Source organism: Chitinophaga sp. CF118, from assembly GCF_900112615.1.
GTDB lineage: Bacteria > Bacteroidota > Bacteroidia > Chitinophagales > Chitinophagaceae > Chitinophaga.
Genome location: NZ_FOMK01000004.1, coordinates 692,057 through 922,742, shown reverse-complemented (window position 1 = coordinate 922,742; position 230,686 = coordinate 692,057). Strand labels below are relative to the sequence as shown.

Genomic DNA, 230,686 nt, shown 5'->3' with positions numbered 1-230,686 from the left:
ACGATACCAGCTGTACAAAAAGGTAAACAGTTTACTCTGCAGTTTGATGGTGTATATATGAATGCAGAAGTGTGGCTGAATGGTAAGAAATTAGGCAAACATCCTTATGGTTATACCTCTTTCTGGTATGATATTACACCCTATATCCGTTTCGGCGAACAGAATATTCTTGCTGTGAAAGTTAGAAATGAAGGAGAAAACAGCCGCTGGTATGCTGGCTCTGGTATCTACCGGCATGTATGGCTGAAAACACTGGACCCGGTGCATATAGCACAATGGGGTACCTGGATTACCACACCAAAAATAAGTACTACAAGTGCTACTGTGAGAGTGGAAACCAGGCTGCAAAAAGATACTGCTATGGTAACAGTCGTTACCCGGTTGCTGGATGCTACAGGCAAACAGGTTGCCTCGAAAAAAGATGTTCTCTCTCATGGAGTGCTGCAACAGGAAATACTGGTGCCATCGCCAGTACTGTGGTCTGTAACATCGCCCATATTATACAAAGCAATAACAACAATCTCTATTAATGATCGTGTAACCGACAGTGTGACTACCAACTTTGGTATCCGTTCTATTGCTTTTGATGCGGTGAATGGCTTCCGGCTCAATGGACAGCCATTAAAATTGAAAGGCGGTTGTGTACATCATGATAATGGTCCGTTGGGAGCAAAGGCATATGACAGGGCTGAGGAACGCAAGGTAGAATTGTTAAAGGCCAGCGGATACAATGCGATCCGCTGCGCACACAATCCTCCTTCGCCGGCATTCCTGGATGCCTGCGACAGGTTGGGGATGCTGGTGATTGATGAGGCTTTTGATACCTGGCAGGATAAAAAGAATCCGGAAGATTATCACCTGTACTTTAAAGACTGGTGGCAGCGGGATATAGAAAGTATGATGTACCGTGACCGTAATCACCCTTCTATTATCATGTGGAGCATAGGTAATGAAATTCCGCACAGAGAGAAACCAGAAGTGGCAGCGGTAGCCGTCACGCTAAGCAAATTTGTAAAGAGTATAGATACTACCCGCCCCGTTACCTGTGGAGTGAATGGCATAGCAGAGGATAAAGATCCTTTCCTTGCAGCGCTGGATATTGCGGGCTACAATTATGCACCCGATAAATATGTAACGGATCATGCCCGTGTGCCGCAAAGAGTAATGATGGCAACAGAATCTTATGCACTGGATATGTACGATTACTGGAAAGCAGTGGAAGATCATTCCTGGGTGATAGGAGACTTTGTATGGACAGCCTTTGACTACATAGGAGAAGCTAGCATCGGATGGCTGGGATATATACAAAAGCAGAGCTTTTATCCCTGGAACCTGGCTTACTGCGGAGATATTGATATCTGCGGATGGAAACGTCCGCAGTCATACTACAGGGATGTGCTCTGGCAAACCGGACAACAACTGTCATTATTTGTACAACCACCTCAGCCTTCTTTTACAACGAACCCTGATAAAATTGCCTGGAGCCGTTGGGAATGGCATGATGTAACCGATAGCTGGAACTGGAAAGGAAAAGAACCTTTGAAAGTAGTTGCTTATACATCTTCTGAAGAGGTAGAGTTATTTCTGAATAACCGTTCTCTTGGTAAGAAAAATGCAGTGAAGCATACCGCTGAATGGGAAGTCCCTTATGAAGCGGGAACTTTAACCGCAGTAGCTGGCAAAAAGAAAGTGACACTTACTACTGCTGCTGAACCTGCACAGATCCACCTGGTAGCGGACAAAACCACCATCACTGCTGATGGACAGGACCTGAGTTATATCACCGTAAACCTGACCGATGCAAAGGGTATTCGTAATCCGTTGGCAGAAAACCTGGTACAATTTGAAGTAGAAGGCCCTGGTACTATCGTCGGTGTTGGAAATGCAAATCCGGTTAGCCTTGAAAGTTACCAGTTGCCTCAGCGGAAGGTATGGCATGGCAGATGCCTGGTAGTGTTGAAATCAGGAAAAGAGGCCGGTGAAATCACACTCAGGGCAAAAGCAGTGGGATTGCCGGATGCAGCGATTACAGTCTCTTCTAAGTAAGCATAAGATAGTTTGAAGAGAGAAATTACTTATTTAGCAACCAGTTAGTATTTGATATCAGCTGCAGGATTGAGTAAGTAACTATTTGTCGCGCATTTTCCTGAACTTAAAGACTTTCATCCTGGCTTGTAGACTCCATTGATATAGGTTTTATTGTCTCAACTTTTTATTGATGATAAGAATATTTCTTTCCACGTTATTCGTTTTGCTTAGTTGTTTTTGTATTGCACAAAAGATAAAGACTGAAGTAACAAATTTGTTATGTGAACACAAAGTATCACCCAATGGGGTGAATGCTTCCGCCCCATCATTCAGCTGGCAGATCGTTACCACACAAAGAGGATATTTGCAGTCAGCCTACCAGTTGCAGATAGCAGATGATTCCGCATTACTCTCAAAACAAACTGCTGGTATCATCAAAAGCACACAACCTGTTCATACGGGAAAAAAGCTTTTGCCTGCACATCGGTATTACTGGCGTGTACAGGTATGGGATCAACAGAACCATGCTTCCGGTTGGAGTGATGTTACTTCTTTTACTACGGGTCTTTTTACTCCTGCCGACTGGAGCAATGCGAAATGGATAGGTTACGAAGAACTGCCAGATTCCATGATCCAGGTGCCTGGTGTACATAGCGGGGAAGACAAAAAAAGTAATAAAGCAAAACAACGTCCCGTAGTTCCTCTGTTCCGTAAAATCTTTAAAACAGACCGTGCTGTAAAAAGTGCGCTGGTATTTATGAGTGGACTAGGACAATATGAACTGACAATTAATGGTAACAGGGCGGGTGATAATTTCCTTGCACCCGGTTGGACTTTCTACGATAAACGTGTACTGTACAATACTTACGATGTAACTGATCTCTTGAATAAAGGAAACAACGTTATTGGTGTAATAGTAGGTAATGGATTTTATAATATCAATAAGGAACGGTATCGCAAATTATCTATCGCTTTTGGTATGCCTAAAATGATTTGCAAATTGCTTATCACATATAATGATGGTACTACCGCTACTATAGTATCTGGCAGTGACTGGAAAACTGCGCCATCTCCCATCACCTTCGCAAGTATTTATGGTGGTGAAGATTATAATGCAACACTCGAACAAAAGGATTGGGATCAGCCTTCTTTTCAGGATACTGCATGGGAAAATGCATTGCTGGTAAAAGCCCCGAAAGGTTTGCTGGAAGCAGAAAAAGACTATCCTGTAAAGGTGACGGATATCTTACATGTGAAATCAGTATCCAGGCCTGTTGACAGTATTTATATGTATGACTTTGGTCAGAATGCCTCAGGGATCGTTGAACTGAAAGTGAAGGGACATAAAGGACAAACAATCAAACTCACGCCTGCAGAACTGATCAATGATCAAAAGCTGGCTAATCAGAAAGCTACCGGTAAGCCCTATTATTTTTCTTACACATTAAAAGGTGATGGTGTGGAAACATGGCGGCCACGATTTACTTATTACGGGTTTCGTTATGTACAGGTACAAGGGGCAGTTCCTGATACTGCTACCAATCCGGAAGGACTACCACAGATCACAGCATTGGACTTTCTGCATACCCGTAATTCAACCCCATCAGCTGGAACTTTTGAATGTTCCAATGCACTGTTTAACCAGATCAATGAACTGATTCTGTGGGCTATTAAGAGTAATATTCAGAGTGTAATGACTGATTGTCCGCATCGTGAAAAACTAAGCTGGCTGGAACAGGATTACCTGATGGGAGCATCTATCCAGCATAACTTCGATATCTATCAGTTATATAAAAAGTTAGTTTATGATATGATGGATGCACAAACCAAAGAAGGACTGATACCTGACATTGCACCTGAATTTGTGTTCTTTGATGATAAGGGTTTTGGCTTTAGGGATTCGCCTGAATGGGGCAGTGCTTCGGTTATATTGCCCTGGCTTATTTACAAGTGGTATGGTGATAAAGAAGTGATGCGTACCGCATATCCGATGATGAAAAAATATGTAGAGTATCTGCAAAGCAGAGCTGAAGGGAATATCTTATCCTATGGATTGGGCGACTGGTTTGATTATGGTCCTGCAAGGCCGGGAGTAGCACAGTTAACACCTAAAAGCCTTACTGCCACCGCTATTTATTATTACGATATCAATCTGTTATCGCAAATGGCAGCATTGCTGAACAATAAACAGGATGCAGTTAAATGGACACAATTGGCTGCTGTTGTAAAAGATACTTTCAATAATCAGTTCTTTAATGCACAGTCGAAAGTTTATGCAACCGGCAGCCAGACGGCTATGGCTATGCCACTTTGTACAGGATTGGTAGATGAGAAGTACCGTAAAGAAGTATTTAAGAATCTGGTGGATTCTATTACGCATGATGGCAAAAAACTAACAGCAGGAGATATCGGTTTTCACTTCCTTATAGAAGCATTGCAGGAAGGAGGAGCCTCTCAATTGATCTATGATATGAATTACCGCAGCGATGTACCAGGATATGGTTTTCAGCTGGCTAAAGGAGCAACTGCATTAACTGAGTCGTGGCCTGCATTGGAAAATGTCTCTAATAATCATCTGATGCTGGGGCATATCATGGAATGGTTTTACAATGGACTGGCAGGTATTAATCAATCAGCAGAATCGGTAGCTTATAAAGATATTATTATTCGTCCGGAAGTAGTAGGAGATATTTCTTATGTGAAAGGATCTTATAATGCGCAGTATGGCACTATCCGTAGTGAATGGAAAAAAGAAGGTGGCGTATTTTATCTCTATGTACAGATCCCGGCAAATACAACTGCAACCATCTATCTGCCAGCAAAAGCTACACAGTCTGTTAAAGAAAGTGATCTGCCTCTGGCACGGCAGAAAGATGTAAAATTGTTGGGGTATAAAGATGGTAAGGCGATGATTAGAACAGGATCAGGTGAGTATCATTTTGTTGTAAAATAAAAAGGTTCATTTACACAGATCCAGGTTCCGGATAGTCTGATCTGCAATTTCCTGGAGGGCTTCTTTTGTTAAGTAAGCCTGGTGTGGAGTGACCAATACATTTGAGTACTTCATCAGGTATTGTAGCAGAGAATCTTTCACCAGGTCATTTTCATGATCTTCAAAGAATAAACCTTTCTCATATTCGTACACATCAAGTCCAAGGTAACCTATCTTGCCGGTTTTTAAAGCCTCTATTACATCTATCGTTTTAAGCAGTGCTCCTCTGGAGGTATTAATAAGCATTACGCCATCTTTCATCTGATCAAGTGTATTTTTATTGATAAGATATCTGGTAGATGGTGTAAGTGGCAGATGCAATGATATAACATCCGAAGAGGCCAGTAATGTTTCCAGTGTTACCGGTTGAATATGCAGATCATTTTCTGGAAAAGAGAGGTCGAATCCTATGACTTTGCATCCCAGACCATTGTATATACGGGCCACTGCAAGGCCGGTATTCCCTAAGCCAATCAATCCTACCGTTTTTCCTGAAAAATTAAATCCAATCAATTCATCATTTCTGAAATCAAAACGATGACTGTGTTGATCTGATTTAATCAATTTCCGGTTCAATGCAAATGCAAGTGCAACAGCGTGCTCTGCTATGGCCTGTGGGGAATAAGAAGGAACATTGAAAAGTTTAATTCCGTGTTTATCAGCGGCCTCCTTACAGATATGATCAGTACCTGTAGAACGTGTAATGATGTACTTAATTCCCAATGCAGCCAGTTTGTCTATTACATTAGCAGAAACATCGTCATTAGTGAATACGATAACAGCTTCTTTGTCTTTAGCATGAATAGCAGTACCAGACCCAAGCGTATCTGTTGTCAGTGTAATATCATGTTTCTTTTGATTAGCTTTGTCCAGGAATGCCTTTTCAAAAGATTTTATACTGTAGGCAACTGCCTTCATGTGCGATAGTTTTTGTAATGCAATACTAACACTAAAGCAGCTATCATAGTTAAGGGCTTCTGAGATACATGTATGTTTTGTTGTGATCTGTATCACCTACCCTGTAATAAATTGTAAACCCATATAATATATAATTAATGTTGCCATTCTATCAGCTACGCGAAGAAGAAGTCTTACATCATCTCAAAACATCCTCTTTGGGTCTGAATAACGAGTTGGTTCCGGTGCTGCAGGAGGAATTTGGAAAGAATGTTTTGCAGGAAACAATGCAAAAAAGCAGGTTGTCAATACTTATTGCACAGTTTACCGATGTAACCATTCTTATATTAATTATAGCTGCTATAATTTCATTTCTTGTAGGAGAACATACTGATGCTTTTGTAATTCTTGCCATCATTATTGGAAATGCATGGATGGGATATTCCCAGGAATATAACGCAGAAGAATCGATTGGGATGCTGCGAAAAATGGCGGCTCAGTATGCGTTGGTTCTCCGCGATAATAACCCTGTTAAAATTGAAGCTGATAAGCTTGTACCAGGTGATATAATCCTGTTGGATACAGGAGATATTGTTCCAGCCGATGCAAGACTAATTGAAGTAAGTTCTTTTAAAACGGATGAAGCATCATTAACAGGAGAAAGCCAGTCTGTAGAAAAGATAACAGAAGTGATAGATGAGCAAAACCTTGTGCCGGGAGATCAGCATAATATGATATTCAAAGGAACAATTGTTAGTAATGGATCTGCGAAGGCTGTGGTAACTGCTATTGGAATGAATACAGAGATTGGCAAAATTGCCGGAATGCTGGACATTGGCACTCCAAAAACGCCACTTCAAAAAAGGCTGACAGTATTTAGTAAGCAGCTGGCATTTATTGTTATAGTAATTTGCCTGGTTGTATTTGGTTTCGGATTGTGGCGTGGTGAACCTCCTTTCAATATGTTCCTCACTGCACTGTCGCTTGCTGTTGCTGCTTTGCCTGAAGCGCTTCCTGCGGTAATAACAATTGCGCTGGCTCAGGGTGCAGCGAGAATGGTAAAGCAAAAGGCCTTAATAAGAAAACTGCCTGCCGTGGAAACATTAGGTTCTGTTACCTATATCTGTAGTGATAAAACCGGAACACTTACACAAAATGTTATGGTAGTAGAAAAGATCCAGGCAGTACCCGGAAAGGAAGAATTGCTGAGGTCTGCTATGGTCCTGAACAATGAAGTGAGATTTCCACAGGATGGTGTGTTGCTGGGCGATTCTACAGAAATAGCACTAGTGAATCATGCACAGAAAAATGGTCTTTCAAAAGCAGATGCTGATAATGCTTTCCCTTTTCAGACAAAGTTACCTTTCGATTCGGTAAGAATGAGGATGAGTACTTTGCATAAATACCAGGATAAATGGATCTTATTTGTAAAGGGAGCTCCTGTAAAAATGGTTGAAGTATTATCTGCAAAATATAAAGAGCAGACATCAGCATGGCTGGATTTAAATCGTATATGGGCGGCAGATGGGTTACGCGTTTTATTCTTTGCTTATAAGATCTTTGACCATGTACCATCTGAAGTAAATATGGATCTTGAAAATGATCTTGATTTCCTGGGGATGGTGGCAATGATAGATCCTCCCAGGGAAGAAGTTGTGGAGGCCATCCGTCAATGCAGAACAGCAGGAATTAAAACAGTTATGATAACCGGCGATCAGCCTCTTACAGCCCATGCAATTGCCGAGCGTTTGGGGATGACTGGTAAGACTTCTATGGAAGTTAGAACGGGTGCGGATCTGGATAAATTAACAGAGGATGAGTTCAAACATGAGGTGAAAAATATTTCCGTTTATGCACGCGTATCTCCGGAGCAAAAATTGAATTTTGTAAAAGCATTGCAAAGTAATGGACAATTCGTTTCCATGACAGGAGATGGGGTGAATGATGCTCCATCATTAAAACAGGCGGATATTGGGGTGGCAATGGGAATAACAGGTACGGACGTAACAAAAGAAGCGGCAGATATGATTCTGCTCGATGATAATTTTGCGACTATTGTTAAGGCTGTACGCGAAGGAAGAAGGATTTATGAGAATATCAGGAAATTTATCCTGTATGTGCTTTCCTGTAACCTGGGAGAAATATTAACTATTTTCCTTGCACCCATTCTTGGATTCGCTGTTCCTTTACTTCCTATTCACATTCTATGGATTAATCTTGTAACGGATGGGCTACCCGGACTGGCACTTGTAGGAGAGCCTGCCGAAAAAGATATTATGAAACGTCCTCCACGTCCTCCGAAAGAAAATTTATTCGCGGGAGGTTTAATCTCAAGGATCTTACTTACCGGAATCATATTAACTGTGGCAGCAATCTTTGTTCAATGGTGGGCAGTGAAACAGGGGTATGACCTGAAAATGCAACAAACAATGGTGTTTACAACGCTGTGTTTTGTACAGTTGGGTAATGCAATTTCGGCCAGATCTACTTATCACACAATGATATCTTCAAGGATATTTACTAACCGTAATATGTGGGGAGCGATTATACTGACAATTATATTGCAGTCATTATTAGTGTATGTACCGTTTTTACAATCTGTTTTTAAAACAACATATTTAAGAATGGATGCTATGCTAATCATTCTTGGTGCCACTCTTGTTTCTTTTCTGTGTATTGAGTCTTTGAAATATCTTTCATCATTAAGTTCTGGTAACGATTGCGTAAATAAAAACTAATTAATTCAAAGATTTTTATAGCTTGTACCCTATCCTGAAAAATTCCATTTTAAATGAAAAGCTGGTCTTTCCTGAAAACATTCTTTTTTGCTTTGTTATTCATCGCTCAATCAGCATTGGCTGAAGATCGTAAGTATATTGTAGTCGCCAAAGATAGCAGTGGTGATTTCACGACAATACAGGAAGCGGTGAATGCTGTACGTGATTTCTCTTACTTCCCTGTAAAGATCTTTATCAAAAAAGGGGTGTATAATGAAAAGCTCATCATCCCATCCTGGAAAACAGGAATCACTTTACAGGGAGAAGACAGGGATAGCACGATTATTACAAACGCAGATTATAACGGGAAGTTATTCCCCGGAGGTAAAGATCCCGCTGGAAAAGATAAGTTTGGCACCTTCAATTCTCACACGGTTTTAATTGAGGGTGATGATATTACCGCAGAGAATCTCACCTTCGAAAATACAGCAGGTAATGTAGGACAGGCAGTAGCATTACATGTAGAAGGAGACCGGTGTATCATTCGCAATTGCCGCCTGTTGGGTAACCAGGATACTCTTTATGCCGGAAGGGATGGCTGCCGTCAGTATTATTATAAGTGTTATATTGAAGGAACCGTCGATTTCATCTTCGGAGCCGCTACTGCAATGTTCCAGGACTGTACTATCTACAGCAAAAGAAATTCATACATCACAGCAGCATCTACTACAAAATATCAGCAATACGGATTTGTTTTCATCAATTGCAAACTGACTGCTGATGAAACTACTGTTAATAAAATGTATCTCGGTCGTCCCTGGCGTCCTTATTCTGCCACTATCTTTATGAACTGTTTCCTTGATGCACATATCCTCCCGGAAGGCTGGCATAACTGGGATAAAGTAACTAATGAACAGACTGCCCGTTATGCAGAATATAAAAATACCGGTCCGGGAGCTGCCACCGGCAAACGAGTAGCATGGTCGCGCCAACTGACAGATAAAGAGGCAAAAATCATTACTGTGACTAAAGTATTCAAAGGATGGGATCCATCAAAGCAAAATTACTAGCTTGTTTATTGTTCCCGCTGAGTGCTATGGCACAGCAGGAAACAGGCAAGCTACTACACTACGTTACCCGTTTTAATCAGCAGGATCAGGAGAATGTAAAAAACTATGTTGATAATGCACACGCTTATGAATGGCTGGAAGCTAATATCCCCTTGTTGGACTGCCCGGACAGTACTATTGAGCAAACGTATTACTATCGTTGGTGGACCTTTCGCAAACATCTCAAGCAAACACCGGACGGATTTATATTCACAGAGTTTATCACCCAGGTAAAACATGCAGGTAGATTTAACGCATTAAGTTGTGCGTTTGGGCATCATGTATATGAAGGCCGCTGGTTGCGCGATCCGCAGTATCTTGATCAGTATATCCGTTACTGGTATCTGAAGGATGCACAACAACCGGCTCCCCGTTTCCATCAGTTCAGCAGCTGGGCAGAAGATGCCGTTTATAATCGTTTCCTGGTTGATGCAGACAGCAGTTTTATCGTCAGCCTGTTACAACCCATGGATGCAGATTACCGCCTTTGGGAAAAGGAGAAGCGCTTACCCGGAGGACTCTTCTGGCAGTTTGATGTAAAAGATGGCATGGAAGAATCCATAACTGGTTCCCGCAAGGAAAAGAATACCCGGCCAAGCATCAGCAGTTATATGTATGGCAATGCCAATGCATTGGCAAAGGTAGCTGTCATGGCAGGTAATGATACGCTGATTCAAAGATATGAGCAGGATGCTGCAAAAATAAAAACACTGGTTCAGCAGGAATTGTGGGATGATACAGCCCGCTTTTATAAAGTGCGGTTAGCAAAAGGTCCGTTCTCAGATGCACGGGAAGAAATAGGCTTTATCCCCTGGTATTTTAATCTGCCAGACGATAAATCCTCTTACGCCAAAGCCTGGGGCCAGCTAACCGATACCTTGGGTTTTAATGCCCCCTGGGGAATTACAACAGCAGAAAGAAGGCATCCTGCTTTCCGTTCACATGGTACCGGTGGCTGCGAATGGGATGGCGCTATCTGGCCGTTTGCTTCCACCCAGACATTGAAAGGGCTGGCGAACCTGCTTACTCATTACAAACATCATGAGCATATGACGCCGGCGGTGTATTACCGCGCTTTGCAGGTATATGCCCGCTCTCATCAAAAGAATGGGATCTCTTATATTGGTGAATACCAGGATGAGCGTACCGGCTACTGGTTGAAGGGAGATGACCCACGTAGCAGTTATTACAACCATTCCGGCTTTTGCGATCTTGTGATCAGTGATCTCATTGGCTTAAAACCGGGCACCGGAAATATGGTTGAACTGAATCCGTTACTCCCTAAAGGTCAGTGGGATTGGTTTTGTCTGGAGCGGGTACCTTATCATGGGCGTTTGCTTACTATCCGTTGGGATAAGACCGGTAAAAAATATGGGAAAGGGAAGGGGTTACGGATTCTGGCTGATGGAAAAGAGATCTATCAGGGAAGAAGTCTGCAACAAGTGATATCGTCTTTATAATATTGATTTGCAGTAATTTGTAAAAGAAAATTATCAAAGGATTTGTTCACTAATATCACATTTTCACTGTCTGTAAAAATGTGATATTAGTGAACAAATCCTTTGTTTTTCATGTTTCCTCAAAACATGAACATAATAACTTCCAATAGATCCGATCTTGTCTGAAACCTAAGATTCTGACCCTTATAACTTATTGAAGAGAAAAAAGTATAAGTAATGGGTAAAATTAAGCAAGTGGTACAACGGGTTTTATTAATGCCTTTTGTCTAACTTTAAAACAGTTTCCACGTGAAGATAGAATACCAAGCTAAAATCATAATGAATAATTGACTGTACCCAGGCCCTAAGCGTTAGATTATCTTCTTTTCATAGATCCAATTATTAGTATCAGGCTTAAGATTCAATAACAGTCAACTTTTCATTGTAATAAATGCAATCGTTTGCATAATTCAAGTTCCCTCCATATTCATTTGTTTAAATCAAATGGAATGGGGATTTTATTGCCTTATTTATGCAATCGTTTGCATTAAAATGAAATTCCCTATTAGACCAGACTGTTTGTATTAAAAATTAAATCACACGTTATGAAAAATGTATGTAAAGCGAGAGGCATTTGGGCCATTATAATGTTGTATTGTTTGTTTTTTTGCTCAAACAATTTACATGCCCGGCAATCAGTAAATGAAGCTACTGTAGTTATTAAGGGAATTGTTACCAATGAGGAAGGTACACCACTTCCCGGTGCTGTAGTGATGGTGAAAGGAACAACGAAAGGAGCTACTACACAAATTGATGGTAAATTCACTATCACTGTTCCTCAGCACAGCACACTCCGGATTTCTTTTACAGGATATCTGCGAAAGGAGATCGTTATTGGAAATGAAAATCAATCGGCGCTTTCTATTCCATTAGTATTAGATAAAAAAAGCCTGAATGAAGTGATAGTGGTGGGATATGGAACACAAAAGAGATCTGATGTAACAGGCTCTATTGTATCTATAAAGGAACAGGCGCTAAGAGATGTTCCTGTGGCTAATTTAAGCCAGGCATTACAGGGCCGGGGAGCAGGTATAGATGTCCAAAAGAGCGGAGGTAACAGCAAGCCAGGTGCAAAGCCTAAAATACTGGTAAGAGGTACGAGGTCTGTTAATGCGGCCAATGATCCATTGTTTATTGTAGATGGGCTTCCTTTTAACGGGGATATTAATGACCTTAACCCGGATGATGTAGTGTCTGTAGAAGTATTAAAGGATGCTTCCGCTACTGCTATATATGGCTCAAGAGGTGCCAATGGGGTGATCCTTATAAGTACCAGGAGGGGGCGGATGGGTAAACCGGTAATCACCTATAGTGCCTATGCAGGGTTTGTCAAAAATATGGGACAATATGATGTGATGAATGGACAGCAATTCACCACGTTTAAGAAATGGGCACTTATTAATGAAACTCCCGGGAAATATACAGGACTGGATGATCCTGCTTTTTATACCAATGGCAGTTTTAGCCAGGAAGAAGTACAGGGGATTAAAATGGGGCGTAATACAGACTGGCAAAAGCTGATCTATAAAACGGGGCTGACAACTAACCATCAGCTGGGAGTGGCCGGTGGCTCTGAAACTACGCAGTACGCAGTATCCGGAGGATATTATAAGGAAACAGGTATTTATTCCGGACAATCTTTTGAACGGTTTTCATTGAAGGCCAGCCTTGACCAGCAACTAGGGAAATCTGTTAGAATAGGTGTTAATTCATTGAATACTTATTCTCTCACGAATGGAGAAAATGCAAATCCGATGGGTCAGGTATTACGTGCAAATCCACTGGTATCTCCCTATGATAGTTCCGGAGCATTGATGAATGCATATGTTCCTGGTACAGCCAGCCAGGTATGGAATCCATTAGCAGATCTTTTACCCGGTGCGGCTGTAGAAACACGTAAAAGATTTGGCACCTTCACTACTTTATATACAGAAATTAACCTGGCTAAAGGATTAAAATACAGATTGAATGCAGGTGCAGAAATAAGAAGTGATGTGTATGGCAATTTTTATGCGAGTAAAACAACATACAATCAGGGTACTTTAAATACGTCCAGCAATAAAACAGCATTTTCAGTCAATTATACACTCGAAAATTTGCTGATGTACGAGAAGACCATTGCAGAAAAGCATAAGATCAACTTCACAGGATTGTATAGTTTGCAGGAGTCACAATTTCAATCCAATGAGTTTAATAATAATACTATCCTTGCAGATTTCCTCCAGTATTATAATCCGCAGTATTCATCAAATCTTAGCGGTCAGGGTAAGTACGAAAAATGGGATATCCTTTCTTATATGGCCAGGATTAACTATAATTATAATGAAAGATATTTACTTACACTAACTCTGCGTGCTGACGGTTCTTCCCGTCTCGCACCTGGAAATAAATACCATGTGTTCCCATCCGTGGCTGCTGCATGGAACCTCTACAAAGAACCTTTCCTGAAATCCGCCCGTTCAATTTCAGATTTGAAATTAAGAGCCGGATATGGTACCGTTGGTAATACTGCTATCTCCCCTTATCAGACACTAGGCGCTTTATCACCCATTACCTATAATTACGGTTCTACAAATGTTACCGGAGCATATCCTACAAATGTGCCTAATCCTGCACTTACCTGGGAGTATACTTCTACTCTGAATGCAGGAATCGACTTTGGTTTATGGGAGAATCGTATTAAGGGATCTGTAGATGTTTATCAACAGTATACAAGATCTTTGTTATTACCGCAAACATTGCCGCCTACATCCGGTATCCCCAATGCGATAGTGACCAACGTGGGAAAGACATCGAACAAAGGCATAGAGTTACAATTGAGCACTATAAATGTTCAACCTAAAGGAAATGGATTTGGCTGGACCACTGATCTGAACATTTTTATTAACCGCGGAAAAATAACTCAGCTGGCGAATAATGTTAAACGCGATATCACTAACAACTGGTTTGTAGGACAACCTATAGGCGCCATCTTCGATTATAAAAAGCAAGGTATCTGGCAAAATACAAAAGGCGATTCTTTACTGGCTAAAAGATATGGATTAACAGTCGCTGGTTCCGGCTCCGTTATTGGCCAGATCAGGCAGGCAGATACCAATGGAGATTCCATTATTAATGCAGATGACAGGGTAATTCTGGGATCCAACCAACCGAAATGGGAGGGAGGTATCACTAACCGGTTTACTTTTAAAGGATTTGATTTGACGATAGTAGCATTTGCAAGAGTAGGAGGAACTATTGTGAGCAGAATGCATCAGAGCAGCAGTTTTATCAACACTTATCAAAGCAATTATAATAACCTGGATGTGGATTACTGGACGCCTGGAAGTGGTCAGAATTTCTATCCTAAACCTAACCATGCAAATACCAATACACCAAACAGTGCCCTGCTAAGTTATTTTGACGGCAGTTATCTGAAGATCCGGAGTATAGGCCTGGGTTACAATCTGGAGCCTGCAACCGTGAAACGGTTAGGAATTGGCTCTTTGAGAGTATATGCTACTGCACAGAATCCGTTCATCCTTTTTTCACCATATAGGAACAAGTATAAAGGGATAGATCCTGAAACAGCCATGGGATCTGGTTCTGGTACTAGTAACCAGGGGTACCTGAATGTGGATACTCCCGGTACCTGGTCTATGATATTCGGTATCAACATGTCTTTATAATATGAATGATTAAACATCGCGTTATGAAAAAAATAGTCATTTTCCTGTTTGTAACAGGGTTGTTTTCCGGTTGTGAGAAAAAATTAATTGAGAATCCGACTTCCATTCTTACTCCGGAATTTTTCAGGACAGCGCAGGGTTTTGAGGCCGGTTTGAATGCTGCCTATGCAGGTAACCGCTGGCTCTGGGGCCCTCAGGATTTTTATACCCTGACAGTGGCCGGAACTGATGAATTTAAAAAGGGAGTTGACGGTAACTCTGAACTGAATAGTTATTCCAGCAATTATACACCTGCAACCGGCAATGTAGGTAACGTCTGGAAATATTGTTATACCTATATTAATACCTGTAATGGTTTGGTGGATAATGCGTCAGTAATAACCGGCATGGATTCACTAATCAAAAAGAGGATGGTGGGGGAAGCAAAGTTTCTGCGTGCGAATTATTATTTTATACTCGTACAGTTCTGGGGGGATGTTACATTAAATAAAAACTTTCAGAATACTCCCACTACATCTGCTACCCGCGCTCCGATGGCCGATGTGTATGATTTTATTATTGAAGACCTGAATGCCGCTATTGCGGTTCTTCCGGCAAGTCCTTTCACTGCCGGTGTGCTGCCAGGCAAAGCTACTGCAGCGGCAGCCATGCATCTGCTGGCAAAGGTGTACCTGACAAGGGCAGGTTCCCTTGCAAAAAAAACAGATGATTATAAGAATGCTTATGCCACAGCCACAGCACTGATCAATAGCAGTGCCTCAACAGGACTAGGTCTGTTGCCCGATTTTGGAAAAGTATTCCAGGAAGGTAATGAGGCAAACATGGAAATATTATGGAGTATACAGCATACATCGAACCTGGCATATAATGGTTCTCCCAAGCAGGATAACCGGGATATGGATAACCTGTTATGTCATTTATGGGCACCGCAATACGAGAACCAGCCTGGTATGCAGCGGAGTGTTTTATATGGGCGCCCTTATATACGGGTTATTCCTACCCGTTGGTTAACAGATACTGCATTTGCAGAAAGAGTAAATGATACACGATATAATAAAACCTTTCAAACCACATGGATCTGTAATGCTCAGAAGTTAATTCCCACCTGGTCAAATCCATTGCCGCCGGGTGCTCCGGCCAGTGCACAACCGGGCCAGCCAAAATTTAAGCCGGGAGATACTGCCATATTTATGCCTGGTTATGAAATGGCCGATGCACAAATAAAAGCTACGCCTTACCAGGTAATTACTCCCAGCAAATATGTACCCGCATTAGCGCCAACATTAATCAAGTATTTTGATACGAAACGTTCCGATATGAACGCACCTTCTATCAGACCAATCATTGTTTACCGGTTGGCAGATACATATCTGATAGCAGCGGAAGCTGCGTTTATGGATGGCCGGCCAGCAGATGCAGTGCCTTATATCAATGCCGTCCGGAGAAGAGCGGCGTATCCGTCCGGCGACCCGCAGGCTATGGAAATACAGGCATCTGACCTCACCCTGGATTTTATTCTGGATGAACGTTCCCGGGAGTTATGCGGGGAATTAGTGAGATGGCTGGACCTGGTAAGAACAGGGCAGTTACTCAGACGGGTAAGACTACATAATACGGATGCGCAAGCCAATATACAAGACAAACATATACTCCGGCCTATCCCGCAGACGCAGATAGATGCAACGACTACCGGACCCGTATATCCACAGAACTTATTTTGGTAAATAATCAATAACCCATTAAAACAATAGTATGAAAAGCCTGATGATGTTTATGATGATTTTCGCTTACGGTATTGTCAATGCGCAAACCGGTACACTAAAGCATTTTCCAAAAGGTTCTTCGCCGGAAGAGATTGGAAAACGGGTGGCTGACCGTTTCCTTGCCTCTCCGCATCCCAACTTTGGCCGGACAAAGCCGCCTTCCGTTATTACATATCCGGAAGTGTGTGCGTGGTATGGTGCGCTGTCATTTGCCAAGGCGAGCCATGATAAAGTCCTTACAGGCAAACTGGCCAAACGTTTTGACCCGCTTTTTGGTGAAGAAGCAGCTTTGGTACCACCTTCAGATCACGTAGACCATGCCGTTTTCGGAGCAGTTCCTTTAGAGCTGTATCAACAATTGAAAGAACCACGCTACCTGGATATGGGAAAGGCAATTGCTGACAAACAATGGGGCACACCCGAAGGGCCACACGTAAAACCGGAATCTATTGTTTATGCTAACCAGGGGCTTACATGGCAAACCCGCTTGTGGATAGATGATATGTTTATGATCACGGCAGTACAGGCGCAAGCCTATCGCGCTACCGGCAACCGGCTATACATTGATCGTGCTGCAAAGGAAATGGTGGTTTACCTGGATTCATTACAACAACCTAATGGACTGTTTTATCATGCACCTGATGTACCCTTTTTCTGGGGAAGGGGTGATGGCTGGATGGCTGCAGGTATGAGTGAATTGTTACGTTCATTGCCATCAGATAATCCTAACCGGCCCCGCATTATGCAGGGATACAAAAAGATGATGGCCACACTGCTTAAGCATCAGGCAGAGGATGGCATGTGGCGGCAACTGATTGATGATCCTGCTTCATGGCAGGAAACTTCCTGCACAGGCATGTTCACATTTGCCATGATCACCGGGGTAAAAGAAGGATGGCTTGATGCTGCTACCTATGGGCCTGCGGCACGTAAGGCCTGGCTGGCTCTTATAACCTACATTGATGAGAATGGAGATATCCGGGAAGTATGTGAGGGTACAAATAAGAAAAATGACAGGCAGTATTACCTGGACCGTAAACGCATTACCGGGGATATGCATGGACAGGCGCCAGTGCTGTGGTGCGCTGCAGCGTTATTACGGTAAAATATCACATGGAATTAACTATTAGAAACTCTTATGAAAAAGCAATTATTCCTTTGCATTATATTAGCTGGTTCCTTCTTTATATCAAAAGCTTTTGCTGCCGATACTACGGTTGTTACTAGTCCGGACGGACAAATCCGGTTCAGATTATTTGTCAGCAACCACCAACTGCAGTATACAGTTATTTACAAGAATATACCTGTTGTTGAAGTTTCACCAATAATTTTCTCGGTTGATAACAAAACACTCACAGCTGATGTAAAAACTGGTACGGTTAAACGTTATAGGATCAACGAACGTTATCCCTGGCTGGGAGTACATGCATTTGCCATCAATAACTATGAAGGTGCCAGCATCGCCCTGCAGCAATCATCTGTAAATTATACACTGGATGTGCGTGTGTTCAATGACGGTATTGCCTTCCGGACAATACTTCCGGGTGATGAAAAGGCGGTCCGTGTTCCCGATGAAGCAACAGTATTTAATATTCCCACGGGCAGCGAGATATGGTATCATGACCTGGTAATGCACTACGAAAGTGTGCATACAAAAAAGGTTATTTCAGCATTGCAGGCAGGAGAATGGGTGGCACCACCGGCTACTTTAAAATTACCACAGGGTATTTATGTTGCTATTACGGAAGCGAACCTGGTGAACTACAGCGGTATGGCATTGGAGGCAAATGGGAATCGCGGACTGGTACTTCGCCTTGCACATCATCAACCGGTTTCTTATCCTTACAAGTTGCGTTACAGCGAAGAAGATGTTAACCGTTTGTCCAAACCAGCAGCCGTTAGTGGTACTATTACCACTCCCTGGCGGGTAGTGATGATTGGTGCAGACCTGAATCAAATGGTGAACAATGATATGGTTCATAATCTTTGTCCGCCTCCCGATCCCAAGCTCTTTCCAAACGGAATACAAACAGACTGGATCAGGCCCGGCCGTGCAGTATGGAAGTATCTGGACGGCGGTGGAGAAGGCACGCCTGAGGTAATGAAAGCTTTTTCGGCTAAGGCAGCTGCTTTAGGTTTTGAGCACAATATCCTTGAAGGTTTTTGGGAAAAGTGGAGTGATGATCAGATCCGGGATGTGGTGAATGATGCTAAAAAACAGCATGTGGGTATTTGGGTATGGAAGCATTCTAAAAACCTGCGGGATAAAAATGAACGTCTCGCTTTTTTCAAACGATGCCATGATCTGGGTATAACAGGAGTAAAGATCGATTTTTTTGATCATGAGGCTAAAGAGGTGGTGGACCTATATACGGCTATCCTGAACGAAACGGCAGAATATCATTTGTTAACGGATTTTCATGGAGCTAATAAGCCCACTGGTCTGGCCAGGACCTGGCCGAATGAACTAACACGGGAAGCAGTAAAAGGCATGGAAGCCAGCAAACTGGTCGATAGGGCTACACATGAAACAACCATTCCCTTTACGCGTTTCCTGGCTGGTCCTGCTGAATACACTGTGGTCCATTTTGGAGAACGCAGGAAAAATACTACCTGGGCTCATCAGATAGCAAGCGCAGCTATCCTGAGTGCGCCTTTACTGACCTATGCTACCCTGCCTCAGCATCTCCTTGACAACCCGGCGGCAGACCTGATAAAGGATATTCCTGCCACCTGGGATGAAACGATTGTATTACCGCAATCAGGAATAGGGCAATTAGCGGCTTATGCCCGGCGTAAAGGTAATACCTGGTTTCTGGCCATTATGAATGGCAATCAGCCGGTAAAGTTAAGTATCCCTCTCAGTTTCCTGCAAGCGTCCAGTTATAAGGCGTCTATTGTAAAAGATGTTCTGGACAGCTCAGGAGCAGTGAAAATGGAAAATACTTCCTCTGCGCCACACGATGTTATTTCCCTGGAACTAGTACCGGGTGGTGGGTACGTGGCAAGGTATACCACTAAATAAATCTTTATAATAATAATGGTGCCGGGATAAATTATTTTATTCCCGGCACCATTATTATGTATTTACATTCCCGTCCAACTACCTCAACGTACATATTTTCCATGCTTTAAATTCTTTAATCGTTATTGCAAAACTATACCCAAATAGATTACTTTTAATATCTGTAATCTGAAGGTTATTAACTTGGAAGAAATAAATAAAGCATGAAGTTTACTAAGATTGACAATATTCCTTCTCCAACTCATCCTAATAATTATTCTGTAACGAATAAGGAGAATCATATTGAATTTAAGTTAATTGACTGGACAGACCCGGATCAGGGGCCTATGATGCATATTGTTCAGTTCATCATTAACGGTGTAGATAGAACAGCAGATTATTTGAGAGATGGAAACAAAGTCATTTTCGGACTAACTAAATATCAGTTCTCGGACCCTGCTGGCAGGTTCTGTTTTATTCCGGCATCATCATCATTAATGTTGGTAGATACGGATACACTGAATAAAATGAATTTCGGAAAGGCCGACTTTGATTTTGTTGGAAATATATTTTATGGGGATAAACATCTGGTAGTTTGTAATGATCACTTAATAGTCACTGACCTTCATACGCTCAAGTCTACCAAGTTTCCATTTGAAGGTGAACCATCTATTGAGTGGGCATACTTTGTCAATCCGGATCTTATCCGTATCATTCATTATCATTCCAATGAGTGTTCTTTATTTGATTTAAATACCGGTCGTATCATTGAAACGCGCAGCATAGCAAGAGAAGGTGCATCCGCATGGATTGTCCGGAGTTATAAACTAGAGGGTCAGAAGAATATCCTGGAGATGATATGGACAGGAGGAGATCCTACACATACTGCAAAATTCCTGGTAGAAGAATAAAGATCTGATACAGAAAATTGAATGTTTGACGTATGTGGAATTTCCAAAAGAATCCAGTATGAAATTTACCAAATCTGATTATGTACCATATACTGAACCTTATTCCTTAATAAATAATGGGAATCATATAACATTGAATCTGGGAGATTATAAAGAGCCCAATAATGGCCGTGACCTACTTGTTGCGGAGCTCATTATTAATGGGGAGGATCGGACAACAGATTACTTTGGAAGTTGGAATCTGACATCTACAAAGCTGGATAAATATCAGTTCTCAGATCCTGATAACAGGTTCTGTTTTATTCCCAAAGAAAGTCCGTCTTTTTTAATAGATACATTGACCCTGGATAAGTTCGAATTTGGTAGAGCTGATAGAGACTTTGTTGGAAATATGTTTTATGGTGACAAGCACCTGATCATTGATAGAAATTTTTTAGTAGTTACTGACCTTAATACACGGAAGTCTGTTGAGTTTCCATTTGCAGGTAATCGATCTATTGAATGGGCTTCCTTTATTAATCATGATCTGATCCGGATCATTTACAATAAGTCTGATGATTCCTCTTTATTTGATTTAAAAACAGGGCGTATCAAATCGCCAGGGAATATATTGTCAAATGATGTTCCGGATATGCAAAAATAGCATAGGAAGAAAAGAATTTCTGTTGTAAAAAAATGCATAATTATGTCTTACAATGAACAATTAGCTGATCGCGTAAGAGAAGCCGTTGCTGGTGCCGGAGATATTGAAGAGAAGAAGATGTTTGGGGGTATGTGCTTTATGGTGAATGGTAAAATGTGCATTTGTGTAAGGGATGAGGAAATCATGTGTCGTATAAGTCCTGAAGACTATGCTGCCTCAATTGAGAAAACCGGATGCCGGCCTATGATACATGGTGGTAAAACAATGATAGGTTATATTTATGTGAATGAAGATGCTATCAGGACTAAGAAGGAGTTTGATTACTGGGTAAAAACTTCACTGGCATTTAATAAGGATGCAAAGGCTGCTAAACCTAAAAAGAAGAAAAATTGATCATAGTTGTTAAATTATGATGGGATAATCGGAAATTGACCGTTTATCTTATTATAATTTAGCATTCTTACATTATATAATTGGGGTATGAATATTAATGAAGCCATACAATTCTATTCTTCACAACCTTTAACTCATCAGGTCGTATTATCACTTCTAAAAGATTACAAAAGACCTAATGATAAAGTGTATGAATTACTTCAAAAAGGTATATTAGAATCTGTTAAAAAGGGATTATATATTGCTGGTCCCGCTATAAAAGCTAATAGACCAGAGCCCTTTTTATTAGCTAACCATATATTTGGCCCAAGTTATGTTTCTCTTGATAGGGCACTTTCATACTATGGATTAATTCCTGAACGAGTATATGAAATCTCATCTGTAACTGTTAAAGCATCACAGAATTTCATAACTCCTATAGGCTTATTTAGTTACAATCATCTCCCATTGCCTTATTATTCTTTTGGAATCCGACGGATGAAGTTATCGGATGAACAGTATGCATTAGTAGCCTCACCTGAAAAAGCCCTATTTGATAAGGCCGTTACTACTTCAGGTGTAATACTGAGAAGTCAGAAAAATGCAATAAATTATTTACTGGAGGACTTGAGAATGAATGAAGAATATTTAAAGGAATTTGACACTAAATCTATGTTGGAGTGGCTTTCAGATTCTCCCAAAAAAAATAGTTTATTAATGATTATTAAAGCAATAAACAGCTTATGACGGAGAAATAACTGGTGTCAAAACCAGTTTCATCATAATATCAATTTGTTCATCATCACCTACAAGGAAAGCATGCGCTCCAAACTGAACAAATCCATTCTTAGTATAGAACGCTATTGCTTTTAGGTTTTTCTCCCAAACTCCCAACCATATATATTCAGCGTTTCTATCCCTGGCAATTTGAATTGCTTTATCAAAAAGTAGCTGTCCTACTTTCTGACCCTGGAAATCCTTTAATACATAGATCCGTTCTACTTCTACTCCGTTATTTTCCTTTAATTCTGTTTGTGCGGGTCCGAAGTTTAGTTTTAAATGACCTATGGGTTGATTATCCAACATTGCAAAATAAAATGCAGAATTGGGGTTATTAATTTCTTCAGTCAGTTTCTCCTCATTAAAACTTTTGTCCAGGTAATACTGCATATTTTCTGCTGTGTTATCGCTGGCAAAAGTTTCAATGAAGGTTTGTCTGGAAAGATTCTTTAAGGTTGTAACGTCCGACTTATTTACCCGGATAAGTTTGATAGCCATCATTTATAGAATGTGTGCTACCAAATTTAATCTAATTCAGCTTAAATTATAAATTCCCCTGAGCCTTTTGTAAATTAATCTTTGCCAGCAGGCAATCATATACCGCCCTGATATAGTTCTGTTCTGCGGTAGCAAGGGATTTCTCTGTATCTAACAAATTGCTGTACTCAAATGATCCTGCAGTGAATTGTTGTTGTTGATTCCTGTAAATAATGTTGGATAGCTCATAGTTTCTTTTTGTTGTCTCTACATTCTGGAGTGCATTGTTAAGTGATGTTTGAGCAGTCCGGATATCATTCTCCACATCCGCAGTCTTTTGTTTTAGTTCCCAATCCGTCCGACTGATTCTGTATTGATATTCCCTGATGGTGCTCTTATTTTTGAAATGAGCAGAAATGGGTACGTTTAATTTCAGTCCCACATAACTGAATGGTGCCCACCATTCACTTTTTGTATAATTAAAATTATCGTAGAGAAACTGTTGGGAATAGTTTGCTGTAAATGCCAGGGTAGGTAATACACTCTGACGGATCTTCTGCAACTGCAATGTATTGTTCTGTTGTTCCAGCATTAACTGCCTGATCTCTGTTCTTTCTCCAGGAGCAGGATTGTTTAATACATTCTGTGAGTTTAATGAATCGGTAAGTAAAAGGATGGTGTTTACAGGAACATTCAGCTGGTATTTGAGGTTATCAATTGCCAGGTCATTATTCTGCTTTGCTGTGGTACTTTGCAACCTGGCATTCTCATAATCCAGTTTTGCATGCAGGAAATCATTTTCAATCAATGCTCCCTGGTTGTATTTACCTTCTGCCAGCTGAAAGTATTCTTTATACCGGTTTTCATCATCAGTAGCTATTTTATATTGCAGTTGTTTCAGCAATACATTCAGATAAGCTTCACTCACCTGTGTTTTGATTGTTATTTCGTCTGCGCGGTTTTTCTCCTGCTGTAATGCCAGATTGTTTTTAGCAATCTTTATATCATTGCTGATACCGGGATTGTAGATGTTCTGATGGAGATCAAGACCGAAGACGGTAACATTCTTTGGTGCCAGTGCAAGTAGAGAAGGTTTATCTGAACCTCCAAAACCTGCAGGGATATATGTCGCCTGAAACTGAATATTATAGCGGATATCGCCTGAACCATTGATATCAGGTAACCATTCTTTTTTATTTTTACTGATCTCGTTACCTGATATCAGGATATTATATTGATTCGCATGGATATCATACCTGTTTTTCAAACTCATATCCATCGCCTGTTGCAGGGAGATAGGCAATTGTGCATAAGAGAGAAACGGAAGTGTGATGAATAATATGAAAAGGATCTTTTTCATTATGATGATTATATAATCTGATTAATGAGCCATATCAGATTTTGCTGAATGCTGGCCTTTTTTATAGCGGATAAGCAGTACGAGAGGAATACAGAGTAGTATTGCTATTGCAGCTGTCATGAAGCTTTGATTATAGCTCACGAGTAATTGCTGTTTGGTAAGTGCACTGTCTACCAACTGGTATGCTATGTTTCCTGCCTCATCGGGACTGAATCCTCCAGATTGGAAGCTTTGAGTATAAGACGATATTGCATCAGTACTTAAAGGATTGTAGTCACTGATATTACCAACCATGTTACTACGTACAAAGGCATTATTATGATTGACATAAATGCCCATCAGTGCTACTCCCAATGCAGCACCTAACTGACGGAACATGTTAGACAAACCAATTGCCTGTGCCAGGTTTTTACCTGTTAAACCAGCCGTTGCCAGCCCCAGTACCGGTAAGACCATAAACAATGCTCCAAAGCCGCGCATAATGAATGGCCAGAAGAAATTGCTGCTGTTGGAATCCGGAGATGAAAAAGAGATAAAAAAGAGTGGAATTGCAGTCATTATCATCCCAATCATAATGATGAACTTTGGATTCCATCCTTTATTATCTGTAAGTACTTTTATGGTAATCATGGCAGGTATGGCCACCAATGAACCGGGGATCATAAATGCTCCTGTTTGAGTAGCAGTCCAGCCAAGTGAAAGCTGCACAAACAGGGGGAAGGCATACAACGTTCCGTTGAAGATGATCCCGGTCATTAAATTCATTCCGTTACCTAATGCGAGATTGAAGTTCTTATACAGGCGAAGGTTTACAGCAGGATAATCAATGCTGAGTTCCCGGATCACGAATGCTGTCATAAAGATCAGTGCAGTTATTGCAAGCCAGGTAATTTCAGTGCTTTCAAACCAGTCTTTCGAGGAGCCTTCTTCAAGTACATATTGGAGGGAGCCAATGCCTATTACCAGGAAGAAGATGCCGAGCCAGTCGATGGTTGGTTTCTCCGCATTTTCCAGGTTTGGAACAAACCGCCAGGAGAGGAATGCAGCCGCTATACCGATAGGAATATTGAGGAAGAAGATCCAATGCCAGGAGAAGTTATCTGTAATGTAGCCACCGAGTGCCGGCCCGAAGGAAGGTCCTAAAATAACGCCAAGACCGAAGATCATTAAGCCGGTAGTTCTTTTCTCCGGAGGGAAGGCATCCATGATAATGCTTTGGGCAGTAGAGAGTAATCCACCACCGCCCAGTCCCTGAATGAAACGCCAGAATACGAGAACCCATAAGTTTGCAGAGAGTCCGCACATTAAAGAGGCGAATGTGAAGATGGCAACAGAGCTTGTAAAGTAGTTTTTACGGCCAAAGAAGTTAGAGAACATTCCGGATAAGGGAATCACAATCACGTTGGCAATGCTGTAGGCCGTGATTACCCAGGCAATTTCGGTGGTAGTAGCCCCAATGCTGCCACTTATTTCACGGAGGGATACGTTTACCACAGTGGTATCTATCAGTTCCAGTATCGCACAGGAAATGGCTGTAGCTACGAGTATGGCCTTTGTAGCACCCGTAGGATACTTCGGAGCAGTCATCTTAGTCAATTTTAATTTTTAAGAAGGCACTTAATCCAGGAAACAGAACGGTTGGTTTGTTTTCGGACCCAAAAAAAGGATCGATACTTACGCGGATAGGAAAACGCTGGGTGATCTTGATAAAGTTGCCGGTAGCGTTATCTGGAGGTAATAGTGAGAATTTAGAGCCGGTAGCACCTGCGTAGGAAGCCACTTTACCTGTTAACTTCAGATCGGGATATGCATCAATTTTGATATCAACGGATTGTCCGGGTTTGATTTTTGACAGCTGTGTTTCTTTGATATTGGCAGAAACCCAGAGATGTTTATTATCAATCAGCGCACAGAGGGTTTGTCCTGCAGAGATGTACTGTCCCTCCTGAACCGAGCGTTTGGTCACAATTCCATCCAGCGGAGCTATAATGTAGGCATGGCTCAGATCTTCCTCTGCCAATACCAGTTCTGCTTCTTTTTGTTTTACGATAGATTGTGCAGCTGTAATCTGGCCTTTTTCTGCCTTCGCATTTGTTGTTAATCCCTGCGATGTAGATACGGAAGATTGTTGCCTGCTGATAGCCTGGGCATAGTCTGCTTTGCTGGTTTGCAGCCGGTTTAAGACCGTTTCATATTGTTCCTGGGTAGCAGCTTTGATTTTCAACAGATTGCTTACACGGGCCAGGTCCAGCTCCGCCTTATCCAGATTTGCTTTCGCAGCAAGGATATTTTGCTGGTTGGATTCAGCTGTTAGCATAGAAGCATGTGCATTTTCCAAACTTGCCAGTGCTTTGATATCCGATATACTAAGACTGGCTTTCGCATTTTCAAGAGCCGCTGTTGCCTGTTTCACTTTTGCCTCCAGAGCAGTTGTGTTAAATACAATCAACGTATCGCCCTTTTTGATTTCCTGGTTATCCTGGAAACGAATGCTGGTTATATAAGCTGTTACGCTCGACCTGACAGGCTCAATGTTCCCGTCCAGCTGAGCATTGTCTGTTGTTTCATAGGCAGCACTTTTTATCCAGTAGTAAATGCCTGCCCCGGCGATAATTACCGCCACCAATAGTACTATTAGAAGTGTTTTTGGATTTTTCTTTTTTTGTTCCATGTTATAAGTTTAAAAACCGACCATTTGGTATGTAAAAGTATTAAGATTATTTATACTCCCAAAATTTTTAAGGGAATAAGAGAGAATCATAGTTGCAAAAAGAACGGAACCCCTGTCATTTAAACGCATGATAAGGCAGAGCTGTACCTGCCCTAAGAGTAAGGAGACTTATCTAAAAGAGTAATTTTAAAGATATTTAAGCTGATATCTGATCTTATATAAGCCATATCTTTATAGATATGGCTTATATAAGACTAAAATAAGACTAGGATATGGCTTATATAAGGCTTATACTACTGCAAAGGTACTACTACAGCAGACTTAGATCACTTTTAACGTACTAATAGCATCACTGCGTTGGTGATTTAATATTGGTTTCTATGTTATTATGTAGTATGATAATTTTAATGTGAAATTATTAGCTGTGAACACCTGCGATTAATTTGTTTTCCTGAAATCATGAGAAGGTGGACCTGAAGTTTATCTCTGCATACCCAGGTGCTGGAACTTTCCACTCATAATTTGTGTTTTACTTTTCAGATGTTATCTTTTAATTAATTCAATCCACTAGCTTTGTAGACTAATAAAACAGTGTTCATGAGAAAAAATATGCAAAAAGTTCTTGGTATCATATTATTCCTCCTGGTTAGCAGCCAGTCCTTCTCCCAAAATAAGATTGTCGTTTTTCAATCAGACTTCGGTTTAAAAGATGGTGCTGTTTCAGCCATGAAAGGCGTAGCATCAGGCGTTTCTGCCGATCTTAAACTATACGACCTTACCCATGAAATCCCGGCCTATAACATCTGGGAAGCGGCTTACCGCCTCCAGCAAACCGTTCCCTACTGGCCTGCTGGTACAGTATTCGTATCCGTAGTAGACCCGGGTGTAGGTACTACCAGGAAATCAGTGGTACTGAAAACAAACACGGGACAGTTCATCGTTACGCCAGATAATGGTACACTTACCCTGATAGCGGAATCATTAGGGATTGCTGAAATACGTGAAATAGATGAAGCGGTAAACCGTCGTAAAGACTCTCAGAAGTCCTACACTTTTCATGGCAGGGATGTATATGCGTACACCGGTGCCCGGCTGGCTGCGGGTGCTATCACTTATGAGCAGGTAGGTCCTGCACTGCCTAAAGAAGTGGTTAAAATCCCTTATCAGCAGGCTACCCTGGCAGGAGCTAAGCTGAAAGGTAATATCTCCATTTTGGACGTTCAATATGGCAATATCTGGACTAACATCAACGGTGATCTCTTAAACCAATTGCACCCACAATACGGCGATATCCTGCATGTAATTATTTTCCATTCCGGTAAGAAAGTATATGAAGGCGATGCGCCTTACAGTCAGACGTTTGGGGCAGTACCAAAAGGTAAACCACTAAGTTACCTGAATAGCTTGCTGCAGTTATCATTTGCTCTCAACCAGGGTAGCTTTGCGGATATTTATCATATTGGCAGCGGCAGCGAATGGAGTGTAGAAGTAACCCTGAAACCTAAAAAATAAACTCAATGATCAGATATTTAATCCTTTTCCTTTTACTGATAACAGGATCTGCAAGCGCTCAGCGTATAACCGGGAAGGTACTTGATAGCAATAATAAACCGGTTGCAGGTGCAAGTATCGTGGCTTCCCCTTCAGGTAACGGTGCTACAAGTAAAGAAGATGGTACTTTTGAACTGACCCTTGCTGATCAGGATAAACACTTCATCGTTAGTTCTATAGGATTTGAAACCTATACGCAACTACGAAAAACCAGTGGAGATTATAACATCATCCTGCAATCATCATTACATAACCTGAATGAGGTAGTACTCGTAGGTTCACGCAGCAGTGGCCGTACCAGACTGAATACTGTTGCTCCCATAGATGTTTTTAACATCTCAAGCCTGCAAACGCAATCTCCCCAGAATGACCTGAACCAGTTATTACAATACGTTTCCCCTTCATTCAATTCAAACAGGCAATCTTCTTCTGATGGTAGTGAACATATTGATCCTGCCAGCATCAGGGGATTAGGTCCCGATCAGTTGCTTGTACTTGTGAATGGTAAACGCAGGCATACCACTTCGCTGGTGAATAACCAGGGTACAGTAGGTAACGGTTCTGTAGGAACAGACCTGAACGCCATCCCGGCATCTGCAATTAAACGTATAGAAGTACTGCGCGATGGTGCTTCTGCACAATATGGCTCTGATGCTATTGCCGGTGTAATCAATATTGTACTGAAGCAGAATACCCATCAGCTTTTTGTATCTGCTACAGGTGGCGCTACTTCCCGTGGCGATGGGGGATTAGGACAACTCAACCTGAATTACGGTACCGGTTTAGGTAAACAGGGTGGTTATCTGAACATCACTGCTGAAGGTTCTTACCGCGATAAAACAACGCGGGCACAAAATAACAACCTGATCATCTTTGACCAGTCATCTCTCAATAACTATTTCGCATACGATTTTACAGATGATCCGGCAGCTTCCCGTAAATATGATGATGATATGCTGAAGCAGAAAGGACTGAAAAGAAATGATTTCAATTTCCAGATAGGAGATGCAAAAATAAAAAACGGGAGTACTTTTTTTAACCTGTCATTGCCGTTTAAAAATGGTAAGAGCGAATTTTATTCTTTCGGAGGATATAACTACCGGCAGGGAGAAGGCTTCGGCTTTCGCCGGTTACCCAGCGATGCTACCGTAAATGTATATAGTATTTATCCTGATGGTTTTCAGCCTACGACAGACTCACGGATTCATGACCGCTCCATTGTTGTAGGCCTAAAGCAAAAGCTGGGCAGGTGGAATGCTGATCTGAGCAATACCCTGGGTGACAACCGTTTCGATTATCAGGTAGATCATACCGTGAACGCTTCCTTACAGGATGCTTCTCCTACTCACTTCAAGGCGGGTGGACATGAGTTCTTACAGAACACGACTAATTTCGATGTAAGCCGGTATTTCGATAATGTAGCTGCTGGTTTGAACCTGGCTTTCGGTGCGGAGTTCAGGTTGGACGATTACCGCATCCGTGCGGGTGAAGAGGCTTCCTGGAAAAACTATGCACTGGTAGACAATGGTGATGGTACTTTTTCCAATCCTTCCGGTCTGGCGGGTGGCTCACAATCCTTTCCGGGATTTTCTCCGGATAACGCCATTCATAAGAGCAGGAGCAATACCGGTATCTATGCTGATGCTGAACTGGATGTGACTTCCAAATGGCTGATCAGCGGAGCTACCCGTCTGGAAAATTACAGTGATTTCGGAACAGCCTTCAGTGGTAAACTGGCTACCCGCTATAAGATATCCCATATCTTCAATGTAAGGGGTGCTTTCAGTAATGGCTTCCGGGCACCTTCTTTGCATCAGCAGTATTTCAGCTATATCAGTACGGATATACTGCCAGACAATACCCTTGGACAATCTGGCTTTTTTACCAATGGAAGCCCGGTGGCCAAAGCGCTGGGCATACCTGAACTTAAACAGGAAACCTCATTAAATTATAGCCTGGGATTTACAGCACAACCTGCAAAGAACTTTAATGTTTCTGTAGATGGTTATCTCACAGAAATTAAAAACAGAATCGTATTAACCGGTAGCTTCGGTTATGATCCTGAGGGAAATCCGGTTGATGCTATTCAAAATATTATCAATCCGCTGGGTGCAAATTCTGCCCGCTTTTTCAGTAATGGCGTAGATACCAGAACGGTAGGAATAGATGTAGTGGCAGACTATAACATTCAATCCGGTGCACATGGTTTTGATGCTTCGCTGGGACTGAATTACAATAAGAATACCATCACCGGTACGCATGTACCTGCTGCATTGAAAGGGCAGGAACAGATCTTCTTTTCTCCAAACGATAGTATACTGATTACTGAAGGTACGCCCAGGATCAAAGCTAATTTATCACTGACCTACAGTTACAAAAAATTCAGTGTGTTATTGCGCAATGTATATTTCGGAGAAGTATCCCGTAACAGTTTCCCTTTTGGTGAAGTACAGATCCATAAAGGAAAAGTAGTGACAGACCTTTCGCTGAGTTATAATATAAAGCCGGTTACATTTACCATCGGTGCTAATAATCTGCTGGATGTATTCCCGGATAAACAGGTTTATGACAACAGCTATTTCGGTGTGTTTAAATATGCCTCTGTACAAATGGGTACACTGGGTTCTTTCTATTTTGCACGTGTAACATTGAATTTACCAACGAGATAAAATATCTTTTACAGATAGAAAAGCCTGGAAGTAATTCCGGGCTTTTCTATCTGTATTCTTAACCTTCCCAAGCATCCCTGCTATCTATAACTGGACATAAAATCTACTACTTTCTACTTAAAGCAATTGAGTATTGCAGAAAACGTATTTAAATCATTTATAATGGGTTGTGAAATATATCTGCAAAAATGGCATCTCATTTAGTGAGTAGATGCTTTTATTTTAAATAAGAACCCATACATTAGCCTTGACACAAGCTAGAATTTAAGACCTATGACCTTAGAAAACCCATATCTCTGTACAATTTTACACTGATACTTTTTCTTTGGCGGTATATGTGTGGCAAGTAAGCATACGGATCATTTTATTGTTGAGGTAGTCTTTCAGATATGCTGCAACTTTTATGCGTCATGTAAGTCCTGTTCCCTATGAAATCAATTCTCAAAAGTTTCCTGTTAGCAGGGTTTTTGATGCTGCTGTTCCTGTTGGCAGGAAGTCAGTCATTGCTGGCTAACTTAATAACCCGCTGGGATTTTACATCCGGCAATTTTCTTAAGCAGCTGGAATTATCTGCAGGTAAGCGTTTTGCTGATCCCGAAGTAACAATCGGGTCTCCTGTTAATGGTGCCGAAAGTGCTAGTCCTGCTAATGGCAGTTTTACTGTTTTCCTGAATAGTACTATACCTGTAACTGAGGACGTTACTGTAACGTACACGGTATCCGGAACAGCAACAGATGGTGCAGATTATACCATCCAGACCAGTGTAAATATTCCTGCAGGGACTCCAAGTGCCCCACTGCCGGTAAGTGTGCTGGATGATATGATCCTTGAACCTAATGAAACAGTTACCGTTACATTATTATCAGCAACTACAACGACCTCAGGCACTGTTATCCCTGTGTCCGGAAGTTCGACGTTGATAATTACTGATGATGATTATAATACCGTTAGCCGGAATATATTTTTGGAAGACCCGGTAAATGGTGAAGAAGGAGGGACGAATGGCGCCATTAAGATGTCTCTTCCCAGTGGATATATTGCCGGAGAAGATATTACAGTGTATTATAAGGTTACAGGAAGTTTACCTCCTGCCAAGCCAGCAGATTCAGATGACTATAGCTCTTTCGGTCTTACAGCTGTTATTAAAAAAGGCATGTCTTCTGCAACGGTAAATATCCCAATCGTAGATGATGCAAAGATAGAAGGAGAAGAATCGTTTGAAGTGGAACTGCTTAGTGCTACAGGAGCTACGGGGAGTCTTCTCTATGGAGTCGGCCCTAATATTGGTGTGACAGTAGCTATAATTGATAATGATAACACGGTTGCTATTACCAGTATCACTGATGGTGAAGAAGATCCTTCAAATACTAAAAATGCTGCATTCTATCTCAGTCTGCCGGCAGGGATTGTTGCTACAGAAGATGTTAGAATTACCTACACTCTCGAAGGGGATGCTGAAAACGGAATCGATTATACTACTTTAAGTGGATCATTTATAATACCCGTGGGTAACTCCGGAGCATCATTGCAGATTCCTATAACAGATGATAAAGTAATAGAAAATAAGGAAGATATAAGACTCAAATTGGTGAGTGGTACCGGGGTAACGAGCGGTATGGCTTTTACATTTATTACTGCTGACAATGTTGCTTATATCACGGATAATGACAATATTCCTGCGAATCGCGTTCTGACTATCACTAATATAACGGACGGCGCAGAACCTAATATAAACGGGAGTTTTAGGATCAGCTTACCGGCTGGTTACACCTGTTCGGAAGGAATTGCTCTAATTTATACCATATCAGGTAGCGCCACTAATATCGTCGATTATAAAAGGTTAATTGGTACTGCCACTTTAATACCAGCAGGCCAAAATAGTACCGATCCTATACTTGTGGAGGTCATAAATGATCTTATTATTGAAGGAGATGAGAAGGCGATTTTCACTATCTCTTCCGGTCGTACGCTTTCAGCTACCCCCGTCCTGTTTACACCGGGTACCCCTGCTGTGGGTACTGTTACAATTGCAGACGATGATAATACAGATATGGGGATCACTGTTGCCGCTACCGACCCCAATGCTGCGGAACCTAACGATAATGGTACATTCACAATTACACTGCCTGGCGGGAAAGTAGCTAGTGTGCCCGTTACAGTGAATTACACTATTACCGGAACTGCTACTAATGGAACGGATTATACAACTATACCGCTTTCTGTTATCATTCCGGCTGGGGCCTCTTCAATACCTGTTCCAGTTACGGTACAGAATGATAACCTGATAGAAGGAAATGAAACAGTAATCTTAACAATCACCAGTGCTACCTCTGCTATTACCAGTCCGTCGGGATTCGTACCAGGTACTCCAGCTGTTGCTACTGTTAATATTGTTGATGACGATAATGCAGATATGAATGTAGTGGCTACAGCTAGTGATCCCAATGCTGCAGAACCTTCCGATAATGGTGCATTCAATATCAGCATTGCACCGGGAAAACTAACGGGTGTTCCCATTACAGTTACTTATACTATTACAGGAACTGCCGAAGGAGGGAAAGATTATACCAGTCCCCCGCTAACAGCTCTTATTCCGCTTAACGGCAGCAGTGTTTCGATCCCGGTATCTGTTATAGATGATAACCTGATAGAGGGCGCTGAAACAGTGATCTTAACAATCACGGGTGTAACTTCTACTCCTGCAATTACTCCGTTGCCATTTACATATGATCCGGCTAAAACAGCTACTGTAACAATTGCTGATGATGACAATACAGACATGAACATTGTGGCTACTGCCAGCGATGCCAGTGCTAAAGAACCATCGGATAACGGTGAGTTCAAACTCAGCATTGCTCCCGGCAAATTAGCCAGTGTTCCTATTGTGATTACTTATACCATTACAGGTACTGCTACTAATGGAACGGATTATACAACTATACCGCTTACTGCTACCATTCCTGCGGGAGCAAACAGTGTACCTGTCTCTGTACCGGTATTGAATGATGAGCTGGTAGAAGGAGATGAGAATGTGATCTTAACAATCACTGCTGTAGATGCGCCATTTACATTTAACACTACAAATACCGCGACTGTCATTATCGCTGATGATGATAATACAACAGTGGATATTGGTGATCAGGATGGAGATGCCTCCAATGGTATTAATGGTATTAATGCAGCAGAACCGAATACCAATGGTAGTTTTACCCTTAGCCTGGCTCCGGGAAAAATTACCACAATGCCGGTAGTTATTACTTACACTATCTCAGGCACAGCTGCAAACGGTACTGATTATACAACCCTGCCACTTACCGCGACTATTAATCCTGGGGATAACAAAGTTGATGTCCTGGTAAATGTGATCGACGATGATCTGATAGAAGGCGATGAAACAGTGATCCTGACAATAGATAAGATCACTACTACTCTTCCAATTACAACAGGTACGCAAAAAACGGCATCGATCATAATAAAAGATGATGATGACTCCGATATGAATGTAGGCATTGGTGATAATGATGGAGATCCTTCTAATGGTATCAATGGCGTGAATGCTGCTGAACCTAATAAAAATGGCGGGTTTACAGTCGGCATAGCACCGGGTAAGAAAACCAGTGTGCCTATTGTAATTACTTATACTATCACAGGTACTGCCATCAATGGCACGGACTATGTGAATGCTTCCGGGACTGTTACAATTAATGCAGGTAGCAACAGCGCTGAGATTCCTGTTACAGTGATCGATGATAATCTGATAGAGGGAGACGAAACAGTGACAGTCAAAATTACCGGTATTAGCAGTCCACCACTTCCTTTTGTAATAGGAACACAAAATACAGCAGGGATAATTATAGAGGATGATGATGATAATGCAGATATGGATGTAGTGGCTACTGCCAGTGATCCTGATGCTGCAGAACCTTCCAATAACGGTGAATTCAAGATCAGCATTGCGCCGGGTAAACTCACAGGGGTACCCATTACCGTTACTTATACTATCACAGGAACTGCTGAAGATGGGAAAGATTATACCAGTATCCCATTAACGGCCATTATTCCGGTTAATGGCGACAGTTATTCTATTCCTGTAACCGTAATTGATGACATCCTGATAGAGAGCCCTGAAACAGTGATCTTAACTATCACAGGTGTAAGTTCCGTTCCTTCTCTGCCATTTACATATAATGCGACCAGTACAGCTATTGTAACGATAAAAGATAATGATAATACCGACTTGAACATTATGGCTACTGCCAGTGATGCCAGTGCTGCAGAACCGTCGAATAACGGTGAGTTCAAACTTAGCATGGCTCCGGGCAAACTGGCCAGTGTGCCTATTGTGATTACTTATACCATCACCGGTACTGCAAAAGATGGATTAGATTATACCAGTATTCCGCTTACTGCCACCATTCCTGTGGGAGAGAATAGTGTGCCTGTCTCTGTACCGGTATTGGATGATAACCTGATAGAAGGGGATGAGAAAGTGATCTTAACGATCACCGCTGTAGATGCACCATTTACATTTACTGCTACTACAAATACTGCTACAGTCACTATCGCTGATGATGATATTACAACAGTGGACATTGGTGATCAGGATGGAGATGCCTCCAATGGTATCAATGGTATTAATGCAGCAGAACCGAATACGAATGGTAGTTTTACCCTTAGCTTTGCTCCGGGAAAAATTACTACGTTGCCGGTAGTTATTACTTACACTATCTCAGGTACAGCCGCAAACGGTACTGATTATACGTCTCTTCCTCTTACAACTACGATTGCTGCAGGAGAAAACAGTGTGCCCGTCCCGGTAACAGTGATCGATGATGATCTGATAGAAGGCACAGAAACGGTGATCCTGACAATAGATAAGATCACTACCACTCTTCCAATTACAATGGGTACACAGAAAACGGCATCAATCATAATAAAAGATGATGATGATACCGATATGAATGTGGGCATTGGTGATAATGATGGTGATGCTTCTAATGGTATCAATGGTGTGAATGCCGCTGAACCTAATAAAAATGGCGGATTTACGGTAAGTGTTGCTCCAGGTAAGAAAACCAGTGTACCTATTAATATTACTTATACCATTACAGGTACTGCTTTGAATGGTACGGATTATAGATCGGTTTCTGGTACAGTGAGGATAGAAGCTGGTAACAACGGGGCTGAAATTCCTGTTACAGTGATCGATGATAACCTGATAGAGGGAGATGAAACAGTGACAGTCGCTATCACCGGAATTAGCAGTCCACCGCTTCCTTTTGTAATAGGTACAAGAAATACAGCCGGAATAATTATAGACGATGATGATGATACCGATATGAGTGTAGGTCCGGAGGATAATGATGGAGATGCATCTAATGGTATTAACGGTATGGGTGCTGCCGAACCGGATAAGAATGGCGGATTTAAAGTGAGAGTAGCACCTGGTAAATTGACCAGTGTTCCCATTACCATCTCTTACACACTTTCCGGTACGGCAACCAGCGGAGAGGATTATGAAACACCACCGGCAGAAGTGACCATTGCTGCTGGTGAAGGTGATGTTGCTATCCCTGTTAAAGTGATAGATGATAAGCTGGTAGAGGGAGATGAAAACGTAATACTGACCATCACAGGTGTAAATGGTAGTCCATTACCATTTATGGTGGGTACAAACAATACAGCTTCGGTTAATGTGGTTGATAATGACCAGCCGAAGGTAGATCTGGTGGTGACCAAGACAGTTGTTCAGCCTGCACCATACATTATAGGTCAGGATATTACTTATCGTATAACCGTCACCAATAATGGTAATGTACCAGCTACTGAAGTTGTAATGACAGATAACCTGCCAGGTGCTATAGAACTCAATCCGGTTACCGCGACTTTAAAAGGTTTGGTGAACCAGAATGGCAGCATAGTTACATGGGAGATAGGGCAGCTGGAGATCGGTGAAACAGTTGAAATGACAATGGTTTGTCATGCTACGGATGGAGGCTCTCTTGTGAATACAGCCAGCGCTGTTGCAAAAGAGAACGAAGATAAACCTGAAGATAACAAGGCCGTTGCCACAATCAGCGTTGAAGGCGATGTTTTGATTATCCCGAATGTGTTTACACCTAACGGAGATGGAAAGAATGAAATGTTTGATATCGGGGGATTGAAAAAGTACCCTTCTGCCAGTCTGTATGTTTACAATCGTTGGGGAGCAATGGTATATCAGTCAAAGGATTATCAGAATAACTGGAGCGGCACAGGATTAAATGCGGGCAGTTATTTTTATACACTGGAAGTGAAAAAAGCGGATGGCACGAAGATTTACAAAGGGTGGGTGGAAATATTACGATAATGAATTTTAAAAAGCATTGGGCGGACAACGGTTCTTGTGTACGGGGCAGGTAGAAATATTACGATATGAGCTTAAAATTTGCAAGCATGCGGAAGGTGATCCTTCTCCTGTTGATAACAGCAGGACAGGTAAAGGCCCAGCAAACAGTGCAATTCAGCCAGTATGTATTTAACGGGTTGAGTGTAAATCCTGCTTATGCAGGTTATAAGGAACATTTGTATATAAACATGGCGTACCGGCACCAGTGGACAGGGATTCCCGGAGCGCCACGTACTGGTGGGATATCCATTGATGGCCCCCGTGGAGCCGGGAATAAAGTAGGACTTGGCTTACAGGCTATGGTAGATTTTATGGGGCCGCAACAGGCATTTTCTTTGTATGGTTCTTATGCATACCGTATTCCTTTAGACCAGGATGGTACAAAACGATTCGCCCTCGGTATAGGTATCGGGGTTACTCAATACTCTCTGGATGGAAGTGCCTTGATAGCACGGGAAAGCGGTGACCCTACCGTGCCAACGGGCAAGGTGAATACACTGGCGCCTGATGCGCGGTTCGGTATCTATTACTCTACGCCCGCATTTTATATGGGTATATCTGTTATGGACCTTTTTTCGTTATATACGGAAAATGGCTATTTTTGGAAGGGATATAATTTTAAGACTATCCGCAAATCACAGCATATTTACCTCACCACGGGCTGTATGTTGTATTTGTCGGAACATCTTCGTTTGAAGCCTTCACTGATGATTAAAGAGGATTTTAAAGGTCCTACGGGGGTAGATATAAACGCTTTTTTGCAGATAGATCATCTTTTATGGATAGGAGGTTCTTTCAGGATGAATCCTAAACTATGGAAAAAGGAATTGCCTGATCAGTTGCAGATCACTAATGCAGCCAGTGCTATGGTAGAATATTATGTATCTGAGAAACTACGGATCGGCTATTCGTACGATTTGAATATTAACAAGCTGGCAGGTTACCAGGGAGGATCGCATGAAATCTCTGTCGGGATTTCATTCCCTTCAAAGAAATCGACGGTAATAAACCCACGCTATTTCTAATTATGATGATACGGTTTTTTGTAATAGTAATTCTTCTATCCTGCCAGGTGGCATACGGTCAGGAGCAAAGAAGTGCCAGGGAATTGGCAGATGAAGCATACGCAGTAAAAGAGTATGCAAAAGCTGCTAATTTATATAATAACCTGATAGAGAAGCAAAAGAATCCCTCATTGGAATTGATGGGCAAACTGGCTAATTGTTATCGTGAAATGGGCGTAGTGCCTGCAGCTACTTTCTGGTATGAGAATATGCTGAAACGGCCTGAATGCAGTGATAGCATACGGTTGATCTTTGTTGAAATGCTGAAACGTACGGAAGATTACAAAAGAGCGAAAGAAGAACTAGCCCTTTACCATCCTTCGAAAGCAGATGGTATCCGGTTGAAAGACCAGATGCTGGCGGGCTGTGACAGTGCAGTAGTATGGAAATCCCTGCCTCCGGATTATGCACTGGAAAACATCAAAGACATTTGTACTCAGGGTGATGAATGGATCAGTGGAGCCACAAAACAGGGGCTGCTAATAGAAGGTAACGGTTACCGAAAAATGCAGATCAATGGAAAAGGTGAATCTCATCCACAGTTAGATAGCCGCCTTAATCAGCCATTCTTTAAATCTTATATGCTAAAGCAGTATACTGCCGGAAATGCCAACAATATGCTGGAAGAAGTACTGCCGGAGCTGTTAGGGAAATTCTCGCATAATATTGGTCCGATATGTTTTAATGCAAGAGAGGATACAGCATATATCACGATGAACCTGCCCTCAAAACCGAATGAAAAGAGTATCCTTAAACAGGTATGGTTATTATGGTTGTTCCGTTCTGTAAAGAAAGACTATAAATGGACATGGCTGGACTCTACCGCTATGAGAGAATTAAACTATGCAGGAAGTTCATCCAGTCATGTTGTGCTTAGCCATGATGGCTCTCTGTTATATTTTGTGTCAGACAGGCCAGGTGGATTCGGGAAAACGGATATCTGGTATAGTGAACGGCAACGAGGCGGACGTTGGGGAGCACCTAAGAACTGTGGGCCAATGATCAATACACCTCAGGAAGAAGCCTGCCCAATTATTAATGAAAACGGATATCTCTATTTTTCGAGTAGAGGCCATGCCGGTATGGGAGGATATGATATTTACCGTGCTCAGGGAAACAGGGAAGACTGGCAGGGAGTACAAAACTTACGGTCGCCGATTAATTCAGGAGGGGATGATCTGGGCTTTGTTCTGAGAGGGAATACTTTTGAAGGTTATTTCTCGTCCAATAGATTGGGTGGCATGGGAGGAGACGATGTTTATCATTTCATGGATGCGCACCTTACCGAAAAACTGAATAAACCTGATACGGTAGTTAGCAAACAACCTGAAATAGCGGAGGTCAAACAACCTGTGCCTGATAAGCCTGTGGTTGCTGTTAAGCCGCCTGTGGATACACTCACAGATCCGGATAAAACGGCAATTGGCCGCATGGAGAAACTTAAATTCCTGTATGATTATAATAGTGCCGTATTGCTGGATGAGTCTAAGAGAGTGCTGGATAATGTGGCTCTTGTGCTGAAAGAACGGCCTAACTGGAAACTGATCATCCGTTCCTATGCAGATAACCGCGGTACGGACAGCTACAACCTTAATTTAACAGCACAGCGTTGCTATGCGGTAATAGCTTACCTGGCCCGGAAGGGAATTTCTCCTAAACGGTTTTTCTACCATAATATGGGAGAGAAAGATCCTGTTAATCCTTGTAACGAAGGTACTCCCTGCACGGAGAGCCAGCATCAGGAGAACAGAAGGACTGAGTTAACGGTGTTGCGATAGAAACGTAGTTTTATAATAAAACAGGAAAGCAGTTTAGATCATTTGACCTAAACTGCTTTCCTGTTTTAAGTCATTGTTAACCAAATCAGTAAGTTTAATTTAACCGCCCCTTTTAATTATACAAATTGTAGTGTTATTTCATTTAGATTATACAATTTGTATAATTATTTGTATATTTGTGTTGCGTTAGCTCGATCCCCCTTTTTTAATCTTTTTATATATGAATGTAAAAATATTGAAGGTGTCGACGGATAAGTTAGTTGGCGCAACTATTAGAAAGGGAGAACGAATAGAGCTCCCTTCAATTCAGACTGGTTGGCGGTTTAACTTCGGCAGCCGCTTAATGAAGCTATCATATGCTACGGCTTATGTACTAGTAGATCAGGATACTCCAGACTTGATCGAAGGGACTTTGATTTTTCAGATGCAGGATAAAACCATCCCGTATATGGCTTATGTAGAGGTCGCTCCCCATAATAGGACAGATTTAAAGAAATATGATTACGTAGCTGGTTGCCTGATTGCATTTGCGTGTAAGCAAAGTTTTATTAGAGGAAAAGGTGATTATCAGGGGTGGCTGACATTTGATGTGTGTGAAGAGAATGAGAAAGATCAGATCAGACTGATGACGCATTATTGTACAAAATATAAAGCGCAAAGATTTGCTGATACAACCACTATGATAATAGATCCGGAGAATGGACGCAATTTAATTGAAGAATATCTGGAACGAAAGGCATAATATTCCAGATCCGGAATAATTGCTAAAATTATAAAAGCAAATTGTATGGCTACAATTCATCAAAGCAAAGAGATCAATCACAAGGTTGAAATTGGCTTGGCTGAAGGTAAAGAGTGGTCAGTAAGCCACTTAACAGAAGTTAAAAGCTTCATAAAAAAAGAAGCTCAGAAGCGTTCTCCGGAACAGCAACTTATTACACAGTTATATGGTATCAAATATAGAATGGAAGAATATCTTGAAAGCAATGATATTAATATCAAGGATATTCGTTCAATAGAATTTTTTTTAGCTGATTATCTGAAAGTATTGAATCTTTCATTTAAGAAGTTTGCAATTAGTATTGATACAACTGATGGAAATCTTAAAAAATATCTTTCTGGAGAAAGGAAATTTAATACAGATTTGGCAATGAAATTTGGTTGTTTTTTCCATACCTCTCCCGATTTATGGATGAGCATTTGTACGAAGAATGAATTTTTACTTCTTCAAAAAGGGAAGGCCTACGTAAGTAAATACAAAAAGTATGATTATAAAAACGTAGTAAATTTGAAGAATGCCTCATGAAAAAGAAGATAGATGGATGTGGTGTGCAATGAATTATAATTAATCATCATTAGTATTTCAGCCGGATCATATATTTTAAAGACGATAATAATAACAGATATTCCAGATATCTATCTAAAAAAATTAGTTTTATTTTAAAAAATACTTATTAACTTCGCACCGTTATTCAAATTATGAACATTAACACACATACACATCATCACCATCATTTCTTACCAAGCAGGTAGGCTGGGATGATTGTATGTACTATATAAGATATTAGAACATCATCAGGGGCTTACCACACGGTAAGCCCCTTTTTGTTTTTCACGGAACACTAGTAACATTATGAAACTGAGAATTGCCATTCAGAAATCAGGACGTTTGCACGAAGATTCTATTAAGCTCTTAAAGGAGTGTGGAATCGATATTAACAACGGCGTAAATAAGCTGAAAACAGAAGCCAGTAACTTTCCCCTGGAAGTGTTTTTCCTGCGCGACGATGATATTCCGCAATATGTAGAAGACGGCGTAGCAGATATTGGAATGGTGGGAGAGAATGTGGTACTTGAAAAGAACCGTTCCGTAAAGGTAGCTACCAAACTGGGTTTTGGTAAATGCCGCTTGTCACTCGCCGTACCAAGATCAGTAGAATACAATGGTGTGAAGGACATGGATAAGCTGCGTATTGCTACCAGCTACCCCGTAATCCTGGAAAACTTCCTGAAAGAGAATGGCATTACAGCAGATATTCATGAGATCAGCGGATCTGTGGAAATAGCCCCTGGTATTGGCCTTGCAGATGCTATCTGTGACCTTGTAAGCAGTGGTTCCACCCTGTTCATGAATGGTTTGAAGGAAGTGGAAGTGATCCTGAAATCAGAGTCAGTCCTCATCACTAACAATTCCCTGAACGCAGAACAGCAACAATTACTGGAAAAGCTGTTATTCCGCATTCAGGCGGTGAAGAAAGCAAAGAACAATAAATATGTATTGCTGAACGCACCGAATGATAATCTGCAAAAGATCATCAGCCTGTTGCCGGGAATGAAAAGCCCTACTGTACTGCCATTGGCAGAAGCAGGCTGGAGTTCCGTACATTCCGTTCTGAACGAAAATGATTTCTGGGATATCATCGAAAGCCTCAAAGCTGCCGGTGCACAAGGTATCCTGGTAGTACCCATTGAAAAGATGATCATTTAATATGTTAGTATATAAATACCCTGAGAGAGCATCCTGGCCATCATTACTGCAACGTCCAGTAATGGATACGGCAGCACTGGAAACCAATGTTGGGAATATCCTGGCAGATGTAAAGCTAAATGGTGATGCTGCCGTACGCAAGTATGCAAAGCAGTTTGATAAAGTAGAATTGCAGGCGCTGGAAGTAACACCGGCAGAATTTGCACATGCTTCCGCAGTACTGGATGCAGATCTGAAAAAGGCTATCCTTCAGGCAAAACACAACATAGAACTGTTCCATAAAGCACAGCAGGAAGCAGGTAAGATCATTGAAACCATGCCCGGTGTACAATGCTGGCGCAAACCGGTAGCCATCGAAAAGGTGGGATTGTATATTCCGGGAGGATCTGCCCCTCTTTTCTCTACTATATTAATGCTGGGTATACCCGCTATGATAGCTGGTTGCAGGGAGATCGTACTTTGTACGCCATCCAATGCTGCCGGTGAAGTACATCCCGCGGTATTATACGCAGCTGAACAGGTGGGACTGGATCGCGTATTCAAAATAGGCGGTGTGCAGGCTATTGCAGCCATGGCCTATGGTACGGACAGTGTTCCGAAAGTACATAAGATCTTCGGCCCGGGTAATCAGTATGTAACCTGCGCCAAACAGCTGGTCAACAAAGGAGGCATTGCAATAGATATGCCTGCTGGTCCTTCTGAAGTGGCTGTACTGGCAGATAATACCTGCGTACCTTCTTTCGTGGCAGCCGACCTGCTCTCACAGGCAGAGCACGGTCCTGATAGCCAGGTATTGCTGGTCACTACTGCTGCTGAGATTATTGAAGAAGTGCAGAAAGAAGTAGCAGCGCAGCTGGCAGTATTACCCCGTAAAGATATTGCAGCTCTTGCACTGGAAAACAGCCGGATCATTTTAGTAAAGGATACTGAAGAGGCGATGGAACTGCTGAATGCCTATGCACCTGAACACCTGATAGTAGCCTGTAAGGATGATATCGGGATAGCAGATGCTGTGATCAATGCAGGCTCTGTATTCCTGGGTAACTACTCCCCGGAAAGTGCGGGCGATTATGCCTCCGGTACTAATCATACGTTGCCTACTAATGGTTATGCTACTGCCTACAGTGGGGTATCGCTGGATAGCTTTGTAAAGAAAATCACCTTCCAGCGTCTTACAAAAGAAGGACTGCAGGGGATAGGAGCTACCATCGAAACAATGGCTGCAGCAGAAGGACTGGATGCGCATAAAAATGCGGTGACAGTCAGGTTAAAATACAAAGGGAAATAATAAACTTATCACGATGTTCGATCTCAATAGCTTATTACGCGATAATATTAAAAGGCTGGTACCTTACTCTACTGCGAGAGATGAATTCAAAGGAGAAGCAGCCATCTTTCTCGATGCAAATGAAAACAGTTATGGTTCTCCTTTACCGGTAGCATACAACCGTTACCCGGACCCAATGCAATGGAAGGTGAAATACAGACTGGCAGATATCAAAGGGGTGCCTCCACAGAATATCTTCCTCGGCAATGGCAGTGATGAAGTAATTGATGTGTTGTACCGTTCTTTTTGTCGCCCGGGTATAGATAACGTGGTATTATTTCCACCTACCTATGGTATGTATGAAGTGAGTGCTAACATCAATGATGTGATTGTGCGTAAAGTATCGCTTACACCTGATACTTACCAGATAGATATGGCCGCATTACAACAGGCAGTAGATGAGAACACCAAACTCATATTCATCTGTTCTCCCAATAATCCTACAGGTAATTCCATCAATCGCGCAGACATTGAGATGGTGCTGAATAACTTCGATGGTATCGTTGTGATAGATGAAGCCTATATCAACTATGCTCGTCAGAAAACTTTTATCCCAGAACTCACAGAATATCCGAACCTGGTGATAATGCAGACGTTATCAAAGGCATGGGGACTTGCAGCATTACGCGTAGGAATGGCTTTTGCAGGTGAAGAGATCATTAATGTGCTTAATAAAGTAAAACCTCCCTACAACATCAACAGGGCTGCACAGGATCTTGTATTACAGGCGCTGGATAATATAGGTGAAGTGAATGAATGGATCCGGGATACGGTGATAGAAAGAGATAAATTATCAGCATCACTGGACGCCTTACCACAAATCCTGGAAGTATATCCCAGCGATGCCAATTTTATACTCGCTAAAACAGTCGATGCAAAAGGCATTTACAACTATCTTGTTGAACAAGGAATCATTGTACGTGACCGTTCAAAAGTAGAATTATGTAATGGCTGCCTGCGCATTACTGTAGGTACAGCGGACGAAAACATCACACTGATAAACGCGATTAAATCAGTTCAATTATGAAAAGAGTACTCTTCATAGACAGGGATGGAACTATCATCAAAGAAGTGCCGCCTACGTATCAGATAGATAGTCTGGATAAAGTAGAATTTTATCCTAAAGTATTTACCTACCTGACAAAGATTGCAGCAGAACTTGATTTTGAGCTGGTAATGGTCACAAACCAGGATGGACTTGGTACTGCCAGTTTTCCGGAAGCAGATTTCTGGCCGGCACAGAATTTTATTACCCGCACTTTTGCCAATGAGGGTGTCATTTTCAAAGAAGCATTTATAGACCGTTCCTTTCCGCATGAGAATGCACCCACGCGCAAACCGGGCACCGGCATGCTCACGAAGTATTTCTCCGCAGACTACGATCTGGCTAATTCCTTTGTTATCGGTGACCGTATCACAGATGTACAACTGGCCAAAAATTTAGGCGCAAAAGCGATCTTCCTGAATGAAGGCACGGGCTTGGGTAATGCAGAAATCAGCGATGATCTGCAGGCCCTGCAATCAGTGATCCTGCTGGAATCTACTGACTGGCAAAAGATCTACGAATTTTTAAAACTCGGTCTGCGTACCGTTACACATACACGTACTACCAAAGAAACAGACATCACTGTTTCTCTTAACCTGGATGGTACCGGCAAAGCAGATATCAGTACCGGACTGGGATTCTTTGATCACATGCTGGATCAGATTGCCCGTCATGGTAGTATCGACCTGACAGTAAAAGCAAAAGGAGATCTTCACATCGATGAACATCACACTATTGAAGATGTTGGATTGGCATTAGGAGAAGCGATGGCGATGGGTTTAGCAGATAAACGCGGTATAGAACGTTATGGTTTCTGTCTTCCAATGGATGATTGCCTCGCACAGGCAGCGATCGATTTCGGTGGCCGTAACTGGTTAGTGTGGGATGCTAAATTTAACAGGGAGAAAATAGGAGAGATGCCTACAGAGATGTTCTTCCACTTCTTTAAGTCGTTCTCAGATGCAGCTAAGTGTAATCTGAATATTAAAGCAGAAGGAGAAAATGAACATCATAAAATAGAAGCGATCTTTAAGGTGTTTGCAAAAGCGATTAAGATGGCAGTGAAGCGTAATCCTTCGAATATGCAGTTGCCTAGTACGAAGGGAGTGTTGTAGGATTTGATAAAGATTTTGAGGAGCGGGATGTGTTTCACATTCCGCTTTTTTATTTATACTGATTAGTGCATAATGATAATGTCATTTCATTCATTTTTATTTGTGTTTGTTCATTTTGTTCAACCTCAATTATTATCTTTTCTTGAGATATTTTTGCGGTCCTATGTCAAATACAAACCATTATTTAGTTGACTCAAAATTTGAGGAAGGAAAATTGAAATATCATTTTGAAAGTGTGGGTAAGACTAAAGTTATTAAGGTGATAGACTATTCTCCTTTAAATATAGAGTATACAAAACCAGTATATAATTTAGGTTTTGCAGATTACGATAATGAAAGGGGGGAATTAAGTGATAAAAGTGTTAGTAATAATGGAGATACTTATAAAGTATTTAATACGGTTTTGACTACAATTCCGTTATTTTTTGAAGAAAAACCTGATGGTGTTATTCTTGTTCAGGGCAGTGATAGTGATTCGGCTTATTTTGATGTGTGTATGCTTTCCTGTCAAAGAAAATGTACTGATAAATGCAGGAAAGTTGGGCGTAGAATAAAACTATATTGCCGGTTTATAAATAAGTATTATTCCATTTTAAACAATGATTATGTTTTCAAAGGTGGCGTTCAAAATAATGAAGGTGAAATGGTTATGGAAGATTATCAGATTGGAAGGTTTTATAGTTCAATTTTTGTTTACAAAAGAAAATAATTAACTTTAAAATATGAAAAAATACAATCTCGTAGCAAGACTAAAAGCTACAAATATTGCTGAGGGAAAACGGGAGTTTAAAAGGATAGTTTTGTATATTTCTGAAAAGTATAGGGGGAAGGAAATGTTTCCTGAAAAGATGGCATGGGCAAGAGACACAGTGAGCAGAATTAAAGATTGGTCATTTTTAGAAGCCTGATAATCGAATACGTAGCTGCCTAGTACGAAGGGGGTAGAGTTTAATAAATATTTTGAGGATCGGGATGTGTTTTACATTCCGCTTTTTTATTTTAGGCAATTCACGATTTATAAATCGTAATCGGTGCATAATGATAATAGGGTTCTGATAAGGTTATTTGTTTTGTCTGAGCCTTACCTGTATCATATTTTGAGGTATTTTCGCTGCCTTGAAATTCAGATCATTCTATATACGCAGTATGAAAAACTATAATTTCATAATAAGATTGAAAGTTTCGACTTTCTCTTCTAAAGAACGAGTATTTAGGAAATTAGTGAAAAAGGTTTCTGCAAGATTAAAAGGGAAGGAACTTTTCCCGGAACAGATGAGAATGGCGAGAAAGATCGTGAGTGGGATTAAGGACTGGTCGTTTTTAAATGCGTAGATAATATTTTAAATGGATAAATGATTTGTATGGATGATTATTCGTAGACTAGAAATCAGAGTAAAACAAGTTTTGCAACGGAGCTCTTCTGTTTTATTGATGGGACCGCGTCAGGTAGGTAAAACTACTATTGCATTAAATATCTCTGAAACTGTTCCTGCAGTTTATCTTGATCTGGAAAACAGGCTTGATCTTGAAAAGGTTCGGGATATTGCCACCTTTCATGCTGAGAACACTGAAAAGCTTATTATTCTGGATGAAGTGCAACGTATACCTGAAGTATTTGCTCCATTACGAGGAATAATTGATAAAGAACGACGAAAGGGTAATAAGGCAGGGCAATTTTTATTCTTGGGGCCCACATCGATCCATCTCTTACAACAATCAAGCGAATCACTTGCGGGAAGAATTTCTTATATAGAACTTCATGGAATTGATGTACTGGAATATGCTGGTCAGAATCTGGAATTGATCAATACTCTTTGGCTGCGTGGAGGTTTTCCTAATAGTCTTCTGGCAGCTTCCGATAATGATAGCGTGGATTGGCGACGCGATTTCATTAAGACATATCTCGAACGTGATATTCCCCAGTTAGGACCCCGTATTCCTGCTCAAACGCTTGAACGTTTCTGGACAATGCTGGCTCATAATCAGGGGGGAATTATAAATACTTCTAACTTGGCAAGAAGTTTAGAGGTTTCAAGTGTAACAGTTGGTCGTTATCTGGATCTGATGGTTGATCTTTTGCTGGTTAGACGTTTGCAACCCTGGACCTTTAATGTTGGAAAACGTCTTGTACGTACTCCGAAAGTATATGTCAGAGATAGTGGTATTACACATGCATTATTAAATATTTCCACTTACAATGATTTGCTTGGCCACCCTGTTGTGGGTGGGAGCTGGGAAGGGTTTGTTATCGAAAATATTATGTCTGTTGTTCCTGCAAGAGCTTTACCTTTTTATTATCGCACATCTAATGGCGCGGAAATAGATCTTATCCTTGAATTTTCAGGAAAAGAAAAATGGGCTATCGAAGTAAAGCGCAGTTCTTCCCCGGCTTTATCAAAAGGCTTTCATATTGCATGTGATGATATAAAAGCTGATAAGAGATACGTTGTTTATTCGGGGAAAGATAGGTTCTCCCTTGGAGAAGGGGTAACTGCTATTCCATTAGCTGATCTTATGCAGGAGCTTTTAAATTATGGACAATAGACATAATGCTTCAGTTCGCAAAAAAAATTTGCATTTTTTCAAAAAACACCAGATATTTGTCCCGCAATGAACATTAACATGACATACAAACATTGGCGTTGGCATACTATCAGTTCCTGATAAGGTGTTACAGTGCCATGTTTCGTAGTGAAATATAATTGGAAGGCTCGCTGTTACACAGCGGGCCTTCTTCGTTTTTGACGGTCACCCAATCAAATTAATCAACAAACCAATGGGTAGTATTCAAGTAAAATCAAGATCAAAGCAAATGCTGGCAGACATATTTACTCCTGTCGGCATCTACCTGCGGCTCCGCGACAGATTCCCCGGTTCCGTATTGCTGGAAAGTACCGATTACCGCGCCAGTGAGAACAGCTTTTCTTTTATTTGTATCAAGCCGATAGCGGGCATGGAAGTCACTTCCATAAAGGATTTCGAATTTAAATATCCGAACCTCCCGCCAGAAAGAAAACAGCTGAAAAGCCCACAGAATGTGCTGGACGAACTGCAGAAATTCCTTAGTAAATTCTCCTTCGTTAATAAACCAGTGTTGCCTGTAGTACAAAGCTTATTCGGTTACAGCACTTTTGATTCAGTACAGTTCTTCGAAACAATAGAATTTAATAAGAATAAACAGAGCGAGAGTACCATCCCACTGATGCGTTATCGTTTTTACCAGTATGTTATTGTAATCAATCATTTCAAAGACGAGCTCTACCTCTGTGAAAACCAGGTAGAAGGGCTCGACAGCGAGTTTGAACTGATTGAATCCCTTATCCGGCAGAAAGACGTTCCAAACTATAAGTTTACTGCAGAAGGAGAGGAGAAAAGCAATATGACCAATGAGCAGTATATAGAGATGGTGGAAAAAGGAAAGCAACACTGCTTCCGCGGAGATGTTTTCCAGGTGGTATTATCGCGAGCCTTCCACCAGCAGTTCAAAGGTGATGAATTCAATGTATACCGTGCCCTCCGCTCTATCAACCCTTCCCCTTATCTTTTCTTCTTCGATTACGGCGACTATAAACTGATGGGTTCTTCCCCTGAAGCACAATTGGTTATAAAAGACAATAAGGCTACCATTCACCCGATTGCAGGCACTTTCCGCCGCACCGGCAATGATGAACAGGATCGGGAACTGGCGGCACAACTGCTGGAAGATCCGAAGGAAAATGCGGAACATGTGATGCTGGTAGACCTTGCCCGTAACGATTTAAGCCGATTGGCTACAAACGTAGAAGTAGAATCATACCGCAAAATCCAATACTATTCACACGTGATCCACCTGGTAAGCGAAGTGACAGGTAAGATCCAGTCCGGACTAAATCCGTTCTCCCTGCTGGCAGCTACTTTCCCTGCTGGTACATTGTCGGGCGCACCGAAATACAGGGCCATGCAGATCATTGATCAGTATGAACCTACCGCCCGCGGATTTTATGGAGGATGTATAGGTGCGGTGAGTTTCAACGGAGACTTTAACCATGCTATCATGATCCGTTCTATCCTCAGCAAATCCAATACTTTGTACTACCAGGCAGGTGCCGGTGTAGTGGCTAAGTCAGTCGCCACCTCAGAACTGGAAGAAGTGAATAATAAACTGAACGCATTAAAACAGGCCATTCTGCTGGCGCAAAATATCTGACATGAACATTCTGGTGTTTGATAATTACGATTCTTTTACCTACAACCTGGTACACCTGGTAGAAAAGATTATTAATGGTAAAGTGACTGTAGTCCGCAATGATGAAATTCCCCTGGAAAAAGTGAAAGCGTATGATAAAATCATCCTTTCTCCCGGCCCTGGTATTCCTGAAGAAGCAGGCCTGTTATTACCACTTATAAAAGAATATGCAGCCACCAAGTCCATCTTTGGTGTATGCCTTGGTCAGCAGGCAATTGCTGAAGCATTTGGTGCCAGTCTTACGAATCTCAAAGATGTATATCACGGTGTGGCTACTAATGTAAATATAATCTCAAGAGCAGGGAGGATCTTTAACGGACTACCAGATCAGCTGGAAGTAGGCCGTTACCATTCATGGGTAGTAGATGAAAAAACATTACCGTCATCTTTTACTATCACAGCAAAAGATGACAACGGATATATCATGGCACTGCAACATCAGCAATATGATGTAAGTGGTGTACAGTTCCACCCGGAAAGCGTGCTTACGCCGGATGGAGAAAAAATCATGCGTAACTGGTTGAATGCATAAATCATGAAAAAGATACTGAACTACCTCTTTGAACATAAAACCTTTACCCGCAATGCGGCAAAAGATATATTGATCAGCATTTCCAAAGGAATGTACAATGACAGCGAACTCGCTGCTTTTATGACAGTATTCTTAATGCGCAGCATTACAGTGGACGAACTGCTGGGCTTCCGCGATGCCCTGCTGGAGCTATGTATACCGGTGAACCTGAATGGTTATGATGTGCTGGATATTGTAGGTACTGGTGGTGATGAAAAGAACACTTTCAACATTTCTACACTGTCTTGCTTTATCGTGGCAGGTGCTGGTGGAAAAGTGGCCAAACATGGCAACTACGGTGTATCTTCTATCAGTGGTGCTTCCAACCTTATGGAATCTGCGGGCTATAAGTTTAAGAATGATGATGCCAAACTACGGCAGGAACTGGAAGAAGCAGGTGTTTGTTTCCTGCATGCTCCGCTGTTTCATCCTGCTTTGAAAAATGTAGCAGGCATCCGCAGACAGTTGGGTATCCGCACTTTCTTTAACATGCTGGGCCCGCTTGTAAATCCTGCTTTTGCCCAACATCAGCTGATAGGCGTATACAGCCTGGAACTGGCAAGAGTATACAACTATCTTTTCCAGCAAACTGATAAACGTTACGTGATCGTACATAGCCTGGATGGATATGATGAGATCTCCCTCACTGCCGATACACGTGTGATCACTAATCTGGGAGAGAAAGACTGGACCCCGGAACAGCTGGGTAAACGCAAGGTATATCCTGAAGATATTTCCGGCGGAAACTCAGTAGAAGCTGCTTCCAAAATATTTATAAAAATATTGAAGGGAGAAGGCACCTGGGCACAGAACTCTGTTGTAATGGCTAATGCGGCTATGGGCTTGTATTGTATGGAGAAATATAGTAATTACGCAGATTGTTTCCAGGCAGCAGTGGAATCCCTGGAATCAGGCTCGGCATATAATTCATTTAAAAAGCTGATAAGTTTGCAGTAATCAAGCAAAAAAGCGCCACATTTTAATACGAACAAATGAAAAATATACTCACAGAAATTGTCGCACATAAACATATAGAAGTGGCGGCCCGCAAGGAACAGCGGAGTGTGGCTGAACTGGAACAGGTTTCCTGGTTCAAACGTACACCTCTATCGCTGGCACACTTCCTGCAAGATCCTGCTAAAACAGGGATTATTGCAGAGTTTAAGCGGCGTTCTCCTTCTAAGGGTATTATCAACGGAGAGGTAACCGTTCAGGATGTTACGATGGCTTATACCCGCTATGGTGCTTCCGGCCTGTCTGTACTTACAGATGAAAAGTTTTTCGGTGGCTCGTCTGACGATCTGCAGCAGGCGCGTGCAGTGAATAGCAATACGCCTATCCTCCGGAAGGATTTTATTATTGATGAATACCAGATCCTGGAAGCAAAGGCGATAGGCGCAGATGTGATCCTGCTGATAGCAGAATGCCTCACAAAAGAAGAGGTGGCCTACCTGGCATCCTTTGCCCATAACTTAGGACTGGAAGTATTGCTGGAAGTGCACAGCGGTGATCAGCTTGATAAGGTAACAGATCATATTCAGCTGGTAGGGGTGAACAACCGGGATCTCACCACTTTTAAAGTAGACTTCAACCGCTCCTGTGAACTGGCAGCCCAGATCCCTGCCGGCAAATGTAAAGTGGCGGAAAGTGGTATCAGCAATACAGATGCAATCATTACCCTGAAACAGGCTGGCTTTAATGGCTTCCTGATAGGGGAGTTCTTTATGAAACAGGAAAATCCACCCAGAGCATTTGAAAACTTTGTGACGGAACTGGCAGATAAACTAACGAAATGAAAATAAAAGTTTGCGGAATCACCAGGAGAGAAGATCTGCAAAAGCTGGTTGAATACCAGGTGAATTATGCCGGCTTTATCTTTTATGAGAAATCCCCCCGCTTTGCAGGTAGTAAATTAGATTCGCGTACCATCCGTGAAACGAAAGGAATCCGGAAAGTTGGTGTATTCGTAAACGCACCACTGGAACAGGTGAAACGTATCGTAGCCGACTGCGGACTGGACCTTGTACAGCTTCACGGTGATGAAGATCCTGCATACTGCGCGGCTTTACGTGAAATATTGCCGGTGATCAAAGCATTTCGTGTTGGAGAAAATGTGCAATGGAAAACATTGCTGGAACCTTATCTGGAAGTAACGGATTATTTCCTGTTTGATACAGAAGCAGGTAAGGCTTACGGCGGTACCGGTAAACGTTTTAACTGGGAGCTGTTACACAGTTATCCATATACACATCCATTTTTCCTGAGTGGCGGAATAGGACCGGAACAACTGCCGGAACTGCTGTTGCTGGATCTTCCGGCACTGGTGGCGGTAGATGTGAACAGCAAATTTGAAATACAACCGGGTATAAAAGATATGGAAAAAGTGAAGCCCTTTACAGAACAGATTCAATCAACTTTTTTAAAATAATCATAACATGAAGATTGCGGAAAATACGTTCGGCTCTAAGTATCATGTGGATGAGAAAGGCTTTTACGGCAGGTTTGGCGGTGCTTACGTACCAGAAATGTTGTATCCAAACGTAAAAGAACTGCAGGATAACTACCTGAAGATCCTCCGTGACCCGGCTTTTCAGCAGGAGTTCGAACAACTGCTGCGCGACTATGTGGGCCGTCCTTCTCCCTTGTATCTTGCCAAACGCCTGTCCGAAAAGTATAAGGCGAATATCTACCTGAAAAGGGAAGATCTGAACCATACAGGTGCACATAAAATAAACAATACCGTAGGACAGATCCTGCTGGCACAACGACTGGGTAAAACGCGCATCATTGCGGAAACAGGTGCCGGACAGCATGGTGTGGCTACGGCTACAGTGTGCGCCCTGATGAATATGGAATGCGTAATCTATATGGGTAGCGTGGATATTCAGCGGCAGGCACCAAATGTAGCACGTATGAAGATGCTGGGTGCTACTGTTGTGGCAGCTACCAGCGGAAGTCAGACGTTAAAAGATGCGACCAATGAAGCAATCCGTGACTGGATCAACAATCCGGTAAATACGCATTATATCCTGGGTACGGCAGCAGGCCCACATCCTTATCCGGATATGGTATCCCGCTTCCAGTCTGTGATTAGTGAAGAGATTAAAGTGCAACTACTGGAAAAAACAGGCAAGGCAAATCCTGATTATGTAGTAGCCTGTATCGGTGGAGGAAGTAATGCTGCCGGTGCGTATTATCATTTCCTGAATGAGCCGGATGTGAAGCTGGTAGCGGTAGAGGCAGGTGGTAAAGGGGTAAATTCCGGTTTCTCTGCAGCAACAACGCAACTGGGAAAACTGGGTATCATCCATGCCAGTAAAACATTACTGATGCAAACAGAAGACGGCCAGATTACAGAGCCACACTCTATTTCCGCCGGACTGGATTATCCTGGTATAGGTCCGTTACATGCACATCTGTATGAAACCGGGCGTGCTACCTTCCTGAATGCTACTGATGATGAAGCATTACAGGCAGCTTATGAGCTGACCCGGCTGGAAGGGATCATTCCAGCACTGGAATCATCACATGCACTGGCAAAACTGGGACAGATCCCTTTTAAACCAAATGATGTAGTAGTGCTTTGCCTGAGTGGCCGTGGAGATAAGGATATGGAAACATACATTCGTAACCTGCCCAATAAAATATCATGAGTAATCGTATAGATCAGTTATTTGCCAGTAAAAAAACAGGCATCCTCAACATATACTGCACTGCAGGTTTTCCGGAACTCAATGATACCTTACCCGTGATGACTGCCCTGCAGCAAAATGGAGCAGACCTTATAGAGCTGGGTATGCCCTTCTCCGATCCCCTGGCCGATGGCCCGGTAATCCAGGAGAGCAGCACCCGTGCTATCAAAAACGGGATGAGCGTCCGGAAGTTGTTTGAACAACTGAAAGATTTCCGTTTAAATATACACGTACCCGTTATCCTGATGGGATACCTGAATCCTGTATTGTTATACGGTATCGAGAACTTCTGCAAGAAGTGTGCTGAAGTAGGCGTGGATGGCGTTATTCTGCCGGATCTGCCGATGGATGAATATGAATCAGACTATAAAGCAATTTTTGAACAATACGGATTACACCTGATTTTCCTGGTTACTCCGGAAACCAGCGATGAACGTATCCGTAAGATCGATAGTCTTAGCAAAGGATTTGTATACGCAGTATCTTCTTCCTCTACTACTGGTAAGGATAAAGACATGGGTAACCAGCAGGCTTATTTTGAAAAGCTGAAGCAGTTACAGCTGAAGAACCCAGTGCTGATAGGCTTTGGTATCAAAGATAAAGCTACCTTTGATGCTGCCTGTGCATACAGCAATGGAGCTATCATAGGTACTGCCTTTATCCGCGCCATTGAAAATACGACTAACCTCCCCGCTGCTATAAAAGATTTTATTGCAGGCGTGAAATAGAAAGTATATGAAAACAGTCATCATAAAATACAATGCCGGCAATATCTGCTCTGTATCATTCGCACTGGATCGTTTAGGTGTGAACGCAGTGGTGACAGATGATCCGGAGGAAATCAGGGCTGCCGATAAGGTGATCTTTCCTGGTGTGGGAGAGGCCAGCTCGGCTATGCGTTACCTGAGAGAAAGGAAACTGGATCAGTTGATTATTGGTTTGAAGCAACCAGTATTAGGTATTTGTGTGGGCATGCAGCTGATGTGCAAACATTCCGAAGAAAATGATGCAACCTGCATGGGCATTTTTGATGTGAATGTGAAACGTTTCCAGTCGCCCGTAGATAACGGACTGAAGATCCCGCAGATAGGATGGAACAACATTACAGGGCTTTACAGTACCCTGTTTGAGCATGTACCGGAAAACTCGTACATGTACTTTGTACATAGCTATTATGCGGAACTTGGGTCTGATACAGTCGCTACTACTAACTATGTCATCAATTACAGTGCTGCACTTCAGAAAGATAATTTCTATGCAGTACAGTTTCACACGGAGAAATCTGCCACAGAAGGACAGAAGATCCTGGAAAATTTCCTGAAGTTATAAGTATGCAGATAAGAAGGATCACGACAGAAGATACGCTGCCATTGCGCCGGGATGTGTTGTATCCGCAGGAAACGCTGGATGCTGTACGTGTACCGGGAGATGAAGACGGATTACATTTTGGCTTGTTTGAAGAAGCGGAGATAGTGGGTGTTGTATCGCTTTTTATGCGTCGTACAGATGCACAGTTCCGTAAGCTGGCAGTTCATCCGGCCTGTCAGGGCAGGGGATACGGCCGTTTACTCATACAGCATCTGATCGAATTATGTACAAAGGAACATGTTCCGCTGTTATGGTGTAATGCGCGTGATACAGCAGAGAGTTTCTATACACAGTTTGGTTTTACATTTGAAGGAGCACATTTTAAAAAAGGGAATCTTACTTTTTGCAGGATGGAATTACAACTGGATAAAACAGCAGGTGAGACATTTTCGATCATCCCTGCGATTGACATTATAGATGGTAAGTGTGTACGACTTACACAAGGCGATTATGCACAAAAGAAAGTATATAACGAGCATCCGCTGGAAGTAGCTAAAGCCTTTGAAAGCATAGGGGTACGCCGCCTGCATCTTGTAGATCTTGATGGTGCTAAGAAAGGAGAAGTGGTGAACTGGAAAGTGCTGGAAGCAATTGCCGGTAAAACAAACCTTGTTGTTGATTTTGGCGGGGGTATCAAAAAGGAAGAGGATCTCCGGATCGTATATGAGAACGGAGCAGCTATGGCAACTATCGGCAGTATTGCTGTAAAGGACCCTGCACTGTTCTTTGGTTGGGTAAAGACATATGGTGCTGAAAAGATCTTCCTGGGAGCGGATGTAAAAGAAGAAAAAATTGCCGTTGGCGGATGGCTGGAAACTACGGAACTCTCTGTATTTGATTTTCTGGAATCCAACATTCAGCAGGGCGTATATAATATTTTCTGTACAGATATCGCGAAAGATGGTCTGCTACAGGGGCCTTCCATCTCCCTCTATAAAAAGATCCTGGAACGTTTTCCAAAGATCTCATTTATAGCGAGCGGAGGTGTAAGTGCAATGGAAGATGTGCATGCCCTGGAAGAAGCGGGTTGCAGTGGTGTAATAGTAGGCAAGGCGATCTATGAGGATAAGATCACCATGAAAGAACTGGAAGCATACTTAAAAAAATAAGGATCATGTTAACAAAACGTATCATTCCATGCCTGGACATTAAAGATGGTCGTACGGTAAAAGGTGTGAACTTTGAAAATATACGGGATGCAGGTGATCCTATTGAATTAGGTGCCTTTTATGCAGAGCAGGGTGCCGATGAACTGGTATTCCTGGATATTACCGCTACCAATGAACGCCGGAAAACACTGGCAGAACTGGTAACCCGGATTGCAAGGAATGTAAATATTCCTTTCACTGTTGGAGGAGGAATCTCATCTGTAGAGGATGTGAGTGTGTTACTTAATTCCGGTGCAGATAAGATCTCTGTAAATACGTCTGCCTTCAAAAGGCCGGAACTGGTGGATGAGCTGGCAGGTGAATTTGGTAGTCAGTGTGTAGTGCTTGCCATTGATACCCGGTTTGAAAATGGCGACTGGTACGTATATCTAAATGGGGGCCGTATAAAAACGGAGATAAAGGCATTCGACTGGGCAAAAGAGGCTGTACAGCGTGGCGCAGGGGAGATTCTGCTGACATCCATGAACAATGATGGTACTAAACAGGGATTCGCCCTGGATATTACGGCTCAGCTGTCACAGAATCTGAATGTTCCGGTAATCGCCTCCGGCGGAGCGGGTACAATGGAACATTTCAAGGACGTATTCGAGATAGCGCAGGCAGATGCAGCCCTGGCTGCCACCATTTTTCATTACAAAGAGATTGAGATTCAGGCATTGAAAACTTACCTGTATAAGGAAGGAGTCAATATGAGATTCTGATAAAATATTACTTTTGAGCAAAATCCGCAACCGCATGTACAATAATAAACAGGTAGACTTTCAGAAATCAGCAGATGGTCTTGTGCCAGCAATCGTACAGGATGCGGCTACTTCCAGGGTACTTATGCTGGGTTATATGAACCAGGAGGCACTGGATAAAACACTGGAAGAAGGGAAAGTGACCTTTTTCAGTCGTTCCAAACAACGACTGTGGACCAAAGGAGAAGAAAGTGGCAATTTTCTTTATTTACAGGAAATAAGGGTGGATTGTGATAATGATACTCTGCTGATCAAAGCAAACCCTGTTGGCGTAGTATGCCATACCGGTGCTGATACCTGCTGGGATGAGAAGAATGTCAGCAATGACTTTCTCGCAAAACTGGAAAGTATCATTACTGAACGTAAGAATAACCCGTCCGATAATTCATATACCTCCAATCTCTTCGCCAAAGGCATCAATAAGATAGCTCAGAAAGTAGGGGAAGAGGCTGTAGAAGTAGTAATAGAAGCAAAGGATGATGATGAAGGGCTGTTCCTGAACGAATCTGCCGACCTGCTTTTTCATTATCTTGTACTGCTTAGTGCAAAAGGCTACCAACTGGCTGACGTACTGTCAATACTCCAGCAAAGACACAATAAATAGTACTTATTTCTTATATTAGAGGAGTGAAACAACTTATAATATGCACCATTGGAGTGCTCTTTTCATGGACAATCTCTGCACAGCAGGTAATAACAGGCACCCTGAAGGGAGCCGATGGTAAAACCCTGTTCCTGTACAGCGATGAAGACAATAATCCGAAGGATTCATTAATACTGAAAGGCGGAAAGTTCTCCTTTAATATGCCTCCGGCCGCCAGTACTGGCATTTATGCACTGATCCTGCAGGGGGTAGATTACCCTTTCCTGTTTGTACCGGCTAAAGAACCGGTAAAGGTGGTGTTGGATGTGGCTAGTTTCCCGGTAGCAGAATCTGTAAAGGGCGGAGATGAGAATAATGCCATGCAGGCTTATCAGCAGGCTTTTCGTCCGCTGATTCAGCGTGCACAGGCTTTGAATAAAGAAGCGGCAGCTATTGCAGAAGATGATGAAGCCGGTAAAACTGCTTTCCGTGCTAAAGCGGCGACTTTCAACGAGGATGTATTATCTACAGGCAAAAAGTTCATCAAAGACCATCCAAAGCAACTGGCCAGTATGTGGGTATTGCTGAATGAACTGCGTAATCGCCTGGAACCCGGAGAGTTTGAACAGGTGTATAATTCCCTTGATAAATCACTACAGGACACCAAATATGGCAGATCTGCTGCCAAGTACCTGGCTAGTGTGAAAGTGAAGGAAGAAAGAGCAAGTGGAATGGCGATGGATTTTACCCAGGAAGATCTGAATGGGAACCAGGTAAAACTGTCTTCTTTCCGTGGTAAATATGTACTGATAGATTTCTGGGCCAGTTGGTGCGGCCCTTGTCGTCAGGAAAATCCTAATGTAGTAAAGGCTTTCGAACGTTTTAAAGATAAAAACTTTACTATCCTGGGTATTTCCCTGGATAATAACCGTGATCGCTGGATTGGAGCTGTTAAACAGGATGGGCTTAACTGGACACAGGTATCCGACCTGAAAGGCTGGAGCAACCAGGTAGCACAACAGTATCAGGTCAATTCCATTCCTGCAAATTTCCTGGTAGATCCCCAGGGACGCATTATAGCCAGGGACCTTCGTGGACGCGCGTTGGAAACTAAGTTGGAACAGGTATTGAAATAAATTCAGCTTAAAATATTATTACAGAAGGCTCCTTTAAGGGGCCTTTTTTTGTTATGCTGATGTAATGACTTCACTCACTGTTTGCGAATTTTAGTCATGTAGGTTCTCTCTGATGTGGATATGCAGTTCTCAGGCCCTTTATTTACCATTTTCTTATCATAACCTTTGAGCCGATCTTTTCTGTCACAATGTTTATAACTATATATGACTAGTATAACTTGCCAGTGTCTTCCCGGAGAGTTGAGAGCAAGTTGCTAGTGTCTCCCAGGGTTGGTAGGTAATTGGTAGGTGATTGGTAGGGGTTTGATAGGGGTTTGTTCGGTCATGACCAAACAAACCCCTATCAACCCCCTACCAAACCCCGGCTTAAAGTGCTACTCACCAGGAACTCTCCCGCACAACTATAGCTTATATTCTGCATCAGGATAAGACATCAGAAGCATGTTACTATGATGTTTTTCCTGAAAGACAGTTTCAAATAGTTGTAAATCAATTGATTTATGGAATATTCTACTAAATAGCGGCTGAAACCTGACAGGATGATCAGGATAAGTAGGATATTTGGTTTCATATCAACGGTCTTTCACCGTTTATCACAATCAGTTTGATTTTCCTTTTCGGATGTGGGAAATTTGTTGCTATTAAATTAGAAATCAATGAAGGCAGTATTGATGATCGCAGCGTTCTTTGGGCCTGCGGTTTTGTTTGCGCAGGACAACAAGAATAAAAATGAACAGTCTTTTACCATACAGGGATCTCTGACACAGCTCCAAAAGCCGGCCAAAGTATATTTAAGTATGCGGAGTAAGGACGGGAATAAACTCGACAGTACGGATGTGAAGGATGGTAAATTTGTCATAGCCGGTACACTTGCTGAGCCATCTATGGCTCTCCTGGTACTGAAAGTACAGGACTCCAGCCTGCAGGTGGAAAACCCAAAGGAGAGAAAACGTGATGTACTAACTGTTTTCATAGAGAAAGGAACCATCAATGTTACAGCTCAGGATTCTATCAGTAAAGCAACCGTAACTGGTTCACCATCAAATGATGACTTTGCAAAACTGAATGAGCTGTTAAAAGATATAACCAGCCAGCTGAATGAGTTGCAACAGCAATACCGCCAGTTATACATGGCAAAGGATGAAGAGGGTATGAAGAAGCTGGAACCTCGCTTTGATGAGCTGGAGGCTGTCCAGAAGAAGATCCTGGGTGATTATCTGAAGAATAATACCGGTTCTCCTATTGCCTTATTCGTATTAGGTCAGTACGCCGGTTATGAGATCAATCCTGCGGAAATAGAGCCTATTTATAACAAGCTCAATAAGAACCTTCGTAATACACCGTCAGGAAAGGAATTTTCCGAAAGACTGGCAGCTGCCAAGAAAACAGCCGTGGGGCAACCGGTAATGGACTTTACCCAGCCTGATGCAGAGGGGAAAAATATTAGCCTGACTTCCTTTAAAGGGAAATATGTACTGGTCGACTTCTGGGCTAGCTGGTGCGGCCCCTGCAGGGCAGAGAACCCGAATGTGGTAAAGGCATACAGCAAGTTTAAAGACAAAGGCTTTGATATCCTTGGAGTTTCCCTGGATGATAAGAAAGATAAATGGCTGGCAGCTGTGCAGGCCGATAATTTGCTCTGGACACATGTTTCAGACCTGAAAGGCTGGAATAACGCTGCTGCAGAAATGTATGGCATTCGTGCCATTCCACAGAACCTGCTGATAGATCCGCAAGGTAAAATAGTAGCAAAGAACCTTCGGGGGGATGCGCTGGAGAAGAAACTGGAAGAAGTTCTGAAATAAAATAAGCAATAGTCATAACAAAATGCCCAAAGTGTGAATGCACTTTGGGCATTTTCTGTTAAAATCTGTTAAAAGATAAAAATAAGTTTGCTCTGTTACGAATAGTTCGTAGATTTACGAAACGATCGTAATAGCAATTAAATCTGTACACATGGAAAAGTTAACGCAACAGGAGGAAATAGCCATGCTGGCTGTATGGAAGACGGGTCAGGGATTCGTAAAGGATTTCCTGGAAGCTCATATAGTGCCGCAGCCTCCTTATACTACGCTGGCTTCCACCATTAAAAATCTCGAGAAGAAGGGATACCTGCAGAGTCGGAAAATAGGGAATGTATATGAGTATACACCTCTCATCGCAGAAGATGAATACAAGCAGAAATTCATGAATGGTTTTGTGAAAGATTATTTCGAAGATTCTTATAAAGCACTGGTGACTTTCTTTGCAAAAGAGAAGAAAATAACTCCGGAAGAACTGAAGGAAATCTTAAAGATGATTGAAAAAAACTGATTGTTTATGCTGATTTATCTATTGAAAGCTAATATCGCACTTACTTTATTTTACCTGGCATATCGTTTCGGATTACGACGTTTAACGTTCTATACACTGAACCGCTTTTTTCTGCTGGGAGGTATTATTTGTTCGGCATTGTGCCCCTTCATTGATGCCAGTATATTCTTCCGGCAACATGAGCCGTTAAATAATGCAGTAGGTACATATGTACTGGACCTTGCAGCCTTGAATGCACGTCCTTCCATACCGCTTATTAATGTCGTGTTGTTGTATGTTTTCTGGACGGGAGTGATTGTAATGGCAATACGTTTCATGATCCAGTTATTCTCTCTCTGGAAATTACACAGTAAAACGACGATCGCTTCAATAGATCATAATAGTATAAGAGTGACGCAAAGAAAGGTAACGCCCTTTTCTTTTTTATCCAATATTTATATCAATCCATCTCTGCATACACCGGTAGAACAACTGGCTATTATACGCCATGAGCAGATCCATGTTAAACAATGGCATTCTCTGGACATTATACTCGGAGAACTGAACCGCATCTTTTACTGGTTTAATCCCGGTGCGTGGTTAATGAGTACCGCTATCCGCGAGAATCTCGAATTCATTACCGACAGGTGTGTATTACAGCAGGGGATGGATGCAAAAACGTATCAATACAGTTTGATAAAAGTAAGTGGGATCCCATATGCGACGGCCATCGCAAACAATTTCAATTTCTCACACTTAAAACAAAGGATCATGATGATGAATAAAAAGAAATCATCGCACTATCACCTTTTCCGTTATCTCATATTGGGTGGTCTTGTAGGTATTATATTGCTTTCACTGAATGTTAGTCGTGCGAATAACAGACAGAGTATAGCCGTAAAGTTGCATCTGGCAACTGATACGCTTCCTGTACCACCTGCACCTCCTGTGGCACCGGTACCACCACCTCCTCCTCCACTACCTGCAAAGGGTGTAAAGGCAGTGCCAGTGCCAGCGCCACCGGCACCTCCCGCAAAGGTGGCTCCGGTAGCAGCGCCAGCACCATCTGCAGCACCTGTGGTAACATCAGTTGTTTCATTATCTCCACTAGGTCCACAGAAAATAACCATTACAGATGTAACAGCAGGGAAACTGGAAACAGTGGATAATCCTGCGGGGAAAGGCCTTAGCTTCAGACGTAATGCTGTCAATGCTGATGGTACTCCCGTTAGTGGTAGTCCGGTATATATAGTGGATGATGTATCATCGGGACATAGTGCTCCAAACATCAAAGCTGAGGATATTGACAGGATATCGGTATTAAAGGATGTTGATGCTGCACAACAATATGGAGAGGATGCCAAAAATGGTGTAATATTTATCTATTCTAAGGAATACATGAATAAACAGAACACAGAGGGCACAAAGATTATAGTGAAAGATCCAAAGAAAGGAGGGACTCCGCTGTATTATATTGACGGGAAGCCTGCAACCAGTATTGATCAGATTTCTCCCAATGATATTGAATCTGTCACTGTTTTCAAAGGAGATGATGCGATTGCTAAATATGGTAGTGCTGCCGTTAATGGCGTTGTAGAAGTGAAATTGAAAGTAAAATAATTGAATTAAAATCCCGGGAAATTTCCCGGGATTTTAATTTATACTATTTAATATTTTTCACACATCTGAATCCAAGATTCTGTAATCCGGATTCTGCTGTTGTTTTCATTCTTGCTGTAACGCGATATCCTGAACAATATTCATCTGTACACATATAAGATCCTCCCCTGATTACCCGCTTTGGATTTGCCGGATCTTCGGGATCATAGGCAGTATCAGGTCCTTTAGGATTATGTGTATTCGCAGACTGTTGATAGTAAGTATTGTTATACAGATCCTCACACCATTCCCATACATTCCCGGACATATCATACAAGCCGTAAGCGTTAGGTGAATAAGACTTAACAGGAGCTGCATTTAAAAAACCATCCGTTTGGGTATTCTGATAAGGAAAATGTCCATTCCAGGTATTCGCTTTGGCTTTACCGGTAGTCAGCGCTTCTGAGCCCCACGGAAACGGCTGATCTTTCAGTCCCCCGCGGGCTGCGTATTCCCACTCCGCTTCTGTAGGCAGGCGTTTTCCGGCCCATTTGGCATATGCCTGTGCATCTTTCCAGGAGATGTGTATTACCGGGTATTTTTCTTTTCCTTTCAGATCGCTGTCCGGGCCATCCGGATGCCGCCAGCTGGCCCCCGTCACAAATGACCACCATTGGGAAACATCATCCAGTGGCACAGCGTGGGAGGGGGGCGTAAATACAAGAGATCCGGGTAATAATGCACTGCTATCCGGTTCCGGAGAACCTGCTGGTAATTGCTGCATCAGTTCTTCTTTACTGATAGGCTTTTCTGCAGTAGTAATATAGCCGGTAGCCTTTGTAAATGCTGTGAATTCAGCATTGGTCACCTCATGTTCGTCCATCAGGAAACTGTCTACTGTAACAGTATGCCGGGGTTGTTCATCGGGACGGGCTTCTGCATCATCAGCACCCATTGTGAATGAGCCTCCGGGGATTAGTACCATATGATTCAAAGAATCTGCCGCGGCAACCGGCGGCCTGACGTTCTGATGGCATGCTCCCAGCAGAAAGGCTCCTGCAAGCAGGCAGATAGATATATTGTTCATAAGCATATCTCCAAGTTCGGAATTATAGACGTGAAATTTATGAGCAGCATTATTAAAATTCATGATTCTTAACAATTAAATAATTAGCTATGCAAATAAAGTATTGTAAACTGCACCCTGTATTTGTATATGGAACCATTCACCGCACCTTTTAGCAGGCAGGACTTTGGAGATGATTTTTTATGGGGAGTTACTATTTCGGCCTTCCAGAATGAGGGAGCTTCTGATCATGATGGCAAGGGGCGTTCTATCTGGGATGTTTTTACTGCCCGTAAAGGCAAAATCAAAGATGGCACTCATGCCCATGTAACAACGGATTTCTACAACCGTTATTATGATGATCTGCTGTTAACCAGACAGATGGGATTTAAAATATTCCGCTTCTCTATTGCCTGGTCCCGCATCCTGCCCCTGGGAACCGGCGAAGTGAATCCGGCAGGGATCGCTTTTTATCATCGGTTAATAGATGCCTGCCTTGAACTTGGGCTGCAACCTTATATTACACTTTATCATTGGGATCTCCCACATGCATTGGAAATGAAAGGCGGCTGGTGCCACAGGGGAGTGGTCTTCGCCTTTGAAGAATATGTACGTATCTGTATCCAGGCATATGGGCACAAAGTAAAACACTGGATTGTGATGAATGAACCCTTTGGCTTTACTTCTCTGGGGTATATGCTGGGGGTACATGCTCCCGGAAAATTCGGACTATCCTATTTCTTCCCGGCCGTACATCATGCACTGCTGGCACAAGCATCTGCCGCAAAAGTAATCCGGCAGGAAGTGGAAGGGGCTGTAATAGGTACGGCACTTTCTTGTTCACATATTCTACCTTACTCACAAACCGAACCTGATATACTCGCTGCAAAAAAGGCCGACGCACTGTTTAATCGCTTGTTCCTGGAGCCCGTATTGGGATTGGGATATCCTGTAGCCGATTTTCCATTACTGCGCAAAATAGAGCGCCGTTATGCCCTCTGGCGCGATTGGGACCAACTTGCTTTTGATTTCGACTTCTTTGGTGTACAGAATTACTTTCCCCTGGTAATACGCCGGAATGCGTTCATGCCGGTAGTAGGTGTTTCTGAAGTAAAAGCCCGGGCGCGTAAAGTACCTGTTACGGCGTTGGGTTGGGAAATAAGTGGTGATGGGATGTACGGGATATTGAAGCAATTTGCGGCTTACAGTGGTGTACGTCGGCTGATAGTAACGGAAAATGGAGCAGCCTTTAATGATATACTAACAGAAGGGCGTGTACACGATACTAATCGCATTAAATATTTCGAAGAATACCTTGGAGCTGTACTGCGGGCTAAACGAGAAGGAATACCTGTTGATGGATATTTTGCATGGACACTTACCGATAATTTTGAATGGGCAGAAGGTTATCGCGCCCGCTTTGGCCTTGTCCATGTAGATATGGAAACACAACAGCGCACCATGAAAGATTCCGGGTTATGGTTTAGAGAGCTATTAACAGGCGATTAAACAGAGGATATTCCTACCATAATGAGTGCTCTCATTACATGAATAGTGAAGGATTAATTTTAAGTTGGCTGCCGTACAATTAAGTAATATTATCCACGTTACTATGATACATTAAAAGAAATTTATCATGTTGAATTGGACGTTTAACTCTATTTAACACAATTAATTTTGTAAGTATATTTTACTATTGTAATTTAGTTTCAACGAAAGCAAAACCCGTAATTATTATACCATTATTTAAACCCGTCATCCCATATGAAAATGAGGAGGATAACTCACTTGGTCTCTGGCAGAGGTTCGTAATTTTTATTTTTTATTGCCAACATTGGAGCCATTTTTATTCATTTTTTTTTATGTATTCATTTACTTCTTTATGGCATATTAGGAATTAATTTTCATAATAAAGTTAACCTAGTCTTCTATATACTTATACTATATACGAAGAATCCATGTCTGCATAGAGGTATTACTATTTTACATTTTTAGTTCACATGCTAAAGGCATGTGGAGGTGTGTTTTTTTTCATGTCAACAACATGAAAAGGGAAACTGTGCCTGTTCCGTAACAAGGTTTAATTCGTAATCCAATTAGCATGTAAATGACATGCGTAAATGACTCTGTTCATGTATATAGCATGAAGAGGAAAGCTATGTCATGTATAACAGCATGTGTAAGGATATCTGATTGTTTTTGGATGAAAAAATAATGAGCTTAATCATTTTGCATAGATCATCCAGTTATTCTGGCAATTTCAGATTCACCAACTATTCATCTGTTATCACAATAAATTAATTGTTCACTTAAAAAACAATAAACAAAATGAAAAAACTGTTTTTCACCCTTGCAATTGCTTTAGCAGCAGTATTTAATTTCAGTGCGAAAGCCCAAAGCCTCTTTTTTTATGTAAATAAGCCTAATGGTTCAGGATGGTGTTATATATCAAGCACCACCATTGGTATTACAACTACTCAGAAAACTACAATAGGAGGTCCGGACAACACATTGACAATAACACCTACAGGGGGATACTATACAAATCCTACTGGCAATTTTGCCTATGGTGCATACTGGATGGCTCCTTCTATCATTTTTCCGTTGAAAGTAAGTGTCAGTGCTGGTTACACGGCTACAATAACCAATCCTAATACTGTTTCACGCAAGGTGTTTTTAAGGGTTGAATTCCGCGATGTTAGTGGTACATTCGGCACAGGTTATAACTCAGCCACTTACACAGTGCCGGCCAATGGAAATATCACTATCCCAGTTCCTGCATGTGCAATAGATTATACAACCTGGCCGGTTGCGTCAGGAACTACTAATCCGGTGATGGTAAATTTTATACTTGCGGATGCAGTGTAATCCATGTGTTATAAAATCTGATCTAAAAAAATCATTCCTGCTTTAGTAGCAGGAATGATTTTAAGCAAAATGAAGTTATTAAAAAACATTAGTTCTCTCTTTTTCCTGCTGCTGACAGCCTTATTGGCTGCAGGACAGCAGACAGGAGTGGTATATGGTACCCTTTCTGATACATCTGCTTCTTTACAATTAAAGGAAGCCTATATTTCTTTACACCGTTCCAGTGACAGCAGCATGCAAAGAAGCTTTTTCTCCGGGGAGAATGGTGCATTTTCAAGCGGGCAAATTTCTTTGGGACATTACTATATCCGGATCTCCTACCAGGGTTATCAAACATTAAAAGTTCCTTTCATCCTGGATAAAGAACAAAATCTGAACCTGGGCACTATTTATATGTCTGCAAAAGTAATGGTACTGGATACTATTGTTGTTCAGGAAGCGGCCATCATACAGAATAAAGATACACTTGAATACAATGCAAGCCGTTTCAAAACACGCGATTATGCTGTACTGTCGGAGCTATTGAAATTGCTGCCAGGTATACAATTGAATAATGATGGTTCTATAACCATCAATGGTCAGATCATTGATCAGCTCATGGTAGATGGTAAGCCCTTTTTTGATGGTACTCCGGCAATGGCACTTACCCATTTGCCTGCAGACATTGTCAAAAAGATCCAGGTATTTGCCAGCAATAATATTACTAATTCTGGTATTCCTGCTCCACCAGGATTTTTTGGAAATAAAACACTCAATGTTGTACTAAAAGCCAACAAAAGAAAAGGAAACTTTGGCAAAGTTATGGCTGGTGCAGGGTCCGGTGGAGCCTACACCGGGAGTGCAGACCTGAACCATATGAACGGAGACCAGCAAACCACTTTAATAGGTGATGCGGGGAATGCAGATAATGATAAAAGCACAGATTTTATCAGCACGAATAATGGTATCCATCGCAAAATAAATGGAGCGCTTAACTATCGGGATAGCAGAAACGAAAAGATCAGCATCAACGGTAGCATCATAGCTAATGACCTCTATAATAAAACTATAGAACGCTCTCATGTGATCAATATTTTCCCTGGTGATTCGTCCACCATTCTGGATCAAAATTCAGAAGGAGAAATGCATACATATATGCAGCACATTAACATGAATTTGGAACATAAGCCAGATGCTTATAACACATTTACATTTCAGCCAAGGATTTTGTTGCAACATACAAATAACAATAATGTCCAGCAAAGCATTCAGCGCTACGAAAACTCAGGTGATACCATATACCGTTCTAACGGCACTAATACCAGCAGCGGAAGTAATACGATGATTTCATCACTCCTTCAATATACCCACAGCTGGCAACAGTCTGTAAAAAAAATATCATTGGGAGTGAATTTTTCCGGTAATAATGATAAACATAATACCACCGGTCATACTGAAACAGAGGCCATTAATCTCGATCAGCATAGCATCAGTAAAAACAATGGATTGAATATAGCCCCCTACCTGACCTTTATTACACCTGTCGGGGACAAGAGCATACTCAATATACAAGGTAATTATTCCTACAACAGGAATGCAATGTCATATAGGGTATTCCGGCTCAATGAAAGCAACCAGCACTTTGATGAACTGGACTCCTCTCAAAGCAATGATTTTAACAGCACTTATAATACTACTGCCATACAATTCAGCTTAAGGAGGCAATTGAAAAATTCTACTGTCACAGTAGGATCGGGTATAGAATCGGACTGGATCGCAGGCCAAAACCTGACTAATCATACCCATATCAGCAGGCGTTTTGTCAATGTACTTCCTTCTGCTATGTTCACACTCAATATGAGAGGCCGTAATAATCTGACGGTTAGCTATAACGGAAAACCTATGACCGTGTCTGTTCAGCAGCTTCAGCCAGTATCCATCACTGCTGATTCTCTTTTTATAACGGAAGGTAATCCTGACCTGCAACAACCTTATATCCATTCAATGAACCTGGGCTATACTTCACTTATTGGAAGTAATAACCGGTTCTTCTCTGCTACCTTAACCAGTAGCATTACCATGCATTCTATCCAGCAATCCATTACATTGCTGGATAATGGCGTTCAGGTAAGTAAGCCTGTGAACCTGGAAGGCGCCCGGGATGTTTCCCTTATCATAAATTATGGTATCCCCGCAATTAAAAGCAAATCCAGCTTCAACTTTGCAGTTAATGCTACTTATTCAAAAAATCCTGTGCTGAGCAATGGGACGAGGAATGATAGCCGTATATTGTTCTACTCAGGTACCATTGTCTGGAACTATCGTCCGGCTAATGGCTTTGACCTTAACTTAAGTACCACTCCAGGGTATAACTCCTTACAAACAGGATTAGGTCAGCATGAGAGTTTCTTTACTACTGCTATAGGAGCTAAAGTCAGTTATATAAAGGGTGACTGGGACGCAGCTTTATCTGCCTATTATAACTATAATAGCAGCCTGCCTTCAAATTATAAAACCAAATATCCGGTTACCATACCTGCGGTTGGTTACCGTTTTTTAAAGCATAAAGAAGGGGAAATCAGGCTATCAGTAATGGACCTGTTTAATCAGCAGTCAGGGGCTTCCAGAAGTATTTCCTCATCCTCTGTATCAGATACACGGTCAGAGACCAGAGGGCGATATATACTTGCAACATTTACATATAATTTCAGAAAGTTCGGGGGTAAAGAATAAAGCTATAAAATCAAAAGAGGTGTACTTCGCGGGAAGTACACCTCTTTTGATTTTATAGTTAGTAGCTACTATTCGTATGTTCTGCGGATAAACCAGATATCTCTCAGGGAGAAGTGGAGTACACCATTCACATAGGTTTCTTTGATCAGTCCACCGCTGGTTGTACCACGTTGTCCTACTTCAATACCTATGTAATAACGTAGAGCACCACTACGGCTGGGGATAGAAACTCCGGCTGTTCCTGATACATCTCTGATCTGGTTATTTTTTATTACCAGGTTGGAATTATAATAGGAGAAACCAGCTTGCGCCACGATACCTTCTATCTGCTGATTATAGTAAGTACGGTGGAAGGTATATTCCAGGCCGGTTGAATAGCGGTCTGAATTAACCAGATTATAATTGGTTGTTTGATTACCTGCTGAACCCCATTTCTCAGTACGATAGTCGGCCAGCCAGGTAAGGGTTCCATTACCCAGGGAAAAACCAGCACCGATTTGTTCCGGTAAGTAAACTTTAGTTCTGGCCAGGTCGGGATCCGTATAAAGGGTAGTAGAACTACTGTTCACTATATACAGTTTATTCTCATAGTTCATAGTTGTTTTAAAGCGGTAAGTACCGCCAATGCCCAACTGCCAGTTCTTGCCGATTTTACCAGTATACTGGATACCTGTATTAAAGTTCAGGTTAAAGGCATAACGTTCCATCCTGGTAGATACTGTATCCCCACCTACATTTTGGGTGTTATTGTTAGGACCGAACAGGAAATTACTGGATACACCTACTGAAAAGTTCTTTGTTAATTTTACTGCATTAGAGATATATGCTTTATTGATACCACCGGTACCTTCTGTGGTAGTTACCAGTTGAGATCCATCTAAATCTGTAGTAGAAAGAAGTTTATAATTAACCGTGCTGTAGGATGCAAATCCTGCACTGATTCCCCAGCGGTTATTTGCTTTAAAGCCTAATGCAAGCCTTTTGATATTTACATCACCAGCCTGTTGGTTAAGGGTGTTTGCATCTTTATAATTAATAGATTGTGCCCGCAGAGCCACATCAAACATAAAATGCTGTCTTGGTATGGCGGAGTAGGAGGCCGGGTTCAACTCGTTCAGAAAATAATCTGAACGGCGGGCAATCCCTGTACTTGACACACCAAAGTTACGGCTGTAATCACGTTGCTCTATGTCGCCAATACTATAAGCAGAGTAAAGAGAGTTGATCCCTTTTTGTGCCACAGCATTTCTGCCCGATAATAATATCAGGCCGCCTACGCATAAGCCAGTTGTATATTGTTTTATTCGCTTCATGTAATCAGTAACTTGATTGCAATTATTTATACTGCAGGTAATAGATCTTAATCTCAAGCTTGTTATACTTACTATTTCTATCACCTAATATAACACGGCCAAAATTCGTAAGTCCTGTATTTCTGGGTACTACAAGAGCCAGACCGCGGGAATTATCTGTTGAAGCTGCTATTTCAGCAATGCAATAATTTGTAATATCGTAAGTGTAAGCGGTACTTATATTACTTGAATAATCAATGACAAGATTTCCGGTTTGTACACCTCCTGTACTTGGAGAAACCAGTGAATCAGTAATGGCATTGCTGGTATTAACTTCACAAAGTGTCAGTTTCTGAGGAAGCAAATATGGATATTGGTAAGTGGCTTGTTCCGGTCTTACCGTTAATGTTGCACGCATTACTTTAAAAAACTTGTGTAATTGTGACAGATTCTTTAGATAAGGAATATCAATACGGGTCATTACCTGTGTAAGCGGTTGTATATATGCTTTATTATCAGCAGCAGTGGAAAGCAGTTTATCATTTGCTTTAGTGAGTGATTCCAATGGAGAGCCAGGTACACGTACATAATCTATATGATTGAACTGCATTTGTGCATTATAAAGTGCAAAATCAATACTTGTTGTCGTTTGATCATTTGCACTTGCATGATAATACAAACGCATCACAAGGGAGTCATCTGCACGGAAGGAGTGAATCAGTTGACTGTTTGCACCCGGTTTAAGTGCGAGTCCCTTAAAATATTGAGAAAATTGTGTTTGATCTTTGATAGTCTGAACACCAGTTTTGCTTTTTAGAAAGAAATCATTGCCCAGCGCATCGTCCAGCTTAATTCTAATTACAGTGTCATAGGTTGGCCTAATGGTAAACTGTTTGCTTCCCAATGGAGTACTTTCTGTAGCAAAGCTGTAATTACTATATAAATAAGTATTAGTAAGAGGTTTTTTGATATTTTCGGTTACCCTGTAAACCCCAAGGTCCTGCAGCTTCGATGTATCTCCATATGTTGTTTTATTAGGACGCATCACCAGAACCATGGAATCATAAACTGCCAGATTTGGAATGGTTGTGCCGCTGAAAGCCTTTACCTGCCAGTATGAACTGGCGGATACTGTTCCGAATACGGGATCGTTGTGAATACCACAAAGAGCAATATTCTGGTCGGAAGTTGGAATTGAATCGATATATACAGTACTCATATACATCGTTGATGAATCAATAACGATGTATTCAGTTGCGCCATTGTCGACTATATTGTCATAAGCAAAACCTGTCTTGTCACAGGCCGAGGCGCCTGTAATTAACAACGCACAAATCAGATATTTACAAGCCTCTTTGGCACGGATACTTTTATTCATGGAGCGCAATTTTAGACAGGATGCCTAGTTCCTGCTTATTTAATATGCCAATTGGCTTATTTTATCGACGAATACCCATTACAGCGCCTTATGCAACTGCCGGGGTAGTAACATAGTTAATAAGGTAAACAAACCGATTGGCAGATATAAAAGCGTCTTTTATCATGTAAATATAGTGATATGTCTATTTTGTGATTGCACTACAACAAGGGCGGATAATTTTGGCAGCTATAAAAAAATAAAAGTAAAAATAACTTATGCGTTATCTAAAAGTATATTTTCTGGCATTAACAGTGATTACCCTGGCATCCTGTACCTCAAGTGATGATGATGAAAAGCTGGGTAACTGGATAAGGAAGGCCGAGTACAATGGAAATGCCAGACGTAAAGCTGCCTGTTTTGTGATTGGCGATACAGCATATGTTGGGACAGGACAAGGAACAGGTAGCGATAACACACCACACGGACTAAATGACTTTTGGAAATATGATCCGGTAAAGGATACCTGGACTACAATAGCAGCTTTAGGCCCGAATGGCGTTGATGTTAATGGTATTCAAAATATTTATTCCCGTTTTGGTGCATCTGGTTTTACAGTTGGTTCCAAAGGATATATAACAACGGGTTATTCCAATACTAATAATAATGTTTTTGCCCCTTTGAAAGATACCTGGGAATATGATCCTGCTAGTAACAGCTGGGCACAAAAGGCAGATTTCCCTGGTAATGCACGTTTAAGTGCTGTTGGGTTTGGTCTGGGCGATTATGGTTATGTAGGCACTGGTACAGCTGCTGAGGGTAGTGGAACTAACTACGCTGATTTTTACAAATTTTCCCCTGGTGCTGCAGGTACACCAGGTACCTGGTCAATAGCTGACGGATTGAAAGACAAGAGAACAGATGCAGTTGCATTTGTTATCAAGGATAGCGCTTATGTAGTTACAGGTTCCGGTAGTGGCACATCATCTATCTCCCGCATGTATGTGTATGATGCCAATAATGACCAGTGGCTTGAGAGATGGCAGATCACCAATTCTACTGACGGTTCATTTGACGATGATTATACTACCATTGTACGTTCAGGCGCTGTTGCTTTCGTAATCAATAACAAAGCATATTTAGCTACAGGTACCAGCAGCAACACATGGGAATATAATCCGATCACTGGTTATTGGACAGAAAAAACTGCTTTTGATGCCCTCAGTCGCAACGGTGCTGTTGGTTTTAGTGTAAAAGGCAGAGGTTTTGTAGCTCTTGGATACAGTGGCAGTACTTTCCTGGACGATCTGCATGAGTTTGATCCTACTGTGGAAAATAGCACGAATGACAACTAAGAAAAAATCATTTTTTGCCGGTAGTTGCATACTGACATTGTTAATACTTTGTTCAGCCTGCCAGCAGAAACAGATAAAAAATACTGAAATTACCGCAGGGCAGGATAGCCTTGCGGTAGTTCCTTTTCAACTGGAACATGGAGGTTGGGGTTACAAAATCAACATTGGAGCTAAAACCCGCATCTACCAGGATATCATTCCTACCATTCAGGGCAGACATGTTTTCCAGACAAAGGAAGATGCACAAAAGGTAGGGGATGTGTTAGTTAAGAAAATGAGACAAACCGGCACCGGATTTCCGGTTATTAGCAGACAAGAGATGTTGGATTTGAAAATTGCCGGCGTAGAGTAGCTAAATAGCGATCTGAAGAGACATATTGTATAATTTATAATACTGGCCACAGTACTGCATCCGGCCTCATGGGAGAGTTATTCCCCTAAAAATTTAACATTCCTTTTACCATACTTAACAAATTTTAACAACCCCTTTACCGGAATTGAGTGTAAGTTTATCGCGCTTTTAGCCACATGATAAATTTAAAACTACTCTATAAAAGCCGGTTATTTAATGTTGGACTGCATATTGTAGTTTGGACCTGCTTCCTGTTTTTTCCTTTTTTCATCTACCGGATCAAAATTCAACACCCCTGGTTTTTTGCGCGTGAAATTGTGGATAACCTCTTCCTTATTGGCGTTTTCTACCTTAACTTCTACGTACTCATCCCCCGGTATTTTACCTTAAAAAAGATCGTTTACTATCTGAGTTGTGTGATTTTCATGCTGGTTTTCATCATTATGCAGCAGGCACTGACAGATTATCTATTCTGGAAAACCTATTCTGCACAGGAAACCTCCATCGGTACGCCGGAAGATCGCAACAGGGATGTTGGCTTTCCTCCTCCGCCACCCTTCAGCCGCTATCACGAACCGGAAAATGAAGTAATTCGGCAGAACAGAGGTGTCCATTTCAGGGAAAAACTACCAATTGCTTTCGATGAGGCAGTAGTACACGACACTTTTACGTCTGCTACAGGAGGAATTCCTCTTGAATTGAGGGAGAGCGGAACGCCCTCTTTCCTGGACTATATCCTGTTCCCGGAAATATTGCGAAAATCGGTGTTTGCTGCGCTGCTCATGCTTTTCATGAGCGGATTTATCAAGATTGCACAAGAATGGTTCAAGAGCGAACAACAACGGGAAGCACTGAAAGTGGAGAACCTGAACGCTGAATTAAAATTTTTAAAGTCACAGATTAATCCTCACTTCCTTTTTAACTGTCTAAACACTATCTATTCACTTGCACATAAACATTCGGCACAAACGGAACATGCTATTGTAAAGCTGTCTACCATCATGCGGTATATGATTTATGATTCGAATGAAGACAAAGTGCAATTGCAACAGGAACTCCAATACCTGGAAGATTACATTGATATTCAACGCTTAAGGATGCCTGAAGATATCGTGGTTGATTATGCGGTACAGGGAAATCCGGCCGGACTGAGGATAGAGCCCATGCTCCTGGTACCCTTTGTGGAAAATGCATTTAAGCATGGTATCAGTTATGCGGAGCCTTCCTTTATCGCCATAGCAGTGGCTATAGAGAAAAATCAGGTACGGCTGGTAGTGGAAAACAGCGTTTTCCGGAAAAGGGTAGCCGAAAAAGGAGGAATAGGTTTACAGAATGTTCGCAAAAGACTGGAACTATTGTATACCGAAGACCACGAACTGGAAATAACAGAAGCAGAAAACCAATTTATTGTTGATCTTAAAATAGTGTTGAAAAATGATCAGGTGTATAGCAGTGGACGATGAACCACTAGCGTTGGAAATAATCACTGACTTTGCGAAGAAGGTTCCCTTCCTTTCGCTTATAGGTACGTTTGAAAACGCAGCGGAAGCATTGCGTTTTTTGCAGGAAGAGAAGGTAGACCTGCTGTTCCTGGATATTAAGATGCCTGATATTACCGGTATTCAGTTCATGAAATCGCTCAAATATCCTCCCATGGTGGTGTTTACAACCGCCTATGGAGAGTATGCGCTGGAAGGATTTGATCTGGAAGTTGTAGATTATCTGCTGAAACCAGTACCTTTTGAACGTTTTCTCCGGGCTGCTACCAAAGCCCTGGAACTGCGGACTATGTCCCAGCAGAAAAATGGCGACAGCAGCAACAACCATGTAAACGACTACATCTTCATCAAAACAGAATATAAGATTATTAAGATCAATCTTGAAGATATCCTTTTCATCGAAGCACTAAAAGATTATACAAAGATCTATACACCTTATCAACCGGTACTTACCCTGCGCAGCCTGAAATCATTTGAAACCAGGCTACCTTCAGATAAGTTTATCCGGGTACACCGCTCTTATGTAGTATCTCTTAACAAGATTAATTCTGTAGAGAAGAATACCGTAATGATTGCTAATCAGTCTATTCCTATTAGTGATGGATATAGGGAGAAGTTTTATGATGTGATTAACAGGAATTCATAAGCATTTTTTATACAAAGAGAGAAGGAGATAAGGTTTTGCCTTATCTCCTTCTCTCTTTGTGGGATGATGCCATAACATATAAAAGAAAAAGCTCCATATGGAGCTTCTTCTTTTATATAATGTCTTTCAACTTCTTCACCACTTCATCAACTTCCTCTTTCGTATTATCCTTACTGAAGGAGAATCTTACCGCTATGTGGTTAGGATTGCTGCTAATAGCGCGGATCACATGAGAACCCAGATCAGCGCCGGAGGTACAGGCACTTCCGCCGGAAGCACAGATACCATTGATATCCAGGTTGAACAGCAGCATCTCGCTTTTCTCTGTTTTAGGGAAAGATACATTTAATACAGTGTAAAGGCTGCGGCCATAAAGATCACCGTTAAAGCTAATACCAGGAATATGCTGCTGCAGCTGTTCGGCCATATACATACGCAGGTCATTAATATACTTACTATGCTCTTCGTAATGGATAGTGGCCAGTTCCAGTGCTTTTGCCAGTCCTACAATGCCGTAGAGATTTTCTGTACCCGCACGCATATTACGTTCTTGTGACCCTCCCTGTAAAAGAGGAGTTATTTTCACGTTCTCATTTACATACAGAATGCCCACACCTTTAGGACCATGAAATTTATGACCTGCCCCATTAATGAAATGGACAGGTGTATTACGCAGGTCGAAAGGGTAGTGGCCTACTGTCTGTACTGTATCTGAATGGAAGATAGCATCAAATTCTTTGCACAGGTTACCTACAGCATGTATATCCAGCAGGTTGCCTATTTCGTTGTTCGCATGCATAAGCGTAACCAGGCATCTCTCCTTAGAGCCAGCCAGTAACTCACGCAGGTGATTAAGGTCCACATGCCCGTTCGGAAGCAGCTTTACATTGCTAAGTTTTACTTTTTCCCTGGAATGCAGATGTTCTACTGAATGGAGGGTAGCGTGGTGCTCTATCTCAGAAGAGATAATGTGCCGGCAACCCAGGTTATGAATCGCTGCATTGATAGCAGTATTGCTGCTTTCAGTCCCCCCGGAGGTAAAGAATATCTCTCCCGGGTTCGCATTCAGGATCTTAGCTACTGATTTACGTGCAGTTTCGATAGCCAGCCTTGATTCACGACCATAAGAATAAATGGAAGACGGATTGCCGAATTTTTCGGTCATATAAGGCAGCATCACATCCAGGACCTCTTTATCCAGCGGCGTGGTAGCTGCATTGTCAAAGTATATTCTTTTCAAGTTGGTTGGTGGTTTTTGATATAAAATAACTGCCCCGTTGGGGTATGCAAATGTCTGACTTTTTTTGAAAATAAAAGGGGCTATACTTTTAGTATAGCCCCTTTTAAATAATATTTAATTGATAATCAATGCATAAACTCGCGAATGTCCTGCATGATCCTTTTGGCGATATTATCTGCAGTGGTTTCATTCTGGCTTTCAGCATAGATCCTGATGATAGGTTCAGTATTGGAAGTACGTAAGTGTACCCAATCCTTTTCGAATTCTATTTTCAGGCCATCTTCTATGTTCAGCGGTTGATTTTTGTATTTTCCTTTGATCTTTTCAAAGATGTCTTTCACATCCACACCTTTGTCCAGTTCTATTTTATTCTTTGAAATGAAATAATCGGGATAGCTGTTACGTAAGGCTTTCAGGTTCTTTTTGCTGTGTGCCAGATGGCTCAGGAACAATCCAATACCGATCAGCGCATCACGACCATAATGCAGATCCGGAACAATGATACCGCCGTTACCCTCACCACCTATTACTGCGTTCACCTCTTTCATTTTGCGCACCACATTTACTTCTCCTACAGGAGACGGATGGTATTCTCCCCCGTTTTTCAGGGTAATATCTTTCAGTGCCTGGGTAGACGACAGGTTGGAAACGGTATTTCCTTTCCTGGTCTTTAATATATAGTCTGCCACTGCCACCAGGGTATATTCCTCGCCGAACATGCTGCCATCTTCACATACGAAGCAAAGACGGTCTACATCAGGATCTACGGCTATTCCCAGGTCTGCATTTGATTTATTTACTTCATTGCTGAGAGCGGTCAGGTTTTCTGGCAATGGTTCAGGATTATGACTGAACTTACCATTTACCTCATCAAATAATACAGTCACATCATCCACACCCAGTGCTTTGAGCAGGGCCGGAATATAGATAGCTCCGGTAGAGTTTACTGCATCCAGTACCACTTTGAAGTTGCGGGCTTTTATAGCCGGAACATCTACCAGGGGGTAATTTAAAACGAGATCAATATGTTTCTGCAGATAGCTGTCATCCTTGGTATAGGTGCCCAGTTTGCTCACATCGGCGAAAACAAACTCTTCCCGTTCAGCAATACCCAGTAAAAGGGCTCCTTCTTCTCCGGAAATGAATTCGCCCTCACTATTGAGCAGTTTCAGAGCATTCCATTCTTTTGGATTGTGACTGGCTGTGAGGATAATACCACCTGCGGCATTTTCCATCTTCACTGCTATTTCCACGGTAGGAGTGGTAGAAAGGTCCAGATCTACGACATCCAGTCCCAGGCCGTTGAGTGTTGCCACTACCAGTTGCTTTACCATTTCACCGGAAATACGTCCGTCACGTCCGATAACTACTTTCTTATTATCAGATTGTTGTGTTAGCCAGGTGCCGTAAGCAGCTGTAAACTTGACTACATCAAGAGGGGAAAGTCCTTCGCCGGGCTTGCCTCCGATAGTTCCGCGAATACCGGAAATTGATTTGATCAGTGCCACGAGTTTCAATTTTAAAGGAAGGGCAAATATAAAGTGACTATTCCCAAAAGAAAAAACATATTTGCTCCCCGGTTTCTATATGCCCGGAAAGTGCCTGCCAGATAAAATCCAATGGTATATATATGTTTTTAAGTTGATTTTAAGTGTTATGCATCATATGATAGATGTATAATTTGGTATATTTGCATCCGCGTTTAAATTTTTGTGGTGTTTTGAGCGTAATTCAATTAAAACAGTTGTTCTTTACATGAAATATTCCTGGAAAAATATACCCCGGTATATTCGTTACGTTATTCTGCAGGCTTCATTCTTATTCATTTTCTCGGTACTATTCCGCCTGGTATTTTATTTATTTTTCTTTAAAACTACTGTAACCGGAAGTGAACCAGTTATAAAAGCCTGGAACCTTGGGCTGAAGTTCGACCTGCGGTTGACCCTGGTCCTGATGGTGCCGGTTCTGCTGATTGCCCTTATCTGGCGGAATGGCTTTTTCACCAAACCGTTCCTTCGGTGGATTGTATTTACTTATCTGTTCATCGTTTACTTTGTATTAGTACTATTATATGTATTGGATCTGGGGCACTATGCTTATCTCAGTCTCCGGATAGATCCTAACATTTCCCGCTTTATGCTAAGTGGAGAAAGGGCAGACAATGCAAAGATGTTATGGGAAAGTTACCCTGTAGTGCGTGCCTTTATTGGCCTGGTGTTGTTTCTTTTCCTTGTTATCAGATTACTCATTGTTCCTTTCCGCAAACTGGCAACGCAAGCTGCTGTTAAGATTTCCCGCTGGCGTTTTACGGCCTGGGTTAGTGTAATGGTATTGTTTTTTGCTGCCGGCATTTACGGGAATGTGGCTTATTTCCCATTACGCTGGAGCCAGGCTATGTTTAACCGGGACAACGGTATTACCAGTCTTGCACTCAATCCTATTCTATACCTCGTATCTAACCTGTCTGTTAAAAGTGATACCTACGATCTGAAAAAGACACAGGAATATTATCCCATTATGGCTAACTATCTGCGGGTAGATCAGCCGGATGTGCAGAAACTTAAGTTTGTACGTGAGTTGCCTTCGGTACCTGAAAAACCTAAGATGAATGTGGTGCTGGTGATGCTGGAATCTACAGGTGCCTGTGTGACCAGTATGTTTAACAACCCGATGCAGGCTACGCCTAATATGCAACGTCTATCTGATAGCGGCATTCTGTTCCGGCGGTTTTTTGTTCCGGCAATAAGTACAGCCAGAACAGTTTATGGTGTTACAACCGGTTTGCCGGATATCGCTATGGCCAATACTGCTTCCCGTCATCCCAATATGGTTGATCAGCGTGTGATTATGGATCAGTTCACAGGATATGAAAAATATTACCTGCTGGGAGGCAATACTAACTGGGCAAACATTCGCGCTGTATTCACAAACAATGTGGAAGGGGTGAAAATTTATGAGGAAGGGATGTATAAAGCACCCAAATCAGATGTATGGGGAATCTCTGACTATGATCTTGTTACAGAAGCTGATGAGGTATTCCGGAATGCCAGCCAGCGGAAACAGCCTTTCGTCGCTTTTCTGCAATTGGCTGATAATCATCCTCCTTTTACCACAACTGAGGGGGCGGGAGACTTTAAAAAGCTGACAGAGAAGGATATAGATAAGGATAAGTTCCAGAAAGCCGGGTTTATTTCTATCGATCAGTTCAATGCATTACGTTATGAAGATTATAACGTTGGTCACCTGATAGACCTGGCAAAAAAAGGGGGGTATCTGGAGAATACCATATTTATAATGTTTGGAGATCATAACTGCTCTCTGAACCCATATCATTTCATGCCTACGCCTGAATATGAGCTGGCTAGTGGAGGCGTACATGCCACCTGCTTCATTTATAGTCCCGGAAATGTAAAACCACAGGTAATAAACCATACGGTAAGCCTGGTAGATGTATACCCTACAATGGCCACCATGGTTGGTATGCCCGTTAAGAACTATACACTCGGACAGGATATGCTGGATTCTTCTCACACAGGTCGCTATGCTTTTAGTACTTTTGTGAAGAATTTGCAAACATGCATTGCTGTGATAGGAGACCGGTACCAGTACGAAATCAATGTGCAGACACAGGAAACTGCCCTGTATGATCTCCAGGGCGACCCTTTGAAGAATGTGAAGCAACAGCAACCGGATACTGCAAAGGCACTTGATAATTTAACACGTGCTTTTTATGAAAGCACCCGATATTTGATGTTTAATAATAAGAAATAGCGAGTATTTGCAATAAAGCATGGAAGTTTATAACGAGATTGACGTGGAAGTACAAAAACAATGGTTTAAAGACTGGTTTAATTCTCCTTATTACCACTTGTTATATAATAACCGGGATAATAAGGAAGCAGCATCTTTCATAGATCAATTGCTGGAGTACCTGCACCCTTCTGCAGATGCTACCATGTTGGACGTGGCCTGTGGCCGTGGCCGTCATTCAAAATACCTGGCAGATAAAGGGTATACTGTTACCGGTATAGATCTGTCCATCCAGAGTATTAATATTGCCAAAAAACTGGAAAATGAGCACCTAAGCTTTTTTCAGCATGATATGCGCCTCCCTTTCCGGGTGAATTACTTTGATTTTGTCTTCAACTTCTTTACGAGTTTCGGCTATTTTGATACGCAGCGCGAAAACGAGAATGCCTTGCGCACGCTCAAAAATGCCCTGAAAACAGGGGGGATGCTGGTACTGGATTATCTTAACAGTCCATATGTAGCTTCGCACCTGGTATGTGAGGAAAAAAAGGAGAAGGAGAATGTGGTATTCGATATTCAGCGGGAGATCTGTGACCATAAATTCCTTAAGCAGATAGATATCCTTGACCGCTCCAGAATGCAGCATTCATCCTATACTGAGAGCGTAAGTGCTTATACGAAGGCCGATTTTGAAGGGATGTTTGCCCGCCAGGGATTACAGATAACAGATATCTTTGGAGACTATTATTTTAATAGCTATGATGAGCAACAGTCTCCAAGACTGATCATTATAGCGACAAAACCTTAGCCATGCTGGAGAAGCTGCTTCGTCTGGATCTTAAACTTTTTTTCCGCATTAATAACCAATGGCAGCACCCTGTGCTGGATGCTATTGTTCCCTGGTTAAGGGAGCCTTTTGTATGGGCGCCCCTATACTTATTCTTAGGGCTGTTTGTAACAATCAATTACAAATGGAGAGGATTCTGGTGGATCGCTTTTTTTCTGATCACTTTTGGGCTGGGAGATCAGATCAGTCTATATATCAAAGAAGCGGTTGGTCGTATAAGGCCCTGCCGTGATCCTTTGTTACAGCATTATGTAAGGGTGCTGGTGGTATATTGTCCGGGAAGTGGCAGTTTTACCTCCTCTCATGCTACCAATCATTTTGCACTAGGTACTTTTTGTTTTTTAACTTTCAGGCATATCTCCAAATGGTATGCTTCATTATTTTTTATCTGGGCTTTTATGATCAGCTATGCCCAGGTATATGTTGGTGTACATTATCCGCTGGACGTTGCCGGCGGTGCAGTACTCGGCATATTTATCGGGTTGCTGAGCGGCGGGTTCTTTCAGCGCCGTATCAGGCTGGAACATGAACTAACACCATGAATTGGATCTTCTTATTAATTATATTTCTTGCCACCCTTGGAGGTGGTATTATTCCAATGGTGGTCAGGAAGGTACATCCCAACCTGCCCATTTACCTGCTGGCATTTACCGGCGCCTGTCTTTTCGGAATTACTATCATGCACCTGTTGCCGGAAGTGTTTCATGAGCTGGGGAACAGCGCCGGGATCTATATTGTAATAGGTTTTTTTGTACAGGTAGCGTTGCAGCAGTTGTCGCACGGAACTGAACACGGGCATACACATGTACCCACGGATCATCACCATCATGTACCTATAGCCCCGCTCTTGCTAGGGTTGTCTATTCATGCTTTTATGGAAGGGATTCCACTGGGCTTTAATTTTAATGATAATGTTGCTATGCCTTCCCTGGTAATAGGGATAGCAGCCCATAAACTGCCCGAAGCACTGACGCTGATGACAGTAATGATTCATTCCCATCACCGTGGAACGAAATTATGGCGTATTTTACTGATCTTTTCACTTGTAACACCGCTGGCTGCCATCCTCGCCGCCGAATTAGGGAGCCATTCGGCATATATGACACATATTATTACATATGTGGTAGCATTGGTTATCGGAGCCTTTCTGCATATATCCACCACTATCTTTTATGAAAGCGGCACCAAACACCATGAATTAAGCTACCGCAAGGTAATTGCTATTTCAGCAGGACTGCTTTTAGCATTTCTTACCTTAATATTTGAATAATTCTTTATTTTAGCTTTTATATCATGGAAGTCGTCGTCATTATCCTCATCCTTATTTTATTAAATGGCTTATTCTCAATGTCTGAGGTAGCTATGGAGTATGCCCGTAAAGCGCGGCTGGAATATCTGGCAAATAAAGGTGATGAAAAAGCAAAGGCCGCACTGAAACTGGCCAATAATCCTGACAGGTTCTTATCCACTGTTCAGATAGGCATTACACTTATTAGTATTTTAATAGGGATCTACTCCGGTGCTACACTGAGAATGGACCTGATAGATATTGTAGCCTGTGTGGAGTTCCTTGCTCCTTATAGCCACGGCATTGCCACAGCACTCATTGTACTGGTGGTTACTTATTTCACCATCGTGCTGGGTGAACTGGTGCCCAAACGTTTGGGAGTAGCCCGTCCGGAAGCCATTGCCAAGCAGGTAGCGGCCCCTATGCTCTGGTTATCCAGGATCACATCACCATTTATCTGGTTGCTCACTATCTCCACCAATTTACTGATAAAGCTGTTTCAGCTGCAGCCTTCAGATAATAATGTGACGGAAGAAGATATCAAATCGATGATTAACGAAGGCACTAGTTCTGGTGCTATTGAAGAAACTGAGCAGGAGATCATTGAGCGGGTTTTTCATCTGGGAGACCGTAATATCACTTCCCTTATGACCCACCGCACGGATATTATGTGGCTGGATATTACCGATCAGAAAGATGTATTGAGAGATAAAATATTTGAAAGTGTACACTCTGTTTACCCTGTATGTGAAGGTCAGATAGATAAAATCCTTGGAATCGTATCCATAAAGGATCTTTACCTGGCAGCTGCAAGCAACAATTATACACTTGAACCCATCATTAAAAAACCGTTATTCATCCCTGAGAATAATTCTGCTTACCAGGTGTTGGAGAAATTCAAGGAAACCCAAAGTCATGCTGCATTTATAGTAGACGAATATGGTACTTTCCTTGGAATGATTACACTGAATGATATCCTGGAAGCTATTGTGGGAGATATGCCGGAAACCGGTCAGGATGATGACTACGAGATTGTTCGCAGAGAAGATGGATCTTATCTGGTGGATGGTCAGATTCCTTTTTACGACTTCCTCAGTAAGTTTGATAAGGAGGACTGGATGGCTGAATTTGAGCAGGAATTTGATACGATGGCAGGGTTTATCCTCCACCATCAGGAACATATACCAAAAATAGGGGAGAAATTTGAATGGAGGGGATTTACATTTGAAATAGTCGATATGGATGCCCACCGTATAGACAAAGTATTGGTAGAGGCACCAGACCCGGGAATAGAAGAGGGATAATCAAATAAACGTTGGATTTTTATTCTGTACATCATTAAACCTATGGTTCTTAATTAGAATTTGCTAATTTTGAATACTTTTTCATATATCTAAATATCATAATTTAAAAATAATGGTCGTTTTAGGAAGTAAGGTACTTTCACTGGAAGAAGTGTACAGAGTATTATTTGGGGGAGAAGAGTTAATCCTGGATGAAGCAGCTCTGCAACAGGTGCAGGAAAATTTTCTATTTCTGCAGAAATTCTCAGCAAAGAAGCTGATTTATGGAATCAATACAGGTTTCGGGCCAATGGCACAATACCGGATCAGTGAAGATGACACACATCAGTTACAATATAACCTAATCCGCAGTCATAGCTCCGGTTCCGGTAAATATATGACACCGGTTTTGACCAAAGCGTTAATGATTGCCCGTTTGAGCAGCTTTATGCAAGGCCATTCCGGTGTGCACCTGGAAGCGGTAAACTTACTCAGAGACCTTATTAATAAGAATGTATATCCTTGTATATATGAGCACGGTGGAGTAGGTGCCAGTGGCGACCTGGTACAGCTGGCACATCTGGGGCTGGTACTGATAGGAGAAGGAGAAGTGGTATATGAAGATACACTGCGTCCTACTGCAGAAGTATATGCGCAACTGGGTATCAAACCTATGAGTGTGCATGTGCGTGAAGGGCTGGCCGTAATTAATGGTACTTCTGCTATGACTGGTATTGGTCTGGTAAATATTATCAATGCCAAAAAACTGCTGGACTGGAGCACTATCCTTTCTTCCATGATCAATGAAGTAGTGGAGGCATTTGATGATCATTTGTCGCACGAGCTGAACATTGTGAAACTGCACGAAGGACAGAACAAGGTAGCAGCGGCTATGCGTCATGTGGTGAAAGACAGTAAAATGATCCGTCACCGTCCAGACCATTTCTATAAAGAACTGGAAGATGAGATTTTTAAAGATAAAGTACAGGAATATTATTCCCTGCGTTGTGTACCACAGGTTTTAGGCCCGGTGTATGATACACTGATGCAGGCAGAAAAAATTGTTGTACAGGAGCTGAATTCTGTAAGTGATAACCCTATAGTGGATCATCACAAGCAGAATGTTTTTCACGGAGGTAATTTCCATGGTGATTATATCTCCCTGGAGATGGATAAGATCAAAATTGCTGTTACCAAGCTGTCTATGTTGTCTGAAAGACAACTGAACTACCTCATGAATGACAAGCTGAATCATAAGTTCCCGCCATTCATGAACCTTGGTAAGCTAGGCTTTAACTTTGGTATGCAGGGTATTCAGTTCACCGCAACATCTACAGTAGCAGAGAACCAGACTTTGTCTTTCCCAATGTACCTACATAGTATTCCGAACAACAATGATAACCAGGATATTGTGAGCATGGGATGTAATGCTGCATTGATGACCAACCGGGTAATCGATAATACTTTTGAGGTACTGGCTATACAAATAATGACTTTGCTGCAGGCAGTAGATTATCTCAACTGCCAGGACAGACTGTCTACTTTCTCGCATAAGATATATACAGAAGCAAGAGCTATTTTCCCTAAATTTATTGAAGATAGTCCTAAGTATAAGGATGCGAAAAAGGTAAAAGAATATTTGCAGGCGCATGAACCTGAAACTGTATTTATATGAAATGTGCTTTAATAACTGGTGGTTCCCGCGGTATTGGCCGGGCAATATGTGTGAAGCTGGCAGAGCAGGGTTATTATGTGATCATTAACTATAAAGGGAATGAAGCAGCGGCCATTGAAACACTGGAAGCTGTACGTGCAAAGGGAAGTGACGGGGAAGTGATGAAATTTGACGTAGGAAATGAAGCAGAAGTACAGGCCGTTTTAGGTACCTGGGTAGAACAGAATAAAGAGAAGCAGGTAGAGGTGCTGGTAAATAATGCAGGAATCCGTGAGGATAATCTGATGTTCTGGATGAATACTGCGCAGTGGACAAATGTGGTGAACACCAGTCTGAATGGTTGGTTTTATGTAACCAAGCAGATCCTGAATAATATGCTGATGAAGCGTTACGGGCGGATTATTAACATTGTATCCTTATCCGGTATAAAGGGGATGCCCGGACAGACCAATTATTCTGCCGCCAAGGCAGGTATAATTGGTGCTACCAAGGCATTAGCACAGGAAGTAGCGAAACGTGGAGTGACTGTGAATGCCATTGCCCCGGGTTTTATTTCTACAGATATGACAGCAGAACTGAATGAAAAAGAACTTGCAGCTATGGTTCCTATGAATCGTTTTGGTAAACCAGAAGAAGTAGCAGAAGCAGTTGCATTTTTTGCATCAAAAGGTTCGAGTTATATTACTGGTGAAGTATTATCGATCAACGGAGGGTTATATACCTGATAATTGAGTTTGCCATGAATAGAGTAGTGATAACTGGCTTAGGAATCTATTCCTGTATTGGTAAAAACCAGGAGGAAGTAAGGGATTCATTATATAAAGGAAAATCCGGGATTATCCTGGATCCGGCCCGGAAGGAATTTGGTTACCGTTCCGGGTTAACCGGTTATGTGGAGCGACCGGATCTTAAAGGGCAACTGGACCGCCGTGCAAGGCTGATGATGCCGGAGCAGGCGGAATTTGCCTACATGAGTACCCGTGAAGCACTGGCCCAGGCAGCAATTGATGCTGATTATATTGATAAAACAGAAGTAGGAATCCTGTTCGGAAACGATAGTTCGTCCAAACCCGTGGTGGAAGCACATGATATTATGCGGGAAAAGAAGGATACCATGTTGGTAGGGTCTGGTTCTGTATTCCAGACAATGAACTCTACTGTGAATATGAACCTGGCAACCATCTTTAAACTACGTGGCATTAATTTCAGTGTAAGTGCCGCCTGTGCAAGTGGCTCCCATGCTATTGGTCTGGGATATACCTTTATCCGCAATGGCATGCAGGACTGTGTAGTTTGCGGTGGGGCGCAGGAAGTGAACATTTATTCGATGGGCAACTTTGACGCCATTGCTGCCTTTTCTGTAAGGGAATCGGAGCCCACAAAAGCCAGCCGTCCCTTTGATCGTGATCGTGATGGCCTGGTGCCCAGCGGTGGTGCTGCCACAGTAATTCTTGAAAGCCTGGAATCTGCACAGCGCAGGGGAGCGAATATACTGGCAGAGGTAATCGGTTATGGTTTCTCCTCCAACGGCGCACATATTTCCAACCCAACTATAGACGGGCCTGTACGCTCTCTGCAAATAGCCCTGCAGGATGCCGGTTTACAGGCAAAGGACATTGAATATATCAATGCACATGCTACGAGCACACCGGCAGGAGATGCCAGTGAGGCTGCTGCGCTGGACCTGGTATTCGGAGAATCAAAACCTTACATCAGTTCAACCAAATCTATGACCGGCCATGAGTGCTGGATGGCAGGTGCCAGTGAGATCGTTTATTCCATGTTAATGATGCAAAATGGATTCATTGCCCCTAATATTAATCTGGAGAATCCTGAGGGAGCTGCAGCAAGATTAAATATTACAAATAATACTATTAATAAAGATTTTAATATATTTTTGTCTAACTCTTTTGGCTTTGGGGGAACTAACTCTTCTCTTGTAGTTCGAAAATGGGGTAATAAGTAATTAACTGTCAATACTTTAAGGTGTTTTAGCCACAACTAACCTCAACATTGTTTTCCGGGAAGCATTCATGCATATAACTGCCGGGATATTTATTAACTTTGAGCAGGCAAATACATCGCAACGTATTGAAAAAGCGGGCACTAGACGAACGAACGATCATTCGGAGGGACTAACAATAGACAGGGTACATTATAACCGGATTTTAGATTTAAAGCGAACCTAATTATTTTAATAAAATTATTTTTGTTTCAACCTATATCTCAGAGTCACACTTAATTATGGAGAAGATAGAGATAATACAGACCACAAATGCGTTCCTTATAGAGGAATTTGAGGCGAATCCTGAAAGTATTTCACCTGATGCTAATCTTAAAATAGCATTGGACCTGGATAGCCTTGACTACATAGATCTGGTAGTTGTAATTGAGAACAACTTTGGATTCAAAGTTAACCCGGAAGATTTCCAGTCAATTATCACTTTTCAGGACTTCTATGACTATGTAGGTGTTCGTGTTAAACAAAAAGAACTGGTCTGATGCCTTCATGGGAGGGGAAATCCAAAGGAAGTAAACTGGGGTATGGTATTTTTGTTGTGACGTTACGTTATGGAGGGGTAATGCCGGCGTATGCTGTATTAAGAATTGCAGCAGCTTATTACTTCTTTTTTTCTTATAGTTCATCACGCCCTAGTTTTAAGTACTTCCACAAAAGAATAGGTTTCGGGCGATGGAAATCGCTTATCAGCGTTTACAAAAACTATTACATATTTGGACAGGCACTGATAGATAAGGTTGTTGTAATGTCGGGCATTCCGAATAAGTTCACATTTGAATTTGAGGGGGAGAGTTATCTGCGTGAGATAACAGCAGCGGGAAAAGGCGGCATCATGCTGAGTGCGCACCTGGGCAACTGGGAAGTAGCCGGTCACCTGTTTCAGCGACTGGAAACGCGTATTAACGTAGTGATGTATGACGGGGAGCATGAGCATATCAAGCAGTATCTGTCATCTATAACAGGAGAACGCAATGTGAATATTATTGTTATTAAGGATGATTTATCGCACATTTACGCCATTAACGATGCTCTTGGTAAACAGGAACTGGTGTGCATGCATGCAGATCGTTTCCTGGAAGGCAATAAAACAGTAAAGGTACCTTTCCTGGGAGCAGACGCTCATTTCCCGGTTGGGCCGTTTCTGCTGTCTACCACTTTTCGCGTACCGGTATGCATGGTGTTTGCCTGTAAAGAATCAAACACGCATTACCACCTGTATGCAACGAAGCCAAAGGAATATCATACCCATCGGCGGGCAGGAGTTAATCTTGCCATGAATGATTTTGTGCAGCAACTGGAAACTATGGTTAGAAAATACCCTGAGCAGTGGTTTAATTATTACGATTTCTGGGAATCACCATCCAAATAAACTGATTTATGTTCATCCACACCAGCGACATTACAGAATATATCCCTCAACGTCCGCCCGTTGTAATGATTGGCGGATTGCTCGAAGTGAAAGATAATATTACCCGCACCGGTTTGCAAATTGCAGCCGATAACCTCTTTGTAGAAAATGGTAAGCTGATGCCTCCCGGCTTATTGGAGAATATGGCGCAGACAGCTGCTGCCAGAGTTGGGTATGTTGCCCAGCAGGAGAATACCCCTGTACCTATAGGCTTTATCGGAGCCGTGAAAGATTTTGAAGTATTTGACCTGCCTCCCGCCGGATCATTCATCGAAACCATTACTGAAATACAAAGCCAGGTATTTAATGCAACTATGGTAGCTGGAAAGGTAATGTTGAATGGAAAGGTAATGGCTCAATGCGAACTTAAGATTTTCATAAACCCATAAACCCCCGATTTTTATGATCATTCGTAAAAGGTACATGTATGCTTGTTTGTCACTGCTGTTATTATGTTTGCTGAATGCAAACAGTTACGGACAAACCCTGAAGGAATTCTTTAACAACAAAACTATCCCGCTTACCTACCTGGGAGTTGATTTTACATTAGCTAAGGTACAGGGCGAAGTGGCAAGTGCCAACGAAATCCGTGACAAGTTTGAAGCAATTAACACGGTCATTGCAACGGAAGTGAAAAAGTATGATGTAGCAGGTGCTTTCCAAAGAAGTACTTCTACGAATGAGCTTTCTATGATCAATAAGCTGAACGAAAGCGCGAGCACTGAGAAAATGAAAACAGACAATCTCAGTGATCTTGAAAAAAACGTTAAGCCGGAAGATGTTAACAAGCATGTGAAAGCGTATGATCTGAGCGGAAAAAAAGGTATTGGCCTTGTCTTCATTATAGATGGCATGAGCAAAACCAATAAGGAAGCAACGATGTATGTAACACTGATTGATCTTGCTTCAAAAAAAGTGCTGATGGCAGAACGTATGACCGGTAAGGCACAGGGATTTGGCCTGCGTAATTACTGGGCTTACACAGTATACAAAGTGCTGAATGATATTGATAAGCACAAGTATAGTGATTGGGCCGATGCTGCAGCTAAGGCACCTGAAGTGAAGGAAGAAGTAGTGGAAGAACCTAAGAAGGGAACATCTGCAGCAAAAGAGCCAAAGGCTAAGAAAGGTAAAAAGGCATAATTCACAGTGCGTATAGTGGTAGATAAATTAAACGTCGTTTTACCGCTATACGCAACTGATTAAAATAGAAACATGGGTCCTGGATTAACTGAGAGCGTGAAGGTATTGGTAAGATTTAATGAAGCGGACCCGCTGGGAATAGTCTGGCATGGTCACTATGTACGTTATTTTGAAGACGGGAGAGAAGCTTTCGGTGAAAAATATGGCTTGCGTTATCTTGATATTTATGAGTACGGTTATACTGTACCGGTTGTAAATGTAGTGTGTAATTACAGAAAGCCGTTAAGATACGGCGACAGTGTGAGAATAGAAACAACATACATCAATACTGCGGCTGCAAAGGTGAGATTTGAGTATAAACTGTTCAATGCAGCAACAGGAGAACTGGTAGCAGATGGAAGTTCATTACAGGTATTCCTGGATATTGCTACTTCTACACTACAGTTAACAATGCCACCATTTTTTGAAAAGTGGAAACAAACACAGGGATTGTTATCACCTTCAAATAAAGAGAAAAAATGAAGAGTGTGTATGTAGTTGCGGATAATATATTATCGCCGCTGGGCAGAACAACTGAAGAGAATTTTTCAATCGTTTCCAGGGGACAAAGTGGCATACAGCTGCATGAAAACAGGGCACTTTCAGTACATCCTTTTTACGCAGCCATGTTGCCACCAGGACAATTGGAAAGATACTGGAGTGAGGATAGCCTGGATACCTATACGAAATTTGAACAACTGCTGATCCTGTCTGTGCAGAATGCACTGGACAGAACAACAATAGATATTACAGACGGACGTACGGCTTTCATTGTATCTACCACAAAGGGAAACATTGAATTGCTGGAACAACAGTCCGATCCTGCAAATGCGCCATTGAAAGAAATGGAGTTATTTAATACGGCGAAGAAAGTAGCCGCATACTTTAATTATAACCAGGATCCCATCGTGATCAGTAACGCATGCATATCCGGACTGCTGGCAATATTAACTGCCAGAAGACTGATACTCTCCGGGCGTTATGATCATGCGGTGGTAACAGGTGCCGATGTGGTTACCCAGTTTGTATTGTCGGGGTTTCAATCATTCCAGGCAGTGAGTAGTGAGCCTTGTCGTCCGTTTGATGCAGAGAGGAAAGGAGTAACGCTTGGTGAAGGAGCTGCCACGGTGATATTAACAAGTAAAGAAGCGTATATACCAGCAAATGCGATAAAAGTAGGTGCGGGGGCGGTAAGTAATGATGCAAACCATATTTCCGGCCCCTCACGCACAGGCATGGAACTGAGCAATGCAATTCAACTGGCAATAAAAGGCAGTGGACTGACGCAGACCGATATCGGATTTGTATCTGCCCACGGAACTGCCACCCTATATAATGACGAAATGGAATCAAAAGCGATGCAACTGGCAGGTTTGCTGGATGTACCCGTAAATAGCTTTAAAGGTTATTACGGACATACATTGGGAGCCGCCGGGTTAATAGAAGCCATTATTGGTATGCATGCTCTACAGCAGAATCTGGTGATTCCTACCCTGGGCTTTGAAACCCTGGGGGTAAGTCAGCCTGTGAAGGTGAACCGTGAGATAGAACAAAAAGACATGCAACATTTTTTGAAAACAGTGTCAGGCTTTGGGGGATGTAATGCAGCAATGATATTTTCTAAATAAATCGTCGTGTTTCTCTTCCGGGATCGGGGTAACTCCTGATTGCCAGCGGAACCTGATAATTGTAATTTAAATTCAGAAATGGAGCTTTTTACCAAAGAAACAAAAACAGCATTACAGGCACAGGAAGCAGCTTTAAGGCTCGCCTTTGCTCCTATCGCATTCCAGGCTACGCGCGCATTGCGCGATTTCGGCATACTGCAGGTTATTAGTGAAAGTGGTCCAAATGGTTTAACTATTGAAGAGGTCCTGGAGAAGGTAAAAGTAACCCGTTATGCTGCCCGTGTATTGATGGAAGCAGGATTGGGTATGGAATTGCTGATAGTAAATGACAAAAGGTATTCTCTTACCAAAACAGGCTATTTCATTCAGCATGATAAGCTGACCCGTATTAATATGGACTTTTCGCAGGATATCTGCTACAGGGGGATGGACCACCTGCAGGAGAGCCTGCTGGAAGGCAGACCTGCCGGTTTAAAAGAACTGGGTCCCTGGGATACTATTTATCCAGGCTTGCCATTATTACCTCCCAAGATTGGAAAAAGCTGGTATGACTTTGATCATTACTATTCAGATCTGGCTTTCCCACAAGCATTATCAATCGTATTTGAAAACAAACCCCGCAAACTGCTGGACATTGGTGGAAACACCGGTAAATGGACACTGGCATGTACAGCACACGATAAAGATGTACAGGTAACCATGTTCGACCTGCCGGGAGAAATTGAGATTGCTTCACAAAGAGTAAAAGAGGCAGGAGTTGCAGACCGTGTATCTTTCCATGAAGCCAATATACTGGATGAAAGCCTGCCTTTCCCTTCAGGTTTTGATGCCATCTGGATGAGCCAGTTCCTGGACTGCTTCTCTGAAGAACAGATCGTTTCTATTCTGAAACGTTGCGGACAGGCACTTACAGATACTGGTACTATTTATATCCTTGAACCTTTCTGGGACAGACAACCATTTAAATCAGCAGCTTTCTGTTTGCAGCAAACATCCCTTTACTTTACTGCAATGGCAAACGGTAATAGCCAGATGTACCATACAGATGACTTCTTCCAATGTATAGATGATGCAGGATTGAAGGTTGTGGAAGAAAACAACCAGATGGGCCTCAGTTATACATTGCTGAAATGCAAAAGAAAATAAGGATCCGCTTTTCATTTAAACCCTACAATATATGACTACAGAAAAAGTGGATGTTCTGGTTATCGGTGCAGGTCCTGCCGGAACTGTAGCCGCATCCATCATTCATCAGGCAGGTTACACTGTTAAAATTGTTGAGAAACTAAAATTCCCACGCTTTGTTATCGGAGAAAGCCTGTTACCCCGCAGCATGGAAGCTCTGAATGAAGCAGGATTTATTGATGCTATCAAGGAGAAAGGCTTCCAGGAAAAGTTTGGGGCAAAATTCGTAAAAGGTAATTCCGTATGTGATTTCACCTTTAAAGAACAACATACACCAGGATGGGACTGGACGTGGCAGGTAACCCGTGCAGACTTTGACAAAACCCTGGCCGATACCGTAGAGAAAATGGGTGTTCCCGTATCCTATGAAACAACAGTTACAGACATCCGGTTTAACGGCTCCGATTCAGTAACCACTGTAGAAGATCTGCAGGGTAACAAATCTGAAATAGAGGCCCGCTTTATTGTAGATGGAAGTGGTTATGGCAGGGTGATACCACGCCTGTTTAACCTGGAACGTAATTCCAACCTGCAGCCACGTAAAGCATTATTTGCCCATACAGTAGATATTCGCCGTTCCATGGCTGATGAACCTAACCGTATTACGGCTGTTGTACATAAACCAGGTGTATGGATCTGGATTATTCCTTTCTCCAATGGCAATACTTCAGTTGGTTTTGTGGGTAATCCCGAATTCTTTGACTCATATCCCGGTACGCCAGAAGAACAGTTCCGTGCAATGCTGGAAGATGAGCCTTATACCCGTGAGCGTTTCCGTGGTGTAGAAATGGTATTTGAACCACGTATTCTACAGTCCTGGTCTGCTACCACAGATAAGTTTTATGGTGATGGATTTGTACTTACCGGTAACGTAACGGAATTTTTAGATCCTATCTTCTCATCTGGTGTAACTTTGGCATGTGTATCTGCGCAGACTGCCTCAAAACTGGTGATCCGCAAACTGAAAGGTGAAGATGTAGACTGGGAGAAAGAATATATGGAACCAACCATGCAGGGGGTGAATACTTTCCGCTCCTATGTAATGGCGTGGTACGAAGGTACGCTGGATACTATCTTTTTCTCTAAGCAGCAGGAGCCTGAAATCAAAGGACAAATCTGTTCTGTTCTGGCAGGTTATGTATGGGATGAGAGCAACCATTTCGTGAAGAATCACGATACCGCACTGAAGAGACTGGCACGTACCATTGAATTAACAGACAAGATCTTTAAACAAGAATAACAAGTTTTGGAGAAAGGGGAGTTATATATCACAACAAGTTGCGTGATCCGGGATAACCAGATTACCAGGAATGGTGCATTGCTCTGGGAAACTTCACCGGAAATGGAGCTACCTGATTTTCTGCGGGCGGCATACGATCATTTTTCCGGTCAGTATCCGAAATTTCATAAGATGGATAACCTGTGCAAGCTGGGTTGGCTTGCAACAGAAGTACTGTTGCAGGATAAACCACTTGCCGGTTACGCACCGGAAGAGACCGGATTGATCCTGACCAACAGGAGTGCCAGTCTGGATACAGACCTGAAGTACTACTCAACAGTAAAGGAATTTCCGAGCCCTGCATTATTTGTGTATACACTCCCCAATATTGTAATGGGAGAAATCAGTATTCGTCATGGTTTTAAAGGAGAAAATATCTTCTTTACAACAGACCATTTTGATATGGAATTGATAACTGCTTATGCAGAGCAGCTTTTTAGCGAAAATGCAGTGTCTGCCTGTATTTGTGGATGGATCGAGGTCATGAACCAGCAATATGAAGTAATTTTACATTTGGTTGAAAAGGATAAACAAACCTATAATTAGACATGGAAAAATTGATGGCGGCGCTGAAAGCCCAGATCATAGAGCAGTTGAACCTGCAGGAAGTAAAACCCGAAGAGATCGGAGACGATCAGCCTTTATTTAAAGACGGTCTGGGACTGGATTCAATTGATGCATTGGAGCTGATAGTACTGTTGCAGCAGAATTACAATATCCGCATTGCAAATCCTGAACAGGGACCCGAAATATTCCGTTCTGTGCGTACCATTGCAGAATTTATTACGGCCCATCAAAATAAGAATTAATGGGTAGTGACGTATGGATAGGCGGTGGTGGCGTTATCTGCGGGATAGGAGATAATCTGCCTGAATGTATAGATGCATTCAGAAGAATGTCAACCGGTGCAGGTGTGATGGAAAATCTGTCGTCTGCCCTGCGTAGTTCTTTTCCTGTAGTAGAAGTGAAAGCTGATAATTTCACCCTGGCCGCCCGTGCAGGTTTACCTTCGCATATCAGCAGAACAGCTTTGCTGAGCCTGATAGCAGCACGGGAAGCATGGGAGAGCACCGGATTGGGAGACATCCGGAACTACCGTGTTGGCTTCGTTTCTGCCAATACAGTAGGGGGGATGGATAAAACGGAAGATTTCTTTGCTGAATACATGAAAGATCCGCAGCAGGGACATTTACACCAGGTAGTGAATCATGAGTGTGGGAGTATTACAGAACTGGTGGCCGATGCTTTAGGCATCCGTCATCATGTTACCACTATCAGTACTGCCTGTTCTTCAGGTGCCAATGCCCTGATGTATGGTTCCCGGCTGATCAGGAATAATATGGTAGATGTGGTGATTGCCGGAGGTACCGATGCGCTCACCCGTTTTACATTGAATGGATTTAATACTTTAATGATCCTGGATACGGAATCCAGCCGTCCTTTTGATGATACCCGTAAAGGGTTGAACCTGGGAGAGGGTGCGGGTTATGTAGTACTGGTAAAAGATGAACTGTCAGAGGTATTGCGGCGTGGTCCCTGGTGCAGGCTCAGCGGCTTTGCAAATGCCAATGATGCTTATCATCAGACAGCTTCTTCCCCTGATGGTACAGGGAATTACCTGGCTATGAAAGGCGCACTGGAAATGAGCGGACTGAAGCCGGAACAGATCGATTATATCAATCTGCATGGCACAGGTACCCAGAATAATGATTCGGCAGAAGGACTGGCCATTGACCGCCTCTTTGCACCACATTATCCGCAGGTGAGCAGTACGAAATCATTTACCGGTCATACATTGGGTGCCAGTGGAGGGATAGAAGCTGTATTTTCAGCCATGGCAGTAAGAGAGGGATACATTTATCCGAATGCTAACTTTACTACCCGGATGAAAGAAGTACCTTTTTCGCCGGTAACCGGATTTTCAGAAGGTAACAAGATCCAGCATGTAATGTCCAATTCATTTGGCTTTGGCGGAAATTGTTCCAGCCTTATATTTTCAATGAGCACGGAAGGTTAAAATTATGAATATCTATATACAGGGAACAGGTTGTGTGTCGCCGCTGGAAACAGCTGCCGAGGGACCTTTTCCGGTTGTTGTTAACCCATCGTATGAGGGTGCACGCCTGAAAGTAAGTGACCCGGACTACAAACAATGGATAGACATCAAACAGATCCGGCGCATGAGCCGCATCATAAAAATGGGAGTTGCCGCTGCTAAACTCAGCCTGGCAGAAGCCTCTGTGGAAATGCCGGATGCCATTATTACCGGTACAGCCTATGGCTGCCTGGATGATACCGGTGTATTCCTTACCAAGATGATCAGCCAGAACGAAGAAATGCTCACGCCTACTTCGTTTATACAATCCACACACAATACTGTAGCCGGACAGATAGCTCTGATGCTGAACTGCCATGCCTACAACAATACTTTCGTACATAAAGGATTCTCTTTTGAAAGTGCACTGCTGGATAGTATTATGATCCTGAAAGAAGGGAACTCCAGACACATCCTGATGGGTGCAATGGATGAACTGACCAATCATAGTTTTAATATCATTTCCCGTTTTAACCGGTTCAAAAAAGAACCTGTAACCCATACTGAACTCCTGCAAAGCACTACCCATGGTACAGTTGCCGGAGAGGGGGCAGCCTGTTTTGTATTGGGAACAGAAAAGAGTGATAGTGCTATGGCAAGGCTGACGGGACTAACCACTTCCTACAAGCCAGGTAGTACAGCAGAAATTGCAGCAGATATTATTGCTTTCCTGGCTGTGCATGAAATAGCACAGGAAGATATTGACCTGCTGATTACCGGTCGTAATGGCGATGTGGAAGGGGATACATGGTATGATCATGTGGAAAGAACACTGTTTCCTAATCAGGCAGTAGGCTGTTTTAAACACCTTTGCGGAGAATATCCTACGGCAGCTTCTTTTGGTATGTGGGCAGGATGCAAAGTACTGTCTTCCGGACAGGTGCCTGCAGATGTACTCTTTAAAGGGAAGGCGCCTGAAAAAATAAAGAAAATCCTGATTTATAATCATTACAAGGAAACACATCATTCCTTAATACTTTTAACCGGATGCTAACACACCGTAACGCCAATATCGCTTTGTTTGTGATCCTGGGTACTTTGCTGCTGGTTCAGTATCAGTGGCATTCTATACCCTGGTGGTTGTTTGTGTTATTACCGCTCCCTTATGTTTCCCTGGTAGCATGGGGGGCATGTACAATTGAATCGAACTTTTTTATGCCGGTGGTATGTGCTGCTGATACGACAGAGAAAGTAGTAGCTATTACTTTTGATGATGGTCCACAGTTAAAGCATACACCGCAGATCCTGGATATATTACAGCAGCAGCAGGTACCTGCTGCCTTCTTCTGTATAGGTAAAAATATTCCCGATAATGAAGTGCTGCTCCAGCGAATACATGAGGATGGACATGTGATAGGTAATCACAGTTATTCTCACCATTTCTGGTTTGATATGTTTGGAGCAAAACAGATGCTGGCTGAATTAAAATCAGTGGATGATACGGTGGAGAATGTGATCGGGAAAAGACCGCGTTTGTTCCGCCCGCCATATGGTGTTACCAATCCAAACCTGCGCAGAGCTGTGCAGCGTGGAAAATATATACCTGTAGGCTGGAATATCCGTTCTCTTGATACTATTGCTAAACAACCTGAAGAAGTATTGCAACGGATCACACCCTTTATCAAACCGGGTGCTGTGATTTTACTGCATGATTCTATGGAGGTGACACTGCAGGCATTGCCTGCACTGATTGCTCACATCCGGAAAGAAGGATACCGGATTGAAAGGATTGATAAGTTATTAAATATACCCGCTTATGCGTAGATGGATCATGTTGTTGAGTTGTATTGTTTGTGCAACCGTTACACAGGCACAGGTGGCCGGTTATAAAGCCGTAGCCGATGTGGCTGCTTTTAAACAGCAATTTGCAAAAGCATCACAGGCTACACAATCAATTCAGTCAGACTTTGTGCAGGAGAAAAACCTGAGCATGCTGAGTGATAAAATTGTTTCCAAAGGAAAATTCTGGTTTAAGAAAGATAATAAGGTACGTATGGAATATATGCAACCATCTTATTATCTGCTGGTGATGAATGGGAAGGATATCAAAACAAAAGATGGTCAGAAAGAAAGTCATGTCTCCGCCAAAGGAAACAAGATGTTTGAGCAAATCAATAAGATCACCGTGGATTGTGTACAGGGGAATGTATTAGGTAATGCAGACTTTACTACAAAAATCCTTGAAAATGCACAGTCTTATTTATTGGAATTAACACCAGTAAATAAAACACTATCACAGTATTTTAAATCCATTCATCTGCTGGTAGACAAGAAAGATTATTCTGTATCAACCATTCAGATGTATGAAGCCGGAGGTGATGATACCAGCATCAACTTTGTACATAAACAATTGAATGTAAATATTCCAGATGCGATCTTTGCTGTTAAATAGTGTTTTGTTTGTGCTGCTACTGACCACTGGTTGTACATCTGTTTATAAGGGGTTACAGAAAACAACGGGAGATGTGAATTGTATCTCACAGTTCCGTCCGCAGTTCGCCAATACACTGTACAGTACACAGGTAGACGTGACAACGCATCATTTGAGCGGATTGCTCTTCTTTAAGCAGATGCCCGATAGTAGTTTGCGTGTGGTATTTGCGAATGAGATGGGCTTTAAATTCTTTGATTTTGAATTTACAAAGGATGGTGGTTTTATTAAACATTACATATTGCCGAAGATGGATAAGAAAAGTGTGGTAAAGACTTTACGTGGAGATTTTGAACTGGCATTATTGCGGCCGGACCTGCAGCATGCGCAGGTAAAGCGCGACAGTAATTACCAGTATATAGTAGTACCTACCGCGAAAGGCAATAACTATTATATAACAGACACTACATGCAGCCGGTTGGTACGTCTTGAAAAATCATCCCGTCGCAGACCAGTGGTAAAAGCATGGCTGAGTAATTATAAGGATGGGGTGCCGGATAGTATATTGATCAGGCATCAGCAGTTTAAATTTAATATTTCACTACAACGCGTTCAGAAATAATGCTAGCAGGAAAATTATATACACTTGAACAAGAGCAACCGGGAGAAGGTACCGGTACTTACAACATCTTATGGAATGCCGGGCATCCTGTATTTGAAGGACACTTTCCAGGAAGACCGGTAGTGCCCGGTGTTTGCATGATGCAAACTATACAGGAACTGTTGGAAAGATTACTCCAGAAGAAGATGACGCTGAAAAAGGCTGCCAATATGAAGTTCCTGAACATGATAGATCCAACCGCCAATCCACAGGTAGAAATCACCCTGCAACATAAATTACAGGAGGATGAACTGAAGGTGACTGCAACCATTAAATATGAAGCACTCACTTTTATGAAATTCCAGGGAACATTCGTTTAAGCATATAGCCTAATGACAACCTACACTACTACACATAACGACCAGTTTACCGCACTCAATGTAGCGGTACTTATCCCTACCTACAATAATGCGACAACCATCGGTGCCGTATTGAAAGATGTATTATCCTACACCACCCATGTGATTGTTGTGAACGATGGCAGTACAGACAATACCAGTGAAATACTGGATGCTTTCCCGCAGATCCAGAGGGTGGAATATATCCACAACAGAGGTAAAGGTGTGGCACTGCGCAGAGGATTTAAATTTGCCGTTCGGCAGGGATACGACTATGTAATCACCATAGATTCAGATGGCCAGCATTTTGCCTCAGATCTGCCTGTTTTCCTGAATAAACTGGAAACAGAGAAGAGAGCAATCATTATTGGTGCACGTAACCTGCACCAGGAGAATATGCCTGGCAAGAGTACTTCTGCCAACAAAGTATCCAACTTCTGGTTTTATGTAACTACAGCATTGAAAGGCCCTGATACGCAGTCCGGATACCGTTTGTACCCCGTGTACCTGCTGAAAAAGATGTTCTTTCTGTGTACCAAATATGAGTTTGAAATAGAAGTTCTGGTACGTAGCTCCTGGAGGGGTATTAAAGTAGACTGGGCACCAGTGGGTGTATATTACCCACCACCGGAAGAAAGGGTATCGCACTTCCGTCCTGTATGGGATGTTACACGCATCACACTATTAAATATTGTGCTGGTATTAACGGCATTCTTTTATATCAAGCCTCGTGATTTTATCCGGTCCCTGTTTAAAAAAAAAACGTGGAGTACAATCTGGACAGATCATTTTCTGAATAGGAATGAGTCAAACGGCAGAAAATCTATCGCTATAGGCTTTGGTGTTTTCATGGGGATTGTTCCTATCTGGGGATTACAATTGTTAACAGCTGTTGCCCTGGCAACGTTGTTCCGGCTTAATAAAGCATTGGTACTGCTTGCCTGTAATATCAGCTTCCCACCGCTGATTCCATTTTTTATTTATGCGAGTTTTGTTACAGGGCGTTTAATAGTAAAAGATAACGGTTCGGGGTCTGTTTTAAGTGAGCATGTTTCTGTTGAAACCCTTAAGCAAAGCATGATACAGTATATGTCAGGAGAAGGTGGTGCTGCATTAAGACATGATGTGATCATGTATTTTATGGGCGGCCTGACACTGGCAATCACGTTAGGCTTACTTGCATTTATCATTGCATTCGTGTCACTGACAATATTCCGTCCTGCCACTTCCCCTGTTGTAAAACAGGAAGTAATTTAAATAATCTAAACTTTGTATGGGCAGTTTCTTCGTTAGTATCTATAATTTTTTTGCACAACATAAGAGCTGGTTATGGACTTGTACCATTATCAGCTTTTTACTGGCAGGTTACTTTGCCTCTCGTATTCAGCTTGAAGAAGATATTACCCGGATATTACCTCAGGATAAAACCCTCGATAAATTACAACAGGTATTTAATGATTCCCGGTTTGCAGACAAACTGGTGATCACTATTTCACAAAAAGATACTACTCTTGCGGCACAGCCAGATACATTGACTGCTTTTGCAAGTGAACTGAGAGACAGTGTTACTGCTAACCTGGCACCTTACATTAAACAAATGCAGGCGCAGGTGGAAGATGCTTCTGTACTGGACCTGATGCAGGTAATACAACAGCATCTACCTGTATTTCTCGAAGCCCATGATTATAATACGATCGATTCGCTGATCATGCCGCAAAGGCTGCAGCAGACCCTTGAAAATAATTACCGTACACTGATCTCACCTACCGGACTGGTAGTGAAAAAAGTAATTGCTGCAGATCCTGTAGGGATGTCCTGGCTGGGCATCAAAAAGCTACAACATCTGCAGTATGATGAGCAGTTTGAATTATACGACGGGTTTATAATGACCCGTAATCATCAGCATCTGATGATGTTCATTACACCTGCTAATGCTCCAAGTGCCACTGGTAAAAATGCAGTTTTCCTGAAGCAATTACAGGCACAGCTGGATACGCTGCATAAGCGTTATCCACAGGTGGATGCTTCCTTTTTCGGAGGCACTGCTGTTTCGGCAGGTAATGCACAGCAGTTAAGACAGGATACTATATTAACACAGGGGATCACCGTTGTATTGCTGGTAGTGTTGATCGGATTGTTTTTCCGTAAAAAACGTGCACCATTGCTGGTGATGTTACCAGTTGTATTTGGAGCATTGTTCTCACTGGCATGTGTGTGGCTGATACAAACAAGTATCTCTGTGATAGCATTGGGAGCAGGTGCCGTGGTATTAGGTATTGCAGTGAACTATTCCCTGCATGTCTTTAATCACTACCGGCATTTACCGGATATCCGTGAAGTGATTAAAGACCTGTCAACACCAATGACATTGGGTAGTTTTACAACCATCGGCGGGTTTCTCTGCCTGCAACTGGTAGAATCACCTATTCTGAAAGATGTAGGATTGTTTGCTGCACTAAGCCTTGTAGGTGCTGCACTGTTCTCCCTGATATTTTTACCACACTGGATAGTACTGGGTAAACAGCCAGAACATCCTCCTGTGCATTCACACAACTGGCTGGATAAAATAGCAGCGTATAAACCTGAAAAGAATAAATACCTGGTAGGTGTTATCCTCATATTAACTATTGTATTCTTTTTTACCGCCAGAAAAGTGGGTTTTGAAAGTGATATGATGCGCATGAATTTCATGCGGCCGGAGCTGAAAGAGTCTGAAAGAAAACTTAATAATGTTAATGCTTATACTGCACAGGCCATCTATCTTGTTACAGATGGTAATAACCTGGAAGTAGCATTGCAGAATAGCGAACAGATACAGCCGGTGATCCGGCGGTTACAGCAGCAGGGAATTATTAAGAAAGCTGCCGGCGTAAATGCCTTGCTGATATCGGAGAAAGAGCAACATGTGAGGATTGAAAGATGGAAGCAATACTGGACAGCAACAAAGCAACAGCAACTGATAGATTACCTCCGGCAGCATGGGCCGGCAGCAGGATATAAAGCCTCCGCCTTTGATCCTTTTGCAGAATGGCTACGGCAGGATTTTACAGTAGTACCGGATGATGCATTGCAGACATTACAAAAAGGCCCGCTAGGTGATTTCATTACAGAAAAGAAAAAGCAGGTATCTGTTATCACGTTACTGAAAATAGATCCCAAACAAAAAGCGGCAGTATATGAAGCCTTACAGCATGAAGCCAATACAACCGTTCTCGATAAACAATATGTCGCTAACAGGCTGGTGCAGGTGATGCAGAATGAATTTAACAGTATTGCCTGGATGACTTCCCTGCTGGTATTCTTTGCACTGCTATTGTCTTATGGGCGTATAGAACTGGCGCTGATCACTTTTATACCTATGCTGGTAAGCTGGGTATGGATCCTGGGAATAATGGGGCTGTTCGGCATTAAGTTCAATATTGTCAATATCATCCTCAGTACTTTTATATTTGGTCTGGGTGATGATTACAGCATCTTTACGATGGATGGATTATTGCAGCAGTATAAGTCTGGTAAGGAAGATAACCTGTCTTCTTTCCGCTCTTCTATCTTCCTGTCTGCCATTACTACCATGCTGGGGTTGGGGGTGATGATCTTTGCGAAGCATCCGTCATTACAATCTATCGCACTGATTTCTATTATCGGTATCGGTTGTGTGGTGCTGATCTCACAGGTACTGATTCCGTTCCTTTTCAATTGGTTGATTACAAACAGAACTACTAAAGGGAAAGCTCCGTGGACATTACACGGCTGGGTAACATCTGTATTTGCCTTCTTTTATTTTGCTTCTGGCAGCCTGCTGCTGACTGTAATAGGATGGTTTTTAATCAGACTGAATCCATTTAATAAAGAGAAAGGAAAAGTACTTTATCATAAAGTACTATCTGCATATACATGGTCAGTGATGTATATCATGGGTAATTTCAGGAAACATATTATCAATCCGTTGGATGAGCAACTGAAAACACCTGCTGTGATCATCAGTAATCATCAGTCTTTCCTCGATATTCTTGTATCCACTATGTTGCATCCCAAGGTAATCCTGCTCACCAATAAATGGGTATGGAATTCGCCGGTGTTTGGTGCGGTTGTGCGCCTGGGTGATTATTACCCCGTAGCTGAAGGCATAGAGGGAAGTGTAGAAAAACTGAGAGAGAGAGTGCAGCAGGGATATTCTATTGTAGTATATCCTGAAGGAACCCGTTCTCCTGATACTACCATTAAAAGATTTCATAAAGGTGCTTTTTACCTTGCAGAACAACTAGGACTTGATATTCTACCTATCATCATTCACGGCACTGCTTACACGATGAGCAAGAGCGATTTTCTATTGAAGAACGGGCCAGTTACTGTAAAGTATTTACCAAGAATAAAAGTGGGTGATGCAGCATGGGGCGCAAATTATTCTGAACGCACTAAACTGGTGAGCCGCTATTTCAGAAGTGAATATGAAGTGTTACGTGCAGCAACAGAAGTACCTGTTTATTTCCGTGAGCAACTGATGTATAATTACATCTATAAAGGACCTGTACTGGAATGGTACATGCGTATTAAAACAAAGATGGAAAACAACTACGCCTTATTTCATGAGTTGTTGCCGGAAAAAGGCCGCATCCTGGATATTGGTTGTGGTTATGGTTTCATGAGTTATATGCTGCATTTCTTATCACCAGCCAGACAGATTAAAGGGCTGGATTATGATGAAGATAAAATCATTACCGCACAGCATGGTTATCAGAAAGGAGCACAACTGGATTTTGAATGTGTAGATATTACCAAACATAGATTCGATAAGTACGATGCTTTTTTAATCAGTGATGTACTGCATTATCTTGAACCTGTACAACAGGAACATGTATTGGCAGAATGTATCCGTCAGCTGAATCCCGGCGGTGTGATTGTTGTCCGTGATGGAGATCTTGACCTGGAAAAACGGCATGAGAGAACCCGGTTAACGGAATTCTTTTCTACAAAAGTGATTGGCTTCAATAAAACACAAAACAGACTAACGTTTTTCTCCAGTGCAAGGATGAAAGAAATTGTTACGCAATATGGTGCAACGATGGAGCAGATCGATAACAAGCGGTATTTATCAAATGTAATTTTCATCATAAAAAAAGCTGCACCTGCCAATGAAGCAATATGATGTAATAATTATCGGCAGTGGCCTGGGTAGCCTTGTATGCGGCGCTATCCTGGGGAAGCATGGATATAGTGTATGCCTGTATGAAAAGAACCGCCAGATTGGTGGTTGTATGCAGACATATGCCCGTGATAAGGCCATTATCGATTCTGGTGTACATTATATTGGCAGTCTGGATGAAGGGCAGGTACTAAATAAAATTTTCAGTTATCTCGGTATTATGGATTCGCTGCATTTACAGCGAATGGATGTGGATGGTTTTGATTATATCCATTTCAATAAGGAGAAAAAGCATTATCAACTTGCACAGGGATATGATCGTTTCATAGAACAGCTGTTGATAGATTTTCCGCAGGAAAGGGATGCATTACATGCTTATTGCGATGCTGTTAAAGATGTTTGCAGCCGGTTTCCGTTGTTTAATCTACGTACAGGAGATGCGAGTGAAAAGGAAAAGGTGCTGGGAATAGATGCAGCCGGTTTTATCCGCAGCATTACAGATAACCAACGTTTACAACAGGTGCTGGCAGGTAATAATCTGTTGTATGCAGGAGTAGAAAATAAGACACCCTTTTATGTGCATGCTTTAGTACAGAACAGCTATATAGAAAGCTCCTGGAAATGTATGGATGGAGGTTCTCAGATAGCGAGAGCGCTACAGAAAGTGATCAAGCAATATGGAGGTGATATTGTACGTAATACAGAAGTAAAAAAGATTGTAGGAAAGGATGGTGTGGTAGATCATATTACACTGGCAGATGGTAGGGAAATAAGCGGGAAATATTTTATTTCAGGATTACATCCTGCCAGAACAATTGCTATGACGGAGCACGATAGTTTCCGTGGAGCATACCGTTCACGGATAACCAGTCTGGAAAATTCTCCTGGTACTTTTATGATCAATGCGGTGCTGAAACCAGGCACTTTTCCTTATCTCAATTACAACTACTACCATCATGCTACAGACAGTGCCTGGAACGGCATTCATTATACTGCGGATAACTGGCCACAGACCTATGGATTGTTTGTATCTGCCGGAGAAGGTAAACTGCAATATGCTGATAACCTGAGTGTGATGACCTATATGCGCTATGAAGAAGTGGCGGACTGGCAGCATACTTTTAGCACCGATACTTATCCTGATACACGTGGAGCTGACTATCAGGCGTTTAAAAAAGAGAGGGCAGAAAAGCTGTTGAATGTGGTGGAAGAACAGTTCCCGGGGCTGCGCGATTGTATCCATACTTATTATGTAGCTACACCGCTTACCTACCGTGATTACCTGGCAATGCCCGAGGGCAGCATGTATGGGGTAGCAAAGGATGCTAATGATCCGTTAAAAACCTTTATTTCACCTGCTACCCGTTTGAGCAATTTGTATCTTACGGGACAGAACATGAATTTACATGGGATATTGGGGGTTACTATGAGTTCAATTGTTACCTGTGCAGAACTGGTTGGGATGGAACAGTTGGTGAACGAGATTATTGAAACTAATAAATAGACTAAGAATGTCACAAAGAATGGGAAAAAAAAGGAGTGGATGGCGTAAACTGGGACGTGTTCTGCTGTATTTTATTGCAAGCATTATAGTGATACTGGTGGTATTCATCATTTTTGTATTAAGCGTATCTCATATTGATCCGCCAGAGATCGGAGATAAAAGTGCTTTACAATGGGAACGCCAACAGCTTGATTCAACTTCTTATACACTAGGCAATAACTGGTTCCGTAAAAGTAACAGTGGGTTGTATGAATTGTATGTAGAGGGAAAACCTTTCGAAAGGGGGGTAGTGAATGGTAAACTGACGAAAGAACTGGTACAGCGGCAGGAAGATCATTTCACCGCTCAGTTGAGAAAGATGGTGCCTTCAGAAACTTACATCAAGTTCCTGAAATACTTTGTACGCTTTTTCAACCGTCATTTATCCGAAAATGTTGCGGAAGAGAATAAGGAGGAAATTTATGGTATCTCTTTCTCTGCATCAGAAAAATATGATTTCATCGGTACCAATTATGAACGCATACTGAACTATCATGCGGCACATGATATCGGGCATGCATTGCAGAATATGGCGCTGGTAGGTTGTACTTCTTTCGGTACCTGGAATGATGCATCTGATGATAGTACATTGATCATAGGTCGTAACTTTGATTTTTATGTAGGAGATAAATTTGCTGAAGATAAGATCGTTGCATTTTATCATCCAGAGAAAGGATATAATTTTATGATAGTGACCTGGGGTGGCTTTACAGGAGCAGCTTCCGGTATGAATGATAAAGGGTTGACTGTTACGATCAATGCAGATAAGAGTGCAATTCCAACGGCCTCTGCTACTCCGGTATCACTGGTAGCGCGTGAAATATTGCAATATGCCACTACCATCGATGAAGCCTGGAAGATTGCACAGAAACATAAAATGTTTGTCTCGGAATCTTTCCTCGTTGGTTCTGCTATAGATAACCGTGCAGCGCTTATTGAGAAAAGGCCCGAAGGAATGGATATATACGATCCTAAAAAGAACTTCATTACCTGTACGAATCATTTCCAGGGTACGAAGTTTAGTAAAGCACAGGAAAATATAATACAACGTGATGAGACTGCTTCCGGTTACCGCTTTGAAAGACTAACAGAACTAATGAAGGAAAAGGGACCGAATACTGTACAGAAAACAGTAGATATTCTTCGTGACCGTTTCGGCATGCACGGACAAAATATAGGAGTAGGAAATGAAAAGGCGATTAACCAGTTCATTGCGCATCACTCCGTTGTGTTTGAACCAAAGAAGAAAATGGTATGGGTATCTACTTCTCCGTGGCAACTGGGCGAATATGTAGCTTATAACCTGGATTCAATATTCAGCATGCATGGTTTGAAAACAGATCATGAAGTACGTGATACTACTCAAACTATTGCTGCAGACCCTTTTCTGAAAACGAAAGATTTTGCTTCATTTGTCGCTTTCCGTGCTATGAGAGCCGATATCCTGGATGGGAAAGAGGTGGATGTACAGGCAATGATTGCGCTGGATCCTGAATATTTCTATGTTTATATTCTGGCAGGTGATTATGAATTCAAGCATAAGCATTATGACGTTGCATTGAATTATTACAATACAGCACTTACAAAAGTAATTGCTAATAAGAATGAAGAGATGCATGTACGCAAACAAATAGAAAAATGTAAAAAGCCATCATGATCTACGGAATAGGCACCGACATAGTTGAGGTAGACCGTATAGTAGCAAAACTACAGAAAGGCTCTGGATTCCGGGACCTGGTATTTACGCCACGTGAGATTGAATATTGTGAGAAGCAGGTGAATGCTGGTGAAAGTTATGCTGCCCGTTTTGCTGGTAAGGAAGCATTACTGAAAGCATTGGGAACGGGATTTGGGAATGGAGGTGTCCATTTTAATGAGATTGAAATAACAAATGATGCAGCCGGTAAACCAGTATTGCAACTAATAGGAGCAGCGGCGAGCCGGTATGAATTATTACAGATCAAACAGATCCTGATTTCATTATCACATATCAAAACAACCGCTATCGCAACAGTGATTATAGAGGTTTGAAAATAGCTGACAATGTATATACCCAACATAGAGTTGCAGTCAAAAGCAACTATCAGAGAATTCCAGGAGAAAGAAGTAATGCACCTGCTTGGTTATCTGCGTGAGTTTTCGCCTTTTTACAGGGAGTGGTTCGCACAGCATGGTGTACAGGCATCTGCTATAAAATCATTGAATGATCTTCACCTTATACCACCGGTGAACAAAGAGCATTTGCAGGAAAAGAACTGGGATTTCCTATGTGTTGATAAGAGTAAGATAGCGGAATATACAACTACTTCCGGCACACTGGGAAAGCCGGTAATCATTGCTTTAACAGAGAAAGATCAAACCCGTCTCACATATAACGAATACATTTCCTTCTGCTGTGCAGATGGTACTGAAAATGATATCTTCCAGCTGATGCTTACGCTGGACCGTCAGTTCATGGCAGGTATGGCTTACTACAATGGTATTCGTAAATTAGGCGCCGGTGTATTACGTGTAGGCCCGGGTGTTCCTTCCCTGCAATGGGAAAATATTGCCCGGATAGAACCGACTACTATTGTGGCAGTACCATCCTTTATTGTGAAGCTGATTGCATTTGCACAGGAGCATAATATCGATATCAATGCTTCTTCTGTAAAGAAAGCGGTGTGTATCGGAGAGAACATCCGCAATGCAGATTTCTCCCTGAATGTGCTTGGGAAAAAGATCACGGAGCAATGGAATATCAAGCTATATTCTACTTATGCTTCTACAGAAATGCAGACTGCATTTACGGAGTGCAGTGCAGGTATAGGAGGTCATCATCACCCGGAACTTTTATATATTGAATTACTGGATGATAATAATCAGCCGGTGGCTCCCGGACAGGATGGGGAAGTGACAATTACCACTTTGGGGGTAGAGGGTATGCCATTGCTGCGATACAAAACGGGAGACATCTGCCGGTACTATGAAGAAGCTTGTTCCTGTGGCCGCCATACTATGCGTTTATCGCCGGTAATAGGCCGTCGTAAGCAGATGATCAAGTACAAGGGTACTACGTTGTATCCACCTGCGTTGTTCGATCTGCTCAATGATATGGAAGAAGTGAAAGAGTTTGTGGTAGAAGTGTTCTCCAATGAAATAGGCACAGATGAAATATTACTTCATCTCTGGCCTGTATCAGAATCTGAAGATACAGACCGTAAAATCCGTTCCTACCTTCAGGCTAAGCTGCGTGTAATACCCCAGGTGCATTACTGTACACAAGGTGAAATCATGAAAATGCTTATGCCAGAGGGTGTTCGTAAGCCTATCAAATTTATGGATAACAGGACGCCGATGGCTTAGAATTGTATATCTGCATCGGCCTTAGGATTGTCCAGTTTCGTGCTTTTACGTACATCATCTTGTGAAATCACATGGATCATATTGATTTGATTGGCATGCTCGGTGTACAGGATATCATTCTTTACATGGATTTGCTTAAAGGTTTTGATGTTTTCTGCTTCCAGGAAACACCAGGCTGCTTCTTCTTCAATCTTATAGCCGAGGTAATTCAGTTTCACAACTTTGCCGTCTATCCTGATTACCAGGTGCTTGTTTATATAGCCAGATATCAGGCTGTCTGTCTGGGTCCTGTTCGATGGGTGGATAATATCTACCGGCTGTTTATTTTGTTTTTTCAGCACATTTTCCAGGTCATCTGCAAAGATGCGGCAGCTAACCTGCACTTCATTGCTGGTGGCATTATGCCTGATCTCTGTTACACTGACATAGAAGGGATGCCAGATAGTCCATGCGACAAATAACCATTTATATAATAATATTCCCACTTGCCTAAAAAATTTTAATTATTTGGAGAGCCTTTGTATAAATTACCAAAATAAGCACAAATATAGGTAATGGAGGATTTTGTGATGTATTTTCAGATGGGGTGGCAGCATATCATAGCCTGGGATGGATATGATCATATCCTTTTTATCGTCGCTCTTTGTGCCATTTATATGCTGCAGGACTGGAGAAAAGTATTGGTGCTGATCACAGCTTTCACTATAGGACACTCTGTTACCCTGGCGCTCAGTGTAACAAATGTTATCAGTATACCGACTAAATTCATTGAATTCCTGATTCCGGTTACGATATTTGTCACGGCTTTTTCCAATGTGGTGAGGAAACAGGCAATGCCGGAGAAGATTCAGCTTAACTATTTTTTCGCATTGTTCTTTGGACTGATACATGGACTTGGCTTTTCCAGTTACCTAAAGAGTATGCTGGGAACGCAAACTAATATTCTGGCCCCTTTGCTGGCCTTTAATTTGGGACTTGAATTCGGACAGCTACTGGTGGTAGTAGGAATCCTTTTGCTTTCAGCCATTATGATAAATGTAACAGGCGTAAAACGCAGAGAATGGAATATATTCCTTTCTGCGGCTATTTTTGGAATCGCTGTTATGCTGTCAATAGAAAGATTAAAAGACTTAGTGGACAATTAGCCATCACAACCAATGGCTGTTTTTACCTTTGAAATACAAATTTGTTTATGAGAAAAAGAAGCTTGAAACTAGCGCTTGGCCTTTGTTGTATTACCGCAATGGCTCATGCGCAAAATTCCGGATCTAATCATGGTAACCGTTTTGAACAACTGGGTACCATGCTGCAGGATCCCAACATGTACCGTTCAGCATCCGGTGCACCGGGTCCTAAATACTGGCAGCAACGGGCGGATTACGACATCACTGCTACCCTGGATGATGAAAAACAGAAGCTGACAGGGGCAGAAACCATCACTTACTTCAATAATTCTCCCGATCCTCTTACATACCTGTGGTTACAGCTGGATGAGAATGAGCATGATGCCAAAAGCGATAACAACAGCTTTGAAACCAGCACCATGTCTGATAAAATGACTATGCGTGGTATCAACGGGATCCTTGGACCCAGGAAGGACTTCGGTATCAACATCGTTAAACTGACGGATGAAAGTGGCAAAGAGCTGCCTTATACCATCAATCAGACCATGATGCGGATAGACCTGCCACAAGCCCTGCAACCAGGCCAGAAACTACGTTTTAAAGTGGAATGGTGGTATAATATCTCCGATCGTATGATAGAAGGCGGTCGTGGCGGTTACGAATATTTCCCGGAAGATAAGAACTACCTGTACACTATTACTCAATGGTATCCCCGCCTGGCAGTTTATTCCGATTTCCAGGGCTGGCAGAATAAGCAGTTTACCGGTCGTGGTGAGTTTGCCTTAACATTCGGCAACTTTCATGTGAGCATGAATGTACCTGCCGATCATATATTGGGTGCTACCGGCGAATGCCAGAACTATAAAGATGTACTGACCCCTGCGCAATTTCAGCGCTGGCAGCAGGCACAGACGGCTAAACAGCCTATAGAGGTGGTAACACTGGATGAAGCAAAAAAATCACTGGCTGGTCATGCTACTGCCCGTAAAACATGGGTATATGAAGCCCAGAATGTACGTGACTTTGGTATGGTGGCTTCCCGCCGCCTGGTATGGGATGCTATGGCAACTAATGTTGAGGGCAAAAAGGTAATGGCCATGTCTTATTATGGTCCTGAAGCTTATCCACTGTACAATCGATATTCTACCAAGGTAGTAGCGCATACATTAAAGTCATATTCCAAGCATACCATTCCATACCCTTACCCGGTAGCGATTTCTGTAGAAGCTGCCAATGGGATGGAATACCCGATGATCTGCTTTAACTATGGACGTACTGAAAAGGATGGTACATATTCAGAAGCTACCAAAAATGGGATGATAGGAGTGATTATTCACGAAGTAGGACATAACTTCTTCCCGATGATCGTAAACTCCGATGAGCGTCAGTGGACATGGATGGATGAAGGTCTGAATACCTTCTGCCAGTTCCTCGCAGAACAGGAATGGGATAACAACTTCCCTTCCAATCGTGGTCCTGCATATAAGATTGCTGATTATATGAAGATGCCGAAAGATCAGTTGGAACCTATCATGACCAATTCAGAAAACATAGTGCAGTTTGGCCCTAATGCTTATGCTAAGCCTGCCACGGCACTGAATATTCTGCGTGAAACAGTAATGGGCAGGGACCTGTTCGACTTCGCTTTCCGTGAATACGCGCGTCGCTGGGCTTTTAAACATCCCACACCGGCAGACTTCTTCCGTACGATGGAAGATGCTTCTGCGGTAGACCTGGATTGGTTCTGGCGTGGTTGGTTCTATGGTATAGAACCGGTGGATATCTCTATAGACAGTGTGAGATGGTTCCGTTTAGACACCAAAGATCCGCAGATCAGTCATACAGAAGCGCAGGCTAAATACGATCATAATGCAGATCATATTTCCCGTTCAAGGAACCGTGCAGAAGGTGTGAAATTTGCCGTAGATCAGGATACCAGCCTGCAGGATTTCTATAGCAAATGGAACCGTTTTGAAGTTACATCAGAAGACAAAACTGCTTACGATAATATGTATAGTGCGCTTAGTCCGGAAGAAAAACGTCTATACGACAGTAAGAAGAATTTCTACGAAATATCTTTCTCCAATGTGGGCGGGCTGGTAATGCCGCTGATCATTGAATGGACTTATGCAGATGGCACAAAGGAAACAGACCATATCTCTGCTTATATCTGGAGAAAGAATGAGAACAAAATATCAAAGGTATTTGCAAAAGATAAGGAAGTGGTAGCGGTCAGGCTGGATCCGCAACGCGAAACAGCAGATATTGATGAAGGAAATAACAGCTGGCCACGCGTGGCAGCGCCAACGCGCTTTGAGTTGTTCCGTCAGCAACAAACAATGCGTGGTGCATCTGTAGGAGGTAATCCGATGCAGAAGGCAAAGAAATAAGAATCCTTTTATATAGGAACAAAAATAGCCTGTATCATAAATTTGATACAGGCTATTTTATTTCGGGTCCCTGATGGAGATATGCAGTTGTTTAAGCAATTCTTTGGCCGCCAATCAAAGTATAGAACCAGCTCTTTCCCAATAGAGATAAAGTCATCCTTCGTTCATCCTTCGTTTTTGAACGGAGGATGAACGAAGGATGACTTTATCTCTATACTATCTTATTTCTTTTCCGGCTTATCAGGTTTCTCTTTTTTACCCATTCTTCCAGCCTCTTTTAATGCACGGTTAATCAGCCATTCCATCTGGCCGTTCACGCTCCTGAATTCATCTTCTGCCCATTTTTCAATGGCATCATATGTCTGGGCATCTATCCTTACTACAAATGTTTTCTTATCTGCCATATACCATGTTCTAATGGGTATGTATTACTGATGCAGGGTCCCGGTATTTACCACAGGTGTTACTTTGGAATCACCGCAAAGTACTACCAGCAAATTGGATACCATTGCAGCTTTACGCTCTTCGTCCAGTATAATGATATTCTTTTCAGATAATTTTTCCAGTGCCATTTCTACCATTCCTACGGCACCTTCCACAATTTTAGCACGTGCAGATACAATAGCTGTAGCCTGCTGGCGCTGTAACATTGCACCTGCAATTTCAGGAGCGTATGCCAGGTGACTGATACGAGCCTCCAGTACTATGATACCGGCAGGAGCGAGGCGCTCATTCAATTCCTGTTCCAGCATTTCATTTACTTTATCCCCGCCGCCGCGCAGGGTGATACCTTCTACTGAATCATCATCCATGTGGTCATAAGGGTAGCTTACTGCCAGGTGACGAACAGCAGCTTCGCTCTGGATGTTCACGTATTGCTGAAAGTTTACTACCTCAAATGAGGCCTTGTAGGTATCACTAACCCGCCAAACGATTACAGCGGCAATTTCGATGGGGTTACCCAGTTTATCATTCACTTTTAGCTGCTGTCCATTGAGGTTTTGTGACCTTAATGAAAGGTTGGCCGACTTGTACAGGGGATTTATCCATAACAGGCCATTTTCTTTCACTGTGCCGGTGTATTTACCAAAGAAGGTGAGTACCCGGGAGTGGTTGGGGTTTACAATCATTAATCCTTTGGTAAGAAGCACAAAGGAAATAAAGCACAGTATAGCAACCCATAGAAAGAAGAGGGAGCCTGTTTGTGCCATTAATGCAAACATGAAAACAGATAAAGGAAGGGCAATTACGGCTAAAATAAAAGCCAGGAAGCCTGAGAAGGGTTTGATGATCTTTTCCATAAAAAGGTTTGTTTTGATATCATTTCGATATCAAAAGTAATCAAATTTATGAAATAAAAAAAAGCCGGACCTGGAAAGGTCCGGCTTGTCATTTGCTGCTTTTTATAGCGGTATTGATGGCTATATAAATTTTACTGCTTATCCCACCATACTGGTGTCATGAAAGCATTAGTTCCTTGTCTTGTAATAGCTTCCTGGTAATGGGTGCTGTTGGATGCTGCTTCTGAAGAAGGATACAGCATTCTGCGGGGAATTTGTCCGCCGGTGGCATTCCCTGAATAATTAACAGGTACCAGCTGCGGATAGCCACTTCTGCGCCAGTTTGCCCATACTTCATACCAGTCGAGAATACAAGCAGCCCAATATTGGGTATTAATTAAGTTGTAACCGTCAGCATCAACATATGGATGTGCTGTAAGATAAAGTTGTATATCTGCGCCGCTGATAGTAGCGCTGGCATCGTACTGTGATAATTGTTGCATGGCGGCAGTCACACCATTTCCATAGTGTGTAGCGGCATCACCTACATTCCATCCTCTTTTGGCAGCTTCTGCGAGTAACAGTTCTACCTGTGCATAGGTGACCAGGAAAGTAGGACCATTCAGTTTCAGCAGGTTCTGTTTATTGATAACAGAATACCGTTTAAGATCGCCGGGGTATCCTGGTTCTTTGCTGATATCTGTAGGACTGTTTTCACCATTGGCATCATAACCGTTTGGCATTCCCAGCTGATCCAGTGGCAGTGTACTGCCTGTGGCAGGTATCTGCGCTATATAGCTCAGCCTTGGGTCGTTATTGGTTTGCAGGAAATCAACAAACGTTTTGCTCAGGCTTGCCTCGCCTCCATTGTTAATAGCATTCCACTCTCCGGAAAGGATGTTGCTTACTCTGTTCACCGTTGTTCTTCCTCCGGTAGCATCGTGCAGAATGTAGGCATTGTCATCATTAGAGGTAAACACACCACCCTGATAGGCTTTTTCTACCCACATTTGTGCCGTAGAAGGATCTACTTTAGTCAGGCGCATGCCTAAACGCAACATCAGGGAATAAGCGAGTTTTTTCCAGTGGTCCACTACCTGTACAGCAGGAATGGAACCACCTTTGTTATAGATAAGGTCTCCTGCTCCGGGTACTGTTTTTGTACCATCCAATGCCTTCGCTGCCTCATCCAGTTCTTTCATCATGTCCAGATAAATCGCTTGTTGTGCATCGTATTTAGGTGTAAAGTTGCTCTGGCTATAACCCAGTCCAGCTTCAGAATAAGGGATATCTCCATAGATATCAGAGATGCGATGGAAGATCATTACACGTGCAATACGACTGATATGATAAAGATTTGTCAGATACGGATTGCCTCTGGTAACACGTTCCACGTCAGTGATATATTTTACCTGATCGGGGTAGGCACGTTCAAAATAAGAACTGGCCCAACCGTCATTCTGCATGTACTTATCACCCGCATACCATGAAATATTAGACAACTGTTGCATCATCATGGCACAGTAAATGATATTTACCCGCCATGTTTCATAACTAAAGTCGCTGTTGCCTGTATATTCAAGCAGTGCACGGGAAAGATTATATTCAGGTACACCACTCGCTTCATTGCTTTTACTAGGATCTGTATTAATACTATCAAAATTCTTTGTACATGCTGATAAGGCTATCAGCGACAAAGCGAGTATTATTTTATGCAGAGATTTCATGTTGTTAGATTTAGAATGATCAGAATGTAACGTTCAGGTTAATACCAAAAGATTTGCTGGTGGGCAAACCGGCGTATTCCAGTCCCTGCGCATTGCTATTGCTGTAGTTGGATTCAGGATCAATGTTAGGCGTGGATTTCTTTATGTAGAACAGGTTCCGTCCTACCAGCGACAGGCTTATACCCCGTATTCTGTTATTGAACGCGGTGCTGTTGAAATCGTACGTCAGACTAACTGATCTGAACTTGATGAAATCTGTTTTATATACATGCAGTGAAGAGATGGTAGCCAGTTTTGAATAATAGGTTTGTGCATCTATTGTTTTAGTTGCTGTAGCGCCACCTTCTGTTACACCGGTTACTACTACACCACCTTCACGTCCCTGTAATGTTTCTTTCTGCAGGCCGTATCCGTATGCATTTGCATTGGTACCTGAATATATATTACCTCCTGATTTAAAGTCTATGAGAAAAGAGAGATGCAAATTCCTGTAGGAAACATCATTGTTCCATCCACCTGTCAAAGGAGCTACGCCTGATCCTTTTGCCACCAGTGCATCTGTACGTTGTGGTAATCCTGAAGCATCCACTACCAGGTTTCCTTTAGCATCACGTTTGAAATCATATACCATGATTTGCCCGAAAGGCAATCCTACCACCTGTTGGATGTAAGCAGCTTCTGTACGGGAATCTCCGTTTGTTACCAGCATGGATGTTTGTCCTTCGGCAAGCTGGATTACTTTATTTTTATTGTTGGCAAGGTTCAGACTGGTGGTCCACTTTACATTAGCTGTTTGCACAGGTACACCACCTATCAGTAATTCAATCCCTTTATTTTCCAGTTTACCCACATTCACGATAGCTGTGGTGTAACCGGAACCAAGTGATACAGTAGCAGCAACGATATCATTTGATATCTGCTTATTATACCAGCTAAAGTCTGCGAACAGGCGGTTTTTAAAGAGCTTCAGTTCAATACCTGCTTCCAGTTCTTTAGCTTTTAATGGTTTGAGGTTCCTATTGGGAATTTCACTGCTGATATCACCGATATATACGCCATTGATGGTACTGCCAAGTGTACTGTAATACAATTTGGTTTTATATTCATCAGCATCTCCACCTACCTGTGAATAACCAGCTCTTATTTTACCGAAGTACAACCAGTTATTCTTCAGCGTTTCAGAAAACACATAAGAGAGATTTACAGAAGGATAATTATATGAATTATTCAGTTCCGGTAAAGTAGTGCTCCAGTCGTTACGATCTGTCATGTTCAGGTATAGGGTGTTTTTCCATCCTAATTCAAGTGAACCATATACAGAATGTATTTCTTTTCTCACATTTGTGATTGTACCGCTCTTTGTAGCTGCTGTAGCAGGGTTGTATACAAAGGGGAATGCGAAATTAGATGCCGTAAGATCATTCGTCTTGTCTGTTTTTTTCAACAGGTTGGCACCTGCATTCACGTTCAATTGAAATGTTTTGCTCAGTGATTTATTAATGCTTAATAAGATGTCGGCATTTGTTTCGTTGAACTGGCGATTGCGTTCCAGATCAAGACTGCCTTTGGGGCGGTAAGCAGTACCGGTAGGGGTAATAGAGGTGGCATTAAATCCAAAATAATCATTGGCAACCCGGGCCTGAACATAAAACCAGGAAAGTGGTGTATAGCGCAGGCTGGTAACCCCCAGCACACGGTCTTTTCCTGTATTGTTCATAAAACAATAAGCTGCAAAGTATGGATTGGTACTAAACTGGTCACTGCTATATGGGGTCTCATTTCCTTGTCCGTCATAACCCGGAGCCAGGTAAGAGCCCTTTACATTGGAAGGCAGGAATGCAATACCATAGTTACCATTGCCTGGAGCATCGCTCAGGTTGGAACGATTATTTGTGATCTCTTTAATGTAGGTAATATTGGTTTGACCACTCCACTGAGGTGATAATTTATAGTTGAGATCAAGGTTCAGATTATCGCGGAAATATCTTGTATTGGGATAAATACCATTGGCACGCAGATCCCCCACAGCAAAGCGATAGGTCGTTTTGTCGCTACCTCCTGCTACAGACAATGTATTGCTGAAAGTAGCACCTGTTTTATAGAAGTCTTTCAGGTGGCTGCTTTGTTTGGAATAAGGATGTTGCTGTCCGTCAAATAAGATGATAGGAGCACCATCCAGTTTTTCTCCCCAGCTTTGTAATCCGGTGCTGAGTGCAGACGTTTTGTCTGTAGGTCTTGTACCTTTTACTCCTTGTCCGTATACATCCTGGAAGTCCAGGAAATCGTTCACTTTATCTATTGTAACATTGCTGTTCAATTCTATGTTTAGTTGTCCGGCCTTTCCTGATTTGGTGGTAATGAGGATCACACCATTGATGCCACGCTGGCCATATAATGCAGATGCTGCACCTCCTTTCAGTACGGTCATCTCATCAATATCGTCGGGGTTAATGCTGGAGATTCCATCACCAAGGTCTGTACCACCATATTTAGCTGCGGCTCCCAGGTTATCATTATTCATCGGGATTCCGTTTACAACGAATAGGGGCTGGTTATTACGGTTCAGAGAGGAGTTACCCCTGATTGTAATACGTGAAGAACCACCCGGGCCGGTAGCGGGAGGGGTACTGTTAACGCCGGCTACACGTCCTTCCAGGGAATTAGCCACACTAATTTCTCTTGCTTTTGTAAGGTCTGCTCCTTCTACAATTGATACGGCATAACCGGTACTACGTATTCCTTTACGTATACCCAGTGCTGTTACTACCAGTTCATCCAGTCCTTTAATGTTCTCTTCCAGTGTGGTGCTGATAGTCACTTTTATACCTACAGTAATTTCCTGAAGGGTATGCCCAATGTAACTGAATACCAATACGTCTTCGGGGTTGGCGGCGATACGGTAAAATCCGTTTACATCTGTTTTTGTACCCTTGTTACTTCCTTTCAATGCTACTGTAACGCCGGGCAGTGGATTGCCTTTTGAATCTCGTACAGTACCGGTAATATCTCTTTGTTGCCTCACGTTATATGATAACGGAGATGTTGGCACCATGGCCGTCAATGTGCCATTAGCCAGCAGCAATACCAGCATGATACCTGCTGCGCCGCCTGCTTTTTTAAAACGTAGTGTACGTTTCATAGATACTGCTTTTTGAGAGTTAGAAGATGGTTGAACCATAGGTATTACAGTTGGATATTTTCGGATATCCATTAATTCCCGGGAAGAGTTGTTGTTTTTGTTAGTCGATAATTTTTTCTTTTAGTTAATAAGCAGCATGTAATCACAATGGACAATAGAACCCCCTACGTGCTCAATATTTGATACACTGTTTTGTCCCTTTGTGTCTTAGCAAGTATTTCTTCAATACGCATAATGAGGTGTCGTACCGAAATTAAAAAAGTACCATGCTGAGAGAAAAATAAATCAGGGTTTATCCCACCATAATCTTGTACCCCCGTTATCGGGTCCATTTAAATTGAGTAAAGCTCTGCTAACACCGGCTGCATTAGTGGCATATTCGAACTGAATAAAGGGGATCCGGCGGATAAAAGTTTCTGTGGGGATCTTGCCGCCGCTGTGATTAATAACTACCGGGAATAACTTAGGATAACCGGTGCGGCGGAATTCTGACCATGCTTCCTGACCGTCGGGGAATATTGCGATCCACTTTTGCATAATGATTCGTTCCAGTTTTTCTTCTGTTGTGGCAGACGATTCCCATCGGATAGTAGTAGTGCTTAGATGGGGATCACCTTTGTATACATTGTTGACGGAATTCTGTGGATCTATATAAGGACTGGCTGTAAAAGAATTGTTATGAATATAATTATTGTAACCGGAAGTAACATGATATTGTTGGAAGGAGGTATAAATTCCTTGCTCATAGTTGATTTGTGCATCACCTGCTCCTCGCCATCCGTAGAGTGCTGCTTCAGCTTTCAGGAACCAGGCTTCTGCTGCAGTGAGCAGCTGGATTGAAGAGGGAAGTAATGCGAGCCTGGAAAAGCCTGAATACATATCTTTCCCGGTAATCATAATGCCGTTACGGATCCCGCGATACACAGTATCTTTCATATCGGCAGGCAGGAAATAGTATGGTAGCCGTGGATCATGATAACCGGTTAGTATAGACTCCATTGGTGCTCCCATACGGATATCATTCCAGGAGTTGCAGATCACATTCAGGGGATGAGTTGCAGGGCTGATATTAATGTTGAAGTTATCTTCTTTTGAACTTAATATTCCTAAACGCTGATTCAATGCGGCTTCTCCTTCAATCCTTGCTTTATCCGGGTCTATCCTGGAGATGCGGATAGCCAGCCTTAGGCGGAGCGTATTGGCAAGTTTTACCCATTTGGCATAATCTCCGTTATAGGAAAGATCAAAGCTGGAAAAGTGAATTTTTATGGAATTTACTGCGTACGCATTGAGCGTATTGATAGCGGTGTCCAGGTCATTGAAGAATGCGTAATATGCCTCCCGTTGTGAATCATAATCAATACTGTGGTCGGGGTTGATTATGGCATAATGTGTATAAATAATGGGTCCGTAAATATCACTTATCCGGTGCATGGCCAATACTCTGATTAACTGTGCCCATGCATAAAAGTCGGGGTATTTATCCCTGGAGCGGTCCATCACAAATTTACAGTTGGGCATTATGTTTCCATAAGCAGTAATCCAGGCGTCATCATTCCAGTTATCGAGAAGATCGTATGTAATATTATTGTGGTTATCCTGAAAAGGATTGGGTGTCATCATATAACCGGAAAATACATCCCCCATCAGGTTCTGCTGTAATTGTGCCACAGACACATCGTTGGCCGAAAGAATATTCAGCATTGCTTGTACAAGTGGATCTCCCAATAGTTTGAAATCAGGCTGTAACTCACCATCATAAAGATCATAAGGATTGGTATTGATGTGCTCAAAGTTACGCGTACAGCCAGGCAGCATCGTAATAACAATGCACATAATAATTATGTTACGCATAATGGTTGAATTCATAAGCTGATACTCTTCCTAAAATATTACTCTTACATTGGCTCCTATACTCCTTGTAGCAGATACACCAAATACATCTATACCCTGCAGTCCGTTACCACTACTCATTGATACTTCAGGATCGAACGGTGCAGAGAGTTTAAAGAAACAAATATTTTTTGCGATCATTCCTACCTGTATGCGGTTGATAAATTTCGACTTTACCGGTAACTGGCAGGTAAGTGATAATTCACGCAGGCGGATGTTAGTGGCATCATACAAATACATTTCTCCACTGCCTGCACGGCCACCAATAGCTGTGTAATATTTTCGTGCGTCATATTTCCCGGTAAACGGGGAACCATCCTGGTAAACAGCATTAAGATCCACACCACCATTGTCCCTGGCATTAGCACTTGTTTCACTCACCCCATAGTTATCCAGCACTGAATTGGTTACACTCATTACTTCTCCTCCAAAGCGGCCATCTATCAGGCAACTGAGGGAATATTGTTTATAGCTGATGGTATTGTTCCAGCCCAGCATCAGCTTGGGATTGGGATTACCTACTTTCTTAAATACATTCCTGGTAACGAGATTATCCTGATCATCCAGTACATATTGTCCTTTCTCATTTTTATAGAGTTCCTTATTGGTATAGATATCTCCCCATGCGCCACCTTCTTTGATAAAAGAACCGTACATGTTGGTAAGAAAATCAGTGAGGATATAGTAGTTGTCGGGGCCTGCACCGGGTATATTATTGCTGCTCAGTTTTACTACGCTATTTCTGTTGATAGTAGCGTTAATGGTAGCAACCCACCTGAACTGTTTATTTTGCACAGGTGATCCGGAGAGCGATAATTCAATTCCTTTATTCTGGATGTTACCGAGATTCAGGTAGTAATAGAGATAGCCGGATCCTGAAGGTGCGCGTACCTCCATGTACTGCTGGTAGTTGTTATTTTTATACCAGGTAAAGTCTATACTGATTCTGTCTTTCAGCAAACGGATCTCCGTACCTGCTTCCAGTGAGCGGTTATCTTCCGGTTTCAGATAGATACCCGGATAGGGTGCTTTGGTATTAAAGTTTACTCTTGTTACGCCGCCAATAGTTTGCAGATTAAAACGTGCCGGCCTGGATACGTATGCCGCAATATCATTACCTGCTCTTGCGTACGAAATCCGTGCTTTGGCAAAGCTGATGGTAGAAGGCATTTTGATTAAGTCGCTAAGGATGGTGCTTAACCCGGTAGAATAATAAAAGTATCCTTTACTCCTGATAGGAGTGAAGGCAAATGTACTGGACCAGTCGTTCCTGCCGGTAAGATCCAGGAAGATGCTGTTATGCAAACTTAGTTGTGCACTACCGAAGAGAGCCTGCAATTGTTTATGTTCAATATTCTGTTGTGCATCCAGTGCGTTTCCCGAAATATTTTCTACAGTGAATTTATTGCTGTAGATCAATCCCGCAGTAGCTGTAGGATTTGTGCTGATGAGTGACCTGTCATGTGCTTTTACGTCTGTGATATTGGCGCCCAGCATTGTCTGCAAATGGAACTGGTTACTCAGCTTTCTGTAGACGGTGAGGATCATATCAGTATATAACTGGGTATTCGTTTCTTTCTCGAGTGTATATCTTCCATTAGGCGGAGAAAGTACCTGTTGTGTACCTGCATATGCTTTCAGTTCGTATTGGTCGTAACTCTTATCGAAGTTCCAGCGCATTTGTAATGATACCCAGTCGCGGATCTGGTATTTCAATGCCAGAGAAGCCATGCTCCGGTAGCGGCTTTCTTCCCGTTGATCCCGTTGTAATACCCAGTAGGGATTTTGTTGATCATCCTGCCCGGTCCATCCGAGATCACGATGGATGTTCCACCAGTTCTGTAATGGCATATTCCGTGTCTGATCGAAATATTCATATTGTTTATAGCTGTTGAAATCCAGTCCCCTGGGGAAGGTGTACAAGCCGGTAAGCGCGTTATAGTACAACCCTGAAGAGGGGCGGTTTAAAATGTTCTGTGCCAGGAAAGATATGTTGGCATCTAAAGACAGTCTGTTATTTAACATATTACTTGTGATCCGGGCATTAAAGGTATGTCTGTCCAGTTTATTGATCGGTAAGATTCCTTTATTTCGGGTATTGGAGTAAGAGAGATAGAACTGTGTTTTGTCTGCCCCGCCGCTGAAAGACAATGCGTTGGTAAGGGTAGTACCGGTATTGAAAAATCCTTTCACATGGTCCGGGCTTTTCAACGGATTGCCCCAACTGTCTGGTGATCCGGGTTGCGGTGAATCCTCATCATCTTTGTAGGGCATAATGGTTTGTGCATAGCGGTATTGCAGTTTGGGCAGCAGGAGTGGTTTCTCTATGGTAAAGTCCGACGAGAAGCTGATATGTCCTTTACCTGCACTGCCTTTCCTTGTGGTGATCATAATTACCCCGTTTGCTGCCTGGCTACCATATAATGCAGCCGCAGAGGCCCCTTTGAGTATGCTGATGCTGGCAATATCGTCCGGATTAATATTGGAGATGCCATCACCGCCGTCTCTTCCCCCGCTACCTACGATACCGGATGATTGTCCCCATATATCCGTAGGTTGTGAAGGGGTGAAGTTGGCCATTGGCACCCCGTCAATGATGTACAGTGGTTGATTTTCACGGGTAGATTTATTACCTCTTAAAATCACACGTGCAGATCCACCAATACCTGAAGCGCTTCTGTTGATCATTACACCGGCAACCTTACCGGATAAGCTGTTGATCACGTTGGCATCTTTTATGGTCGAGAAGTTTTCAGAACCCAGTTGTCCGGTAGCGTAGGAGAGCTCCCTGGTGCTTTTGGTGAAGCCCAATGCTGTTACAACCAGTTCATTCAGCTCTTTAACATTTTCCTGGAGGGTAACATCAATAATCCTGCTACTGGCAGGGATTTCCCTGCTAAGAAAACCCACGGACCGGAAAACGAGTATTTCGCCTTCTGCTGCCTCAATGGTGAAAGATCCTGTTTCATTGCTTTGTGCACCCTTGGAGGTATTCTTGATGAGGATGGTTACTCCGGGAATAGGGCGGCCCCTGGAGTCCATTATCTGGCCGGAGATCTCTTTCGGAAAACCAGCATCGTTGTATTGTTGGTCCTCTTCAGAACTGGCCACGCTACCAGGAAGGCCTACAATAATTTTATCATCCCGCAGCAGAAAGTCGAATCCTGTCTGGGCAGACAGCATGTTCAGTAATTTGTTGATAGGAACATTATCGCAATGCAGGGTTACTTTTTTGGTAGGGTCTATTGTAGCCTTATCGTAGTGGAAGTTGAGATTACTTTTAGCGGCAATTTCAACCATTACATCCACAATATTCTTATTCTTAACGTTGATGGAGATATTGTCGGTTCCAGAGGGCAGTGTAACCTGGGCAAACAAAGCCTCTTCACCTGTTAATAATGACATTATCAGGAAGCTCGCAGCAATACATACTTTACCGAAGTATGATTTTCCCTTCATATAGCCCCGGTTAGTTTAAAGTTTCAAAGCAGCATTATTCTTTCGTTAGGGATTACTTCTTGTTTTTCAGCAATACAGTATCCTTTTTAATGGTAAATGACAGTGATTCAGTCAGGCATATGGTTTCCATCACATTTCGTAAGCTTTCCTTTCTGAAATTACCGGTATAAGTCCATGTTTTTTTATCGCTTTGGTTGATGATTGTAACATTATACATGTTTTCTATTCCAGCGCGTACCTCATCATAGGTAGCATCTTTAAAAATGAGGGTTCCCTGTTGCCATCCGATGGGGTCCTCTTGTTCAAAGGTTGTTTTTACAAGTTCCAGTGATTTACAGTCGTACCGGACTTGTTCGCTAGACGACAATATCAGGGGTTCCTGTTTTTGTTGTGCTGTTATTACTTTCGCCTTACCGGTCAGTAATGCCACGGTGATCTTTTGCTCATGGGTATAGGCGCGGATGTTAAAGGAGGTGCCTAGTGCCGTAGTGCTGGTATTGCCTGCATGTACGGTAAAGATGCTGCCTGGCTGAGGAGCTACATTAAAGAAGGCTTCTCCCTCTTCCAGGTAGAGATCGCGGTGCCCACCGGTAAAATGTACAGGGTAGCGGAGTTTGCTGGCAGCGTTGAGGATGACGGTACTACCATCTTCGAGTGTAAGATGGGCGGTATCTCCTTTTGCTATGGTCACGATCATGTATCCATTAGAGATGACTTTGCTATTCTTCAGTGCCATCAGTTGTAGTTCCTGGTCACCTGTATGGGCAGCCGGTCTGTTACGTAACAGGAGGAATGAAGCACCGGCAGCAACCAGCATGGCCACTGCAGCGGCCATGTAGTACCATGGGCGCAAAGTGCGTTTTTGTGAGCGTTGTATATGGTTGGTCAGTTGCTGTCCGATGTCGGTCAGCTCTGTAAGCAACTCATTTTCATTTATTTGCGTAGTATGTTGCTGGTTAATGCCTTCAAACCACTGTTCTATTAGCCTGGATTCTTCCGAAGTGCATTTTCCTTCGTTGTAACGCTCCAATATTTTCTTAATCTGTTCTAGCTCCACCGCTTAGCAATTTAGATGATGTCCTAATGTTGATTCTGTCCCAGTTAGATGTCGTCCCGCATTGTTAGTAGTACTATTAGTTGGCAAAAAAAGTATACATACTGGCTGTGGTGAGCAGTAGCAGGACAATATCTGTTTTAGCGTGGTTTGTGCGCAAAATCTTTAATGCTTTGGTAATCTGGTTCTTAACGGTTTGCTGAGAAAGCCCCAGGCGTAATGCTATTTGTTCTACTGTCTGGTGTTCTACCCGGCTGAGCATAAAGATCTCTTTCATACGTTCCGGGAAATGGTTGATTGTTTCAAATACGTCCTGTGTTCTGGCTTTGGTATCGACCAGTTCTGCAATACCGCCTGGCTGCACATCAAAATGTTCAATGAGCTGCTGCAGGTATTTGCGGTAGGTACTGTTTTTCCTGTAAATATCGATGATTTTGTGTCTGGCAGACTGATAGAGGTAAGATTTGAGGGATTCATGTACACTCAGGGAATTTCTTCTCTCCCATAGAGAGGTGAACAGATCCTGTAATACATCTTTACTGGCATCCCCTGCATCCATCTTACTCAGGATATAGAGGTACAAAGGTTGACTATAGCGGGCATAGATAACATTAAATGCCTTCACACTGTCCTTCTGCAGCAGCAATAGTAATTCTTGATCGGTATAATTACTATACATGGATTACAGGGTAATAAATTTTGGTTGACAAAAGGGTTTGTTCCAGCGGATAATACTCCATCTGTATGGCTTTTCGTAAAGAATATGTTAACGAAAATTAACACATTTTAATCAATTCCCAAACAATTTACGGAGTATACTTCTTAAATAATGAAGATCAAAGCCGAGATGGGCTTTGATCTTCATGTATCATAAAAGCGTATATTTTACGCTTCTTTCAATCTCAGTTCGTTCTTGTATTCTTTAGGTGTTTTGCCTACGATCTCTTTGAAGAAGCGGTTAAAATTGGAAAGGTTTTTAAACCCGCAGGAGTAAGCTATTTCTGCAATGGACCAGTCTTCTTCCGTCAGCCTTTTACAGGCGTGACCTATGCGTACTTCGTTCAGGAACTGTACAAATGATTTCTTAGTACGGTTCTTGAAAAAGCGGCAGAAGGATTGAGGAGAAAGATTGGTGATGCTGGCAACATCGTGCAGGGAAATCTCTTTGGAGAAATTGCTCATCACATATTTGAACACCTCATCAATCTTATGGTTGTCTTTGGCATTGAAAGCGTGGGAATAGCCTGTGCTGGCCAGGTAATGGACATCTTTGGTTTCTGCGAGTACTTTGAGAATGCCCAGGAGGGAGATGATTCTTTCCAGTCCTTCTTTTCTGGGAAGGGTAAGGATCTCATCTTTCAGCAGATCGTAGGTAGGACCTTCGATTTTCATGCCGCGTTGTGCCCTGTGGAACAGATCTGTGAGTGCTTTCGTTTCCGGCAGGCCATAGAACTTATCTCCGAAAATGTCTTTCGGGAAGTAGATGACTACGGAACGTGCTTTCAGTTGTTCATTATTCTGATAGTAGCTTTCGTCGTTATACCATACATGCGGGATGTGTGGTCCCAGGAATACCATGTCACCTACATCAAAACTCTCAATGCTGTCACCAACAATTCTTTTACCATTGCTTTCTGTCACAAAAACCAGTTCACATTCCGGATGGAAGTGGAAAGGTGTGTTAAAATAAGGATCACATCGCTCAATGATTGTGATCTGATTGTCGGCAAATGCCCCCACTTTAATAAGAATGGGTTTCATGTATTTATAAGTTTAAGCATCCTTTAATCCGGCAGGTGGCTCTTGACGGCCATTTACAGTAATTCAGCATGACCAGGCGTAAACTAAATGCCGTCAACAATTTGATATCCCCCCTAACGGAACTTTTCCAGTGAATGTGCCAAATTATCAAAAATCGGTTAAAAAAATATCATTTTTCAATAAATCTCATTTATAAATTTGAAAACCCGGTTATTAATTTATTTGGCGCTTTGCTGTTAAGATTATAATTTTCTAATAATATCAAACCAAATCTAAATTTCGTGAAAGGAATATCCATTAAAGATATAGCCCAACAGGCGGGCGTTTCACCTACAACAGTCTCTTTTGTATTAAACGGTAAAGGCAAGGAAAAGAGGATCAGCGATCAGGTAAGCAAGCGAATTCTGAAAATAGCAGCTAAACTTAAATACAAACCCAATCAGCTAGCACGGGGATTGCGTACTGGCAAAACCAAAACTATCGGGCTCATTGTAGAAGATATTGCCAATAGTTTTTTTGCGAACGTGGCCAAGGTGGTGGAGGACGAAGCAGACAAGCACGGGTATAAGGTGCTGTTTGGAAGTACAGAGGATAATGAAGAAAAGGCCAGGGGATTACTGGAAGTGCTCCGTTACAGGCAGGTGGACGGGTATATTATTACGCCTACCCTGAACCTGGACAAGGAGATTGCTTTGTTGCAGAAGCCGGTAGTGCTGATGGACCGTTACTTTCCAAATGTAAAAGATTTTAACTATGTAGTTGTTGATAACTTCCAGGGAGCCTATGTGGCCGTTAGTCATCTGGTGGAGCAGGGGTATAGAAAAATAGCCATTATTACAACTACCTCTTCCCAGGTACAGATGCAACAGCGTTTGGATGGATTTGTAGATGCATTAAAGAAGCATGACCTGCCCGCTGGAAAGAATATGATCAAGCGTTTACCTTTTGATCTGGACCGGCCCGGTTTTACACAGGAGATTACCAAATACCTGCAAAACAATAAAGACCTGGATGCGGTATTTTTTGCCACGAATTACCTTGGCATTTGTGGAATTGAAAGTATCCGTTCATTAGGATTGCAGATAGGATCAGATCTTGGCATGGTGAGTTTTGATGACCATGATATCTTCAGATTGCTGAATCCTTCTATTACCTGTGTGGCACAACCTATTGAAGAAATAGGCCGCAGGCTGATACAACTGCTGATAGAAGAAATGGATAACAATTCGGAAACAACAAGGCAGATAGTATTACCATTGGAACTACGTAAAAGAGAATCCACGATTATGAAAGAAATGGTTAAATTATCCTGATATATTTCCTGTTATGAACATTGTGTTAATTCGATCTTACGTTCATGGAATATATTTGCGAACTAAGAATTTTTTGCATAAGTTTGAGAACACAACGTTTAACGAATAAACGTAGTTGGAAAAAGAGTGATAACTCATTTTTTGCCTTATGAAAACTAATGATAACCCGAAGTCAACTATGCGAGTGTGATGTGACCTGACTGTTATTATTTCTCAATAAAAAATTATAACCACTTTATTGATTTAAACCCAAATAATAAGAGATACAATATTTCTGTAGCTAAACTGTAATTGTAGCAATACGAATAATTGGTCTGCAGGATTTGTATGTTTGATCCAAACCCATTCTCATACTGAAAAAAAGTAACACAGAAAAAAAATCGGACAAATTATCTGATGCTTTCTTGCTAAAACGTAGTACAAAATTGCTAATATGCTAAATTAGTTTACTATCTAAAAAGAGATAAAGTGCTTATAATCAATATTTACAACGAAGGTGTTATTGTAATATTGAATCATTTTAGCAGGCTTGTTTTTAGTTAAAGTTTTGCAAAAAATATTTGCGAAGTAGAAAAACTTTATATAAGTTTGAAGCCACAATGAGGCTAGGGACAGGCTGTAGAGAAATGCAAATTTTTTCTTTTTTTAATAGTAGATTGCTAAAACGTTAAAGTATTGTGATAAACTTAACAGTAGCATGAAATCAGTAGCAGGAATGGTAGCGAAACAGGGAACAATGGAAAGGGTACTTTCACGTAGTAAAACTTTCAGTATGCGAACATTATTATTACAATGTAGCATCAACCAAATGGACAATAAACAATAAAGTAAACGATAAGGGTAAAAGAATGACCAGTTCAAAATAATTCATTATCGATATATTCATTTTCACTTGTCAATTTCCTATGCTTAATAGATCCACAAAATCACGGATAAGGATGCAATTGTCAGTATAACGAAAGGACTTATTTAGTGCATGCTGTTTTTTAAATGCTATCAGCGATAGTGTATGTTGGAATGCTATGCCCGTAACTTAAAATATTACAACCTTGTATATAAAGTTTATCCTTAAACACACCACAGTATCAATTTAAAAAAATAAAAATGAAGAGATCGCTTTTCTTATTTGCGGTTCTTTCTGTTTTGTGCATTCAGTTTGCCTGGGCGCAGCAGAAAATAACCATCACCGGCGTAGTAAAAGACTCGAAAGGCTCTGCGCTCCCCGGCGTAAGTGTTTCTGAGAAAGGTACCACTAATGGTACTACTACCGACGGAAACGGAGGCTTTAAATTAAGCGCCAATCCTGAAGGTACCCTTGTATTTTCCTATATGGGATTTCTTAAGCAGGAAGTGCCCGTAGGTAATAACACTAACCTGAATGTTGGGCTGGTGGATGATCCTAAAGGATTACAGGAAGTAGTGGTAACAGCTATGGGTATTAAAAGAGAAACCCGTGCATTAGGTTACGCTGTTAGTACTGTATCATCTAAAGAACTTACCCAGACAGGTAGCACTAACTTCGCATCTGCTTTATATGGTAAAGCTGCTGGTGTGAAGATTGTTTCTGCTCCGGGTGGTGCTTCTTCTGCTGTTGCTGTACAGATCAGAGGCGTATCTTCTTACAATGGAAGCACTCAGCCTTTATATGTAGTTGATGGTGTTCCCATCAGAAACTTTAGTGCACTTACACAATCGTCTTTCAATACTTCCAATAACAGGATAGATGGTAACGGTGCGCTGGATATTAATCCGGAAGATATCGAAAGCCTTTCTGTACTGAAAGGTGCAAGTGCAACAGCGCTGTATGGCTCTGAAGCAACCAATGGTGTAGTTGTAATCACTACCAAGAAAGGTACTAAAGGCGCTCATGGAATGAACGTTGACCTGAACTATACTATCAACCAGGAAAAAGTGGCTTCTACTCCTGATTTCCAGGAAGTATATGGTCCTGGTTATGATGCACAGACTAACCTCACTATTCCAGCTTCATGGGATGGCTGGGTAACTGAAGCCGATGGTTCTAAACACCCTTTTTATAGAGCGTACGCACAGTTCGGTCCTAAGTATGATGGCCGCGATGTTATCTACTGGGATGGTACTACTAAAAAGTATTCTCCTGTAAAGAATAATTACAAGGATTTTTATCAGACAGGATATAACTCTGCACTGAACGTTGCAATGTCTAATGCAAGCGAAGCTGGTAACTACCGTTTTTCTTATACCCGTACTGACTACAAGAGCATCATGCCAGGTAGCAAACTGAATAAGAATAACTTCAACTTCAATGGTACACTGAACCTCAGCAAGAAAGTATCTGTAGACATCGTATCTACTTACAATAACAACTTCACACACAATCGTCCGGAAGCAATGGGTAACCTGTTTGGTTCTTACAATGGTTTCGCGAGCCGTATGGATGATATGAATACTTATAAAGACAGGTATCAGACTACTAACGGTTACAAATACGTGTTGTTCAATAACTTCAACTACGATCAGGACCAGCGTTTTGCATACAATATGAGAGCAACTAATCTGCTTGATTATCTGTGGAACAACCTGCGTAATAATTACGACGAAACCCAGAACCGTTTTATTAACAGTGTTACTTTAAATGTTAGCATTCTTGATAACCTGCGTTTCAGAGCAAGAGCTGGTGGTGATTTCACTACGCTGAATATTGTAGATGAGGAGCATAATGAAAAACCCAATTCTTTAGGTTATAGCGGAAGATACTGGCTGCAGACAAGGATTAATAATGTTGTCTACGGAGATGCGTTATTAATATATAGCCCAAAACTGACTAAAGACCTCGGTCTTTCTGTAACAGCTGGTGCTACCGGTCGTAAACAGAATTATACTTATGAGTCTACTTCAACAGATGGTGGTCTTGTAAACGAAAATTGGTTCAGTCTGAGCAGTTCTGCAAATGCTATAAGTACTCAGACTGCACGTGCTACACAGGTAGACGTAGCAACCTTTGGTATCTTAAACCTGAACTACAAGAGCTTCCTGTATGTAGAAGGAACTGCCCGTTATGAAGGTACTTCTACACTGGCTAAGGGGCTGAACACTTATTTCTACCCTTCATTCAACGCAGGTTTTGTATTCTCTGATGTAGTGAAACTGCCTTCTTTCTTTAACTACGGTAAAGTAAGAGCGTCTTTTGGTCTGGTGGGTAACCATCCTTCCATTTATCAGACTAACATCGCTTACAACCAGTACGGTGTTCTGTATAACGCAGCAAACGTAATCTATCAGCAGCCTAATGCTAACCAGTTTGGTAATAAAGATCTGCAGTCTGAACAGAAAACAGAATCTGAGTTTGGTTTAGAAACCAAGTTCCTGGGGGGAAAACTGGGTGTTGATGTGAGTTACTACAATAACAAAGTAAAACGTCAGATCCTGTTTGCAACTTCTCCATCTTCTTCAGGAGGTACATCTCAGCTGGTTAATGCTGGTACACTGCAAAACTCCGGTTTTGAAGCAGCTATCAATGCTACTCCATATACTAGCAAGAATTTCCGTTGGACTACCCGTTTCAACATGGCTATCAACAAAAACAAACTGCTTGAGCTGAGCAATGGTCTTACCAACTTAACTGAAAACTTTGAAGGTGGTGGTTATGCAATCGCAAGATCACAGGTAGGTGACCCACTGGGTAACATCTATGTACACCCAATGTTAACTGACGCTAAGGGTAACCGTGTTGTTGGTACTAATGGCCTGTACTCCGTAAATACAGCAGATTATATGTTGGCTGGTAACATCATGCCTAAAGTAGTAGGTGGTTTCTCCAATACTTTCTCTTACAAAAGTTTCTCTTTAGATGTAACTATGGACTACCGTTATGGTGGTGTACTGACATCTATCCCTACTTATTATCAGTTGGGTGGAGGTATGTATAAGAGCACACTACAGTACAGAGATGCCGCTCATGGTGGTATTGCTTACAACGTAACTGACGAAGCGAATGCTGTGTATGTTGCAGCTGCAGGTGGTTCACGTAATGATGGTGTAATCCTGCCAGGTGTTAAAGCTGATGGAACTGCAAATGATAAAGTTGTTTCTGCTGCTAATTACTACCTGAGCAATTACAACTGGAGAGATGGTGATTATTCTGCTGCAGTAATGAAGAACAGTTATATCAAAGTTCGTGAAGTAGCGTTGACTTACAACATGCCTAAGAGCATTGTTGAGAAAGTGCACTTCCAGGGCATACAACTGTCTCTGATAGGACGTAACCTGTTCTACATTTATAAATCACTTCCTTATGGTTTAGATCCTGAAGTAGCTACAGGTTCAAGATGGCTGGATCAGGGTATTGATAATGGTGGTGCTGGTCCTACAAGAAGCCTGGGTGCTAGTCTGCGCGCACGTTTCTAGTTTACTGATTTTCTAAACGATTTTTAAAAAGACAATAATGAAAAAACTTTTGATAAATGCAGCCCTCCTGATGTTGCTGGTAGGTACATTCAGTTCCTGCAAGAAAAAACTGGAGGATAATTATCTGAACCCGGAATTAACAGCTGACGGTTCTTTGGGCAAACTGTTTTCAGGTATGTTCATGAATAAGAGAATCCATCCTTCTTACTGGGATTACTATACATTCATCATGCCTACTACTGCAGCTTTCTCTCAGCTGTCATCATTATCACCAGGCAACCAGATGTATGTACCCAATACTTCTTATACAGAAGGTCGCTGGACAGATTTTTACAACGGCAGCTTAGGTACTGACTATAACTATAGCGGTCCTGGTATACTGAACAACTACAGGGAAATGCAGCTGTCTATCGGTTCATTGACTCCTACAGAACAGCAACAACAGAAAGCGTATCTGAAATGTGCACAGGTACTGGTATATGATCAGGCTTCACAAATGATTGACCTCTGGGGTGATATTCCTTTCACCAAGGCAAGTTCCCTGAACACAGCTGACCGTACCGTTAAACCTGCTCCATTTGACGATGCTGCAGCGCTGTATGATACACTGATTACAGGACTGAAAGAGCTGAACACTTATTTTGATACTGCTACCTTAGCGCCAACCACTGCATCAGGACTGGCAAAAGCGGATCTGATGTACTTTGGAGATCTTTCCAAATGGCAACGTTATGCCAACTCACTACGTCTGCGTTTATTAATGAGAATCTCTAATGTGAGTGAATCTAAAGCGCAAACAGAAATTACGGCTATGCTTGCAGATGCTGCTACCTATCCTTTGATAGAAGATAACAGCCAGAATGCACTCTTCAAAATGAGCCCAACTGCTGTAAGAAGTGATCTGTATGATGTATTCAGAGACTTCGGTTATGCGCCCGCTTACCTGATGGATACCCTGATGGTACAGAATAGTGATCCACGTACAGCAGTATACTGGGATGCTGATGCCAACAATGGTTATAAAGGTGTTCCTTACAACGTAACCAGCACTGAGTATGGAGCTGGTGGATTTGCTACTTACGATTCTGCTACTTTCTACTATAACAACAATATCCCGGATGTAATCTTTACTGCATCTGAGGTAAGTTTCCTGAAAGCAGAAGCTGGTGAAAGATGGGGTGTTGGAAGTGCCCAGTCATCATATGAAAATGCTATTTACCAATCAGTAGCATTTTACTATGGTATTAACCAATCAAAAATAGCTAGAGACAATCCTCCAACAAAATGGGATACATTACATGTACCATCTAGTGCTACGATTGCTGCTTTCCTGTTAAAAACACCTATTGCTTACAGCGGTACTTCTACAGAAAAACTAGCAAAGATCTACACGCAGAAATGGGTACATTTCGGTATTCTGGAAACAGGTCAGGCATGGGCTGAGTTAAGAAGAACTGATTATCCTGTTTTGCAATTCGCAACTTCCAGTAACGGTAATGCATCAGCGCCTCCTGTACGTTTACTGTATCCTTCTACAGAAACCCTGTACAATACAGTTAACTACAATGCTGTAGCCGCAAAAGATAAAAGAGATACCAAGATCTTCTGGGACGTGAAGTAATTCATGCACTGAAATCTTATATGCAGATGGCTCGCTTTTAGCGGGCCATCTGCTTTTTTTGTATACCTTATTAACTCCAATTCCCCCAATTCTTCTTAAAACAGATTAATTTTCAATATATAGGAATATTTATATAGTTAATGTGTATATTGTATCAGAGAGCAAATCCACGGCTCTCATTTAGAGCTATATCAACCAGAATACTTGTGCCATGATAAATGTTATGATAAACAAATCGTTATGTCGAAGCTGTTTTTATTAGTGCTTTTAGGATGGCTGTTAATTTCACAGCCTCTCAGTGCACAGTTAATTGCTGGTGTTAAAATAGCATCAGCTACGAGGCTAAAAGATTTTAAAGGAAAAACGTTCGCGGTGAAACCCGTTGGCAAATCAGTGGCGTATATATTCCTGTCAACAGAGTGTCCGTTATGCCGGAATTATGCACCTGTGCTTGAAGCACTGCAGAATAAGCACCCTGATGTACAATTCTATGGCATCATCAGCGGGGCCACTTTTGCAAGAAGTGAAGTGGCAACTTTTACCAAAGACTATGGCATAACTTTCCCGGTACTGATGGATCCTGCCAAGCACCTCTCCACCTCACTGCATGCAACCGTTACGCCGGAAGTAATCCTGATAGGCAGTAACGGGAAAGAACATTACAGGGGATTGATTGACGACTGGGTGGTAGGATTAGGGAAAACAAGAAAAGTAGCCTCGAAAAAATATCTTGAACAGGCTATAAATAACTTAGAAACAGGAGGGGAGCCCCTTGCTGCTACTAAACCGATAGGTTGCCTTATCAGTAATTTCTGATTGTTATAGAAGTGGTTTGTATGAAATGTGTTACGTTGTCCGTATTCCTGGTTCTTTTCTTTCATATAGCTGATGCCCAGCGCATTACATGGTATCAGCACATTGCACCAATTATACATAATCATTGTACTCCCTGTCACCATGATGGTGATGCTGCTCCATTCCAGCTTAATACCTATGAAGATGTTGCCAAAAGAGCTGCTTTCATTAAGAAGGTAACGCAGAACCGGTACATGCCTCCCTGGAAACCTGATCCTCATTATGTATCCTTTATCAATGAGCGGAAACTGACAGATGAGCAAATTACCATGATTGCTGACTGGGCAGATCATAACATGCCTAAAGGGAAACCTGTAGCTGGTAAAGATGATACTTCTTTTATTTCAGGTACACATTATGGTCGTAAACCAGACCTGGTGCTTACCATGAAAAAGGCTTTTGTGGTGAAAGGAAATAATACGGAAAGGTTTATTGTGTATAAAATCCCTTTTGAACTACCAGATTCCATGAACGTGGAGGCTATCGAATTCACCTCTACCAATAAGCGGATTATACACCACGCCAATTATGAAATAGATGACGTTCCTGCGAACCTGGATCTCTATAATACCCTTGATTACATCAACCTTACAGAAGGATCCCGCCTTGACTATGAACAATACGTTCCTTACAGGAAAAAGATGATTTATTACGGAGGATGGATTCCCGGCACTTCTTATGAATCCTATCCGAAAGATATTGGCTGGATCATGCCTAAACGCGGTGTTATCCTTCTTACATTACATTATGCACCAGTGGGTAAAGATGAAGAAAATGTAAGCGGCATCCAGCTGTTCTTTACCAAAACACCGGTAAAGAGACAGATCCAGGCAGTAAGCATCGGCTCCGGTGGAGTAGGAGAGAAAGATATCGACCCTTATTTTTATATCCCGGCCAATGTGGTTAAGAGCTTTAAGTTAAAGGTAACCGCTCCGGAAGATCAGTCTTTCCTGTATGTATGGCCACATATGCATTATCTCGGAAAGTCATTCAAGGCATATGGGATCACTCCTGCAAATGATACTATCAGGTTTGTATCTATCCCGGATTGGGATTTTAAATGGCAGGAGCCTTACTGGTTCCCGAAATTACAGAAGATCCCTAAAGGGACTGTATTGACCGTAGAAGCGACTTACGATAATACCGTGAATAATCCCTCTAATCCGTATAATCCGCCGCGGCTTACTTATTCCAGTGGGGATATGAAAACAACAGACGAGATGCTCACATTAGTGATGATCTTTTTGCCCTACGAGAAAGGAGATGAGAATATAAAGATGAAGGAATAAACGACATATGAATAATGCTTTATTTAACACCTAATTATTAGTGAATGAGTATGAGAGGCGGCATTATCGTCCTGTTATTATTATCTTTTTTCACCTTCTTCTGCAAAGAATCTACTGCGCAGAAAATTACCTGGTCCGAGCATATAGCACCAGTTATACATAGTAACTGTACTCCCTGTCACCGGCAGGGCGAAGGTGCCCCATTTTCCCTGGTCACATATGAAGATGTTGCCAAGAGAGCTTCCTTTATAAAGAAAGTCACACAGACACGGTATATGCCACCGTGGATGCCCGATCCGCACTATGTATCATTTACCAATGAGAGAAAACTGACAGATGAACAGATTGCAATGATTGCTGATTGGGCAGATCATAAAATGCCGAAGGGCAAATCCACCGGAAATGATGAGAATAATTATGTTGCAGGAACGCGTTATAATCGTAAGCCGGATCTTGTATTATCGATGAAAACTGCATTTCATGTGGAGGGAGATAATACGGAAAGATTTGTGGTATATAAGATACCTTTTGAGCTGCCGGATTCTACCAATGTAGAAGCGATTGAATTTATTACCAATAACAGGAAGGTAGTACATCACGCCAACTTTGAAGTGGACGCTGTACCTGAACTGGATATTTACCATACGGCAGATTATATGGAAGATGCACAGTCGCATGTGGAATATTATGAACAGTATGTACCATACAGGACGAACATGATCTATTTCGGGGGATGGGTTCCCGGTAGTTCTTACGAGTCTTATCCTGCAAATATGGGCTGGATCATGCCTAAGCGGGGTGTCGTGTTACTGACAGTACATTATGCTCCTTTGGCGAAACCCGAAGATGTAATCAACGGAGTACAATTCTTTTTTACCAAAACACCTGTGAAACGGCATATCCAATCCATCTCATTTGGTTCCGGTGGTGTTGGCGAAAAACAGATCGATCCTTATTTTTATATTCCTCCCGGTGTTGTTAAAAGTTTCAAGGTAAAAGTAGCGACTCCTACCGATCAGTCATTACTTTATGTATGGCCACATATGCACTATTTAGGGAAGATCTTCAAGGCTTATGCAGTTACACCTTCCGGAGATACTATCCGGCTGGTATCTATTCCGGATTGGAATTTTAACTGGCAGGAGATTTACTGGTTTCCCAAATTGATGAAGATTCCCGCAGGAACAGTTGTAACAATAGAAGGTACTTATGATAATACGGCAGATAACCCGATGAATCAATCCAGTCCGCCGGCAACGGTATATGGTGCTATGCGTTCAAAGGATGAAATGCTGACACTTGTAGTTGTGAGCTTGCCTTATGAGGATGGAGATGAAGAAATTAATGTAGGGTTAAAAAAGTAGTAAAATTACGGTATCAGGATCTTATAAATGTTAATACTGAAATCCGGATGATGTAATTGCATCATCCGGATTTTTAGTATGTAGTTATATAAGATTTTTAATCTCACTTAATTTCAGCAACGCTTCCACAGGGGTAAGGCGGTTAATATCCACATTATCCAGCATTTCCCTGATCTGTTTAAATGTATCGCTGTGTGTATCAAATATGCTCAGCTGTACTTTGGGAGCTGGTGAGGCCATATTTTTCACGTGTTTGTCCAGTGGAGCATCGATATGTTTTTCTTCCAGGTGAGCCAGTACTTCATTTGCTCTCTGTAACAACTCCGGAGGCATACCTGCCATACGGGCAACGTGAATACCGAAGCTATGCCGGCTTCCGCCAGGCGCCAGTTTGCGGAGGAAGATGATCTTATTACCTGATTCCTTATTGGTAATATGGTAGTTTTTAACACGACCATGCTTGTTCTCTAATTCATTGAGCTCATGATAGTGTGTAGCAAACAGCGTTTTAGGCCTATGGTCCGTCATATCATGCAGGAAGTCCACGATGCTCCATGCAATGGAAATACCATCGTATGTACTGGTGCCACGACCTATTTCATCGAGAATTACCAGGCTGCGGGCCGTAATATTATTGATGATGCTGGCGGTTTCGTTCATTTCAACCATGAAGGTAGACTCGCCACCACTCAGGTTATCGGACGCTCCTACGCGAGTAAAGATCTTATCTGTTAATCCTATCTCAGCACTGGCAGCAGGTACAAAGCTGCCCATATGTGCCATGAGTGTGATCAAGGCCGTTTGCCGCAGCAGTGCCGATTTACCACTCATGTTAGGACCAGTGAGAATAATGATCTGTTGTTGTTCTTTATCAAGAATGATATCGTTGGCCACATACAAATCTCCCGGAGGTAATCCGCGTTCAATCACCGGATGGCGGCCTTCTTTAATATCAAGATTGAAACCTTCTGTGATAGTGGGGCGACGATATTTAAACTGGATAGCATTGGTGGCAAAGCTAAGCAGGCAGTCTATATGTCCCAGTATTTGTGCATTCTGCTGGATGGGCTGAATGTACGGTTGTAAAGCCAGCAACAGATCATCGAAAAGTTGTACTTCCAGTGAAAGGATCTTTTCTTCAGCGCCGATGATTTTTTCCTCATACTCTTTCAGCTCCGGTGTAATATAGCGTTCGGCATTAGCCAGTGTCTGTTTACGGATCCAGGTATCAGGTACTTTGTCTTTATGCGAATTGGTTACTTCGAGATAATAACCGAATACGTTGTTAAAGGCCACTTTCAGACTCGATATGTTTGTTGCCTCTGATTCCTTTTGCTGAATCTTCAGCAGATAGTCTTTTCCTGAAGTGGATATCATACGAAGTTTATCCAGTTCTTCGTTGATCCCTGATTGGATCACGCCTCCTTTGCTTACAAGTACAGGCGGTGTTTCCACTATCTGTTCGAGAATCCTTTGTAAGATATCAGGGCAGGGATCCATCTTGTGGCTGAGATCACGTAAGTAGGTGTTTTCTGAGTTTGCCAGCAATGTCTTCACACCTTCTACCTGTTGCAGGGCTTTAGCCAACTGCATAACTTCTCTGGGGTTTATTTTCCGGAGCGGTATTTTTGATACTACTCTTTCAAGATCGCCGGTTTGTTTCAGGTGATGATGCAGTGCTTTTGAGAGGTCTGTTTCTTTGATGAAATATTCTACAACATCCAGCCTTTCGTTGATTTTGGTAATGTCCCGCAGGGGAAATACCAGCCAGCGTCTCAGCAGGCGTGCGCCCATGGGACTTACGGTGCTGTCCAATGTATTGAGAAGGGTGTGCCCGTTCTCTACGCCACTGTTCAGGAGTTCCAGGTTGCGGATAGTGAAACGGTCCATCCAGAGGAAGTCATTCTGTTCTATCCGCTGGATGCTGGTGATGTGTTGTAGATGCGGATGTTCAGTATCCCGCAGGTAGTGCAGGGCAGCACCCGCGGCAATGATGGCATCCGGCAGCTCGTCTATACCAAAGCCTTTCAGGCTATGTGTTTCAAATTGTTTTAAGAGAATTTCCTGCGCATAGTTGGTGGTAAAGATCCATTCCTCCATGGTGTAGACATAGAACTTTGTACCAAAGTGCTGCCGGAAAGTTTTCTGTTGCTGTTTGGCATAGAGTACTTCTGCTGGTTTAAAGCTCTGCAGAAGTTTATCCGCATATTCAACGCTTCCCTGTGCCGCAAAGAATTCGCCGGTAGAAATATCGAGGAATGCTAATCCGATATTGTCATTACCAATATGGACTGCTGCCAGGAAGTTATTGCTGGCGTTCTCCAATATTTTATCGTTCACAGCCACACCCGGAGTTACCATTTCCGTAACGCCACGTTTCACAATGCCTTTTACTGATTTGGGATCTTCCAGCTGGTCACATACGGCCACACGATGGCCGGCCTTTACCAGTTTATGCAGGTAGGTATCCAGTGAGTGATGGGGGAAACCTGCCAGGTCCACGTAAGACGCGGAGCCATTTGCTCTTTTGGTGAGTACAATGCCCAGAACTTTGGACGCAATAACTGCATCCTCATTAAAAGTTTCATAAAAATCTCCTACACGAAACAAAAGCACGGCATCCGGGTAACGGGTTTTAATTGCCTTATGCTGTTGCATCAGTGGGGTTTCTTCCGATTTGCTTTTAGCCATGCCGCAAATATATAGAAATGTAAGGACGTGCCGTTGACCTGCTAAAATCACTGTCATTATCTTACTTTTGCAAAATGCGTAAACTGAGCATGGATGAACTGGGCCGTAAAACGGTGGAGCAGTTCAAAGCGGCCGATAAAACACCATTGGTGCTGGTACTGGATAATGTGCGTAGCATGCACAATGTGGGATCTGTATTCCGTACAGCAGACGGATTTCTGCTTCAGGGCATTGTATTATGCGGGTATACCCCTGTTCCGCCACACCGGGATATCCAGAAAACAGCACTGGGTGCTACCGAAACAGTTGAGTGGCAATACTTTCCAACTACAAAAGAAGCTGTAACGGCATTGCAGGAGGCGGGTTATATTGTGATGGCGATTGAACAGGCTGAACAAAGTACAATGCTGGATGCCTTTATGCCGGATGGGGGGAAACCGCTGGCACTGGTATTTGGGAATGAAGTTTCCGGTGTAGATGCGGAAGTTATGAAGATGGTGTCTGGCTGTATAGAAATACCGCAATCGGGCGTAAAGCACTCCCTTAATATATCTGTTAGCACAGGTATCGTAGTTTGGGATATCTTTGTAAAGTTGAAAAAAGAGAAAGCAATATGATCAGTACAGTTAACAAGTACCTATCACTTGTAAAATTTAGTCATACTATTTTTGCTATGCCATTTGCCCTGACGGGCTTCTTTATAGCTACAGTAAAAGCGGAGCAGTCATTCAGCTGGCAGTTGTTCCTGTTAGTGGTATTATGTATGGTGTTTGCCCGTAGTGCTGCGATGGCTTTTAACCGTTGGCTGGATGCAGATATAGATAAGAAGAACCCTCGTACGGCGCAGCGCGAAATCCCCAGGGGAGTGATCACAGAAGGGAATGCATTGTTGTTTGTGATTGCGAACTGTGTATTGTTCATGACGACTACCTGGTTCATTAATCCTTTGTGTTTTTACCTGTCGCCGGTAGCATTGCTGGTGGTGCTGGGTTATAGTTATACCAAGCGTTTTACTGCCTTCTGTCACCTGGTACTGGGGTTAGGATTATCACTGGCTCCTGTGGGCGCATACCTGGCTGTGGCAGGACATTTTGCCCTGTTACCGGTATTGTTATCGTTGCTGGTACTTTGCTGGGTATCCGGATTTGATATCATCTATTCTTTGCAGGATGAGGATTTTGACCGTTCCCTGTCGCTGAATTCTATTCCAGCCTGGCTTGGCAAAGCAGGAGCGCTGCATTTCTCTGAAGGACTGCATCTGGTAGCAGGTATTCTGGCTATTATCATCGGGATTGACGGACAGTTTCACTGGTTGTACGTAATAGGAGCGGCGGTATTTGTGCTGATGCTCATTTCACAGCACCTGCTGGTAAAACCGAATGATCTTAGTCGTGTGAATCTTGCTTTTATGACCACCAATGGTATAGCGAGTGTGGTATTTGCCGTATTTGCCATTGCAGATATGTTATTAATAGGATAAGGAGTATTATGGCACGTATAATGGCAATTGATTATGGAAAGAAGCGGACAGGGCTGGCAGTGACCGATCCTTTGCAGCTGATAGCAAGTGGACTGATAACAGTGCTGACACACGAGCTGATTCCTTACCTGAGAAAATATATGGCGGAAGAGCCGGTAGAGCTGATGTTGATAGGAGAGCCTAAAAACCTTGATGGCAGCAGTACAGATGCAACCTCGCTGGTAACGGAGTGTATCCGGATTCTGCAAAAAAACTTCCCTGAACTCCCTGTTAAAAAAATAGACGAACGCTTTACTTCAAAAATGGCATTTCAGACGATGATTGATAGTGGACTGAAAAAGAAGGACCGCCGGAATAAAGCCCTGGTAGATGAGATTAGTGCAACCATCATTCTCCAGGAATATCTTCGCAGCCGATAATTACCGGTTACTGCAGTATTTAATTCGTCATTGATCTTTACATTTGCACTTCTGAAAAATATTTGAACTGATGATTTTACCTATAGTTGCTTACGGACACCCGGTTTTACGCAAAATGTGCGAAGATATAACACCTGAATATCCAAAATTGCAGGAACTGCTCGCCAACATGTGGGAAACCATGTATGCTTCAAGTGGCGTAGGACTGGCTGCACCACAGATAAACAGACCTATCCGCCTGTTTGTAGTAGATAGTGAACAGATCATTAATAGCCTGGATGAAGAGGAACGTGCAGAATATCCAGGTGATAATGGTGTAAAACAGGTTTTCATTAATGCACATATAGTTGAAACCGCAGGTGATGAATGGGCTTATAATGAAGGATGCCTGAGTATACCTAAGGTGAGGGAAGACGTATATCGTCCGGAATCCTTACGCCTGCGCTATGTAGATGAGAACTTCCAACCCCGGGAACAGACTTTTACCGGTATTACCGCCCGTGTTATCTTCCACGAATACGATCATATTGATGGAAAACTTTTCATAGATCATCTGAAGCCACTCAAGCGCAGAATGATTAAAGGCAAATTAGAGGATATTGTAAAAGGTAAGGTGAGTGTAGATTACAAGATGGTATTCCATAAATAAAATAGATAAATATTTTGTAATGTTAAAAAACCCTGTTATTTTAGTGCCTGCAAACTAAGCAAATACATTGGGTACAGCACTAACATATACAGAGGCCGAACTTGTTCTTGGATTAAAATCCCGGAGCGAGAAACATTTCGGTTACTTATATGATCATTATTCACCGGCATTATTTGGTGTAGCGCTCAAAGTTATCAATGATGAAACTATTGCCGGAGATGTGCTTCAGGAAATCTTTCTCAAAATCTGGCGTAGTATAGAACGCTATGATATTGATAAGGGACGTTTGTTTACCTGGATGGTGAATATAGCCCGTAATACTGCAATAGATACTTTACGTTCAAAAGCATATAAACAGGGACTTAAGATCCAGGAGCTGGGTAGCGCTATTGCTATGGAGCAATTTGTAGTGCACCTGGCTGTAGATCACCTGGGATTGACGAAAGTAATAGAACAGTTGAACAAGGAACAACGCATTATTATCGACCTGGCCTATTATAAAGGATGTACACAGGAGGAGATTTCAAAGATTCTTGATATTCCTTTAGGTACTGTAAAGACCAGGATGCGTAATGCGATCATACAATTACGAACCATTTTAAAACAATTGTAAGTAAGGTGGATGTTCAACGTTACATATCGTCAGGCATAATAGAAAGCCATGCTGCAGGGCTGGTCTCCGAATCGGAGGCCCGCGAAGTGGAAGCTGCCATTATGCAATATCCCGAAGTAAAGGCTGCGGCAGATGCTGTTCGCGTAGATATGGAACGTTATGTTCAGATCTGGGCAGTAAAGCCACCCGCAGGTTTGAGGAAGCAGTTGATGGAAAGGCTGAATGAGAAAGAGGAAGAGGTCACTGTTCCTGTACAGGAAGAAGCAGTAGAGGAAGAGGAAGAACCCCGTTCTCTAATGCCTCAGATTCCTGTGCTGAAAATGTGGCAATATGGAGCAGCAGCAGCTATTCTGTTATTAATCATCAGCAGTATCATGAACTTTGTTTTTGTGAGCCGCATTGATGAATATAAAAATAAGAACACAAAATTATCAGAAGAACAGGAAGCATTATCTGTAGAGAAAAATGCTTTTTCAGAAAGATATCAGCAGGCACAGAAAGAGATGGATATGATGAAGGACCCTGCTTTTAAATGGGTAAAGATGCAAGGTGTTAATAAACATACCGGTATCGTTGCAACAGTTTGCTGGAACCCTCAATCAAAAGAAACTTTTATACTCGCACAGGAATTACCCGCCACCTCAGAAGATAAACAATACCAGTTATGGGCTATTGTAAACGGACATCCCATTGATGCAGGTGTTTTCGAACTGGGCAATATGACTAAATCCTTACAGAAAGTAAAACCCGTAGTGAACGCGCAGGTATTTGTTGTTACCCTTGAAAAGAAAGGTGGAAGTATTACTCCCTCCCTGGATCAGATGTTTGTTGCCGGCAAAGTAGCCAGCTGATCTCTCCCTTAATCTTCTCTTATCGCCTCATTATCAATTATTCCTTAATAATTGCTATATTTCCTTTATAATTGCATTCCCATTAACTATTAGTCAGAACTTACATTGAGAGCAAACATACAGCTGTACCGGTAAACGGGTATCTTTCTTGTAACGTATACGGCTGAAGTGATATTTTGCATTAATCGTTGAGCAGCATCGAAACGTTATTTTTAACAAAATTTATTAATTGTTTTGGAATCCGCGTTCACATATACGGAATCTGAGCTGGTGCAGGGGCTGAAAGCCAAAGACCAGAAGGTATTCGGCTACCTGTACGACCGTTATTCACCTGCTTTGTATGGTGTGGCAATGAAAGTGTTGAATGAAGAAAGCAATGCCGGTGATGTCTTACAGGAAGTTTTCCTTAAGATATGGCGTAATATTGACCGGTATGATGAAAGCAAGGGACGTTTGTTTACCTGGATGCTTAACATTACCCGCAATACCGCCATTGATACTCTGCGCTCGAAAGCTCATAAAATGGAACAGAAAATCCAAGTGTTAGGAGATGACGTACATTTATATACAACTAATTTAACCGTACACCCATCAGTTGACCATCTGGGACTTTCAAAGGTTCTTGAAAAACTAACTAAAGAACAACGAGTTATTATTGATCTGGCATACTATAAAGGCTGCACACAGGAAGAGATTTCAAAGGTGCTTGAGATCCCTTTGGGTACTGTGAAAACAAGGATGAGGAACGCAATTATTCAATTACGAAACTTGTTAAAAATATCATAAGAAGTGGGCGCATCAAGTTACATATCGTCCGGATTAATTGAAGCCTATATAAGCGGGCTGGCTGCTCCACAAGAGTTGCAGGAACTGGAAACCGCTATAGTTCAATATCCGGAAGTGGCTTCAGCAGTAGAAAACTGCCGCCTGGGTATGGAGCATTATATAATGTTACATTCTGTTCCACCACCACCCGTTGTAAAGCAAAATCTTATCAGGATTATTGCAGATGAAGAAGCAGGAAGATTGAACAGAATTGAAACGGAAGAAACGCAAATTATAGAACATAACCCTGTCAGAAAAGTGTTTGTAAGCAGTTCCTGGCGCTGGGCTGCCGTAGCCGCAAGTCTGTTATTACTGGGAAGTGTTTTACTTAACTATATCTACTTCACCAAAGAGAGTGAATATAAGGCGAGATACAATACATTATTAACTACAAACAATTCCCTGACATCAGAAGAAAATAGTTATCGTTCACGTCTGGAACAAATAAAACACTCACTGGACATAGTGAGAAATCCTTCCATGAAAACGGTTAAGATGCCCGGTACCAAGCCTTTCCCAACTGCAATGGCTACCGTGTACTGGAATCAGACGTCAAAAGAAGTATTCCTGTTACCAAACAACCTGCCAACACCGGCTCCCGATAAACAATACCAGTTATGGGCTATCGTAGATGGAAAACCTGTAGACATGGGTGTGTTTAGTTTAACCTCCAATGCAGAAGAACTACTCCAGAAAATGAAATCAATTGACAATGCCCAAATGTTTGCTATCACATTGGAAAACAAAGGTGGTAGTCCCGTTCCAACAATGGAGCAAATGTATGTAGCAGGAAAAGCTAGCTGAAACCGGTAAAATCCATAATTTCGCATATGCGAAAACTCTGGATGTACTTTGTGATATTATTCCTTTCCAATTACTCTTACGCACAGGATACTTCTGTTGTATACAAAGGAATGACAGTGACTCTTGATGAGGTCACGGTACAGGCAAAGCGTATAGGCTTTGATGTCAATAGTTTTATCAAAAGGGTAGAAGATGATACTACCTTTTACAGGGCCTTTAAGAACCTCCGTCTGCTAGGCTATATTTCCGATAATGATATCCGTATTTACAATAAAAAAGGACAGATCCAGGCATTCCTGAAAAGCCAGATCCAGCAAAATATGCAGGGACGCTGCCATACCATGAAAGTGCTGGAAGAAAATGTGGGCGGCGACTTCTATACCTCCAAAGGAGAATATAACTACTACACCGCAGAATTATATGCCAACCTCTTTTTTACTAAAGGAACCGTGTGCGCTGATGCCAGTGGGGAAATACCCGAAAAATCAGGGGGCAGCATGGCAAAACACAAAACACAATTAAAGAAACTCATCTTTAATCCGGGGAAACCAGTAAAAGGAGTGCCTATCGTAGGTGGCAAAGTGGCAATATTTGATCCGGAAGTAAGGCGCTTCTATGATTTCTCCATTAAATCAGAAGATTACCTGAATGTTTCCTGTTATGTATTCTCTGCCATTGCTAAAAAGAATCTTAATATCATTGACAGGGGAGATGTGGTGATTAATGAACTGATCACTTACTTCAATAAAGAAAACTTCGAAATTGTAGGACGCAAATATTCACTCTCTTATAAAACGCTGCTGTTCGACTTTAATGTGCGGATGAATGTACAGATGACGAAACAGCAGGGCTTACTCATTCCTGCTCTTGTTACTTATGATGGTACCTGGGACGTTCCCTTCAAAAAGAGGGAGACTGCTGTATTCATCGCTAAATTCCATGATTTTAAAGGGGAATAGATAAATTATCTCTCCATTTCTGTAGTTCAGGATTACAAGGGGGCAACTGTCCTCTCTGGAATATGTCAAGTCTTAGTATAGGTTTACAATGGCAGGTTTCAGCCAGACATAATACAAACTAAAATACGAATGGCCTGCAAGTGCAGGCCATTCGTATTTTATGTAAATTCTTCTTATTAATATACAATCGTTATTGTTCCGTTCTTTTTTACCTTTTGATTGGTATCTCCGCTGGTATATTCCATTACCCATATATAAGTGCCGGTTGGTAAGGATTTTCCCTGCTTTGTTCCTGTCCATCCTACCTGGGGATCTGTGGTATAATAGACTCTTTCGCCCCATCTGTCCCACACACTCATCTGGAAGTTGGTAATTACACCTCTGTATTTCGGCCGCCAATAGTCGTTCAGCCCGTCTCCATTCGGACTAAATGCAGAGGGGATATATACCTGTGAAGAACAATCCTTGAAGTCTATTTCGATAGAATCAACTGTTTGGCCGCAGGTATTACTGCTCACCAAGGCATATATTCCGGGTGTGGTTACTGAGTATACAGGTACAAAGCTACTATCCTGCCATTTGTATTGCCAACCGGCCCCTGCAGGATAGAGTTTGAATACTTCCCCGTTACAGAGAGTGGTATCGGGTCCGAGTCTTACATGTAGTGTATCATCAAATAGTACGCGTACGGTATCGCTTGATACACAACGGCCTATTACTGCTCTCACATAATAATAACCGGGTTCGCGTACATAATAAGTAGCCTGTTTGGATGTGTCCTGCCAGCGATAGGTACCATTTCCGAAATCGGCAGTGAGTACAAGTGTTTCTCCTTTACAGACTACGGTATCTCCTCCAAGATTAACATCGCCGAGGGCATAAAACCTAACTTTCACGGTATCCAGCACATCACATACACCATTAATGGTTACAAACACGTGCAGATCCCAGCGACTTCTGACAGTGGCCGTTACGATACGTGAACCATTGCTCCAGCGATATGCAGTAGCTCCTGGTGTTTCAGCGGAGAAAGTCACAGATTCTCCGGGGCAGAGCAGGGTATCTGGTCCCAGTGAAAAAGGGTGTGGTGCACCTGCAAAGGTAATATTGATCGTATCCTTATAAATTCCACAGCCTTGTGCGTCTGCAGTTACGATATAAGGAATCGTGGGAGTGGCCACATCACTGTGAACAATAATATCGGGAGTGGTAGCACCTGTGCTCCATAAGAAGGTACAGTTCTGTGCAGTAGCATCCAGTTGCAGGGTTTCTCCCAGGCAAAGGATCACATCTTCGCCCAGGTCTAGCTCCGGAATGGGTGTAAAGTACACATTCACAGAGTCTTGTATCAAACATCCGTTGATCTTCACCTTATAGGTAGCAGTTGTGTCGGCAATGATACTTTGTCCTGTGGAGCTATCCTGCCACTCGTAGGTAGCACCGGCTACGGTTGGAGCGGTCAGGGTGAGGGTAGCACCGTCGCAGATGGTCTGGTCCTGAGGACCAAAATCATAAACGACAGGTGTTACAATGGTAATATCCATTGTAGTAAGGTCCTGGACACCACTTCTGAAGACTACCAGCGTAACAGTATAAGTACTGGCTACAGTATATATATGTGCGCCCTGCATGGCTGAGGATGTATCCTTTATGCCGGAAGCCATATCGCCATAATTCCATTTCAGGGAATCTATGCCGGTCTGGTCAGCCATGGCAATGTTAAATTTTACATTATCATTCAGGCAGGTAGTCGTGAAGGTAAAGGGTGTAGCAGCCCTGGCCGTGGTGGAGCCAAGTACAAATACAATAACCACTATAAGAAGATATAGGTTTCTCATGTAGGGACATGGGTAAGGCACTAAATTAAAAGAATTTTGTGATATGTTTAATTTTTTTAATGGAATTAACCAAAAAGTTTATTTGTTAACATCGGGTTAGCATCCCTAACCATATGAATGTCCTATTTTTACCCAGAGAGAAGTAAAGCAGCTTAAAGCTGTTTTCAGGCACCCTGCTTGCAGGGTGCCTTTCTTTTAGCTGTGTTATTTACTCTTCAGTAAGTGGTCTTGCAGATACATAAGTTCTCCATCTGTCCAGCACTGCCGTAAAATCCGGTGGCAGCGGACTTTCAAAATGAATAGGCTGACGGGTGCGGGGATGGACAAAGCCCAGTGTTTGCGCATGCAGGGCATGACGGGGCATGAGTTCGAAGCAGTTTTCTACAAATTGTTTGTATTTGGCAAAGATGGTTCCTTTCCTGATGCGGTTCCCTCCATACGTTTCATCATTGAACAGGGAATGACCAATATGCTGCATATGTACCCTTATCTGGTGAGTACGGCCCGTTTCCAGCCGGCATTCGATCAGGGTTACATAATTAAAACGCTCCAATACTTTGTAGTGTGTGATTGCTTCTTTACCATATTCTCCATCCGGATAGGCATCCATTATCTTACGGAACCGCTGGTGACGGCCTACATGGGCTACCACAGTGCCTTCATCCTCTTCAAAATCACCCCATACCAGTGCCAGGTAACGGCGATGTACGGTGTGATCAAAGAACTGTTTGGCCAGGTCATTCATCGCTTTGTCCGACTTGGCAATAACCAGCAGTCCACTTGTATTCTTATCTATACGATGTACCAGCCCGAAACGGGGGAGGGCCGGTTCGGCAACGGTATGATCTCCGAGATACCATGCCAGTCCGTTTACCAGTGTACCGGTATAGTTGCCACAGCCGGGATGTACTACCATGCCCGGGTGCTTGTTAATCAGCATAATATCTTCATCCTCAAATACAATGTCCAGCGGCATCTCTTCAGGTATCACTTCTGTATTCTCGGGATTCTTACTGGTAAATACGATGATATGATCATGCGCTTTTACCTTGTAATTGGACTTTACGGGCTTATCATTCACCACTACCATCCCATCTTCACAGGCCTGCTGGATTTTGTTTCGGGTAGCACCTTCCACCCTGTTCATCAGGAACTTATCTATTCTAAGAGGCTCCTGCCCCTTATCAGCTATAATATTTACCCTTTCGAACAGCTCACTGCTGCCTTCTTCATTATCCAGTTCATCGTCCAATTCAAGCAATTCTTCCACCATGAGGATTTTTAAATTTTTGCAAAGGTAAGAATTGTTTATCTACTGCCCTATGTATCCAAACTTCGTAACTTTGCGGCTGCCATATGAACAAAGAGATTCACACAGCCGATTTAGGAAGAATAGATTATCAGGAAGCCTGGGATTACCAGGAAAAGCTCCTGCAGGAGAACGTACGCATCAAGCTGGCCAGGGGAAAGGGAACGGGTGAAGAAGATACCACAAACTATCTGCTGTTCTGCGAACATCCGCCTGTATATACATTAGGTAAAAGCGGGCATATAGAAAACCTGCTGATCAGCGAACAGCAGATGCAGGAGCAGGGCATCCACTTTTTCCCTACTAACCGCGGAGGGGATATTACTTATCATGGCCCTGGGCAGGTAGTAGCGTATCCTATTCTGGACCTGGAGAATTTCTTCACAGATATCGGGAAATATCTCCGTTTTCTGGAGGATGTGGTGATCCGGACATTGGCAGAATATGGGATCACCGGTAGCCGGTCTCCCGGAGAAACCGGTGTTTGGCTGGATCCGGAAGATAAAACAAGAGCCCGTAAGATCTGCGCTATGGGAGTGCGGTGCAGTCGCTGGGTAACCATGCATGGGCTGGCCCTGAATGTGAATACTGACCTGCGATATTTTAACAATATTATTCCCTGCGGGATTACTGATAAGAAAGTGGCATCCCTGAATGAAGAGCTGGGCCGGGAAATACCGGTAGCAGAGGTTAAAGCAAAGATGCAGCAACACTTTGCAGATGTATTTGGAGGAACGATAATAGTTAAATGATTCCTTTCGGATCCATCTGTGTTTAGCCTGTTTACATATTGATTATGAATCAACAAAATATCTGTTATCCTTTAAGATAATTAGAGATCAACAGGATGAGAATCAGTACAGTTTAGTTCTTGTAGTTCAATGGAATGAAGAGGTTCCATTTCTCATATGATTTATTACCCTCAAAAATCTCAAAGTTGAACCAACCGGAATGGAGGAATATTGCTTTTTCCAGGATGAGGAAAGGTTCTTTTACCTCTTTGATTTCGAAAAGGAAAGAGCCATCGGGTTCAAAGAATTTAACCGAATAGCGCTTATTGGCAGCATCTGGTAGTTTGATATTAATATTGCCGTCTACAGTAGTATATACATAGTTAGAAGGATGCCACACTACTACCTTTACTTCCTCTTTTTTTGGTTCCTCTTTAACCCCTGTAGTGGGGTTGGTAGTATTTTGTTTGGCTGCCGCAGCAGCAGCTGCTACAGCTTCCTTCACATCTGACAGCTGCAATTTCCGTCCGGCATCAATGGTACTGTCGGCCACAGCGAGCATTATTTTGGTATAGAGGTATTTACCTGAGTTAAAAGTTACCAGCAGGCGATAATAGTTAGAGCCTGGTAATGGTTTAGCATCTGAAAAGGTGTTCCTGTAATCATTAGGGGAAGACACATATCCAATTGTATAAAAGTACTGCACACTGTCGAGCGAGCGCTGTACACCTATCTGGGCTACATCTCTGAAACCGGAAATGAAATCCAGCTGGATCTTACCTGTTTTAATAAGAGCAGAGAACTCCGGCAGAACCGGAGGAATTCCATTTTGTGCCTGAACTTCAAATGCTGATATTATAGTAATAATTACCGCTACAATAAAAAAACGCGTCAACTGCTTCATATTAACTTATTCCGATCCAAGTTGGCAAAAATACAACTATGTCCAAATATAGTAAACGACTTTTTAAAAGTTTAAAACATCCGGAGATAAAGAAAGATTTCCCTGAAGACCTCCGGTATGAATGAGTAATATCTTACTGCCTGCCGGGAAGGCAGACTGGCTAAAGCCCCATACCAGTTTGCCGGTATATACCACATCCAGCGGAATCCGGGTTTCCTGGTAAAAATGATTGATAAAACTGATAAGACCGGAGGAGGTTTTTGCATATCCTCCGCCGTGGAAATCATGAATCAGTGTCCAGGGGGCAGCATGGAAAACAGATCCTTGCAGATCGGCGATCCCTCTAAGTAATGCTGCTACTTCTTCCTGTAAATAGGTAGCCCCTTTCAATACTACGTAACCCTGTACTAACTGATGAGGCTGCGCACTGCTGATAAGACCAGCTAACGTTGTACCGGTACCTACCGCGCAGAGAATATGGGTGAAAGCACTTGTATCTGCAAGCGAGAGAATCTCCTGGCACCCTCTGGCACCGGCAACATTGTTTCCTCCTTCAGGAATTATATATGCATCCGGGAAAAGGGGAGTCCAGTTTGTGCTGTCTTTGTGGCGGTAAACTTCCCGGCTCACAAATTCAAGTTGCATACCTTTTTCAACAGCTAACTGAAGGGTATGGCTGAGCTGAAGTGGCCTTTCTCCCCTGATAATGCCGATACAGGGTAATCCCGCAAGTTCACAAGCAGCAGCTGTGGCCGCAATATGATTGGAATATGCACCACCAAATGTGAGAATACGGCGTTTGCCGGCAGCTTCCAGGTTATATTTCAGTTTAAACCATTTATTACCCGATATTTCAGGATGCAACAGGTCTAAACGCAACATGGCTGCCTGGATGTTATCAGGCAGCCATGAAGGAGTAATATTTTGCAGTATAATATTCCTGTAATCAACCTCCATGTTATTCAAATCTACTGGTCTCCGTTTGTTCTTTTAATGAACGTCTATGTTAGTAAACAAGTATTTATTTAAATCTATTTTTTCACCGTTTTTAAACATGAATACGTCCAGCCACATGTTACCACCTGCATTGAAGTACTGTACTTTTATTTTGTGGAAACCTTTACGTAATGCACTGAAAGCTGTTTTATCTGTAAGGGTATGTGTGCCGTCATTATCTACCAGCGGTTTATCGTCTATGTATAAAACGGCTCCGTCATCTGCATTCACATGGAACTCGTATAATCCGTCAGTATCTATTTTTACATATCCTTCCCAGGTTACACTGTAGTTGGTTTTTCCCTGGTCGAGGAACGTTCTGATCTGAATGCCGGATATGATACCTGTGCTGTCTGCTTTTGCAGGGATCTGTTTCGTTTGACTGAGGGTGATATTGTTATTGAGAGAGAAATGGATTCCTTCTTTTTCAGGTTTTATATCGGCTGCAGGCTGATACACACTGTTTATATAAGTAGCACTATACAAGGGACTTTTACGACCGGAAGGTGTAACTACAATACATTGCAGCTTTACCGATCCGTTTGCAGGCACCTGCAAATGAATTGGCTGTGTATAGCGATTGCTGTTAATGCCTGGCTGATTACCATCTGTGGTGTAATAAATAGCAGCTCCTTTTACAGGAGGGGTAAGTTTAACGATGGCAGCAGGTGCTATAACAAGTTTGCTTTCCAGCCCGGCAGGTTCGGGGATCCGGAAATTGATATTTTCTTTTTCCATCCGGGCCAGTTCTGCAGGCATTTTTTTCAGGAAACGATTATAATTCTTTTTACTGGCGGGCGACCATGCAGTTTCTGATAATGCCAGTGCACGGGGCCATACCATGTAATCTGCCATCAGATTATCCGGAATGAATTCTGTCCAGATATTAGCCTGTACACCTTTGATATATTTTTGTTCTTCTGCATTCAGAGAAGGCGGTAGTGGTTCATATTTGTATATAGTAGATAAAGGAAGATAACCACCTGCATTCAGAGGTTCAGTAGCCGGATGCCCCTGGTAATAATCAAGGTATAGATAAGTATTGGGCGTCATGATTACATCATGTTTTTCTTTCGCCGCAGCAATACCACCTTCTTCGCCGCGCCAGCTCATCACTGTAGCATTTGGTGCCAGTCCGCCTTCCAGGATCTCATCCCAGCCTATGATATTACGTCCTTTGCTGTTTACGAATTTCTCAATGCGCTGAATGAAGTAACTCTGTAATGCATGTTCATCTTTTAAGCCGAGTTTCTTTATCAGTTCCTGCACCTGTGGAGATTCTTTCCATCTGTCTTTCAAACATTCGTCCCCACCTATATGGATATACTTAGCTGGAAAAAGATCCATTACTTCAATGAGTACATCTTCCAGGAAAGTGAACACAGAATCGTTTACTGGATTAAGTATATCTTTAGAGATGCCCCATGTGGAGCGTACCTCGTAAGGCCCGCCGGTATTGCCGAAGCTGGGATATGCAGTCAGCACTGCCTGTGAATGCCCCGGCATTTCAATTTCCGGAATGATGGTAATATGCCTTTCGGCAGCATACTTCACAATATCACGTACTTCATCCTGAGTATAATATCCTCCGTAAGGTTTTCCATCAAACCCGTTGCTATAGCGGTGATGGCCTACGATTGTTTCTTTTCTCTGAGAAGCGATTTCCTGTAAGCGTGGATATTTTTTTATCTCTATACGCCATCCCTGATCGTCTGTAAGGTGCCAGTGGAAACGGTTAAACTTATATTGTGCCATTACATCAATAAACTGTTTGATGTAGGAAGGAGGGAAGAAATGACGGCTTACATCGAGCATCAGACCGCGGTAGGCGAAGCGAGGTTTGTCAATGATTTGCACTCCAGGTATATGAATGGTTGTACTTTTTTCTAAAGGCAACAGTTGCTGTAATGTTTGTAATCCGTAGAAAAGTCCGGCAGCATCGCCTTTGAGGGAAACTGTACCTGCATTCACATCCAGTTCATATCTTTCAGGATAGATCATAGAATTTGTTTCAGGGTTATTCCCTGAAACATCTACGAAATTGATAACAGGCTGCTGGGGCATTTTTGGTAATGGTGCATTGCTGATCTGCAGCTCAATATTGTAATTGGCTTTCAGAAAGGCTTGCAGCAGATCTGCTGTTGTTTTCCCTGCCTGCCCTGTATAGTGGATCAATGTGTGGTCATTCAACACAAAACTTCCCGGCAGTGGTTTAAGATATTCCGGCTCCGGAATAATGGTAATATCTCCCGTTTTTAATTGTGCCATACCCCAGAAGCAGTATAACATTGCTAATGCAGACAACAGTAATTTCTTCATAAGATATGCGTTATTGTTATTTTTACTTGGTACGGAGTTTGCAGACATCTGGCCCCGGGCGTCGTATTACATGCTACTTTAATAAAACATTAAAAGAAGCTATGATAAGCAAAAAGAAAGTGTGAAAATACTTTTAATCATTAAATTTAGCCCCTGGAAATTTCGCTAACACAGTGATCACAATTTAAAACAAGTTCAAAAAAATGCAACCTACTTTATTGATTTTAGCAGCCGGCATGGCTAGCCGTTACGGTAGTTTAAAGCAGATACAGCAGTTTGGCCCGAGCGGAGAAACCATTATCGACTACTCTATCTATGATGCAATCAGGGCTGGTTTCGGCAAGATTGTGTTTATTATCCGTAAAGACTTTGAAGCTGAATTTCGCGAAATTTTCGAACCCAAGCTAAAAGGCAGGGTAGCAGTTGATTATGTTTATCAGGAAATGGATGCTTATCTGAACGGATATCCTGTACCCGCAGACCGTTCCAAGCCGTGGGGTACTGCTCATGCTGTATTATGTGCAAAGGATGCAATTAATGAGCCTTTTGCTGTAATTAATGGCGATGACTTCTATGGCCGTGATTCCTTTGAAAAGATGGCTACTTTCCTGCAGAATGCCTGTAAACCAGATGTATACAGTGTAGTAGGGTATGAACTTGGCAAAACCATCAGTGAGCATGGTTCTGTTTCCCGTGGTGTGTGTGCAGCAGATGAGAAGGGTAATCTGGCAGCCATAAACGAAAGAACAAAAGTGTATAAAGATGGTAATCAGATAGTATATGAAGATGCAGATGGCAGCAAGCATCCACTGGCGGCCGATACACCTGTATCCATGAACTTCTGGGGTTTCCATCCTTCTGTATTTACATTAAGTCAGCAACTGTTTAAAGACTTCCTGGCAAAGGATGGAGACAAGCCGAAGTCCGAATTCTTTATTCCGATTGTGGTAGATCACTTTATTAAGAATAAACTGGGTGTTGTAAATGTATTGCCTTGTGCAGCACAATGGTTCGGTGTAACTTATAAAGAGGATGCTCCGGGGGTACAAACCAGCCTCTCTGCCCTGGTAGAAAGTGGGGAATATCCAGACAATCTGTGGAAATAGGGCCGGATTATGTATAATAAATCGGGTGACAAACCAGATTTGATCTAAAGAATGGCACTTATATTTTAATATTTTCAAAAAGTGAACATTTGTTTGCGAATTGACTAAATTTTAAAATTGTATTGGTTTTTACTTTCATGACCAATACTTTTGTAGAAGCAAAAACGAAACACCTCCATGTGGGTAAATAAAGACAACAACAAGATCAGTCAAATCGTACCAGAGCTCAATTGGGCTATCACACTGGTCGTGATTGTCGTTGTCATTATTAGCCACCAAGTTGGAGGATAGGTAACTGTGTATAATCACTAAACGATAACAAATCGCCTTCCTCCACAAAAGGAAGGCGATTTTTTTATGCCTGTATAAACACGATTTCTTAATATCTGAATTATATGTATAGCTATTACAACGAGAACACCATTCTTTACATTGACGGAGAGTTCAAAAAAGCCACCGCGGCTACAACTGACCTGTATGGTCAATCTTTACATTACGGTTACGCTGTGTTTGAAGGCATTCGTGCTTACAAGACTGCTAGTGGGGAAGTAAAGATCTTTAAGGCAAAGGAACATTTTGACCGATTTAAGCGTTCATGTGAATTGATCCACATTCCTTACAATTTTGACAATGAGGCGTTAATTGCGGCCTGTTACAAAGTGCTGGAACTGAACAACCTTGAAGAAGCTTATATCCGCCCGCTTGCTTTTTGTCCACCAAACATGACATTAAAAGCTGCTTCTCAAACACATGTATTAATCTGTGCATGGGACTGGGGTGCTTATCTTGGTGAGAAATTGCTGCGTGTGCTGACGTCCTCTTATCAACGTCCGAACCCTAAAGCATTTAAAATAGAATCTAAATCTGCCGGTTTGTATGTAAACTCTATCCTCGCTTCGCAGGAAGCAAAGGAAAAAGGTTTCGATGAAGCATTGCTGCTGGATATGAACGGTTTTGTGGCTGAAGGTCCGGGAGCTAATCTTTTCTTCGAAAAAGACGGTAAGATCTTCACTCCTCCTCCGGGAAACATTCTGCCTGGTATTACCCGTGCTACTGTAATTGAACTGTGCAAGGAACTGGATATTCCTCTGGAAGAAAAACTGTTTACTATAGAAGAGCTGAAAACAGCTGATGCTGCATTCTTCTGTGGTACTGCTGCCGAAGTGATAGGCTTTGAATCCCTGGATAACCAAAAGTTTGGTAAACCATGGGCAGAATCATTGGGTAAAGTATTGCAACAGGCATACAAAGCCAAAGTACTGGGAAAAGAATTTAAACGTGAAGCGGCTAAAGTAGCGTAAACTACTGGTGTTCAGTACATAAATGTTGCCATATTCCGGGTGAAACCCGGAACGGGGGCAGTATTTGTATATAATTTAGATAAGAATAGATACCTGCGGGTGGTCAGACGGCTTCCGGCCGTCCGATCACTTTTCCGCAGGAATGACAAAAACAGCCCTTAAAATGTCTTAAATAAACAGGCTAAGGAAGCTCTTCTGAACTTTTGGATTTTGGATTTTTAAGATCACGTTATGCAATGCCAGTAAGGATTTGGGCGTAAATTTAACAGATTTGAAGACCGGCTAACCGGTAATTGTTGGTTTGGAACTTGCCTCATTTCACAGCTATTTTGCATCCTACTTAATATGATTAACCATACCGATGCAACAAGCAACCGGTATATGGAAATAGCAACTAAGGAAATATAACAACAGATGGAACTGAACAAATACAGTAAAACGCTCACCCAGGATCCCACCCAACCGGCCGCACAGGCACAGTTATACGGGATAGGTTTAACGGAAGAAGACCTGAAAAAAGCACAGGTAGGCGTTGCCAGTATGGGCTACGACGGTAATACCTGTAATATGCACCTCAATGACCTGGCTCAACAGGTCAAAAAAGGCGTATGGGCAAATGACCTGGTCGGACTTACTTTCCATACCATAGGCGTCAGCGATGGTATGAGTAATGGTACACCCGGTATGCGCTATTCCCTGGTCAGCCGTGATCTGATTGCTGATTCCATCGAAACTGTATGTGGTGCACAATATTATGATGCACTGATCACCGTTCCGGGCTGTGATAAAAACATGCCGGGCTCCCTGATGGCAATGGGCCGCTTAAACCGCCCTTCTATCATGGTATACGGGGGCACTATTGCACCCGGTAAATACAAAGGACAAGACTTAAACATCATCTCAGCGTTTGAAGCACTGGGCCAGAAAATGGCCGGTAACCTGGATGAGGAAGATTATAAAGGTATTATCATGCATTCCTGTCCTGGCGCCGGCGCCTGCGGGGGTATGTATACCGCTAATACAATGTCCTCTGCGATAGAAGCGCTGGGAATGAGCTTACCTTACAGCTCTTCCAGCCCTGCTTTGAGCAAGGAAAAACAACAGGAATGTGCTGAGGCAGGTAAATATATCCGCCTGCTGCTTGAAAGAGATATCAAGCCTTCGGATATCATGACTTACGAGGCATTTGAAAACGCTGCTACAGTGATCATTGCACTGGGAGGTAGTACCAATGCCGTACTGCATTTCATTGCCATCGCAAAATCTGTGGGATTGAAATTCGGTTTAGAAGATTTTCAGCGTATCAGTGATAAAACACCGCTGATAGCCGATCTGAAACCAAGCGGTAAATACCTGATGGAAGACCTTCACAATATCGGTGGTGTTCCTTTGGTAATGAAATATCTGCTGAAGAAAGGTTTCCTGCATGGTAACTGCCTGACAGTAACAGGTAAAACGATAGCAGAGAACCTGGAAAGTGTACCAGATCTTGAATTTGAAACACAGGATATCATCAGGGCGCTGGAAACACCACTGAAAGAAACCGGTCACATACAAATGCTGTATGGTAATATCGCTGAACTGGGTTCTGTTGCCAAGATCACCGGTAAAGAAGGGGAACGTTTCACAGGACCTGCACGTGTGTTTGATGGTGAGTTTGAACTGATTGCAGGTATCACCAGCGGACGTGTGAAAGCAGGTGATGTAGTGGTAATCAGGCAGGTAGGCCCTAAAGGGGCTCCCGGTATGCCCGAAATGCTGAAACCTACTTCCGCAATCATGGGTGTGGGCTTAGGTAAAAGCGTAGCGCTGATTACAGATGGCCGTTTCTCTGGTGGTACACATGGTTTTGTGGTAGGGCATATTACGCCTGAAGCACAGGAAGGTGGTAACATCGGGCTGATACAGGACAACGACATAATAGAAATAGATGCAGTGAGTAATAAGATTAACGTGCAGCTGAGCAATGAAGAACTGGCATCCCGCAGGGCAAAATGGATCAAGCCCGCTTTGAAAGCTACCAATGGAATCCTATTTAAGTACGCAAAACTCGTTAAAAATGCAACAGAAGGATGTGTTACCGATGAAGACTAAGCCAACTGAGAAGTTTGAGCTAACTGCGGACACACTGAATATCTCAGGCTCTGAAGCCGTGATCCGCTCGCTGATTGCAGAAGGTGTCGAAACTATTTTCGGCTATCCCGGAGGCGCAATTATGCCTATTTACGATGCCCTGTACGATTTCCAGGACAAAGTCCATCATATATTGGTCCGCCATGAACAGGGTGCTACACATGCTGCCCAGGGATATGCGCGTACTTCTGGTAAGGTAGGGGTGGTATTTGCCACTTCCGGCCCGGGTGCTACCAACCTGGTAACAGGTTTGGCAGATGCTTATATGGATTCAACTCCTATGGTATGTATCACTGGCCAGGTAGCAGCTGCACTATTAGGTACAGATGCTTTCCAGGAAACGGATGTAATAGGTATTACAATGCCTATCACTAAGTGGAACATCCAGGTAACTCGTCCCGAAGATATTCCAGGCGCTATTGCTAAAGCATTCTACATAGCTGCCAGCGGCCGTCCCGGTCCTGTACTGGTAGATATTACCAAGAATGCACAGGCTGCCAAATTTGATTACGAATATAAAAAGTGTGATTATATCCGCAGTTACCGCCCGGTTCCCGAACTGGACCCTGCTGCGATAGATGCGGCTGCTGCACTCATCAACAGTGCAAAAAAACCGTATATACTTTGTGGTCACGGTGTACTGATCTCCGGTGCTGAAAAGGAACTGATTGCTTTTGCTGAAAAGGCACAGATTCCTATCGCTTCTACTTTATTAGGATTGTCTGCTGTTCCGGTAGATCATCCTTTATATGTAGGATATCTGGGGATGCATGGCAACTATGCGCCTAACATCATGACAAATGAATGTGATGTGGTGATTGCTGTAGGGATGCGCTTTGACGACCGTATCACTGGTGATGTAACGCATTATATCAAGCAGGCGAAAGTAGTCCATATTGAAATAGATGCGGCAGAGATTCATAAGATCATCAAAGCAGATGTGCCTGTACATGCAGATGCTAAAACGGCTCTGAAGGCTTTGATTGGAAAAGTAAATGCAACGAAACACGACGAATGGTTGCAGGAGTTTAAAGAAGCAGATAAGAAGGAGCATGAGAAGGTTATTCAACCTGAATTATATCCTGAAGGTGATCAGCTGAAGATGGCGGAAGTTATCCGCAGGATATCTGAAAAAACAGGTGGTCATGCAGTACTGGTAACAGATGTTGGTCAGCACCAGATGATTGCTTCCCGTTATTATCGTTTTAAAGATCCGAATACCAATATCACTTCTGGTGGTATGGGTACGATGGGTTTTGCTTTACCGGCAGCAATGGGAGCCAAGGTAGGTGTACCTGAAAAGGAAGTGGTAGCGATCATCGGAGACGGTTGTTTCCAGATGACTTTACAGGAGCTGGGTACTATTTATCAGTCTGAAATAGGCGTGAAAATAGTGATCCTCAACAATAACTTCCTGGGTATGGTGCGTCAGTGGCAACAGTTGTTCCATGATAAGCGTTATTCTTCTACAGAGATGATAAATCCTGATTTTGTGCAGATTGCCAAAGGGTTTTATATCCCAGGCAAGAAGGTAAGCACCCGTGGAGAAATTGATGCTGCTATTGACGAAATGCTGGCGCACAAAGGTGCATATCTGCTGGAAGTAGTAGTAGAACAGGAAGGTAATGTATTCCCAATGGTACCTGCGGGCGCCCCGATAGCTAATATCAGGCTCGATTAAACAAGAACACTATGGAAAAAGAATATACAGTAACGGTATATACGGAAGACAGGATCGGTATCACGAACCGTATCACTGTTATCTTTACACGCCGCCGTATCAACATCACCAGCCTTACTACGGCTGAAACAGAGATACCCGGTGTATACAAATTTATCATCACAGTACTTTCCGAAAGGTCTAAGCTGGAAAAGATAGTTGGCCAGATAGAAAGGCTGATAGAAATACACCGTGCCTTTGTACATGACGAAGATGAAGTAGTATACCAGGAACTGGCGCTCTATAAGATCTCTACAAAATCATTACAGAACGGGAATATCGAAAAGCTGATTCGTGAGAACCAGGCAAGAATACTCACTATTACGGATGAATATTTTGTAATTGAGAAGACCGGCCACCAGCATGAACTGATATCATTACAGCAGAAGCTGGCACCTTATGGTTTGATTGAATATTCAAAAAGCGGCAGAGTAGCTATTGTAAAATGGAGCCGCCGTTTTCATGATCATCTGAAAGAGCTGGCCGGACTGCATACTGATAATCTGCCACCGGCTGATTATAGCAGTACATCCACGATAACAGCAGCAGAAGAAAGTATCTGATCAAAAATAATTTAATAACAAAAAGCTGGCGGCTAAGGGCTTGCGGCACAAAAACAACAAAAAACACTATCAAAACATGGCAACCATCAATTTTGGCGGGGTACTGGAAGACGTAGTAACCAGAGAAGAATTCCCCATGGAAAAGGCTAGAGAAGTGCTGAAGAATGAAGTGATAGCAGTAATTGGTTATGGCGTACAAGGTCCGGGCCAGGCACTGAACCTGAAAGACAATGGCTTTAACGTGATTGTAGGACAGCGTAAAGGATCTAAAACCTGGGATAAAGCCGTTGCTGATGGCTGGGTACCTGGTCAAACACTGTTTGAAATCGAAGAAGCTGCCAAGAAAGGTACTATCATTCAGTTCCTGTTGAGCGATGCTGGTCAGATCACTTTGTGGCCTACTTTAAAACCACATCTGACTGCAGGTAAAGCACTGTATTTCTCCCATGGTTTTGGTATCACTTATAAAGATCAAACTGGTATTATACCTCCGGCTGATGTGGATGTGATCCTGGTTGCCCCTAAAGGCTCCGGTACCTCTCTGCGCAGACTGTTCCTGGCTGGTCAGGGTCTGAACTCCAGCTTCGCTATTTTCCAGGATGCTACCGGCCGTGGCCGTGAGCGTGCAATCGCTTTAGGTATTGGCGTTGGTTCCGGTTACCTGTTCGAAACTGACTTCCTGAAAGAAGTTACTTCCGACCTTACCGGCGAACGTGGTACTCTGATGGGTGCTATCCAGGGTATCTTCGCTGCTCAGTACGAAGTACTGCGTAAGAATGGTCACTCTCCATCAGAAGCATTCAACGAAACAGTTGAAGAGCTGACACAGTCTCTGATGCCACTGGTAGCAGAAAATGGTATGGACTGGATGTATGCTAACTGTTCTACTACTGCTCAGCGTGGTGCGCTCGACTGGTGGAAGAAATTTAAAGCAGCCAGCCAGCCAGTATTTGAAGAATTATATGCCAGCGTAAAAGCAGGTAAAGAAGCTGCCCGTTCTATCGCTTCCAACAGTACGCCTGATTACCGTGCTAAACTGGATGAAGAACTGAAAGAACTCCGCGAAAGCGAAATGTGGCAGGCAGGTGCGGCTGTAAGAAAGCTGCGTCCAAACGCATAATAAAACTCATAACGATAATGATCAATTGCGGACGGGGGATACATTATTCCTTATCCGTAATTGATCATTTTAATTTAGTAAAATGTCTCAGGTAATTACAAGTGTAGATCCTCTCAATATACTCGATGCAGCGGCGAAGTTAAAGTCGGTGGTAACCCGCACTCCTCTCTCTTATAGTGCTACCTTATCCCGCCGGTATAATGCAGATATTTATCTGAAAAGAGAAGATATGCAAATTGTACGCTCCTATAAATTGCGCGGGGCCTACAACATGATCAGCAGCCTGGATAAAGAAATACTTTCCAAAGGGGTTACCTGCGCCAGCGCAGGCAATCATGCACAGGGCTTTGCCTATGCCTGCAGACAAATGGATATACATGGCGTGGTATTCATGCCTATCGTTACACCAAGACAGAAAGTGACCCAGGTAACCATGTTTGGTGGTGATAACATACAGATAAAACTGGTTGGAGATACATTTGATGATTGCTCTGCCGAAGCACAGGCATATACCAAAACACATGGCATGACTTTTATTCCTCCTTTCGATGATCCGAAAATCATTGAAGGACAGGGTACCGTAGCAGTTGAAATACTGGAAGACCTGACTAACATAGATTATCTCTTTGTTCCTATTGGTGGTGGCGGGCTGGCTGCTGGTGTGGGAACTTATTTTAAGGCGTATAGTCCTGATACTAAAATTATTGGTGTAGAACCGGAAGGGGCTCCTTCTATGTTGCGTGCACTGGAAAATGGGGGCCCTATTACTCTTCCCGAAATAGAACGTTTTGTGGATGGTGCTGCTGTAAAAAGAGTGGGCAATCTCACCTACGAAATATGCAAAGATGTATTGTCTAAGATGCACCTGGTTCCGGAAGGAAGGGTGTGTTCCACTATATTAAGACTGTATAACGAAGATGCTATTGTGGTAGAACCCGCCGGTGCTTTGTCTATGGCTGCACTGGAAGATTTTGCTAAAGAAATAGAAGGCAAAACAGTAGTGTGTGTGGTGAGCGGTAGCAATAATGATATTGACCGCATGCAGGAAATAAAAGAACGGTCACTGTTATACGAAGGATTAAAACACTATTTCATTATCCGCTTCATACAACGTCCGGGAGCATTGAAAGAATTCGTAAATCATGTATTAGGCCCTACGGATGATATTACCCGTTTTGAATTTATTCAGAAGCATAACAAGGAGATGGGACCTGCGCTGATAGGTGTAGAACTGAAGAACAAAGAGGATTATGATATCCTTATTGCAAACTTTAATAAATACAATATTCACTATACAGAACTTAATAAAGATGATAATCTTTTTGGGTATTTAGTGTAGATGTTATACTTAGTTTTTAAACGGCTTCATTCTGGTAATGGAGCCGTTTTTTTATGCGATGACTTCAGGGGTAGTATATGGATATCTTATATGTGACATGCATTATAAACAGGAGGTAAGCAGGAGGTAAACAGGGGTTAAACAGGTGTTAGTTCGCTTAAAACCTGTTTAACCCCTGTTTACCTCCTGCTTATCTCCTGTTTAAAGTACTAGGCTTGGCAAAGAAATTACACAGGCTATCCATTATTATCGTGTTATAAAACAGTAAATACTTTTAACTTCAATGCTGCATATTATAATAATCAGGTACATTGAATAAAATATGTAGACATGAGTAATTTGATGGAGGCTGCTGTGCTACCGGCATTTGGAGCCGCTAGCGTCTTCAGGATAGAAAGAGTGCCCGTGCCTTTACCTGCAGCAGAGCAGGTACTGGTGAAAGTAAGAGCGGCAGGATTAAACCCTGTGGATTATAAGACCCGCATGGGTAAAGGATATGCCGCAGGTATCTCCCTGCCTGCCATTTTAGGTTGGGATATTGCGGGAGAAGTGGTGAGCCTGGGAGATGGTGTGAGTAAGTTTGATACCGGCGACCGGATCTTTGGGTTAAGTAATTTTCCTCAACTGGGCTGTGCCTATGCGGAATATGCTGTAGTGCAGGAAAACGAGTTTGCGATTATCCCTAAAAATGTTTCTTCTATAGACGCAGCAGCCACACCATTGGCTACATTAACGGCCTGGGCCGCATTATTCGATCATGCAGAAGCAACAGCAGGACAGCGGGTGCTGATCCATGCGGCAGCAGGTGGTGTAGGACATATAGCTGTTCAACTGGCAAAATGGAAAGGTTGTTTTGTAGCAGGCACCGCCTCTGAAAATAACCATGCCTTTTTAAGGGAACTGGGTATCGACGCTGTGATCGATTATAAAGCACAACCCTTTGAAAGCGCTATAGAACCGGTAGATGTAGTAATAGATGGTATGGGTGGAGAAATAGCCCTGCGCTCCCTGGATATACTTAAGCCTGGAGGAATCCTGGTATCTCTTCCCAGTATGTATAAAGATGATCCCGCTATTATAGCAAAAGCCCGTGAAAAGGGGGTGCAGGTAAAATGGATGTCTGTAAGACCAGATGGTGAGCGGATGGATCAAATAGCTGCATTGCTGGCAGGTGGGCAACTAAAAATAAAAGTAGCTGCTACCTTTCCTTTAATGGATGTAACAAAGGCCCATCAACTGCTGGAATCACATCATGTAACAGGAAAAGTGGTGTTAACCCTTTAACGCTTTCTCATGCTTAGTTTTTGGGAAAAACAACATCTTTTACAATATGATTATATAATTGCCGGTAGCGGCATAGTAGGATTGTCTGCCGCTATCAGTCTGAAGGAACTGCAACCACACGCCAGGGTACTGGTTCTGGAGAAAGAAATCTTACCCACAGGAGCAAGCACCAAAAATGCCGGTTTTGCCTGTATCGGTAGCCTTACCGAATTGCTGGCCGATCTGAAATTGATGCCAGCTACAGAGGTAGTGGCTTTATTACAGTTACGTCGTAATGGTCTGCAATTGTTACGGCAACGGATTGGGGATGCCAATATGGATTATCGGGAACGGGGCAGTTATGAACTGATCAGCGATGCGGAAGAACCTGCACTGAAGCGGATGGAGGAGGTAAATAGCCTTCTGCAGCCTGTACTTGGTGGCCCGGCATTTAAGCAGATAAATAACCGTTTTGGCTTTAATCCCCAATACGTGAAGACGCTGGTGCAGAACAATTACGAAGGAGAGCTGAACACCGGCAAAATGATGCGCTGCCTCATAGATATTGCGATTAGTAAGGGGGTAGAGATAAAAACCGGCTGCCCTATTAACAATATAGAAGATACAGGTGTCGGGGTACACGTAACGGTGAAGGATATCACCTTTCATTGCCGGGGACTGGCCATATGTACCAACGCATTTACCCGTGAGCTACTGCCGGATGTACCCCTGCAACCGGGCAGGGGGCAAGTACTAATGACAAGCGTAATCCCCAACCTGCCCTTTCGCGGCATATTCCACATGGAAGAAGGCTACTATTACTTTCGCGAGCTGCAGGGGAGGGTATTATTCGGCGGCGGACGAAATCTTGACTTTGCCACAGAGGCTACCACGGAGTTTGACCTTAACCAACAGATCCAACAACAATTGGAAAACCGGCTTCACAATATTATATTGCCTGCACATTCTTTTACTATTACTGAACGGTGGACAGGAATTATGGCTTTTGGAGACACACGAAAGCCACTAATCCGGAAATATTCTCCGAATATCGCACTCGGAGTACGGATGGGGGGGATGGGAGTGGCTATCGGTTCCATAGTTGGAGAACAATTGGCTAATTTATTACTACAATAAGATGAAAAATAATTAGCTATTACACAAACTGTTTTATAATTTTAAATGTAAATTTTACATTTAATTAAAATGTTGCTATATTGATTGCTTATTAATTTCTTTTTACCACGTTGATTTTATGCAAAAGAGCTTACAATTCCTCGATTATGTTGTTTTCTTAGTGTATTTTCTGATTGTTGCCGGTTACGGTTTCTATATCTACCAGAAAAAAAAGAAAAAAACTACCGATTCAAAAGACTTTTTCCTGGCGGAAGGATCTCTTACCTGGTGGGCTATCGGAGCCTCATTGATTGCCTCTAATATTTCTGCGGAGCAATTCATTGGTATGTCTGGTTCCGGTTTCGCAATTGGTTTGGCTATTTCCACCTATGAATGGATGGCAGCGGCTACTTTGATAGTAGTAGCTGTATTTTTTCTTCCCATCTATCTCAAAAACAAGATTTATACAATGCCGCAGTTCCTGCTAACGCGGTATAATAAAACAGTGAGCACCATCATGGCGGTGTTCTGGCTGTTGTTGTATGTGATAGTGAACCTGACCTCTATCCTTTATCTTGGAGCGCTGGCTATCAACACTATTTCCGGCATTAATTTCTATCTCTGTATGAGTTTACTGGCAATATTTGCTGTATTCATTACACTGGGAGGGATGAAAGTGATCGGTTATACGGATGTAATCCAGGTGTTTTTCCTGATCCTGGGAGGATTGGCTACTACTTACCTGGCACTCAGCCTGGTATCCGAACATTTTGGTGAAACCGGTGTTATTAAAGGGTTCCACCTGTTAACGCAGCACGCAGATGATCATTTCCATATGATCTTAAAGAAGGATGACCCGCATTATCTGGATTTACCTGGATTATCGATCCTGGTAGGTGGTATGTGGATTGTGAACCTGAACTATTGGGGATGTAACCAGTATATCACGCAACGCGCATTGGGAGCGGATCTTAAAACTGCACGCAGCGGTCTGCTGTTTGCCGGTTTCCTGAAACTCCTCATGCCTGTGATTGTAGTATTACCTGGTATTGCAGCTTATGTACTGCATCAACAGGGAATGTTCCAGACTGAAATGCTTAAAGAAGGAGTAGTGAACCAGGATAATGCTTATCCTGTATTAATGAACCTGTTGCCGATAGGTATGAAGGGACTGGCTTTTGCTGCATTAACTGCTGCGATTGTGGCTTCCCTTGCAGGTAAAGCAAACAGTATCTCTACGATCTTCTCACTGGATATCTATAAAGAGATCTTTAATAGAAAAGCCAATGAAAAGGAAATTGTAAACGTTGGTCGCTGGGTTGTTGTTATCGCAATGATACTAGCTATCGTGATCTCTCCTTTCCTTGGTATAGAAAAAGGTGGATTCAAGTTTATTCAGGAATATACCGGTTTCGTTTCTCCGGGTATCTTTGCCATGTTTGTACTGGGCTTCTTCTGGAAGCGGGCTACTCCATCTGCAGCATTGTTTGCGATGATTGGAGGGGTTGTTCTTTCCTTCGTGCTGAAGTTCCTGCCTGATGCGGTAGATCTTTCTTTCCTTAGCGGCATCGGATTTGCAGCACCTAATGCTGCAGGTGTATATGAAATACCATTCCTTGACCGTATGGGTATTGTATTCATATTCTGTGTGGTTGGTATGATCCTGATTTCACTGATAGCTCCTAAACGGGTTGTGGCTGCAGATGGACCTAAAGGACTGGAAGTAGATTCTTCTATGTTCAGAACATCTACATCTTTCACCGTTATCGCTATTCTGGTTTGCGGTATCCTGATTGCATTATACGCGGCATACTGGTAGGCTACAAACTTTGTACTTCCAGCAGTGTCTAAAAAGTTATTAATAATCTTTTGTTACAAACACGAGACGACTCCTGACAGAGTTTGAAATCAGGGGCTGACTAAAAAGTAAAATGAAGGCGTTAAGAATCGCGTAAAAGCAATTTAGTCTCCATCATCTTACCCGAGAGGGGGGATCCTTTTTAGTCAGCTCTCCGTGTTTATAGTGCTGTTATAGATTTATCCAAATATTAAATGCCGGGGAAACCAGGCATTCTGGCTTTATAATATGAAATATACGATTGGTTATGATTTAGGCTCTTCTTCTGTGAAGGCGGCCTTGATGGAGATTGAAACAGGTAAATGCCTGGCAACTGCGGTAAGTCCTGCACAGGAAATGCCTATGCAAGCGCCAGTAGCTGGCTGGGCCGAGCAGGACCCTGAATTGTGGTGGCAGGAAGTACAAAACGCTACACATATCTTACAACGTCAGCATCCTTTTGATGGAGCGCTGGTAGCAGGTATTGGTATTGCATACCAGATGCATGGCCTTGTATGTGTAGATAAAGAGCAGCGCGTGCTGCGTCCTTCTATCATCTGGTGTGATAGTCGTGCTGTGGAAATAGGGAATGAGGCTTTTGAAACATTGGGCCATAACTGGAGTCTGCAATATCTCTTAAATTCTCCTGGCAACTTTACCGCCTCTAAGCTGCGCTGGGTACAGCAATACGAACCTGAGATTTATGCACGCATTCATAAAATAATGCTGCCGGGCGATTTTATTGCGATGCGTCTTACAGGTGAAGCTGCAACAACTATCTCCGGATTATCTGAAGGGATCTTCTGGGATTTTAGTGGCAGACAGGCATCCCAGGTATTACTGAAACATTATAATATCAATCAATCCCTGTTGTCTGATATTGTTCCCACCTTCGGGATTCAGGGAAAGGTAACTGCGGCAGCAGCTGCATTACTTGGACTGGCAGCAGGTACACCTGTTACTTACAGGGCAGGAGATCAACCTAACAACGCATTTTCGCTAAATGTGCTGAAGCCAGGTGAAGCCGCTACTACAGCCGGCACATCGGGTGTAGTATATGCAGTGCATGATCATATTGCTTTTGACAATGAAAGCCGTGTGAACACTTTTGTACACGTGAATGATACAGAGAAAGCTCCCCGTAATGGTGTGCTGATGTGTTTGAATGGTACAGGCATCCTTAATAGCTGGCTGCGGCAGATGACCGGCAACCTGGCTTATGATGAGATGAACTCCCTGGCAGGTAAAGCACCAGCCGGCGCCCGTGGATTAAAAATCTATCCTTTCGGGAATGGTGCTGAGCGTATCCTTGCAAATAAAGATACCGGTGCTGTTTTTAATAATCTGAACTTTAATATCCACAGTCGCGAGCACCTTTTGCGTGCAGGCCAGGAAGGAATTGTATTCGCCCTGAAATACGGGATGGATATCATGACAGATATGGGATTGCAGATTCATCGCGTAAGAGCAGGACGGGCTAATATGTTCCTGAGCCCTCTTTTCCGTGAGGTATTTGCGAATACAGCGAATGTGGTGATTGAATTATATAATACGGATGGCGCACAGGGAGCTGCCCGTGCTGCCGGAATAGGTGCAGGTTGTTATAAGGAAGAAGAGGCGTTCAAGGGAATGGAATGCCTGGCTACAATAGAGCCGGATGCAAAGCTGCAAACGCAATATGCAGAAATATACCAGCAATGGCTGGAAGGATTGAAGCACATTATTAATAGCTGACACATTACAGCTACACACATATACACGTTGGATCAAAAAAACGAATTACAATGAGCATTACACTAGGGAATCAGGAGTACTTCAAAGGCATAGGTAAAATTGCTTATGAAGGTCCTCAATCGAACAATCCATTTGCGTACAAATGGTATGATGAGAACAGAAAAATTGGTGGTAAAACCATGAAGGAATTATTCCGCTTTGCGGTGTCTTACTGGCATACGTTCTGCGGAACCGGTGGAGATCCTTTTGGTCCGGGTACCAAAGAATTTCCCTGGTTAGCGGCACCTGATGCCGTACAGAGTGCAAAGGATAAAATGGATGCTGCTTTTGAGTTTATTACCAAACTGGGTGTGCCATATTATTGCTTTCATGATATAGATCTCGTAGATGAAGGTGCTACTATCAAAGAGTACGAAAGCCGTATGCAACAGGTGGTAGATTATGCAAAAGAAAAACAGAAAGCCAGTGGTGTGAAGCTGCTGTGGGGAACTGCCAATGTATTCAGCAATCCGCGTTACATGAACGGTGCTTCTACCAATCCTGATTTTTCTGTGCTGGCATATGCTGGTACGCAGGTGAAGAATTCACTGGATGCTACCATCGCTTTAGGTGGTGAGAACTATGTATTCTGGGGTGGCCGTGAAGGTTATATGACGCTGCTCAATACGAACATGAAACGCGAACAGGAACATCTGGCGAAATTTCTGACTGTTGCACGTGATTACGCCCGTAAACAAGGCTTCAAAGGCACCTTCTTTATTGAACCTAAACCTTGCGAACCTACCAAACATCAGTATGACTATGACAGTGCAACTGTAATTGGTTTCCTGCGTCATTTCGGATTGGACAAAGACTTTAAACTGAATATTGAAGTGAACCATGCAACATTGGCTGGTCATACTTTCCAGCATGAGCTGCAGGTAGCTGCAGATAATGGTTTCCTCGGCAGCATCGATGCTAACCGTGGTGATCAGCAGAATGGCTGGGATACTGATCAGTTCCCGATGAACCTGAATGATATGGTAGAAGCCATGCTGGTAATCCTGGAAGCAGGTGGCTTCAGCGGTGGTGGTGTTAATTTTGATGCTAAAACACGCCGTAATTCTACCGACCTGGAAGATATTTTCCACGCACATATCGGTGGTATTGATTCCTTTGCACGCTCTGCTATCATAGCTGAAAAAATACTGGCAGAATCTCCTTATAAAAAATTCCGTACAGACCGTTATGCTTCTTTCGACAGCGGTAAGGGTAAGGAATTTGAAGAAGGCAAACTGACGCTGGAAGACTTGCGCAATTTTGCGATAAGCAATGGCGAACCCAAACATATCAGTGGTAAACAGGAATGGCTGGAGAATATTATCAATCAATATATCTGATAAGAAATCTCATTTGTTGAGTTGATATAAGAAAAGAAAGCTGCCGTAAAAAGCAGCTTTCTTTTTGCCTTGTCATATTATAAAAGAGTTTAATTACTATCTTTACGCAGTTAAAAAAAACCATATTTACTATGAAAATTTCAGCTATCCTCATCCCTACATTAGTTGTAGCCTTATCTTCCCTTACAGTAAATGCACAGGATCATCCAAAACGTGATACTGCAGGTGTACATCATGATCATAAAGACATGAAAGGACCAGGTAAAGATGGTAAGAACAAGGACAAAAAAGATGCTCCTAAAGACAAACCAGCACCCGGAAAAGACGGTAAACCAGGAGAACATTTAGGTAAAGACGGCAACCCTGGAGAACACCTGGGTAAAGATGGTAAACCAGGAGAAAAACCAGGTAAAGACGGTAAACCAGGTAAAGATGGTAAACCTCATGAGCATAAGGATGCTGCGAAAAAAGAAGGAGCAGACAAACAATAGTTGACTGCTATGAAATTATTTTGAAAGCGGGAGCTGTATCAGAAAACGATACAGCTCCTTTTTTTTATTTGATTCCTTTTGATGGAGACATCTAATCATTTAAACGACCGTCAGACACTTTTTAAATACCAGCTTTTAAAAGGCCTTGGAAGGTACTGGTGACAAACAATTCGCCTCTTCCTGATTGATCCCGGAAGGCAATGTTTAAGCAAAATTTCTGATACTGCTGTTGATTTGAAAGCTCGCTAAAAAGAATGTTTTCAGCCTGGATTTTAAGATTTTTATACTCATTTATGAACTTCGTTCCTGCAGATTATTCTGATTCTGAAGAGTCGTTTATGTGATCCTCAATCCCTGATTTTACCATTGAGTTCTCCTTCTTCTTATAGAGTAGCATGCTGTTCATTTAATACATTTTCTCTTACTTTAACCTAAGAGGGTGCTTCATTTCCGGGGTATTTTATTTCTTTCATATACCTCTTCTTTTTTGTAATTTACATACATGTTCTCCATCGATATTTTTCATCAGGCGGGTTTTGAAATCATTGCTCTCACTGATAATAAAAGTGGCACACAGGTAGAGATTATTCCTGCTTGCGGAGCCTTACTGCATGCTTTCCGGGTCCCACAGGATGGGGGACTGCTGAATATCATAGACAGCTACAGTAGTTTGCAGGATTATCAGAATAATTTGTCTGAATACTTCAGGAGTGCGAAGCTGAGTCCTTTTGCCTGCCGTATTCCTGACGGTAAATATGAATGGCAGCAAAAAGAATATACGATTGAAAAATCGGTATCTCCCGGTAAAGTTATTCACGGATTGCTTTATGATGTACCCTTTAATGTGACTGCACAGGTAGCAGATAAAAATAGTGCTGTATTAACTATGTATCATGAATACAACGGAGATGATGCAGGATATCCGTTCCCTTATCTTTGCGAAGTACAATACAGCTTGCTACGAGGGTCTCAGCTGAATATTACTACTATTATCAGAAATCTTTCCGGAACCGCTATTCCGCTTATGGATGGCTGGCATCCCTATTTTAGTACCGGCACGCCGGTAGATGAAATGGAGTTACAGTTTGCTTCAACACAAATAGTGGAATTTAATGCGCAACTGGTTCCTACGGGTAAGTTATTGCCTAATAACAAGTTTTCCAAACTCACCAGTTTATCTGATGAGTTGCTTGATAACTCATTCATGCTGGATTTTACGAAGGGGGCACCTTTGTGTCTGCTGCGTGACCCGAAAAAGCAGGTGGATATCACCTTTTACCCCGGAACCTGTTATCCTGTATTGCAGATCTATATTCCACCTCACCGTGATAGTATTGCCATAGAAAACCTCACCGGGGCACCAAATGCATTTAATAACGGAATAGGACTACTAACGGTGCCAGCAGGAGAAAGCAGGGAGTTCAGCACCACTCTTATTGCTGCTGCATGGTAAGTGCAGGGTATCCGGCATAGTCTTTGGAACTTTAATAGGGTAAAGATTATTAGTTCACCCAAAAAAGTTACGTTATGGATACCTTACAAATCAAAGGCACATGGAATGAGTTAAAGGGAAAGATCAAGCAGAAATATGCAGATCTTACTGATGACGATTTGTTATATGAAGAAGGTCAGGAAGATCGTCTTATTGGAAAAATCCAGCAGAAGCTCGGTAAGTCAAGAGATGAAGTTATTAAACTCATAAAATCGGCTTAAAATGGGAAATCTATTATATCTTATTGCAGTAATACTTATCATTGGCTGGTTATTGGGTGTATTTGTATATTCGGCAGGTAGCCTGATACATGTGTTGCTTGTAATAGCCATTATAGCCATTATTCTGCAGGTAATAAGAGGTTCAAGGTAAATATTACCTTATATAAATTATGGTTAATATTTTCATAAATCCTCCTGTTACCCAGGAGGATTTTTTTGTAAAGCGAAGGGCATTTTCTACCTTGACTGTAAATCACCCGAATTAAGGCTCAAACTATGCAGACAATCAGACCTGTAAGAAGGCTCATCACATTTTTTCTAGTTAGCTGTTGTAGTATACTCATGCTGGCAGTACGGACACAGGCACAGCAGGTAACGGTAACTGGTAGTATCGTAGATAAGGACAACAGGCTGGTATTGCCTTATGCAAGCGTATTCAACAAGAGCACTGGTAAGAGGGCGTATTCTGATAAAGGAGGGTTTTATAAGATCTCTGCTAATCCAAAAGATCTGATTATATTCTCTTTTATAGGTTACAAGCCGGATAGTATTGTTGTTTCACAGGCTATTGGAACAGAAACCAGAGAGATAGGGTTGGTGGTAGAGTCGAAGCAACTGCGTAGTGTTGAAGTAAGTTCCCGGTTGACGCCTTACCAGATAGATTCGCTTGAACGGCGGGAGAAGTTTGGTTATATCCTGGATCTTCCTAATCACAGGTTGGCAGGCGATAATACACCTCAGGGGGCAGGTATTGTATTTAGTCCGTTTACGCGTTATTCCAGGAAGGAAAAACAGAAAAGAGAGTTTAAGAAGATTTATGCAAAAGCCGAAATGCAGAAATATATTGATTCAAGATTTACTCCGTTATTTGTTAGTCGTGTAACCAGTTTGAAAGGCGATTCCCTCCTGCATTTTATGCAGGATAATTATCCTGATTATAACACAATACGTTCGTTGAACCAGGAAGATTTTATTTACTGGGTAACGGATAAGTATAAAGCATGGATGAAGAAATAAGCTATTTAATATAAAAAGCAACGGCCACCCTGTTTCCAGCGTGGCCGTTAGCATGCAGAGGCCAATAGAAAGAAATATTTTATGATCAGTTGTATACCTTCACCAGGTATACGAAGTCTTCCATTTTCTTAATTTGTTCCGTACGGGTTAAACCTTCCATACGACTTTTACGATTCCATTCCTTTTTAGGCAGTTTATCTTTCATTTCGTCCAGCAAACGTTTCAGGTTAGCTGTTTTTACTGCGAAAGCAATACCGTCTGAAGTGGTTTGTTTCCCGGTAACAATACCTACAACATTACCTTTGTTGTCCATCAGCGGAGCACCGCTGTTCCCCGGATTTACAGGAATAGAAACCTGGTAGGCAGTGGTATCACCGTTAAAGCCGGTTTGTGCACTTATATATCCTTCTCCATAAACAACTTCATCACGGGGAAAGCCTAACGTGTACACATACTCACCGCGGGGAATAGCCTGTGGTTTTAAAGTGTAAGGAATAGGTTGTCCCTTGTAAGAGCTGTCAGTGATTTTCAGAATTGCCAGATCGCTGGAAATATCTTCGAATACGCTGGTAGCTTTATATGTTTCACCTTTTGTGCTCTGGATATAAATAGAATCTGCGCCAGCTACAACGTGATAGTTGGTTACGAGATAGCCATTATTGGAAATAGCAAAGCCGGTGCCACCGTAAGTCCCGGGATTAGCAGGAGCACTCTTTTTACTGTTGAAATCATTGATCAGCGCATTCTGTGAACGCTGGATATTATTCAGAACACGTCTTACATCTTCGTATTGCGCGGTAGTTTTCTGCCTGGTAGCCTTTTGCATCAGGGCAATAGTCGATAGAGATGTAATTAAAGCGATACATGCAGCAGCAGCGAGATTGGTTAACATCCTTCTGCTGATAAATCCTACTTTTGGTGAAGCCGGTGAAGAGGCAGCTCTTACAGCATTCATATCGAGAGAAGCATGGATTTGATCCAGTTTATCTTTTAATGCTACGCGGCGGCCATAACCTTCCAACTGCTGGATCAACTGCTGATGGGCAAGTACCTGCTCGTTTACTAACGGATTAGACTGGCGCAGCGCTTCGAATGCAGCTTTTTCCTGCATACTCATATCGCCTTCCATGTAGCGTTCTATATCACGTATTAATGTCATATCATTCATCGCCTGTAACCTCATTTAAAGATCTGATCTGCCAGATCTTAAGATTTATATTGATCAAAAAATAGTTTCTTTAAACGCATCAGACATTTGTATTTCTGATTCTTGGCGTTTTCTGCATTAGTATACCCGAATTTTTCAGAAATGTCCTGCATGGACATTTTCCTTATATAATAATCTTCGAGTATAGTTTTGCAAGGTTCACCCATACCTGACATTGCCTGTTCCATGATCCTGAACTGCTCGTCCTTTTTCACGTGTTCTTCTATAGTATCTTCCACAGGCAGCATTTCTTCCAGTTCGTCCGGCATGGCAAGTGACATATTACCCGTTTGCAGCTTTTTGAGCCACAGATGCCGGCAGATGGAATACAGAAAAGTCTTTAACTTACTGTAGAGATCAAACTCACCCTGCTGCACTTTCTCGTATAATACGATCATTGCCTCCTGGAAAAGATCTTTCGCATCATCTTCTGAGCCTCTGTACTGTAGAACCATTCTTAAAACGGAGGGAAAATTCTCCTTATAAATGGTTGACAGCGCCTTGTCATCATTACGGGCTAACCCCAGTAATAATTCCTTATCTCTTTCTATGTTCAGATTATGCTTCACTTATTAATACTATTATTTGGCTTTGGTAACCCAAAGTAGCAGAAAATAATTCCAAATCCCAAATCAATATAACTGTTTCGATCTGGCTCACCCTGCTATGTTTAGAAATTCTATCCTTGTTATGTGAGGAACAATGAAAAATTATTCTATTGATTATGAATTAGTTAATGCGAAGGGGTAAGCAGAGATTCAATTATCCTATAAGGCTGACTTCCCTATTGTGCTGATACCGCGCGATTGGTAATGGTCAATAAATACACCTTTGTTTGCCGTGATGTTTAGGTGAAGTATAATAAAGGTCTAATCTATAATCTTATTCCAAAGCCAGATTAAAAAACTAAACAGGCAGACGCAGTGTATCATTGACCATTACCAATCTACAAGACTGAATCCCGTTATATTCTTCCAAATGATAATTTATTCAGGTTTGAAAAAAAATGTGGAAATAGGAGTTTTGGGACCTAAAAATGTGACCAGTAGCCGTTTAAAGATGCTCTTCTACCAGGGATATACCCTAAAAAAAGGGGCATTTGAAAAATATTTTTAAAATCCTGGGTTACCTTTTTCCAATCCCGGTATAAAGAGTTAAATAATATTTCAAACCTAAAAATTAATAAAATGAAGAACTTACTGAAAATCGGTTTCCTGGCATTAGCTATTGGTGTATTTGCAACTTCTTGCGGTGGCGGTGCTGGTACAGGTACTGATTCAACTGCAGCTGCTGCAACTGAGTCTATCGATTCATCTAAAGCTGTTGCTGATTCAGCATTGAGCGCTGTTGCAGATACTGCTAAAGCTACTGTTGATTCAGTTGCTAAAGCTGCTACTGATTCTATCAAGAAATAATTCTATTGGTAAGCAATTAACGGCTTTTATATACCGTCCCGGGCTAATGCTTTGGGACGGTTTTTTTTGTTTAAGCTTGTTTAGTTCGCTGTTTTTGAATAAAATATCGAATTAAAGCTCTTTTATTAGATAGAATGTAATTTTTGATTAAAGGGGTTGGACAATTCAAATCCTGATGTATTTTTGTACGGAATTAAGCAAATATGATACAGCAAACGACCTTTGGTTACTTTTATGGTTTTTACTTTTTCTGGTACCAGAAATAAGGAGGTCGTTTGTAAGTACTTAACAATATAAAGAAACTAGCAAAAGGCCTCCTGAAAGGGAGGCCTTTTTTATTTATACCTTATTCAAAGCAATATGTTACAACGTTTCAGCCTTTCTTACTTTTATTTTTTCTTTTACTTCTTTTACGTCGTAAAGGCCGGGACTCTTTTGTAATAACTGCAGAAATGAAATAGTTGCAAATTAAAAGGGTCCCGGCTCCACCGGGGCCCTTTTTCATTTTATATACTAGTTGCTACAGCAACTAACAAATTCAAATCAAACAAATAAAAATGCGTGTCGCGATCCAGGGTTTTGAAGGATGTTTCCACCAGATAGCTGCTCAGGGGTACTATGGTAAGAATATTGAAATTGAGTGTTGCGCTTCTTTTCCAGAGCTGGTGAAAAAAACGAAACAACAGCAGGTGGCAGATGTAGGAGTGATGGCGATTGAAAATTCTATTGCCGGTAGTATTCTCCCTAACTACAGCCTGTTGAAAAACTCTGGTCTGCATGTAGTAGGAGAAGTATATCTGCAAATCAAGCAGCACCTGATGGTACTGCCCGGTCAGACACTGGAAGATGTCAGAGAAGTACACTCGCATTATATGGCGTTGTTACAATGCTCAGACTTCCTGGAGAAATATCCGCATATGAAACTGGTAGAAACTGAAGATACGGCCCTCAGTGCGAAACATGTGGCACAGAAAAAACTGAAGAGCACAGCGGCTATTGCTGGTAAGCTGGCTGCAGACATCTATGGCCTTGAAATCATTGCGCCGAACATTCATACCATCAAAAATAATTATACCCGCTTCCTCGTGATTTCTCCTAATGGAGTAACACCACAGGAAGACGCTAATAAAGCATCCGTTTATTTTCAAACATCGAATGACAGAGGGAGCCTTGCAAAGGTATTGACGCAAGTGGCTGATGCCGGGATCAACCTGAGCAAAATCCAATCCTTTCCGATGCCAACAAAAGAATGGAACTATTATTTTCATGCGGACTTTGAATTTGATGACCTGCAACATTTTCAGAGTGCAGTGAACAAAATAGAATCACTGACCGAACATTTGAAAGTATTGGGTATTTACAAGAAAGGAAATACGCACTAAGCGCTTAGCAAAAAAAGTATTTATGAACTTACAGGTAGCAAAACGGTTGCAACAAACGGAAGAATATTATTTCTCCAAAAAACTCAGGGAAATAGATGAAATGAACAAGGCAGGTGCTAAGGTAATCAGCCTGGGCATTGGCAGCCCTGATCTTCCTCCTCATCCTTCCGTGATAGCGGCTTTGAATGAGTATGCACAAAAACCTGATACCCACGCTTACCAAAGCTATAAAGGTATTCCTGCCCTGCGCCAGGCTATGGCGGCATGGTATAAGCGCTACTACCATGTTGAACTGGATGCTGAAAAAGAAATACTGCCACTCATAGGTTCCAAAGAGGGAATCATGCACATTTGTATGACCTACCTGCAGGAAGGGGATGAGGCACTGGTACCGAACCCGGGATATCCTACTTACCGTTCTGCTGTGAACCTGAGCGGAGCTACTGTAGTGGATTACGATCTTGAAGAAAAGAATGGCTGGCTGCCCGACCTGGATGCACTGGCTAAAAAAGATCTGAGTAAAGTAAAACTGATGTGGGTGAACTATCCACACATGCCTACAGGTGCCCGCTTTAATGCCGCATTTGCAGAGAAGTTGGTAAAATTCGGATTGCAACATAATATCCTGATCTGTCATGATAATCCGTATAGCTTTATCCTGAACAAAGAGCCGCAAAGTCTGCTGCAAACTCCAGGTGCAAAAGAAGTAGTGCTGGAACTGAATTCTCTCAGTAAATCTTCCAATATGGCGGGATGGCGTGTGGGAATGATGGTAGGCAAGCAGGAATGGATCAACGAAGTATTGCGCTTTAAAAGTAATATGGATTCCGGTATGTTCCAGCCGTTGCAGATGGCTGCAGTGAAAGCACTGGAACTGGGTCCTGAATGGTATACTGAACTGAATAAAATATATGAAGGACGCCGTAAAAAAGTGTTCCGGTTGTTACAGTTGCTTAACTGTACTTTTGATACTGACCAGGTAGGGCTATTTGTATGGGCGAAGATACCAGCTACTTCAAAAGATGGTTTTGAACTAACAGATGAGATCCTGCAGAAGGCACAGGTATTTATTACTCCCGGTGGTATTTTCGGTAGTAACGGTAACGGTTATATAAGAGTAAGTCTCTGTAGAGATGAGAAAGCGCTGGATGAAGTATTAGAGAGGATCCAATCAAAATTTAAATCATGATTGCAACTGTAGTAGGAACAGGTTTAATAGGAGGCTCGCTGGCTATAAGTCTGAAAGAAAAGGGTGTGGCCAACTGGATTATCGGCGTAGATCAGAATGAAAGCAATCTGCAGAAAGCAAAAGAATTGCAGATCATTGATGAGAGTGCTACCCTGCAGGATGCTATGCAACGTTCAGAGCTGATTATACTGGCAATACCAGTAGATGCGCTGTTGCAAATCATGCCTTCCATATTGGATAATGCAGCATCGAACCATGTAATTATGGACGTGGGTTCTACAAAAGAAAAAATATTACAACTCGTTGCCGGTCACGCCAAAAGAGGGCGCTTTGTAGCAGCCCATCCGATGGCCGGTACAGAGTATTCCGGCCCGGAAGCTGCTGTAAGAAATCTCTTCGCACAAAAAACAATGGTGCTTTGTGATGTGAAGAACAGTGATGAAGATGCACTGGAAGTAATTGAGAATATGGTAGACAAACTGCAGATGCGGCTTGTATACATGAATGCGATAGAGCATGATCTGCACACAGCCTATGTGTCACACATCTCTCATATCACTTCTTTTGCATTGGCATTGACGGTACTGGAAAAAGAGAAAGAGCAGGGACGCATCTTTGAACTGGCAAGCGGTGGTTTTGAATCTACTGTACGTCTGGCTAAAAGTTCTCCCGATATGTGGGTGCCTATCTTCAAGCATAACCGTCATAATGTACTGGACGTGCTGGAAGAACATATTCACCAGTTACAGCAAATGAAACAACTGCTGGAAGATGAAGATTACGATACATTTTACAAACTCATACAGAAGTCAAATAAGATAAAAAAGATCCTGAAATAATAAAACTACTACAATGGAACAGATACTCTCAAAAACAAAATTCTCAGATCCGGCTTCAGATAAGAAACCGCTGATCGTTTCCGGTCCATGCAGCGCAGAAACCGAAGAACAGGTATTGGAAACAGCTCAGAGGCTGGCTAAAACCGGTAAAGTGGATGTACTCCGCGCCGGCATATGGAAACCCCGTACCCGTCCCGGTTCTTTCGAAGGTATCGGTGTGAAAGGTTTACCCTGGTTGCAGAAAGCAAAAGCACTGACAGGTTTACCTGTGGCTGTGGAAGTAGCTACTGCGAAACAAGTGGAAGAAGCACTGGCGCATGATGTTGATATCCTCTGGATCGGTGCCCGTACTACCGTGAACCCTTTCTCTGTGCAGGAAGTAGCTGATGCCCTGAGAGGTGTTGATACCACTGTACTGATCAAGAACCCTATCAATCCTGATCTCGAATTGTGGATTGGTGCTGTGGAACGTGTACGCAACTCGGGTATCACCAAATTAGGACTGATCCACCGCGGGTTCTCCAGCTATGGTAATACTGAATACCGTAATGCTCCTATGTGGCATCTGCCTATCGAAATGAAACGCCGTATGCCAGAACTGCCTATGATCTGCGATCCAAGTCATATCAGCGGCCGTCGTGATATTCTGCAGGAAGTATCCCAGGAAGCAGTAGATCTGGACTACGATGGTTTGATGATCGAATCACATATTGATCCGGATAACGCATGGAGTGATGCTAAGCAGCAGATCACACCGGAAAGACTGGCAGAATTGTTGGATGGTATCGTATGGCGTCATGAGCGCACAGATAAAAAAGATTTCAACTCTGCGCTGGATAAATTACGTGGTCAGATCAACCAGATAGATGATGAGATTCTGCTGTTACTGGGTAACCGTATGAAGATTGCTGAGAAAATTGGTTTGTACAAGAAGGAAAACAACGTTACCATCTTACAGACTAACCGCTGGAACGAGATTCTGGAACGTGGTATTGCCAAAGGTGATAAACTGGGACTGACAAAAGATTTCATCCTGAAATACTTCGATGCAGTTCACCTGGAATCTATCAACAGGCAGAACAGAGTGATGAACGAAGACAAATAGACCTAACTAATATATGAGAACGTTATCTTACCGGTTCCAGCATAGTAATACAAAATATTACATGGGAGAAAGCCTGCTACAGTTAGGCAATTATGCAGATCCTGCCAGGTCCGTCCTGGTACTGGATGAGAATGTGGACAAACACCACGGGCATAAATTGCCAGGCTGGAAAAAGCTGGTGATCCCTGATGGCGAAGAAAACAAAAGCGAGGATGTGCTGGAGCAGATCATCAACGGGTTAATAGAACTGGAAGCAGACCGAAAAACAATGCTGATAGGTATTGGAGGTGGTATGACTACAGATCTTACCGGTTATGCATCCAGTATTTATATGCGTGGTATGCCTGTAGGATTTGTACCTACAACTTTGCTGGCACAGGTAGATGCGTCCATAGGAGGAAAGAATGGGATCAATCATGGTAAGCATAAGAACCTGCTGGGTACTATCCGTCAACCGGAGTTCATTCTTTTTGATTATTCCTTACCGTTAACAATGCCCGATGATGAGTGGCACAACGGTTTTGCGGAGATCATCAAGTATGCCTGTATCATGGATGCCGCCCTGTTCACTTACCTGGAAGATAACCGCGATAAAGCGATGCAACGCGATGTGGCTATATTGGAGTACCTGGTAGAACGTTCTGTGGAACTGAAAACAAAAGTAGTTCTGGAAGATGAGTTCGAGAATGGCCCGCGCCGCTGGCTCAACTTCGGTCACACGCTGGGGCATGCGGTAGAGAAACTGGAAAATATAGCACATGGTAAAGCAGTGGCAATCGGGATGGTGGCAGCAGCCAAAATATCAGAAAAGCTGAAAGGCCTGCCCGTAGAGCAAACCAACAGGCTAATCCGCCTCATTAATGACTACCAGTTACCTGTTACGCTTGCATCCAATAAAGAAGAAGTATATAACATCTTCAAAATGGATAAGAAGAGGGAAGGAGATGCTATTCATTTTGTATTGCTGGAAGAGATAGGGAAAGCACTTACACAGGCTGTGCCTATTTCAGAACTGAAGCAACTGCTGGACGAACTATAAAATAAGAAAACATGCAAGTAACAATTTTACCCGGCATTATAAAAGGCACTGTTACCGCCAACCCATCCAAAAGCGCGATGCAGCGTGCAGTGGCAGCAGCGTTGCTGAGCAATGGAAAAAGTATTATCCGTAATCCCGGCCTTAGCGATGACTGCCTGGCAGCATTGGATGTGGCACAGAAACTGGGTGCTGAAATAACAAGAACAGAAGATTATATAGAAATCTCCAGTAATGGTGTAAATCCCCGTTCAAAAGAGATCAACTGCGGAGAATCCGGACTGGGCATCCGTATGTTTACACCAATAGCTTCCCTGTCAGCACAGCCTATTACGATCAATGGTCACGGGAGTTTAACTACCCGCCCAATGAACTTCTTTGAAGAAGTATTACCTCAGCTGGATGTGAAATGCAGCACCTTCGAAGGTAAGCTGCCATTAAAGATCCAGGGACCGCTGAAAGCGAAAAATATTACTATAGACGGCTCTCTCAGCTCACAGTTCCTCACCGGCCTCTTAATGGCATACGGTGCTGTGGCAGAAGATGTAACGATCACGGTAAAAGATCTGAAAAGCAAACCATATATTGCCTTAACACTGCAACTCATGGAGCAGTTTGGTGTTAAAGTAACGGAAGCGCAATTCGAGAAATTCCATTTTGGTAAGCAACAAAAATATCAGGCTGGTGAATATACGGTAGAAGGTGACTGGAGTGGTGCTGCGTTCCTGCTCGTAGCTGCGGCTGTAGCGGGTAAGGTAGAAGTACATCATCTCAATACACATTCTGCACAATCGGATAAAGCCATCCTGGAAGCGCTGGAAAAAGCAGGCGCTCATCTGCTGCCCGGTGTCTTCACTATGATAGTGGAAAAGAACGAACTGAATGCATTTGATTTTGATGCGACAGATTGCCCTGATCTGTTTCCTCCGCTGGTAGCACTGGCGGCGAACTGCAACGGTACTTCCAAGATCTTAGGTGTGAGCAGGCTGGCACATAAAGAAAGTGACCGTGGTAAAACACTGCAGGAAGAATTTGGTAAGCTGGGTATCGTCATCGATCTGCATGGAGATGAAATGCTGGTACATGGCGGTACAGGCATCAAAGGTGGGCTGGTACATTCTCACGCTGATCACCGTATTGCAATGGCCTGTGCAGTTGCTGCACTTACTGCAAGCGGACCAGTGACCATAGAAAAAGCAGAAGCGATCAACAAATCCTATCCTGAGTTCTATGATCATCTGCAAAAGATAGGCGGCGTAGTGAAACAGGAGACGGCAATCATTTAAGTACAAACAAACAGTATGAACAGTTTCGGTAGAATTTTCCGGGTGAATGTTTTTGGTGAATCTCATGGAGCCAGTGTAGGCGTTAATATTGATGGTATACCGGCAGGTATCCCGCTTACACAGGAAGACTTTATGCCTGATCTCGACCGTCGTAAAGCTGGTGCAAAAGGTACTACTCCCCGTAAGGAAGATGATCTGCCTCATATAAAATCAGGCGTATTCAACGATCATACCACTGGTGCACCGATCACTATATTATTTGAGAACAACAATACCCGCAGCACGGATTATGAAAAGCTGCGTGAATTTCCCCGCCCTGGTCATGCCGACTTTGTAGCTACCAGTAAATTCGGTGGCTTTGAGGATTACCGCGGCGGCGGACATTTTAGTGGAAGGCTTACATTAAACCTGGTAGCCGCGGGTGTAATAGCTAAGAAGATCTTAGGTGCAGGCATCTCCGTAAAAGCTACACTGCTTGAAGTAGGTGGCTTACCGGATGCTGAAAAGGGACTGGAAGCTGCTATTGCTGCCAAAGATTCTGTAGGCGGTATCGTAGAGTGTGTGGTAGAAGGATTGCCTATTGGTTTAGGTGAACCATTCTTTGACTCTGTAGAGTCTACCATCGCACATGCTGTATTTGCCATTCCGGCTATTAAAGGTATCGAATTCGGCTCCGGTTTTGCTGCTGCAAAGATGAAAGGTGTTGAGCACAATGATGCTATCCTGGATGCTACCGGTAAAACTGCTACTAATCACGCAGGTGGCGTGGTTGGCGGTATTACCAATGGAAACCCGCTAGTGTTTCGAGTAGCGGTAAAACCTACATCCAGTACACCTAAAGAACAGCATACGCTGAATATAAAGAGTGGAGAGGTGGAATCATTTAGTGTGAAGGGCCGCCATGATCTTTGTATCGCATTGAGAGTTCCGGTTGTGCTGGAAGCCGTGGCTGCTATGGCACTCGCGGACTTTATGCTGCTGGAACAACGAACGAACAGAATATGGAAATAAGGCTATAGGAAGTAATTAAAGGGACTGACCTTTTGGGTCAGTCCCTTTAATTTTTATATTAGTTTACGTTGACTATTTTATCCTTAGGATACTTAACACTATAACTTAATTTATACTTCTTACTTTCTCCCGGTGCCAGTTCTATGTTCCAGTTCAGGATGCCGAGATCTTTATTTATATCTGCCCCACTTGTTTCCAGCACTTCTACCTCTATGTCCTTATTGGTGGACAAAGGGTATTGATCCTTCAGCAGCATGGAGATCTTTTCTTTCTTATTGTTCTTTACGGTGATCTCATAACTGAACACCTGCTTCTTGTTGGAACCCAGGAATTTAACGCTGCTGATATCTACCAGTTTGTCTCTTTTAATCACTACTCTTTTGTCCCTGCCCAACGTAAGCGTAAGTGTATCTTTAGTGCTGTTGGGGTCTATCATTGTTTTGCCTACATAGGTACCTTCAAAAATAATATTGGCCTCTCCGGGAATAAGATTGAGCTGTTCCCAATCGGCAACATTTGCCAGCAGGTAGGCTTCTTTATCCAGTTTGGGAGCTGCATAGAACTTATAGGTTGAAGCTACGCTGCTTTCTTTTAACTGCACACTTTGTTCTTTACCGCTACTTTCCATATCGTAGGGCAGGTCTATGTTATAGACCATATTAAGCTCGTTATCGGTTACGGATACATAATCACTCATGTTATCCTTAAGAGCAACAACAATAGCTCCGTTGGCCGCCCTACTGCCGTATATTGCAGTAGCTGCAGCATCTTTTAATACGTTCATGCTTGCAATTGACTGCGGAGCTATCCTTTCAAAATCAGCCTTACTAATAATGTTTCCATTTACCACATAAACCGGAGTATCATCGGCTTCGGTCTCTTTATTCTGTTTCATTTGGGAACCGTAACCAGCAACAACCACTTCCTGAAGGCTTAAACCTGCCACCTTTCCACTCAGCGAGTTGGCGAACGAACTGGCACCCCTTATCTGAAGCCTGGAACTAATGGGATTAATATATCCCAGGAACCATCCATTAAATATAGGCGCTGTATTTTGCTGATTGGGCGTAGACGTAGATAAACTCAACTTCACCTGCTGCCAATCGATCCCTGTGGATTGAGCAACCTTCGCTCTGTAAACCAGCCGTACGGGCTTATTCACAGACTCCACAAATAGATCGTAGTAAGGATTCCAGGAGGCATTTTTGGTAATGTATGAGATGGTGAAATTAAAACTGCCACTCATGGGACTAAACAGCTGTAGGATCAGGCTTCCGGTTGTTTTAGTATTCTTGTTTTTCTCTTCATTCAATTGATTATTCAGTTTAGCGATCAATTCCGCTAATTTGGCAGCGCGTTCGTTATAATCCGTAATCTCATTCTGCAGTTCGAGTGTTTTGGTTTTGTAATATTCCATCATTTTCATCAATTCCGCCACACTAAGTCCTGTTTGAGTGCCCCGGATCTCTTTATTGGCGTTCAGGAGGTCCAGCATATCCTTGTCGGTCTTCAGTATCACCTGCAGCCTGGAAAGTGCCCTGGTCACTGTTTCAACAGAATCTTCCAGCTTTTTTACAAACGCCGGTTTTACAGCTGATTTAAGATGGTTGGTGGCGAATTCCACCGACATTACTGTTACTCCTCCATCGGAACCAAACTGAAGACTATTAAGATCAACATCATTACTAACACCTTCAATAACAACGTCATTATTCCCCTTTTCAAGGGTAGCTTTGGCTGTGTGATGCAATTCTGCGCCGGACCGGTATACAATCGCAGATTGTAATACAGCAGGAATTATGGTCTTATCGTTGTTGACATATGCAAAACTGGGCAACAGAATAATCATTGAGCATAGCAGGCAAATAAGTTTCATATTTAAGACGGTTTATTGATGGATGCAATAATAAACCGTTTTCCATAAATGCTTTATAAAAGCCCTGATATTCAAAAATGCAGATTATTCAGCCCCCATGTTACATCCATTAACATTGTTATGCTTAAATAATGTCTGGATATACATCAGTTTTTGTTGAATAAATAGAGATATAAGTGAAGAAGGCTGGCCATTTGGCCAGCCTTCTTCACTTATATCTGCAATAAACTATTTCTCTATATCCAGCAATTCAACTTCAAATACCAGCGCACTACCAGGACCGATCTTTGGACCAGCCTGACGATCGCCATAAGCCAGTTCTGAAGGAATGAACAGTTTCCATTTAGAACCTACAGGCATCAATTGTAATGCTTCTGTCCAGCCTTTAATAACACCACTCACAGGGAAGGAAATGGGTTCTCCTCTATCTACCGAACTATCGAATACAGTACCATCTATTAAAGTACCATGATAATGAGTTTTTACTTTGTCATTGATGGTTGGTTTTGGACCGGTACCTTCTTTCAGGATGGTGTATTGTAAGCCGCTTGGTAGGGTAACTACACCAGCTTTTGCTTTATTCTGGGCCAGGAACTTTTCTCCGGCAACCTTATTTTGAGACATTTTCTCTGCTTTTATTTTTTGTAGATAATCACTAATGCTCGCATTACACTGCTCTTTAGTTACTAATGGGGTGCTACCTTTTGCAGCATCCTTTATAGCCTTTATGAGCAAATCATAATTCAGACTGTCAAGGCCTTGTGTTTTTAATGTATTGCCAATATCCTGACCTATGCCATAGCTGACAGTATCAAGTTTTGTTCTGATCAAAGGATTGACCATAACGGTGCCTTTGCCTTTTTTAGCAGGTTTTTTTTGTGCAACAGCGGGCAGGGAAAGTAAGCCAAGTGCTCCGATTAAGAGGGCGTTTTTATTCATAAAATAGTTCATTATCAATTGTAATGGTATAATTTAACAGGTTGCAAGTTAGTGACTATTTGATTACCGGCAATTCGACCAGGGAAGGATGCTGTGCATCGTGATAAATATGAATGGTCGCCTTCCTGAAATCTTTATCATCGCAATGATAGATATCCGTGAATACCTGAGGATTGCGATCTACCAGTGGGAACCAACTGCTTTGTACCTGCACCATGATCTTATGCCCCTTTTTGAATGTATGGGCAATGTCCGGAATACTGAAAGATACGTTTGTAGGTTCATTGGGCGTAAAGGGAACAGGCTTTTCAAAGCTGTTACGGAATTTTCCGCGCATGATTTCCCCACGTACCAGCATCTGATATCCACCCATAGGATAGGTCGCAGAAGGAATCCGGTGGTGCTCGCTAGGTGCATTGTCTGCATATTTGAAATCGTCGGGGAACTCATCTACAAGTTTCACAACGAAGTCTGCATCTGTAGTGCTGGTGCTTACCACCAGTTTGGCCAGGAGTGGTCCGGCCAGTGTAAGGTCTTCCGTTAAAGTGGCTGTTTCAAATACTGCTACATCCGGACGACGGGCAGCAAAGCGCTGATCATCTGTCATGTAGCTGATGGTGCGCATGAAATGTACATCTTCTGTATATGGAACAGGCTTGGCAGGATCACTTACGTATTCGTTGAAGCTGGCGGTAGTTACTGGTTTGGTGAAGTCCAGCTTACCATCGGGCTGCAGGTATAAAGGTGTTGGCTGCATGTTGGCAGGAGGCCATTTAGGAAGTTGTCTCCATTTGTTTTCACCGGAAAAGAAGATGGTAGCTTCTGCGATATCAGGAGCAGTACCTTTGCCTTTCAGGTAATAGTTAAAGAAAGGAATTTCCACGTGTTGCTCATACCATTCGGCGGTATTACTATCGAATTGTACATTGCCCAGGTGGGTACCATCTTTGGAGGCCCATTGACCATGATACCAGGGGCCCATAACCAGGCGGTTATTGGTTTGTGCACTCTGCTGTTCTATTGCCTTATAGATATTCCATGCACCGAAGCAGTCTTCAGCATCAAACAGTCCACCTACTTCCAGCATCGCGGGTTGTACGTTTTTCAGATGGGGGCGTACGTTACGCGCTTTCCACCAGTTGTCAAGGTCTGGATGTGAAGTCAGATCTTTCCAGAAGGCGATACTGTCTCCCATGAGACGTGAGAAGTTTTTCACAGCACCTGTTTTCAGATACCATGCATAGCTGTCATGGGAGTTGAAGTCAAAGTCTTTTGGACCCACGGTAGTAGGCTGGGGGCGGGGTTGCCCGAAGCTGGTATAAAAAGAGAATGCATCAACTATAAAGAATGCACCGTTATGGTGAAAGTCGTCTCCCATGAACCAATCGGTAACGGGAGCCTGCGGGCTCACAGCCTTTAATGCCGGATGTCCGCTTAACGCGGCCATAGTAGAGTAGAAGCCCGGATAGGAGATTCCGAATACACCTACATTTCCGTTATTGTTAGCCAGGTTTTTCACTAGCCAGTCTATAGTATCGTAAGTATCACTGGCTTCATCAATATCCTGTTTGGTTTTTTTATTGGGGTTAAAAGGACGTACATCCACAAAAGTACCTTCACTCATCCAGCGACCTCTTACATCCTGTAGCACTATGATATAACCTTCCTGCAGGTAGTTAGTAAGGTAGGTATTATAATAAGGACGAAACTTTTCCCCATAAGGCGCGCAGGAATAAGGCGTGCGGGTCATTAACATTGGGTGTTTTTCCGTATTATCTTTTGGGAGGTAGATGGAAGTGAATAATTTAACTCCGTCCCGCATAGGTATGTACACTTCTTTTTTTGTGTAGTGTTCATACATCCATAGTGAATCTTTGTTTTCAGCCTTTGTGCAGGCGGTATGCATAAACATACCAGCCACTATCAGGCAAAGCAGTTTTCTCATAAGCTTTTAATGGATTTGATTATTATGATGTCAGGCTTTCCCTGTCTTTTTTAGGCAATGATTTTACAACGAGATCGTACGAATCTTTGATCCATTCGTATAGTAATTTGTTGGGTATATTGGAATGTACATCTACTGTGTTCCAATGTTTTTTATTCATGTGATAACCGGGAGTAACGCCGTCGTAGCGCTCGCGCAGTTCAACAGCAATTTCCGGATCACATTTCAGGTTAATGCTTGCAAAGCTATCCACGTCTGTAAGGACGAATATTTTGCCCATTACTTTATATACAAGGATTTGTTCTCCGAAGGGAAACTCTTCTGTTACACCGGGCAATGAAATACAGTATTCACAAAATTGCTCAATATTCATAAGGATGAAGATAATAATCTCGTCGAAATTAAGCATCATTTACTAAAAAGACCGGGGCCACCTAAGCAAGATGCTTTTGGTAGCCCCGGTCAAATATTTGAAGTTAAGAATTACTACGATACGGAGATATGGTTGGTTTTGTTTTATCCTACTTTACTGATAGCGAGTATTACGCGTGAATAGCGACCGTATACGATCTCTACTTCCTGACCGGACCTGAAATCATCCAGGCGGCCGCGCATCCAGTAAAAGAGGCGTTTTCTCTTTTTAAGTCCATCTTGTTTTACGATGAAGCTGGTCTGCATATCATCGTTACTCTGATATACCATTTCAAGAGGTACCTTTATCTGGCCCTTTTGTAATCTTGTAAGATCTTTCTTGATAGTGTAGTAACGAACGTCTGTTACTTTTATAAGTGCAAAAATGAGCACTAAAACAAAAGAGAGCAACCATGTCCAGAACCATGCATTTTTGTATGAGAAAACAGATTCATCTATTTCATCCTGTGAAAGACGTTGTTTAAGAAATAGCTGTGGCACGAAGGCGGCAATAAGTACTAAAGTGAGGCCAATCAAAATGAATTTGAAAATCTGCCTTTTGTTCTTTTTCAACGCATCCTGTAGGAGAAATATTTCCTCAGTGGTCATAAAAGAGTAATCCTGCATATGTATAATGGTTTTTCTTGATACTAATATATATAATTTGCTGTTAAATTGTTTTATTTATAATATGTTTTTGGGAAAAATTTAGTATATAAGGGGTAAGATCCTGATAGTCAGGTTATCTTTTTATAATAAAAAACCCCGGACGAAGTAGTCCGGGGTGTAAAATATTAGTATTTTCAGCTTTTGAGCTTTAATTAGGCCAGTATGGCTGAGAAAAAATACTCAGTCATTTTCAGCGTTTGGTAAAATCTGCTTAATGGCCTTAAGCTTCTGCTTCTGCATAAGCACTCACTGGCTCGCAGGTACAGATCAGATTACGGTCGCCATGTGTATTATTCACACGACTAATAGAAGGCCAGAACTTGTTCAGTTTTACATAATCCAGCGGGTAAGCGGCTGTTTGACGGCTGTAAGGACGTTTCCACTCATCTGCAGTTATTACAAACTGAGTGTGTGGCGCATATTTCAATACGTTCTGCTGTTTGTCTGCCCTACCTTCTTCGATAGCACTGATTTCTTCACGGATAGAAAGTAAAGCATCGCAGAAGCGATCCAGTTCACCCAGATCTTCGCTTTCCGTAGGCTCGATCATGATAGTACCCGGTACAGGGAAACTTAGTGTAGGCGCATGGAATCCATAATCCATCAGGCGTTTTGCAACGTCTTCTGCTTCTACTCCGGCAGTACCTTTGAATGGACGAAGGTCTACAATGAATTCATGTGCACAGGTACCATTTACTCCATTGTAAAGGATATCATATGCTTTTTCCAGACGGGCCTTCATGTAGTTGGCATTCAGGATAGCGAATTCAGAAGCGTTTTTAATTCCTTCAGCACCCAGTAAGCGGATATAAGCATAAGAGATGAGCAGTATGCTGGCAGAACCGTATGGTGCGGCAGATACAGCCTGTGTTTTAGCCTTATTTTCCAGGTTTACATGTCCGGGTAAGAAAGGAGCAAGGTGTTTACCAACGCAGATAGGACCCATACCAGGACCACCACCACCATGAGGGATAGCGAATGTTTTGTGCAGGTTCAGGTGACATACATCAGCACCGATGAGTCCGGGAGCTGTTAAGCCTACCTGTGCATTCATATTGGCACCATCCATGTATACCTGTCCTCCATACTGATGAACAGTGCTACAGATATCTTTCACAGTCTCTTCGTATACACCATATGTTGAAGGATAGGTGATCATTATACCTGCCAGGTCAGCGGCATGTGCTGCTGCTTTCGCTTTCAGATCTTCCACATCGATATAACCGTTTTCCAGTGCCTTCACCACTACTACTTTAAAGCCGGCCATAACTGCAGAAGCAGGGTTGGTACCGTGAGCCGAAATAGGAATCAGCATCACATTACGTTTACCTTCTCCTCTGCTTTCATGGAATGCGCGGATTACCAGTAACCCGGCATACTCGCCCTGTGCTCCACTATTAGGCTGTAAACTACATGCATCAAATGCGGTGATCTGACACAGATAATCGCTCAGTTCATTTACTATTTGCTGATAACCGCCAGTCTGCGATTTTGGTGCAAACGGATGCATCTTGCTCCAGTGATTCCAGCTTAAAGGAATCATTTCTGTGGCTGCATTCAGTTTCATGGTACAGCTACCTAGTGAAATCATGGAAGTGTTCAGAGAAAGATCCTTGTTTTCCAGCATTTTCATATAACGCATCATCTTGGACTCACTGTGATAACTGTTAAACACCGGGTGCAACAGGTAAGGAGTGGTACGTTCCAATGCAGAAGGAATGCTGGTGGTTGTTAAGTTCTTTGACAAACTACCTGCATCAAAAATAGCCAGTACATCATTCACATCCTGGATAGTAGCTGTTTCATCCAGTGAAATTACTATCTGTCCTTCAGCGGGATAGAAGAAGTTGATCCCTGCTGCTTCAGCTTTCGCTTTAATAGCAGTGGTATCTTTCACTATTACAGTTACAGTATCAAAGAAGTTAGCAGCTTTCAGCTGTAAGCCTTTAGCACTCAGTTTCTCGGCCAGTGCATTTGCCAGAATAGCTACGCGGCTGGCAATATTTTTCAGTCCTTCCGGTCCGTGGTACACTGCATACATAGCGGCCATATTAGCCAGCAATGCCTGTGCAGTACAGATATTGGAAGTTGCTTTTTCACGTTTAATATGCTGCTCGCGGGTTTGCAGTGCCATACGTAATGCACGCTTACCTTCAGCATCGATGCTCACACCAATGATACGGCCGGGAATGGAACGCTTGAAATCATCTTTTACAGCAAAAAAAGCTGCGTGTGGACCACCAAAACCTAAGGGAACACCGAAACGCTGTGCAGAACCTAAGGCCGCATCAGCACCCAGTTCTCCGGGAGCCGCCAGCAGTGTTAATGCCAGCAGATCTGTAGCCATTGCCACATAAGCTCCGGCAGCATGCACTTTATCGATAAAAGTGCGGTAGTCTTCTACTGCGCCCTGTGCATTCGGATATTGTACCAGTGCACCGAACCAGGAAGCATCCGGGGTAGCAGTAGCAAAATCACCTACTACCACCTGAATGTTCAGTGGTGTAGCGCGTGTATATATTACGTCTTTTGTCTGTGGGAATACATTATTGTCTACAAAAAAAGTAGGACGGCTCAAACGGTCATGGTCTTTATTGAGTGCGCTAAAGAACATTGCCATTGCTTCTGCTGCTGCTGTTGCTTCATCCAGCAGGGAAGCATTTGCAATTGGCAGACCAGTGAGGTCAGATACCATTGTCTGGAAGTTCAGCAGGCTTTCCAGTCGTCCCTGAGAAATCTCAGCCTGGTAAGGCGTATACTGAGTATACCATCCTGGATTTTCAAATACATTACGCAGAATCACGCTGGGGGTAATGGTATCGTAATAACCCTGCCCGATGTAATTGCGGAATACATCATTTTTTAGTGATATTTCTTTGAGCATACGCAGATAATCACTTTCGCTGATCGCCGCAGGCACCGCCAGTGGTTTTTGCATACGAATGTTACCAGGTACGGTTTTGTTTACGAGCTCTTCGAGAGAGGATACCCCAATGGTATCCAGCATGTGGTTGGTTTCAGTTTCGTTAGGCCCTATATGACGACCCACAAACTCAGTTTGTTGTATATCAAAAAGATTCATGATGTGAAGCAGGTATGATGAAATGAATGTGCAAAGCTATAATGTTTTTCAGCAATGGCCAAACTCCGCCGGTCGTTGTGGAAAGTGTGGTGATAAACAGCTATTCTAAAATCCCACTATTGTCATAATACTGTCTATGTACTATTACATATCTTTGCATTCTGATGAATGATCTATTAATAAACTGGAAAGAAAAGGCTATCGAGCAGCAGAAAGCGAACAAACAGTTTTTGCAGAAGCTGCAGACGAAAAAGGGGAGAGGTGTGGAGAAGAAATTGCCGGATCTCCATGATGAGGCATTCACTCACATCGATTGTCTGCAATGTGCGGGCTGTTGTAAAACAATCAGTCCCCGCTTTAAAGCGCCTGATATCAAACGTGCCGCCAAATATGTGGGCATGAAAGAGACTGCTTTTATCGACACTTATCTGCGGATGGATGAAGATGGGGATTATGTGGTGACTTCCGCTCCCTGTCCATTCCTGGATGCTGAAAACTATTGCAGTATCTATGATGCACGTCCCGGCGATTGCCAGAATTATCCTTATACAGATAGTTATGACTTTGTAAAGAGACCAAACATTACCTTTTTGAATAGTACTATTTGTCCGGCAGTGTTTTATGTGCTGGAAAAGCTGAAGGAAATCGTTAAATAATGCGGATACCTTCCTAAAATCATAAAAGCCCCAAAGGGGCTTTTATGATTTTAGGAAGCGAAGTTCCTTAACCCCGGAATGATATTATGCTTTCAGGTCCAGTTTTCTCATAGCGGGAGAAATAATATAAGTTGTGATCACTACTCCCAATGTTACACAACCTCCAAACACTACTGACGGAACCAGTCCCATCAGCCGTGCAGCAAATCCGCTCTCAAAAGCACCCAGCTCATTCGAAGATCCTACAAACATAGAACTCACAGCCGCTACCCGTCCCCGCATATCATCCGGTGTCTTTAACTGTAAAATTGTCTGACGGATGATCATGCTGATCGCATCCAGCAAACCACTGAATAATAAGGCTGCAAATGACAGATAATAGTTTTTGGAAAGACCGAACACGATGATACATAGTCCGAATCCAAACACCGCCAACAGCAGTTTAATGCCCGGTTTATACACCAGTGGCTTGTATGCAAGGATGAACATTGTGATCAATGATCCTATTGCCACTGCCGCACGTAAAAAGCCGAATTCGAGCGAACCTACGTGCAGCACGTCTGTCGCAAAGGCGGGTAATAAGGCTATGGCACCACCAAATAATACTGCAAACATATCCAGCGCCATCGTATTCAGCACCACTTTGGTATTCCACACGAATTTCATCCCCACAGTAAGGTTCTGAATAAAGCTTTCTCCCTGAGATTTATAATGTATTGGTTTGGGTTTGATCTTAATAAGACTGTATAACGGAGCTAAAAAAATAGTCACTACCAGTAACATGGCCCAGTGCACACCGAACAGGTGAATAAACACCCCGCCCAGCACGGGGCCTGTCATAGCACCTATTTGCCAGGAACTGCTGCTCCAGGTGGCGGCATTGGCATACAATGGTCTTGGTACTATCAGCGCCATGAGCGAGAAATTAGACGGGCTTACAAATGCCCTCACAATACCTCCGCAGAACACCAGCGCGTAAATGAAATTCAGCACCCACTTTGTAGAAATGTCCACAACCAATTTATCCCATGTGAGCAGGAACAAACCTGCGCCAATCAGGATGTAGGCAATAACACAGAGCAGCATGATTCTGCGTTTTTCCAGTTTATCTACGAGATGCCCGCCAAAGGGGGCCAGTAATACAGCCGGAATTACTTCAGCCAATCCTATAAGTCCCAGGGAAAAGGGATCATGTGAGAGCTGATACACTTTCCATTCAATAATTGTAAACTGCATGGTAAGGGCAAAAACAACAGCAAAGCGGATGATGAGATAGTAATTAAACTCAGGTATACGTAAGGAAGCGTAAGGGTCGTTCTTAGTAGCGGCAGGATTATCCACACGATCAGGTTTTGATACTGCCGCAAAAGTAAAACATTAAGAAAACATTTGTGTGACTATATCTGATGAACGGTATCAAAATGTAATGTAAGATTCTTATTTTTATAGGCAATATGCGTCTGTAGCAACTTGGTCTGGTTTTAGCAGCTAATTTATGTGAATGTAGCAACTACAATATGCTGCCTTTATGAGTACTATGCTAAATTATTTGTATCTAATCTTTTGTTAAAGAAAGCCGTCCTTAAGTACAATGGGGCTTTTTATGCTATATTTGATGATGTTCAATTTTGGATTTTTATGAGACGAATGAAAGTGATTATTCCAGCATTGCTGATTACCATCTCAATGGGAGGGTTAGCCTTCAGCAAACTGCACAAAGAAGATCCTCCTGGAAGACATGAGATAATCATGGGACTGGTTGGTCAAATTCTGAAAGAGGGGCATTATCAGCCTAAAAATATCGATGATGGTTTCTCCAGAGAGGTGTTTACAAAGTTTCTAAAGACGCTGGACAGTGAAAAGAAGTTTTTCCTGAAGAGTGATATCGAAAAGTTAAAGCCATTCTCCACCCATGTGGATGATGAAATGCAGGGAGCCCCCCTGAATTGCTTTGACACCGTAAATGTACTGATCAAACAGCGCGTTTCAGAAGCTGCTGCTATTTATCCGGAAATCCTTTCCCACCCTTTTGATTTCACTAAGGAAGAGAAAGTAGTACTGGACCCTGATAAGATAGATTATCCGGCAGATGCTGCAGACCGTGTGGAAGCATGGCGCAAAGTTCTGAAGTACCGTACACTGGAAAAGCTGGTGGACCTGCAGGAAGCCCGTGACAAGGCCAAAAGCGAAAAGCCTAAAACGGATGCAGAACTGGAAGCAGAAGCCCGCGCTAAAGTGAAAGTAGTATACGATCGTTATTTCGACCGTCTTAAAAATAAGCAGGACGATAACGAACGTTTCAGTTTATACGTGAATGCTATTACATCTACTATGGACCCTCATACTGACTTCTTCCCGCCTGATGAAAAAAGGGCTTTTGAAGAGCAGATGGCAGGTAAGTTCTACGGTATAGGCGCACAGCTGCGTGAAGAAGATGGAAAGATCAGGATCATTAGCATTGTTACCGGAAGCCCTTCCTGGAAAGAAGGTCAACTGAAAGCAAACGATGTGATCCAGAAAGTGGCGCAGGGTGAGAAAGAACCTGTAGACATTACCGGGTATGCAGTTGAAGATGCGGTGAAGCTGATCAGAGGAAGTAAAGGATCTATTGTGAAACTGACCGTAAAGAGTGCAAATGGTACTATTAAAGTAGTGTCTATTGTACGTGATGAAGTGATTCTCGATGACACTTTTGCAAAATCAGCGATCATTAAAGGTCAGCATAAAATTGGTTACATCTATCTTCCTGAATTCTATGCAGACTTCCAGGACAGAAATGGTGCCCGTTGTGCAGAAGACGTAGCTAAAGAGATCACTAAACTGAAAGCAGAAAACGTAGAAGGTATTATACTCGATCTCCGCTTTAATGGTGGTGGTTCTCTCCAGGATGTGGTACAGATGGCCGGCCTGTTTATTCCGGAAGGCCCGGTTGTACAAGTGAAATCACGGAGCGGCGATCCAATGGTATTGCGCGACCGTGATAAGAATGTGCAGTATGAAGGTCCGCTTGCCATTATGGTGAATGAATACAGTGCTTCTGCTTCTGAGATTATGGCAGCAGCTATGCAGGATTACAAACGTGCAGTGATCATTGGTAGTTCATCGACTTATGGAAAGGGTACCGTTCAGCGGATGTTTAACCTGGACGAGTTCTATTCTACCAAGGATACTGGTCCGCTTGGAGCTATCAAACTGACACAGCAGAAATTCTACCGTGCCAATGGTGGTTCTACACAGTTGAAAGGTGTATCATCAGATATTGTGTTGCCCGACCCTTATTATGAGGTAGCAGAGCGCAAGGATAAAGATGCACTGGCATGGGATGAAATTCCTAAAGCAAACTACACAACATGGATAGATCCTGTTCCAGTAGAAGCATTGAAAAAGAACAGCGACAAACGTCTGGCAAATAGTGAAGCATTCAAGATGGTGAACGATAACATCAATACTATCAAGAACCTGGAAAAACAGGAAACTTACTCACTGAACCTGCAGGCATATAAATCAGAACAGAAAACGAATACTACTGCGCTGAAACGCTTTGATGCTGCAAATGATAAAGTGAAAGATCTGAATATCGAAAGCCTGAAAGTTGATCTGGACAAATTAGGTTCAGATACATCTAAACTGGCCCGTAATAAGGACTGGTTGAAATTCAGACAAAAAGATATTTACCTGGATGAGGCGGTTAATGTGATGAATGACCTGATCGTATTATCTTATCCAAAGATGCAGGGAAAACCGGCAAATAAGTAAGAGATAGACTCAAAACCTATTTCCAGGTATACAAAATCATTATAACAAAAGAGGGGGCTATAGGCCCCCTCTTTTGTTATAATGATTTTGTATACTATTCTTCGCCAAGTAATTTTATCAGATCTCTCAGTTCTTCCTGTTTATAGGCTTCTTTATCATCCTGGAAGCATTTCAATAATTCTCCCAGCAGGAATTGAATAACGCGTTTATTGGATTGAGGATTGAAGTAGGAGGGAACCAGTGGAATGGACATCCTCTTTAAATATCCTTCCACATCCTGGTGTGTGTAGATCTGTCCCTGTATAGGATCTATAAAGAACAGAATGCGTACATCATCCGGCCTTGGAGGTTCTGTGAAGTCATAGAAGCTGTCAAAATAAGCCAGGATAAACTGACGTGGAATATTTACAGCATACACAGGAAGGTCCAGCATCGCACAAAGGCTCTGGTAAACAATACCATTTGTAAGTGGATTACCTTTCTTTGACTCTATTACCTGGTTGATAAAGAACTGGTTCTTACGTATATAAGCCACTTCCTCACCCTTTAACCCAAAGTAATTGTAGATCATGCTGTTCAGCACATTGATCTGTTCCAGTGGGGTCAGGTAATTATTCAGTTCCAGCCATATATTACGTTTAATGCGTTCTATTTCAGTGAGTACACTATTAGACTGCATATCGGGGAACTGATAACGTGCTACCAGTATTGCACCCTGTAACAGGTCTGGTGTTTCCGCATCACTCCATTGTTGAAGGGCTGCCTGCAGATCTTTGTAATGCACGCGGTGAATCACCTGCTCAATTCTCTCCTGTATAGATTCATCTACCGTGTTCTCCCATAAATGCTCAAGATTGGGTATGATCTCTTTACCAAACAAGAGGATCTTGCTGGCAACGGTATCATATACTTCCTGGTCAGGGTCGTCCAGTAAGTGAAATAGAGCATTTATTTCTTTTGTCTCGTGCATACATAGTATTGATTGCAGATGTGCATTATTCCGCTTTCTTCTTTCTCGGTGGTGCTTTTTTCTTAGGAGGATTGGCCTTTACATCTTCTATAATTGCCTTCGCTTCCTCCACCGTGAGATCCGCAGCGGTGTCAATCTTTTCCTTTGGTATTTTAAAGTTCCTTAATCCTTGTTTTATATATGGACCATATGGGCCTTTCAGGATCTGAATCTTTTCTTTTTCAAATATTTTGATGGTCCGTTCATCTTTGGCAGTACGTTTTTCCGCAATCAATGGAGCTATTTCGTCCAGCTCTACAGTATAGGGGTCCATCTCTTTTTTGAGGGAATAGAACTTCTTATCATGTGCAGCATAAGGACCGAACCGGCCAATATTTACAGTAACATCTTCGTCTTCAAATTTACCTAAATTGCGGGGAAGTTTAAACAACTCCATCGCCTCATCTAAAGTAATAGTTTCAATACTTTGTGTTGCCTTTAATTTGGCAAAACGCGGTTTTTCTTCGTCTTCCACCTTGCCTATCTGGATCATCGGGCCATAACGACCCATACGTGCTACAATAGGCTTGCCGGTAGCTTCGTCAGTTCCCAGTGGGCGTTCTCCTTTTACTCTTTCCGCATTTTCAAGGGTATTTTCCACATCTTTATGGAAAGGAGTATAGAACTCATTTAACATGTTGTTCCATACCTTTTTGCCATGTGCTATTTCATCGAATTCCCCTTCTATCCTTGCAGTAAAACCATAGTCCATTACAGAATTGAAGTACTGGTTCAGGAAGTCTGTTACGATCATTCCAAGATCTGTAGGGAATAGTTTGGATTTTTCAGCGCCTGTGTTCTCTGCATCAGTTACCTTACTGATCTTATCATCTTTCAGGGTAAGGATACGGAAATCTCTCTTAACACCTTCTTTATCACGTTTTTCTACATAACCACGTTTCTGTACGGTAGTGATGGTAGGTGCGTAGGTAGATGGTCGTCCTATACCCAGCTCTTCCAGCTTTTTTACCAGGCTGGCCTCCGTATAACGGGGTGCAGGGCGGCTAAAGCGTTCAGTAGCCTTCATTTCTTTCAGGGGCAGGGCCTGTTTGATTGCCAATGGTGGTAATGATCCATCATCAGTTTCATCTTCATCAGTAACATCCTCATCATCCTTACCTTCCATATATACTTTCAGGAAACCATCAAATTTCAGTACTTCCCCACTGGCTGTCAGTTCTTCCTTATTTGTAGAGATGTCAATCTTAGCGGTGGTTTTTTCCAGTTCCGCATCACTCATCTGGCTGGCGATAGTACGTTTCCAGATCAGTTCATACAGTTTTTTGGTATCGCTGTCCTCTACAGTATGGTTTTCCATATAAGAGGGACGGATGGCCTCATGCGCTTCCTGTGCATTCTCATTCTTATTCTTGAACTTACGATGCTGGTGGTATTTCTCTCCGTAGTTCCTGTTGATTTCCTTCTGAATTTCTCCTAGGGCAGTATCAGACAGATTCACGGAGTCTGTACGCATATAGGTGATATTACCACTTTCATACAGTTTCTGTGCAAGCAGCATCGTTTTAGATACGCTGTAGCCCAGTTTGCGGCTGGCTTCCTGCTGAAGGGTAGAAGTGGTAAAAGGTGCTGCCGGCGATTTCTTGCCTGGTTTTACCTGGATATCTTTTACGCTGTAAGCTGCTCCAACACATTGCTGAAGGAACTTTTCAGCATCCTCGGCTGTCTTGAAGCGGGTAGGGCCCTCTGCTTTAAACGTAATGTTCTTACCTGCGATATCTTTGGCCGTGAAAAAAGCCTCTACTTTAAAGGTACTTACGGAGTTAAAGGTGTTGATTTCCCTTTCCCGTTCTACGATCAGCCTAACCGCTACCGATTGCACACGGCCGGCAGATAAGGAGTTCCGCATGCTCATCTTCCTCCATAATACGGGAGAGAGCTCGAAACCCACTATTCTGTCCAGTATACGTCTTGCCTGCTGAGCATGGACCAGGTCCATATTCAGTAAACGGGGACTCAATACCGCTTTTTCGATTGCTGGCTTTGTAATTTCATGGAAAACAATGCGTTTGGTAACATCCGGGTCTAAGCCCAGTACCTCGCATAAGTGCCATGAAATAGCCTCCCCCTCACGGTCCTCATCCGTTGCAAGCCAAACCTCATCGGTTTCCTTGGCCAGCTTCTTCAGTTCCTTTACAATCTTCTCTTTATCTTCAGGGATTTTGTACTTAGGTTGAAAATTATTGGGGATGTCAATTCCCATATCATCCTTCTCAAGATCACGTATATGTCCAAAGCAAGATTTTACCTCGAAGTCTTTGCCAAGTATCTTTTCTATCGTCTTCGCTTTCGCGGGGGACTCAACTATTACTAGATTTTTTGCCATGAATGCCTTCTTTATGTGCTACTAGATACGTAAAATTCCGTATAATATTGCAAATCCGATTTTTGCAAGTATATAAAAGTAGGCCGAGAATAAAAAATAAGCCTCTTTCGATGTATTGAATGTAAATGTAATATTTTTGATAAAATCATTTAAAATGAATGATTAAGAGTTTAATAGTTAAATTGCTGGATAACAACGTTTTTTATAGAACAGGAACTTGATCATATCATTATATGAGTGCATAATTCCTCTATTTTCGTCTTTTTTTAGCAGTACACCATAATATATATGTAACCTTAGATAGAATGGATATAGTAATTATTGGCGCAGGAAATGTGGCGCATTGTTTTGGTCAATTGCTTAAAATTAACGGACACCAGATTGTTCAGGTTATCAGTCGTACGAGAGCACATGCTGATGAACTTAAGGAAGTTATACATGCCGCGGCGGCTACGGACGATCTGCTGGACATCAATATGGAGGCGGATGTATACCTGCTTGCTGTAAATGATGAGGCTATTCCGGTGCTGAATGATCGGCTCAGACTGGGTAGACGTATTGTGGCCCATACCGCAGGGGCAGTACCACTGGATGCCATCAGCAAGATCTCTACCAATACCGGTGTGTTATACCCTTTACAATCCCTCCGCAAGGGAGTAAAGAGTTTTCCGCCTATCCCATTGCTGCTGGAAGCAGCCAATGATGAGGTGATGAGAAGGCTGCAACCCATTGCTCAAAGTGTTTCTTCCAGGATAGAAGTGGTCAATTCAGAACAGCGGTTACAGTTGAATCTGACAGCTGTATTGTGTAATAATTTTACTAATCACCTGATTGCCAGGGCAAAAGATTATTGTGAGAAGGACGGACTGGACTTTACCCTGCTCCAGCCAATTATTACTGAAACCTTTGAACGCCTGGATAAATTTTCTCCGGAAACAGTACAGACAGGCCCTGCGCTGCGTAATGATGCCAGTACTATGACTAAACATCTGGAGGCTCTGAAAGGAAATAAGTACCTGGAACTTATTTACAGGATCATGTCTGACAGTATTCATGACTTTCATACTAACGCCTGATAATAAAATTGATGGTATTTTTGCCAACTGAGGGACAGAAAGCCTCCTTTTTGTATTTAACTGATAGTAAATGAACATTTTATCTCTTTTTCAGCCCATTACTACTTTTGTTTTTGATGTAGATGGGGTGCTTACAGACGGAACTGTACAGTTGTTACCCAATGGTGAGCAGTCACGTAAAATGAATATAAAGGACGGTTATGCCCTTCAGCTGGCAATAAAAAAAGGTTACCGGATAGCTATTATTTCCGGTGGCCGGTCTGAAAGTGTAGTAAGCCGCCTTCAGGGATTAGGTATTACAGATGTCTATACCGGGATCACCGATAAACAGGAAAAACTACAGGATTATGTATTTGAACATGATCTTCGTTGGGAAGAAGTGATCTTCATGGGAGATGATATTCCGGATTACAGGGCCATGCAACTGGTAGGGTTGCCTGTTTGTCCGGCGGATGCCGCTCCTGAAATAAAAAGTATCTGCCGTTATATTTCTCCTTTTACCGGTGGTGCCGGGTGTGTAAGGGAAATAATAGAAAAGGTACTTAAGCTGAACGGGCACTGGACAATTGATGAAGAAATTGCCAGCCGCTAGTCATTCCTTACTTTTACTGCAATTATTATATTATGAAATTGCTGACAGCATTCTTTAAGCTGATTCGTTACCCGAACCTTCTATATATAGGATTAACACAATTCTTACTGCAATACTGTGTGGTAGCACCCTTATTGCAACATAACGGGGAATCTCCGTCTCTTCCCCCTCTGTCGTTTTTCTTGCTGTCATTTTCTACCGTTGTTATCGCAGCAGCCGGTTATATCATCAATGATTATTTTGACATCAACATAGATATCATTAATAAACCGGATAAGATGGTGCTGGATAAGATCATCAACCGTCGATGGGCAATGGCATGGCATACCATATTAAATATGGCGGGAGTATCCATTGGCTTTATTGTAGCCTGGCGGATAGGACAGATCTATCTTGGATTTACCCAGGTGTTCTGTTCTCTGTTGCTCTGGTTCTATTCCACTTCATTCAAGCGGCAGGTACTGATAGGCAATGTGCTGATCTCCCTGTTAACCGCCCTGGCAGTGGTAGTGGTAGGTTTTTATGAAAAGCAGATCTATGAAAGTTTTGAAGCTATCATGTCGCCGGTGGGACGAAAACTGATCCAGATCATTGGAGTATATGCACTGTTTGCTTTTATGATCTCCCTGGTAAGAGAGATTGTGAAAGACCTGGAAGATATGATAGGTGATAGCAAAGATGGCTGTCGAACTATTCCTATTGTATGGGGAGTAGAACCTGCCAAACGCCTGTGTTACGGACTGCTGCTTGCCCTGCAGATACTGATCCTGCTCACAGAAATAAGGATAGCGCTGCTTGGATGGTATGGAGCTATCATATACCTGCTACTGCTGGTACAGATACCCTGCCTCTATATTTATTTACAGTTGAAGAAGGCCCACATGCCGGAACATTACCATAAAGTAAGTTCGCTGGTAAAACTGATTATGCTTACAGGCATCTTATCTATGATATTTTTTAAAATAATGCTTTGATGTATACTGGAAAACGTGTGATACTTGCTTCTCAGTCGCCCCGGCGTAAACAATTGCTGGAACAGGCAGGGATTCCTTTTGAAGTAAAGGTGGTGGATACGGAAGAAACGTTTCCTGCCGGTATGCATATCCCTGAGATTCCTGTACATATTGCCCGTCAGAAATCGGCTGCAGTGGCAGCGTTATGCAATTCGGAAGATATTATTATCACCGCAGATACGGTGGTGGTATTGGATGATACAATCATCGGTAAACCACGGGACAGAGACGATGCAATCAGGATCCTTTCCGCGCTTAGCGGACGTACACACCGGGTAATTACAGGTGTGGTGATTCAGCATAAAGGAAAGGAACAGTCTTTTTCGAAAGAAACGGAAGTACATTTTAAACCACTTACTACAGAGCAGATTATCTATTATATAGATGAATACAAACCTTACGATAAAGCGGGTGCTTATGCTATCCAGGAATGGATTGGAGCTGTGGGGATAGATGGGATTAACGGATGTTTTTATAACGTAATGGGACTGCCTATTAGTAATGTTGTGGAGGTGTTACAGAAAATGTAATTGTGATAGATGGCATTAATAATCTTACAAAAAATATAACGGCGCAAATGGATTGCGCCGTTATTATTTTTACGTTTATCAGTGTAATCATTTATTCCAATACCAGTAGATTCACGTCTTTGTTCTTCAGCCAGCTGGCTTCCTGCAGCTTTTGTAAATTGATCACACCCACTATATAACGGTAAGTAACCGATTCATACTTCTCTGAAATGTTGAAGAAATCCGCAAGGTTCACGTGATCAGGTGCGCTGTAACGCAGATATACTTTCAGTTGTACATCATTGCTGAATGCAGGCTGATTGGATTGTTTGATCTTTTTATATTCATACCGGTAATTGTATAACAGCGCAGATATATCTGATAATACAGCACTACCAGTGGCTGTACCGCCAGCACCTTTTCCTACAAAGAACTGTTTATCGGTAAATGCACTTTCCAGCAAGATCCCGTTGTATTCATTGTATACATCATACAACAGGTTATGTTCTTTTACCAGGTGAGGCAATACATATGCATTCACACTGCCATTCTGCCTGCGACAGGTACCAATAAGTTTAATAGTACAACCACGTTGTTTTGCAAACTGAATATCAAAATCATTCAGGTGATGGATTCCGAAGTTGAACACTTCTTCCGGTTTTACAAATGTGCCGAAAGCATGTAAAAGGAGGATCACGATCTTAAATTTCGGATCGTATCCTTCTATGTCCAGGGTAGGATCTGTTTCAGCAAAACCTAAGTCCTGTGCCTGTTGTAAGGCAATATCAAAACTCAGGTTCTCTTCAAATATTTTAGTGAGAATATAGTTCGTAGAACCGTTACAGATACCTTCTACTGCATTCAGCAGATCGTTATCGTAGTATTCTTCCAGGTTACGGATGATGGGAATACTTGCACAGCTGGATGCTTCGTACAGGAAAGGAACTTTATTCTCTACCTGTAACTGGTATAATGCGGGCAGATTTTCTGCAATCATTCTTTTGCTGGCGCTTACTACTGCTTTACCATTGCGCAGGGCAGTGCTTACAATTGTAAATGCAGCATCTGTTTCGTTGATCAGCTCTACTACCACATCAATAGTAGGATCCTGTAGGATCTCATTTGGATCTGTAGTGAAATAACTTGCGTCGATTGGACGAGGCTTATTGGGATCTTTAATACATATTTTTTTTATGCGTGCATTGATACCTTTTGTTCTGTTCAGAACTTCGTATAATCCCTGTCCCACGCAACCAAATCCGAAAATCCCTAAATTGATAATCTTCTTTTCCATTTTCTTTTTTGTGCTTAATGAGTAACGTATACACACATTACGATGGCGATAGTATTGTGTATAATCCGTTCCGCTTTATTGTAAAACTGTTGTCTGCTTTCCAGCCGGCAGGTTCAGCTTATCCAGCGCCTGCTTCAGATCATTTATGAGGTCTTCTGCATCTTCAATGCCTACGGAGAGGCGGATACAGGAATCCTGGAGTCCCGTTTTTTTACGGAACTCTTCAGGAATATTACGGTGAGTCATAGTAGTCGGATGATCCAGCATACTTTTAACTCCCCCAAAGCTTTCCGCCAGCTTAAACAGTTTAGTTGCATTTACTATACGGATAGCGCTTTTGATGTTGTCTGTTTTTAGGGAAAAGCTGACCAGTCCTCCATATTGCTTCTGTTGTTTGCGGGCAATATGATGGTTTTTATGAGTGGCCAGTCCGGGATAGTATACTTTATCAATGGCGGGATGAGTAGCCAGCCAGGTGGCTACAGCCATGGCATTGCTGCATTGTTTATCCAAACGCAGGCATAAGGTTTCAATACCCCGGATAGTGAGCCATGCTTCAAACGGGCTAAGGATGCTGCCTGAAATATTCTGATTGAAGCGTAACTGATCGGCCAGTAATTTTGTATTCACTACAACCAGTCCTGCGATAACATCTGTATGTCCTGCAAGGTATTTGGTAGCGCTGTGAATTACGATATCAGCGCCTAATGGGATAGGTTGTTGCAGCAGTGGTGTACATAATGTATTGTCCACTACCAGCAGCACATTATGCTGTTTCGCTATTTTGCTGATCGATTTGATATCAGATACGCGTAATGTAGGATTGGTGGGCGATTCCAGCCAGATCATTTTTGTCTGAGGGTTTATAGCGGCCAATACTTTATCTGTATTGCTGGTATCGATAAAGTTTGCTTTGATGCCAAAACGTTCAAACATATGCTGGAACATCTGGAAGATACCGCCATAAGTATCTTCTACGGCTATGATCTCATCGCCTGATTTTAATAGCTTCATCACAGCATCGATAGCAGCCATGCCGCTCGCGAAGGCGAAGCCTGCGTGACCATCTTCCAGGCTGCAGATAATATTCTCCAGCACCTTCCGTGTAGGATTATTGGCACGGGAAAATTCAAATCCCTTATTGATGCCAGGTGATTCCTGAACAAAGGTGGAGGTTTGATAAATTGGCACCGAGATGGCCCCTGTCAATTCATCAACCGGAATGCTGTGAAGTAATTGTGTTGCTATTTTCATTTTATGCTTTAAGCTTAACGCTTAAGCAGAAAAGGGAGTACTGACTACCGATCGTTCTGATGAAACGTTCGGTACTGAGCATAAAAAAAGCCCCTCCGTTGTTGGAAGAGCATCTCAGTATTTTATTACATTGAATAACTATCTCTGCCAACTTATCTTCCCTCGATTATAATTATAACCGGGGCCGGAATTAGCACCTTTATCCTGTCGTTAAACAGAATTGGTTGCTAAGGCATCGCAGGGCCAAGTCCCTCCGCCTTTCTGGATAAGTAAATTATAAGAACTGGGTGCAAAGGTAAGGTTACTTGTTCCAATTTTCCAAATGACAGATTTAAATTTTGAGGGATGGGGAAGGAATACTAAATTTATTAGTAAATTGTTTGTGATTTAATTTTACCTCAATGAATACCGTTGTTAATGTTATCCCGCTTCTTACAGAGGAGCTTTTCCAGCATATATGGAAATTCCGTTTATTTACACAGTCAGGCCTGACCACACTGGATGGGCAGCCATTACAAATCCTGCATCCCGGTATACATAATAATCATGCGGGCCCCGATTTTACTGCTGCCCGCATACGGATAGACCAAACATTATGGGCAGGAAATATCGAACTACACCTGAAAACGTCTGACTGGTACAGGCACCGGCACCAGCACAACCAGCAATATGAAAATGTGATCCTGCACGTTGTGTTTAATAACGACGTGAAGGAGTTGACTACAGGAGGAATTCCCTGTATAGAATTACAGCAGTTTGTGCCTAAAATGTTGTTCGAGCGCTTTATACGGTTACGTGAGTCTGCTGACCTTGTACCCTGTGGAAAGATGGCCGCCCGCGTGCCTTACATAATATGGGAGAAGTGGAAGGAACGTCTGCTGGCAGAACGGCTTGAGAGGAAGGCAAACCGCCTGCAAAGCTGGTTGTTGTGTAACCGGTATAACTGGGAAGAAGTCTGCTACTGGGCTGTTGCTGAAAGTTTTGGACTACCGGTGAATGGGGAGGCATTTCTGCAGCTGGCTCAGTCACTTCCATATAACCTGCTCATGCGGCATCAGCAGAGCATCTTTCACTTGGAAGCGCTTTTGTTTGGTCAGGCAGGGATGCTGGAAGGAAATTTCAAGGATGAATATCCGTTACGGTTGCAGCAGGAATACAATTATATGAGGCATAAATACCAGCTTCAGCCTTTGTCCGGCTATTTGTGGAAATGGTTAAGGATGCGGCCTTCTTCCTTTCCTACTATAAGGATAGCCTGCCTGGCAGCATTGTTGCAGAAGGGGAGCCACCTATTCTCAAAGATCCTGGAAACGAATGATCTGGCAAGGTTTGAGCAACTGATATCTGTGCAACCGTCCCTTTACTGGCAGCAGCATTACCGCTTTGATGTACCAGCAAGGAATGTCCGGAATCCGGGGCTGAAAGCGGCTCAGAGTGTCCTTATCAATTCGGTATTACCATTGTTATACCTGTATGGACAGGAGAAAATGAAATACTGTTACCAGGAGAAGGCCATAGATTTTATGAACCTGTTACCGGCAGAAGAGAACAGGGTGATCCGCGAATGGGGAGAGCTGGGAGTCAAAGCAAAGTCTGCACAGGATTCCCAGGCATTGCTGCAATTGAAGAATAATTATTGTCAGGAGAAGAAATGCCTGCAATGTGCTATTGGGGCAAAGCTGTTGAAGGAGGAGATCAGCGATTGAGTGATCTGATAAATATTGGTCACGACCTGTAAACGGAATTTCCTTCTGGGAGAGGATTATGTAAGCGGACGGTTCGTCTTAATCCATGTAAGGAGAATCTTCCCCCAAAAAGAACAGGGCTTGAGGAGCGCTTATAGACACCTCAAGCCCCATCAAAAAACATATCTTACCAGTTAAATTTCACATTCTGCACCAGATCCGGATGTAAGCTCTTTGCTACCGGGCAGGTAAGGGCAGCTCTTTCGAGAATGGTTCTTTCTTTTTCTCCCAGTCCGTGCTCCCCGGGAAAATCAAAGACCACTCTTACCTCAATAATACGACGGGGTTCAGTACCCATGATCTTTTCAATACTCACTTTGGTGCTTTCTATATTCCAGCCATTTTTGTTTGCATTGATCCCCATAATGGTAAGCATACACGATCCCAGGGCAGTCGCTACCAGGTCTGTGGGTGAAAAGCTCTCGCCTTTACCGTTATTATCTATAGGGGCATCCGTCTGGATAACAGTACCACTTTGTAAATGAGTTGCAGTTGTTCTCAGTTGACCATTATACAGGATCGAAGATGTTAGCATATTTTTTTGTTCTTTGATGTAAAAATAGGAAGAAGCTGGAAAAGGAAAAAGCCGGCTCCGGAAAGGTTTGTAACCATTTTACATATAATACGTTATACCTGTTATGCGCGCCCTGGGACAGGGTAAAACAAATTTACACATGAAAGAAAAAACGTGTAGGTTTGTAATGCATAGCATACCAATTAATACAAGCCAGACGTTTATAAACAAAACAAATCTATACAGGTGAAAAAACTACACTTATTCGTGCTCTTACTACTGGTAGTGGGCGGCTTGCAGGCTCAGGACACTAGTTCATTAGGGAAGCCCCCCAAAGAGGAGCGGGAGCAGAAGAAGTCGAGACGTATTTCATTGTTTAAGCAGCGGGAGGAAGGAGAAAACATTTACCAGAGAGAGTTCTCTATAGGGGGACGGGTAAATACCGACGGTTGGAGCGGCTTTCTTGAACTGGGATATCGTAAAAGCCGGCAGAAAGTAACCTTTTACCAGTTTGAATTCGCCGAAAAGAAAAATCCCAAGGAATATAAACAACCCGGAGCCGTAAAAGACCCAATACCTGATGCGTATGGCTTCGTCTACTCTGAAAAACCTTTCATCTTTGGAAAACAGAATAACTTCTATCAGGCAAAGCTGGGTATAGGACAGCAACGTTTGATCGGTGGAAAGGGTAATAAAAATGGAGTATTGGTAAATGCAATCTACTACGGAGGAATTTCTATCGGTCTCTTAAAACCTTATTATCTGAATGTGAAAGATACGGTTACAGAAAGTGCAGTGCAGATAAAATATGGACAAAGTGCTGATTATGACAAGGTATTTACCGAAATTGATAAAATTATAGGTGGTGCCGGTTTTAGTAAGGGATGGGGAGAATTGAGTGTAGTACCCGGCTTACATGCCAAGTTAGCCCTCCGCTTCGACTGGGCAAGGTTTAATGAGGTGGTAAGTGCCCTGGAAGTGGGTATGAATGCGGAATACTATACCAAAGAAATCCCTATTATGGTGTTCCAGGAAAATAAGAAGTTCTTCTTCAACGGATATATAGCCGTTCAATTCGGAAAGCGCTGGAACAAGAAATAACCGGATAAGTAGTAAATTTGTAGTCTAAAGAAAGGATCAGAGATGCAAGAATCACTCATAACTACTTCAACACCATGTAGTACGGCACCTGCGGCACCTGATGTTCCCAGGGTTAAAAAACCGGATTGGCTGCGTGTTAAACTACCAATAGGCGAAAGCTACAAACAGGTGCGTAACCTGGTTGATACCCATAAATTACATACTATCTGCGAAAGCGGAAACTGTCCTAATATGGGAGAGTGCTGGGGAGCCGGTACTGCTACCTTCATGATATTAGGTAATATCTGCACACGTAGCTGTGGCTTTTGCGCAGTTGCTACCGGCAGACCTGAGGCAGTTGACTGGGACGAACCTCAGCGTGTGGCAGAAGCTATCTACCTGATGAAGGTGAAACATGCGGTTATTACCTCTGTAGACAGGGATGAGCTGAAAGATGGCGGTTCCATCATATGGGCCAACACTATCAAAGCTGTTCGTGCACTGAACGTAAATACCACCATGGAAACCCTGATCCCGGACTTTGCAGGGAAATGGGACAACCTGGAGCGCATTATCGAGGTAGCTCCTGAAATAGTATCTCACAATCTGGAAACAGTGGAGAGAATGACCAAGCAAGTACGTATACAAGCCAAATACCACCGCAGCCTTGAAGTGATCCGCCGTTTGAAAGATGGCGGTATGCGCACCAAGAGCGGTATAATGCTGGGACTGGGTGAAACCAAAGAAGAAGTAGTACAGGCCATGCAGGATCTGTACGATAACGGTTGTGATGTAGTAACCTTAGGACAATATCTGCAACCTACCCCCAAACATCTGCCGGTAGTACGGTTTGTACACCCTGATGAGTTTGCAGAACTTAGAGAAATAGGCTATAATATGGGCCTGGATTATGTAGAATCCGGACCGCTGGTAAGATCGTCCTATCATGCAGAGAAGCATATACATAGTGGACGGGCTACTAACAAAATATAATCTTATTAAAAAAATCCATCAGCGGTGATGGATTTTTTTATTTGTAGTATATCTTCGCATCTCAGTTACCTGTAGTTGAACAGGTAAAACCCAATTGGAATTATTATTACTCATGCCAGTAATAGATATAAACTTAAACCTACCTGATTGCAGTTTTTAGTGCATGCCTTTTTTATTTTTCTAATAATATTAAGAACAATCATGTTTTTATCATTGTTCTTACGATTGGTCTAAAGAAGAATCTGATTGTCAAAACCTTTTATGAAAAGAGTATTTTATCTGACCGCAGTCTTGGGAATATGGCTGTGCAATGCTACTGCATACGCACAGCAAGTCCCTGATTCGCTATTATCTAAAGCTACGCTTCAGGAATGCGTACAGTATGCCTTGTCCCATCAGCCTGTTGTAAAGCAATCCGGAATTGATGAAGAAATCACGGAACATGGAATCAAAAGTAAGCTGGCAGACTGGTATCCCCAGATCGGCCTTGATTTCAATCTGCAGCATTACCTGAAACTGCCAACTTCCTATTTTAATGGTGCTGCCGTTAAAACGGGTGTAGCAAATTCTTCTTCTGCGGCCTTCTCCCTGAATCAGAACATTTTTAACCGGGATCTTCTGCTGGCTAATAAAACGGCTAAAGATGTACGCAGACAGGCGAAACAAAACACACAAAGCAACAAGATTGATGTAGTGGCTAATGTAAGTAAAGCCTATTACGATATGCTGCTTACTCAAAAGCAACTGGATGTGCTGAATGAAGATATCGTTCGCCTGGAACGCAGTTTGAAAGATGCCTACAACCAGTACCAGGGTGGTATAGTGGATAAGACCGACTATAAACGGGCTACTATTTCACTCAACAATACCAAGGCACAGAAGAAAACCGGAGAAGAATCCCTGGTGGCCAAATACGCCTACCTGAAACAGGTGATGGGATATCCGCCAACGGGACAGCTGAACCTGGTATACGATACCATGAAAATGAGCCAGGAAGTAGAACTGGATACAAATGTGGCCGTTGCATACGAAACCAGGATAGAATACCAATTGTTGCAAACACAACGGAGCCTGTTGGCCGCAGAATTGCGATATAATAAGTGGAGTTTTTTACCAACGGTATCGGCCTTCGCTAATTATAATTTCGCTTACCTGCACCCTGAATTTTCAAAATTGTATAGTCATAATTATCCGAACTCATTGGTAGGAGTTCAGTTATCACTGCCTATTTTCCAGGGATCCAAAAGGCTGCATAATATTAAACAGGCAGAATTGCAGTTAAAACGTACCGACTGGGATGTGGAAGCATTGAGGAACCAGATTAATACTGAGTATACACAGGCCATGTCTGCCTATAAGAGCAATCTTAATGAGTTCCTGGTATTAAAGGAAAATATGGAACTGGCAAAGGAAGTATATGATCTGATAGAGATGCAATATAGAGAAGGAGTGAAGGCTTACCTGGAAGTGATTACAGCACAGACAGATCTTCGTGCCGCACAGCTTAACTATTATAATGCGATGTACACTGTGCTATCGAGCAAAATAGATCTGGAACGTTCACTGGGTACAATATCTACTAACTAATTAATGGTAAAACTGGCCGGATAGCATACTATACGGTCATTGAAAGGACAAATATATAGAGATGAAAACAAAGCAACACATTCTCCTCATTGGCGCTACAGGTATATTTTTCCTGGCTTCCTGCAAAGGACCGGGCCAGAAAGCTGCCATGGTAATGCCCCCTACACCTGTAAATGTTGCTGCTGCAACACAGGGCTCCGCTATTTACTACGATAAATTCCCGGCTTCAGTGGTATCATTGAACCAGGTGGAATTGCGTGCCCAGGTGGCCGGTTATATTACCGGAATCTTCTTCAAAGAAGGAGAAGTCGTGCAGAAGGGTAAAGCCCTCTATGAAATAGATCGTCGTAAATATGAAGCCGCTTACCGCCAGGCAGAAGCTAATATCGCCAGCGCCAAAGCAAACTTCAACAAAGCACAGAAAGATGCTGACCGTTATCACCGCCTGGCTGAACAGGATGCAATAGCCCGCCAGACTCTGGACAATGCAGAAGCCGCGCTGGAAACAACCCGCAGCCAGGTAGCTGCCGCAGAAGCTGCTTTGCTTGCTGCCCGTACAGACCTGGATTATTCTTATATAAAAGCTCCATTCACGGGCCGTATTGGTATTTCCCAGGTTAAGCTGGGAGCTCAGGTAAGCCCGGGTACTACGCTGTTAAATACTATGTCCAGCGAGAACCCCATTGCAGTAGATTTTGTGGTGAGTGAAACGGATATTCCCCGTTTTTCAGCAATGCAAGGTAAATCGATCAACCCGGAAGATTCTACATTCCGTTTGCAGCTTCCTGATGGCACTGCTTATTCAGAACGTGGTAAGATCATTGTAATAGATCGTGGGGTGGACAATCAGACCGCTACCATCAAGGTACGTATTGAATTCTCCAATCCTAAAGAAGTGCTGAAAGATGGTATGAGCTGTGTATTGCGTGTACTGAATGATCAGTCGGGCGATCATGTGATTATTCCTTACAAAGCAGTAGTAGAACAGATGGGTGAATTCTTCGTATTTGTATCAAAAGATACAGTAGCAGAACAGCGTAAGATCCACCTGGGACCACGTTTGAGAGATCAGATCGTAGTACTGGATGGTGTAACTGCAGGCGAAAAAGTGATCACAGAAGGCTTCCAGCGTTTACGCGATGGCGGTAAAATAGATACGGCAGCGCCTAAACAGCAACAGCCACCAGCTGGTAAGAAATAGTTTATAGTTTGAGTTTGAATCAATAGAAGAAAATCATGATTGCAAATACTTTTATACGCAGACCTGTAACAGCGATAGTGATATCTATCGTGCTTGTGCTGGTAGGGCTGCTGGCCATGATGAACCTGCCTATAGGGCAGTACCCTGAGATTTCGCCCCCTACGGTGCAGGTAACAGGTACTTATACTGGTGCAGATGCCCAGACAGTAGAGCAAACCGTTGCCACACCCGTGGAAGTACAGGTGAATGGTACACCAGGAATGACTTACATGTCCAGCAACAGTACCAACAATGGTGCTATGACACTGACGGTAAACTTTGAAGTAGGTACGGATATCAATATAGCAGCACTGGACGTGCAGAACCGTGTGGGGATTGCTCAGCCAACCCTTCCGCAGGAAGTACAGCGTCTGGGCCTTACCGTTAGAAAACGTAATCCCAGTATTCTGCTGCTGGTGGCACTGTTCTCTCCAAAAGGTTCTCACGACATTACCTTTCTCGATAACTACACCAACGTATTTATAAAGGATGCATTACTGCGTGCAAAAGGGGTGGGTGATATCTTCACCCGTGCAGATGATTTCAGTATGCGTTTGTGGCTGAAGCCTGATAAACTGGCCCAGATGGGCGTAACAGCCGATGAGGTAAAAGCAGCGATCACTGAGCAGAATGCACAGATCGCAGCAGGTGCTATTGGGGCTCCTCCACAGAAAGCCGGACAGACCTATGAATATACCATCTTCGTGAAAGGCCGTTTAACTACAGCCGAAGAATTTGGTAATATCATCATCAAAACCCGTCCTTCAGATGGAACTTTGGTGTATCTGAAAGATGTGGCTCGTGTGGAACTGGGTAAATTCAACTATGCCGGTAATTCCTTCGTAGATGGTAAAAGAGCGTCCTACCTGCTGGTATACCAGGCACCAGGTAGTAATGCGATAGAAACAGCAGAAGCGGTATATGCAACGATGGCAGAGTTGAAGAAGGCTTTCCCTGCTGATGTGGATTATGTTGTACCATTTGAATCTGTGTCGGTTGTAGAAGTATCTATTCATGAAGTGGTAGAAACGCTGCTGGAAGCACTTGCACTGGTAGTACTGGTGGTATTTCTATTCCTGCAAAGCTGGAGAGCTACTATTATTCCGGTACTGGCTATCCCGGTATCCATTATCGCAACATTTATCTTCTTCATTCCTTTAGGTTTTACCATCAACACACTTACATTGTTTGGTTTCGTACTGGCTATTGGTATAGTGGTGGATGATGCCATTGTGGTGGTGGAGGCGGTCCAGCATAATATGGACCATGAGCAGATGACGCCGAAAGAGGCTACATATCAGGCCATGAAAGATATTTCGGGTCCAGTAATAGCCATTGCCCTTATTCTTGCAGCGGTGTTTATTCCGGTAGGATTTATTCCCGGTATAGTAGGACGTTTATATCAACAGTTTGCGATCACTATCGCTATCTCTGTACTAATCTCTGCATTCGTCGCGCTTTCCTTAACGCCTGCATTGTGTACACTGATATTAAGGCCTAATCACCTGGATAAAAATTCCAGAGGGCTGAACCGGTTTTTCTTCAAGTTTAACACCTGGTTCGCTCATGTAACCAGCCGTTATTCATTGGGCGTTAAAAAGAGTATCCGTCTGGGACGTTATGTTATGATCATCCTGTTATGTATCATGATAGGCACACTGATGTTGTTCAGAGGTAAACCTACCGGGTTTATTCCTACAGAAGATGATGGTCGTTTGTTCATCACCTTTGACCTGCCGGAATCTTCTTCTACAGAACGTACAGTAGCTGTTTTGCATCAGATGATGCAAACACTTGACAGTGTAAAAGGGATTGCTCACTATGCCGCATTGGGTGGTTTAAACGTAGTGAGTTTTGCTACAAAATCAAACAGTGCAACTATCTTCTGCCAGTTAAAACCCTGGGATGAAAGAAAGTCGAAAGCCTTACAGATTGGAGCTATTACAGCTGAAATGCAACGGAAGTTAGCCCGTTTCAAAGAAGCCAGTGTGGTAGTAATCCAGCCACCGGCAATTCCTGGTTTAGGTACTACGGCAGGGTTCTCTTTCATCTTAGAACAAAAAAGTGGTAATCCGGATATTAAAGCATTTGAAGCTGTATTGCAGAAGTTTACAGGAGCCATTAACCAACGGCCTGAAATAGGCCGTGCATTCTCATTTTTCACAGCCCGCACACCCGGTTATCAACTGGAAATAGACCGTGAAAAAGCTAAGAAAATGGGCGTGCAGATCTCCGCGATTGCGACAGCATTGCAAACCTACCTTGGTAGTTCTTATGTGAATGACTTCACCATCTACGGGCGTAACTTCCGCGTGTTAACACAGGCAGATTCTACATACCGTGGTGATATCAAAGACCTCGGACAATACTTTGTACGTAATACAGAAGGGTCTATGGTGCCGTTGAACGTACTGACATCTTATAAAATTATTGAAAGTGCACCAGTAGTATCACATTATAATCTATTCCGTTCTGCCGAAATAAATGGTAGTTCAGCTCCCGGTTATAGTAGTGGTGATGCTATCAATGCATTGAAAGAAGTGGCGGCGCAGGTATTGCCGGAAGGATATGGATATGAGTTTTCCGGGTTAAGCCGTGAAGAGTTATTATCCGGTTCCAAAACCGTTTATATTTTCGCTTTATCTATCATCTTTGTGTTCCTGTTCCTGGCAGCACTGTACGAAAGCTGGTCTGTACCATTCTCCGTATTGCTGGCAGTACCATTGGGCGCATTTGGAGCGATTTTAACACTCACCTTCCTGCCGAATCTGAGTAATAATGTATACGCACAGATAGGTTTGATTACCCTGATAGGTTTGTCTGCGAAGAACGCCATCCTGATTGTGGAATTTGCAAAAGAACGTACTGATAAGGGGATGGAGCTGGTAACGGCAACAGTAGAAGCAGCCAGGCTGCGTTTACGTCCTATCATCATGACCTCTCTTGCATTCCTGCTGGGTATCTTACCACTGGTACTGGCAACCGGTGCCGGTGCAGAATCCCGTAAAACAATGGGTTGGACTGTATTAGGTGGTATGTTCACCGCTACCTTCCTGGCCATCTTTGTAGTACCGGTATTGTTTGTGTTGATTACCCGCCTTGCTTATGGTAAAGAAAAACTGAAAGCGATGCAGGAGAATTATAAAGCGATGCAACACACAAATATTTAAGTAGCTTAAAATATGAGTGAGTACAAAAACGTAAAATAAGTGAGTACAAAAAGGCTGTCACCTTTGTGGCAGCCTTTTTTATGGATATCACAGGACTCCGAAAAGTGTTGTGAAAAATAAAAAGAAATAAGCCCTGCCGGTTCAACCAGCAGGGCTTATTTCTTTTTATTTTTCATTCTTATTTTTGAATAGTTGCCATGTAGAAAACAATAGCAGCTAACAGCGAAAGGGCAATCATGGATAACAATACTATCAAGACTATTTTCCAGCCAATGTGTACAGACATTTTATGGTTGCTGTCGGGGGCTGATACATTATTATATCTTACTTTGTATGTATAACTTTGCTGATTAGCACTTTCTGCTGCAATTTGTTGCATCAGTGCTGTTTTGATATGGGCAGGCGGCGGCACAGCATCTTTTAAGGCCGCTTTTTCTATACGCCGTTCCACCGCATCCATTTCTGTTTGCAGTTCAGGGAAGATATCCAGGTGAATCTGCAGCTCTGCTTCTTCTTCGGGAGTTGCAAATCCAAGGAAGTATCTTTCCAGGATTCCATCTGATATGTAACGCTCGTATTCCATCTATATTACGATAAGGCGATTTCTCAAGTTAACACACCCTTTGATGTTGGGTGGAGAATAGTATGTCGGTTATGCGAAGTTGCTGAAAAAGTCAGACAATTAATTATCCAAAGTAGTTTTATTGCGGCGTATAAACAAAAAAAAATACGAACTACGAAAGGATGTTTAAACACCTTATTCGTAATTCGTATTTCTTTTTTTTCAGTGAGTATTAATGCTTAGTGGTATCGGCTGTATTACTCTTTTTCTTAAAGAGATTTCCTAAGGTGTTTTTAACGGTTTGTTCTGCCTGTTTGCCTACATTTTGCAGAGGCTGTGATTTTGTACCGCTGCTGTCTTTTTTGCCTGTCAGTTGTTTGGTAAGTTCATCTTTTACAGAAGCAACTACCTGTTTCTTGGCTTGTTGTAAGGTATCTCTCAGTGCTGCTTTTACAGTGTCTACTTTGTTCTTCACAAGTGTAGCTGCCTGGTCTTTCAGATTATTGATTGTACCTGCAGCAGTTTCCTGTAAATCTGTTTTGTAGGTAGGTTTCATAATATTACCACCCATAAGTACATTCAGGTGAACACTATCACTCACATTTACCGGGATACCTTTGTTAGTCGCCTGGGTTACCAGGTTGTTTACCAGCGCATCTCCCTGTTTACCTATAATACTGCGTGGCAGTGTCATTTGCATCACATAATCCAGTGACTGGTCAATACCATGTGAACCACCTACCAGCATATTGATACCACCAGCTTTCACGTTAAACGGTTTTATTTTTACGCGACCATCTTCAAAAGAGAAATAGGTTTTAACATCACGCAATGAAATGTTTTTTAACTGGGATACATTCAGTGTGCTGGCCAGTTGTTCTACCGGTGCAAATTTCTGCAATGCACCTTCTATCAGTAACAGGTTACCATCTCCGGTTAAACTATTTAATACCGGCATCATATCCTTACCCAGTTTGCCTTTCATGCTTAGCTGTGAAGTTACTTTACCTGACAGGAACTGTGCTACCGGCATTAATTTCTGTACAGTATTAAATGCATTAAAAGATTCTTTGATATCCACATTCTGCACATTGTAGGCCATGGTGATATCAGGGTTAAGCGGAGAGTTTTTGGTACTATAACTACCATTTACTTCCATGGTACCCTGCAATGCATTGGCTTTTACCTGCTGCATGGTTACTGTCTGATCTTTCAGCAGTAATGTACCGGAAACATTGTTCATGTCCAGCTTATCGTAATGCACTTTATCTACCTGAGCATTTACCACAAAATCCAGGTTACCAGGTACTGCAAACGGTGCACTGGTATCTGCCGGAGCGGCTTCAGTGGTGGTAGTTTCTGTTGTGCCCATCCATTTGTCCAGGTTCACCTGATCTGCTTTCATAGTTAGCTTACCATCCAGTGGTGCATTTTTGAATACATATGCCAGCATATTATTCACTTCTCCGTTTGCCTGGAAGTTTGTACCCATATACTGACCGTCAAATTTCTGCACGGTTACATTTTTTGGGTTGAATACCATAGCCAGATTATTCACTTTGATACCATCCGGATAATCTTTGCTGCGGTACAGCAGGTTGGTTACCAGCAGGGTACCAGCAGCATAAAAACGATCATATTCCTGTTTTTCGATGGCACTCATATTTCCCTTTGCATTGATATCTGCATCCAGGATACCGCTTAATGCAGTACCTTCTTCCAGCTTCACAAATTGTGTTACTTTGGAGAGGTCTATTTTTCCTTTCACAGCGCCATCCACATACATATCGGATATTGGTGTTTTTACCAGTAAACGCATATCCACTGGTGTGTTATCCATTTCCAGGTGAGCAGCAGGCATATCCACAATTGTATGATCAGGTACACCATCTTCGTTTTTTATGTTCAGTGTAACCTGGATATTCTTTACAGGTTTAGGCAGGTCCGGATATTGGAAGAAGCCATCTTTTACGCCCAGATGTAATCCGAATGCCGGCATCTGTGTAGCGCTGTAAGTGCCTTTTACAAAGCCATCAAAAGCAGCACTACCATCTGTTTTTATCTTATCGAAATCCTTCATGAAAATGGCAGGTACCAGCGAGAGGATATCTTTAAATTTAGTAGAAGGTGCTTTCATGCTCAGGTCCATACCATAAGTGCTATCGTTCACCATCTTAAAGAAGCCCTGTAATGCCAGCTGCAGATTATTCAGCGATACATTGCCCTTTTGGAGGGTATAGGTGCTCGTTTTATTGTCTACCTGGACATCTGCGTCCATTTTGGTATGCGTGCGCAGGAGATAGGGGATAAGGCCATAACGGAAGGTAATGGCGGCAGCCTCGGTATTGGTTTGTAAAGTGAACAGATCTTGTGTGAAATCTCCTTTACCTGAATGATCAAGATCTTCTATCAGTAATCCCATATCACCCTGTTCATCCTCATAACTAACCATTGCATCTTCGATCTTATACTGTTGCAGGTTGAGTGCAAAAGAAGTGCTGGCAGTATCTGTTGTAGTTGTTTGTACAGTATCCGGTTTGGTGATATTCCAGTTTGCTTCCCCGTTTTTATGAACGATGGCATGGATACGTGGGGCTATAACGGCCACATTGTAAATATCGATTTTACCACCTTTGATCACGCTCATAAGGTTCAGGGCCATGTCGATCTTTTTTACAGAGAAAAGGGTATCGCCTTCAAAAGGAGCCCTGTTTATTACCTGTAAATCCTCGATGGCTACAGCCAGTCTCGGAAAATGCCGGATCAGACTTATATCAACATCCTTGAAATCAACATCTGCAGTGAGTTGTTTATTCAGTTCTGTTTTTACAATAGACATGATTTTGCCCTTAAAAAAATAAGGGATGGCTATTGCAGCCGCAATCAGTACTATAAAAATGATCCCTACTACTTTGAGGATTTTCTTGAACATAATATTGAATAAAGGTTTTTTGTTATGTTATGAAGGTAATAAGGAAAAGCGGTATTTAGAAGTTTGATTTAAGTTAATTTTGCAGCTGGAAATTTATATATCATTGATTATGACACCTGAACGTAGAGAAAGATTGTTATCCGTATTGAATAAACGGCAGGCTGGATTGACTGTAGTGCTGGAAAATGTACAGGATCCGCATAATATTTCTGCTGTTATGCGTACCTGTGATGCTGTAGGAATCCAGGAGATTTATGTGCTTAATAACAAGATTCCCCGTCATAAGAAATGGGGCGCCAAGAGTTCCAGCAGTGCTGCCAAATGGCTGACTATTCACCAGTTTTCAGAAGTGGATGAATGTATAACAGCCCTTCGTCAGAAATATGATAAGATTTTCACAACACATCTGGCAGCAGATTCGGTAGGATTATATGATATTGATTTTACAGGCTCTGTGGCCCTGGTATTTGGTAATGAACACGGTGGGGTAAGTGAGGAAATCAGAGCTCAGGCAGATGGGAATTTCATTATTCCACAGGTGGGTATTATTCAGTCCCTGAACATCTCTGTAGCCTGTGCAGTAAGTATCTATGAAGCGCTTCGTCAGAGAACCCTGGCAGGTCATTATAATCAGAAGAATCTACCGGATGAACAGTTTAATAGTTTGCTGAATCAATGGGGATTTATTGGGGAAGAAGAACAGGAGTTTTAATAACAGAGGGAAAGAAATTGTAAGAGAATTTTATAAAAGTAAAAAGCCGGCTCGTTAACGAACCGGCTTTTTACTTTTATTTACTTTTTGCTTTTATGCACTGCAGGTTACACAACCTTCTTCCATAGTACATACTGCACCTTCCAGGAATTCAACTTCATCGAGGGAAGGGTCAATTGCTTTGGCAGGAGTAGCTCCGGCTGTAGCTTTTCCGGCAACCATAGGTTCCATATTCTGTCCACCCTGTTTTTCAACAGTGAACTGTACGGCCTGTGTAGCAGCCTGTGTACGGAGATAATACATACCTGTTTTCAATCCTTTCTTCCAGCCATAGAAGTGCATAGAAGTAAGTTTAGAAGCGGATGGAGTATCTACGAACAGGTTCAGTGATTGTGACTGGCAAATATAAGCGCCACGATCAGCTGCCATGTCTATGATAGTACGTTGCTTGATTTCCCAAACGGTTTTGTACAATTCTTTTATTGGAGCAGGTATTTCTGCGATATTCTGGATAGAGCCATTTGCAGAGATGATCCTGTTCTTCATATCACCATCCCACAGCCCCATTTCAACCAGGTCTTTCAGCAGGTGTTTGTTTACGATTACAAACTCACCACTTAATACACGGCGTGTATAGATGTTGGATGTGTAAGGTTCGAAACATTCGTTATTACCGAGGATCTGTGAAGTAGAAGCCGTTGGCATTGGAGCCACCAGCAGAGAGTTACGGATACCGTGCTCTTTGATTTCAGCTTTCAGTCCTTTCCAGTCCCAGCGTGTGGAAGGTGTTACACCCCACATATCGAACTGCAGGATACCTTTTGATGCAGGTGAACCAGCGTAGCTTGCATATGGACCATCTTTCTTTGCCAGATCTTTCGATGCAGATAATGCAGCGAAGTAGATGGTTTCAAAAATATCTTTATTCAGTTGTTTTGCTTCTTCACTTTCGAACGGATAACGCATCAGGATGAAGGCATCTGCCAGACCCTGTACACCCAAACCGATAGGACGGTGGCGCGTATTGCTGTTACGTGCTTCTTCAACAGGATAATAGTTATTATCGATGATGCGGTTCAGGTTGATAGCAGCCTGGTAAGTTACTTCATATAATTTCTCATGGTCGAACTTACCTTCTGAGATATAACGTGGCAGTGCAAGAGACGCCAGGTTACATACTGCTACTTCGTTAGCGTCAGTATATTCAATGATTTCTGTACACAGGTTGGAACTCTTGATAGTACCCAGGTTCTGCTGATTTGATTTGCGGTTGGCAGCATCTTTATACAGCAGGTAAGGATTACCGGTTTCAATTTGTGCATCCAGGATAGCAAACCAGAGATCCTGTGCTTTTACCACTTTACGTGCGCGGTTCTCTGTTTCATATTTTGCATATAATGCTTCGAATTCTTCACCCCAGCATTCGTGCAGTCCTGGTGCTTCGTGTGGACAGAACAAACTCCAGTCACCATTTTCCTCAACACGTTTCATAAACAGATCCGGCATCCACAAAGCGTAGAAAAGATCTCTTGCGCGCATTTCCTCTTTACCGTGGTTCTTACGCAGATCCAGGAATTCGTAAATATCTGCATGCCATGGTTCCAGGTAAATAGCGAAAGCGCCTTTACGTTTCCCGCCACCCTGATCCACATAACGTGCGGTATCGTTGAACACACGCAGCATGGGAATGATACCATTTGAAGTACCATTGGTCCCGCTGATGTAAGAACCTGTAGCACGGATATTATGGATGCTAAGACCAATACCACCGGCACTCTGTGATATCTTAGCTGTTTGTTTCAATGTATCATAGATACCTTCTATGCTATCGTCCTGCATGGTGAGCAGGAAGCAACTGGACATCTGAGGCTTTGGCGTACCTGCATTGAACAGGGTAGGCGTAGCATGTGTGAACCAGCGCTCACTCATCAGGTTGTATGTTTTCAGTACTGCATCGATATCTTCTTTGTGAATACCTACAGCCACACGCATGAACATGTGTTGCGGACGTTCAGATACTTTACCATCGAGTTTCAGCAGGTAAGAACGCTCCAGTGTTTTAAAACCGAAGTAGTCAAATGCGAAATCGCGGTCGTATATAATATTAGAGTCCAGGATATCTGCGTTTTTCCTGATGATCTCCCACACATCTTCTGCCAGTAATGGAGCAGGTTTACCAACTTTCGGATCAATATAATCGTACAGTTTCTTCATCGTTTTAGAAAACGACTTCACTGTATTTTTATGAAGATTGCTTACTGCGATACGCGACGCAAGCAAAGCATAATCAGGATGTTTAGTGGTGAGCGATGCTGCTGTTTCGGCTGCCAGATTATCCAGTTCTGTAGTAGTCACGCCATCATACAATCCCAGGATCACTTTCTTGGCCACATCAACGGCATCCACATATTCGGCATTTAATCCGTAACACAGCTTTTCAACGCGTGCAGTAATCTTGTCAAATTTTACCGCTTCTTTGCGACCGTCGCGCTTTATTACAAACATGGGTAAGTTGAATTTAAGAGGTTATAGTAAAAATGTTGGCAAACATCAGCAGTACTCTGCAATTATTATGCCCTACATCGGTTTTTTAATAAATTAAAAATCTTCGTCAAGACTGAACGTCTGGCTATCCTTACCGGAAGACATTACGCCTGATTTCTGATAATCACCCACACGTTTCTCAAAGAAGTTGGTTTTACCCTGTAATGAAATCATTTCCATGAAATCAAAAGGATTTGCTGTATTGTATACTTTTGAATACCCCAGTTCTGATAACCAGCGATCTGCCACAAACTCAATATATTCAGACATCAGCGTGCTGTTCATACCTATCAGTCCTACAGGCAGCGCTTCTGTGATAAATTCTTTTTCAATCTTTACTGCATCCAGGATAATATTCTGTACTGCTTCTTCTGAGAGTCTGTTTTCCAGCATCTTGTATAGCAGACAGGCAAATTCACAATGTAATCCCTCATCACGGCTTATCAGCTCATTAGAGAATGTAAGACCCGGCATCAGGCCTCTTTTCTTTAACCAGAAAATAGAGCAGAAACTACCGCTGAAGAAAATACCTTCTACAGCAGCAAATGCTACCAGGCGTTCTGCAAAGTTTCCATTATCAATCCAGCGCAATGCCCATTCTGCTTTTTTCTTTACAGCCGGCACTGTTTCGATGGCGTGAAATAAACGATCTTTTTCTGCAGGATCTTTAACGTAAGTATCTATTAATAATGCATAGGTTTCAGAATGAATATTTTCCATCATGATCTGGAAACCGTAAAAACAACGGGCTTCCGGAATCTGTACCTCACTCATGAAATTCACGGCGAGATTCTCATTCACAATGCCATCACTGGCAGCAAAAAAAGCAAGTACATGTGTAATGAAATGACGTTCCCCATCATTCAGGTTTCCCCAATCTTTAAGATCTGAACCGAGGTCAATTTCTTCAGCCGTCCAAAAACTGGCTTCATGTTGTTTATACTTCTCCCACACTTTTGGATAATTAATGGGGAGTAATACAAACCTGTCCTTGTTTTCTCTTAATAGTAATTCATTCTCATGATTCATCGCTCAATAATTTTTTATGGTTAACGGCTATAGACAGAATGGATATGACGGAGAAAATATTTTCCTTCGTTGAACGCCTGGACCCCTTCTTTTTATACCCTTGTTATATGTGAATGTTCCTGCAGGTGACTGGTTTTGATTGGCTTGAAAGCCAAATTCTTTGGCCGGGGTATTTGCCATCCCCCGTAAATCACACAACCGTGTCAGGAACTGTTACAAATGTACACACGAATGTGCCTGTAAGATTTTTAAGTTTTTAACAGAATGTGGAAAAAGAAGAATGGGATTTAGAAGATGTAGCAGGGCGGCTCACTCGGGAGTAGAAAGGGTATGAATAAAACTTTATTCGCACATAAAACTGCACATCACAGCTTAAAATTAATTTAAATATTTGCGATCAATTTCGTAAGTATATTCACCCTTTTGTGGGAAAATAAAATATTGTTAAAACCGCTACTGTGTGCTGAAATACAATTATTTATTCCACATATTTACAAATAAATACATCCGTTTATGCTTACCTTAAAAGGTATTATTAAAGCTTATCATGATACTGTTATCCTGGATATCCCCGAATTACAATTACAACACCATATTTACTGGTTATTAGGAGGAAACGGGGCAGGTAAAACCACCAGTATGAAGGTAATGGCAGGGTTAATACCTTTTAAGGGAGATATACTGGTGGATAATAACATTAGTTGCCGGGAGCAACCAGTACAATATCGCCGCCTGGTGAATTATGCAGAGGCTGAACCATTATATCCGGGCTTCCTCACTGGTAATGACTTAGTTAGCCTTTTTGTGCAAACAAAAGGGAATGGATATAAAGATATAAAAGAGCTTACTGCCATGTTAGGTGTGGATAGGTTTATCCACAAACCTGTTAGTACTTATTCAAGTGGTATGCTTAAGAAACTATCACTGCTCCTGGCGTTTACAGGTAGGCCCAAAGTGATTCTACTGGACGAGCCACTGATAACCCTTGATAACCATGCTGTTCCATTATTGTACAATATGGTGGAAGAGTTTTATACACATTACGGAGTTACTTTTTGTATCACCTCACATCAGCAGGTAAGCGCGGCAGCCATTCAATTGCAGGTACAGGATAGAAATATTGTAAAACTCTGATTATGATGGCGCTATCTAAAATATTCATTACACAATTTTATGCCCGTAATACCGGCTTCTTCCTTGCGGTATTCTATTTCTTCTTTGGGATAGTCCCGGGAGGACAACTGATCTCTTATCATACTACCTTAATAACAGCTTTTACATCCAATATAGCTATGTTGCTGCTGGTATTATTGCTCTGGCTGTTGTACACCCTTAAATGTGTTGGTTATGTACATAAAACACTGTCTGCCAAAGAAAATATTTTTCTATATGGCACCCTGGGTATCCTGGAAGATGGTCCTAAACGGCGCACACTGCTAAGGATTCAGTTGTCACTTTATTCTCCTGTATTATTATATAGCATTCCGGCTATCCTGATCGCTTTTAAGGATAGTCATTATATCGCAGCGGCCTCTATCTTACTATTTAATATTTTGATGATTATACTGGCTGTTTGGAGTTATGAACGTAAAATAAAACACCCGGGAACTACTTCATTGTTCAGTACCTGGCAGGATTGGCTAAACCGCCTTGTCCGTAAGCCGTTGTGGACGTTTTATATTTATGAACTACTCAATGGAAATGTAAAGTCGCTGGCCATTACTAAGTTTATCGGCGCTGTGATCCTGTTGTTCACCTGCACATTTATAGGAGAAGAGTATGATAAACGCGTGGTTCTGGTGGGTTTGCTTGTCAACCTGTTGATGCACAGTATATTAGTGTTTAACCACCGTCGTTTTGACGATCTCTACCTATCAACAATTCCTCATTTACCTATTTTGTTATGGAAGAGGTATGTGCAAACAGTGGCTACCTATTTTGTACTGTTACTCCCGGAATATATACTCTTATTGCTGAAAACCAATGTAGTAGATCTACCGCTATTCCTCATGGAAGGAACATCTGTATTGATATTGTTGCGCAGCCTGCTATATTTTCCACAGCTGGACCAGGATAAATATTACCGCTGGGTATTCCTCATCATAGTAGGAGTATTGTTCCTAAACCTCGCATACTTATATTGGTTTGCGGTAGTTTTGTTACAGCTTATTGCGTTCGGGATCTTTTATTACAGGTATTACCGTTATGAACCTCCCTTACAGGAAATACAATAATCAACGAATAGTTTTATCTTTAACTACGTTTTAATATATTTAAATTAACCTCCCCCCAACTACTACTACTATGGGATTATTATCGAGATTATTTGGCAAGCGTAAAGAGCCTGCAAAGGATGAAGAATCCCTTCCTGTGGTAAATGTTGCGGGTGATGATATACGAATGAACTGGGCCATCGAAAAGGCAAGAGCAACCCTGCATTATTTTCAGAACAGCCTGACTGCTCCACAATCTCATCAGCAATACTTTTCTGTTAAAGTATTAATTGAGGATGGCCTCTATCATGAACACCTGTGGTTAACAACACCCAGTTTTGATGATGAAGGCAATCTTTATGGTATAGTTGGTAATAAACCGGTGAGTGTATCTTCTGTTTCGGTAAATCAACGCATCGGCATAGAATCGCAATATATTTCCGACTGGATGATTATTGAAGATGGCCGCCTTGTT

The 230,686-nt window shown here is 42.4% G+C and carries 183 protein-coding genes and 1 riboswitch (2 of these 184 cut by a window edge); of the genes, 139 read left to right on the top strand and 44 right to left on the bottom strand.

Annotated features, from left to right (window positions below):
* Together BM176_RS19950 and BM176_RS19945 are read left to right on the top strand one after the other, a co-directional pair.
* A protein-coding gene (locus BM176_RS19950; protein WP_090106052.1) for a glycoside hydrolase family 2 TIM barrel-domain containing protein crosses the window boundary here: on the top strand, positions 1–2,046 show its 3' portion. It extends 273 nt beyond the left edge of the window; the window shows 2,046 of its 2,319 coding nt (coding positions 274–2,319); the start codon falls outside the window, past its left edge; its stop codon occupies positions 2,044–2,046.
* A 172-nt stretch (positions 2,047–2,218) separates the two neighbouring features.
* Positions 2,219–4,981: a family 78 glycoside hydrolase catalytic domain gene (locus BM176_RS19945; protein WP_090106051.1), complete on the top strand. Its 2,763-nt coding sequence runs from the start codon at positions 2,219–2,221 to the stop codon at positions 4,979–4,981.
* 6 nt (positions 4,982–4,987) lie between these two features.
* On the opposite strand, the gene BM176_RS19940 is transcribed toward BM176_RS19945, so the two are convergent.
* Positions 4,988–5,938 carry a 2-hydroxyacid dehydrogenase gene (locus BM176_RS19940; RefSeq protein ID WP_090106050.1) on the bottom strand — a complete coding sequence of 317 codons (951 nt, stop codon included), beginning with the start codon at positions 5,936–5,938 and terminating at the stop codon, positions 4,988–4,990.
* A 137-nt stretch (positions 5,939–6,075) separates the two neighbouring features.
* Here BM176_RS19940 and BM176_RS19935 point away from each other — a divergent pair, with 137 nt between their 5' ends.
* From BM176_RS19935 to BM176_RS19885, 11 genes are all read left to right on the top strand, one after another.
* A complete protein-coding gene (locus BM176_RS19935) occupies positions 6,076–8,655 on the top strand; it encodes a cation-translocating P-type ATPase (RefSeq protein ID WP_218162239.1) in 2,580 nt (859 codons plus the stop codon).
* A gap of 53 nt (positions 8,656–8,708) precedes the next feature.
* Positions 8,709–9,704 (top strand): pectinesterase family protein, encoded by a 996-nt coding sequence (locus BM176_RS19930; protein ID WP_090106049.1) that lies wholly within the window; start codon positions 8,709–8,711, stop codon positions 9,702–9,704.
* Positions 9,677–11,203, top strand: a complete 1,527-nt coding sequence (locus tag BM176_RS19925) for an MGH1-like glycoside hydrolase domain-containing protein (protein WP_090106048.1) — start codon at positions 9,677–9,679, stop codon at positions 11,201–11,203. Before BM176_RS19930 ends, BM176_RS19925 begins: the two co-directional genes overlap by 28 nt.
* A 584-nt stretch (positions 11,204–11,787) precedes the next feature.
* Positions 11,788–14,910 carry a SusC/RagA family TonB-linked outer membrane protein gene (locus BM176_RS19920; RefSeq protein ID WP_090106047.1) on the top strand — a complete coding sequence of 1,041 codons (3,123 nt, stop codon included), beginning with the start codon at positions 11,788–11,790 and terminating at the stop codon, positions 14,908–14,910.
* A 23-nt stretch (positions 14,911–14,933) separates the two neighbouring features.
* A complete protein-coding gene (locus tag BM176_RS19915; protein WP_090106046.1) occupies positions 14,934–16,634 on the top strand; it encodes a RagB/SusD family nutrient uptake outer membrane protein in 1,701 nt (566 codons plus the stop codon).
* A 28-nt stretch (positions 16,635–16,662) separates the two neighbouring features.
* Complete coding sequence (locus BM176_RS19910) at positions 16,663–17,778, top strand: glycoside hydrolase family 88/105 protein (RefSeq protein ID WP_090106045.1); 1,116 nt, start codon at positions 16,663–16,665, stop codon at positions 17,776–17,778.
* 33 nt (positions 17,779–17,811) lie between these two features.
* On the top strand, positions 17,812–19,698 hold the full coding sequence (locus tag BM176_RS19905) for a glycoside hydrolase family 97 protein (protein WP_090106044.1): 1,887 nt from the start codon (positions 17,812–17,814) through the stop codon (positions 19,696–19,698).
* Positions 19,699–19,901: 203 nt separating this feature from the next.
* The gene (locus BM176_RS19900) at positions 19,902–20,588 is read left to right on the top strand and encodes a hypothetical protein (RefSeq protein WP_090106043.1); all 687 of its coding nucleotides are present in this window, start codon (positions 19,902–19,904) and stop codon (positions 20,586–20,588) included.
* A 58-nt stretch (positions 20,589–20,646) separates the two neighbouring features.
* Positions 20,647–21,231: a hypothetical protein gene (locus BM176_RS19895; RefSeq protein ID WP_090106042.1), complete on the top strand. Its 585-nt coding sequence runs from the start codon at positions 20,647–20,649 to the stop codon at positions 21,229–21,231.
* 42 nt (positions 21,232–21,273) lie between these two features.
* Entirely contained in the window at positions 21,274–21,624 is a 351-nt protein-coding gene (locus tag BM176_RS19890) for a TfoX/Sxy family protein (RefSeq protein ID WP_090106041.1), read from the top strand.
* 87 nt (positions 21,625–21,711) lie between these two features.
* Positions 21,712–22,350 carry a type IV toxin-antitoxin system AbiEi family antitoxin domain-containing protein gene (locus tag BM176_RS19885; RefSeq protein ID WP_090106040.1) on the top strand — a complete coding sequence of 213 codons (639 nt, stop codon included), beginning with the start codon at positions 21,712–21,714 and terminating at the stop codon, positions 22,348–22,350.
* Here the strand turns inward: BM176_RS19885 and BM176_RS19880 are convergent.
* Genes BM176_RS19880 through BM176_RS19865 form a run of 4 tightly spaced genes read right to left on the bottom strand, consistent with a single transcriptional unit; the run spans position 22,345 to position 26,891 of the window.
* Positions 22,345–22,884, bottom strand: coding sequence for a GNAT family N-acetyltransferase (locus BM176_RS19880; RefSeq protein ID WP_090106039.1), 540 nt, complete (start codon positions 22,882–22,884; stop codon positions 22,345–22,347). The genes BM176_RS19885 and BM176_RS19880 overlap by 6 nt on opposite strands.
* Before the next feature lie 43 nt (positions 22,885–22,927).
* The gene (locus BM176_RS19875) at positions 22,928–24,220 is read right to left on the bottom strand and encodes a TolC family protein (protein ID WP_090106038.1); all 1,293 of its coding nucleotides are present in this window, start codon (positions 24,218–24,220) and stop codon (positions 22,928–22,930) included.
* 21 nt (positions 24,221–24,241) lie between these two features.
* Positions 24,242–25,807, bottom strand: a complete 1,566-nt coding sequence (locus BM176_RS19870; RefSeq protein ID WP_090106037.1) for a DHA2 family efflux MFS transporter permease subunit — start codon at positions 25,805–25,807, stop codon at positions 24,242–24,244.
* A 1-nt stretch (position 25,808) separates the two neighbouring features.
* Positions 25,809–26,891: an HlyD family secretion protein gene (locus BM176_RS19865; RefSeq protein WP_090106036.1), complete on the bottom strand. Its 1,083-nt coding sequence runs from the start codon at positions 26,889–26,891 to the stop codon at positions 25,809–25,811.
* Positions 26,892–27,500: 609 nt separating this feature from the next.
* Here BM176_RS19865 and BM176_RS19860 point away from each other — a divergent pair.
* The 29 genes from BM176_RS19860 (at position 27,501) to BM176_RS19715 (ending at position 63,713) form a co-directional block, all read left to right on the top strand.
* The gene (locus BM176_RS19860) at positions 27,501–28,403 is read left to right on the top strand and encodes an SAM hydrolase/SAM-dependent halogenase family protein (RefSeq protein WP_090106145.1); all 903 of its coding nucleotides are present in this window, start codon (positions 27,501–27,503) and stop codon (positions 28,401–28,403) included.
* A 5-nt stretch (positions 28,404–28,408) separates the two neighbouring features.
* Positions 28,409–31,111, top strand: coding sequence for a TonB-dependent receptor (locus tag BM176_RS19855; RefSeq protein WP_090106035.1), 2,703 nt, complete (start codon positions 28,409–28,411; stop codon positions 31,109–31,111).
* A 428-nt stretch (positions 31,112–31,539) separates the two neighbouring features.
* Positions 31,540–37,461, top strand: coding sequence for a Calx-beta domain-containing protein (locus BM176_RS19850; protein ID WP_090106034.1), 5,922 nt, complete (start codon positions 31,540–31,542; stop codon positions 37,459–37,461).
* 65 nt (positions 37,462–37,526) lie between these two features.
* Positions 37,527–38,525: a PorP/SprF family type IX secretion system membrane protein gene (locus BM176_RS19845; protein WP_218162238.1), complete on the top strand. Its 999-nt coding sequence runs from the start codon at positions 37,527–37,529 to the stop codon at positions 38,523–38,525.
* A gap of 2 nt (positions 38,526–38,527) precedes the next feature.
* Positions 38,528–40,342 (top strand): OmpA family protein, encoded by a 1,815-nt coding sequence (locus BM176_RS19840; protein ID WP_090106033.1) that lies wholly within the window; start codon positions 38,528–38,530, stop codon positions 40,340–40,342.
* Between the two features lie 220 nt (positions 40,343–40,562).
* Positions 40,563–41,084: a hypothetical protein gene (locus BM176_RS19835; protein WP_090106032.1), complete on the top strand. Its 522-nt coding sequence runs from the start codon at positions 40,563–40,565 to the stop codon at positions 41,082–41,084.
* 45 nt (positions 41,085–41,129) lie between these two features.
* Positions 41,130–41,648 (top strand): helix-turn-helix transcriptional regulator, encoded by a 519-nt coding sequence (locus tag BM176_RS19830; RefSeq protein ID WP_090106031.1) that lies wholly within the window; start codon positions 41,130–41,132, stop codon positions 41,646–41,648.
* 327 nt (positions 41,649–41,975) lie between these two features.
* Positions 41,976–42,830 carry an ATP phosphoribosyltransferase gene (gene hisG / locus BM176_RS19825; RefSeq protein WP_177230462.1) on the top strand — a complete coding sequence of 285 codons (855 nt, stop codon included), beginning with the start codon at positions 41,976–41,978 and terminating at the stop codon, positions 42,828–42,830.
* Position 42,831: 1 nt separating this feature from the next.
* Complete coding sequence (gene hisD, locus BM176_RS19820; protein ID WP_090106029.1) at positions 42,832–44,118, top strand: histidinol dehydrogenase; 1,287 nt, start codon at positions 42,832–42,834, stop codon at positions 44,116–44,118.
* Between the two features lie 13 nt (positions 44,119–44,131).
* Positions 44,132–45,184: a histidinol-phosphate transaminase gene (gene hisC / locus BM176_RS19815; RefSeq protein ID WP_090106028.1), complete on the top strand. Its 1,053-nt coding sequence runs from the start codon at positions 44,132–44,134 to the stop codon at positions 45,182–45,184.
* Positions 45,181–46,317 carry a bifunctional histidinol-phosphatase/imidazoleglycerol-phosphate dehydratase HisB gene (gene hisB, locus BM176_RS19810; protein ID WP_090106027.1) on the top strand — a complete coding sequence of 379 codons (1,137 nt, stop codon included), beginning with the start codon at positions 45,181–45,183 and terminating at the stop codon, positions 46,315–46,317. Before hisC ends, hisB begins: the two co-directional genes overlap by 4 nt.
* A 163-nt stretch (positions 46,318–46,480) precedes the next feature.
* Entirely contained in the window at positions 46,481–47,026 is a 546-nt protein-coding gene (locus BM176_RS19805) for a DUF6934 family protein (RefSeq protein WP_090106026.1), read from the top strand.
* Between the two features lie 13 nt (positions 47,027–47,039).
* Entirely contained in the window at positions 47,040–47,225 is a 186-nt protein-coding gene (locus BM176_RS19800) for a hypothetical protein (protein WP_090106025.1), read from the top strand.
* Between the two features lie 457 nt (positions 47,226–47,682).
* Entirely contained in the window at positions 47,683–48,861 is a 1,179-nt protein-coding gene (locus BM176_RS19790; protein WP_090106023.1) for an ATP-binding protein, read from the top strand.
* 232 nt (positions 48,862–49,093) lie between these two features.
* A complete protein-coding gene (locus tag BM176_RS19785) occupies positions 49,094–50,503 on the top strand; it encodes an anthranilate synthase component I family protein (protein WP_090106022.1) in 1,410 nt (469 codons plus the stop codon).
* Position 50,504: 1 nt separating this feature from the next.
* On the top strand, positions 50,505–51,074 hold the full coding sequence (locus BM176_RS19780) for an anthranilate synthase component II (RefSeq protein WP_090106021.1): 570 nt from the start codon (positions 50,505–50,507) through the stop codon (positions 51,072–51,074).
* 3 nt (positions 51,075–51,077) lie between these two features.
* Positions 51,078–52,070 (top strand): anthranilate phosphoribosyltransferase, encoded by a 993-nt coding sequence (gene trpD, locus BM176_RS19775; RefSeq protein WP_090106020.1) that lies wholly within the window; start codon positions 51,078–51,080, stop codon positions 52,068–52,070.
* Positions 52,071–52,105: 35 nt separating this feature from the next.
* Positions 52,106–52,909: an indole-3-glycerol phosphate synthase TrpC gene (gene trpC, locus BM176_RS19770; RefSeq protein ID WP_090106019.1), complete on the top strand. Its 804-nt coding sequence runs from the start codon at positions 52,106–52,108 to the stop codon at positions 52,907–52,909.
* Positions 52,906–53,541 carry a phosphoribosylanthranilate isomerase gene (locus BM176_RS19765; protein WP_090106018.1) on the top strand — a complete coding sequence of 212 codons (636 nt, stop codon included), beginning with the start codon at positions 52,906–52,908 and terminating at the stop codon, positions 53,539–53,541. Before trpC ends, BM176_RS19765 begins: the two co-directional genes overlap by 4 nt.
* A 7-nt stretch (positions 53,542–53,548) precedes the next feature.
* Complete coding sequence (gene trpB / locus BM176_RS19760; RefSeq protein WP_090106017.1) at positions 53,549–54,766, top strand: tryptophan synthase subunit beta; 1,218 nt, start codon at positions 53,549–53,551, stop codon at positions 54,764–54,766.
* Entirely contained in the window at positions 54,763–55,533 is a 771-nt protein-coding gene (trpA, locus tag BM176_RS19755; protein ID WP_090106016.1) for a tryptophan synthase subunit alpha, read from the top strand. The genes trpB and trpA overlap by 4 nt, the downstream gene beginning before the upstream one ends.
* Positions 55,534–55,540: 7 nt before the next feature.
* Complete coding sequence (hisH, locus tag BM176_RS19750) at positions 55,541–56,134, top strand: imidazole glycerol phosphate synthase subunit HisH (protein ID WP_090106015.1); 594 nt, start codon at positions 55,541–55,543, stop codon at positions 56,132–56,134.
* A 2-nt stretch (positions 56,135–56,136) separates the two neighbouring features.
* Positions 56,137–57,282: a 1-(5-phosphoribosyl)-5-[(5-phosphoribosylamino)methylideneamino]imidazole-4-carboxamide isomerase gene (gene hisA / locus BM176_RS19745; protein ID WP_090106014.1), complete on the top strand. Its 1,146-nt coding sequence runs from the start codon at positions 56,137–56,139 to the stop codon at positions 57,280–57,282.
* Between the two features lie 5 nt (positions 57,283–57,287).
* Positions 57,288–58,043, top strand: coding sequence for an imidazole glycerol phosphate synthase subunit HisF (gene hisF, locus BM176_RS19740; protein WP_090106013.1), 756 nt, complete (start codon positions 57,288–57,290; stop codon positions 58,041–58,043).
* A gap of 34 nt (positions 58,044–58,077) precedes the next feature.
* Positions 58,078–58,686 carry a bifunctional phosphoribosyl-AMP cyclohydrolase/phosphoribosyl-ATP diphosphatase HisIE gene (hisIE, locus tag BM176_RS19735; RefSeq protein WP_090106012.1) on the top strand — a complete coding sequence of 203 codons (609 nt, stop codon included), beginning with the start codon at positions 58,078–58,080 and terminating at the stop codon, positions 58,684–58,686.
* 23 nt (positions 58,687–58,709) lie between these two features.
* The gene (locus tag BM176_RS19730; RefSeq protein WP_090106011.1) at positions 58,710–59,801 is read left to right on the top strand and encodes a TlpA disulfide reductase family protein; all 1,092 of its coding nucleotides are present in this window, start codon (positions 58,710–58,712) and stop codon (positions 59,799–59,801) included.
* Between the two features lie 656 nt (positions 59,802–60,457).
* Positions 60,458–61,606 (top strand): TlpA disulfide reductase family protein, encoded by a 1,149-nt coding sequence (locus BM176_RS19725; protein ID WP_090106010.1) that lies wholly within the window; start codon positions 60,458–60,460, stop codon positions 61,604–61,606.
* Positions 61,607–61,757: 151 nt separating this feature from the next.
* Positions 61,758–62,114, top strand: coding sequence for a BlaI/MecI/CopY family transcriptional regulator (locus tag BM176_RS19720; RefSeq protein WP_090106009.1), 357 nt, complete (start codon positions 61,758–61,760; stop codon positions 62,112–62,114).
* Between the two features lie 6 nt (positions 62,115–62,120).
* Positions 62,121–63,713, top strand: coding sequence for a M56 family metallopeptidase (locus BM176_RS19715; protein ID WP_090106008.1), 1,593 nt, complete (start codon positions 62,121–62,123; stop codon positions 63,711–63,713).
* 43 nt (positions 63,714–63,756) lie between these two features.
* Here the strand turns inward: BM176_RS19715 and BM176_RS19710 are convergent, their stop codons facing one another.
* Complete coding sequence (locus BM176_RS19710) at positions 63,757–64,842, bottom strand: formylglycine-generating enzyme family protein (protein ID WP_255373548.1); 1,086 nt, start codon at positions 64,840–64,842, stop codon at positions 63,757–63,759.
* A 66-nt stretch (positions 64,843–64,908) separates the two neighbouring features.
* Between BM176_RS19710 and BM176_RS19705 the strand changes: the two genes are divergently transcribed.
* From BM176_RS19705 to BM176_RS19695, 3 genes are all read left to right on the top strand, one after another.
* Entirely contained in the window at positions 64,909–66,267 is a 1,359-nt protein-coding gene (locus tag BM176_RS19705) for a GH1 family beta-glucosidase (protein WP_090106007.1), read from the top strand.
* Between the two features lie 819 nt (positions 66,268–67,086).
* Positions 67,087–67,626 carry a hypothetical protein gene (locus tag BM176_RS19700; protein WP_090106006.1) on the top strand — a complete coding sequence of 180 codons (540 nt, stop codon included), beginning with the start codon at positions 67,087–67,089 and terminating at the stop codon, positions 67,624–67,626.
* A gap of 69 nt (positions 67,627–67,695) precedes the next feature.
* On the top strand, positions 67,696–70,338 hold the full coding sequence (locus BM176_RS19695) for a TonB-dependent receptor (RefSeq protein WP_177230461.1): 2,643 nt from the start codon (positions 67,696–67,698) through the stop codon (positions 70,336–70,338).
* A 68-nt stretch (positions 70,339–70,406) separates the two neighbouring features.
* On the opposite strand, the gene BM176_RS19690 is transcribed toward BM176_RS19695, so the two are convergent.
* Both BM176_RS19690 and BM176_RS19685 read right to left on the bottom strand, forming a co-directional pair.
* Entirely contained in the window at positions 70,407–71,651 is a 1,245-nt protein-coding gene (locus tag BM176_RS19690; protein ID WP_090106004.1) for a hypothetical protein, read from the bottom strand.
* Between the two features lie 22 nt (positions 71,652–71,673).
* On the bottom strand, positions 71,674–73,008 hold the full coding sequence (locus tag BM176_RS19685; protein ID WP_090106003.1) for a DUF4270 family protein: 1,335 nt from the start codon (positions 73,006–73,008) through the stop codon (positions 71,674–71,676).
* A gap of 257 nt (positions 73,009–73,265) precedes the next feature.
* Here BM176_RS19685 and BM176_RS19680 point away from each other — a divergent pair, with 257 nt between their 5' ends.
* The 4 genes from BM176_RS19680 to BM176_RS19665 all read left to right on the top strand — a co-directional run bounded on the left by BM176_RS19680 (position 73,266) and on the right by BM176_RS19665 (position 76,839).
* Entirely contained in the window at positions 73,266–74,342 is a 1,077-nt protein-coding gene (locus BM176_RS19680) for a Kelch repeat-containing protein (protein WP_090106002.1), read from the top strand.
* Complete coding sequence (locus BM176_RS19675; protein ID WP_177230460.1) at positions 74,332–74,694, top strand: DUF4907 domain-containing protein; 363 nt, start codon at positions 74,332–74,334, stop codon at positions 74,692–74,694. The genes BM176_RS19680 and BM176_RS19675 overlap by 11 nt, the downstream gene beginning before the upstream one ends.
* Positions 74,695–74,870: 176 nt before the next feature.
* On the top strand, positions 74,871–76,157 hold the full coding sequence (locus tag BM176_RS19670) for a sensor histidine kinase (protein WP_090106000.1): 1,287 nt from the start codon (positions 74,871–74,873) through the stop codon (positions 76,155–76,157).
* On the top strand, positions 76,129–76,839 hold the full coding sequence (locus BM176_RS19665) for a LytR/AlgR family response regulator transcription factor (RefSeq protein ID WP_090105999.1): 711 nt from the start codon (positions 76,129–76,131) through the stop codon (positions 76,837–76,839). The genes BM176_RS19670 and BM176_RS19665 overlap by 29 nt, the downstream gene beginning before the upstream one ends.
* Positions 76,840–76,951: 112 nt before the next feature.
* Here the strand turns inward: BM176_RS19665 and BM176_RS19660 are convergent, their stop codons facing one another.
* The gene (locus tag BM176_RS19660; protein ID WP_090105998.1) at positions 76,952–78,079 is read right to left on the bottom strand and encodes a cysteine desulfurase family protein; all 1,128 of its coding nucleotides are present in this window, start codon (positions 78,077–78,079) and stop codon (positions 76,952–76,954) included.
* A 125-nt stretch (positions 78,080–78,204) separates the two neighbouring features.
* Positions 78,205–79,587, bottom strand: a complete 1,383-nt coding sequence (gene glmM / locus BM176_RS19655; protein ID WP_090106142.1) for a phosphoglucosamine mutase — start codon at positions 79,585–79,587, stop codon at positions 78,205–78,207.
* Positions 79,588–79,834: 247 nt separating this feature from the next.
* Between glmM and BM176_RS19650 the strand changes: the two genes are divergently transcribed.
* From BM176_RS19650 to BM176_RS19505, 30 genes are all read left to right on the top strand, one after another.
* Positions 79,835–81,850 carry an LTA synthase family protein gene (locus tag BM176_RS19650; protein WP_090105997.1) on the top strand — a complete coding sequence of 672 codons (2,016 nt, stop codon included), beginning with the start codon at positions 79,835–79,837 and terminating at the stop codon, positions 81,848–81,850.
* A gap of 19 nt (positions 81,851–81,869) precedes the next feature.
* The gene (locus BM176_RS19645; RefSeq protein WP_090105996.1) at positions 81,870–82,637 is read left to right on the top strand and encodes a class I SAM-dependent methyltransferase; all 768 of its coding nucleotides are present in this window, start codon (positions 81,870–81,872) and stop codon (positions 82,635–82,637) included.
* Between the two features lie 2 nt (positions 82,638–82,639).
* Positions 82,640–83,218 carry a phosphatase PAP2 family protein gene (locus BM176_RS19640; RefSeq protein WP_090105995.1) on the top strand — a complete coding sequence of 193 codons (579 nt, stop codon included), beginning with the start codon at positions 82,640–82,642 and terminating at the stop codon, positions 83,216–83,218.
* Positions 83,215–83,946, top strand: coding sequence for a ZIP family metal transporter (locus BM176_RS19635; RefSeq protein WP_090105994.1), 732 nt, complete (start codon positions 83,215–83,217; stop codon positions 83,944–83,946). Before BM176_RS19640 ends, BM176_RS19635 begins: the two co-directional genes overlap by 4 nt.
* 23 nt (positions 83,947–83,969) lie before the next feature.
* The gene (locus BM176_RS19630) at positions 83,970–85,268 is read left to right on the top strand and encodes a hemolysin family protein (protein WP_090105993.1); all 1,299 of its coding nucleotides are present in this window, start codon (positions 83,970–83,972) and stop codon (positions 85,266–85,268) included.
* 112 nt (positions 85,269–85,380) lie between these two features.
* The gene (gene hutH / locus BM176_RS19625) at positions 85,381–86,922 is read left to right on the top strand and encodes a flexirubin biosynthesis tyrosine ammonia-lyase FlxA (protein WP_090105992.1); all 1,542 of its coding nucleotides are present in this window, start codon (positions 85,381–85,383) and stop codon (positions 86,920–86,922) included.
* On the top strand, positions 86,919–87,647 hold the full coding sequence (gene fabG, locus BM176_RS19620; RefSeq protein ID WP_090105991.1) for a flexirubin biosynthesis SDR family reductase FlxB: 729 nt from the start codon (positions 86,919–86,921) through the stop codon (positions 87,645–87,647). Before hutH ends, fabG begins: the two co-directional genes overlap by 4 nt.
* Positions 87,648–87,661: 14 nt before the next feature.
* Positions 87,662–88,888 carry a beta-ketoacyl-[acyl-carrier-protein] synthase family protein gene (locus BM176_RS19615; protein ID WP_090105990.1) on the top strand — a complete coding sequence of 409 codons (1,227 nt, stop codon included), beginning with the start codon at positions 87,662–87,664 and terminating at the stop codon, positions 88,886–88,888.
* A gap of 278 nt (positions 88,889–89,166) precedes the next feature.
* The gene (locus tag BM176_RS19610; RefSeq protein WP_090105989.1) at positions 89,167–89,424 is read left to right on the top strand and encodes a phosphopantetheine-binding protein; all 258 of its coding nucleotides are present in this window, start codon (positions 89,167–89,169) and stop codon (positions 89,422–89,424) included.
* Entirely contained in the window at positions 89,424–90,311 is an 888-nt protein-coding gene (locus BM176_RS19605; RefSeq protein WP_090105988.1) for an LpxL/LpxP family acyltransferase, read from the top strand. The genes BM176_RS19610 and BM176_RS19605 overlap by 1 nt, the downstream gene beginning before the upstream one ends.
* Before the next feature lie 8 nt (positions 90,312–90,319).
* Complete coding sequence (locus BM176_RS19600; protein WP_090105987.1) at positions 90,320–90,739, top strand: hotdog family protein; 420 nt, start codon at positions 90,320–90,322, stop codon at positions 90,737–90,739.
* Positions 90,740–90,752: 13 nt separating this feature from the next.
* On the top strand, positions 90,753–91,493 hold the full coding sequence (locus BM176_RS19595) for a hypothetical protein (RefSeq protein WP_143097862.1): 741 nt from the start codon (positions 90,753–90,755) through the stop codon (positions 91,491–91,493).
* 72 nt (positions 91,494–91,565) lie between these two features.
* A complete protein-coding gene (locus BM176_RS19590; protein WP_090105985.1) occupies positions 91,566–92,015 on the top strand; it encodes an acyl-CoA thioesterase in 450 nt (149 codons plus the stop codon).
* Complete coding sequence (locus BM176_RS19585) at positions 92,012–93,160, top strand: beta-ketoacyl-[acyl-carrier-protein] synthase family protein (RefSeq protein ID WP_090105984.1); 1,149 nt, start codon at positions 92,012–92,014, stop codon at positions 93,158–93,160. The genes BM176_RS19590 and BM176_RS19585 overlap by 4 nt, the downstream gene beginning before the upstream one ends.
* Before the next feature lie 78 nt (positions 93,161–93,238).
* The gene (locus BM176_RS19580) at positions 93,239–94,306 is read left to right on the top strand and encodes a methyltransferase (RefSeq protein WP_090105983.1); all 1,068 of its coding nucleotides are present in this window, start codon (positions 93,239–93,241) and stop codon (positions 94,304–94,306) included.
* A gap of 31 nt (positions 94,307–94,337) precedes the next feature.
* Positions 94,338–95,585, top strand: coding sequence for an NAD(P)/FAD-dependent oxidoreductase (locus BM176_RS19575; protein ID WP_090105982.1), 1,248 nt, complete (start codon positions 94,338–94,340; stop codon positions 95,583–95,585).
* Positions 95,586–95,591: 6 nt separating this feature from the next.
* Positions 95,592–96,170 carry a hypothetical protein gene (locus BM176_RS19570; RefSeq protein WP_090105981.1) on the top strand — a complete coding sequence of 193 codons (579 nt, stop codon included), beginning with the start codon at positions 95,592–95,594 and terminating at the stop codon, positions 96,168–96,170.
* Positions 96,171–96,172: 2 nt separating this feature from the next.
* Positions 96,173–96,433 carry a phosphopantetheine-binding protein gene (locus BM176_RS19565; RefSeq protein WP_090105980.1) on the top strand — a complete coding sequence of 87 codons (261 nt, stop codon included), beginning with the start codon at positions 96,173–96,175 and terminating at the stop codon, positions 96,431–96,433.
* Complete coding sequence (locus tag BM176_RS19560) at positions 96,433–97,641, top strand: beta-ketoacyl-[acyl-carrier-protein] synthase family protein (protein WP_090105979.1); 1,209 nt, start codon at positions 96,433–96,435, stop codon at positions 97,639–97,641. The genes BM176_RS19565 and BM176_RS19560 overlap by 1 nt, the downstream gene beginning before the upstream one ends.
* Positions 97,642–97,645: 4 nt before the next feature.
* Complete coding sequence (locus tag BM176_RS19555; protein ID WP_090105978.1) at positions 97,646–98,713, top strand: beta-ketoacyl synthase chain length factor; 1,068 nt, start codon at positions 97,646–97,648, stop codon at positions 98,711–98,713.
* Positions 98,707–99,483 carry a polysaccharide deacetylase family protein gene (locus BM176_RS19550; RefSeq protein WP_090105977.1) on the top strand — a complete coding sequence of 259 codons (777 nt, stop codon included), beginning with the start codon at positions 98,707–98,709 and terminating at the stop codon, positions 99,481–99,483. Before BM176_RS19555 ends, BM176_RS19550 begins: the two co-directional genes overlap by 7 nt.
* Positions 99,476–100,111 (top strand): flexirubin biosynthesis/transport protein LolA2, encoded by a 636-nt coding sequence (locus BM176_RS19545; protein ID WP_090105976.1) that lies wholly within the window; start codon positions 99,476–99,478, stop codon positions 100,109–100,111. The genes BM176_RS19550 and BM176_RS19545 overlap by 8 nt, the downstream gene beginning before the upstream one ends.
* Positions 100,089–100,712 carry a flexirubin biosynthesis protein LolB2 gene (locus BM176_RS19540; RefSeq protein ID WP_090105975.1) on the top strand — a complete coding sequence of 208 codons (624 nt, stop codon included), beginning with the start codon at positions 100,089–100,091 and terminating at the stop codon, positions 100,710–100,712. Before BM176_RS19545 ends, BM176_RS19540 begins: the two co-directional genes overlap by 23 nt.
* Positions 100,712–101,071, top strand: coding sequence for an ApeI family dehydratase (locus tag BM176_RS19535; protein ID WP_090105974.1), 360 nt, complete (start codon positions 100,712–100,714; stop codon positions 101,069–101,071). Before BM176_RS19540 ends, BM176_RS19535 begins: the two co-directional genes overlap by 1 nt.
* Positions 101,072–101,083: 12 nt before the next feature.
* Positions 101,084–102,346, top strand: a complete 1,263-nt coding sequence (locus BM176_RS19530) for a DUF2062 domain-containing protein (RefSeq protein ID WP_090105973.1) — start codon at positions 101,084–101,086, stop codon at positions 102,344–102,346.
* Positions 102,347–102,362: 16 nt separating this feature from the next.
* Positions 102,363–106,235: a trifunctional MMPL family transporter/lysophospholipid acyltransferase/class I SAM-dependent methyltransferase gene (locus tag BM176_RS19525; RefSeq protein ID WP_090105972.1), complete on the top strand. Its 3,873-nt coding sequence runs from the start codon at positions 102,363–102,365 to the stop codon at positions 106,233–106,235.
* Positions 106,222–107,736 (top strand): phytoene desaturase family protein, encoded by a 1,515-nt coding sequence (locus BM176_RS19520; protein ID WP_090105971.1) that lies wholly within the window; start codon positions 106,222–106,224, stop codon positions 107,734–107,736. Before BM176_RS19525 ends, BM176_RS19520 begins: the two co-directional genes overlap by 14 nt.
* A gap of 7 nt (positions 107,737–107,743) precedes the next feature.
* Complete coding sequence (locus tag BM176_RS19515; RefSeq protein WP_090105970.1) at positions 107,744–109,432, top strand: C45 family autoproteolytic acyltransferase/hydolase; 1,689 nt, start codon at positions 107,744–107,746, stop codon at positions 109,430–109,432.
* A complete protein-coding gene (acpS, locus tag BM176_RS19510; protein WP_090105969.1) occupies positions 109,429–109,806 on the top strand; it encodes a holo-ACP synthase in 378 nt (125 codons plus the stop codon). The genes BM176_RS19515 and acpS overlap by 4 nt, the downstream gene beginning before the upstream one ends.
* A 12-nt stretch (positions 109,807–109,818) precedes the next feature.
* Entirely contained in the window at positions 109,819–111,120 is a 1,302-nt protein-coding gene (locus BM176_RS19505) for a flexirubin biosynthesis putative acyl-CoA ligase FlxY (protein WP_090105968.1), read from the top strand.
* Here the strand turns inward: BM176_RS19505 and BM176_RS19500 are convergent.
* The gene (locus BM176_RS19500) at positions 111,117–111,605 is read right to left on the bottom strand and encodes a DUF6702 family protein (protein WP_090105967.1); all 489 of its coding nucleotides are present in this window, start codon (positions 111,603–111,605) and stop codon (positions 111,117–111,119) included. The two genes, BM176_RS19505 and BM176_RS19500, sit on opposite strands and share 4 nt — an antisense overlap.
* Positions 111,606–111,674: 69 nt before the next feature.
* Between BM176_RS19500 and BM176_RS19495 the strand changes: the two genes are divergently transcribed.
* Positions 111,675–112,265 carry a HupE/UreJ family protein gene (locus BM176_RS19495; protein WP_090105966.1) on the top strand — a complete coding sequence of 197 codons (591 nt, stop codon included), beginning with the start codon at positions 111,675–111,677 and terminating at the stop codon, positions 112,263–112,265.
* Between the two features lie 47 nt (positions 112,266–112,312).
* Positions 112,313–114,634: a M1 family metallopeptidase gene (locus BM176_RS19490; protein ID WP_090105965.1), complete on the top strand. Its 2,322-nt coding sequence runs from the start codon at positions 112,313–112,315 to the stop codon at positions 114,632–114,634.
* Positions 114,635–114,855: 221 nt separating this feature from the next.
* On the opposite strand, the gene BM176_RS19485 is transcribed toward BM176_RS19490, so the two are convergent.
* The 9 genes from BM176_RS19485 to BM176_RS19445 all read right to left on the bottom strand — a co-directional run bounded on the left by BM176_RS19485 (position 114,856) and on the right by BM176_RS19445 (position 128,947).
* On the bottom strand, positions 114,856–115,038 hold the full coding sequence (locus BM176_RS19485) for a type II toxin-antitoxin system antitoxin (protein WP_090105964.1): 183 nt from the start codon (positions 115,036–115,038) through the stop codon (positions 114,856–114,858).
* A gap of 24 nt (positions 115,039–115,062) precedes the next feature.
* Complete coding sequence (locus BM176_RS19480; RefSeq protein ID WP_090105963.1) at positions 115,063–115,935, bottom strand: SPFH domain-containing protein; 873 nt, start codon at positions 115,933–115,935, stop codon at positions 115,063–115,065.
* A 131-nt stretch (positions 115,936–116,066) separates the two neighbouring features.
* Positions 116,067–117,641: a SusD/RagB family nutrient-binding outer membrane lipoprotein gene (locus tag BM176_RS19475; RefSeq protein ID WP_090105962.1), complete on the bottom strand. Its 1,575-nt coding sequence runs from the start codon at positions 117,639–117,641 to the stop codon at positions 116,067–116,069.
* Positions 117,642–117,660: 19 nt separating this feature from the next.
* Positions 117,661–120,780, bottom strand: a complete 3,120-nt coding sequence (locus BM176_RS19470; protein WP_177230459.1) for a SusC/RagA family TonB-linked outer membrane protein — start codon at positions 120,778–120,780, stop codon at positions 117,661–117,663.
* Between the two features lie 285 nt (positions 120,781–121,065).
* Positions 121,066–122,634: a SusD/RagB family nutrient-binding outer membrane lipoprotein gene (locus BM176_RS19465; RefSeq protein WP_255373547.1), complete on the bottom strand. Its 1,569-nt coding sequence runs from the start codon at positions 122,632–122,634 to the stop codon at positions 121,066–121,068.
* Positions 122,635–122,664: 30 nt separating this feature from the next.
* Positions 122,665–126,132: a SusC/RagA family TonB-linked outer membrane protein gene (locus BM176_RS19460; RefSeq protein ID WP_090105959.1), complete on the bottom strand. Its 3,468-nt coding sequence runs from the start codon at positions 126,130–126,132 to the stop codon at positions 122,665–122,667.
* 52 nt (positions 126,133–126,184) lie between these two features.
* Positions 126,185–127,189 carry a FecR family protein gene (locus BM176_RS19455; protein WP_090105958.1) on the bottom strand — a complete coding sequence of 335 codons (1,005 nt, stop codon included), beginning with the start codon at positions 127,187–127,189 and terminating at the stop codon, positions 126,185–126,187.
* A 76-nt stretch (positions 127,190–127,265) separates the two neighbouring features.
* A complete protein-coding gene (locus BM176_RS19450; protein WP_090105957.1) occupies positions 127,266–127,865 on the bottom strand; it encodes an RNA polymerase sigma factor in 600 nt (199 codons plus the stop codon).
* A 206-nt stretch (positions 127,866–128,071) separates the two neighbouring features.
* Positions 128,072–128,947: an AraC family transcriptional regulator gene (locus tag BM176_RS19445; RefSeq protein ID WP_090105956.1), complete on the bottom strand. Its 876-nt coding sequence runs from the start codon at positions 128,945–128,947 to the stop codon at positions 128,072–128,074.
* Positions 128,948–129,228: 281 nt separating this feature from the next.
* Between BM176_RS19445 and BM176_RS19440 the strand changes: the two genes are divergently transcribed.
* The 7 genes from BM176_RS19440 to BM176_RS19415 all read left to right on the top strand — a co-directional run bounded on the left by BM176_RS19440 (position 129,229) and on the right by BM176_RS19415 (position 139,775).
* Positions 129,229–130,260: a LacI family DNA-binding transcriptional regulator gene (locus tag BM176_RS19440; protein WP_090105955.1), complete on the top strand. Its 1,032-nt coding sequence runs from the start codon at positions 129,229–129,231 to the stop codon at positions 130,258–130,260.
* Positions 130,261–130,957: 697 nt separating this feature from the next.
* A complete protein-coding gene (locus tag BM176_RS32960; RefSeq protein WP_255373546.1) occupies positions 130,958–131,086 on the top strand; it encodes a hypothetical protein in 129 nt (42 codons plus the stop codon).
* A 278-nt stretch (positions 131,087–131,364) separates the two neighbouring features.
* Positions 131,365–134,646, top strand: a complete 3,282-nt coding sequence (locus tag BM176_RS19435; RefSeq protein WP_090105954.1) for a SusC/RagA family TonB-linked outer membrane protein — start codon at positions 131,365–131,367, stop codon at positions 134,644–134,646.
* A gap of 37 nt (positions 134,647–134,683) precedes the next feature.
* Entirely contained in the window at positions 134,684–136,267 is a 1,584-nt protein-coding gene (locus BM176_RS19430; protein WP_090105953.1) for a SusD/RagB family nutrient-binding outer membrane lipoprotein, read from the top strand.
* Positions 136,268–136,507: 240 nt separating this feature from the next.
* Positions 136,508–137,083, top strand: a complete 576-nt coding sequence (locus BM176_RS19425) for a redoxin family protein (protein ID WP_090105952.1) — start codon at positions 136,508–136,510, stop codon at positions 137,081–137,083.
* A 20-nt stretch (positions 137,084–137,103) separates the two neighbouring features.
* Positions 137,104–138,411: a cytochrome c gene (locus tag BM176_RS19420; RefSeq protein WP_090105951.1), complete on the top strand. Its 1,308-nt coding sequence runs from the start codon at positions 137,104–137,106 to the stop codon at positions 138,409–138,411.
* Between the two features lie 44 nt (positions 138,412–138,455).
* Entirely contained in the window at positions 138,456–139,775 is a 1,320-nt protein-coding gene (locus BM176_RS19415; protein WP_255373545.1) for a c-type cytochrome, read from the top strand.
* An 84-nt stretch (positions 139,776–139,859) separates the two neighbouring features.
* Here BM176_RS19415 and mutS read toward each other — a convergent pair whose 3' ends face one another.
* The gene (gene mutS, locus BM176_RS19410) at positions 139,860–142,466 is read right to left on the bottom strand and encodes a DNA mismatch repair protein MutS (protein ID WP_090105950.1); all 2,607 of its coding nucleotides are present in this window, start codon (positions 142,464–142,466) and stop codon (positions 139,860–139,862) included.
* 74 nt (positions 142,467–142,540) lie between these two features.
* Here mutS and BM176_RS19405 point away from each other — a divergent pair, with 74 nt between their 5' ends.
* The 9 genes from BM176_RS19405 (at position 142,541) to BM176_RS19365 (ending at position 149,066) form a co-directional block, all read left to right on the top strand.
* Complete coding sequence (locus BM176_RS19405) at positions 142,541–143,083, top strand: RNA methyltransferase (protein WP_177230458.1); 543 nt, start codon at positions 142,541–142,543, stop codon at positions 143,081–143,083.
* On the top strand, positions 143,080–143,946 hold the full coding sequence (locus BM176_RS19400) for a UbiA-like polyprenyltransferase (protein ID WP_090105949.1): 867 nt from the start codon (positions 143,080–143,082) through the stop codon (positions 143,944–143,946). The genes BM176_RS19405 and BM176_RS19400 overlap by 4 nt, the downstream gene beginning before the upstream one ends.
* Before the next feature lie 8 nt (positions 143,947–143,954).
* Complete coding sequence (ruvX, locus tag BM176_RS19395) at positions 143,955–144,365, top strand: Holliday junction resolvase RuvX (RefSeq protein WP_090105948.1); 411 nt, start codon at positions 143,955–143,957, stop codon at positions 144,363–144,365.
* Between the two features lie 70 nt (positions 144,366–144,435).
* Entirely contained in the window at positions 144,436–145,014 is a 579-nt protein-coding gene (def, locus tag BM176_RS19390; RefSeq protein WP_090105947.1) for a peptide deformylase, read from the top strand.
* A 67-nt stretch (positions 145,015–145,081) separates the two neighbouring features.
* Complete coding sequence (locus BM176_RS19385) at positions 145,082–145,627, top strand: RNA polymerase sigma factor (protein ID WP_090105946.1); 546 nt, start codon at positions 145,082–145,084, stop codon at positions 145,625–145,627.
* 5 nt (positions 145,628–145,632) lie between these two features.
* Positions 145,633–146,478 (top strand): anti-sigma factor, encoded by an 846-nt coding sequence (locus BM176_RS19380; RefSeq protein ID WP_090105945.1) that lies wholly within the window; start codon positions 145,633–145,635, stop codon positions 146,476–146,478.
* Positions 146,479–146,712: 234 nt separating this feature from the next.
* Positions 146,713–147,264: an RNA polymerase sigma factor gene (locus tag BM176_RS19375; RefSeq protein WP_090105944.1), complete on the top strand. Its 552-nt coding sequence runs from the start codon at positions 146,713–146,715 to the stop codon at positions 147,262–147,264.
* A gap of 3 nt (positions 147,265–147,267) precedes the next feature.
* The gene (locus tag BM176_RS19370) at positions 147,268–148,107 is read left to right on the top strand and encodes an anti-sigma factor (protein WP_090105943.1); all 840 of its coding nucleotides are present in this window, start codon (positions 147,268–147,270) and stop codon (positions 148,105–148,107) included.
* Between the two features lie 26 nt (positions 148,108–148,133).
* Entirely contained in the window at positions 148,134–149,066 is a 933-nt protein-coding gene (locus BM176_RS19365; RefSeq protein WP_143097861.1) for a hypothetical protein, read from the top strand.
* 176 nt (positions 149,067–149,242) lie between these two features.
* On the opposite strand, the gene BM176_RS19360 is transcribed toward BM176_RS19365, so the two are convergent.
* Positions 149,243–150,904 (bottom strand): gliding motility-associated C-terminal domain-containing protein, encoded by a 1,662-nt coding sequence (locus tag BM176_RS19360; protein WP_090105941.1) that lies wholly within the window; start codon positions 150,902–150,904, stop codon positions 149,243–149,245.
* 208 nt (positions 150,905–151,112) lie between these two features.
* Positions 151,113–152,177 carry an RluA family pseudouridine synthase gene (locus tag BM176_RS19355; protein WP_090105940.1) on the bottom strand — a complete coding sequence of 355 codons (1,065 nt, stop codon included), beginning with the start codon at positions 152,175–152,177 and terminating at the stop codon, positions 151,113–151,115.
* Between the two features lie 83 nt (positions 152,178–152,260).
* On the opposite strand from BM176_RS19355, the gene lipB reads away from it, so the two are divergent.
* The gene (gene lipB / locus BM176_RS19350; protein ID WP_090105939.1) at positions 152,261–152,965 is read left to right on the top strand and encodes a lipoyl(octanoyl) transferase LipB; all 705 of its coding nucleotides are present in this window, start codon (positions 152,261–152,263) and stop codon (positions 152,963–152,965) included.
* 112 nt (positions 152,966–153,077) lie between these two features.
* On the opposite strand, the gene BM176_RS19345 is transcribed toward lipB, so the two are convergent.
* From BM176_RS19345 to BM176_RS19335, 3 genes are all read right to left on the bottom strand, one after another.
* Complete coding sequence (locus BM176_RS19345; RefSeq protein ID WP_090105938.1) at positions 153,078–153,848, bottom strand: hypothetical protein; 771 nt, start codon at positions 153,846–153,848, stop codon at positions 153,078–153,080.
* 63 nt (positions 153,849–153,911) lie between these two features.
* Entirely contained in the window at positions 153,912–154,805 is an 894-nt protein-coding gene (locus BM176_RS19340) for a 1-aminocyclopropane-1-carboxylate deaminase/D-cysteine desulfhydrase (protein ID WP_090105937.1), read from the bottom strand.
* Between the two features lie 33 nt (positions 154,806–154,838).
* Positions 154,839–157,163 carry a family 20 glycosylhydrolase gene (locus tag BM176_RS19335; protein WP_177230457.1) on the bottom strand — a complete coding sequence of 775 codons (2,325 nt, stop codon included), beginning with the start codon at positions 157,161–157,163 and terminating at the stop codon, positions 154,839–154,841.
* A 203-nt stretch (positions 157,164–157,366) separates the two neighbouring features.
* Here BM176_RS19335 and BM176_RS19330 point away from each other — a divergent pair, with 203 nt between their 5' ends.
* The 17 genes from BM176_RS19330 (at position 157,367) to BM176_RS19255 (ending at position 176,995) form a co-directional block, all read left to right on the top strand.
* Positions 157,367–158,269, top strand: coding sequence for a sugar phosphate nucleotidyltransferase (locus tag BM176_RS19330; protein WP_090105936.1), 903 nt, complete (start codon positions 157,367–157,369; stop codon positions 158,267–158,269).
* Positions 158,270–158,664: 395 nt separating this feature from the next.
* Positions 158,665–159,570 carry a branched-chain amino acid transaminase gene (locus tag BM176_RS19325; RefSeq protein ID WP_090105935.1) on the top strand — a complete coding sequence of 302 codons (906 nt, stop codon included), beginning with the start codon at positions 158,665–158,667 and terminating at the stop codon, positions 159,568–159,570.
* Between the two features lie 414 nt (positions 159,571–159,984).
* On the top strand, positions 159,985–161,664 hold the full coding sequence (gene ilvD, locus BM176_RS19320) for a dihydroxy-acid dehydratase (protein ID WP_090105934.1): 1,680 nt from the start codon (positions 159,985–159,987) through the stop codon (positions 161,662–161,664).
* Positions 161,630–163,384 (top strand): biosynthetic-type acetolactate synthase large subunit, encoded by a 1,755-nt coding sequence (ilvB, locus tag BM176_RS19315; RefSeq protein ID WP_090105933.1) that lies wholly within the window; start codon positions 161,630–161,632, stop codon positions 163,382–163,384. Before ilvD ends, ilvB begins: the two co-directional genes overlap by 35 nt.
* Before the next feature lie 11 nt (positions 163,385–163,395).
* Positions 163,396–163,986 (top strand): acetolactate synthase small subunit, encoded by a 591-nt coding sequence (gene ilvN / locus BM176_RS19310; protein WP_090105932.1) that lies wholly within the window; start codon positions 163,396–163,398, stop codon positions 163,984–163,986.
* A gap of 76 nt (positions 163,987–164,062) precedes the next feature.
* Positions 164,063–165,106 (top strand): ketol-acid reductoisomerase, encoded by a 1,044-nt coding sequence (gene ilvC / locus BM176_RS19305; protein WP_090106139.1) that lies wholly within the window; start codon positions 164,063–164,065, stop codon positions 165,104–165,106.
* An 82-nt stretch (positions 165,107–165,188) separates the two neighbouring features.
* On the top strand, positions 165,189–166,445 hold the full coding sequence (gene ilvA / locus BM176_RS19300; protein WP_090105931.1) for a threonine ammonia-lyase IlvA: 1,257 nt from the start codon (positions 165,189–165,191) through the stop codon (positions 166,443–166,445).
* Between the two features lie 330 nt (positions 166,446–166,775).
* Positions 166,776–167,729, top strand: a complete 954-nt coding sequence (locus BM176_RS19295) for an NADP-dependent oxidoreductase (RefSeq protein WP_090105930.1) — start codon at positions 166,776–166,778, stop codon at positions 167,727–167,729.
* 9 nt (positions 167,730–167,738) lie between these two features.
* Positions 167,739–168,845, top strand: coding sequence for an NAD(P)/FAD-dependent oxidoreductase (locus BM176_RS19290; RefSeq protein WP_090105929.1), 1,107 nt, complete (start codon positions 167,739–167,741; stop codon positions 168,843–168,845).
* Positions 168,846–168,963: 118 nt separating this feature from the next.
* Entirely contained in the window at positions 168,964–170,643 is a 1,680-nt protein-coding gene (locus BM176_RS19285; protein WP_090105928.1) for a sodium/sugar symporter, read from the top strand.
* A 267-nt stretch (positions 170,644–170,910) separates the two neighbouring features.
* On the top strand, positions 170,911–172,395 hold the full coding sequence (locus BM176_RS19280) for a xylulokinase (RefSeq protein WP_090105927.1): 1,485 nt from the start codon (positions 170,911–170,913) through the stop codon (positions 172,393–172,395).
* Positions 172,396–172,445: 50 nt separating this feature from the next.
* Positions 172,446–173,774, top strand: coding sequence for a xylose isomerase (gene xylA / locus BM176_RS19275; RefSeq protein WP_090105926.1), 1,329 nt, complete (start codon positions 172,446–172,448; stop codon positions 173,772–173,774).
* 131 nt (positions 173,775–173,905) lie between these two features.
* Complete coding sequence (locus BM176_RS19270) at positions 173,906–174,265, top strand: hypothetical protein (protein ID WP_090105925.1); 360 nt, start codon at positions 173,906–173,908, stop codon at positions 174,263–174,265.
* Positions 174,266–174,767: 502 nt separating this feature from the next.
* Positions 174,768–175,718 carry an aldose 1-epimerase gene (locus BM176_RS19265; protein WP_090105924.1) on the top strand — a complete coding sequence of 317 codons (951 nt, stop codon included), beginning with the start codon at positions 174,768–174,770 and terminating at the stop codon, positions 175,716–175,718.
* Positions 175,719–175,792: 74 nt separating this feature from the next.
* Positions 175,793–175,978 (top strand): CsbD family protein, encoded by a 186-nt coding sequence (locus tag BM176_RS19260; RefSeq protein WP_090105923.1) that lies wholly within the window; start codon positions 175,793–175,795, stop codon positions 175,976–175,978.
* Position 175,979: 1 nt separating this feature from the next.
* The gene (locus tag BM176_RS32210; RefSeq protein ID WP_143097860.1) at positions 175,980–176,129 is read left to right on the top strand and encodes a lmo0937 family membrane protein; all 150 of its coding nucleotides are present in this window, start codon (positions 175,980–175,982) and stop codon (positions 176,127–176,129) included.
* Between the two features lie 125 nt (positions 176,130–176,254).
* Complete coding sequence (locus BM176_RS19255) at positions 176,255–176,995, top strand: carboxypeptidase-like regulatory domain-containing protein (RefSeq protein ID WP_090105922.1); 741 nt, start codon at positions 176,255–176,257, stop codon at positions 176,993–176,995.
* Positions 176,996–177,080: 85 nt separating this feature from the next.
* On the opposite strand, the gene BM176_RS19250 is transcribed toward BM176_RS19255, so the two are convergent.
* Positions 177,081–178,154, bottom strand: a complete 1,074-nt coding sequence (locus BM176_RS19250; RefSeq protein ID WP_218162237.1) for a S1C family serine protease — start codon at positions 178,152–178,154, stop codon at positions 177,081–177,083.
* A 47-nt stretch (positions 178,155–178,201) separates the two neighbouring features.
* Positions 178,202–178,771, bottom strand: a complete 570-nt coding sequence (locus tag BM176_RS19245; protein WP_090105920.1) for an RNA polymerase sigma factor — start codon at positions 178,769–178,771, stop codon at positions 178,202–178,204.
* Between the two features lie 618 nt (positions 178,772–179,389).
* Here BM176_RS19245 and BM176_RS19240 point away from each other — a divergent pair.
* From BM176_RS19240 to BM176_RS19205, 8 genes are all read left to right on the top strand, one after another.
* Positions 179,390–179,617 carry a hypothetical protein gene (locus BM176_RS19240; RefSeq protein ID WP_090105919.1) on the top strand — a complete coding sequence of 76 codons (228 nt, stop codon included), beginning with the start codon at positions 179,390–179,392 and terminating at the stop codon, positions 179,615–179,617.
* A 557-nt stretch (positions 179,618–180,174) separates the two neighbouring features.
* Positions 180,175–180,999: a prephenate dehydratase gene (locus BM176_RS19235; RefSeq protein WP_090105918.1), complete on the top strand. Its 825-nt coding sequence runs from the start codon at positions 180,175–180,177 to the stop codon at positions 180,997–180,999.
* 22 nt (positions 181,000–181,021) lie between these two features.
* Positions 181,022–182,188 carry a pyridoxal phosphate-dependent aminotransferase gene (locus BM176_RS19230; protein WP_090105917.1) on the top strand — a complete coding sequence of 389 codons (1,167 nt, stop codon included), beginning with the start codon at positions 181,022–181,024 and terminating at the stop codon, positions 182,186–182,188.
* Complete coding sequence (locus BM176_RS19225; RefSeq protein ID WP_090105916.1) at positions 182,185–183,027, top strand: prephenate dehydrogenase; 843 nt, start codon at positions 182,185–182,187, stop codon at positions 183,025–183,027. The genes BM176_RS19230 and BM176_RS19225 overlap by 4 nt, the downstream gene beginning before the upstream one ends.
* Positions 183,028–183,040: 13 nt before the next feature.
* The gene (locus BM176_RS19220) at positions 183,041–184,132 is read left to right on the top strand and encodes a chorismate mutase (protein ID WP_090105915.1); all 1,092 of its coding nucleotides are present in this window, start codon (positions 183,041–183,043) and stop codon (positions 184,130–184,132) included.
* 13 nt (positions 184,133–184,145) lie between these two features.
* On the top strand, positions 184,146–185,171 hold the full coding sequence (gene aroB / locus BM176_RS19215) for a 3-dehydroquinate synthase (protein ID WP_090105914.1): 1,026 nt from the start codon (positions 184,146–184,148) through the stop codon (positions 185,169–185,171).
* A gap of 11 nt (positions 185,172–185,182) precedes the next feature.
* Positions 185,183–186,454, top strand: coding sequence for a 3-phosphoshikimate 1-carboxyvinyltransferase (aroA, locus tag BM176_RS19210; protein ID WP_090105913.1), 1,272 nt, complete (start codon positions 185,183–185,185; stop codon positions 186,452–186,454).
* A gap of 15 nt (positions 186,455–186,469) precedes the next feature.
* A complete protein-coding gene (locus BM176_RS19205) occupies positions 186,470–187,465 on the top strand; it encodes a chorismate synthase (RefSeq protein ID WP_090105912.1) in 996 nt (331 codons plus the stop codon).
* 58 nt (positions 187,466–187,523) lie between these two features.
* Here the strand turns inward: BM176_RS19205 and BM176_RS19200 are convergent, their stop codons facing one another.
* From BM176_RS19200 to gcvP, 6 genes are all read right to left on the bottom strand, one after another.
* Positions 187,524–189,341: a DUF4139 domain-containing protein gene (locus BM176_RS19200; RefSeq protein WP_090105911.1), complete on the bottom strand. Its 1,818-nt coding sequence runs from the start codon at positions 189,339–189,341 to the stop codon at positions 187,524–187,526.
* 228 nt (positions 189,342–189,569) lie between these two features.
* Positions 189,570–190,184, bottom strand: coding sequence for an FKBP-type peptidyl-prolyl cis-trans isomerase (locus BM176_RS19195; protein WP_369823745.1), 615 nt, complete (start codon positions 190,182–190,184; stop codon positions 189,570–189,572).
* A 151-nt stretch (positions 190,185–190,335) separates the two neighbouring features.
* Positions 190,336–192,225 (bottom strand): CocE/NonD family hydrolase, encoded by a 1,890-nt coding sequence (locus BM176_RS19190; RefSeq protein ID WP_090105909.1) that lies wholly within the window; start codon positions 192,223–192,225, stop codon positions 190,336–190,338.
* 22 nt (positions 192,226–192,247) lie between these two features.
* The gene (locus BM176_RS19185) at positions 192,248–192,598 is read right to left on the bottom strand and encodes an MmcQ/YjbR family DNA-binding protein (protein ID WP_090106138.1); all 351 of its coding nucleotides are present in this window, start codon (positions 192,596–192,598) and stop codon (positions 192,248–192,250) included.
* Positions 192,599–192,741: 143 nt separating this feature from the next.
* Positions 192,742–193,263 carry a hypothetical protein gene (locus BM176_RS19180; protein WP_090105908.1) on the bottom strand — a complete coding sequence of 174 codons (522 nt, stop codon included), beginning with the start codon at positions 193,261–193,263 and terminating at the stop codon, positions 192,742–192,744.
* Between the two features lie 262 nt (positions 193,264–193,525).
* Positions 193,526–196,387, bottom strand: coding sequence for an aminomethyl-transferring glycine dehydrogenase (gene gcvP, locus BM176_RS19175; protein WP_090105907.1), 2,862 nt, complete (start codon positions 196,385–196,387; stop codon positions 193,526–193,528).
* A gap of 164 nt (positions 196,388–196,551) precedes the next feature.
* Here gcvP and BM176_RS19170 point away from each other — a divergent pair, with 164 nt between their 5' ends.
* On the top strand, positions 196,552–197,043 hold the full coding sequence (locus BM176_RS19170; RefSeq protein WP_090105906.1) for a YkgJ family cysteine cluster protein: 492 nt from the start codon (positions 196,552–196,554) through the stop codon (positions 197,041–197,043).
* 84 nt (positions 197,044–197,127) lie between these two features.
* Here the strand turns inward: BM176_RS19170 and BM176_RS19165 are convergent, their stop codons facing one another.
* Positions 197,128–198,384 (bottom strand): MFS transporter, encoded by a 1,257-nt coding sequence (locus tag BM176_RS19165; protein WP_090105905.1) that lies wholly within the window; start codon positions 198,382–198,384, stop codon positions 197,128–197,130.
* A 297-nt stretch (positions 198,385–198,681) separates the two neighbouring features.
* On the opposite strand from BM176_RS19165, the gene BM176_RS19160 reads away from it, so the two are divergent.
* Entirely contained in the window at positions 198,682–200,799 is a 2,118-nt protein-coding gene (locus BM176_RS19160; protein WP_090105904.1) for a carboxy terminal-processing peptidase, read from the top strand.
* A 94-nt stretch (positions 200,800–200,893) separates the two neighbouring features.
* Here BM176_RS19160 and BM176_RS19155 read toward each other — a convergent pair whose 3' ends face one another.
* The gene (locus BM176_RS19155) at positions 200,894–201,769 is read right to left on the bottom strand and encodes a transglutaminase-like domain-containing protein (RefSeq protein WP_090105903.1); all 876 of its coding nucleotides are present in this window, start codon (positions 201,767–201,769) and stop codon (positions 200,894–200,896) included.
* Positions 201,770–201,794: 25 nt separating this feature from the next.
* Positions 201,795–204,152 (bottom strand): type I DNA topoisomerase, encoded by a 2,358-nt coding sequence (gene topA / locus BM176_RS19150; RefSeq protein ID WP_090105902.1) that lies wholly within the window; start codon positions 204,150–204,152, stop codon positions 201,795–201,797.
* A gap of 305 nt (positions 204,153–204,457) precedes the next feature.
* Between topA and BM176_RS19145 the strand changes: the two genes are divergently transcribed.
* The 4 genes from BM176_RS19145 (at position 204,458) to BM176_RS19130 (ending at position 207,363) form a co-directional block, all read left to right on the top strand.
* Complete coding sequence (locus BM176_RS19145) at positions 204,458–205,228, top strand: Rossmann-like and DUF2520 domain-containing protein (protein ID WP_090105901.1); 771 nt, start codon at positions 204,458–204,460, stop codon at positions 205,226–205,228.
* A 70-nt stretch (positions 205,229–205,298) separates the two neighbouring features.
* Entirely contained in the window at positions 205,299–205,820 is a 522-nt protein-coding gene (locus BM176_RS19140; protein ID WP_090105900.1) for a KdsC family phosphatase, read from the top strand.
* Positions 205,821–205,852: 32 nt separating this feature from the next.
* Positions 205,853–206,794, top strand: coding sequence for a geranylgeranylglycerol-phosphate geranylgeranyltransferase (locus BM176_RS19135; RefSeq protein WP_090105899.1), 942 nt, complete (start codon positions 205,853–205,855; stop codon positions 206,792–206,794).
* Complete coding sequence (locus BM176_RS19130) at positions 206,794–207,363, top strand: Maf family protein (RefSeq protein ID WP_090105898.1); 570 nt, start codon at positions 206,794–206,796, stop codon at positions 207,361–207,363. The genes BM176_RS19135 and BM176_RS19130 overlap by 1 nt, the downstream gene beginning before the upstream one ends.
* 91 nt (positions 207,364–207,454) lie before the next feature.
* Here the strand turns inward: BM176_RS19130 and BM176_RS19125 are convergent, their stop codons facing one another.
* A complete protein-coding gene (locus BM176_RS19125) occupies positions 207,455–208,636 on the bottom strand; it encodes a homoserine dehydrogenase (protein WP_090105897.1) in 1,182 nt (393 codons plus the stop codon).
* 75 nt (positions 208,637–208,711) lie between these two features.
* Positions 208,712–209,890 (bottom strand): trans-sulfuration enzyme family protein, encoded by a 1,179-nt coding sequence (locus tag BM176_RS19120; RefSeq protein WP_090105896.1) that lies wholly within the window; start codon positions 209,888–209,890, stop codon positions 208,712–208,714.
* A gap of 149 nt (positions 209,891–210,039) precedes the next feature.
* A riboswitch (SAM riboswitch) is annotated at positions 210,040–210,162 on the bottom strand.
* 129 nt (positions 210,163–210,291) lie between these two features.
* On the opposite strand from BM176_RS19120, the gene BM176_RS19115 reads away from it, so the two are divergent.
* Positions 210,292–211,596: a DUF2851 family protein gene (locus BM176_RS19115; protein ID WP_090105895.1), complete on the top strand. Its 1,305-nt coding sequence runs from the start codon at positions 210,292–210,294 to the stop codon at positions 211,594–211,596.
* A gap of 166 nt (positions 211,597–211,762) precedes the next feature.
* On the opposite strand, the gene BM176_RS19110 is transcribed toward BM176_RS19115, so the two are convergent.
* Positions 211,763–212,170 carry an OsmC family protein gene (locus tag BM176_RS19110; RefSeq protein WP_090105894.1) on the bottom strand — a complete coding sequence of 136 codons (408 nt, stop codon included), beginning with the start codon at positions 212,168–212,170 and terminating at the stop codon, positions 211,763–211,765.
* A gap of 225 nt (positions 212,171–212,395) precedes the next feature.
* Between BM176_RS19110 and BM176_RS19105 the strand changes: the two genes are divergently transcribed.
* The 5 genes from BM176_RS19105 to BM176_RS19085 all read left to right on the top strand — a co-directional run bounded on the left by BM176_RS19105 (position 212,396) and on the right by BM176_RS19085 (position 220,219).
* Complete coding sequence (locus BM176_RS19105) at positions 212,396–213,250, top strand: hypothetical protein (RefSeq protein WP_143097859.1); 855 nt, start codon at positions 212,396–212,398, stop codon at positions 213,248–213,250.
* Positions 213,251–213,292: 42 nt separating this feature from the next.
* Positions 213,293–214,222 (top strand): lipoyl synthase, encoded by a 930-nt coding sequence (gene lipA, locus BM176_RS19100; protein ID WP_255373544.1) that lies wholly within the window; start codon positions 213,293–213,295, stop codon positions 214,220–214,222.
* A 261-nt stretch (positions 214,223–214,483) separates the two neighbouring features.
* Positions 214,484–215,809: a TolC family protein gene (locus BM176_RS19095; protein ID WP_090105892.1), complete on the top strand. Its 1,326-nt coding sequence runs from the start codon at positions 214,484–214,486 to the stop codon at positions 215,807–215,809.
* A gap of 61 nt (positions 215,810–215,870) precedes the next feature.
* Positions 215,871–217,010: an efflux RND transporter periplasmic adaptor subunit gene (locus tag BM176_RS19090; RefSeq protein ID WP_090105891.1), complete on the top strand. Its 1,140-nt coding sequence runs from the start codon at positions 215,871–215,873 to the stop codon at positions 217,008–217,010.
* A gap of 35 nt (positions 217,011–217,045) precedes the next feature.
* A complete protein-coding gene (locus tag BM176_RS19085) occupies positions 217,046–220,219 on the top strand; it encodes an efflux RND transporter permease subunit (RefSeq protein ID WP_090105890.1) in 3,174 nt (1,057 codons plus the stop codon).
* Positions 220,220–220,397: 178 nt separating this feature from the next.
* Here BM176_RS19085 and BM176_RS19080 read toward each other — a convergent pair whose 3' ends face one another.
* Both BM176_RS19080 and BM176_RS19075 read right to left on the bottom strand, forming a co-directional pair.
* On the bottom strand, positions 220,398–220,802 hold the full coding sequence (locus BM176_RS19080; RefSeq protein WP_090105889.1) for a hypothetical protein: 405 nt from the start codon (positions 220,800–220,802) through the stop codon (positions 220,398–220,400).
* A 211-nt stretch (positions 220,803–221,013) separates the two neighbouring features.
* Positions 221,014–223,713, bottom strand: coding sequence for an AsmA-like C-terminal region-containing protein (locus BM176_RS19075; protein ID WP_090105888.1), 2,700 nt, complete (start codon positions 223,711–223,713; stop codon positions 221,014–221,016).
* Between the two features lie 109 nt (positions 223,714–223,822).
* Between BM176_RS19075 and BM176_RS19070 the strand changes: the two genes are divergently transcribed.
* Positions 223,823–224,425 carry a TrmH family RNA methyltransferase gene (locus BM176_RS19070; protein WP_090105887.1) on the top strand — a complete coding sequence of 201 codons (603 nt, stop codon included), beginning with the start codon at positions 223,823–223,825 and terminating at the stop codon, positions 224,423–224,425.
* Between the two features lie 93 nt (positions 224,426–224,518).
* Here the strand turns inward: BM176_RS19070 and BM176_RS19065 are convergent, their stop codons facing one another.
* The gene (locus BM176_RS19065; protein WP_090105886.1) at positions 224,519–226,930 is read right to left on the bottom strand and encodes a ribonucleoside-diphosphate reductase subunit alpha; all 2,412 of its coding nucleotides are present in this window, start codon (positions 226,928–226,930) and stop codon (positions 224,519–224,521) included.
* 93 nt (positions 226,931–227,023) lie between these two features.
* Positions 227,024–227,998, bottom strand: a complete 975-nt coding sequence (locus tag BM176_RS19060) for a ribonucleoside-diphosphate reductase small subunit (RefSeq protein WP_090105885.1) — start codon at positions 227,996–227,998, stop codon at positions 227,024–227,026.
* A 513-nt stretch (positions 227,999–228,511) separates the two neighbouring features.
* Between BM176_RS19060 and BM176_RS19055 the strand changes: the two genes are divergently transcribed.
* From BM176_RS19055 to BM176_RS19045, 3 genes are all read left to right on the top strand, one after another.
* A complete protein-coding gene (locus BM176_RS19055; RefSeq protein WP_255373543.1) occupies positions 228,512–229,132 on the top strand; it encodes an ABC transporter ATP-binding protein in 621 nt (206 codons plus the stop codon).
* A gap of 2 nt (positions 229,133–229,134) precedes the next feature.
* A complete protein-coding gene (locus tag BM176_RS19050; RefSeq protein ID WP_090105883.1) occupies positions 229,135–230,232 on the top strand; it encodes a hypothetical protein in 1,098 nt (365 codons plus the stop codon).
* 70 nt (positions 230,233–230,302) lie between these two features.
* Positions 230,303–230,686, top strand: the 5' portion of a protein-coding gene (locus BM176_RS19045) for a YegJ family protein (protein ID WP_090105882.1). 492 nt of this gene lie beyond the right edge of the window; 384 of the gene's 876 nt are visible here — the first part of the coding sequence; it begins with the start codon at positions 230,303–230,305; the stop codon falls past the right edge of the window.

Bases quoted from the DNA above. Each gene is read 5' to 3' on its own strand.
- BM176_RS19945 (WP_090106051.1), top strand. From the start codon at position 2,219: ATGATAAGAATATTTCTTTCCACGTTATTCGTTTTGCTTAGTTGTTTT.
- BM176_RS19940 (WP_090106050.1), bottom strand. From the start codon at position 5,938: ATGAAGGCAGTTGCCTACAGTATAAAATCTTTTGAAAAGGCATTCCTG.
- BM176_RS19935 (WP_218162239.1), top strand. From the start codon at position 6,076: ATGTTGCCATTCTATCAGCTACGCGAAGAAGAAGTCTTACATCATCTC.
- BM176_RS19930 (WP_090106049.1), top strand. From the start codon at position 8,709: ATGAAAAGCTGGTCTTTCCTGAAAACATTCTTTTTTGCTTTGTTATTC.
- BM176_RS19925 (WP_090106048.1), top strand. From the start codon at position 9,677: ATGGGATCCATCAAAGCAAAATTACTAGCTTGTTTATTGTTCCCGCTG.
- BM176_RS19920 (WP_090106047.1), top strand. From the start codon at position 11,788: ATGAAAAATGTATGTAAAGCGAGAGGCATTTGGGCCATTATAATGTTG.
- BM176_RS19915 (WP_090106046.1), top strand. From the start codon at position 14,934: ATGAAAAAAATAGTCATTTTCCTGTTTGTAACAGGGTTGTTTTCCGGT.
- BM176_RS19910 (WP_090106045.1), top strand. From the start codon at position 16,663: ATGAAAAGCCTGATGATGTTTATGATGATTTTCGCTTACGGTATTGTC.
- BM176_RS19905 (WP_090106044.1), top strand. From the start codon at position 17,812: ATGAAAAAGCAATTATTCCTTTGCATTATATTAGCTGGTTCCTTCTTT.
- BM176_RS19900 (WP_090106043.1), top strand. From the start codon at position 19,902: ATGAAGTTTACTAAGATTGACAATATTCCTTCTCCAACTCATCCTAAT.
- BM176_RS19895 (WP_090106042.1), top strand. From the start codon at position 20,647: ATGAAATTTACCAAATCTGATTATGTACCATATACTGAACCTTATTCC.
- BM176_RS19890 (WP_090106041.1), top strand. From the start codon at position 21,274: ATGTCTTACAATGAACAATTAGCTGATCGCGTAAGAGAAGCCGTTGCT.
- BM176_RS19885 (WP_090106040.1), top strand. From the start codon at position 21,712: ATGAATATTAATGAAGCCATACAATTCTATTCTTCACAACCTTTAACT.
- BM176_RS19880 (WP_090106039.1), bottom strand. From the start codon at position 22,884: ATGATGGCTATCAAACTTATCCGGGTAAATAAGTCGGACGTTACAACC.
- BM176_RS19875 (WP_090106038.1), bottom strand. From the start codon at position 24,220: ATGAAAAAGATCCTTTTCATATTATTCATCACACTTCCGTTTCTCTCT.
- BM176_RS19870 (WP_090106037.1), bottom strand. From the start codon at position 25,807: ATGACTGCTCCGAAGTATCCTACGGGTGCTACAAAGGCCATACTCGTA.
- BM176_RS19865 (WP_090106036.1), bottom strand. From the start codon at position 26,891: ATGGAACAAAAAAAGAAAAATCCAAAAACACTTCTAATAGTACTATTG.
- BM176_RS19860 (WP_090106145.1), top strand. From the start codon at position 27,501: ATGCAAAAAGTTCTTGGTATCATATTATTCCTCCTGGTTAGCAGCCAG.
- BM176_RS19855 (WP_090106035.1), top strand. From the start codon at position 28,409: ATGATCAGATATTTAATCCTTTTCCTTTTACTGATAACAGGATCTGCA.
- BM176_RS19850 (WP_090106034.1), top strand. From the start codon at position 31,540: ATGAAATCAATTCTCAAAAGTTTCCTGTTAGCAGGGTTTTTGATGCTG.
- BM176_RS19845 (WP_218162238.1), top strand. From the start codon at position 37,527: ATGAGCTTAAAATTTGCAAGCATGCGGAAGGTGATCCTTCTCCTGTTG.
- BM176_RS19840 (WP_090106033.1), top strand. From the start codon at position 38,528: ATGATGATACGGTTTTTTGTAATAGTAATTCTTCTATCCTGCCAGGTG.
- BM176_RS19835 (WP_090106032.1), top strand. From the start codon at position 40,563: ATGAATGTAAAAATATTGAAGGTGTCGACGGATAAGTTAGTTGGCGCA.
- BM176_RS19830 (WP_090106031.1), top strand. From the start codon at position 41,130: ATGGCTACAATTCATCAAAGCAAAGAGATCAATCACAAGGTTGAAATT.
- hisG (WP_177230462.1), top strand. From the start codon at position 41,976: ATGAAACTGAGAATTGCCATTCAGAAATCAGGACGTTTGCACGAAGAT.
- hisD (WP_090106029.1), top strand. From the start codon at position 42,832: ATGTTAGTATATAAATACCCTGAGAGAGCATCCTGGCCATCATTACTG.
- hisC (WP_090106028.1), top strand. From the start codon at position 44,132: ATGTTCGATCTCAATAGCTTATTACGCGATAATATTAAAAGGCTGGTA.
- hisB (WP_090106027.1), top strand. From the start codon at position 45,181: ATGAAAAGAGTACTCTTCATAGACAGGGATGGAACTATCATCAAAGAA.
- BM176_RS19805 (WP_090106026.1), top strand. From the start codon at position 46,481: ATGTCAAATACAAACCATTATTTAGTTGACTCAAAATTTGAGGAAGGA.
- BM176_RS19800 (WP_090106025.1), top strand. From the start codon at position 47,040: ATGAAAAAATACAATCTCGTAGCAAGACTAAAAGCTACAAATATTGCT.
- BM176_RS19790 (WP_090106023.1), top strand. From the start codon at position 47,683: ATGATTATTCGTAGACTAGAAATCAGAGTAAAACAAGTTTTGCAACGG.
- BM176_RS19785 (WP_090106022.1), top strand. From the start codon at position 49,094: ATGGGTAGTATTCAAGTAAAATCAAGATCAAAGCAAATGCTGGCAGAC.
- BM176_RS19780 (WP_090106021.1), top strand. From the start codon at position 50,505: ATGAACATTCTGGTGTTTGATAATTACGATTCTTTTACCTACAACCTG.
- trpD (WP_090106020.1), top strand. From the start codon at position 51,078: ATGAAAAAGATACTGAACTACCTCTTTGAACATAAAACCTTTACCCGC.
- trpC (WP_090106019.1), top strand. From the start codon at position 52,106: ATGAAAAATATACTCACAGAAATTGTCGCACATAAACATATAGAAGTG.
- BM176_RS19765 (WP_090106018.1), top strand. From the start codon at position 52,906: ATGAAAATAAAAGTTTGCGGAATCACCAGGAGAGAAGATCTGCAAAAG.
- trpB (WP_090106017.1), top strand. From the start codon at position 53,549: ATGAAGATTGCGGAAAATACGTTCGGCTCTAAGTATCATGTGGATGAG.
- trpA (WP_090106016.1), top strand. From the start codon at position 54,763: ATGAGTAATCGTATAGATCAGTTATTTGCCAGTAAAAAAACAGGCATC.
- hisH (WP_090106015.1), top strand. From the start codon at position 55,541: ATGAAAACAGTCATCATAAAATACAATGCCGGCAATATCTGCTCTGTA.
- hisA (WP_090106014.1), top strand. From the start codon at position 56,137: ATGCAGATAAGAAGGATCACGACAGAAGATACGCTGCCATTGCGCCGG.
- hisF (WP_090106013.1), top strand. From the start codon at position 57,288: ATGTTAACAAAACGTATCATTCCATGCCTGGACATTAAAGATGGTCGT.
- hisIE (WP_090106012.1), top strand. From the start codon at position 58,078: ATGTACAATAATAAACAGGTAGACTTTCAGAAATCAGCAGATGGTCTT.
- BM176_RS19725 (WP_090106010.1), top strand. From the start codon at position 60,458: ATGAAGGCAGTATTGATGATCGCAGCGTTCTTTGGGCCTGCGGTTTTG.
- BM176_RS19720 (WP_090106009.1), top strand. From the start codon at position 61,758: ATGGAAAAGTTAACGCAACAGGAGGAAATAGCCATGCTGGCTGTATGG.
- BM176_RS19715 (WP_090106008.1), top strand. From the start codon at position 62,121: ATGCTGATTTATCTATTGAAAGCTAATATCGCACTTACTTTATTTTAC.
- BM176_RS19710 (WP_255373548.1), bottom strand. From the start codon at position 64,842: ATGAATTTTAATAATGCTGCTCATAAATTTCACGTCTATAATTCCGAA.
- BM176_RS19705 (WP_090106007.1), top strand. From the start codon at position 64,909: ATGGAACCATTCACCGCACCTTTTAGCAGGCAGGACTTTGGAGATGAT.
- BM176_RS19700 (WP_090106006.1), top strand. From the start codon at position 67,087: ATGAAAAAACTGTTTTTCACCCTTGCAATTGCTTTAGCAGCAGTATTT.
- BM176_RS19695 (WP_177230461.1), top strand. From the start codon at position 67,696: ATGAAGTTATTAAAAAACATTAGTTCTCTCTTTTTCCTGCTGCTGACA.
- BM176_RS19690 (WP_090106004.1), bottom strand. From the start codon at position 71,651: ATGAAGCGAATAAAACAATATACAACTGGCTTATGCGTAGGCGGCCTG.
- BM176_RS19685 (WP_090106003.1), bottom strand. From the start codon at position 73,008: ATGAATAAAAGTATCCGTGCCAAAGAGGCTTGTAAATATCTGATTTGT.
- BM176_RS19680 (WP_090106002.1), top strand. From the start codon at position 73,266: ATGCGTTATCTAAAAGTATATTTTCTGGCATTAACAGTGATTACCCTG.
- BM176_RS19675 (WP_177230460.1), top strand. From the start codon at position 74,332: ATGACAACTAAGAAAAAATCATTTTTTGCCGGTAGTTGCATACTGACA.
- BM176_RS19670 (WP_090106000.1), top strand. From the start codon at position 74,871: ATGATAAATTTAAAACTACTCTATAAAAGCCGGTTATTTAATGTTGGA.
- BM176_RS19665 (WP_090105999.1), top strand. From the start codon at position 76,129: ATGATCAGGTGTATAGCAGTGGACGATGAACCACTAGCGTTGGAAATA.
- BM176_RS19650 (WP_090105997.1), top strand. From the start codon at position 79,835: ATGAAATATTCCTGGAAAAATATACCCCGGTATATTCGTTACGTTATT.
- BM176_RS19645 (WP_090105996.1), top strand. From the start codon at position 81,870: ATGGAAGTTTATAACGAGATTGACGTGGAAGTACAAAAACAATGGTTT.
- BM176_RS19640 (WP_090105995.1), top strand. From the start codon at position 82,640: ATGCTGGAGAAGCTGCTTCGTCTGGATCTTAAACTTTTTTTCCGCATT.
- BM176_RS19635 (WP_090105994.1), top strand. From the start codon at position 83,215: ATGAATTGGATCTTCTTATTAATTATATTTCTTGCCACCCTTGGAGGT.
- BM176_RS19630 (WP_090105993.1), top strand. From the start codon at position 83,970: ATGGAAGTCGTCGTCATTATCCTCATCCTTATTTTATTAAATGGCTTA.
- hutH (WP_090105992.1), top strand. From the start codon at position 85,381: ATGGTCGTTTTAGGAAGTAAGGTACTTTCACTGGAAGAAGTGTACAGA.
- fabG (WP_090105991.1), top strand. From the start codon at position 86,919: ATGAAATGTGCTTTAATAACTGGTGGTTCCCGCGGTATTGGCCGGGCA.
- BM176_RS19615 (WP_090105990.1), top strand. From the start codon at position 87,662: ATGAATAGAGTAGTGATAACTGGCTTAGGAATCTATTCCTGTATTGGT.
- BM176_RS19610 (WP_090105989.1), top strand. From the start codon at position 89,167: ATGGAGAAGATAGAGATAATACAGACCACAAATGCGTTCCTTATAGAG.
- BM176_RS19605 (WP_090105988.1), top strand. From the start codon at position 89,424: ATGCCTTCATGGGAGGGGAAATCCAAAGGAAGTAAACTGGGGTATGGT.
- BM176_RS19600 (WP_090105987.1), top strand. From the start codon at position 90,320: ATGTTCATCCACACCAGCGACATTACAGAATATATCCCTCAACGTCCG.
- BM176_RS19595 (WP_143097862.1), top strand. From the start codon at position 90,753: ATGATCATTCGTAAAAGGTACATGTATGCTTGTTTGTCACTGCTGTTA.
- BM176_RS19590 (WP_090105985.1), top strand. From the start codon at position 91,566: ATGGGTCCTGGATTAACTGAGAGCGTGAAGGTATTGGTAAGATTTAAT.
- BM176_RS19585 (WP_090105984.1), top strand. From the start codon at position 92,012: ATGAAGAGTGTGTATGTAGTTGCGGATAATATATTATCGCCGCTGGGC.
- BM176_RS19580 (WP_090105983.1), top strand. From the start codon at position 93,239: ATGGAGCTTTTTACCAAAGAAACAAAAACAGCATTACAGGCACAGGAA.
- BM176_RS19575 (WP_090105982.1), top strand. From the start codon at position 94,338: ATGACTACAGAAAAAGTGGATGTTCTGGTTATCGGTGCAGGTCCTGCC.
- BM176_RS19565 (WP_090105980.1), top strand. From the start codon at position 96,173: ATGGAAAAATTGATGGCGGCGCTGAAAGCCCAGATCATAGAGCAGTTG.
- BM176_RS19560 (WP_090105979.1), top strand. From the start codon at position 96,433: ATGGGTAGTGACGTATGGATAGGCGGTGGTGGCGTTATCTGCGGGATA.
- BM176_RS19555 (WP_090105978.1), top strand. From the start codon at position 97,646: ATGAATATCTATATACAGGGAACAGGTTGTGTGTCGCCGCTGGAAACA.
- BM176_RS19550 (WP_090105977.1), top strand. From the start codon at position 98,707: ATGCTAACACACCGTAACGCCAATATCGCTTTGTTTGTGATCCTGGGT.
- BM176_RS19545 (WP_090105976.1), top strand. From the start codon at position 99,476: ATGCGTAGATGGATCATGTTGTTGAGTTGTATTGTTTGTGCAACCGTT.
- BM176_RS19540 (WP_090105975.1), top strand. From the start codon at position 100,089: ATGCGATCTTTGCTGTTAAATAGTGTTTTGTTTGTGCTGCTACTGACC.
- BM176_RS19535 (WP_090105974.1), top strand. From the start codon at position 100,712: ATGCTAGCAGGAAAATTATATACACTTGAACAAGAGCAACCGGGAGAA.
- BM176_RS19530 (WP_090105973.1), top strand. From the start codon at position 101,084: ATGACAACCTACACTACTACACATAACGACCAGTTTACCGCACTCAAT.
- BM176_RS19525 (WP_090105972.1), top strand. From the start codon at position 102,363: ATGGGCAGTTTCTTCGTTAGTATCTATAATTTTTTTGCACAACATAAG.
- BM176_RS19520 (WP_090105971.1), top strand. From the start codon at position 106,222: ATGAAGCAATATGATGTAATAATTATCGGCAGTGGCCTGGGTAGCCTT.
- BM176_RS19515 (WP_090105970.1), top strand. From the start codon at position 107,744: ATGTCACAAAGAATGGGAAAAAAAAGGAGTGGATGGCGTAAACTGGGA.
- acpS (WP_090105969.1), top strand. From the start codon at position 109,429: ATGATCTACGGAATAGGCACCGACATAGTTGAGGTAGACCGTATAGTA.
- BM176_RS19505 (WP_090105968.1), top strand. From the start codon at position 109,819: ATGTATATACCCAACATAGAGTTGCAGTCAAAAGCAACTATCAGAGAA.
- BM176_RS19495 (WP_090105966.1), top strand. From the start codon at position 111,675: ATGGAGGATTTTGTGATGTATTTTCAGATGGGGTGGCAGCATATCATA.
- BM176_RS19490 (WP_090105965.1), top strand. From the start codon at position 112,313: ATGAGAAAAAGAAGCTTGAAACTAGCGCTTGGCCTTTGTTGTATTACC.
- BM176_RS19485 (WP_090105964.1), bottom strand. From the start codon at position 115,038: ATGGCAGATAAGAAAACATTTGTAGTAAGGATAGATGCCCAGACATAT.
- BM176_RS19480 (WP_090105963.1), bottom strand. From the start codon at position 115,935: ATGGAAAAGATCATCAAACCCTTCTCAGGCTTCCTGGCTTTTATTTTA.
- BM176_RS19475 (WP_090105962.1), bottom strand. From the start codon at position 117,641: ATGAAATCTCTGCATAAAATAATACTCGCTTTGTCGCTGATAGCCTTA.
- BM176_RS19470 (WP_177230459.1), bottom strand. From the start codon at position 120,780: ATGAAACGTACACTACGTTTTAAAAAAGCAGGCGGCGCAGCAGGTATC.
- BM176_RS19465 (WP_255373547.1), bottom strand. From the start codon at position 122,634: ATGCGTAACATAATTATTATGTGCATTGTTATTACGATGCTGCCTGGC.
- BM176_RS19460 (WP_090105959.1), bottom strand. From the start codon at position 126,132: ATGAAGGGAAAATCATACTTCGGTAAAGTATGTATTGCTGCGAGCTTC.
- BM176_RS19450 (WP_090105957.1), bottom strand. From the start codon at position 127,865: ATGTATAGTAATTATACCGATCAAGAATTACTATTGCTGCTGCAGAAG.
- BM176_RS19445 (WP_090105956.1), bottom strand. From the start codon at position 128,947: ATGAAACCCATTCTTATTAAAGTGGGGGCATTTGCCGACAATCAGATC.
- BM176_RS32960 (WP_255373546.1), top strand. From the start codon at position 130,958: ATGAAATCAGTAGCAGGAATGGTAGCGAAACAGGGAACAATGGAAAGG.
- BM176_RS19435 (WP_090105954.1), top strand. From the start codon at position 131,365: ATGAAGAGATCGCTTTTCTTATTTGCGGTTCTTTCTGTTTTGTGCATT.
- BM176_RS19430 (WP_090105953.1), top strand. From the start codon at position 134,684: ATGAAAAAACTTTTGATAAATGCAGCCCTCCTGATGTTGCTGGTAGGT.
- BM176_RS19425 (WP_090105952.1), top strand. From the start codon at position 136,508: ATGTCGAAGCTGTTTTTATTAGTGCTTTTAGGATGGCTGTTAATTTCA.
- BM176_RS19420 (WP_090105951.1), top strand. From the start codon at position 137,104: ATGAAATGTGTTACGTTGTCCGTATTCCTGGTTCTTTTCTTTCATATA.
- BM176_RS19415 (WP_255373545.1), top strand. From the start codon at position 138,456: ATGAGTATGAGAGGCGGCATTATCGTCCTGTTATTATTATCTTTTTTC.
- mutS (WP_090105950.1), bottom strand. From the start codon at position 142,466: ATGGCTAAAAGCAAATCGGAAGAAACCCCACTGATGCAACAGCATAAG.
- BM176_RS19405 (WP_177230458.1), top strand. From the start codon at position 142,541: ATGCGTAAACTGAGCATGGATGAACTGGGCCGTAAAACGGTGGAGCAG.
- BM176_RS19400 (WP_090105949.1), top strand. From the start codon at position 143,080: ATGATCAGTACAGTTAACAAGTACCTATCACTTGTAAAATTTAGTCAT.
- ruvX (WP_090105948.1), top strand. From the start codon at position 143,955: ATGGCACGTATAATGGCAATTGATTATGGAAAGAAGCGGACAGGGCTG.
- def (WP_090105947.1), top strand. From the start codon at position 144,436: ATGATTTTACCTATAGTTGCTTACGGACACCCGGTTTTACGCAAAATG.
- BM176_RS19365 (WP_143097861.1), top strand. From the start codon at position 148,134: ATGCGAAAACTCTGGATGTACTTTGTGATATTATTCCTTTCCAATTAC.
- BM176_RS19360 (WP_090105941.1), bottom strand. From the start codon at position 150,904: ATGAGAAACCTATATCTTCTTATAGTGGTTATTGTATTTGTACTTGGC.
- BM176_RS19355 (WP_090105940.1), bottom strand. From the start codon at position 152,177: ATGGTGGAAGAATTGCTTGAATTGGACGATGAACTGGATAATGAAGAA.
- lipB (WP_090105939.1), top strand. From the start codon at position 152,261: ATGAACAAAGAGATTCACACAGCCGATTTAGGAAGAATAGATTATCAG.
- BM176_RS19345 (WP_090105938.1), bottom strand. From the start codon at position 153,848: ATGAAGCAGTTGACGCGTTTTTTTATTGTAGCGGTAATTATTACTATA.
- BM176_RS19340 (WP_090105937.1), bottom strand. From the start codon at position 154,805: ATGGAGGTTGATTACAGGAATATTATACTGCAAAATATTACTCCTTCA.
- BM176_RS19335 (WP_177230457.1), bottom strand. From the start codon at position 157,163: ATGAAGAAATTACTGTTGTCTGCATTAGCAATGTTATACTGCTTCTGG.
- BM176_RS19330 (WP_090105936.1), top strand. From the start codon at position 157,367: ATGCAACCTACTTTATTGATTTTAGCAGCCGGCATGGCTAGCCGTTAC.
- BM176_RS19325 (WP_090105935.1), top strand. From the start codon at position 158,665: ATGTATAGCTATTACAACGAGAACACCATTCTTTACATTGACGGAGAG.
- ilvD (WP_090105934.1), top strand. From the start codon at position 159,985: ATGGAACTGAACAAATACAGTAAAACGCTCACCCAGGATCCCACCCAA.
- ilvB (WP_090105933.1), top strand. From the start codon at position 161,630: ATGCAACAGAAGGATGTGTTACCGATGAAGACTAAGCCAACTGAGAAG.
- ilvN (WP_090105932.1), top strand. From the start codon at position 163,396: ATGGAAAAAGAATATACAGTAACGGTATATACGGAAGACAGGATCGGT.
- ilvC (WP_090106139.1), top strand. From the start codon at position 164,063: ATGGCAACCATCAATTTTGGCGGGGTACTGGAAGACGTAGTAACCAGA.
- ilvA (WP_090105931.1), top strand. From the start codon at position 165,189: ATGTCTCAGGTAATTACAAGTGTAGATCCTCTCAATATACTCGATGCA.
- BM176_RS19295 (WP_090105930.1), top strand. From the start codon at position 166,776: ATGAGTAATTTGATGGAGGCTGCTGTGCTACCGGCATTTGGAGCCGCT.
- BM176_RS19290 (WP_090105929.1), top strand. From the start codon at position 167,739: ATGCTTAGTTTTTGGGAAAAACAACATCTTTTACAATATGATTATATA.
- BM176_RS19285 (WP_090105928.1), top strand. From the start codon at position 168,964: ATGCAAAAGAGCTTACAATTCCTCGATTATGTTGTTTTCTTAGTGTAT.
- BM176_RS19280 (WP_090105927.1), top strand. From the start codon at position 170,911: ATGAAATATACGATTGGTTATGATTTAGGCTCTTCTTCTGTGAAGGCG.
- xylA (WP_090105926.1), top strand. From the start codon at position 172,446: ATGAGCATTACACTAGGGAATCAGGAGTACTTCAAAGGCATAGGTAAA.
- BM176_RS19270 (WP_090105925.1), top strand. From the start codon at position 173,906: ATGAAAATTTCAGCTATCCTCATCCCTACATTAGTTGTAGCCTTATCT.
- BM176_RS19265 (WP_090105924.1), top strand. From the start codon at position 174,768: ATGTTCTCCATCGATATTTTTCATCAGGCGGGTTTTGAAATCATTGCT.
- BM176_RS19260 (WP_090105923.1), top strand. From the start codon at position 175,793: ATGGATACCTTACAAATCAAAGGCACATGGAATGAGTTAAAGGGAAAG.
- BM176_RS32210 (WP_143097860.1), top strand. From the start codon at position 175,980: ATGGGAAATCTATTATATCTTATTGCAGTAATACTTATCATTGGCTGG.
- BM176_RS19255 (WP_090105922.1), top strand. From the start codon at position 176,255: ATGCAGACAATCAGACCTGTAAGAAGGCTCATCACATTTTTTCTAGTT.
- BM176_RS19250 (WP_218162237.1), bottom strand. From the start codon at position 178,154: ATGACATTAATACGTGATATAGAACGCTACATGGAAGGCGATATGAGT.
- BM176_RS19240 (WP_090105919.1), top strand. From the start codon at position 179,390: ATGAAGAACTTACTGAAAATCGGTTTCCTGGCATTAGCTATTGGTGTA.
- BM176_RS19235 (WP_090105918.1), top strand. From the start codon at position 180,175: ATGCGTGTCGCGATCCAGGGTTTTGAAGGATGTTTCCACCAGATAGCT.
- BM176_RS19230 (WP_090105917.1), top strand. From the start codon at position 181,022: ATGAACTTACAGGTAGCAAAACGGTTGCAACAAACGGAAGAATATTAT.
- BM176_RS19225 (WP_090105916.1), top strand. From the start codon at position 182,185: ATGATTGCAACTGTAGTAGGAACAGGTTTAATAGGAGGCTCGCTGGCT.
- BM176_RS19220 (WP_090105915.1), top strand. From the start codon at position 183,041: ATGGAACAGATACTCTCAAAAACAAAATTCTCAGATCCGGCTTCAGAT.
- aroB (WP_090105914.1), top strand. From the start codon at position 184,146: ATGAGAACGTTATCTTACCGGTTCCAGCATAGTAATACAAAATATTAC.
- aroA (WP_090105913.1), top strand. From the start codon at position 185,183: ATGCAAGTAACAATTTTACCCGGCATTATAAAAGGCACTGTTACCGCC.
- BM176_RS19205 (WP_090105912.1), top strand. From the start codon at position 186,470: ATGAACAGTTTCGGTAGAATTTTCCGGGTGAATGTTTTTGGTGAATCT.
- BM176_RS19200 (WP_090105911.1), bottom strand. From the start codon at position 189,341: ATGAAACTTATTTGCCTGCTATGCTCAATGATTATTCTGTTGCCCAGT.
- BM176_RS19195 (WP_369823745.1), bottom strand. From the start codon at position 190,184: ATGGTCAATCCTTTGATCAGAACAAAACTTGATACTGTCAGCTATGGC.
- BM176_RS19190 (WP_090105909.1), bottom strand. From the start codon at position 192,225: ATGAGAAAACTGCTTTGCCTGATAGTGGCTGGTATGTTTATGCATACC.
- BM176_RS19185 (WP_090106138.1), bottom strand. From the start codon at position 192,598: ATGAATATTGAGCAATTTTGTGAATACTGTATTTCATTGCCCGGTGTA.
- BM176_RS19180 (WP_090105908.1), bottom strand. From the start codon at position 193,263: ATGCAGGATTACTCTTTTATGACCACTGAGGAAATATTTCTCCTACAG.
- gcvP (WP_090105907.1), bottom strand. From the start codon at position 196,387: ATGAATCTTTTTGATATACAACAAACTGAGTTTGTGGGTCGTCATATA.
- BM176_RS19170 (WP_090105906.1), top strand. From the start codon at position 196,552: ATGAATGATCTATTAATAAACTGGAAAGAAAAGGCTATCGAGCAGCAG.
- BM176_RS19160 (WP_090105904.1), top strand. From the start codon at position 198,682: ATGAGACGAATGAAAGTGATTATTCCAGCATTGCTGATTACCATCTCA.
- BM176_RS19155 (WP_090105903.1), bottom strand. From the start codon at position 201,769: ATGCACGAGACAAAAGAAATAAATGCTCTATTTCACTTACTGGACGAC.
- topA (WP_090105902.1), bottom strand. From the start codon at position 204,152: ATGGCAAAAAATCTAGTAATAGTTGAGTCCCCCGCGAAAGCGAAGACG.
- BM176_RS19145 (WP_090105901.1), top strand. From the start codon at position 204,458: ATGGATATAGTAATTATTGGCGCAGGAAATGTGGCGCATTGTTTTGGT.
- BM176_RS19140 (WP_090105900.1), top strand. From the start codon at position 205,299: ATGAACATTTTATCTCTTTTTCAGCCCATTACTACTTTTGTTTTTGAT.
- BM176_RS19135 (WP_090105899.1), top strand. From the start codon at position 205,853: ATGAAATTGCTGACAGCATTCTTTAAGCTGATTCGTTACCCGAACCTT.
- BM176_RS19130 (WP_090105898.1), top strand. From the start codon at position 206,794: ATGTATACTGGAAAACGTGTGATACTTGCTTCTCAGTCGCCCCGGCGT.
- BM176_RS19125 (WP_090105897.1), bottom strand. From the start codon at position 208,636: ATGGAAAAGAAGATTATCAATTTAGGGATTTTCGGATTTGGTTGCGTG.
- BM176_RS19120 (WP_090105896.1), bottom strand. From the start codon at position 209,890: ATGAAAATAGCAACACAATTACTTCACAGCATTCCGGTTGATGAATTG.
- BM176_RS19115 (WP_090105895.1), top strand. From the start codon at position 210,292: ATGAATACCGTTGTTAATGTTATCCCGCTTCTTACAGAGGAGCTTTTC.
- BM176_RS19110 (WP_090105894.1), bottom strand. From the start codon at position 212,170: ATGCTAACATCTTCGATCCTGTATAATGGTCAACTGAGAACAACTGCA.
- lipA (WP_255373544.1), top strand. From the start codon at position 213,293: ATGCAAGAATCACTCATAACTACTTCAACACCATGTAGTACGGCACCT.
- BM176_RS19095 (WP_090105892.1), top strand. From the start codon at position 214,484: ATGAAAAGAGTATTTTATCTGACCGCAGTCTTGGGAATATGGCTGTGC.
- BM176_RS19090 (WP_090105891.1), top strand. From the start codon at position 215,871: ATGAAAACAAAGCAACACATTCTCCTCATTGGCGCTACAGGTATATTT.
- BM176_RS19085 (WP_090105890.1), top strand. From the start codon at position 217,046: ATGATTGCAAATACTTTTATACGCAGACCTGTAACAGCGATAGTGATA.
- BM176_RS19080 (WP_090105889.1), bottom strand. From the start codon at position 220,802: ATGGAATACGAGCGTTACATATCAGATGGAATCCTGGAAAGATACTTC.
- BM176_RS19075 (WP_090105888.1), bottom strand. From the start codon at position 223,713: ATGTTCAAGAAAATCCTCAAAGTAGTAGGGATCATTTTTATAGTACTG.
- BM176_RS19070 (WP_090105887.1), top strand. From the start codon at position 223,823: ATGACACCTGAACGTAGAGAAAGATTGTTATCCGTATTGAATAAACGG.
- BM176_RS19065 (WP_090105886.1), bottom strand. From the start codon at position 226,930: ATGTTTGTAATAAAGCGCGACGGTCGCAAAGAAGCGGTAAAATTTGAC.
- BM176_RS19060 (WP_090105885.1), bottom strand. From the start codon at position 227,998: ATGAATCATGAGAATGAATTACTATTAAGAGAAAACAAGGACAGGTTT.
- BM176_RS19055 (WP_255373543.1), top strand. From the start codon at position 228,512: ATGCTTACCTTAAAAGGTATTATTAAAGCTTATCATGATACTGTTATC.
- BM176_RS19050 (WP_090105883.1), top strand. From the start codon at position 229,135: ATGATGGCGCTATCTAAAATATTCATTACACAATTTTATGCCCGTAAT.